Raw genomic sequence first — 225,187 nt, 5'->3', positions numbered from 1 at the left:
CCGACCGGCCGGACGCAAAGCCCCTGCCCCAGGTCATCGGCGGGCCGGTCAAGGGCGAGATCCGGTTCGAGGATGCGCGCTTCGGCTATGGTGCCGACGGGGCGCCGGCGCTCGACGGGCTGGATCTGGTGGTGCCGGCGGGGAAGCGGGTGGCGCTGGTCGGCGCCTCGGGCGCCGGCAAGTCGACCGTGATCAACCTGATCCCGCGCTTTTACGACCTCGACGGCGGCCGGCTGACCATCGACGGGGCCGATGTCCGCGCGGTGACCATGGCGTCGCTGCGCGCCGCGATCGCGCTGGTCTCGCAGGAGGTGACGCTGTTCAACGACAGCGTCGCGGCCAACATCGCCTATGGCCGGCCCGATGCCGCGCGCGAAGACATCGAGGCCGCCGCGCGCGATGCCGCGGCACATGATTTCATCATGGCCCTGCCCAAGGGCTATGACACGCCGGTCGGCGAGCATGGCTCCAGCCTGTCGGGGGGCCAGCGCCAGCGGATCTCCATCGCCCGCGCCATGCTTAAGAACGCGCCGATCCTGCTGCTCGACGAGGCGACATCGGCGCTCGACACGGAAAGCGAGCGGGCGGTGCAGGATGCGCTCACCCGGCTGATGGCCGGGCGCACGGTGGTGGTGGTGGCCCACCGGCTGTCGACCGTGGTCGATGCCGACCTGATCTGCGTGATGGATCGCGGCCGGGTGATCGAACAGGGCAGCCACGGCGAACTGATCGCCCAGGGCGGGGCCTATGCCCGGCTGCATGCGCTGCAGTTCGCCGACCAGTCCGAGACGCCGGTCGGCCATATCGATGTCGAGGATGCCGCCGGGGCAGCCGCGCCGACCGTGCGGAAGGGCTGAGGCCGATGGCGGGGCTGGTCAAGCGCTGGCTGAAGAGCGACCGGGCGCGCCGCCTCGCCTGCCGGATCGCCGCCGCCTATATCCGACTGGTCCATGCCACCGGCCGCTGGCAGGTGACGGGCGATGCCGTCCCGCGCGCCCATTGGGACGAGGGCCGGCCCTTCATCCTGGCCTTCTGGCACGGGCGGCTGCTGATGATGCCCCATGTCTGGCGGGCGGGCGTGCCGATGAACATGCTGATCAGCCAGCATCGCGACGGCCGGCTGATCGCCGATACCATCGCCCATTTCGGCCTGGGCTCGGTCGCCGGCTCGTCGTCGAAAGGCGGGGCGGCGGCGGTGCGGCAGATCGTGAAGGCGATCCGCGCCGGCGAATATGCCGGCGTCACCCCCGACGGGCCCCGCGGGCCGCGTCAGCGGGCAAGCGGCGGCATCGCGGCGATTGCCCGGCTTTCAGGGGTGCCGGTCATCCCGGCCACCTTCGGCATGCGCCGGCGGCGGCTGCTGGGCAGCTGGGACCGGTTCCTGGTGCCGATGCCGTTCAGCCGCGGGGTGTTCATCTGGGGCGAGCCGATCCATGTGCCCCGCGATGCCGATGCCGCGACGCTGGACCGCTACCGGATCCGGATCGAGGACGAGCTGAACCGCATCACCGCCGAGGCGGACCGCGCCACCGGCCATGCGCCGCTGGAGCTGCCGCCGCCGCTGGATACCGAACAGGCGGCGGCGGATCGATGAGCGGGGCGGGATCGATCAGTACGGCAGGTCTGGCTCTCAGTCTCTATCGCGGCCTCGCCCGTCTGGGCACGCCGCTGGTCAAGCGCCATCTGGAGCGCCGCCGGGCGGCGGGGCGCGAGCACGATACCCGCTGGCCGGAACGTCTGGGGCGCCCCGGCCTTGCCCGTCCGGCCGGGCGGCTGGTCTGGCTGCATGGCGCGAGTGTCGGCGAAAGCCTGTCGCTGCTGCCGCTGATCGCGCGGCTGAAGGCGATGGCGCCCGCGACCACGGTGCTGGTCACCACCGGCACCGTCACCTCGGCCCGGTTGATGGAAAGCCGGCTGACGGAAACCGGGGGGGGCGTCGGCGCCCTGCATCAGTTCGCCCCGGTCGACCTGCCCGTGGCGGTCGACGGCTTCCTGGATCACTGGCGGCCGGATGCCGCGGTCTTCGTCGAAAGCGAGATCTGGCCCAATCTGATCGACGGGCTGGACCGGCGGCGCATTCCGCGCGCCCTGGTCAATGCCCGGATGTCGGCGACCTCTGCCCGGCGCTGGGCGAGGCTGCCCGGCCTCGCCGCCCGGCTGATCGGCGGCTTCCGGCCGCTGCTCGCCCAGGATGACGACAGCGCCGCCCGGTTCTCGGCCGTGCTCGGCCGGCCGGTCCCGGCCCCCGGCAACCTCAAGGATGCGGCCGAGCCGCTGCCCGCGGATCCGGCGGCGGTCGCAGCGTTCAAGGCCGCGATCGGCGCGCGGCCGGTCTGGCTCGCCGCCAGCACCCATCCGGGCGAAGAGACGCAGATCCTGGCGGCCGACCGGGCGATGCGCGCGACCCGCCCCGACCTGCTGACCGTGATCGTCCCCCGCCACCCCGAACGCGGCCCGGCCATCGCCGACGAGATCCGTGCGGCGGGGCTTCGGGTGGCGCGGCGAGCCGCAGGCGAGCCGCTGACCAGGCAGACGCAGGTCTACCTTGCCGACACGCTCGGCGAACTGGGTCTTTTTTTTCGCGCAATCCCCCTCACCTTTATCGGAGGCTCGCTTGTCCCGGTCGGCGGGCATAATCTGCTCGAACCCGCGCGCCTCGGCGCCGCCGTGACGACCGGGCCGCATCTCGGCAATTTCGAGAGCCTGGCCGCCCGCTTCCGGGCAGCCGGGGCCGTGGAGATCGTCGAGGATGCCGCCGCGCTCGCCCGGACGGCCGGGCGGCTGCTCGACGATCCGGCGGCGTGCGAGAGACTGGCCCGGGCCGGCGCCCGGGTGGCCGAAGAGGGACGTGCCGCGGTGGAGGCCATCGCGGCCGCGCTGGGACCGCTTCTCGAACCGGCCGAGGCATCGGGAGATCCGTCGTGAAGGCACCGGAATTCTGGGGACGTCAGGCCAAACCGGTGGAGCGCCCGCTGCTCTGGGCGCTGGCGCCGCTGTCGCTCGTCTTCCGGGCGGCGGGCGCGCTGCGCCGGCTGCTGGCCCGGCCGGCCCGTGCCGGCGTGCCGGTGCTCTGTGTCGGCAATCTGACCGCCGGCGGCGCCGGCAAGACCCCGACCGCCCTTGCCATCGCCGCCCGGCTACGCGAACGCGGCCGCAGGCCCCATGTGGTGCTGCGCGGCTATGGCGGCAGTGTGAAGGGCCCCGTGCTGGTCGACCCCATCGCCCATCGCGCCGAGCAGGTGGGCGACGAGGCGCTGCTGATCGCCCGCCGCCTGCCGACCTGGGTTGCCCGCGACCGGGCGGCGGGCGCACGCGCCGCGGCCGCGGCCGGGGCCGATGTCGTGATCCTGGATGACGGCTTCCAGAACCCGTCGATCGAGAAAGACCTGTCGCTGATCGTGGTCGACGGCGGCTATGGTTTCGGCAATGGCCGGGTGATCCCGGCCGGGCCGATGCGCGAACCGCTGGCCCGGGGCCTGGCCCGCGCCGATGGCGTGGTGGTGGTGGGCGAGGACACGATCGATGTCGCCGCGGCCCTGCCCTTCGAACGCCCGGTGCTGCGCGCCGTGACCGTGCCGGGCCCCGAGACCCGGCGGCTGCGCAACCGCAAGGTCGTGGCCTTCGCCGGCATCGGCCGGCCCGAGAAATTCTTCGACACGCTGCGCACCATCGGCTGCCGCATCGCCGGCAGCTGGTCCTTCCCCGACCATCACCCCTATGATCCGGACGAGATCGCCCGGCTGGTGGAGGTGGCCCATCGCATGGATGCGGTGCTGGTGACGACCGAGAAGGATCTGGTCCGCCTGCCGCCCGAGGCGCGCGACCTGGTCGACCACCTGACCATCAGCCTGGAATGGCTGGATGCCGACCCGCTGGACCGGCTGCTGGACCGCATCGACCCGCGCCGGCCGGAACCCGCCACGCCGGCCGGGCTGTCGCGGCTGATCGACGGCCGGGCCGGGCATGAGGACGGCACCGGACACGAGGACGGCACCGGGCGCCGCAGATGACTTCTGACACCCCTTTCGCCCCCGAAACGCCGCCGATGACCTTCCGTCGGCGACTGGAGAGCCTGTCAGGCCGCCTGGCCTTCGGCTTTGCCCGGCTGCTCGGCCTGGAACGCGCCTCGGCCTTCGGCGGCTGGCTGGCGCGCAGCATCGGCCCGCGGATCAAGGTCAGCCGGATCGCCCGCCGCAACCTCGCCCGCGCCTTTCCCGAGCTCGGCCCCGACGAGATCGAGCGCATCCTCCGCGCCATGTGGGACAATCTCGGCCGCACCGCCTTCGAGATCGCCCATCTCGACCGTTTCGACTGCACCGGCCGCGACCCCGCCCGGGTGGAGGTGATCGGCCACGAACACGCGCTGGCCGCCCGCGACGACGGCCGGCCGGGCATCTTCGTCTCGGGCCATTACGGCAATTGGGAACTGGCCTCGCTTGCCGCCACCCAGTCGGGCATCGCCCTCACCCAGGTCTATCGCCAGGCCAACGACACCGAAATCGAAAAGCTGATCCAGCATTCCCGCCGCCGCGCCGGCGGCGCCACCGATTTCCTGCCCAAGGGCGCCAAAGCCGCCCGCGAGATCATGAAACGCCTGAAGGCCGGCGGTCATCTGGCGATGCTGATCGACCAGAAACTCAACACCGGCACGGCCCTGCCCTTCTTCGGCCGCGACGCCATGACCACCACGGCCCATGGCGAATTCGCGGTGCGCTTCAACGCCCCCCTGATCACCGCCCATGTCGAACGCCTGGGCGGCCCCCGCTTCCGCATCACCATCGACCCGCCGATCGACCCGACCCCGGAACCCGGCGAAACCCCGAACCAGGCCGCGGAACGCCTGACAAGGCTGGTCAATGCCCGCCTGGAAGGCTGGATCCGCGAACGGCCGGATCTGTGGTTCTGGGTGCATAAGCGGTGGCCGGATTGAGGGGGGGCAGTCCTCAGATCCGCCGGAACTCAGATCCGCCGGATGCTGACATGCATGACCCCGTCACAGGCGTTGCGTGCCGCACCATGATCGAGCCCCCGATATACTTCAACCCAGGCGCGGTTCGGGCGGCGGCTTCTGCTTGAGCCCACCAGGGAGCCCGCAGATCTGCCTGCCTGGGCCTTCGTCTGACACCGTCGGAACAAAGAGCTTTCGCCGACGCAATCAACCCGCGCGCCAGCGTTGCGTCAGGCATGCGCACCCATCGGCCGAATGATCGGGAACACGTCGCGCATCTCGTCTCCCAACACATTGCGCACCCGCCCGGTCAGGCCGAAGAACCGGCCGGCAAAGTCCCGTGACGTGGTGTCGGGCGACATGACGACACGGATGAACAACACCTCGTCCCCCACTTCATCCTCGGCCGTATCGATCTCGACGGCTTCCACCTTGTCGGCAAATCGCTCATGGATAACGCGATCGATCGCCTGCCGCATTTCGTCCGTAAGCTGCAACATCAAACCAATTCTCTCGAATTACTCTATTTATTTCAGTGACTTGTCATGATCATGCCACGTCTTCCCGCACATGCAACGCATTCGGCGCGGCACCTTCACCCGCCGCGCCTTCCACATGAGGCCTATAGTCCGTGGTTAAACGGGACGGACTGCCCCGGCTCCGGAGGAACCTTCAGACAACGCCGGAGCCACCGATGACCGACCAGCCCCCCACCGCACCCTGCCCCGTTGCCGCCCTCACCACCGATTGGGCAATCCTGGACGACCAGATCGCCGGCGGCTGGGTCGATGTGACCGCGGAGCCGGGGTTGGCACTGGCGCTGGATGCGCTGCGCAATGCCGTGATGGCGCGGGCAGTCGGGGGGGCCGGCGGGGTCGGTGTCAGGGGCCGCGTTTCAGGCCTGGTTGGTGGGGCTGCATGTCTCGATCGCCGATGATCCGGAACTGGATGAAGACGCCCGGACCCGGCATCTGCGCCTCGCGGCCGAGGGCGCGCGGCATCTGCTGCGGTATCTGACCACGCTTCGGCTGGCGGCCGATTGAGGCGGCCACAACGGCGGCTGGGAAACAGGCGACGGTTTCAATCCACGCACCCGCAAGGGTGCGACGGCCGGCCTCGCCGGCGCGACTGCCCGCGCCCGGGTTTCAATCCACGCACCCGCAAGGGTGCGACGAGGCGCAGCCGGCCATCGTTTCCTATGGCCGCATGTTTCAATCCACGCACCCGCAAGGGTGCGACACCACCGCCCACGCTGCTGCGACGGCACGAGCGGTTTCAATCCACGCACCCGCAAGGGTGCGACCACGTCTTACGACGATCTCGCTGTCCGGCTACTGGTTTCAATCCACGCCCCCGCAAGGGTGCGACCCTATCGCGGCCGTGACATGGATCGCGAAATCAAGTTTCAATCCACGCACCCGCAAGGGTGCGACCGCCTCGTCCGACACGGCAGCCTCCAGGACCGCGTTTCAATCCACGCACCCGCAAGGGTGCGACCCGACTAACCCACCTGGGCGGCCAGAGCCTCCAGTTTCAATCCACGCACCCGCAAGGGTGCGACACGTCGATCTCGCCTGGTAGCAGCGGCAATCCGCGAGTTTCAATCCACGCACCCGCAAGGGTGCGACACAATCGGGAGGATGCAAATGACCCCCTCTACCGTTTCAATCCACGCACCCGCAAGGGTGCGACGCGCATGAGCGATCTCGCCGCGGCCGATATCAGCGTTTCAATCCACGCACCCGCAAGGGTGCGACAAGCGGTTCAATTCATCGATTACTTATGCAGGGCGTTTCAATCCACGCACCCGCAAGGGTGCGACGCTTCCTGCATCAGGGTTGTCCGCAAAAATTCCTGTTTCAATCCACGCCCCCGCAAGGGTGCGACTCAGGGGCTGCCGGCGTGGCGGCGGGGGCGGCGGGTTTCAATCCACGCACCCGCAAGGGTGCGACTGCGGCATGCGGTCGTTGCGCCACTCGCCGGGGTTTCAATCCACGCACCCGCAAGGGTGCGACCCACCCCTTCTTAATAGCCTGAATCGGGGACCGGAAAAAGGCGATCCGCGCGAACCTCTGTTGGGGGATATTCTATCGTATGAACTATTCACGCATGTGAAATTTAATGCCCTGAAAAATCGGGGGAATTTTTTCCGCGAACCTCCCGGGGTTTTACGGGAGCTTGGGGTTCGCGGGTGAGGCGGGGTGGATCTGCGGTCGGGCTGGGGGGGCTATCGGGGCTGTGGCAGCCGGAAAGACGGGGCCGGCTTTTATTGTGCAGGGCGTTGTCCGACAGGCCGATGGCCGGGCTCGTGTTTGCGTAAAGGATACAGGACATGCGGGTTTAGGTCATGGCTGACTGGGTGCATGATATGACCGGTGCCCAGGTATTTTTCGTTCATTGGGATGGAGGACTACCTGGATCCCGGCCTTCGCCGGGATGACTGTGGAGAGTTTGTGCGATTATTTTACGGGGTGGAGGCTGACGTTTGCAGGCAAGCGGATGATATTTGCGGGCGGAGCGAAATCCGGAGGTCCGGAGGCCCCGCCTCCGGGCGGGTCCAGGGCGGCAGCCCTGGTTCTGCGGAGCAGGTTCCCGCCCGCCGGGCGTGCCGGCCGTCAGCCGAGCGCCGTCTCTACCAGCCCGGCGATGTCCAGGATGTAGCGGTCGTCGTGCCAGCGGCCGATGATCTGGAGCGCGAGGGGCAGGCCGTCATCGGGGGTGGTGCCGCAGGGCATGGAGAGGGCCGGGTGGCCGGTGAGGTTGAGGGGGAAGGTGTAGGGGTACCAGGCGCCGCGGATGGTGCCGGCGGGTTCGCCGGCGATGGTGACGATGCCGTTGGGGTCCTGGTCGACCGGCAGCGGCGGTGCCGTCAGGGTGGGGGAGATGATGACGTCGGCGCGGGCGAGTTCGGCCTGGAGGCGGCCGAAGAGCGCGGTGCGGGCAGCGGCGGCGGCGGAAAGGTCGACGGCCGAATGGGTGAGGCCCTTCTCGATGGTCATCACCAGCGAGGGGTCGAGCTGGTCGCGGAAGCGGGCGAGCTGGGGGCCGACGCGGGCGGCGAGGCCGGATTGCAGGATGACCAGGAAGTGGCGCTCTTCCGCGGCGAAATCGATCTCGATCTCGTGGACGCGGGCGCCCGCCTCGATCATACGGGCGATGGCGGCGTCGGTGGCGGCGAGCACGCGCGGGTCGACCCGGGTCCCGCAGCTGCGCAGATAGGCGACCCGCAGGCCATCGAGCGTGGTGGCGCGGCGTTCGGGCGGCAGGACGCCCTGGCCCCAGGGATCGCGGGCATCGAAGCCCTGGATGGCGTCGAACAGCAAAGCGGTGTCGGCCACGTCGCGGGCCATGGGGCCGACGAAGGAATTGGCGGCGATCAGGTCGGGCAGTTGCAGATGCGGGATGCGGCCGAGGGTGGCCTTCAGGCCGACGATGCCGCAGCAGGCGGCCGGGATGCGGATCGAGCCGCCGCCATCGGTGCCGAGCGCGATCGGCCCCATGCCGGCCGCGACCGCGACCGCGGCACCCGCGCTGGAGGCGCCGCAGGTGACCTTCGGGTCGATCGGGTTCAGGGTGCGGCCGAAGATCGGCGCGTCGGCGGCCTGTTTGTGGCCGAATTCGGGGGTGGTGGTCTTGCCGACCAGCACGGCGCCGGCGGCGCGGGCGCGGGCGACGGCGACGGCATCTTCGGCGGGCACGAAGTCGCGGAAGATGGCCGAACCCATGGTGGTGCGCACCCCCCGGGTCAGCGTCAGATCCTTGACCGAATAGGGCACGCCCAGCAGCGGCGGCAGGGTGTCGGGATCTTCGGCCGACCGCACGCGATCATCGGCGGCGCGGGCCTCGGCACGGGCCTCGTCGGCACAGACGGTGATGAAGGCGTTGAGGTCCGCACGGTCCTCGATCCGGGCGAGCACCGCCTCGGTCGCCTCCACCGCCGAGACCTCGCGGCGGCGGATCAGGCGGGCAAGATCGCGGGCGGAGAGGCCGGTGATGTCGGTGGTCATGGGGGCGGTCCTCGTGTTCGGCTCATCGAAGAAGAAAGGTGGATCCCCGCCTGCGCGGGGATGACATCATCTTCTTTCAAAACAATATGTTATTGTCATTCCCGCGGAGGCGGGAATCCACCTTCGACCGGAGACGGCGGCGCCGGACGGCATACCTCGCCGGGTCAGATCATCCAGCGGCCGCCGTCGATCAGCAGGGTCTGGCCGGTGACGTAGCGGGCATCGTCGCTGGCGAGGAAGGCGACCACGCCGGCGACGTCTTCGGGCACGCCCACGAAGCCTGCCGGGGTCTGGGCCTTGATCCGGTCCACCACCTCGGGCGTCAGCCGGTCGTGGGCGCGGGTGGCGATGGCGCCGGGGGCAACGGCATTGACGGTGATGCCGAGGCCGGCATTCTCGCGCGCCAGGGCGCGGGTGAAGCCGATCACGCCCATCTTGGCGGCGGCATAGTCGACGATGCCGGCATCGCCGGCGAAGGCACCATCGCTCGACATGTTGATGATCCGGCCGGTGCCGCGACTGCGCATCTCCGGCAGCACCAGCCGGGTCATGCGGAGCGTGGTGATCAGGCTGACCTCCATCACGAAGCGCCAGACGCCCTCTTCCGAGGCATGGAAGGGGCCGGCGCGCTCGCGGGCGCTCTGGCCGACATTGTTGAACAGCACGTCGATCGGGCCGAAGCGGTCGACCGCCTGCATGTAGGCGCGGCCGAGCACGGCGGGGTCGGTGCAGTCACCGGCAACCGCCATCCCGTCAGTGCCGGCGCCATCGAAAACCGCGGCCAGCCCGACATCATCCAGATCGACCCCGACCACGCGCGCGCCCTCACCCAGGAAGCGCCGGACCGTTGCGGCCCCGATGCCGTTCGCGGCACCGGTGACGATCACCACTCTGCCCGAAAACCGTGCCATGGCCGGCCTCTCTCTGATTGCCCGCGGATCTTGTCAGTGGAAACTGCGCCCGCCATCGACGGCGAGCGCCACGCCGGTGACATAGCCGGCCTCGGGGCCGAGCAGCCAGAGCACCGCCGCGGCGATCTCGTCGGGCGTGCCGATCCGTTCCAGCGCATAGCGGCGGCGGATCGCGGCCAGCGTCGCTTCCGGGTCGGGCGTCGGCTCCCACGAGGTGCGGAAGAGCGGCGTGTCGATGGCGCCGGGGCAGATGGCGTTCACCCGCACGCCCTGATCCGCCAGCTCCATGGCCAGCGATTTGGCGAGCATCACGACACCGGCCTTGGCAGCGCAATAGCTGGCCCGACCCTTGAGCGGCACGAGGCCGGCGGCCGAGGAGATGAACACCGCCGAAGCCGCACCCGCCCCCTCCATCGCTCCCGCCCCGGCCAGGTGCGGCAGGGCCGCGCGCATCACCAGCATCGGGGACGTCAGGTTGACGCCGATGCTGCGCGCCCAGGCGGCATCTGTGATCCGCGCCAGCGGTTCCTGATGGTCGATACCGGCGGCACAGACCACGCCGTCGATGCCGCCCATCTCTGCCGCCGCCGCGGCCACGGCCGCCTCGACATCGGGGGTTTCGGCCACATCAGCCAGGTGGCCGGTGACGCCGGTGATATCGAGCCGGTCGAGCGCCGCCCGGTCGCGATCGAGCACGGCGGCCCGGCCGCCGCGATCCGCGATCATCCGGGCGGTGGCGAGGCCGATGCCGCTGGCCCCGCCGGTGATCAGGATCCGGCGCCCCTCGAAATCCCGGTTGCGGTTCATGACGCCGCCGCGTCGAGGCCGGGACGCATGGCATCGACCAGTTCGTCACAGCGGCCGATCACCACGCGCGGATGCTTCAGCGCATGTTCGATGATGCCTTCGAGCAGCTTGAGCCGCGAGGGCTGGCCGATCAGCTGGGGATGCATGCCCAGCATCATCATCCGGTCCTCGGCATAGAGCGTGTCGAATTCGAGCGTCCAGGCTTCGAGCGCCGCCGAGGGCGCCTGGAGGGTGCGGCCGGGCAGGATGATCGAGTACTGGAAAAAGGGTGCATCATCCAGCACCCAGCGGAAGGGCAGCTCGACCAGCTTCGTCTTCTGCCCCTTGTGGCTGTGAATGTAGGGGCTGTCGTCGTCGAAGAAGTTCGAGGAATAGTCGAAGCCGTTCTCGACCAGCAGATCCATGGTGATCGGGCTGAACTCGGCGGCGGGCGAGCGCCAGCCGCGCGGCGCCCTTCCGGTCATCCGCCTGATGATCTCGATGCCCTTCTCCATCTCCTCGCGCTCCTGCTCGGGCGTGAGGTTGACGATCCAGGCATGGCTCCAGCTGTGATGGGCGATCTCGTGGCCACGGGTCAGCAGGGCCTCGACCACCTGGGGGCGCTGCTCCATCACCAGCCCGGGCACGAAGAAGGTCGACTTGATGCCATAGCGGTCGAGCAGGTCGAGAATGCGCCAGATGCCGACCTTCCAGCCATAGGCACCCTGCGACATCAGGATCGGCCGGTTGGCATTGTTCGGATCCCGCGCCGTCCACATGGTCTCGGCATCGAGGTCGAAGGTCAGGAAAAGGGGGAAGCCGTCGGGATGGAAGGACATGGGATGCAGCGTTCCGACTGTAAGGTTTCATCCGTCACCGCGGATGCGCCCGCTTGGGCAGAGGTTGGGCTGAACTCCCAGCCGCCATTGAGGCGGCGGCCAAGGGCGCGGGAGCGCCCGCCCGGCGAGGGACTAAAAGACTCCCGCCATTGAGGCGGCGGCCAAGGGCGCGGGAGCGCCCGCTTGGGCAGAGGGGCTAAAACAGACTCCCTCCCGCTCACACGAATTTGTGGAAACCGGTGCGGCGTTCGGCGACGAACAGGATCAGCCCGGTCAGCACGATCATGAGGGTGGAGACCGCGGCGACGCTGGGGTCGACGCCGTGTTCGACCGAGGAGAAGATCAGTACCGGCAGGGTCTGCTGGCCGGGGCCGGGCAGGAAGATCGTGACCGGCACGTTGTCGAGCGAGGTGACGAGCGCGAAGAGCACGCCGGCGATCAGCCCCGGACGGATCAGCGGCAGGGTGACCAGGCGGAAGGCCTCAAACCCGGTGGCGCCCAGCACCCGCGCCGCCTCGTCGAGCGAGCGGTCGATACCGCCCAGGCTGGAAAGCGCCGCGCGAACGATATAGGGCACGGTGATCACCACATGGGCGGCGATCAGCACGCCGGTGCCGCCATAAAGCCGGAGCAGGCTGACATATTGCAGCAGGGCGACGCCGATCACGACCGAGGGGAAGACCAGCGGCGCCATCAGGAAGGAGGCGATGGCCTCGGACCCCGGCAGGGCCTTCGCGTGCAGCGCCCAGGCGGCGGCGACGCCCAGCACCAGCGAGATGGTGGTCGAGACCACGGCCAGCAGCAGGCTCAGCCAGATCGCGCTCAGATAATCCGGGTCGCTCAACACTTTGGCGAACCAGCCGAGTGTCAGCCCCTGGGGCGGGATGGTGAGATAGGAGGTGCTGCTGAAGGCGGCCAGCACCGTCACCACCACCGGCAATTGCAGGAAGATCACCACCAGCACGGCGGTGACCGCCACGGCGCGTCCGGGTGCGAGCGTCATGCGAGACCTCCCCAGCGCTTCGCGAGCCGGCCCGAGATCCACACCACCACCAGCGCGGTAACGGTGAGCGCGAAGGCGAGTGCCGACCCGCCCGGCCAGTTCAGAAGCTGCATGTATTCGTCGTAGATGACCGTGGCCAGCACCCGGTAGGTGGCACCGCCGAGCATGCGCGGGGTGACCAGGGCGCTGATGGTGAGCACGAAGACCAGGATGGAACCGGCCAGGATGCCCGAGGCGGTCAGCGGCAGGGTGACCATGAAGAAGGTCCGGATCCGCCCGGCGCCCAGGGTCGCGGCCGCCGCCTCGACATCGCGCGGCACCGCCTGAATGGCCGCCACCAGCATCAGCACCATGAAGGGCAGGTAGATATGGACCAGGCCGATGACCACGCCGGTCATGTTGAACATGAGCTTGAACGGCGTGTCGATCAGGCCGAGGTCGATCAGCAGGTTGTTGAGCAGGCCGCGATTGGCGAGCAGCGCGATCCAGCCGAAGGAGCGCACCACCAGGTTCAGCATCATCGGGAAGATCACCGCCAGCGTCAGCGGCACCCGCCAGCGCGCCGGGCCGCGGGCGATCATCAGCGCGAGAGGATAGCCGATGACCAACGCGATGGCGGTGACCAGCAATCCCAGACCGAAGGTCCGCCAGACCACCTCGCGGTAATAGTCGTCGGTGACGATCTGGGCGTAGTTGTCGAGGGTCCAGCTGCCGGGGGTGATGCCCATGCCCGGCAGGTATTCGCGGAAACTGGTCGGCAGCATCAGGATGACCGGTGCCAGGAAGCACGCGATCAGCACCAGCATCAGCGGCGAGACCAGCCCCAGCCCGGTGCGGCGGCGCATGATCATGCGGCACCTCCCGCCGGCATCGCAAACACCTGGCCGGGATCGATGGCCAGCCGGACGGCGGCGCCCGGGGCCAGATCGGCGCCGGGGCCGGCGGAGGATGTCTCGGCGATCATCTCCACGCCGCCCGCCAGCTTCACCACATACTGCACCCGGGCGCCGGTGAAGGAGCGGAAGGCGATTTCGCCCGCCACCGCATGCGGGGCATCTGCCTCGGGCGCCAGAAGCCGGATCGCTTCCTGCCGGATGATGATCTCGGCCGCACCGCCTGCCGCGACCTGCGGATCGGCGGCGGCGAGGGTGAGATCGGGGCCGATCCGCACCCGGCCCGCCGGCCCCGCCGTCTCCACCCGGCCCTGAAGCCGGTTGGGCCGGCCGATGAAGCTGGCGACGAAACCATTGGCCGGCCGGGCATAGATCGCCTCGGGCGCATCGAACTGCTGGATCACGCCATGGGCCAGCACGCAGACCCGGTCCGACAGCGACAGCGCTTCGGCCTGATCATGGGTCACGAACAGGCTGGTGATGCCGAGCCGGCCCTGCAGGCGCTTCAGCTCGATCTGCATCTCGTCGCGCAGCTGGGCATCCAGGTTGGAGAGCGGTTCGTCGAACAGCATCATCCGCGGCCGCGGCGCCACCGCCCGCGCGATCGCCACCCGCTGCTGCTGCCCGCCCGACATCTGGCGGGGGTAGCGGTCGGCCAGATGGTCGAGCCGGACCAGGGCCAGCGCCTCCTTCACCCGCGAGGACAACTCGGCGCCGCGCACGCCCTGTCGCTTCAGGCCGAAGGCGACGTTCTCGGCCACCGTCAGATGCGGGAACAGGGCATAGGACTGAAAGACCAGCCCGATCCGACGCCGGTGCGGCGGCAGGCGGGTGATGTCTTCCTCGCCGGCCAGGATCCGCCCGGCGCTGGGCTCGATCAGCCCGGCGACCATGCGCAGGATCGTGGTCTTGCCGCAGCCCGACGGCCCGAGCAGCGAGACGAATTCCCCGTCGGCGACGGTGATGGAAACGTCGCGCACCACCTCGGTGTCGCCATAGCGCTTGTGCAGTCGGTCGATCGTCAGCTTGGCCATCGGCGGTGGTCCATCCAGGGCAGTCGGGTTGCGCCTCGATGCCAGAGCTTTCCCGTTCCGGCCGGTCGGCGCAGGCGCGCACCGGCCGGCGGGGCAGCCGGCGAAGAGAACGGTCTGAAGCGAAACCTGAAAACAGGGAAGGAACGGCGGCAGGGGGCGCCCGCAAGGGGGGGGAGACAGGCGTCCGGGGGGCCAGGGAGGGGAGAGCCCCCGTCCCTGCCGCCGTTCAGGACCGCCGCGCCGACCCAGGGAGGGGGGAGGTGTCGGCGCAGCGGTGCATGGGGTGGATCAGCGGGTGACTTCGCGCTGCCAGCGCCGGATCCAGTCGGGCATGTTGCTCGCGACCGTCTGCGGATCGGGGAACCAGAGATTGTCGCGGGCCTCGCCCGTCGGCACGATCTTCGCGACCTTGTCGCTGAGGTCGACCTTCGTGTTCACCGGCCCGGCATATTTCCGCTCGGCGAAGCAGGCCTGCCCCTCGGGCGAGAGCACCACGTCGATGAACTTATGCGCAAGATCGGCATGGGGGGCGCCTTCGGGGATGCTGAGCGTCGGGCGGATGCCGACCGCACCTTCCTTCGGATAGGCGACCGCCACCTTCACGCCCTTGTCGGCCGCAGAGCCGACCCGGTCGGGATACCAGGGCGCCATGGCGATCTCGCCGCGCTCGAACAGCGACACGATCTGGTCGGCCTGGGTGTAGAAGGTGACCGCCGAAGGCGCCAGTTCCTTCAGCGCGGCGATGCCCGGATCGATATTGTCGATCGTGCCGCCATGCATCCGGTTCATCGCCAGCAGGAACTGCATGCCAGAGGTGCCGGTCACGTCGCCCAGTGCGATCTTGCCCTTCCACTTCGGATCGGCGAGATCGGTCCACGAGGTCGGCGGCTCGGGCATCATCTCGGGGTTGTAGGCAAGCGCGGTGGCACCCAGCATGAACACCACGAAGCGCTTGTTGTCGGGGATGGCGCCCGGGATCAGATCGGCCGCGTTGCCGAGCTTCGCGGTGTCGATCTCGGAGAGCAGCTTTTCGTTGGCGAGCTGGGTGGCCAGCGAGTCGTCCATATAGGCGACGTCGAACTGGCTGCGCCCGCCCATGGCGCGGATCGCGGCCGCATGCTGCACGGACGAGCCGACCTTCATGGCGACGGTCGCGCCGGTCGCCTTCTCGAAAGCCGCGATGTGGCAGGTTTTGGTGTCCTCGGCGAAGGAGCCGCCGAAGGTCGCGATCACCAGCTCTTCCGCCGATGCCACGGCCGGTGCCGCAACCGCAACCGCTGCCGTGATAACCGCCGCAGCGGTGCCTGCCGTCATCCGCCGCCGCGCGCGGTCGGTGCGTTCGATCGCCATATCCCGTGTTCTCCCAGCCTGTGACCCGGCCATCGGGCCGGTGCCCGCCCATGGGGGCGCTTTTGTTCGTGGTGCCGGTTCGTGGTGCCGGCGGGGCGTCTTCGCAGCCTCTCCCCGCCGCGATGCGTTCCCTGGATTGCAAGCCTAGGTCTCTTCCGATTATCTTTCAAGAAAGAAACTTGTGAGATATCGCCGTCCGGGCCACGATGTGGCGACGCCACTGTCAGGAGCAGCACCCGCCGATGCAGACCGATCCGGCCCCGGCCCCCACCACTGACGAAACCGCCATTGACCAGCCCGCCACCGACACGGCGCCGGGCGATCCGGCCGATTTCGACACCGTCGGCCGCGGCATGGCCCGCTGGCGGCGCGAGCGGCCGGATATCGACAGTTCGGGCAAGGCCGTGGTCGGGCGGATCCTCCGGCTGGAAGGGGTGATCCTGAAGGCGGTGAATGCCACGCTGGCGGCCCATGGGCTGAAATATCCGGCCTATGCCATTCTGGCGACGCTTCGGGTGGAGGGCGCGCCCTACCGGCTGTCGCCGTCACAGCTGCAACAGACCATGCTGTTCTCGTCGGGCGGCATCTCCAACCTGCTGCTGCGGCTGGAAAAGGACGGGCTGATCCGCCGCACTTCAGACCGCAACGACCGGCGCAGCGTGATCGTGGAATTGACGGAGAAGGGCGTGGCACTGGCCGATGCGGCCATGGCGGACCATGCCGCCACCGAACGCCACCTGATCCGCATGTTCACCCAGGACGAACGCGGCCAGCTGGCCAGCATGCTTGCGCGCATGCTGGCGGTGAATGCGGATGCGCCGGGCTATGTCTGAAAGCCCGGTCATCCCTGCGGTCGCCTGCCCTGATCATTTCATTGAATGAAATTCATTTTATAAATTGACATGCCTTCCGTTTAACGGAATCCTGCCGGCAGATGTGAAGCCGGCGGGTACCCCATGCCCGGGTACCGACAGGCCGGCCGACGGGAGGACGACCGAAGATGCGGACATTGTGGAAGCGGGCGGCGCTTGGCGCCGCCGCAACGGCCCTGCTCGCCCTCAGCCTGCCGGCGGGGGGGTCGGCCGAAGAGGCACGCAATGGCGGCGTGCTGCGCATGATCGCGCACCCCGAGCCGCCGACCCTGATGCTGGGCCTGAACCAGCAGGGCCCCACCCAGTTCGTGGCCGGCAAGATCTATGAAGGCCTGCTGACCTATGGCCCCGATCTGCAGCCGCGGCCGCATCTGGCCGAAAGCTGGGAGATTTCCGAAGACGGGCTGGTCTATACCTTCCATCTGCGCAGGAACGTGCGCTGGCATGACGGCCAGCCCTTCACCGCAAAGGATGTCGTGTTCTCGGCGACCGACTTCCTGGCCAAGGTCCACCCGCGGGCCCGCGGCCATTTCGGCCGGGCGGAGAAGATCGAGGCGCTGGACGACCACACCGTGCGCATGACCCTGAAGGCGCCCTTCGCGCCCTTCATCATGGGCTTTGAGACCTCGTCGGCGCCGATGATCCCGGCGCATGTCTACGAGGGCACCGACTATCAGACCAACCCGGCCAACCAGACCCCGATCGGCACCGGCCCGTTCAAGCTGGCCGACTGGAAGCGCGGCGCCTTCATCCGGCTGGAACGCAATGCGGATTACTGGCAGGCCGGCAAGCCCGATCTCGACGGGCTGAACTTCGTGATCGTGCCCGATGCCGCCAGCCGCGCGCTCGCCTTCGAAACCGGCGAGGTCGATGTGCTGCGCGGCGGCGATGTCGAGTATTTCGACGTCCAGCGGCTTGCGGCGTCCGACGGCGTCACCGAGACCCGCGCCGGTTACGAGATGCTGTCGCCCACGATGTGGGTCCAGTTCAACCTGCGCAGCGCGCCGATGGACGATGCCCGCTTCCGCCGCGCGGTGATGCATGCGATCGACCGCCAGTTCATCGTCGACAATCTGTGGTTCGGCTTCGCGAAGCCCTCGGCCGGCCCGATCGCCTCGACCACGCCGTTCTACGACGAGAAGGCGCTGGTCACCTATGATTACGACCTGAAGAAGGCCGAAGCCCTGCTCGACGAAATGGGGCTGAAGAAGGGCCCCGACGGCGTGCGGACCACCGTCCGCTTCCTGCCGCTGCCCTATGGCGAGACCTATATCCGCCTCGGCGAATATATCCGCCAGCAGTTGGAGCAGATCGGCATCAGAACCCAGACGGTCGCGACCGATCATGCCGGCTGGGCCAAGCGGCTCGGCGACTGGGATTACGATCTCAGCCTCAACCTGCTCTACCAGTATGGCGACCCGTCGCTGGGCGTGGAGCGGGCCTATGTCTCGACCAATCTGGTCAAGGGCTCGCCCTCGGCCAATGTGTCGGGCCTGAACGATCCCGAGGTCGACCGGCTGTTCCGCGAGGCGGCGGTCGCGACCGATCGCGAGACCCGCGCGGCGCTCTTCTCGGATCTTCAGCACCGGATCTCGGACCAGGCCTATTTCGGCTATCTGATCGAGGTGCAGTTCCCGACCCTCTACCGTTCGGGCATCGAGAACCTGGTGACCGGGGCCACCGGGCTGAATGGCGAGATGGAAGACGTGCGCCTGCCGAAGCGCTGAGCCCCCGTCCATCTTCCCGCCTTTTCCACCTTCCTCCCCTCCCCCCCTCCATCCCCTCCCCGGCGTCCCCCCGCCGGGCCGGGCGGTGGCGCCCTCCCTCTTCAGGCCGCCATCTGTCTCCCCTTGTGGCGATGACTGCCACCGCCCGGATCTCTGTCTTCGCTCCCCCCCTTCTCTCCGCCCCACCACAGGAAACCTGCCACCGATGGTCAAGCTCGACCGCGCGGCATCGCGCCTCGTGAAGGCGGTCGCCGTCATCCTCGCCATCGCCTGCATGAATTTCGTGCTGATCCGCATGGCCCCGGGCGATCCGGTCGCGGTCATGGCCGGTGAGGCCGCGATGACCGACCAGGCCTATCTCGACGAGCTGCGCGAGCGATTCGGTCTCGACCGGCCGGTGCACGAACAGCTGCTGGTCTATCTGGGCAATGTCGCGACGCTCGATTTCGGCACCTCCTACCGCCAGGGCCGGCCGGTTGCCGACATCATCCTGGAACGGCTGCCGGCGACGCTGGTGCTGACCATCACCGCCTTCGTGATCTCGCTGGCGCTGGGCATCACCGCCGGGGTGATCGCCGCACGCCGCCCCGGCGGCTGGGTCGATACCGTCGTCTCCACCCTGGCGCTCGCCTTTTATGCGACACCGCTGTTCTGGGTGGGGCTGATGGCGATCCTGCTGTTCTCGCTGGAACTGGGCTGGCTGCCGGCCTTCGGCATGCATGGCGCAACCCCGCCCGCGGGCGGCTTCGCCTATCTGGCCGAGGTCGCGAAACATCTGGTGCTGCCGGCCATGACGCTGGGCCTGTTCTACACCGGCGTCTATGCCCGCCTGACCCGGGCCCAGATGCTGGAGGTGCAGTCGCAGGATTTCGTGCGCACCGCCCGCGCCAAGGGGCTGACGGAGCCCCGGGTGGAACGCGCCCATGTGCTGCGCAACGCCCTGCTGCCGGTGGTGACCATGGCCGGCGTCCAGGCCGGCCATCTGGTCGGCGGCACCATCCTGGTCGAGACGGTCTTCGCCTGGCCCGGCATCGGCCGGCTGGCCTTCAACGCCCTGCTCCAGCGCGACTACTCGGTGCTGCTGGGCGTGTTCCTGGTCACCTCCACCATGGTCGTGGTCATCAATCTTCTGACCGATCTGGTCTACGGCCTGATCGATCCCCGCATCCGTTTCGAGCGTTGAGCCGATGATCGCCTTCTGGACCCGTTTCGCCCGCCACAAGGGGGCCGTGATCGGCCTTGTGGCGCTGGTGGCCCTGGTGGCACTGGCCCTGCTGGCGCCGCTGCTCTTCCCCGGCAGCCCCTGGACCATGGCCGGACGCCCCTTCGCCCCGCCGATGACCGGCGGCTTCCTGCTCGGCTCCGACACGCTGGGCCGCGACCTTGCCGCGGGCATCGCCCATGGCGCCCGCGTCTCGATGCTGATCGGCCTGGTCTCCACCCTGGTGACGGTGGGGGTGGGGGTCGTGATCGGCGCCACCGCCGGCTATTTCGGCGGCCGGGTCGACGACGCGCTGATGCGGCTGACCGAGCTGTTCCAGACCGTCCCCAGCCTGATCTTCGCGGTGGTGCTGGTCGCCATCCTCACCCCCTCCATCGCCTCGACCGTGGCGGCGATCGCGGCCGTCAGCTGGCCGCCGGTGGCCCGCCTGGTCCGGGCGGAATTCCTCAGCCTGCGCGGCCGCGAATTCGTCCTCGCCTCACGCATGGGCGGGCAGAGCGATCTGGTGATCATCTGCCGCCAGATCCTGCCCAACGCCATGGCGCCGATCATCGTCTCGGCCTCGCTGATGATCGCGACCGCGATCCTGATGGAAAGCGCGATCAGCTTCCTGGGCCTCGGCGATCCCGACCTCATGAGCTGGGGCTATCAGGTCGGCGCCGCCCGCACCGTGATCCGCCAGGCCTGGTGGATGAGCTTCTTCCCCGGAGTCGCCATCGTGCTGACCGTGCTTGCGCTCAACCTCGTCGGCGAAGGCCTGAACGATGCCCTCAACCCGCGCCTGGCGCGCCGGGGGCGGGCATGAGCGGGGCCCTGCTCTCGATCGAGGGCCTGACCATCCCGCTGCCCCGGGGCGCCGACCGCCCGCATGCGATCGAGGAGGTCTCCTTCACGATCGGCCGCGGCGAGATCGTCTGCATCGTGGGCGAAAGCGGCTCGGGCAAGTCGATGTCGGCCAGCGCCGTGATGGGCCTGCTGCCCGAAGGTCTGACGCCCTCGGCCGGCCGCGTGGTCTTCGGCGGGCGCGATCTGCTGGGCCTTCCCGCCGCCGAACGCCGGCGGCTGCGCGGCGGCAAGGCCGCGATGATCTTTCAGGAGCCGATGACCGCGCTCAACCCGGTGATGACGGTCGGCGACCAGATCGCCGAGGCGCTGGTCGCCCATGGCATGCGCGACCGCACCGCGATCCGCCGCCGGGTGATCGAGCTGCTGACCCGGGTCGATCTGCCGGAGCCTGAGAAGATCGTGAAGAGCCACCCCTTCCGGCTCTCGGGCGGGCAGCGCCAGCGGGTGATGATCGCGATCGCGCTTGCCAACGAACCCGACCTGCTGATCGCCGACGAACCGACCACGGCGCTCGACGTCACCACCCAGGCCCAGATCCTGGAGCTGATCCGCGAGATCCAGGCCCGCACCGGCATGGGGGTCATGTTCATCACCCATGATTTCGGCGTGGTGGCCGAAATCGCCCATCGGGTGGTGGTGATGTGTGCGGGCCGCGTGGTCGAACAGGGCACGGCGGACGAGGTGCTGAACCGGCCGCGCCATCCCTATACCATCAAGCTGATCGGCGCCGTGCCGCGGCTGGAGGCGGCGGCCCCGCCGATCCCCGCCGATGCCCCGGTGGTGCTGGATGTGGCGGGCCTGGAGAAGGTCTATCGGGGCGAGCGCAGCCTGTTCTCGCGCAGATCCGGCCGCGAGGTCCATGCGGCGGATGACGTGACGCTGACCCTCAGGCGCGGCGAGGTGCTGGGCATCGTCGGCGAAAGCGGCTCGGGCAAGTCGACCGTCGGCCGCTGCCTGGTCCGGCTGATCGAGCCGGATGGCGGCCGGGTGATGCTGGACGGCACCGATATGATGGCGCAGGGCGCGCGCGGGCTGAAACAGGCGCGCGGCCGGATGCAGGTGGTCTTCCAGGACCCCTTCGCCTCGCTGAACCCGCGGCGCAAGGTCGGCGACATCATCTGCGAGGCACCGCTTGCCCATGGCCGGCCGGCGGCCGAGGTGCGCCGGCGCATGTTCGAACTGCTGACGCTGGTCGGCCTGCCCGAGGCCGCGGCCGATCGCTGGCCGCATGAATTCTCGGGCGGCCAGCGCCAGCGGATCGGCATCGCCCGGGCCCTGGCGCTGGATCCGAAGGTGCTGATCGCCGACGAGGCGGTCTCGGCGCTGGATGTTTCGGTTCAGGCCCAGGTCCTGGCGCTGCTCGACGATCTGCGCACCCGGCTCGATCTCGCGATCCTGTTCATCACCCATGACCTGCGCGTGGCGGCCCGCATCTGCCACCGGGTGGCGGTGATGCGCCGCGGCCGCATCGTCGAAGAAGGGCCGACCGCCCGGGTCTTCGAGACCCCGTCCCACGACTATACCCGCGCGCTGCTGGCCGCGATCCCCGGACGGCACTGGACGGCACCCGCCGCCCCGGGCCAGGGCGATATCGCCGGCGCCGCGCTCGCGCAAGGAGGCTGACCCCATGGGCTTCACCATGGCAGAGAAGATCCTCGCCCGCGCATCCGGCCGCAAGGCGGTCCGGGCGGGGGAAGAGGTGCAGGCCCGGCCGGATTTCGTCCTCGCCTACGAGTTCCCGGGCTACACCGACCAGTTCTTCAGGATGATGGCCGAGGATTTCGGCCGCGACGCGCTCGATGCGCCCGAACGTTTCGCCATTTTCATCGACCATATGGTCCCCTCCTCGACCCCGGCCGAGGAACAGGTCCATCAGGCGACCCGCGACTGGTGCGCGAAGACGGGTGCCACGCTTTATGAACGCCGCGGCATCGGCCATCAGGTCTGCGTCGAGGAAGGCTATGCCGCCCCGGGCGCCTTCGTGGTGCATTACGACGGCCATGTCTCGCAGATCGGCGCCTATGGCGCGCTGGGCGTCAACCTGCCGCGGCGCACGCTGATCGAGGCGTTCGTGCGCTCGGGCGTCGACATCAAGGTGCCCGAGACGGTGCGGGTCGATCTGACCGGCCATCTGAAGCCGGGCGTGATGGGCCGCGACGTCATCCACCATCTGATCCGCCGCCTGGGGGTGAAGACCTGCCGGTTCGCGGTGCTGGAACTGGGCGGCCCGGCGGTGGCGACGCTCTCCGACGACGCGCTGCAGTCGATCGCCGGCCAGGTGATGTTCCTGGGGGCGCTCTCCTGCCTGGTCGACCTGCCCGACGACCGGCTGGCCGCCTCGGCCGCCCGCGGCCGGATCCGCCTGCCCGATCTGCGCAGCGATGCCGATGCGATCTATCGCGACCGCATCCCGCTCGACCTCTCGACGCTCGGCCCGGTGGTGGTCGCCCCGCCCAGCCCGGCCGATACCCGCGATCTGGCCGAATTCGAGGGCCGGCCGGTGCAGGTGGGCTATCTCGGCTCCTGCGCCTCGGGACGGATCGAGGATCTCAGGGTGGCGGCGAAGCTGCTCGAAGGCCGGCAGATCGCGCCGGGCTTTCAGCTCAACATCGTGCCGACCAGCAATGCAGTGATGGCCCAGGCCGCACGCGAAGGGCTGATCGCCACACTGGTCGAGGCCGGGGCCTTCATCAGCGCCGCCACCTGCGACTTCTGCTATGGCCGCATCGGCACCATGGCGCCGGGGCAGACGGCGGTTTCCACCGGCACGCTGAACGTGCCCGGCCGGATGGGCAGCACCGAGGCCGACATCTTCATCTGCAGCGCCGCCACCGTCGCCGCCTCGGCACTGGAAGGTCGCATCACCGATCCACGCCGCCATCCGGAGTTCGCCGATGCCGTCTGATGCGCAGGACCTGAAGCTGCCGGCCATCCGCGGCCGGGTCGCCTGGGTGTTCGACCAGCCCGATTACGATGTCGACCAGATCGTGGGCGTGAAGAACATCAAGATCCAGGATCTGGATCAGCTGGCGGCGATCGCCATGGCCGATCAGGACCCGGACTTCGCCGCCCGGACCGCGCCGGGCGACGTGCTGGTCGCCGCCGACAATTTCGGCTACGGCCACCCGCATGCGCCGCCGATGCGGGCCATGCGCCATCTGGGCATCGCCGCGGTCATCGCCGAGGGTTTCGCCCCCACCTATTACCGCGGCGAGATGAGCCTGGGCTTCCCGCAGATCGCCTGCCCGGGGGTTCTGGGGCTGGCGCAGCGCGGCGACGAGCTGGAGATCGACTGGGACCGCCACCTGGTCGTCAACCACAGCCGCGGCCGGAGCCTGCCCTTCGAGCCGCCGAGCCCGGCCGAGCGCCGCCTGCTGGCGCTGGGCGGCCATCTGCCCGCCCTCAAGGCCGCCCTTGGCGTCTGATCCCGAACAGGAAGCCCAACGAGGAAATCCGCCCATGTCCGTGCCCACCCGCAAGCGCCTGCGCGAGATGCTCGCCTCCGGCAAGACCGCCTGGTCGGCCGGTGCCTTCGATGCGGTCAGCGCGAAGCTGATCGAGGAAGCCGGTTTCGACGTCATGCTCTCGTCGGGCTTCGCCATTTCGGCGAGCCATCTGGGCGAGCCCGATGTCGAGCTTTACACCATGACCGAGAACCTGGCCGTGGTGCGCAACATGGTCCGCGCGACCTCGATCCCGCTGATCGCCGATGTCGATACCGGCTATGGCAATGCCATCAACGTGATGCGCACCGTCCGCGAGTTCGAGCAGGCGGGTGTCGCCGCCGTGATCATCGAGGATCAGGCCGTGCCCAAGCGCTGCCCGGCGATCGCCGACGTGCTGGAACTGGTGACGGTCGAGGAAGGCGAAGCCAAGATCCGCGCCGCCGTCGCCGCGCGCACCGATCCGGATCTGGTAATCGTGGCCCGCACCGATGCCGGCACCGAAGAGGAGACCATCGCCCGGGCAAAGCGCTATGCCGCCGCCGGCGCCGACATGATCCAGCCGATCAGCCGCGGCTTTACCGATCTCGACAGCCTGAAGCGGCTGAGGGATGCCGCCGGCGTGCCGCTCTCGTTGCAGATCATGCGCTGGCTGGAAACAGACCTCACCCCCGATCAGATCGAAGAAGTGGCCGGCATCGCCCATTATCCGCTGGTGGCGCTGCTGACCGCGACCGATGCGATGCGCCGCAATCTGGCGGCGGTCAGGGCCGCGCGCAGCACCCGCATCAACCTGCCGGTCGGCCAGACGCCGCTCGGCGACTTCAAGACCTTCATCGGCTTCGACCGGGTGATGGACCTGCAGGCGCAGTTCCTGACCGGCACCGAGCCCCGCTGACCGGGACCCCTTGTTCCGCCGATCACCTGAAACGCGCGCCGGCCTTGCGGTCGGCGCGCATCGCGTATAAGCCCAGAGAGGATATCGAGACCACATGCCGAGGGGAAAGCCCGCCATGGTCCAGGCGTCCGGCGCCGAAGCCGGCCTCCACGCCGCGGAACACGAGACCGACGGCCGCGACGAGCCGTCGCGCGGCGGCGTGCGGGCCGTGGAACGGGCGGTGCGCATCCTGCGCGCCTTCACCCCTGAACGCCCCTGGCTGACCCTGGCCGAAATCGCCGAGGCCGCGGTGGTCGACAAGGCCACTGCCCGGCGCATGCTGCTGACCCTGATCGGCATGGATCTGGTGGAGCAGGAACCGATCGGCCAGCGCTATGCGCTGGGGCTGGGCGTCGTGGCACTCGGCGCCTCGGTGCCGGTGACGGTGGATCTGCGCAATGTGGCGGCCCCGCATCTGGCCGGGCTGGCGCGTGAGACCCGCGCCATGGCCTTCCTGTCGATCCTGCGCGAGGACGGCGCGATGTGCATCGAGCGCAGCCACGGCAACCCGCCGGTCGATGTCCGGATCTGGAATGTGGGCGAAAGCCTGCCGGTGAACCGAGGTGCCGCGCCCCGGCTGCTGCTGGCGCATCTTGGCGCCGAAGAACGCGCCCGCCGCCTCGCCCGCCCGCTCGGCGCCGCGACCCCCCATACCCTGACGGCGCCGGCCGCGCTTGAAGCGGACGGCGCCCTGATCCGCGAGCGCGGCTGGGCGGTCGCGGTCGACGACATCGTCGAAGGCGTCTCGGCCCTGGCCGCCCCGGTCCGCGACGCCCGCGGCCGCGTCGCCGCCGCGGTCAGCGTCTCGGGCCTCACCCCCCAGCTGATCGGCCAGGACGGCCAGCCGCTCACCGATGCCCTCACCCGGGTCCGCACGGCAGCGGCCGAGATCAGCCGTCAGTTACAGGACATGCATTGGGCGCGGTGAAGCCACACCGCAGAAATCTCCAGATCTCCATCCCACTGAAGTGCATTACCCCATTCTGCAATGCGCAGCCCACGGAACAGCGCCTCATTGCCCAGCAAAGACGCGTAAATACGGCGGCTTGCCAGGATCGGCGCCAGATCGACGATTGCCGTCTCCCCCGACATCCAGAGCAACCGCACCCTGCGGCCGTCCAACGGCTCCGCCTCGGCAAGGCGCGGGAGTGGCGCGCCCATGACCATCAGATCGTTTTCTTCCGGATTTCGTGTCATGTCGCATCGCCGCAGCCAGTCAAAAGCCCGGCATTCAGTATACCCGAAAACAAGTAACCGCCAAAAACACGATTGAAGTCTCTTCGGAGCAATCGGAAGCAGATATCGACATAAAAAATACAGCTTACGCAATAATACCAGAACTGCGGAATGATCTAGATCCGCACAATCACCTGAGACGTCTCGACGATGCGCTGCAGGGTGTCCTGGTCCAGGCCGCGGAACAGGCGGGCGTAATTGCTCAGGATCGAGGTCACCATGTCGGCGCGCTGGTCGGGGCTGGCTGCGATGCCGCGATTGGCCAGCGTGCGTTCCACCGCCAGGATCACCATCCGCACCTCGGCCGGCGATACCAGGTCTGCGGCCCGTGCGTCGTCGGCCGCTTCCGATCCGGCCAGCAGCTGCCAGGCCTCGCACCCGACCGCGGTCGCGATCCGGCGCAGCGTCGCCTCGGTCAGGCCGGTGCGGCCGGTCTCCAGGCGATGCACGGCCTGCCGCGTCTGACCGATCGCATTGGCCAGGGCCTCTTGCGTCAGTCCGGCGCGGTCTCTCATCTCACGGATGCGGTTCGGCGGAATGCTCGTCATAGCAGGACTATGCGTGTCGTCCGCAACGAGCGCGAGTGGCTGTATAAGGCTAGCGCTCAGAAGAATTCAGGCTTAAAAGATTACATATACGCAGGGGCGAAAGCCCGGACCTGCGGCGGCACCGCCGGTGGCATCATGGCCGGAAATCGAGGATCGGCATGCCGGCCTGTCCAACTTTTCCGCGCGACACAGGGCGCACAGGCGACAGGGAAGGATGACGCGCCATGCCCGCCAGACACCGGAAGACCGACACATTTCCCGCCCATAACGACACCGTTCAGGTGTCCGACGAACAGGCCTGCCCCGTGACAGTGCTCGTGTCGGACTGGGCGCTTCTGTCCGGCCATGCCATGCCCGCGGGAACCGGGACGGCCCCGGAAGGCCCTCTGATCGCGGCCGTCGAGGTGCTGGATGCGGCCGTGCGCCGGCGGGCGCTGCAACTGACGCCGCGCTCGGCGGAGGGGGCCGCCCTGCAGGCGGAGCTGATCGGCCGCTGCATTCGCGCGGCGGCCGATCCGGAAGCGACCGCAGAAGACCGCCGGCGCAGTCTGACGCTGGCGGCGACGGGGCTGCGGCACCTGACGGATTACCTGACCGGCCGCTGAGCCGCCCGGGTCAGGCACGCGTCAGGCCCTGGTCACACCCGGGCCAGATCGACGCGATCCGCGCCCTTGAGGCCGAGCATGGCGCGGACATCCGCCGGCGTCGCCACCTCCAGCGACAGGGCTTCGAGGATGGTGCGGATGCGGCGGACCTGGGCGGCGTTGGACGGGGCCAGCCCCTGGCGGCCGTCGTAGAGATTGTCTTCCAGCCCGACACGGACATGGCCGCCGAGGGCTGCGCCGATGGTGATCAGCGGCATCTGGCGCCGGCCGGCGCCCAGCACCGAGAAGATGTAATCGGTGCCGAACAGGCGGTCGGCGGTCTGCTTCATGTGGAAGAGATGCGAGGCATCCCCGCCGATGCCGCCGAGCACGCCCAGCACGAACTGGATGAAGGGCGGATGCGGGATCAGGCCCCGGTCGCGGAAATGGGCGAGCGTGTAGAGATGGCCGACATCGTAGCACTCGAATTCGAAGCGGGTGCCGCAGCCCTCGCCCAGACGGCGCAGGATGGCCTCGATATCGGCGAAGGTGTTCTGGAAGATCGAACTGCGCGTCGCCTCCAGCAGCTGCGGTTCCCAGGCGAACTGCCAGTCCTGATAGCGGTCTGCCAGCGGGTGCAGCCCGAAATTCATCGAGCCCATGTTGAGCGAGCACATCTCGGGCGCGATCCGGAGCGCCGCTTCCAGGCGCTGCTCCAGCGTCATCAGCGAACTGCCGCCGGTCGAGATGTTGAGCACCGCATCGGTTGCGGCCGCGATCCGGGGCAGGAATTGCAGAAAGACCTCGGGATCGGGGCTGGGCCGGCCGTCCTTCGGGTCGCGGGCGTGGAGATGGAGGATGGCGGCCCCCGCCTCGGCCGCCTCGATCGCCTGGGCGGCGATGTCTTCGGGCCGCCAGGGCAGATGCGGGCTCATCGTCGGCGTGTGGATCGACCCGGTGACCGCGCAGGTGATGACCACCTTGGGCGCGGATCTGGTCCCGGCATCCCTGATCTGGACAGACATTGGGGGCTCCTCGATCGTCGGATAAACGGGATGTCAGGCGGAATGGGGCAGGTTCAGCTCGCGGGCGAGCGCGAGCAGGGGGTCGTCGAGGATCGCCATGATCTCGTCGATCTGGCCGGCCGTGACGATCATCGGCGGGCAGACCAGGAAATGATCGCCGTCGATGCCGCCCCGGGTGCGGCGGGAATAGATGATCAGCCCCCGCTCGAAGGCGAGGTCGACGACGCGGGCATGGGCGTTCAGCTCGCGCGGCAGCGTCGCCATGGTCTCGGGCTCGGAGACGAACTCCACCGCGAGCAGCAGCCCCTTGCCGCGCACATCGCCGATGAAGGGGAAGCGGGGTTTCAGCGCTTCGAGCCGCACCTTGAGCAGGGCGCCCATCCGCGCGGCATTGCCCATCAGGTCATGGGCGTCGATCTCGTCCAGCACCGCAAGGCCGGCGGCCGAGGCGAGCGGGTTGCCGGCATAGGTGAAGCCGTGCTGGAAACCGCCGGCATCGAGCACCGGCCGGACCAGTTTGTCAGAGGCGATCATGGCGCCGAGCGGCACATACCCCGCCCCCAGCCCCTTGGAGAGCGCCACCAGATCAGGTGTGATGCCCCAATGGTCGCCGCCCAGATAGCGGCCGGTGCGGCCGGCACCCGACATCACCTCGTCATGGATCAGCAGCACCCCATAGCGGTCGCAGATCTCGCGGATGCGCGGATAGTAGGTATCGGGCGCGACCAGCGCCCCGGTGGAGGCGCCGCCGATCGGCTCCATGATGAAGGCCAGCACGGTTTCGGGGCCCTGGCGGCGGATCTCGTCTTCCAGCATGTCGGCATAGCGCCGGCCGCGGGCGGCCATGTCGAGCCCGTCGCGGTCGAGATAGGCGGTGGGGGCCGGGATCTTCGGCATCTCGTGCATCATCGGCGCGAAGGGCGCCGAGAAGGCGGCATGTCCCGTCACCGCCAGCGCCCCCAGCGTGCTGCCGTGATAGGAGGGGAAGCGCGAGATGACCTTGAAGCGGCTGCCCTGGCCGGTCGCCACCGCATATTGCCGGGCGAGCTTGAGGCAGGATTCCACCGCTTCCGACCCGCCCGAGACGAAGAACCCCCGGTCGAGCCCGGCCGGGCAGCGATCGGCGAGCGCCGCAGCCAGACGTTCGGCCGGCTCGTTCTCGAAATGCAGGCGATAGATGAAGGTCGCGGCCTCCATCTGCCGCTTCATCGCCTCCAGCACCCGCGGATTGCCATGGCCGATATTGACCACCATGGCGCCGCTGGAACCGTCGATCACCCGGCGACCGGTCTCGTCCCAGATGTAGATGCCCTCGGCACGGCTGGCGAGCGGCCGGCGCAGGCGGGCCTGATAGAACAGATGCGAGGGCGGCCGGTTGTCGCCGGCGGCGGGGGCTGCAGGGGTGGCCATGGGGCGCAGGCTCCGGGAAAGGACGGATTCCGGGGGGTGAAAAACGTCAGCGGGGGGTGAGATAGCGGTCGAGGATGTTGGCGGTGACCCGCTCGACCATCGGATCCCGGCGGAGCAGGCCCGCCACCCATTCGCAGCTGCCGGCATGGAAGACCTCGCCGGCCCCGCGTCGGAAGTTGACGATGGCGCCCGAGCCGCGCTTGACCCGCTCGACCGCCGCCCGGTCGTCGCCGCCGGCCAGGATGCCGGCGACGAACCGGGCATCGGCATCGGACAGGAACTGGTCGTCGGCGGGGATGTCGGCCGATTCCTCGATCAGCGACGACAGGCCCAGCGCCAGGATCTGCAGCCCCTCCGGCACCCGAGCGCCGGGCGCCGGCTCGGGCAGGCCGTTCTGGATGACATAGTCGAGCCCGTCGACCTCGTAGCCGAAGACATGGGAATCGGCCCCCAGCAGGTCGCCGTAATAGAGCCCCGTGCCGGCAAAGGCCCAGTGCTCGGGCCGGTAGACCGGAAAGCCCCGCACGCCGCGGGGCGCGCAGCCGCCCCAGCCGACATAGAGGCCGCGGGTGGCATCCAGGCCGAAGGTCAGGGCACCCGGCCGGCCGATTTCGGGCGCTTCCCACGAGGTGGTGACCCGGGGCGTGCCGGCGAGCGGATCTTCGGCGCGGGCCCGGTATTTGTAGCAGACCTGGGTGCGGCCTTCGTCTTCCAGCCGGGTCTGCCACATAAAATTGCCGGCAAAGCGCGCGACCCGGCCACCGGCTTCGACATAGGCATCGACGGCATCGCGCATCTCTGCCGTCCAGTACTCGTCATGGCCCACGAAGACCACGCAATCATAGCGCGACAGGATTTCCGGCCGATCATGCAGATCGTGCTGGCTGGCGAGGTCGACCGCATAGCCGGCACGCTCCGCCCAGCGGAAGAAATGGCCATCGTAAGAGGCCCAGCCGGCCGAGGCATACTTCTTCGAATGGCCGGTCGCATAGGCCCATTCCATATGCGGGTAGCGCGGCGGCATGGCCGGCGGCACCGGCACTTCCAGCGGCACCCGCGGCGCCTCGGGCGGCAGGACCACGAAGCCGCGGCAGAAGGGCCGTTCCAGGCTGACCCGCGGGGCATATTGATTGCGCTCGGGCCCCGTGATGCCCTGATAGTGGTTGGATCCGCCCCAGGTGTTATAGGCGGTCCAGGTCCCGGTGGCGGCGATCTGAAGCACCCGGCCCGGCAGGCGGTGCTGGCCCGCGGCGGTGACGATGAACAGATGATGGCAGGTGATCGGCGCCCCGTCGGCCCCTTCGCCCGTGGCCGTCACCCGATAGGCGCCGGACCGCCAGCCCGCCGGTATGACCAGCCGGTGGGCGACGGGCCAGCCGCAGCCGGTCACCGAGCACTGATCGGGGGTGTCGTGATGGCCGGCCGTCAGGCCCTCTTCGACATGGACCGGTTCGAGCGCCGCGCCGTCGCGGGCGATCTCAAGCCGCCAGTCGGCCGAGGTCGACGAGACGTGGAAGGCGACGGTATCGCCGGGGGCATAGGAGAGCCGGTCGGTATAGCACCAGATCTCCCCCCGGGCGCCATCCATGCCGGGGTATTCATAGGTATGGCCGAGGACGGCGATGCGCCGCTGGGCGGCGGTCAGGCCGTAATCCGGCCAGCCGGCGACATCGGGGGCGGCGGCGGTACCGAGGGGGGCGTTCATGGCCATGATCCCGTCAGGCGAGGTATTTGCGCAGGAAGGCGCGGGTGCGCTCCTGCCGGGGGTTGCGGAAGATCTCGGCCGGCGGCCCCTGTTCCACCACCACGCCGCCATCCATGAACAGCACCTCGTCGGCGACCTCTTCGGCGAAACGCATTTCGTGGGTGACGATCAGCATGGTCATGTGCTCGGCCGCGAGCTGTTTCATCACCAGATTGACCTCGTCGACCAGTTCGGGATCGAGCGCCGAGGTCGCCTCGTCGAACAGCATCACCTTGGGCCCCATGGCCAGCGCCCGGGCGATCGCGACCCGCTGCTTCTGCCCGCCCGACAGCCGGGCCGGATGGGTGTCCATGCGGTCGGCGAGGCCGACCTTCGCCAGCTGGTCCCGCGCCACCTCGCGCGCCTCGGCCTCGCTCATGCCCTTGAGCAGGGTGAGCGCCAGGGTGACGTTGCGCCCGACCGTCAGATGCGGGAACAGATTGAAGTGCTGGAACACCATGCCCATCTGCTGGCGCACCGCATTGATGTGCCGTTCGAAAGCCGCCCCGGCCAGCGGCGCGTTCACCTGGACGCCGTCGAGGAAGATCTCGCCCTCGTTCAGCGTCTCCAGATGATTGATCGAACGCAGCAGCGTGCTCTTGCCCGAGCCGCTGGGGCCGATGATCGCGATGATCCGGCCGCGGTCGACGGTCAGGTCGATGCCCTTCAGCACCTCGAGCGCGCCATAGCGCTTGTGGGCATTGCGGACCTCGACCATGGGCCGGGGGGCGGAGGAGCTGGTCGTCGTCATCGCGTCGCCTCCACGCGCTTCTCGATCAGGCGCAGGCCCGCTTCGAGCATCAGGTTCAGGACGTAATAGAGCGCGGCCGCGACGATGTAGAACTCGAAGGGCCGGAAGGTCTCGCTGATCGCAAGCTGGGCGGCATGGACCAGTTCGGCGACGCCGATCACCGAGACCAGAGCCGATTCCTTCAGCAGCGCGATCAGGTTGTTGCCGATCGGCGGCACCACCGAGCGCACCGCCTGGGGCACGATCACATGGCGGAAGCTCTGATAGCGGCTGAGCCCCAGGCTGCGCGCGCCCTCGTTCTGGCCGGGATCGACGGCGGTGATGCCGGCGCGGATGACATCGGCGTTGTAGACCGCGAAATGCAGGCCGAGGCCGATGATGCCGGCGACCAGGGCCGGCACGTCGATGCCGATCTGCACCAGGCCGAAATAGATCAGAAACAGCTGCAGCAGCAGCGGCGTGCCCATGAACAGCCAGGCGAAACCGCGCACCGGCAGGCGGATGAACCAGGGCGCGTACATGGTGGCGACGGCGAAGCCGATGCCGCCTGCAAAACTGACCGCTGCCGCCGCAACCGTCAGCACCGCCGTCCAGAGGGCGCCCATCAGGATCAGGTCGGCATAGGGCGGCACGACCGAGAAATCGAGGCCTTCCATCTCAGCGCCCCCCGTCGATGGCGAAGCGCCGATCGAGCCAGCCGATGGCCTGCAGCGCCACCCAGATCACCACCATGTAGAACAGCGCCGCGATCGCGAACATCTCGAACGGCTTGTAGGTGGAGCCGATATAGCGCTGGGCGGTGTAGGTCAGCTCGACCAGAGAGATGGCCGATACCAGCGCCGAGCCCTTGATCAGGGCGATGGTGTTGACGCCGAGCGGCCGGATCATCAGCCGGGCGGCCTGGGGCAGGATCACCCGGGTCATGGTCTGGCCGCGGCCGATGCCCAGGCTGCGCGCGGCCTCGGTCTGGCCGCGATCGACGGCGAGGATCGCGCCCCGGATCGATTCGGTCATATAGGCCCCGATATTGATGCCGAGCCCGATGACGCCGGCCGCGAACGGGTCCAGCTCGATCCCGATCTGCGGCCCGCCGAAATAGAGCACGAACAGCTGAATGAGGCAGGGCGTGCCGCGGAACAGGCTGACATAGGCCCCACCGGCATACCGGATGACGGCGACACGCGACAGCCGCGCCGCAGCACCGCATGCCCCCATGGCGAGGCCCAGGACCAGCGCCAGAACCGAAATCTGCACCGTGGTCCAGGCGGCTTCCGCAAAGAAGGGGAAGACCCGGATCATCAGGTCGACATCCATGGGTTCCGTCTCCCGATGGCATAGGCTCCGCCCCCGGAAGGGGGGCGCAGGATGCGCGGGAGGGGTCGCCTCCCGCGCGACGGATCAGCGGATGTCGGCGCCGACCCACTCCATCGAGATCTTCTCGTAGGTGCCGTCGGCCATCATCCCGTCCAGCGCCGTCTGCATGGCGGCGTGGAGATCGGGGTTGTTCTTGCGGATGGCGATGCCGATCGCGACCGCGCCGCCCTCGATGTCCGGCGTGTCGAGCTGGCGCAGCTTCTCGCCGTTTTCCTTGATCGCGACCCGGACGGGGATGTTGTCGTTCACGATCGCCTGCACCCGGCCGGCCTTCAGCTCCAGCAGCAGTTCGGGCAGGCCCTTATAGGTGCGCACCGACCAGCCGTCCTGGGTGCGGGCCCATTTCTCGTGGGTTTCGCCCAGGGTGACGCCGACGGTCTTGCCCTTGAGATCGGCCAGGGTCTTCACGTCGGAGGCCTCGGTCACAAAGACCGCACGGCCGGCGTGATAATAGGGGCCGACGAAATCCACCACCTTCTCGCGCTCGGGCGTGATGGTCATGCTGCCGACGATGGTGTCGTATTTCTTCGCCAGCAGACCGGCCAGGATGCCGTCCCAGGCGGTGGTGACGATCTGGCCCTCGACGCCGATGCGCTTCGCGATCTCGCGGCCGATCGCGGCATCGAAGCCGACCACCTCGTTGCGGTCGTTGACGAAGTTGAAGGGCGGGTAGGCGCCGCTCATGGCGATCTTCATCACGCCGTCGTCCTTGATCTTCGCCAGATCATCGGCCGCGGCGACACCGGCGCCCATCACCAGCGCGACGCCGGCGGCAAGCACGCCCGTCCAGAAACGCTTCATTGTCGTGGTCTCCCTCGAGATCTGCGGCCGGGTCCCTGTTCCCTCGCGCGGGCCCCGGTTCCGCCCAGGTCCTCGCCGCCGCGTCACCTCATGCTCGCGGATGCCGAGACCATTGATCAAATAGATAATGAAAATGTAAAACATAGTTCTGAAGAATGATCTGCGGGGCCCGATGAAAAAGCACGAAGCCCAGCGCCTGGCCTGGGACCTGGACTGGAACCTGCTGCGCACCTTCATGGTGGTGGTGGAGGAACGCGGCATCACGGCGGCGGCCGAGCGGCTGGGGCTGAAGCAGCCCACGATCAGCAATGCGCTGGCGCGGCTGGAACGGCGGCTCGACCGCCGGCTGATCGAGCGCAAGCCCAATGTCTTCGAGGTCACCCGCGCCGGCCAGCTGCTCTACGCCGATTGCGTGGAGATCTTCGGCACGGTGTCGCGCCTGCCGATCCGGTTGCGCGACGTGAAGGAAGAGGTGACGGGCCATGTGCTGATCGCGGTGGCGAGCCACATCGCCTCGCCGCTCTTCGACGAGGCGCTGTCGGATTTCCATGCCCGTCATCCCAGGGCGACCTTCGGCATCCAGGTGATGACCAGCCTGGACGTGACGACGGCGGTCGCCCAGAAACGCGCCGCCTTCGGCCTGTGCCTGGTGCACACCCAGGACCCCAGGCTGGACTACCGGGTGTTCTATCGGGAATTCTTCGGCTTCTTCTGCGGCCCGACCCACCGGCTCTATGGCCGTACCGGGCTGGCGCTGGAAGATCTGCGCGGCGAGACCTCGGTCTCGTTCCAGACCGATCATACCTCCGACGCGCTGCGCCCGGTGGCGCTGCTGCGCGCCCGGGCCGGCGTCGACGAAGAAGTGGTCGGCGTGTCGTCGAGCCTGGAAGAGGTGCGCCGGATGATCACCGCCGGGCTCGGCATCGGCCCCTTGCCCCTGCATGTGGTCCGCCGCGACGTCCGCGACGGCCTGCTCTGGCGGCTGCCGCCCTATCAGGACCCGCCGGCGATCGACATCCACCTGGTCTTCAACCCGCAGGCCAGCCTGAACCGCGCCGAGGCCGGGCTGCTGGCCCTGCTGTGCGAACGGGTCGAGGCCCTGCCGCTGCCGGCACGGACCTATGGGCCGGAGTGAGGGGGACAACATGGTCGCCGCCATTCTGGCGCAGAACACGTCATATGCCATCCCGCTCGATCCACCATTCGGACGGCGTGCGCCCTGGGCGCGATTTTGTGAAGATACCATCACATGCCGCGGGGGTCGCAGAGGGGAAGGATCACGACGGCAACGACACGGCGTTCAGGGCATGCCGCACCACAGATGTAGGCAAAGCAGGTGGGTTGGCCATAAGGACCGCTTCCGGCTGTTTACCAGCCGCGTAACTCATAGTCCGAGGACTTTGGAAATCCCCTATCGTGAGTCATGATCAGCGCTCAGTGGTATGAGATGGCGGGTCGAAGCCGATGAAACAGACAAATATGCCTACGCTATGACCCTTCAGTATGACACCCGAGAATAACTAAAACGCTGTTGAGGCTCGGCCAGATTTTCATCCGACCGAAGCCCCCGCCCGCAGCTCCGAGGTAGGCAGAAGCAGCGCCATGAAGGATGAAGGATGCAAGAAGCAGATTTCTTCTCTGGTGCGAGCATGTTACAGGATTCCCATTGATAGGGGGACAGCAGCTTGCTGCGCGCCAACATCAACGAGAACCGCACCAGAACTGCACGCATGGCCAAAGTTCGGCTTCACCGACGCCTGCGGGTCATCGCAGCGGCGGAGGATACATCTGCCCGAGGCAGCAGGCCGCGTGAATAATCGAGAAATAATTGGGGGAATCATGGTCGAATATCTCGAACTTAGCATAGATGAATTATTGCTCGATGAAGATAACCCGCGCCTCGGCTCCGTAAACAGCCAGTCGGCCGCGCTGGAAGCTATCGTTCACTTGAACGAAGCGCATTTTCGCAATCTGATGCTCAGCATCAAGAACAACGGTCTTGATCCGGGCGACAACCTCTACGTCATAGAGGCGGAAGGCGGGGAGGACTTCATCGTGCTAGAGGGTAATCGACGCCTTTCGGCTCTCATGGTGCTGAACAACCCAGATGTCTTAGACGGCACAGAGGTACCCGATACTATCAAAAAGTCTCTTGTTCGAACGGCAAAGGGATTTGATCGGAGGAGTATTGAGCCGATTCGTTGCGTGAAATTTGAACATAGGGAAGATGCGAATGAATGGATTTACCGACGGCACACCGGAATGGCCGACGGAGAAGGTAGAATTTCATGGGGCCCGTTGGAAATTCAGCGTTTCTCTGGCGACCGATCCATTCTCGACGTTATCGATTTTGTGGGCCGCAACGCGGACTATACTGACGAAGAGTGGGAATCAACCAAATCAGTAATTGAAAATCGAAAGTCCAGCAATCTTGCGCGCCTGCTCGAATCCGCCGCCGGGCGCAAGCACCTAGGGATCTCGATCTCAACTAGTGGTGACGGCAGAACACCAATGCTCGGATCGGAACCGAGGTGGGCACTTAAAGTTCTGCGTAGGATAATCGAAGATGTACGCGATGGGATAGTAGATTCTCGCGACCTAAACAAAGCTTCTGATATTGAGAGTTATTTTAAGAATCTTCCAAAAGACCTCCAACCCCAGAAAGGAAAATCCGACGCGCCGCGCCCCTTTAAAGACATTGACATCAAAATGCGGCCAGTAGTCGCCACTGCCTCAAAAGCTTCCTCGAAGCAGAAAACCAAGAGCAGCCCAAAGCCTCGGACCACACTAGCCCCAAGGCGGCATCCTTTTATTCCGCCTACTTCAACCAAGGGCGAGACGCTCTTGCGGGAAGCGGGAAGTCTGGATGCAAACAAGTTCACGGTTTCCGCTGCGTTTGTCCTCCGTAGTTTCGTTGAACTCGCGATCAACGACTATATGGAGGTCAAGCGCATTCCTAAGTTTGAAAAGAACGCAAAAGGAGCTACGGTAGAACTAGATTTGACCCAGAAGGCAGAGAAGGTCCTGAGGCATATAGCAGAAGCCGACAGCTCAAAAAACTCCGACCTCCGCGGCTTTCGGAACAATATTCTCACGAAGACGTCCGCGACGTCCATCCAGTCGCTTAACGGGTTCGTTCATAATAAGTTCCAGATGCCGACCGCAGACGCGCTTCGGGCCGGTTGGGATTGCTCTGTCCCGATCTTTATTGCCACGTATGGAAACGCATAAATGCCAGACACTCCTCCAATGCTTACCCAAACTGGCCGCTACTCCCCGCTTCGCTATCCTGGCGGAAAAGGGAAACTAGCGCGGTTCATGAAGGAGATAGTGCGCTCGAATGGCTTGTCAGATGGCCGCTACGTGGAGCCGTATGCAGGCGGCGCGGCCGTTGCATGGGAATTGCTGCTCACAGGTGTCGTGCGTCGAGTTTCCATTAATGACATCAGCTTGCCGGTTTTCTCGTTCTGGCACAGCGTCCTGAATTCAACGGATGAACTATGTGGTTTGATTCGTAATTGCCGGCTGACCGTTGAAGAATGGGACAGGCAGAAGGAGGTATTCCGACGACCAGAAGAAGCCGATTGCCTAAGCCTCGGATTTTCCTTTTTCTTTCTCAATCGAACGAATCGGTCTGGAATTTTGAATGGCGGCGTCATTGGTGGGCGGGCGCAAACGGGAAAATGGAAGATCGACGCTCGATTCAACAAGCCTGATCTCATTTCCAGAATCGAAAAAATTGCCTCGCTCAGATCACGAATCGAAGTGACCAATCTGGATGCCATTGATTTCATCGAAAAAAATTTGCATAAATTTAAGAATAAGACCCTTCTTTATATAGATCCCCCATATTTTGAGAAAGGTCGCTTTCTATACCACGACGCGTATCGTGCGGATGACCATGTCGCCGTTGCGGAATGTGTGAAGGCGATGAAGGGACTATTTTGGGTTGTCTCTTATGATGACGTGCGGCCAATTCACGATCTTTATGCCAGCTCTCCGTGGCTTCAATACACGCTAAACTATAGTGCGCGTAACATCATGAGGGGCCGAGAGGTAATGTTTTTTAGCAAGAATCTCCTTGTTCCAGATGTGCGGACACCCTTGCATGAAATTGATCGAGATCTTCGTAGTCGGCCGCGTCCCGTTTCTAGCCGAGGTTTTTCTGTCGGAACTGCATGAATTCGCTTTATGAAACGGATTCGGCGCCGAAGACCCTTTGGCCAGTCTGGATCATATCCACAGGAGCTGAAGCAGATGGCGTATTCCAGAGGCTGGAAGATGTCGGCGAGTTTTCTGACGCAGCTCCACAGACCGCTGACAGAGTGCTCGCCAGCCTTTCGCAGCATCGCCTTACACTGCGCGAAAAAGCGGTGCCGCTCTGCCACAGAGATCGCCCAGCACATCTGTCTCCCAAAGCACGAGAATGCCCCTGCTCGCCCCTTGGCCCAGCGAGAGCGCGTGGCGCCGCCTTGAGGCATGGCGGCAAGATTGTCACGGGACGACTGTGTCCAACATGAGGATCTGGAAGATGCCTGTTATCAAATCCGATCGTGGCAAGGATGAAATGCCGGATCCGAAGACGCAGGCCTACGCCAACCGACCCCGCAATCTCGGACGGATCGTGCAGTCCTATCGGTCCCTTGACGGCACGACCTGGTCATCGGTGCGCGAAGATGTCTTCAAGCGTGCCCTGCGTGCAGCCGTCGGTGAAAAATGACCTCGTCGCCTCGGTCGCCCTCCGATGCGGAAACAGAAGTTCGTCGCACAGCCGGACGTTCGAGCGGCTTGTTGAGTCAAGCGACGATCTGGTCGGCCTGATCGCCTATGCGATCTACAAACAGGCACTCAGAGAAGCTGCCCAACGAGGCGATTCGGTTCGGCCAAAGATCGATCGCAACCCGACCGACACTGAAAGAACAGCCTATCGGGATGCTGCTCAGAAGATGCTGGAGCGCTTCGGGACATCTGTGATCAACGAAGCTCGCGAGGACTTCATGGCCGACAGCCTGGCGGCCATCGATCAACGCGTCTCCGACATCGCCTCTTACGTCAAAGCCGCCGCTTCAGAGAATGAAGCCAAAGTCGTCGCCACTGTCCGTCATCGCACCTCGTTCGGGATGGCGATCATGGTCAATATCGCCGGCTGGTTTGCCACGCTCGCCATCACCGCGCTGATCGTCTTCGCCGTGGCGGCCCCTGGACTGCGCGAGGCCTTGCGGCACGTCCTTCTGGAGCATTGAGCCGATCTGGCAGCGGATCTCAGACCATCAGGCGAGCCCGGTCAGATGGGCGTCCATCAGCTTCCACAGCGGGTCCGCCGCCTCGATCGGGCCCATATGGCCGCAGGGGTCGAGCAGTTCGAAGCGGGCGCCGGGGATGGCGGCGGCGATGGCGCGGCCGGCTTCGGGTGGCGAGCCGACATCCTGGGCGCCCGAGGCGACCAGCGTCGGCACCTTCACCGCCGGCAGTTTCGCCCCCATCGCCAGCCCCTTGATGGCATGGGCGGCCGCGATGAACCCCTCGGGCGGGGTGGTGCGGATGATGGCGGCCACCTGATCCAGCGCCGAGGGGGCGAGATCGCGGAAGGCCGGGGTGAACCAGCGTTCCAACGTCGCATCGACCTGGCCATCCATGCCCTGGTCGCGCACGGCCGCGATGCGGGCGTCCCACATCGCCTGTGCCTCGCCCGGCACATCGGACACGGTGCAGACCAGGGTCAGGCTGCGCAGCCAGGCCGGGTTGCGCACACCCAGCACCTGCCCGATCATGCCGCCGATCGACACCCCGGCGAAATCGGCCCGGGTGATGCCCAGCGCCGCGACCACCTGCTCGACATCATCGGCCAGCCGGTCGAGGGTCTGGGGGTTTTCGGTGGTGGATACGCGCACGCCGCTCATGCCATGACCGGCGATGTCGATGGCGACGATCCGCCGGCTGGCGCGCATCGGTGCGGCCACCAGATCCCAGACCGTATGGTCGACTGCCAATGCATGGACCAGCACCAGGGCCGGGCCTTCGGGGTTGCCCGACTGCTCGACGGCGATCTCCACGCCATCATCCATGGCGACGTTCTGCATCATGGGGGCCGTTCTCCGACGGTTCAGATCATCTCATGATTGCATGATCCTACGCCGGGCGTCGAGCCTGCCTTGCATCACCGCATGCAGCATGGCGGGACCCGCCGCCTTGACGCCCGTCACCGGCTGCGCCACATAAGCGGAATTGCCGGATCCGGGCCCCTCTGGCGATCGAGGCGTCGGTCGTGATGTCGGATCCCTCACCCATTTCGCGCTAGGACGCAGCGCAACCGCGATCGAGGGGTGATCGCGTGTTCCCCGAAACATCATCAATCCTGCCGGCGGAGATCATCTCCGCGGCAAGCCTCAGCATGGCGGGACATCCGCTGTGGCAGTGGGGCCTGTTCGTCGCCCTGGTCGCAGGCCTGCTCGCCTTCGACCTGGGCGTCCTCAACAAGCGCGACCGAGAGATCGGCGTGCGCCAGAGCCTGGTGCTCTCAACCTTCTACATCGCCGCCGGTCTGGGCTTCGGCGGCTTCGTCTGGTGGTCGTCGGGCGGCACGGCCGCCATGGAATACGCCACGGGCTTCATGCTCGAAAAGACGCTCGCGATGGACAATGTCTTCGTCATCGCGACCATCTTTGCAGCACTCGCCATCCCCCGGCATCTGCAGCACCGGGTGCTGTTCTGGGGCATCCTGGGCGCGATCGTGCTCAGGGCCTTCATGATCGGCATCGGCGCGGCGCTGGTGCATGAATTCCACTGGATCCTGCTCTTCTTCGGCGCCTTCCTGATCTGGGGCGGCATCAAGATGCTCAAGGATGGCGGCGACCCGCCGGACTTCACCCAGGGCATCTTCATGCGGCTGCTGAAAAAGGCGATGCCGGTGACGCCAAAGCTGCACGGCCACGACTTCACCGTGCGGCTGCCCGACGACAAGGGCCGGCTCCGGCGTCATGCGACGCCGCTGCTGGTGGCCCTGCTGCTGATCGAGACGGCCGATGTCGTCTTCGCGGTGGACAGCGTGCCGGCGATCTTCGCCGTCACCACCGATCCGTTCATCGTCTACACCAGCAACATCTTCGCGATCCTGGGCCTGCGCGCGCTCTATTTCGCGCTCGCCGCCATGATCCACCGCTTCCACGACCTCAAATACGCGCTGTCGATCATCCTGGTGTTCATCGGCGCTAAGATCTTCTGGACCCAGTTCATCGGCAAGCCGCCGGCGGAGCTGTCGCTGATCGTCACCTTCGCCCTGATCGTCGGCGGCATCGCGGTCTCGATGGTCCGCAGCCGCGGCGCACGGCGGGCACAGAAGCCCAGCCCGCAACGCTAGCCGTCTTCAACCCTGATCCGTCTGCGGCTTTACCGCCGCAGACGGCTGGGGCTTGGGCTCGGGCCGCGGCTTCATCGGATCGATCCGGCCCTGGAGGGCCGGCACAAGCGGTGCCGGGTCGACCGCGACCTCTTTCCAGAACACGCCCCAGTGCAGATGCGGGCCGGTCGCCCGGCCGGTCATGCCGACCCGGCCGATGGCATCGCCCGCCTTGACCAGCTGGCCGGGCGCGATCAGCATCTCGGACAGATGCGCGAAGATCGAGGTCACGCCCTGGCCGTGATCGATCATGATCGTGCCGCCGGTGTACCAGAGATCCGGCATCACCAGCACCACCCTGCCGCCGGCGGGCGCCAGCACCGGCGTGCCTTCCGGCGCCGCCAGGTCGAGCCCGCGATGGGGGCTGCGCGGCGTGCCGTTCAACACCCTCTGGCTGCCGAACACGCCCGAAATCCGCCCCTCGACCGGCAGGCGGAAGCCCTTGGTCGCGATCTCGAAGCCGATGATGCCGTCATCCGATGCGGCACGGGCATTCAGGATCAGCTCACGCTCGTGACGCAGCCGGTCCTGAAGCTCGGGATCCGGTGTCACCTTGGGCGGCGGCAGGCCGTCGATCCGCTCGATCGCCCAGTCCCGCGCGGCCACCGTCACCCGCCGCTCCAGCGTGGCGCCATGGGGCGCGCGAGCGACCAGATCGGCCGCGGCGGCGTCCCGCCCGATGCCGAAGACAAAGCGGCCGGCATCGTCGACCCGGGCCGGCACGCCGTCGACCGTCACCTGCCAGCCCTTGGGCACCCGCCCGAGATTGAGACTGCCCTGGCTTGCCGGCCCCTCGATCCGGATCGCCGGTGCTTCGGCCGTGGGGGGATCCTGGAGCGGTGCCGGCATTGCGGGCGGCTGGCCAGCATTGGTCTGGCCAGGATCCGAGGCCCGGGTCTGGGCCGGTGCGATGCCCCCCAGCATCAGCAGTACCGGCAGCGCACAGGCCGTGCCACGCAGAAGAAGGCAGTTCAGGGGCATGAGGGAGAACCCTTTCCGTCGACGATCCTGCCCAAAGGCTTGCGGGCTGCGGGTGCGCATTCAGAAGAGATCGGGTTGTACCGCGGGACCGCGGCTGCGTCCGCGCCGACGTGGGGCAGCGGGTGCCGACGGGGGCGGCGGCGTACCACCCTCGCCCGATGCCTGCACATCCACACGCCCGTCGGCAAAGACCAGGGCCAGGGCCTGACCGGGGCTGACCGCCGCCGCCCGGGTGACCGGCTGACCGGGGCCGCCGGTCGTATCCACCGTTTCGACCAGCGCGAAACCGCGGGCGAGCGCCCGGCGGTAGGAATAGCTTTCCAGCAGCGCGCCCTGCGCTTCCAGCCGCTCTCCCAGCCGCTGCAGCTTCAGCCTTGCCCCGGTGTCCAACCGGCCGCTGACGCCGTCCAGCCGCTCGCGCCCCAGCCGGCCGGCCCGGATCGCCGCCTGCGGCGACAGCCCCGCCGCCACCCGGTCGAGCCGGGCCGCGGCGCGATCCTGAACCCGGCCCATCACGGCCTCCAGCCGCTGCCCGGTCAGATCCAGCCGGCCGGCCGCCTCGGCGAAACGCTCACCCGGGCTCTTCAGCCGGGCCGCCAGTTCGCGCACATGGGCCCCACGCCGCTCCAGCACCCGGTCGATGGCGGCATCCAGCCGCTCGGCCCGATCATCCAGGCGCTGGGTGGCGGCATCGATCAGGCTCTGGGGTCGCGGCAGACCACGGGCAAGGCCGGCGGTGCGGTCGCTGCCCCGCTCGATCAGCCGGAAGGCGGCGGCAGGCAGGCGGGCGCCCAGATCGCCCAGTTCCAGCAGCAGTTCGCCCAGCACCGGCACCGCCTTCTCGGCGGCGGCGGTCGGCGTGGGCGCGCGCAGATCGGCCACGAAATCGATCAGCGTGGTGTCGGTCTCGTGCCCCACCGCCGAGATCAGCGGGATCGTACAATCGGCCGCGGCCCGGACCACGCTCTCCTCGTTGAAGGCCATCAGATCCTCGATGCTGCCGCCACCGCGGGCGACGATCAGCAGATCGGGGCGCGGCACCCGGTCGCCCGGGCAGAGGGCATCGAAACCGCGGATGGCCGCGGCCACCTGCTCGGCGGCGCCCGGCCCCTGAACCATCACCGGCCACAGGATCACCCGGCGCGGAAACCGGTCGGCCAGGCGGTGGAGAATGTCGCGGATCACGGCACCGGTCGGCGAGGTGATCACGCCGATCACCTCGGGCAGGAAGGGCAGCGGCTGCTTGCGGCCCGCATCGAACAGGCCTTCGGCGGCAAGCCGGCGGCGGCGCTCTTCGATCAGCGCCATCAGCGCGCCGGCACCAGCGGGCTCCATCTGCTCCACCACCAGCTGGTATTTGGACCGGCCCGGATAAGTGGTCAGCCGGCCGGTCGCCACCACCTCCAGCCCGTCCTCGGGCTTGAAGCCCAGCCGCATGGCGGCCCCCCGCCAGACCACCGCGTCGATCAGCGCGTCCTCGTCCTTCAGGGCCAGATAGCAATGGCCGGACGCAGCCCGCTTGAAACCGCTGATCTCGCCCCTGACCCGGACGGCGGCGAAGCGGCTTTCGACCGTGCGCTTCAGCTCGCCCGAAATCTCGCTCACGGTATAGACCGGCAGGTTGTGGCCGCCCGTGGCCGTCTCTGCGCCCGGATCACGCTGACGGGAGGGGCGGTCGGTATCGAAGGGCAGGCGGCTCAAGGCATCGGCTCCGGATCGGACTGCGGGACGGGGCATGGCAGGCGCGGTCGCGGGTGGGGTTTCTCCCGGACGGGTGCCATGATAGAAGCATGGTGCCCGAAGACGGGCAACCCGGGGCGGTTGCGCACCGCCGGCGGTATGACCGCGCCGGGACAGCGGACTCCACTGAATCAGGCCGACGGGAGCGTGCGATGAAGGTTCTGCTGATCGGATCGGGCGGTCGGGAGCATGCACTGGCGCGTGCGCTCGAAGCCAGTGCCTCCGTGTCTTATCTGTGTGCCGCCCCCGGTAATGCCGGTATTGCCGAGCATGCCGAGCTTCTGGACCTCGACCCCACCGACATGGACGGCATCGCGGCCTTCGCCAAGGCGGAAGGCATCGGCCTCGTGGTGATCGGCCCCGAGGCACCGCTGGTCGCGGGCCTGGCCGATGTGCTGGAAGCGGCCGGCGTGCCGGCCTTCGGCCCCTCGGCGGCCGCCGCGCGTCTGGAAGGCTCCAAGGGCTTCACCAAGGACATTTGCGCCCGCTATGGCATCCCCACCGCCGCCTATGCCCGCTTCACCGATGCCGGGGCGGCCAAGGCCTATATCCGCGCACAGGGCGCGCCGATCGTGGTCAAGGCCGACGGTCTGGCGGCCGGCAAGGGCGTGGTGGTGGCGATGACCGAGGCCGAGGCGCTGGAGGCCGTGGACGAGATGCTGGGCGGCCGTTTCGGCAGCGCCGGCGCCTCGCTGGTGATCGAGGAATTCATGGAGGGCGAGGAGGCGAGCCTGTTCGCGCTCTCGGACGGCACCACCGCCATCCTGCTCGGCACCGCCCAGGACCACAAGCGGGTGGGCGACGGCGATACCGGCCCCAATACCGGCGGCATGGGCGCCTATTCCCCGGCCCCCTGCATGACGTCCGAGATCACCGGTCGCGCGATGACCGAGATCGTTCAGCGCACCGTCGACGCCATGGCGGCCGAGGGCACGCCCTTCGTCGGCGTGCTCTATGCCGGGCTGATGCTGACCAAGGACGGGCCGAAGCTGGTCGAATACAATGTCCGCTTCGGCGACCCCGAGACCCAGGTTCTGCTGCCGCGGCTCTGGGGTGATCTCGCCCAGATCCTGCTCGCCGCCCGCGACGGCCGGCTCGACCCGTCGATGATCGAGCTTGACCCGCGCACCGCCCTGACCGTGGTGCTGGCCGCAAAGGGCTATCCCGGCGACTATGCCAGGGGCGAGGAGATCCGCGGCCTCGACGCTGCCCGTGCGGCTGCCCCGGACGTGATCGTGTTCCACGCCGGCACGAAGACCGACGATGCGGGCCGCCTGCTTTCCAATGGCGGGCGCGTGCTCGCGGTCACGGCCCTGGGCGACGGCCCGTCGGAGGCACAAAGCCGCGCCTATGCCGCGGTCGATGCGATCGACTGGCCGGGCGGGTTCTGCCGCCGCGATATCGGCTGGCGGGCGATCGGCTGAACCGATCCCCGACGCGAGACGATGAAGAAGAACAGGACGACTACGAAGAAACCGGGACGGTCCGCCGCAGCACCACGGTAATCCGGTTGTTGCGCGGGTCTGCCCGCTGATCGGGCACCAGCATGGTCGACTGACCACGTCCCGACACCTCTTCGACGCGCGCCACCGGCACACCGGCATCGGTCAGCACCTTCTGGGCCGCGATCGCCCGCTCGGCGGTCAGGGACCAGGCATCGGGCCGGGTGCCGGGCTCGCCGCCCAGATAGGCGCGCACGGCGATCTGGTTGGGCGAGGCCCGGACCGTGGTCGCCGCCAGCGCCAGCAGGCGCCGCGCCGCCGGATAGGGTTCGGCGCCGTCGGAGGGGAAGACCGGCTCGTCTTCCCGATCCATGATGTTGATCTCCAGCCCGTCATCGGTCACGCGCAGGGTGAGGTTACCCGAGAGTTCGCGGGTGGAGGGGTCGGAGGAAATCGCCTTGAGCAGCCGGTCGGCGGTATCCTCGAACGACCGGCGCTCGGCCGCGCCACGGGCGGCGATGTCCCGCTCCCTGGCCCGGTCACGGGCCTCGACCATGCGCTGGGCGGCATCCTGCACCGCCTGTTCGAAGGTCTGCATGGTCTTGGGCGCCTCGAGCCGCTCGCCCGAGAGCACCCGGCGCATGGCTTCGGCCGGGTCGTTCACCGGCAGTTCTTCGGGTGGCGCCTCGTCGGCCGGATTGGCGGCCGGGCGCTTGGCCATATCGGGCTGCAGATCCATCGGCGAGGGCGGCGGGGTCAGGTCGGACCGTTCGAAGGACGGCATGCTGACGCCGCCCTGGCCGACATTGATGTCGGGCGTGCCCGCCATCATCGGCATGGTATGCGAGGCCCCGGCATCGCGGAACACGGTCCAGGTCGGCGTGAAATAGTCGGCGATGCCCTTGAGCTTCTTTTCGTCCAGCGCGTTCAGCAGCCAGAGCAGCAGGAAGAAGGCCATCATCGCGGTCACGAAGTCGGCATAGGCCACCTTCCAGGCACCGCCGTGATGGCCGCCGCCCTTACCCTTCTTGACCTTCTTGATGATCGTTGCGTGGCCGCCGTCCTCCGCCATCGATCAGCTTCCCTTGGCCTTGTTGATCGCAGCCTCCGCCTCGGCGAAGGTCGGCTGCATGCTGGAGGGAATGTTGGCGCGGCCGACCTCGATCGCCACCTGCAGCGCATTCTTCGACAGCGTCGAAACGAAGACGTCGCGGATCAGCTTGTAGAACCGGGCATCGGCCTCGTTGATCTGCTTGATGCGCCCGGCCAGCGGGCCGACCATGCCATAGCCCAGGAAGATGCCGAGGAAGGTACCGACCAGCGCGCTTGCGATCAGCCCGCCCAGCACCGCCGGCGGCTTGTCGATCGAGGACATGGTCTTCACCACGCCCAGCACCGCCGCCACGATACCGTAGGCAGGCAGACCGTCGGCAACGCCCTGCAGGGCGTGGGACGGCTCCATGTGTTCCTCTTCAACCTTCTCGAGCAGATTTTCCAGATAGGCCTCCACCTGATGCGGATCTTCATGGCGCATGCTCATGTTGCGGAGCGTGTCGCAGATCATGTTGATCGCGAGGTGGTCGTTCAGGATCTTCGGATACTTCTTGAACAGCGCACTGTTCTTCGGATCCTCGAAGTCGTTGAACTTGGTCCCTTCACGCTGCCGCTTGTAGAGAGCCATGTACATCAGACTGATCAGGTCGATGTAGTCCTGCTTCTTCCACTTGGCGCCCTTGAATGCCTTGCCGAGCCCGCCCAGCGTGTGCTTGATCACCTCGCCGCTGTTGCCGGTGACGAAGGCACCGAGCGCGATGCCGCCGATGATCATGCCCTCGATCGGCAGGGCCTCCAGAATCACCTCGATATGGCCGCCGGCGATGATGAACCCGCCGAAAACCAGGACGAGGGTAAGGATGATGCCGATAATCGGACCCATGGGGCGTAGGCTCCTGCTGCAACGCGGTAGGCTCTGGCTGGACAGAGACTATCTCAGGCTTTTGAAGAAAACCTTAAGCAAGTCGGCTGCCGCGGTTTCACCGATGCCGGCGAAGATATCGGGCCGGTGATGGCAGGTCGGATGGGCGAAGACGCGGGCGCCGTGGTCCACGCCGCCGCCCTTGGGATCGGCTGCCCCATAATATAGGCGGCGGATCCTGGCGAAGGAGATCGCCTGGGCGCACATGGCGCACGGCTCCAGCGTCACCCAGAGATCCAGCCCGGTCAGGCGCGGGCTGCCGATCAGGGACGCGGCCTGGCGGATCGCCAGAATTTCGGCATGGGCGGTTGGATCGTGGTCGGCTTCGGTGCGGTTGCCGGCCGCGGCCAGGATGACCCGCCGGACCGGATCGACCACCACCGCGCCCACCGGAACCTCCCCCCGTGCCGCCGCGGCGCGTGCCTGTTCAAGCGCCGCCTCCATGGGACGAAGCGGCTGGGACGGATACGGAACGGGCATCGGGACGTGGTTCGGCATGGCAGCCAAGCGAAGCCTGCATGGGGTTTCACGTCAAGCGGCCCTTGCATCCTGACGCGGGAAGCCCCATCAATTGCGCCCATGGGTACATCCGCTTCCGCATACCGCCCGCTCGTCGGCGTCACCCTCGACGTCGAACAGCCCGGCGGCTATTCGAGGTTCCCGTGGTACGCGCTCCGTGTGAATTACATGGATGCGATCGTCACCGCGGGCGGCCTGCCGGTGGCGTTGCCCCATGAACCGGAGCTGGCGGCCGAACTGGTCGGCCGGCTGGACGCGCTGGTGGTGACCGGCGGTGCGTTCGATGTGGATCCGGCCCTCTTCGGGTCCGGGATGCGACATGCCACGGTCACGACCAAGGACCGGCGCACGGCTTTCGAGCTGGGCGTGGTTCGCGCCGCGCTGGACCGGGATATGCCGGTGCTGGGCATCTGCGGGGGCGAGCAATTGCTCAACGTCGCGCTCGGCGGTACCCTGGTGCAGCACATCCCCGACGCCTTTCCCGAGGCGCTGGCCCACGAGCAGCCGAACCCGCGCAACGAGCCGGGGCACGAGGTCCTGATCGACCCCGATACCCTGCTCCGGCGTCTGGTCGGCACGGCCCGGATGACTGTGAACAGCGCCCATCATCAGGCGGTGGACCGGATTGCGCCCGGCGCGGTGCGCAATGCCGCGGCCCCCGACGGGGTGATCGAGGGGCTGGAACATCCCGGCTTCCGCTTCTGTCTGGGTGTGCAGTGGCACCCCGAATTCCTGATCGATGCCGGCGATCGCCTGATTTTTGACGGCCTTGTCGCCGCCGCCCTGGAGACCAGATGACCCGCAGCCTTCCGACCGAGCCGGACCGCGCGCGTGAGCGCGTCGCCCGGGCCATCGCCCGTGCGGGCCTGTGTTCCCGCCGCGACGCCGAGCGTCTGATCCTCGACGGCCGGGTGGCGGTCAATGGCCGCCGCATCGACAGCCCCGCGCTCGACGTGACGCCCGCCGACCGGGTGACCGTCGACGGCCGGCCCCTGCCGGCGCGCGAGCCGGTGCGGCTGTTCCTCTATCACAAGCCGCGCGGGCTGATCACGACCAACCATGATCCCGAAGGCCGGGAAACCGTCTTCGACCGCCTGCCGGCAGATCTTCCCCGCGTGGTGAGCGTGGGGCGCCTCGACTACAACTCTGAAGGGCTCCTGCTCCTCACCAACGACGGCGAACTCGCCCGTCGTCTCGAGAGCCCCGCAACCGCCTGGCGCCGCCGTTATCGGGTGCGTGTCTACGGCACGCCCGACGCAGATGCGGTCGGACGGCTGGCCCAGGGTATGACCGTCGAAGGTGTCCGTTATGGCCCGATCGAAGTGGAGATCGAGCACGAGGGCACGAATGCGTGGCTTTCGGTGGTACTGACCGAAGGCAAGAATCGCGAAATCAGACGGGTCCTCGAAAGCCTCGGACACCCGGTCAGCCGGCTGATCCGTGTTGCCTATGGACCGTTCCAGATCGGCCGCATGCACCCTGGAGAGGTGCGCGAGGTGACCGCCCGCATGCTGAAAGACCAGCTGGGCTCACTCGCCGAAGGCCTTCATCTGCCCGAGACCGGGCGTGACGCCCCGCTCCGGCGCCAGGCCGCCAAGACCGGCGCGCCTGCACCAGAAATGATCGACAAGATGACCGACGAGACCAAGAAGGTCGAGAAGACCGGGCCTGCCGCGGACGAGACCGCCGCCGCCCCTGCCGCCGCCCAGGCAACGCGCCCCGCGGCCGACGAGATTCCGGACGCCCGCTTCATCGAGGACGAGGACCTTGAGGGCGAGGACGATTTCGACGGTGAGGAAGAGTTCGAGGACGACGCGTTCGAAGAGGAACTCGACGAGATCGAGGTCGAGACGCTTGAGGATCTCGAAGCCCTGATCGCCCGGGCCGAAGAGCTGACCGAAGGCGATGAGGACGCGGAGGATTTCGACGACGAGGACGAGGACGCCCTCGACGGCGATGACGAGGGTGACGATTTCGGCGACGACGAGGATGACGACGAGTTGCTGACACTGGCGACGCCGGTGGATGCGCCCCAGGCTCCGTCGTCGCGCGCCATCCAGGACAAGCGCCGCCAGCGTGAGTTCCACAATGCCGATCGCCCGACCCGCGGCCTGCACGTCGCCGGCGACCGGCGTGACGATCGTCGCGACGACCGCCGTGACGATCGCCGCGAAGGCTGGAGCCCGCTGAACGACGAGCAGGACGAAGAGGTCGACGCCGCCGTCGCCGAGCAGCGCGCCCGCGAGGCCGGCCGTGGCGACCGCCGCGGCTTCGGCGGCGGCCGGCGCGAATTCGGCGACCGCGACGACCGTGGCGGTGATCGTGGCGGCTTCCGTGGCCGTGACGACCGCGGTGGCGATCGCGGCGGCTTCGGTGGCGGCGAGCGGCGCTTCGGCGGCAATCGCGACGATCGCGGCGGCTTCCGTGGCCGTGACGACCGCGGTGGTGATCGCGGCGGCTTCGGCGGCGGCGAGCGGCGCTTCGGCGGCAACCGCGACGACCGCGGCGGTGATCGCGGCGGCTTCGGTGGCGGCGAGCGGCGCTTCGGCGGCAATCGCGACGACCGCGGCGGTGATCGCGGCGGCTTCGGTGGCGGCGAGCGGCGCTTCGGCGGCAATCGCGACGACCGTGGTGGCGATCGCGGCGGCTTCCGTGGCCGTGACGACCGCGGCGGCGATCGTGGTGGCTTCGGCGGCGGCGAGCGGCGTTTCGGCGGCAATCGCGACGACCGTGGCGGTGATCGCGGCGGCTTCGGCGGCGGCGAGCGCCGTTTCGGCGGCAATCGCGACGACCGTGGCGGCGATCGTGGCGGCTTCGGCGGTGGCGAGCGGCGCTTCGGCGGCAATCGCGACGACCGGGGTGGTGATCGCGGCGGTTTCCGCGGCGGTGAAGGTCGCGGCGGCGATCGCGGCGGCTTCGGTGGCGGCGAGCGGCGCTTCGGCGGCAACCGCGACGACCGTGGCGGTGATCGCGGCGGTTTCCGCGGCGGTGAAGGTCGCGGCGGCGATCGCGGCGGCTTCGGTGGCGGTGAAGGTCGCGGTGGCGATCGTGGCGGCTTCGGCGGCGGCGAGCGGCGCTTCGGCGGCAACCGCGACGACCGCGGCGGTGATCGCGGCGGCTTCCGTGGCGGTGAAGGCCGTGGTGGCGATCGTGGTGGCTTCGGTGGCGGCGAGCGCCGTTTCGGCGGCAATCGCGACGACCGGGGCGGTGACCGTGGCGGCTTCCGTGGCGGCGACAACCGCGGTGGCGAGCGCGGCGGCTTCGGTGGTGGCGAGCGCCGTTTCGGCGGCAATCGCGACGACCGCGGCGGTGATCGCGGTGGCTTCCGTGGCGGTGAAGGCCGTGGTGGCGATCGCGGTGGCTTCGGCGGCGGCGAGCGTCGTTTCGGCGGCAATCGCGACGACCGGGGCGGTGATCGCGGCGGCTTCCGTGGCGGCGACAACCGCGGTGGCGAGCGCGGCGGCTTCGGCGGCGGCGAGCGGCGCTTCGGCGGCAATCGTGACGACCGTGGCGGTGATCGCGGCGGCTTCCGCGGCGGTGACAACCGTGGCGGTGATCGCGGCGGCTTCCGTGGCGGCGACAACCGCGGCGGTGATCGTGGCGGCCGCAGCTTCGGCGGCGATCGGCCCTTCGGCGCGCCCCGCGGGCGTCGGCCCGAGGGCGAGAGCGGCGGCGAGGATTGATCGGCCATGCCGCGGATCGTCGGCGGCCGCCATCGCGGCCGCACGCTTCAGGCTCCCGAAGGTCGGGCGGTCATCCGCCCGACCTCCGAGCGTGCCCGTGAAGCCCTGTTCGACATCCTCGGCCATCGCGACCTGAGAGGGGATGGCGAGGCGGCGGTCCGTGACCGCCACGTCGCCGATCTCTGCTGCGGCATCGGCGCGCTGGGGCTGGAAGCCCTGTCGCGCGGTGCCGCCTCGGCCGTGTTCATCGACCGCGACCGCGCCTCCGTCGCCATCGCCCGGGCCAATGCCGCGAAGCTCGGCGAGGAGCGCAACTGCCGCTTCGCCGCAGCCGATCTCGGCCGCCCCGAGACCGTGGCGGCGGCGCTGCGCAGCGACCGGCCCTTCGATCTGGTCCTGCTCGACCCGCCCTACGACGCCCCCGCAGTGGCCGAGGCCATCCTCGCCGGGCTCGTCCGTTCAGGCCGGCTCGCCAGCCCGGCACTCGTCACCGTGGAGCTGGCCCGCGGCACCGATATCGTGCTGCCCGAGGCGCTTCGTGTTCTCGACCGGCGCCGTTACGGCAAGGCCGACCTTCTGATCCTTGGCCACGCGGTCGCGGACGAGGGTGACGATGCCGACGATACCGGCACCGCAGATTGATCGCCCCAGAAAAGCCCCTCGCCTGACGGGACTGCATCATGAAGAGTGGACGGGCCGGCCCTGACCGGTGCCCCGCCCCCTCTCTTCCCGGATGCCGCCGATGATGCTTCGTGCCCTTGCCGTCGCCCTTCTGCTTGCCCTGCCCCTTGCCGCCTGTAACGAAGACGGCAGCAGCACCGGCAGCGATGACAGCGCTCAGACCGGCATGGGCCGCATGGTCGCCACGGCACCGATGTCGACCGAGATCCAGTCGGCAGGCGCCGCGCCGGAGCCGATGGCGGTTGGCCAGATGGCGGGCCCTCCCATGGCGGAGGGCCTTCAGCCGGACGCCGCCGGCTTCCTGGCCTATACCCATGACCGCAACCTGATAACCGAGGCCCCGGACAGCCGCGTCGCCGCGCTGGAAAAGCTCTGCCGCGAGATGGCAGGCTGCAGCGTGCTGACGGTGCGTGTCGACGGCAGCAGATCCGGCTATTTCGAGGCCCGCCTGCCCAAGCCGGGCGTCGCCCGGCTGGACGACTATCTTTCGAGCGTCGCCGAAAACGGCGAGATCGACCGCCAGACCAGCGCCGAAGACCTGTCGGATCAGATGGTCGACGTGAAGCAGCGTATCGCCCTGCTGACCACCCATCGCGACCGGCTGCAGGCGCTCTATCAGCGCAGCGACGCCCGGCTGGAAGACCTGATCACCATCAGCCGCGAACTGGCCGACACCCAGACCAGGCTCGAGCGTGCCCAGGGGGAGTTCGGCCGCCTGGAAAGCCGGATCGACCGCGACATCTATCGCGCCCAGCTGCGGGCGCCGGTGACGGAGCCGGGCCTTCTCGCCCCCTTCGGCAATCTGGGCGAAGAGCTGCTCTTCACGCTGGTCTATACGCTTCGCGATGCGCTGGAGGTGCTGGTCTGGATCATCGGCATGCTGCCTGCCCTGATCCCGCTGGTCCTGCTGCTGACCCTGGCCGTGCGCGCCATCCGCCGCCGCCGGAAGGGTTGATGCCACCGGAAGGGGGGAGGCCGCCGGAAGGAGGGCCGGTCAGGCGCCGGCCCGGCCCGCCCGGCAGATCGCACCGCAGAGATCCTCGACCAGGTCTTCGGCATCCTCCAGCCCCGCATAGAGCCGGAGACCAGCGCCCCGGGCCGGTGGCCGCGATACCGTCCGCCCCTCGCCGGCGGTGAAGGGCGAGACCAGCGAGACCGCGCCACCCCAGCCGTACCCCGGCCGGAACAGGGTCAGCCCTCGGCCGATGGCCGCGGCATCGGCCGGGCCGCCCCCGTCGACCACCAGCGAGAACAGCGTCCCGGCACCGGTGAAGTCGCGGGCCCAGACATCATGGCCGGGATGGTCGGGCATGGCCGGATGCAGCAGGCAGAGACCGGGCACGTTCAGCGCCGCCACCGCCGCCAGCAGGCGGCGGGTGGTGCGGTCCTGGGCGGCCAGGCGCACGGCCAGCGTCTGCATGGCCACCGCCGCCTTCTGGGTGGCATCGGCCGAGACGGCCATGCCCTGCAGGGCTGTCTCTTCCAGTACGTCCTCGTAGAGCGCCCGATCCCCGGTCGAGATCGCGCCGAGCGACACGCCGGCCACCCCGGCATGCAGCTTGGCCAGAGACTGCAGCACCAGATCGGCCCCGTGATCGGCCGGCCGGTAATGCAGCCCGGCGCTCCAGGTGTCGTCGACCAGCAGGCGGGCGCCGGCCGCATGGGTGGCCTCGGCCACAGCCGCCAGATCCTCGACCTCGAAGGTGAAGGCCCCCGGCGTTTCGACGCAGACCAGCCGGGTGTCGGGGCGGAGCACGTCGCGGATACCGGCGCCGATCCCCGGCGGGAAGTAGTCGATGCCGATACCCGCCGCAGCCGCCCGCCGGTCCAGATGCCAGCGCAGCGAATAGGTGACGGCATCCGTGACCGCCACCCGCTCCCCCGGTTTCACCGACGCCCAGAGCGCCGCGATGAAGGCCGAAAGCCCGGCCGGCGCGATCACCGCATGGGCCAGACCATTGGCCGCCGCCACCATCCGCGCCAGCGCCCCTGACGAGGGCGTGCCGACCGCACCGTAATAGAAGCCGGCGAAGGGATCATGCCCCTGGCGCGCCAGGCTCTCGCGGTCCACCGGCGCCATGGCATCCAGGTCGCGGAACAGCACCGTGGTCGCCTCGGTCACCGGCGGCACCGGCGTTTCCACGGGCCCCAGCGGGAAGCGCGCGCCCTGCGCCAGCGTCGTCGCCGGGCGGGTCGGTCGCTGCCCGCTCACGAGGCCAGCCTGCCGCCGAGGGGCCGGCCGCGCACGGCATCGGCGGCGGCGACGACCTCTGCCACCTCTGCCAGACGCGGCGCCCCCACCTGCGGCAGCGGATAGCGCAGCGACGCCTCGCCGAAATTGTGGAACAGGTCCAGATAGGGGCCTTCCGGCGTCCCCCAGTCGACATAGTCGTAGCCGGCCCCGCCATCCTCGCCACACAACGGATGCTGGACCGCCCAGTTCAGGCTGATCGGGTCGGGCGCGCCATGGCTCAGACGGAAACGGTCGAGCGTGTCGAGCAGGGCCAGGCGGCTTTCATGGCGCTCGCCCAGGCCGAACAGCACGGCACAGCCGCAATCGATGCCGGCCTCTCCCAGCACGTCGAAGGCGCGGTGCATGCGATCGGTCCACGAGGCCCGCTTGCGGCCGACATCCTTGCTCATGCCCCCGATCTCCTCTGGCGACAGGGTCTCGACCCCGATGAACACATAGGATAGGCCGGCACGGGCCAGGCGCGCCACCTCGGCGGGCCGGGTCAGGATCTGGTCGATGGTCAGCTGGCCGCCGAAGCGGATGTCGAGCGGCTGGCGGTCCATCAGGTCGCAGAACCGGTCGATCAGCCGGGTGGCACCGCCCAGCAGCACCGAATCCTCGCAGAACGCGCTGGCCCGGCGACCCGGCCAGTCCTCGGCAATCGTCCGGCAGGCGGCGGCGAGCTGGCCGTGCAGCCGGTCGGCGCTGTTAGCAAGGTCGCGCACCCCGCCGGTGGCCGACACCCGCTCCGAGCAGAAATTGCAGTCATAGACGCAGCCGCGGCCGATATCGCTGAAGACATGTGCGGTCATGCGCCCGCCGAACACGCCGAAACTGGCCGAGACGCCAAAGGTCCGGGCCGGGCTGGGCAGGGCCATCTGGTTCATCGCCACCCCCCGCGAGACCAGATAGCCGGGGCGGCCGCGATCATCCAGGCCGAGGATCCAGTCACCCGGGGTGGCCGGATCGATCTCGTGGAACAGCGTCGCCGGATGCAGGCCGCGGCGGACCGCCGCCTCCACCGCCCGCCCGAGAGCCTCGATCAGATATTCGCCATCGCCCATCGCCACGGCATCGAACACCGCCGGCAGCCGGCCGGCATGGATCAGCTCCAGCGGTGCACCGGCATGCCGGCCGAGCGTGGCCGCCCGCCGGTCGCTGCGGTCGGGCAGCCAGACCGTCTCGCTGGCATGGCGCCCGCCGAGGACGATCGCCACCCGATCCCCCAGAATCTCCCGGGCCTCCCGCGCGCAGGCCACGGCGCCCGGCAGACAGAGCGACATGGCGCCGATCAGCAACAGGTTCGGGCGCTGCCGCTCGATCAACGCCCGGAAGGCAGGCATGTCGTCCATGGAATACATCAGCAGGGTCGAAGCCCTGGCGGCGGCACGGGCCGCGCGAGGATCGGTCGCCGCCCAGTTGGAGGCGCCCCAGGCGCCACGGCCAGCCGCGGCTTCGGCCGCGGCGACCCGGCAGGCATTGTAGAGGCTCGCCGCGTCGCGGCTGTTCAGCGCACGATCATCCTTCGCACCCGCCACCCAGTCGGGGGCGGAGACGGCAACGGCCCTGAGTGTCATGGTCCATGTCCCGGTTCGGTGAACGGCGGCGCTGCCCGCACACCGGCACAGGATCGCAGCCGCGGATTTTTCCGCATCCTGCAACCTGCATTCCCCCTCACCCGGCCGGATGGAGCCGGTAGATCATGATGGGTAGAGCCAGCGCGAAGACATGCAACCTATGGACAAAAGATCTAGCAGCGTACGCGCATCGGTCAAGATGTTTGCCATTACAAAACGCCATGGTTGCAATCTAAAACGGCGTTTATTTCATCCAATCTATCAACCACAGGTAAGTGGACGATCTCATTGCGCCGGCCGGCGCGCCCTGACCTCGTCGAAGGACGGCAGGGCGATCCAGGCAATGATGGTCGACTGAAACAGCTGATTGAAATTGTCGTCGGTAACCAGGACCAGGGTCTTCCGGCCATCCGGCAGGTCGGGCCCGAAGGCCATACCCTCCCAGTTGTCGGCCCGCAGGCCGGCCGCCAGGAGGTCGCCAAGCAAGGTCTTCCGGGCAGCCCGGCCATGCCACCCGGCGAGCGACCACTGGTCCCTGACATCATCGGCTTCCGCAGGATCGGCATGATAAAGTCGGATGCGAACACCCGCGTCCCGCCTGAAGGCACGCTCAAGGACGAGATAGCTGCCGTCCTCGAGCCACAGCATCGAAACGGCGCCTGTGGCCCCGGTCCCCCCCCGCAGGTCGCCCCGAGGAGGGTCCGGAAAGAAATCCAGACGGTAGACGTGCTGACCGAGCATGTCGCCGGTCTGGCGGTTCATCACGGTGACCCTGACGGGTGGCCCCTCGCCCGGTGCGCCGGCCGCGCCGTCTTGAGCGAGGCTGTCCTCATTCATGAAAATGATCCGCCGGCCATCAACATCCACGTCCAGGGCCTCAAAACCCCTGTTGGGGCGAACACCCGCACCAGGGGCGCCCGGACGATCGGGCACGAAGACGGCAGGAAGGGGAAATGCACGACGGAGCACGCCATCGGGCGTGCTCTCGAAGATACCCGGCATGGATTTTCGCCAGGTATCGCCTTCCGACGCCCAGATAAACAGGCCGGAACGCCGGTCAACGCGAAGAGCTTCACCATCGATGATGGCAGGCCGTACGACATCGGGGGCCGTGGCGGTCGCCAGAAATCGCCAGCGCCGATCGCCCACAGAAAAGCGATGTCGAGCCAGATCGAAGATCAGTTCAGCTTCCAGCGCTCGCGCTGGCCCATACTTCTCCTCACGATCATCGACGATAAACACGAAACGCTCGCAGCCTTCGGGGGACATCGCATCTACTGCAGCCACCTCGGACAGCCCCCCCGCAGGGATGCGCAGCGGTCCGTCGTCTGCCCGCAAAACCCGATCGTCCAGAAACTGGAGCCCCCCAACTGCACGCGGATCGGCGACCGCGGGGATTGCACATCCCCCCAGGCCCGGAAGCAGGGCGATCAGCATAAGCCAGTTTCGAGCGGGAATACGTCTCTTCTTCATCGGCGCCCGAACAGCCGTTCGATCGCGGCGCGGTCGAGCGATACCCAGGTCGGCCGGCCATGATTGCACTGGCCGGAATGTGGCGTGATCTCCATCTCGCGCAGCAGGGCGTTCATCTCGGGCACGGTCAGCCGGCGGCCGGCACGCACGCTGCCATGGCAGGCCATGGTGGCACAGACCGCTTCCAGCCGGTCCGCCAGCGCCAGGGCCTCGTCATATTCGGCGATCTCGTCACCGAGATCGCGGACCAGCCCCTGCGCATCCACCCGGCCCAGCAGGGCCGGCACGCCACGAACCAGCACCGCCCCGGGCCCGAAGGCCTCGATCTCGAGCCCCAGCCGCCCCAGCTCGGCCGCCCGTCGGAGCAGGCCGTCGGCCACCGCTTCGTCCAGCTCCACCACTTCGGGCAGCAGCAGCCCCTGCGAGGGCACGCCGGCCTCGGCCATATGCCGCTTCATCCGCTCGTAAACCAGGCGTTCATGGGCGGCATGCTGGTCGACCACGACCAGGCCGTCGCGGGTTTCGGCCAGGATATAGGTGTCGTGCAGCTGCGCCAGAGCCGCCCCCAGGGGATGGGCGCGGGTCGCCTCGTCGGCGACGTGATCTGCAGGGGCCGCCCCGCGGGCAGCGGGTGGTGCGGGGGCGGCGACACCCCGATCGGCAAGCTCATGCGGCCGCACTGCCTCGTTGACCGGGGGCACCCAGAATGCCGTCGCCCGCGCGGCGGCCTGGGGGTCGGGACGGTCCGGCAGAACGCCGGCCGCCGCAGCCCGCGCCGCCGACCAGAGCGAATCCTGCCCCGCCCCGACAGCACCCGGCACCGGCCGGGGTGCCGTGGCCGGCAGAACCGCCTGATTGACGGTACCGAGCGGCCCCACCCCACCCAGGGCCCCCACCCCACCCAGAGCCGTCGCCGCACGGTGGCCGGCCTCGGCCAGGGCATGGCGCAGAGCCCCGATGATCAGGCCGCGAACGAGCTGCGGGTCGCGGAACCGCACCTCGGCCTTGGCGGGATGGACATTCACGTCCACCAGCCGGGCCGGCACGGTCAGGAACAGGGCGACCATCGGATGCCGGTCGCGGGCCAGGAAATCCTGATAGGCGGCCCGCACCACCCCCTGCATCAGCCGGTCGCGCACCGGCCGGCCGTTGACGAACAGATACTGGTGCTGCGCCGTGCCGCGGTTCAGCGTCGGCAGGCCGGCATAGCCCTCCAGGCGCAGCAGGTCGCGCTCGGCCTCGATCTCCAGCGCATTGGCGGCGAAATCCCGCCCCATGATCCGGCCGAGCCGGGCGAGGCGCGCCTCGGCACCGCTTCCCGTCTCCGGCCGGAAGGCGAAGATCCGGCGCTCGCCATCGGCCAGCGAAAAGCCGATCTCGGGATAGGCCATGGCCAGGCGGCGAAGCGCATCGGCCACAGCCTGGGTTTCGGTGCGTTCCGCCTTCAGGAATTTGAGCCGGGCCGGCGTGGCGTAGAACAGGTCGCGGACCTCGACCCGGGTGCCTGGGGGGCCTGATGCCGGCTTCACCGGCGCCCTTATGCCGCCCTCGACCGCAATTTCAAGCGCCGTATCCGCCCCGCGCCGGCGGCTGGTGACGCGCAGCCGCGCCACCGCGCCGATCGAGGGAAGGGCCTCGCCCCGGAAACCCAGCGTGTCGATCTCGACCAGATCGTCATCGGCGAGCTTCGAGGTCGCATGGCGCTCGATGGCGAGTTCCAGATCATCGGCATCCATGCCGATGCCGTCATCGGTGACGGCGATCAGGCTGCGCCCGCCCGCCCCCAGCACCACATCGACCTGCCGGGCACCGGCATCGATCGCATTCTCGACCAGTTCCTTCACCGCCGCCGCCGGCCGCTCCACCACCTCGCCGGCGGCGATGCGGTTGACCAGGGTTTCGGGCAGGCGGCGGATCCGGGACATCGGGCGACGATCCCTCAGCCGGCGGCGGCCAGGTATTCGCGGGTCAGGATCTTGCCCTTCTCAACCGCAGGCTGATCGAAGGGATCCACCGCCAGCAGATCGGCCAGAAGGATGGTTTCGATCATCGCCGTCATCATCAGCGCGCCGATCGTCCGTCCGTCGACCGCATCCAGCTTCATCCGGATGGTCGGGCGGCCCTCGGCGATCAGGCTCTCGGCCGTGGCCCGGGCCTCGGCTGCGATCAGATCGCCCAGGCTGCGGCCGGCGAGATAGGGAACGCCATAGCGCGTCGCCGCCTCGGGCGTGATCCGCCAGGCCGGCTGCTGCTCCGCCGGCGGCTCGATCACCGTCACCAGCTTGTCGCGCGGACCATCGAGATAGAGCTGCAGCTGGCTGTGCTGGTCGGTCGCCCCGCGGGCAAAGACCGGCGCCAGACCGATGCCCTGCTTGCCGAGGCTTTCCCCGACCAGCTGCCGCCACCACTCGCCGAAACGGGCCAGCCGGTCGACATAGCCGAACTGCACCGCCTGCGAGATGCCCTTGTGCTGCATCAGCGCCGCCGTCGCCGCAGCCCCCATCGCCGCCGGGATCCCGGCCGGGTCACCCCCGGCAAAGGCCTGGTCGAGAACCGCCGCGGCGCCCTCGCGGATCGCCACCGCATCCACGCCACCCAGCATGGCCGGCAGCAGGCCGACCAGGGACAGCACCGAGAACCGGCCGCCGACATTCGGGTCGTGATCGAAGGTCTCGACGCCGTAGTCGTCGGCGATCCGGCGCAGCGGCGAGTTGCCGGGCTCCGCCACCACGACCAGCCGTGCCGCGGTCGCATCACGGCCGAGGGATGCCTCCATGCGGTCCAGGACCAGAAGCAGCTGCGCCACCGTCTCGACCGTCCCGCCGGATTTCGACACGGCCAGCACCCGCGTCCCGGCCCAGTCCAGGCCATCCACCAGCCGGCGGAAGCTCACCGGATCGACATTGTCGGGGGTGTGAATGCGCGGGCCGCGATCATCGGGATCGCGCAGCTCCAGCAGCGCCTGCGCGCCCAGGCTGGAGCCGCCGATGCCCAGCACCAGAACATCCGACGCCTGGTCGCGCCAGCGCAGCACCAGCGGCTCCAGCGCCGCCAGATCGTCGCGGGCGGCCGGCAGGCGCAGCAGGGGCAGGGTTCCGTCGGCCTGCCAGCCTTGCAGACGTGCCAGCGCCGACCGGGTCTGGTCGAGCAGCGCCCCGCATTCCGCCCCGGTATCGGCGAGGCATCCGGTGAAATCGATCGAGAACGGCAGAGTCTTGGCCATGATGCTGATGCTTTGTCCTTGTTGGGACGTCACTGGATGCTGTTGGGCGCGGTGCTTCGGGCACCGTTTTCCGAAATCCGGGCGGCGGCGGGGGCAGCGGATCCGGCCCCGTCTGCCGGCTGCCCGACCATCACCACCGACAGCTTGTCGATATCGAGCAGCCGCTTCGCGACCCGTTTGACGTCGTCGGCCGTCACCGCCTCGATCAGGCTGCTCCGGTCGTCGAGATAGCCGGGCGGCAGGTGGTGGATCTGCATCGTGACCAGCAGCCCGGCCACGGCACCGCTGCCGTCGAGCGACAGCGGGAAGGATCCGGTGAGGTACTTCTTGGCGCCGGCGAGTTCGGCCTCGGTCGGCCCCTCTTCAGCGAAGCGGGCGATCTGCTCGCGGATGACCTGAACCGTCTCCCGCGCCCGGTCGTTGCGGGTGGCGGCATAGCCATAGAGCAGGCCGGCCCGGTCGAGCGGGTAGAGCGTGGTGCCGACACTATAGGCAAGTCCGCGCGTCTCGCGGACTTCCCGGAACAGCCGCGCCGTGAAGGTACCGCCGCCCAGAATGTGGTTCATCACGAAGGCCGGGAACCAGTCGGGATCGCTGCGCAGAATGCCCGGCAGGGCGAAGGTGATGATGGTCTGCGGGATCGGCCGGTCGACCACCGTCTCGCCGAAGAAGCTGGGCGAAACCGGATCGGTCTTCGGCCGGCCGTCGCCGGCGGGCAGGCCGGCGAAGGCCAGATCCACCACCCGCCCGGCGGCCTCGGGCGTGATGTCGCCCACCACCCCCAGGGTCAGCCGGTTGCGGGTGAACTGGCGCGAGACATAGGCCGCCAGATCCTCGCGGGTCAGCGCGGCCACGGTCTCGGGCGTGCCGTCGGTGTCACGGCCGTAGGCATCGTTCGGAAACAGCCCGGCGAGCAGGCTGCGCGAGGCGATCGCCTGCGGGTTTTCGGCCGAGCGTGCCAGCGAGACCAGCAGCTGCCTGCGGTCGCGCTCGATATCGTCTGCATCGAACCGCGGCGCGCTGAGGGCCAGCCCGACCAGCTTCGCGGCCTCCTCCGCTTCGGTCGCAAGGCTGCGGAAACTGCCCGAAAAGGCATCGCGATCGACACCGGTCGAGAATTCCACCGCACGTGCGGCCAGCGCATCCTGGAAGGCCGGACCATCCATGTCGCCCGCCCCTTCGACCAGAAGGCCCGAGGCGAGCGTCGCGGCGCCGGCCTTGGCTGCCGGTTCAATCCGGGTGCCACCCGCAAAGGCGAAATCGACGGTGACCACCGGAAGCTCCGACACCTGTACCAGCCAGAAGGGGATACCCTGCGGGCTGGTGAGCGTACGGATGTCGAGCGCGCGTGCCGCCGGCACCGGCCCGATCACCACCAGCAGCACCAGCGCGGTCAGGACGGTGCCGATCATACGCAGGCCGAGGCGACGCACCTCGTGACCAATCGGCGACATGTGACGACGGAAAGACGACAGGGCGGTGATCAATGGACGGTCCCCTCGCTGGAGGGCGGGGTCACGGCCGTGGCCGCAACGGCGGGTGCGGGATCGTCGACACCCAGCCCTTCGGGCAGCAGCACGCCGGTCGCCGTGCCCTGATCGGGCCCCATCACCGCCCGCAGGGCTTCCATGCCCTGATCGCCGGTGATCGCCGCCACACGCTGCGGCCAGGTCTCGATCCGCTCCAGCGCCTCTCCGGTGGCAAGGGCCGCCCCCACCATATTGGCGGTGGACGACACGCTGTCGCGGGCATAGACGGCATCGGCCAGCATCCGGGTGCGGGCACGTTCCAGCACGTCGGGGGCGACGCCCTGTTTCAGGATGTCGGCCAGCGCGCGGCCGACCGCCGCTTCAAGTCTGGTGATCGAGACACCCGGCGCCGGGGCTGCATAGACCATCAGCTGGCCTTCGTCGCGCGCGCCGGCGTAATAGGCGCCGGCCTGGACGGCGACGCCTTCATCCACCACCAGCCGGCGGTAGAGCGGCGAGGTCGAGCTGCCGCCCATGGCGAAGGTCATCAGATCCAGCGCCTCTTCGCGGTCGCGGCCGAACCCCTCTGCCCGCGGCACCAGCCACGAGCGGCGCCACGAGGGCGAGGCCACGCCGGCGGCGTCCTGCACCAGGCGGCGGTCGCCCACCAGCGGCGCCGGCGCCGGACGCACGCGCTTCGCCTCGTCGAAGCCGGCGGTATCCGGGATCCGGCCATAGGTCTCGGCGGCCAGGCGGAACACGTCTGCGGCCCGAACGTCGCCTGCGACCACGACGATGGCGGCGGAGGGGGGGTAGTGCGCCTTGTAGAAGGCCACCGCATCCTCGCGGTCGAGCGTCTTCAGCTCGTCCGGCCAGCCGATCACCGGTCGGCCATAGGGATGACCGGCATAGACCATGGCCCGATAGGCCTCGCCGAACCGGGTCTGGGGATCGTTGTCGGTGCGGCTGCGACGCTCCTCGATCACCACCTGCAGTTCGGTTTTGGTGTCTTCGGGCCGAAGCCTCAGCCCGGTCATCCGGTCGGCTTCAAGCCGCATGACCAGATCGAGCCGGTCGGCCGCGATGTTCTGGTAATAGGCGGTGTAGTCGTATGAGGTGAAGGCGTTGTCGCGGCCGCCATTCTCGGCGATCAGGCGCGAGAATTCATCGCCCGAAGTCTGCTCGGTGCCCTTGAACATCAGATGTTCCAGGAAATGGGCGATGCCCGAGCGGCGGGCCGGCTCGTCCGCCGCACCCACCCGGTACCAGACCATATGCGAGACCACCGGCATCCGATGGTCTTCGACCACCACGACGGTGAGCCCGTTCTCCAGCACCCGGCTCTTCGCGCCGAGCAGGGGCGTGGCCGCCTCGGCGGCGGCGGTGGCGGTCGCCGCGGCGATGGAGGGCGGCGTTGCCGCAGTGGGTGGCGTTGCGGCCGGGGCCGACGTGACGGGCAGCAGCACCGGGACGGCCAGCAGGGCCGACGTCACCAGCAGCGAGGCGACCAGCCGCCCGGGGCGCGATCGGCGCCGGACGGGTGATGGGGACGCAGACAAGCGTCGTCTCCTCTTAGGTTGACCGGCCGCGCGGGGCGCATGCGGCCGCATCACAGGATGGGCCTCGACGGCGGCCGGTGCAACCCCGCCCGGATGACGACAGCGGCTCGTGTCGCTCAGAAGATGCCTTCAAGCAGGCCGCGGCGCTTGCGCTCGATGATCGGCGTCTCGCCGGTGTCGATCGGCCGGCCGACCGCCTGATTGGTCTGCAGGCGGCGCTGCTCGGCACCGGCATCGATCACGGTGCCCGGCTGCTCGCGCTCCTGCCAGAACAGCAGATCGTCGACGAAGCTCTCGCTCGCCTCGGCCAGCTGGGTGTTCTCCTGCGCGATGGTCGCGCGGATCGACGGATCCGCCCGGTCACCACCGGTGCGGGCCAGCACCGCCTGGTCGAGCGGATCGATGCCGTTGGCCACCGGTGCCGCAGCCGGCGCCGTGCCGGTCAGCGCCTGGCGCGCCGCCTGTGCGGGCGTCGCTTCCTGCGGGCGCGGCGCACCGGGCTCCGGCGGGCGCAGATCGTAATTCGGCGGCAGAACGAGCGGTGCGCGTGGCACGACGGCAAATTCGTCGGGCGCCCGCTTGTTGAGGCCCAGGGTCTCGCGCGCCGAATCACAGGCGGCCAGGCCGACGCTCAGAATGGCGATCACCGACAACGCGGTCAGGCGGCTCATGCGGTCTGCTCCCTCATCCCGTCCAAGGGCCCGAGGCCCGGGGACAGCGTCCATGATAGGCGACAGGAGGCGGATCTTCGCCCCCCTGGTCAGGTCTTTTCCGGGCCGGCCGGATCGCGGCCGAACAGGCCGTCCACCAGCAGCAGGATCACGCCCAGCGTGATGCCGGCATCGGCGATGTTGAAGGCGGGCCAGTGCCAGCCGGCATAGTGGACATCCAGGAAGTCCACCACCGCACCGATCCGGACCCGGTCGAGCGCATTGCCGATGGCGCCGCCGGCCACGAAACCCAGCCCCAGCGCCGTCAGCGGCCGCTCGCCCTTCCAGGCCCAGCGGCCCAGCAGCACGGCCACCACCGTCGCCATCACCGCCAGCCCCCAGCGGGCAAGCTCGCCATGCTGGGCCAACATACCGAAACTGACCCCGCGATTGAACACGAGTGTCAGGTTGAAGAAGAAGGTGACGACGACGCCGTCACCCGGCATGTCGAAGGCGGCGAGCGCCAGCTGCTTGGTGATCTGGTCGGCCAGGAACACCAGCAGGAAGCCCACGACCAGCATGCGCCGGCTGCGGGCCCTCGCCGCCTGGTGCCAGGCCGCCTCGGCCACCGATCCCCGTTCAGCCATGGGCGACGGCATCCGCACAGCGGTCGCACAGCTCCGGATGATCGGCATGGGTGCCGACCTCGGGCAGGACCTTCCAGCACCGGGCGCATTTCTCGCCATCCGCCCGGCCGACCACCACGGCCACGCCCGGCACGTCGTCCAGCCGGAAGGCATCGGCCGGGGCATCGCCGCCGGTGAGTGTGGCGTCAGAGGTGATCGACAGCTCGGCCGGATCCAGCCCGTCGAAGACATGGGCATGTTCCGGCGCCAGCCAGACCGTCGGATGCGCCTCAAGGCTCGCCCGGATGCGCTTCTCGCGGCGCTCCACCTCGATCGCGCCGGTGATCACCCGGCGGATCTGACGGACCCGGCGCCAGCGATCGGCCAGCGTGTCGTTGCGCCAGGCGTCGTCGGTGTCGGGGAAGACCCGGCGATGCACGCTCTCGCCCTCGGGCACCTGGCCCTCGGGGAAGCGGGCGAGCCAGGCTTCCTCGGCCGTGAACACCAGGATCGGCGCCGACCAGACGGTCAGACGGTCGAACAGCAGGTCCATCACGGTGCGGGTCGCCCGGCGGCGGATGCTGTCGGGCGCGTCGCAATAGAGCACGTCCTTGCGGACGTCGAAATAGAAGGCCGACAGGTCCACGGCGCAGAAATTGTGCAGCAGCGTCGACATGGTGTGGAAGTCATAGGCCGCGATCGCCTTGCGGATCTGGCCGTCCAGCTCCCACAGCCGGTGCAGGATGAAGCGCTCCAGCTCGGGCATCTCTGCCAGGGGCAGGCGCTCGGCCTCGGTGAAGCCGTCGAGCGCGCCCAGCAGATAGCGGAAGGTGTTGCGCAGCTGGCGATAGGCATCGGCCTGCGAGGACAGGATCTCCTTGGAGATGCGCACATCCTGCGAATAGTCGGCCGACACCACCCAGAGCCTGAGGATGTCGGCGCCGTACTGCTCGATCACCTGCTGGGGGGCGATGACGTTGCCGACCGATTTCGACATCTTGCGGCCTTCGCCGTCGAGCACGAAACCATGGGTCAGCACCGCCTCGTAGGGCGCCGTGCCGCGGGTACCGCAGGATTCGAGCAGAGACGACTGGAACCAGCCGCGATGCTGGTCCGAACCTTCGAGATAGAGCGAGGCCGGCCACTTCAGATCGTTGCGGCCTTCCAGCGTGAAGGAATGGGTCGATCCGCTGTCGAACCAGACGTCCAGGATGTCGGTGACCTGCTCGTAATCCTCGGGATTGCGGCCCTTGCCGAGGAACTCGGCCGGATCGCGGGTGTACCAGGCCTCGGCGCCCTCTTCGGCCACGGCCACCGCCACCCGGTCGATGACCTCGGGGTCGCGCAGCGGTTCACCGGTCTTCCGGTCCACGAACACGGTGATCGGCACGCCCCAGGCGCGCTGACGCGAGACCAGCCAGTCGGGGCGGGTTTCCACCATCGAGCGGATGCGGTTGCGCCCGGTCTCGGGCACCCAGCGCACCTGATCGATCGCGGCCAGCGCCTTCTCGCGCAGCCGGGCATGCTCCATCGAGATGAACCACTGGCGGGTGGCGCGGAAGATGACCGGCGCCTTGGACCGCCAGGAATGCGGATAGCTGTGACGCAGCCTGCCGCGGGCAAGCAGCGCACCCGCCCCGGTCAGCTCGTCGCACATCCGGTCGTCGACCTTGAAGACATGGTCGCCGGCAAAGATCGGCACCTGATCGGTATAGGTGCCGTCCTCGGCCACCGTATCCGGCACCTCCAGCCCGAAGGCGCGGCCCAGAAGGAAGTCTTCCTCGCCATGGCCGGGGGCGGTGTGGACAAGGCCGGTGCCCTGCTCGGTGGTGACATGGTCGCCCGGCAGCAGCGGCACCTCGAAATCGTAGCCGCGGCCATGGAAAGGATGGGCGCAGACGGCGCCTTCGAAGGCGCTGCCCTTGAAGGTGGCGACCACCTCGTGGCCGGTGATGCCGGCCTCGGCCAGCACCTGGGCGGCCAGCGCCTCGGCCAGCACCAGCACCTCGCCCATGCGGGCGAGCGAGCCGTCGGCCGTGCCGGTCACGCGGATCGCGACATAGTCGAGATCCGGGCCATAGGCGACCGCGCGGTTGCCCGGGATGGTCCAGGGGGTGGTGGTCCAGATCAGGACCGCGGCCCCGTCCAGCGCCGGATGGGTGGCCTTCACCACCGGGAAGCGCACGGTGATCGTGGTCGAGGTCTTGTCGTGATATTCGATCTCGGCCTCGGCCAGCGCGGTCTTTTCGACCGGCGACCACATCACGGCCTGGGGGCCGCGATAGAGCTGACCGGAGGTGAGGAACTTGCCCAGCTCCCGCACGATCTGCGCCTCGGCGCTGTAGGTCATCGTGAGATAGGGCCGTTCCCAGTCGCCGAGGACGCCCAGGCGCTTGAACTCTTCACGCTGCACGTCGATCCAGTGGCTCGCGAATTCACGGCATTCGCGGCGGAACTCGACCAGCGGCACCTCGTCCTTGTTCCGACCCTTCTCGCGATAGCGCTTCTCGATCTCCCACTCGATCGGCAGACCGTGGCAATCCCAGCCGGGGACGTAGGGCGCATCGCGGCCCTGCATCTGCTGGCAGCGGCTGATCACGTCCTTCAGGATCTTGTTCAGCGCATGGCCGATATGGAGATGGCCGTTCGCATAGGGCGGCCCGTCATGGAGCACGAAGCGCTCGCGGTCCCGGCCGTCTTCGCGCAGGCGTGCATAAAGGTCCTGGCCGGACCAGCGGTCGAGCAGACCGGGTTCGTTGGCCGGCAGGTTGCCGCGCATGGGGAAACGGGTCTGGGGCAGGAAAACCGAGGCTTTGTAGTCCACGCTCATCGAGGTCCGGCCCTTCCGGGCTTCAGGTTGGTGACGGGGAGACACCGGCCGGCGGAATGCACGGCCGATGGCATAAGGGCAGGCACGCCCGAACCCGGGCGGGCCGCATCATGCCATGGGGCGAGGCTTATGGATAGCGCCGGTCGGCTGCCCTGGCGAGAAGCGATCGCGCCTGTTCGGCATCGGCGGCGATCTGGGCCTTCAGGGCCTCGATCCCGTCGAAGCGGCGCTCGGGGCGAATGCGCTCGATGAAGGCGATCTCCACCCGCCGGCCGTAAAGATCGCCGGCGAAGTCGAAGAGATGCGCCTCGAGCAGCAGGTCGCGCTTGTCGAAGGTGGGGCGGCGGCCGAAATTGGCAACACCGCCGAAATGGCCGCCGGGCAGCGGCTCGCCCCCGGGGCCGCGGCCGGGTGCGACGTTCACCCGGATGGCATAGACACCGGTCGCCGGCTCGACATAGCGGCCGATCGCGACATTGGCGGTGGGAAAACCGATGGTCCGGCCGCGCCGGTCGCCGCCACGCACCCGGCCCGACACCGACCAGGGCCGGCCGAGCAGGCGGGCGGCCCGCACCATGTCGCCCCCGGTGATCGCGGCGCGGATGGCGGTGGACGAAAAGATCGTGTCGCCATCGGCGCGCGGCTCCACCACCGACAGGCTGAAGCCATGGGCCTGGGCGGCGGCTTCCAGCATCTTGGCATTGCCGCCCCGGCCCTTGCCGAAGACGAAATCATGGCCGATGGAGAGATGGGCGACGCGCAGCCCGCGCCACAACACCCGCTCCACGAAGTCTTCGGCCGGCATGGCGGCGAGCAGGCGGTCGAAGCGCAGCATGAACACCGCGGCGATGCCGGCATCGTCCAGCACACGCAGCTTGTCGGCCGGGGTCTGCAGCCGGCCGGGGGCCCGATCGGGCTGCAGCACGCTGCGGGGGTGGGGCTCGAAGGTGAGCACCGCCGGCCGGGTGTTGAGGCGGCGTGCGGCCGATTCCGCGGCGCCGATCACCGCCTGATGGCCGCGATGCACACCGTCGAAATTCCCGAGCGCCACGGCAAGACCGCGTGCCTCGGGACCCAAGCCTTCGAAACGTCTGTAGAGCCGCATTCCCCGTCCATGTGTCCGGCCCCGGGCAGGCGGGGCGATGGGTCGCGCGGACCGCCGCCGCCCCGCCCGGGCCGGCGGATCAGCCGGCGGCAGCGAGTGCGGCCGCGCGGGCCGGCACCATGACCTTGGTGATGCCGTCGACGACGACCGTGCCGCCCACCAGGCATTCGGTGGCGAGCGTCACGCGCCGGCGCGCCGGATCGATCTCGTTCACCCGGACCAGCGCCGTCACCGTGTCGCCGATGCGCACGGGCGCGCGGTACCGGAAGCTCTGGTCGACCAGGATGGCGCCGGGCCCGGGCAGTCTGGTTCCGAGAACCGCGGAAATCAAGCTCGTGGTGAAGGCGCCATGGGCGATACGGCCCTTGAACGGCGTCGTCTGTGCGAAGTCCTCGTCCAGATGGACCGGGTTGTGATCGCCCGAAATGTCGGCAAAGGCCCGCACATCGGCGTCGGTCACGGTATGGGAGATCGTCGACTCCATGCCGACGGTCATGTCTTCGAGGCTCAGGCCGCTGATCGCGGTCATGGGAACCAGACCTTTCGATACTGCGCCCGGTCGCGCGCGGCCGGACCCGTCATGCTCTCCACGAGCCCGCGGGCGGGCCGCGGGCGACTGCATTCTCGTCCGGTGGCAGGGCGATGCCGGCCCCGGTCCCTTGTTTTATGTGCGGTGCACTATAAACCGGGCCGGCAGGTGGAGCAAGTGGCACATGGCGGGCAGAAATGGGCACTCGATACGGATACAACCGCCGAATGCCCATTCAGAGTATTATGATGTCCGTAAATCGTACCTGACGGCAATATCCGTACAAACCTATCCGCGCTTGCTGAGGAAATCGCGGATATGGGCCTCCACCTCGTCCGGCGCCTCATGGGCGATCCAGTGGGTGGCATGCTGCACACGCTCAATTCTGAGATCCGGCACCCAGGCCTCCAGCCCCTCGATCAGCCCGGGCACGAGCGCCGTATCGCCCAGCCCCCAGATCACCAGGGTCGGCACCCTGACCGAATAGACCGCGGGATCGAGCAGCGGCTGCTCGGGCGGGGTCGTGCCCGCCGGCACCACGTCGATGGGCGAGGCCCGGTACCAGTTCAGCCCGCCGGTCAGCCGGCCGGGCCGGCCCCAGGCCTCCAGATAGGCGGCACGGTCCTCGTCGGTCATCAGCCCCTTGTCGTAGACCGGGCGCATCGAGAACCGCCACAGCCAGTCGAAATCATTGGCCGACAGCTTCTCTTCGGCTTCGGGCGTGCGGAACAGGCGGAAATACTGGCTGGCCCGGATCTGCTCGGGATTGCGCATCAACTCGCGCTGGAAGGTCGCGGGATGGGGCGAGTTCAGGATGATCAGCCGGTGGATGCGGCCCGGATGGGCCATGGCGAAGGACCAGGCCGCCGCCCCACCCCAGTCATGGGCGACCAGGATCACCTTTTCCCCCCCCAGCGCATCGATCAGCCCCAGGATGTCGCCCACCACCCGCTTCGTCCGGTAGGCATCCACCTCGGCCGGGGCGTCGCTCTCGCCGAAGCCGCGCAGATCGGGGGCCACGCAGCGATACTCGCCTGCGAAGCGGGACATCATGCCCTTCCAGGCGTACCAGAATTCCGGAAAGCCGTGCAGGAACAGCATGACCGGGGCGTCGGGCCGGCCGGCTTCGGCGACATGCAGCGTGACCTCGCCGACCGGAACGCGGCGATGGGTGATTTCGACCATGCGGGTCATCCTCCCTGGCGCGGCCGGGCCTTGCCGGTCCGCATTCATACGTTTGTTTTTATGCATGCTAGCGACATCCGCCCGGCACCGCCACCACTCAGGCGGTGGACATGGGATGGACAGCCGCCACCGGTCGCCGTAAAGCTCTGGCTGATCGCCGTTCCACCCCTGCGCACAAGGCCCCCGCCCCATGCTCGCCCTTGCCCTCGCCTTTCTGGCCGGCCTCGTGCTCGGCCGCCTGCTCCGCGGCCATCGGACACGCATCGCCCGGCCGGTGGACCGGCTGACGACCGTGTCGATCGTCGTGCTGCTGGTGCTGATGGGCATCGGCACCGGCGCCATGCCCGATCTTGCCGCCACCCTCGCCGCCTCGGGGCTGAAGGCGGTCACGATTTCGGTCGCCGCGGTGGCGGGGTCGATCCTGGTGACGCTGCTGCTGCTGGGGCTGATCGGCCGCACCCGGCGGAGACCGCTGCCGTGATCATGACCCTGATCATCCTTGGCGCCTATGTCGCCGGCATCGCCCTCGGCGCCCTGGCCCCCGGCCTTGCGACGCAGACAGCCGATGCAACCGAGCCCGCGCTGATGCTGCTGGTCTTCCTGGTCGGGATCGGCACGGCGCTGGATCCGTCGGCCTGGGCGCGGCTGCGCAGCGCCGGCCCGCGCGCGATCGCCCTGCCGGTGGCGGTGATCCTGGGCACGCTCGGCGGTGCGGCGCTGGTGGCGCCGCTGCTGCCGGGGATGAGCCTGCCGGACGTGCTGGCCGTCGCCTCGGGCTTCGGCTGGTACAGCCTGTCGGCGGTGATGATCGCCGAGGCGCGCGGCGAGGTGATGGGCGCGCTGGCGCTGATGGCCAACATCTCGCGCGAGGTCATCACCCTGGTCTTCGCCGGGCTGATGGTGCGCGCCTTCGGGCCCCTGGCGCCCGTCGCCTCGGCCGGTGCTACCGCCATGGATGTCTCGCTCGGCATCATCACCATCCATGGCGGACGGGAGGCCGGGCTGGTGGCCCTGGCCAGCGGTTTCGCCGTCAGCCTGGCCACGCCGGTTTTCGTGGGCTTCTTCCTCTCGCTCTGACGCTTCAGCCCGGCACCACCACAATTTTGCCGCCCTTGCTCCGCGACAGGGTCGCCGCCAGGGCCTCGCGGGCCCGGTCGAGCGGCATCTCGACCACCTTCGGCGGCAGCAGCTCCCCCGCCGCCACCCGCGCCATCAGCGCCAGCCGCACCGCGCGCGCCTCGTCGGCATGGGCCGTCAGATAGTGGCGGATTTCCACCCCGATCAGGGCCGCGCTCTTGAGCAGGGGCAGATTGACCGGCAGGGCCGGGATCGCGCCGCCGACGAAGCCCAGGATCAGATGCCGCCCTTCCTTGTCGAGCGAGCGGAACAGGGGCTCGAAGCCGGGGCCGGCGACAGGGTCGAACACGATATCGATCGCGCCGCCCGGCAGGGTCTCGCGGATCCGGGCCCGGATGTCTGGGTCGAGCGACGATATGGCCGCAGCCGCGCCCAGCGCGATCGCCCGCGCCCGTCCCTCTTCGGTGCTGGCGAGCGCCACGACATGGGCGCCGGCCCGCGCCGCCAGTTGCACCGCCGCAGACCCGCCCCCGCCCGACGCCCCGGTCACCAGCACCCGCTCCCCCGGCATCAGGCCTCCGCGCGGGAACAGGCCGTAGGCCGCCGTCTGATAGTCGACCAGCATGGCCGCCGCATGGAGGCCCGACAGCCCGTCGGGCACCGGATCGGCCTCGTCCTCCGCCACCACGACATGGGTGGCGAGGCCGCCGCCCATCTGCCAGGTCACCACCCGGTCGCCCGGCACATACCGGGTGACGCCGGGGCCCGTCGCATCGACGATGCCGGCGATTTCGCCGCCCGGCACATAGGGCAGGTCGGGGCGGATCTGATAGCGGCCATGGACGATCAGCCCGTCGACATAGCCGAGGGCGGCGGCCTCTATCCGCAGCCGCATCTGCCCCGGCCCGGGCTCGGGCGTCGGTCGCTCGACCAGGGCGAAATCCTCGACGCGGCCCAGGGCCGTGCCTTCCCAGCGCAGCATGCGTGTTCCTTCCCGGCTTCCGGTTTTCCGGGCGTCCCGGGGCACGGGCCCGCCGGTTCAGTCGGGGGCATAGGCCTTCAGGAAGCGCCTGACCGCAGCCTCCACCCGCCGTTCGGCCTCGGCGTCGTCGGGCGGCGGCGCGGCGTGGAACAGCTGGCGGAGCTGCAATTTGCCGTTCAGCATACCGAAGAAGTGTTCCGACGCGAGATCGGGATCATCGACCGACAGCCGGCCGGCACGATCCTGTGCCGCCAGCCAGTCGGCCAGCCTGCGGCCGTTGCGGGCCGGGCCGATCTCGTAGAAGGCGGCGGCGAGATCCGGTGCCATGCCGCCCGGCCCCGAGCCGGTCAGCATGCGCATGACCGAGACCATCTTGCCCGAGATGACCACATCCATGAAATGCCAGGCGATGCGGGTCAGGATCTCGTGGGGCGAGGCCTCGGGGTCCGGGGTTTCCAGATGGGCGGTGATCTGGTCGGCGACCTCGGCGATCGCCGCCAGGAACAGCTCGTCCTTGTTGCGGAAGGCGTTGTAGATCGTCTGCTTCGAGACCCCGGCCTCGGCCGCGATCTCGCCCATGCCGGCCACGAAGCCGTCGCGGGTGAACAGCCGGCGGGCTGCCTCCAGGATCGCGCGGCGCTTTTCCGTGTCGGGCGGCCGGCCGGGCCCCTGCCGGGCCGGCGGGCAGCCGGTGCCGCAGGCTTCGGCCGCAGCTTCCCGGGCGGCGGCGACAGCGGCACGCACCCGGCGGATGTCGGTCCGGCTCGCCTCGGTCAATGCCCGCCTCCCCCGCCGGCTCCGGCCATCTGCGGCCGGCGCACGGTGGTGGTGATCACCGCCGCGGCGACGAAGATCCCCGCCAGCACCAGAAAGACGTCGCCGAAGGTCATCACCTGCGCCTGGGCCTGGATCATGTTCATCAGCGTCTTAAGCGCCGCGAGCGAGCTGTCGCCGGCAATCGCTCCGTCGAAGCGCTGCCCCAGGGCGTCGAGTGCCGCCTGGACCTCGGGCCGGTTCGGGTTGGCGGCATCGGCGATGCGTTCCAGATGCAGGGCGTTGCGGTCGATCATCAGGGTGTTGATGCCGGCAAGGCCGACCGCACCCCCCAGATTGCGCATCAGATTATAAAGCCCGCTCGCATTCTTCAGCATCTCCATCGGCAGCGTGCCGAGCGCGATCTGGTTGACCGGCAGCATGCACAGCATCAGCGACATGCCGCGCATGATCTGCGGCCACAGCAGCTGGTCGAACTGCCAGTCGGCGGTGATGTGCGACATCCACCAGGTGGACCCGGCAAGCATGATGAAGCCGATCGCCAGCATCACCCGCACATCCATCTTGCGCGACAGCATGCCGGCGATGGGGGCCGAACAGAACTGGGCAAGGCCGGTGACGAACAGCACCTCGCCGATCTGCATGGCGTTCAGATCACGGATCCGCGCCAGATAGAGCGGCAGCACATAGACCAGGCCGTAGAGGCCGACGCCGATCACGAAGCTGAACACGCAGCCGGTGGCGAAATTGCGGTCGCGGAAGGCCTTGAGATCGACGATCGGGTTGTGGTGGCTCAGCACCCGCCAGAAGAAGCCGATGCCGGCTGCGACCATCAGCACGAACAGGAAGGTGATGGTGCGGTCGTCGAACCAGTCGTCGCGCGGCCCCTCTTCGACCACATATTCCATCGAGCCCAGGAACAGCGCCATCAGCACCAGCCCGAGCAGATCCAGCCGGCGCAGCAGGCTGCGATCGCCGGTATCGAAAGAAGGCGCGCGCCAGACCACCAGCGTCACCAGAATGCCGGGCACGACGTTGACCAGGAACAGCCAGTGCCACGAGAAGATCTCGGTCAGCCAGCCACCGAGGGTCGGGCCGATGGTGGGGGCGAGCGTCGCGACCAGACCGATCACCACCGACACGCCGGCCCGCCGGTTGCCGGGGAAGAGCTGGAAGGCCGCCGCGAACACGGTCGGGATCATCGCCCCGCCGACGAAGCCCTGCAGCGCCCGCCAGAGGATCATCTCGTCGAGGGTGGTGGCGGTGGCGCAAAGCGCGCTCATCACCGTGAAGCCCGCCGCCGAGATCAGGAACAGGCCACGGGTCGACAGCGCCCGGGAGAGATAGCCCGAGAGCGGGATCATCACCACTTCGGCGATCAGATAGCTGGTCTGGATCCACGAGACCTCGTCGGGGCTGGCGGCGAGGCCCGCCTGGAGTTCCGACAGCGAGGACGACACGATCTGGATGTCCAGGATCGCCATGAACATGCCGAAGACCATGGCGATGAAGCCGGCGATCTGCCCCACCGAGGGCCCCTTGGGCGCCGCGGCGGCAGGTGCCGGCGCTGCACCGCCGGCTGTGGACGTGGCCTCGGTCATCGGACCCGCCTCCGCTCAGCGCTGCGCCAGGCGCGGGGCCGTGGGCTCGGCACCCAGGCCGTACTGGGGCTGAACCGCTTCGGCCGCGGGCTCGGCCGCGGTATCCACCGCCACCACCACCGACAGGCCCGGCACCAGCAGCTTCGCCGCGGGATCGGCCTCGTCGACCGCGATGCGGACCGGCACGCGCTGGACGATCTTGGTGAAGTTGCCGGTGGCGTTCTCGGGCGGCAGCAGGCTGAAACGCGCACCGCTGGCCGGCGACAGGCTTTCGACCCGGCCATGGAGTTCCCGCCCGCCGAGGGCGTCGACCGCGATGGTCACCGGCTGGCCGGGGCGCATCGCCGCAAGCTGGGTCTCCTTGAAATTCGCGACCACATAGGTCTCGGGCAGCGGCACGATCGCAAGCGCGGTCTGGCCGGCCTTGACGTATTCGCCGGGCTCGACCGAGCGATTGGCCACGATCCCCGACTGGGGTGCCCGGACCACGGTATGGGCAAGATCGAGCCGCGCTGCCTGCAGCGTCGCCTCGGCAGAGGCGATCTGGGCCTCGGCCTCGACGCGGTTCGCCTCCAGCACCGGCACCTGGCCCCTGGCGGCCGCCACGGCGGCCCTGGCCTCGGCCAGCGACGCCTCGGCCTTGCGGGCATCGGCGCGGGCGGTGTCGTAGCGCTGGGCACTGGCGGCGGCGGTACGGTTCAGCTCGGCATAGCGCTTGAGGTCACCGGCCGCGCGGGCGCGTTCCGCCTCGGCCGAGGCGACGCCGGCCTCGGCGCGCGCGATCTCGGTCTTCTGCAGCTCCAGCTGGCGGTCGATCACGTCAACCGACGCCCGGGCGCGGGCCAGCGCCGCCTCGGCTTCGGCGACCTTGGCCTTGTAATCGGCATCGTCGATCCGGAACAGCAGGGCGCCCGCATCGATCGCGGTGTTGTCCTTCACCGCCACCTCGGTGACCTGGCCGGCCACACGCGGCGCGATGTTGGCGATATCGCCATGGACATAGGCGTCGTCGGTGCTTTCGACGAAGCGGCCATGGCGCCACCATTCCGCACCGTACCAGCCACCGCCGACCAGTGCCGCAACGACCACCGCGCCAAGGATGATCTTCTTCATACCGCCTCCGCCGAATGACCGGACCGCCCGAATTACTGGACCAGGGCGACCACGAATTGGTTTCCGCACAAGATGGCCGATCCGGCGGGGGCTTCAAGACATTTCTGGATGATCGGGTCCAGAAATTCCGGAGGGGTCACCTTCGGGCAACGCATGGCGGTGACGGGGGTCACAAAACGGCGCAAGCCCGCCAGACGGCGGGCTTGCGGACAGTGTGAGAGGGTACCCGAAAGGGAACGGGTCGGATGCGCCTTGCGGCACACCCGACCCGTCCTGTCGGTCCTTGAGGGGAACCCGGCCGTCGGCGCACCCTTCCGACGGCCTGCTTCACGGTCGGACCGATCAGGTGGCGCCGCCGGCGGGGTTGCCCGAAGGCGTCCCGCTCTGCGGCTCAAGATTGCTGCCGCCAGATCCGGAGCTGCCGGCCGGACCGGTATCGCCCGCGCCGGGGCTGGTGGCGCCGCTGCTGGCGTCACCCGGCGCATCGGGGGCGGGCTGTGCCGGCGTGGTCGGGCTGGGAGAAACCGGCGCGGGCGTGTTCGGAGCGGTCGGGGCACCGCTCTGATCAGTCGGCGCCGAAGGGCTGGCAGGCGCGGATGGGGCGGGGGCAGGTGCAGGCGCCGACGGCGCGGGGGCCGGGGCCGACTGTTCGGCCGGCGGCGTGCTCGGGGCGTCGGCGTCGTCGCAGGCCGCGACCGCCAGAACCGCAGCTGCGGCGAAGGCGAGACGGGTTGCGACGCGGGGGAAGGCGATGCCCATCTGAGGTGGTTGCTCCTGATGATGTCTCGGCTGTCCCCGGGGAGAGGGGCAGGTGGGCCGCGGCGGGCGCCGCACGGCCGGTCCGATGCCTCCTACGGGAAAGGAGGTGCCCCTCGGGAGAGGGAGGGGCTCCCATGAGCGGCGGGACGGGGCCGGGACATGGGCGACGGGATCAGTGGACCGGCGCGGTCGGGACGGGCGGGAGGTGTGCTGGTGCCCGTCGCGGCCACATCCCGACTGTCGCCCGGATCGCCCCGCCATGCACGTGAGCGATACCGGGCATCCGAGAGCCAGAGTTGTGACCGGAAAAGGGCCGGCCTGCAGGCCTGCGGCTTTTTTCGGCAGGCCGCTGCATCCGTTTCGCCGGGGCGCCCCGTAAGGCTTGCATGGAGCAGGGCCCAAGCCGCATCGCCCGAGCCGTATCGGCCCGCCCTGCCCGCAGCGAACCAGGGAGACATCGGATGACCAGTGTCACGACCTCCGGCCGGGCCAGCGCCCGCGCCGCAACCCTTGCCCTCGCTCTGATGCTGGGGGCCGGTCTGGCCGGCTGTGCCGGCGGCGGCATGCAGGACGGCCGGCATATGGCGTCGGCCGCGCCCATGGATCCGGTCGAGGTGGGCGGAGCGCCCATGTATGCCGGCAAGACCATCGTCGAGAACGCGGTCAATTCGGCCGATCACACCACCCTGGTGGCGGCCGTGAAACAGGCAGGGCTGGTGGATGCCCTGTCGGGCCCCGGCCCGTTCACCGTCTTCGCCCCGACCAATGCGGCTTTCGACGCCCTGCCCGCGGGCACGGTCGACGGGCTGATGGCACCATCGGCCCGCGACCGGCTGACCGGGGTGCTGACCTATCATGTCGTGCCCGGCCGGCTGACCCGCGCCGATCTGATGACCCGCATCCGGGCCGGCGGCGGCAAGGCCGTGCTGACGACGCTGTCGGGCGGCATGCTGACCGCCATGATGAACGGCCCCGACAATATCGTCATCGCCGATGCCGGCGGCCACACCGCCGACATCTCGACCTATGACGTGCTGCAGTCGAACGGCGTCATCCAGGTGATCGACCGGGTGCTGATCCCGAAGGGCTGCCCCCGCCTGCCCGCCCCGCCCCGGATGCACATGCACGATCCAGAGCGACGTGATAGGGTTGCCCGTCATTCATTGCGAGGGGGCGGGGCGGGTCCATGGACCACGGGCCGGAAACCGACGGTCTGCACGACCTGCTGACAGCCGTGGGCACCGGCGACCGGCGCGCCTTCGACGCGCTGTATCTCAGGCTGTCGGGCCGGCTGCACGCGGTCGCCCTGCGCATGCTGAGGGATGCCGATCTGGCCGAGGACGCCGTCCACGACGCCTTCGTGCAGATCTGGCGCAATGCCGGGCGCTACGACCGCGCCCGGGGCGAGGTCACGGCCTGGGCGATCGGGATTCTGCGCTACCGGGCGCTCGATCTGCTGCGCCGGCGCGGCCGCGAAACCGCCGCCGACCCGGTCATCGTCGCCGATCTGGCCGATCAGGCTGCCGCCGCGGATCCCGACAATCCCCCCGCCTTCACCACACCGGAACTGCCCGGCCGGATCAACCGGCTGGAAACCTGTCTGGCCGAGCTGTCCGAGGGCGCGCGCGGCAGCATCCGCCTTGCCTATGTCGACGGGTTGAGCCATGGCGAAATCGCCGGCCGCACCGGCCAGCCGCTCGGCACCGTCAAGAGCTGGATCCGTCGCGGCCTGGCCGCGCTGAAGGAGTGCCTGGAGCGATGACCGCCGGCCCGACCGATCCGCGGGAGGTTCCCGATCCGCGCGACGTCGACATTGCCGAATACGTGCTGGGCACGCTGGACGAGCCGGCGCGGACGGCGCTGCGCGCCGAGATCGCCCGGGATCCGGCACTGCGCGCGGCGGTCGCCGACTGGGAACGCCGGCTGGCCCCGATGGCGCTGGCGCTGGATCCGGTCGCGCCGCCCGCCCGCCTGAAGGCGCGCATCGATGCCAGCCTTGCGGGCGACACCAGCCGGAGCGAGGCGGCGCAGGTGATCGACCTCCGCCGCGGTCTGACCCTCTGGCGCTGGACCGCCGGGGCGGCCGGGCTTGCCGCGGTGGCGGCTGCGGCCATGGCCGCCTTCCTGCTGATCCGCCAGCCTCTGCCCGATCCCGACGCCACCCGGCTGGTGGCGGTGCTGCGCCCGCTGGAGGCCGCCGAAGCCCCGACCTGGGTGGTATCGGCCGAGCCGGGCGAAGGCTTCGGCCGGAAGCGGCTGCTGGTCCGCACGCTGGGCGTGCCGGCGGCCGGAACCGCGGCAGAGGCCGCGCCCGGGCCCCGGGATTTCGAACTCTGGGCCCTGCCGGGCGAGGGCGCGGCACCGGTTTCGCTGGGCCTGATCGATCCGGCGCACGAGACCCGGGTCGACCTGCCCGCGACGCTCGGCCCCCGCCTGGGTGACGGGCTGGGCCTGGCGGTTTCGATCGAACCCGCCGGCGGCTCGCCATCCGGCGCCCCCACCGGCCCGGTGGTGCTGATCGGCGCGCTGACCCGCACCGGCGGCTGAGCACCGACGCCCCGATCCCGCGAGGGCCAGGTCCCGCGATGGCCGACATCTGCCTGCAACACGGGCGTGGTATGCGGGCAGATCGGTTCGCCCGTGGAGATCACGCCCCATGAAGACGCCCACCCTGCTGCTGGCCGCGGCCCTTGCCGCAGCCACCCTGATGCCCGCCGCCGCCGATGCCGCCCAGGGCCGTCTGGTCGTCTACACCTCGACCCCCAACAAGGCGATGGCCGATCTGATCGCCGCCTTCAACAAGGCGGAGCCCGAGGTCACGGTCGAGTTCTTCCGGTCGGGCACCACCGAGGTGATGGCCAAGCTGGATGCCGAATTCGCCGCAGGCAGCCCCGAACCCGACCTGCTGCTGATCGCCGACAGCGTGGCGATGGCCGGGCTGAAGGCACGCGATCGCCTGGCGGCCTGGCCAGACGCGCCGGTCGAGGGGCTGCCCGCCACGTCTTATGATCAGGATCGCACCTGGTTCGGCACCAAGATCATCGCCACCGGCATCGCCTGGAACACCGCCGCCGGCCTGCCTGCACCGACCGGCTGGGCCGATCTCGCCGCCCCCGCCGCAAAGGACCGGGTGGTGATGCCAAGCCCGCTCTATTCCGGTGCGGCTACCATCCATGTCGGCACCGTCACCGCCACCCAAGGCCTCGGCTGGTCTTACATGGAGGCGCTGAAGGCCAATGGCGCAACCGCCCTGCAGGGCAATGGCGCGGTGCTGGATGCGGTCGCGACCGGCCGCGCCGCCTATGGCGTGCTGGTCGATTTCATGGCCTTCAATGCCGCCGCCAAGGGCTCGCCGGTCGGTTTCGTCTACCCCGCGGAAGGGGCGACCGCCGTTACCGAGCCGGTCGCGATCCTGAAGACCGCCCGCAATGTCGACGCCGCCCGCGCCTTCGTGGCCTGGCTGCTGTCCGAAGACGGTCAGCGCTTCACGGTCGCCCAGGGCTATATGCCGCTGCGGCCCGAGGCCGGCGCGCCGCCGGGGCGTCCGGCCAGCGTCAAGCTGCTGGAGGTCGCACCCGACACCCTCGCCGCCACCGGCGAGGAGACCCGACGGCGTTTCGCGGAACTGTTCGGCGGGTGATCCCGGCCTTTCGCCTCCGGTTTCCGGCGCGTCCCCGCCTGCCACTGACGGAGGCCGGCGGCCCGCCGGGCGATCCCCGTGCCGGCCGCGCGGGCCTGCCGGCGGTGGCGGCCGCACTGCTGCTGGCCGGCCTGCCGCTCGGCTTCATTGCGGTCGAGGCGGTGGCGGGCAGGCTCGGGCTCGGCCTGCTCGGCGACGGGCGGGTGCTGCAGGCCGGGCTCAATACGCTGGTGACGGCCCTGGCCTCCACGGTCGCGGCCCTGGTGCTGGGCGGTGGTGCCGCCCTGCTGGCCGGGCTGACCGACCTGCCGGGCCGGCGCGGTTTCGCGGCCCTCGCCCTGCTGCCGATGCTGATCCCCAGCCAGATTGCGGCACTCGCCTGGGGGCGGGCCTTCGATCCCGCAGGCCCGCTGGCCCGGGTGCTGGGGCTGGGCGGGTTCGGCCCCAACCCGCTGGAAAGCGCCTGGGGCGTGTGGCTGGTGATGGGGGTGGAGCATATGCCGATCGCCTTTCTGGCAGTGATCGGCGCCGTCACCCGCATTCCGGCCGAACCCGCCGAGGCGGCACGGGTTGCAGGTGCCGGCCCCGCCGCAGCCCTCGCCGTCGCGGCCCGCCCGCTGGTGGCCCCGGCGCTTGCCGCGGCCGCGGCCTTGTCGCTGGTATCCGCCGCGGGCAATTTCGGCGTGCCCGCCCTGCTGGGCATTCCCGGCGACTATCCGGTGCTGTCGACGCTGATCTATCAGTGCCTGTCGGGCTTCGGGCCGGCGGCGCTGAGCGAAGCGGCGGCCCTGGCCGGCCTGCTCGGCCTGGGCACGCTGGGCCTGCTGCGCCTGCAATCCCTGATGGCCGGGCGCGCCGCGCGCGTCGCCGATGGCAGCCGGCTGGTGCCCCGCCTGGCGCTGGGCAGGCGCCGCCGTCAGATCGCGGGGGCCGCCTGGATGCTGATGATCGCCCTGTCGCTGCTGCCGCTGGCGGCCCTGGTCGCGGCCTCGCTGGTGCCGGCGCCCGGCGTGCCCCTGACAGCGGCCACCGCCAGTCTCGACGGCTATCGCGCGGCACTGGACCTCCGCCACGGGGCGGGCGGCGCCGTGATCACCTCGGCCTGGCTCGCCCTGGTCACCGCGCTCGTGTCGGTTGCGGTGGCGCTGCCGCTGGGCCTCTTGGCCGCGCGCGGCGCACCCGCCGCCCGGCTGGCCGCCGGCGGCTTCGATCTGGCCCTCGCCCTGCCGGGCACGGTGTTCGCGATCGGGGTGATCCTGGCCTTTCTGCCGCCGCTGCCGGGCATCGGGCTCACCCTCTACGGCACGCCCGCCATCCTGCTCGCCGCCTATCTCGGCCGGTTTCCGGGGCTGGTGCTGGCGCCGGTGCGGGCCGCCGCGGAACGGCTGGACCCGGCACCCGAACAGGCCGCGCGTCTGGCCGGGGCCGGCTTCCCGGCCCGGATCCGCGTCGGCGCCTGGCCGGCGCTCGCCGGCCCTGCGGCCGGCGGCGCGCTGCTGGTGCTGCTCACCGCCTTCAACGAACTCACCCTCTCGGCCCTGCTCTGGTCGCGGGGGGCCGAGACCGTGGGGGTTGCGATCTATGCCCGCCAGGCCGAAGGCGACAGTGCCGGCGCCGCCGCGCTCTCGGTGGTCGCCCTGGCCGCAGCACTTGGGCTTGCAGGCCTCGCCTTCCGGATGATCGCCCGCCTGCCCGGGCTTGAAAGCGCTTTCGGAGACCGCCCATGACCCCGCCCGCCCCTGCAGCATCGCCCCTGCCGGACGCCATCCGGCTGGATGCGGTGACCCGCCGCCATGGCCGCAAGGCGGCCCTCGACCGGGTCGATCTTCAGGTCATGCCGGGGGAATTCGTGGCACTGCTCGGCCCGTCCGGCTGCGGCAAGACCACGCTGCTGCGCCTGGTCGCCGGGCTCGACGGCGCCGATGAGGGACGGATCAGCCTGGCCGGCCGGCCGGTGGATCGCGACGGCCGGGTCCTGGTGCCGGCCGAGGCGCGCGGCGTGGGCATGGTGTTCCAGAGCTATGCCCTGTGGCCGCAGATGACGGTCGCGCGCAATGTCGCCTATGCGTTGGAACGCGCCCGCCGGGCACCGGCCGAAACCGCCGCCCTGGTGGCAGAGGCGCTTGCGGCGGTGGGGCTGCAGGACCGCGCCGGGGCCATGCCCGATGCGCTGTCGGGCGGCCAGCGCCAGCGCGTCGCCCTGGCCCGGGTTCTGGCGGCGCGCCCCCCGGTCGTGCTGATGGACGAGCCGCTGGCCAATCTGGACCCGCATCTGCGCCGCGGCATCGGCGAAGAGATCCGGCGTCTGCACGACGCCACGGGCGCCGCCACGCTCTACGTCACCCATGACCAGGCCGAAGCGATGGCCCTGGCCGACCGGATCGCCGTGCTGAAAGCCGGCCGCATCACCCAGATCGATACGCCGGAAGCCGTCTATGACCGGCCGGCCGATGCCTGGACGGCCGGTTTCATCGGCCAGGGCGCCGTGCTGCCGGTCACGATCCTGCGGGCCGAAGCCGAAGGTCGCGCCCGCGCCCGCATCGGGACGGGGTCCGATCTGGTCGAGGCGGTGCTTCACGTGCCGCCGGGCACCGCCGCCGGCCCGGCGCTCGCCGTTTTCCGGCCGGAACAGCTGGTGCCGGTGCCGCGCGGCACCACCGGCAGCCTGCCCGCCATTGTCGACCGGCGGGTGTTCGAAGGGGCAGGACGCCTGCTCTGGCTGTCGGCCCCCTGGTCGCCCGAGCCGGTGCCGATGCGCACCGGCCGCGAGGCCCCGCGCCCGGGCGACGTGCTTGGGGTGGTGGTGCGCGACGGCTGGGTCCTGCCGACCCCGGGCTAGATCACCGCCAGTTCCACCAGCGGCCGCCCCTCGGCAACCCGGGCCGGGCTGAACTGGCCGAGGTCGAGGGTCACGAAGCGGCCATGGACGATCAGCTCGGCCAGCCCCCGGCCGGCGGCGGCGGCCTGCTGCAGGCCATGACCGCTGAACCCGGCGATGACCTGGAAATTGGCGAGGTCCGGCATCGGGCCGATCAGGGCGTTGGCATCGAAGACGTTCATCTCGTAATGCCCCGCCCAGGACGCCCCCGGCCGCAGCCTTTCGAAGGCCGGCACGCGCGCCGCCAGCACCGGCCAGATCCGCTCTTCGAACAGGGCATGATCGACGATCAGTTCGGGCTGATCGGGGTCCGCATCCCCCTCTCCCGGCGACCAGCCGCAGATGAAGCGGTTGCCTTCCGGCCGGAAATAGACGCCGGCCGGGTCGACGGTCAGCGGGGCGTCGTGGGGGCCGTGCTCGCAATCGAACACGAAGACCGAGCGGCAGCGCGGCCGCACCGGCAGATCGAGCCCGGCCATCGCCGCCACGGTCGCGGCCAGGGGGCCTGCGGCATCGACAACCTGGCCTGCGCCCAGCCTGCGGCCCGAGGCGAGGCGGACCGAGGCGATCCGGTCCCCGTCCCTGTCCAGTCCCACCACCTCGTCGTCGAGATAGACCGCCCCGAGCGCCCGGGCCTTGCGCTTGAAGGCCTGAAGCAGCGCCCAGCCGTCGAACCAGCCCTCGCCTTCCAGCCCGAGCGTGCCGCCCGACAGCCCGTCTGTCGCAAGCCAGGGGAAACGGGCGGCGAGGTCGGCCGGATCGAGCAGCGCCGATCGGGCACCCGCCTCTGCCTGGGCGGCATGGACCGCCGGCAGATGGGCGCCACCCGCCGGGCCCGCCAGCAGCAGATAGGCCCTGGGCACCAGCCCCAGATCAGGTGTGGCACCGTCGACCGCCAGCAGGGACGGATCGCGCAACAGCGCATAGCCGAAGCGCGACATGTGGATATTGGCCGGGGTGGAGAATTGCTGGCGGATCGATCCGGCGGACAGCGCCGAGGACGCCCGGGCATAGCCGGGGTCGCGCTCGACCACCGCCACCCGGCCGTCGAAGGCCGGGTCGAGCCCCAGGAAACAGGCGACCGCCGAGCCCATGGCTCCGCCGCCGATGATCACGACGTCGAACGTCTCTGCGGACGACATCCCGGCCTCCTCCTCCCTCGCAATCCGCAACCGGCCCGGCCGGTTGCGCGCGCCCACGTTAAACCGGCGCCACGGGCCGCGCCAGCGATGGCGCTTGACGCCGACCGCCAGCCCAATTAGAACCCATCAATTAGAATAGATGATTTAATTAGGGAGACCCGGATGGTCCGCACCCCACGCTTCGCCGCCGAAGACTTTGTGGAAGCCGCGATCGGGCTGGTGGCCGAGGGCGGCCCTTCGGCTGCGACCATGGCCTCGATCGCCCGGGCCGTGGGGGCGCCGACCGGATCGCTTTATCATCGCTTCGACAGCCGTGCTGCGGTGATGGGGGCGATGTGGGCGGCCCTGCTGGATGAACTCGCCGGCATCCTCGCCCCGCCGCTTGCCGCAGGACAACCGGCCCGGGCGGCCCTTGCCCTTGCCGACTGGGCGGCGGCACGACCGCGCCCGGCGCGCGCCCTGCTGCTGGCCGATCTCGACACCGTGCTCGACGCCCCGCCCGAAGGCGATACGGCCGCGGCGATCGATGCCGCCGAGGCACGGATCGAGGCAGCCTTCGATGCCTGTGCCGCCCGGCTCAGGATCGCAGCCGAGGATGCGGCAGCGCGCAATCGGCTGCGCTTTCTGGTCATCGACGCGCCGGTTGCGGCACTGCGCCCGGCGCTGAAGGCCGGACGGATGCCCGGCCCGGGCGAACGGCGCCTGATCGAGGAGCTGGTCACCCTGCTGCCCACCTCACCCGGCATTGAGGAGGACGCCGCATGACCCGCCTGTCGATCGAGGCCGACGATACCGGCCGCCACACCCCGATCCACGGGCCCGAGGCGATCGCCGCCCTCCGCGAGGCCGGACGGATCGCGGCGCTCACCCTGGACCATATCGCCCCGCTGATCCGCCCGGGCATCTCCACCGCCGAGATCGATCACGAGGCCGATGCCTTCATGCGGGCCGCCGGTGCCGTGGCCGCCACCATCGGCTACAAGGGCTATGCCCATGCCAGCTGCATTTCGATCAACCATGTCGCGGCCCATGGCATCCCGTCCGACACGAAGCGGCTGAAGGCGGGCGACATCGTCAATGTCGACGTGACCCCGCTGGTCGACGGCTGGCACGGCGATCCCAGCCGCACCTTCGGCGTGGGCAAGCTGCCGCTGAAGCTGAAGCGCCTGGTCCTGGCCACCTTCGAGGCGATGTGGGCGGGGATCGACGCGGTCCGGCCGGGCGCGCGCCTGGGCGATGTCGGCGCCGCCATCCAGGCCCGGGCCGCCGCCGACCGGCTGACGGTGCTGACCAGTTTCTGCGGCCACGGCACCGGCCGCATCTTCCACGACGCGCCCCAGGTGCTGCATGTCGGCTGTGCGGGCGACGGGATGCTGCTGGAGCCGGGCATGGTCTTCACCATCGAACCGATGCTGACCACCGGTCGCGACCGCACCACCATTCTGCCCGACGGCTGGACGGCCGTGACCGCCGACCGGGCCCCCACGGCACAGTTCGAACACACCGTCGCCGTGACCGAAACAGGGGTGGAGGTGCTGACACTCTCTCCCGATGATCCATCCCCCAGATCGTGGAATTTTGACTGACGGCAGGGAACCGGACGCTTTTCATCCCATTCTTGTCGCTGGACGGGCGTGTCACCTGCGGGGAACACTGCCGTTAACGTAAACTCCATCGGGGCGACAAGAATGAAGATGATCAAACGGGCCGGCCTCACTCGGACCGGTTCCGCATTCGGTGGTACGCTGATCGCCGGGCTTGGGCTTGCCTTTTTTCCCGATCCCGCAGCCGCACAGGCCGCCAATGGCAGTGCCGTCACGGACTCGGTGACCAAAGTGGTCGGCACGGCAGAGGGCACGCCGGACCAGCCGGTGGCGGTGGAGCACGACGCAGAGAACGGCACCTTCGCACTGGTGTTCGAAAACGACTATTTCGCCGATACCGACCGCCACTACACCAACGGCTTCCGCTTTTCATACATGACCCCGCCGGGCAACGACCCGCAATGGCTGCGCGATGCGGTGGGCGTGATCCCCTTCACCGGCTTTGGCGGCGACATCCGCGTTGTCTGGTCGCTGGGCCAGAACATGTACACGCCGCGCGACACCTCGCTCCGCAATCCCGACCCCGACGACCGCCCCTATGCCGGCTGGCTGTACGGCTCGGTCGGCGTGATCGCCGAAACCGGCGGCGTGCTCGACCAGATCGAATTGTCGCTGGGCATCGTCGGCCCCTCCTCGCTTGCCGAGCAGACCCAGAAGGGCGTTCACGAGTTGATTTCGAGCGACGACCCCCAGGGCTGGGACACCCAGCTCAAGGACGAGCCGATCGTCCAGCTGACCTATCAGAAGAGCTGGCGCGCCCTTGCGGCCGGCTCCGCCTGGGGATTTGCCGCCGATGTCACGCCGCATGCCGGCTTTGCCCTCGGCAATGCCTTCACCTATGCGAATACCGGCGTCACCTTCCGTCTGGGCCAGGATCTGCCGCGCGATTACGGCCCGCCGCGGATCAGCCCCAGCCTGCCCGGCTCAACCTATTTCCGCCCGACCGACAGCTGGGGCTGGTATCTGTTCGCCGGCGTCGACGGGCGTGCGGTCGCCCGCAACATCTTCCTGGACGGCAACACCTGGAAGGACAGCCGCAGCGTCGACAAGAAGCCGCTGGTCGGCGACCTGCAGGCCGGTCTCGCCATCACCATCAATGGCACCCGTATCGCCTACACGCATGTGATCCGGTCGAAGGAGTTCGACGGCCAGGATCAGCATGATGAATTCGGCGCCTTGTCTGTGTCGTTTAATTTTTAACGAAGTGTAAACAGACATCTCAATTCAATTGAAGCACCGATTATTTCTTGGAATCACCAGATTCAATAAGTACTTTCTTAAACACCCCGGCGTAGGCTCCGAGTGCGGCAGGCCCTGTCACGGCCCCGCCTCAGAGCCACGTCGGAGCACCCGTCATCATGTCGTCCGTCCGTTCCCTCAAAATCGGCGGCAAGCTCGTTCTAGCGTTTGCCGCCCTCATCCTCATCATTCTGGCCATTGCGCTTTTTGCGATCGACCGGCTGGCCCTGGTGGAGAGCACCGCCGCCGAGATGCGGAACAATCGCGTTCCCAGCCTCACGGCACTTGCGAATCTCGATTCGACCGCACTGGAGCATCGCGTGGCGGTTGCGCGCCATGTCATCTCGCAGGATGCGAAGACCATGGCGGAGGTCGAAGCGACCATTGGCTCGTTGACCGATCAGATGCAGAAACAGCTGGACGCCTATCGCCCGCTGATCTCCGACGAGGCTGAACGGCAGGCTTTCGACAAGCTGACCAGCGCCTGGAGCGACTATACCCGCGGCACTGCCGCTCTTCTGACCGTGTCGCGTGAGAACCGCACCGCCGAGGCCATGGCCAATTACGAGGGCGAGAGCCGCGTCGCACGCGAGGCGGTGGCGAGCATGCTCGACCAGATCACCGACATGAACGTCGCCGCGGTCAAAACCTCGGGCGAACATGCGCTCGGCGTTTATCAGGGGGCCCGTTTCGCCCTTCTGACAGCGCTTGTCATCGGCCTGGTCATCGCGGTTGCCGCCGTCCTGCTGCTGGTCCGCTCCGTCGCCCGTCCGATCGGCGCCATGACTGCCACCATGCGGCGCCTGGCCGACAAGGACACCTCGGTCGAGATCCCGGGCGCCGGCCGCGGCGACGAGATCGGCGACATGGCCAAGGCGGTCGCGCATTTCCGCGACAACATGATCCGCGCCGACCAGCTTGCCGCCGAGCAGGAAGCCGGCCGCGCCGCCCGCGAGGCGGAGCGCACCCGCCGGGATGCGGCCACCAGCCGCTTCCTGGACCAGATCGGCCGCGTGGTCAGCAATCTGGGCTCGGCCGCGACCCAGATGAACGGCAATGCCGAAACGCTGAGCCATGCGGCGGATGAAAGCCAGAGCCGCACCCCCACCGTCGCCGCCGCCGCCGAACAGGCCACCGTCAACGTCCAGACGGTCGCGACGGCCGCCGAAGAACTCGCCGCTTCGATCCGCGAGGTCGGCAGCCGCATCACCACCACCGCCGACGTCACCCGCCGGGCCGTCGATCAGGCCGAGACCACCAATGCCGTGGTTCAGGACCTGACCCGCACCGCCCAGAAGATCGGCGACGTGGTGCTGCTGATCCAGCAGATCGCCGCACAGACCAACCTGCTGGCGCTGAATGCCACCATCGAGGCGGCACGGGCCGGCGAGGCCGGCAAGGGCTTTGCGGTCGTCGCGTCCGAGGTGAAGAGCCTGGCCAGCCAGACCGGTAAGGCCACCGAAGAGATCCAGAGCCAGATCGACGCCATCGTCGGCGCCACCGACCGCACCGCCGGTGCCATCCGGTCGATCTCCACCACCATCGGCGAAGTGGGCGAGCTGACCTCGGCCGTTGCCGCGGCCGTCGAGGAACAGGTCGCCGCCACCGCCGAGATCGCCCGCAACACCCAGCAGGCCTCCAGCGGGACCGACGAGGTCATGCGCACCATCCACGGCGTCGCCGAACGCGCCATCGAGACCGGCCGGGCCGCCGGCGATGTCCGCAGCGCCGCCGGATCGCTCACCGGCGAAGCCGCGCGCCTGCGCGACCTGGTCGAAGGCTACGTCGCCGAGATCAAGGCCGCCTGACGCCCCGACTTCTTTCTCTCCGACCGGCTCTCTGAACTCCCGCCCTCTCCGGGCGGGAGTTTTTCGTATCGGCCGGTGGGATCGTACAATCAGCTCCCGGAATTCCGTCGCGGATTGCGCCAGATCAATTCGCCATTGAGCCGCATGATGTAATCATTCCAGGATAAGACAACTCCAGCACACCGTCCCCGGACGCCGGCCACGAACGCCCAACGGAGAAGCTGCATGCGGTCACTCAACTCTCTCAGGATCGGCACCAAGCTGATCCTCGCCTTCGTCCTGCTGATCGGATCGAGCGTGGTGGTCGCGGTCTTCACGATCGACCGGCTGGACCAGCTCGAGGCCGCATCGGCGGACATGCGCGACAACCGGACGCCGAGCATGGTGACGATCGCAGAACTCGACGTGGCCGCCCTGGAACACCGGGTTTCGGTGGCGGGCCACCTGCTTGCCGACACCGCCCCGGCCAAGGCGAAGCTGGAAGCTGCCGCCGCGGAAGATGCCGCGCGCGTGGAGCGGGCGCTCGCAGCCTTCCGGCCGCTGGTCTCGGATGCGGATGAACGGGCACAGCTGGAGCGGCTGGCCAAAGGCTGGGCGGATTATCGCCGGGTCAGCGACCGGCTGCTCGCCCTGTCGCGCGACGGCAAGACGGCCGAGGCCCGGGCGATCTACGAGGGCGACGCCCGCCGGCTGCGACAGGAGGTTGCGACCACGCTGGCCGCGATGACCAATGCCACCGTCGAGGGGATCGGTCGCGAAGGCGAGGCGGCCCGCGCCGACTATCAGCTGACGCGGACCCTGCTGGTGATCGTGACCGCCATCGGCCCGCTGATCTCGGCCGGCATCGTCTATCTTCTGATCCTGTCGGTGTCGCGCCCGGTGTCGTCGATGACGGCAGCCATGCGGCGGCTGGCCGACAAGGACACCTCGGTTCAGATCCCCGGCGCCGGCCGCGGCGATGAGATCGGCGAGATGGCCGGCGCCGTCGCCTACTTCCGGGACAACATGATCCGTGCCGATCGCCTGACCGCCGAGCAGGAACAGGCCAGTGCCGCGCGGGAGGCGGAACGTGCGAAGCGTGATGCCTCGACCTCCCGCTTCCTGGAGGAAATCGCCAGCATCGTCACCCATCTGGGCTCGGCCGCCAGCCAGATGCACGGCAATGCCGAAAAGCTGAGCCGCACCGCCGACGACAGCCAGAGCCGCACCACCACGGTCGCAGCCGCGGCCGAACAGGCGACCGTCAACGTCCAGACGGTCGCCACCGCGGCGGAAGAACTCGCCGCCTCGATCCGCGAGGTGGGCAGCCGCATCGCCGCCACGGCCGACGTCACCCGCCGGGCGGTCGATCAGGCTGAGACTACCAATGCCGTGGTCCAGGATCTGGCAAGCTCGGCCCAGAAGATCGGCGATGTCGTGCTGTTGATCCAGCAGGTCGCCGAACAGACCAACCTGCTGGCGCTGAACGCCACGATCGAAGCGGCACGGGCGGGCGAGGCCGGCAAGGGCTTCGCGGTGGTCGCGGCGGAAGTGAAGAACCTCGCCGGCCAGACCGGCAATGCGACCCAGGAGATCCAGACCCAGATCGACGCCATCGTCAAGGCGACCGACCGGGCGGTGGACGCGATCCGCTCCATCTCCACCACCATCGGCGATGTGGGGGAGCAGACCTCGGCCGTGGCCGCCGCGGTGGAACAGCAGGTCGCCGCCACCTCTGAAATCGCCCGCAACACCCAGCAGGCCTCGTCGGGGACGGGGGAGGTACTGCGCACGATCCACGGTGTCGCCGAACGCGCGGTCGAAACCGGCCATGCCGCCAGCGATGTCCGCAATGCCGCCGGATCGCTGTCTGACCAGGCCCAGCGGCTGCGCAACCTGGTCGAGGGCTATGTCGCCGAGATCAAGGCGGCCTGACCCCCGCACCCGACATCTTCGGAGGACACCTACCATGGCGGGTTCCGCATCGGTCATCCGTCTGCCAGCCGTTGCAGCGCTGCTGCTGCTGACGGCCGCCTGCGCCGGCCATCCGCAGGGGCCCGCACCCGCCGCCGCCTGCCCGGCCGGCGATACGGCGATGGTCCAGGCCACGCTGTTCTTCGGCCTGGACCGGCCCGGCGGCGCGCCGCAGATCACCCCCCGCGAGTTCGACCGTTTCGTGGACGAGGTGGTAAGCCCGACCTTCCCCGACGGCTTCACCATTCAGCAGGCCGAAGGCGGCTGGCGGGACACCGAAACCGGCGCCACGATCCGTGAACCCTCGCGGACCATCCTGATCCTGGCGCCGGCCGCCGATGCCGCGGCGCGGGCCGCCCTGCGCACGCGGCTCGACCGGGTCCGCTCGGCCTATATCCGGGCCTTCGACCAGCAGGCCGTGGGCCTTGCAACCGGTCCGGCCTGCGTCGACTTCTGAGCGGCCCGTTTTCTGACCGCTCAGCCGGGACAGGGATCCCGGTGCAGCCAGCCGGCAAGCGCCCCGCCGCTCGCCAGAACCTCTTCGATCCGGCCGCAGGCGACGTTCGGCGGGCCGGCGACCTCGGGGTCTGCCGGCAGGAAGACGGGGTTTCCTTCCGCGGGCGCATCGGCCGGGCTTTCCCGCACCGGCACCAGGGTTTCCACCCGTGATCCGGTCGCATCCGCGATGCAGTCGTGGCGCGAGCCGTCGGGCGCACGCAGCCGGATGCCGGCCATGCCCCGGTTCATCGGCCAGGCCGAGACCACCGCCTCGACCGGTACCCGGCCGTCGGCGATACAGGCCCGGATGGCGGGCAGCAGATCGGCCAGATGGCGGGTCCAGTCGTCGGGCTCGACCTGGGGCGCCACCCGGGCGGCATCGGCGCCGGCAAGGCTGCAGCATCCGGCGGCGACACTGCCATCGGGGAAGGAGACCACGGCCCGCCAGGGCCTGTCGGGGGTCTGGTCCGACATGGTCGAGGCGCAGCTTTCCCGGCGCATGGTCGCGACCAGCAGCCCTTCCCGCCCGTCACCGCGGAAGACCGCGGCCGGCGGCTCCAGAAAATCCAGCGTGTCCAGCCGGCCGGTCAGGATGATCTCGTCGATGCCGGCCGCCCCCGGACGCGACAGCCGCGCCTCGGTACGGCCGATTTCCAGCCCCCAGAACGGCTCCTCGCCCACGCAGCTCATGCCGCGGATGCTGGCCGCCTGCGGTCCCGGATCCGGCCGCGTCGGATCCGACGCCAGGGTCGGCACGGATGCCGACAGCACGACCGCCATGGGGGCCAGCAAAGCCAGATGGTGCAGACCGGCGCGGGATGGGAACATGATCGTCTCCTCGTCGGATATCGCAAGCCGCCCCGTCTCCCGCAGACGAGCATATCACGTCGGCGGGCCTATCACGTCGGCGGACCGCTGGCGCCGGGAACGGGTTTGTCGCAGACTGGGTTACCCCCGCGCCCGCTCAGGAGGGATGCCGAACCCCCATGTCCGCCACCTCATCGCGCGCACGCCATACGATCGATCTCGGCGGAACCCGCTGGGCCTTCGACGATCTGAAAACCCTGCTCGCCCGAGCAACGCCCCTGCGTTCCGGCGACCAGCTGGCGGGCCTTGCCGCCGACACGGCCGTCGAGCGCATGGCCGCACAGATGCTGCTGGCCGACCTGCCGCTCTCCGCCTTCCTCGACGAAGCGGTCGTGCCCTACGAGGACTGCGAGGTCACGCGGGCGATCATCGACGATCACGACCCGGCCGCCTTCGCGCCCATCCGCTCCCTGACGGTCGGCGCCTTCCGCGAATGGCTGCTGGGGCCCGAGGCGACGCCCGAGGCGCTGGCGGCGCTCCGCCCCGGGCTTACCCCGGAAATGGTCGCGGCCGTTTCCAAGATCATGCGGCTGCAGGATCTGATCGCGGTGGCCGCCAAGGCGCGCGTCACCACCGCCTTCCGCACCACCCTCGGCCTGCCGGGCCGGCTGGCGACCCGCCTGCAGCCGAATCATCCCACCGACGACGACCGCGGCATCGCCGCGGCGCTGTTCGACGGGCTGATCACCGGTGCCGGGGATGCCGTGGTCGGCGTCAATCCCGCGACCGACGGCGTGGACGACTACATCCGGATCTGCAGCCTGATGGAGGAGGTTCGCCTGAAGCTCGAGGTGCCGATGCAGCATTGCTGCCTGGGCCATGTCACCACCGCGATCGAGGCGATCGGCCGCGGTGCGCCGGTCGATCTGGTCTTTCAGTCGATCGCCGGGTCCGAAGCCGCCAATCGCGGCTTCGGCGTCGATCTCGCCCTTCTGGCCGAAGCGCACGAGGCGGCGCTTGCTCTGGGACGCGGCACCGCCGGCACCGATGTGATGTATTTCGAAACCGGCCAGGGCTCGGCGCTGTCGGCCGACGCCCATCACGGGGTCGATCAACAGACCATGGAGGCGCGCGCCTATGCGGTCGCCCGCCGGTTCAGGCCGCTGCTGGTCAACACGGTCGTGGGCTTCATCGGCCCCGAATACCTCTATGACGGCAAGCAGATCACCCGGGCCGGGCTGGAAGATCATTTCTGCGGCAAGCTGCTCGGCCTGCCGATGGGGGTGGATGTCTGCTACACCAACCATGCCGATGCGGATCAGGACGATATGGATGCCCTGCTCACCCTGCTGGTGCAGGCGGGCGTCACCTTCGTGATCACGGTGCCGGGGGCCGACGACGTGATGCTGAATTATCAGAGCCTGTCCTATCACGACGCGCTCTATATCCGGGAATTGACCGGCCGGCGCCATGCGCCGGAATTCGAGGCCTGGCTTGTGAAAGTCGGGCTGATCGACCGGGCCGGCCGGCTGGCCGACGCCAATGCCGCCGCAGCCCTGCGCCCGGCCCTGGGCCTGATCCGGGGGGGCGCATGACCCGAGACACCAAACTGCCCGCCACGATCCGTGCGGATCAGGTGGTCCTGCCGGCGCCGGACGAGATCACGCGCCTGCGCCGCTTCACCGAGGCACGCATCGGCCTTGGCCGCGCCGGATCGGGCCTGCCCACCGCCGCCCATCTGCGCTTCGGCCTGGACCATGCCCGCGCCCGGGATGCCGTCTGGTCGGGCATCGATGCCGGAGCGCTGGTCGATGCGCTTCACGGGCGAGGCCTGAATTCTTGTCACGTTTCCAGTATGGCACGTGACCGTGCAGAATATCTGCGTCGCCCGGATCTGGGCCGGCGGCTGTCGGCCGAGGGGGCGGCCGCCCTGGGCGCCCTGCCGCCGCCGGCACCGGGGGCGGAGGTGGTGCTGATGCTGGGGGACGGGCTGTCGGCCGCCGCGGTGATGCTGAACGGCCTGGCGCTGATCGACGCGCTTTTGCCGAGGCTGGCCGCCGCCCGCATCGGGGTGATGGCCGGTGTGGTGGCGACCCAGGCGCGGGTCGCCCTGGGCGATCCGGTCGGCGCAATCCTGGGCGCCCGGCTCGCGATCGTGCTGATCGGCGAGCGGCCGGGCCTCAGCGCCGCGGACGGCCTGGGCTGCTATCTCACCTTCGATCCCCGGCCGGGCACGCTCGACAGTGCCCGCAACTGCATCTCCAACATCCGTCCGGGCGGGCTCGATCCGGCGACCGCCGCCGCCAAGATCGCCTGGCTGGCGGCGGAAGCCCTTCGCCGCCAGTTGACCGGCGTCGGGCTGAAGGAGGCATCGGGCGTCGCGGTGCCGGCCGCCGGTCAGCCGCGCGTGCTGACGGCGGAATAAGCCTGATCACCAGCCGTGGCCAAGAGCGCCCCGGAAAGCGCCGGGGCCAGATCGCCGCGGGGCTCGACCTCGACCCGGTCGAGCCCCAGCCACCCGGCCATCACCTGAAGCCGGGGCGCCAGCCGGGCCGCGACCTTGCCCCGCGGGTGCCCCGGTTCCACATGCGCGCCCCTGACCAGCAGGGCCCCCGCCTTGCGATCCGCCTTGAGGTCGACACGGGCGGCCAGATGCTCGCCCATCAGGAAAGGTAGCACGTAATAGCCATGGACCCGCTTTTCGGCGGGGACATAGATCTCGATCCGGTAGCGGAAGCCGAACAGCCGTTCCGCGCGGTCGCGTTCCCAGACCAGCGGGTCGAAGGGGGCGAGCAGCGCATCGCTGCGGCAGCCTTTGGGCGCCGGCGCCTCGACATGCAGGAAGGCGGGCTGGCGCCAGCCTTCCACCTCGACCGGCAGCAGCCGGCCGGCCTCGACCAGATCGGCGATGGCGGGCCGGGTTTCGGCGGTCGCGAGGCGGAAATAGTCGGCGATGTCCGAGACGGTCGCGATACCCAGCGCCCTGGCGGCGATGTCGGCGAGCGCGCGATGGGCATCGGCGACATCCGGCGTTGCGACCTCCATCACCTCGGCCGGCAGCACCCGTTCCGTCAGGTCATAGAGCCGTTCGAAGCCCCCTTGACGGCGACGGGTGGTGATTTCCCCCGCCCAGAACAGCCATTCCAGCGCCTGCTTCGCCTCCCCCCATCCCCACCAGCCGCCGGCGCCACGGCGGCCCTGGTCGAAAGCGCCGGCCGTCATCGGCCCTTCGGCGGCGATGCGGTCGCGCACCGCGCGGATGAAATCCTGCCGCTCGCGGCCGAATGTCGCGACGCCGCGCCAGATGCCGATGCCCTGGGCGGCCCGGGCCATGCGCCAGCGGAACAGCGGCTGCATCGCCACGGGGATGAGCGAGGCCTCGTGTCCCCAATACTCGAACAGATGGCGGGCATCGGTCGCCGCCGCATCCAGCAGCCCCGGATCATAGGCGCCGAGCCGGGCATGGAGCGGCAGGTAATGCGCGCGGGCCAGCACGTTCACGCTGTCGATCTGCACCAGCCCCAGCCGTTCGACCTGCCCTGCCAGCCGACGGATGCCGATACCGCCCGACGGCCGGCCGCCGCCCAGCCCCTGGGCTGCGATCGCGATCCGCCGGGCGTCTGCAAGGCTGAGGCTCGCCTGCACCGTCACGCTGCCGTCGCGCAAAATCTCTCTCCCGAGAATCTCAATATGGTTGCCGCCGATCATAGCGCCGGACGAATCGGGAAGGCGAGCCCCCCGGCCCGGCCGGCGGGTGCCGTCCTGCCACCCCCCTGACGCGTCCGGATGATTGTCCCATTGCGCAAGCTGGTACAGTCATCGTGAGATTCCCACAGATCGTCCCTTCATCAATCCGCCAGTCGGTGGACAATTCATGAAAGACCGGTGCCTCCCCATCCAGGTCATGAACCGCCGGCACCGCACGATCAAGAAACGCTACGGAGGAAACCATGCAGAGACGATTGATCGCGCTGGCGCTGGCCGGCTGCGCCTGGGTCGCCATGCCCGCGGCACTTCACGCAGCCGGGGCACCTGCCCTTGAATACACGGCGGAGATGCGCGGCCCCGCCCCGATCCCGCCGGCGGAGCAGGGATTGCAGACCATCACCGCCACGCCCTGGTTCAAGGTATCCGACGATGGGCTGCAGCTGGAGGGACCGGTCTTCGACCGGGCCGGCAACCTGATCTTCACCGAGGTCTTCGGCGGCAAGGTCTTCCGCCTGACCCCCGACAAGAGGCTCGAGACGATCCTGGGCGAGAATGCGCTGGCACCGGCGGGACTGGCCATCCACAGGGACGGGCGGATCTTCATCGCCGGGCTCGGTGACTTCAAGGACGCGGGCTCGGTGGTGGCCATGGCCCCCGACGGCACCGGGCTGACCGCCATCGTCCCCGACACGGCGGGTTTCCTGCCCGACGATCTGGTCTTCGACGACAGGGGCGGCTTCTATTTCACCGACTTCAAGGGCACCTCCACCGATCCCACCGGCGGGGTCTATTATGTGGGACCCGAGGGCGGCGAGCCGGTGGCCGTGCTGCCCGATCTCTCGGTCGCCAATGGCGTCGGCCTGTCGCCCGACGGCAAGACGCTGTGGGTGACGGAGTTCAGCAAGGGGCTGCTGCATCGGGTGTCGCTCAGCGATGCCACCACCATCGCGCCCTTCGGGACCACGGTGCCCTATCATTTCACCGGGCCGGCCCCGGATTCGCTGCGCACCGATGCCGACGGCAATGTCTATGTCGCCATGTATGGCCAGGGGCGGGTGCTGGTGTTCAATCCGAACGGTATGCCGATCGCCCAGATCCTTCTGCCCGGCCGCGAGGCCGGCCATAATCTCCGCTCGACCAGCATGGTGATCCGGCCCGGCACCAACGACATGTACATCCTGACCAATGACTGGAAGGCGGGCGAGGGATCGACGATCTTCCACTGCAAGGCCCTGGCCGCCGCACCGGTGGATTTCTCCCACCGCTGACGCGAGATCAGGTCGGGGTGGCGGGTGAGCATTGCTCGTTTCACGCCGCGGCCGGGCGGCGCCATGATCGTGGAAAATGGATGGAAGCCCTGATCATGACACCGCCCCCTCTCTCCCTCCGCCAACCACGGCCGAGCGATGCCGCAGCGCTCGAAGCCGTGGTCTCGGATCCGGAAGTGGCCCTGCCCACCGCCGCCATCCCGCATCCCTATCCGCCGGGCGGTGCGGCGGCGCATCTGGCAGATCTCGCCCGTGAGAGCGCGGCCGGCCGGGAGATCGCCGTCGCCGTCATCGATGGCCCCGATCCCGAGACGGGCAGCCTTATCGGCATGGTCACGCTGCGCCTCGATGGCAAGGGCGGCGCCGCCCTCGGCTATGTACTGGGGCGGGCCTGGTGGGGGCGCGGCCTGATGACCGAAGCCGTCCGCCGGGTTCTGCTCCTCGCCCGCGACCACCCGGAGATCGCCCGGATCGAGGCCGATGTGATGGTGTCCAACACCCGCTCCGCCGCCGTCCTCACCCGCCTCGGCTTCACCGAAACCGGCCGGGCCCGGGCAGCGTTTCCGGCACGGGGGCGGGAGGTGGAGGTCAGGCAGTTCCTGCTGAACCTCGGCAATCCTGTCTGATACCCCCGTCTGCTCGGCCCCCGCCGCTCAACGCTTTTCACCCGGCAGGATGTCCGCTTTTCTGGCCGCAAGCCGGGGAGTCGGGCAGCGTCCTCAGGCCAATCCCTCCACCTCCACCCTCACCCGGCCGTCATCCCGGGCGTCCACCCTGGCGGCGACGCCCCAGACGTCGTGCAGGATCCGGGGGGTGACGGCCTCGGCAGGGGTGCCGAAGGCATGAAGGCGGCCCTGGCCGAGCACGGCGATGCGATGGGCCCAGCGGCAGGCGAGGTCCAGGTCGTGCAGGACCACGATCACCTGCAAGGCCCGCTCGCGTGCCAGATCTCTGACGGTGGCCATCACCCGGTACTGGTGGCGCAGGTCGAGCGCGCTGGTCGGCTCGTCCAGCAGCAGCACCCGCGGATCGCGGACCAGCGCCTGGGCAAGCGCCGCCATCTGCCGCTGCCCACCGGAAAGCGTGTCGAGCGGCTGCAGCGCCAGCGCGGTGATGCCCAACCGGTCCAGAACCGCCACGGCGCGTTCGGCATCACCCTTGGGCGTGCCCGGCGGCGGATCGCCGGCAGGGCCGGCGCGCAGGGCGCCGATCACCGCATCCAGCACCGTCAGCGCCACCCGGTCGGGCAGGGCCTGGGGCATGTGGGCGACCAGCCGCGCGCGGTCTCTCGGCGTCATCGCGATCAGGTCGCGGCTGCCCAACATCGCCCGGCCGCGAACCGGCATGGCGCCCGCCAGCCCTTTGAGCAGGGTGGACTTGCCGGCCCCGTTAGGCCCGACCAGCGCCGTGATGCTGGCGGGCGGCAGGGGGCCGAGGCGGACATCATGCACCACGGGCCTGCGGCGATAGCCGGCGGATATGCCGTCGAGCGCCAGGATGTCGTCCGCACCGTCGAAGACGCCGGTATCCTGCATCAGCTCCGCTCCTTGCGTCCGATGATCAGCGCCAGGAAGGCGGGCACTCCGATCAGCGCGGTCACGATGCCGACCGGGATCGTCACCCCCGGCATCAGCAGCTTGCCGGCCAGGCTCGCCAGCGACATCACCAGCGCGCCGGCGAAGGCGCTGGCCGGCAGCAGGAAACGGTGATCCTCTCCCAGCAGCAGCCGCGCGAGATGGGGGCCGACCAGCCCCACGAAGCCGATCGTGCCGACGAAGGCGACGGCCGTGGCGGCCAGCAGGCTGACCCGAAGCAGCGCCACGAACCGCAGCCGCGCCACGTTGAGCCCGAAACTGAGCGCCCGTTCCTCCCCCAGGCGCAGCGCCGTCAGGGCGGGCGCCTGCGCCAGTGCCCAGGGCAGGACCACCGCCACCACCAGGGCCAGGATGCCGACCTTGTTCCAGTCGGTGCGCGACAATGAGCCCATGCTCCAGAACACCAGCTGCTGCAGGGCTTCCTGGGAGGCCACGAACTGGATCATCGCGGTCAACGCATTGAAGGCAAAGACCAGGGCGATGCCGAACAGCACCAGGGTCTCGATCCCCGCGCCCCGCAGCCGGGCCAGCGCCTGAAGCGTCAGCACCGACAGGAAGGCGAAGATGAAGGCGTTGGCGGAAATGATCCAGTTGGCGGGGATGCCCGGCAGGCTGATGCCGAGCACGATGGCGATCGAGGCGCCGAAGGCCGCCGCCGACGACACCCCAAGCGTGAAGGGGCTGGCCAGCGGATTGGAGAGGATGGTCTGCATCTCGGCCCCGGCCAGCGCGAGTGCCGCCCCGACCAGCACCGCCATCAGCGCCTGGGGCAGACGAACCTGGAACAGGATCACCGACTGGACGCGGCTCAGCGTTTCCGGGTCGATCAGCCCGCGGATCACGGTGCCCGGCCCCATACCCGAGGCGCCGGTCGCGATATCGGCGATCACGGCCAGACACAGCAGAAAGCCGAGTGCCGACACGGTCGACACCCGGCGCGCCATCTGCCGGCGATGGCCGGCGAGAGCTTCAAGAGGCGTTGTGGTCATTCGGGCTTCAGGGCCACCGCATAGGAACCGTCGAGGGAAACCGGCAGGAAGCCGGTGTTGATATCCGCCAGCACGGCATCCGGGTCGAGATCGGCGAAGAGATCCGGCCGGACCCATTTCGCGATCGCCTCTACCGCCACGATGTTGAGCGGGGAATTGTAGAAGCTGTGCCAGAGCGCATAGACCCGGCCATCGCGGACGGCCGACAGATCGCCGACCACCGGACGGTGCGCCAGACGGTCGAGGCTTTCGCGGGTAACGGCCGGGTCGATCCCCGCCCCCATCTGGATACCGCCGGTCTCGGCACCACCGGCCGTGCCGGTCGCGATGTAGACCGCCGGATCCTGCGTCAGGACATATTCGGCATCGAGGGGCCCGAGCGGCCCGGGCAACACGTCGGCACCGATATTGTGGCCACCGGCAAGATCGACGAACTCCCCCAGATTGCCCTTGCCCGGCGAACCGCAGCAGCCGCCATCCATGGTCGGGCGCATGTCCACCAGCACCTTCGGCCGGGGAGCGGTCGAGGCGGCGACCCGGCTCTTCACCAGCTCCAGCCGCGCGCGATAGAAGCTGACATAACGCGCGACCCGCTCTTCCTGGCCCAGAACCTTGCCCAGGATTTCCAGGCTCGGGATGGTGTTCTCCAGCGGCTTGCCGCGGAAGTCGATGAACACGATCGGGATGCCCGCCTCGGTCAGCCGGTCGATGACCTCCTTCGACCGCGGCGAGGGTCCGTGGCCGCCAAAGCCCAGCACCGCCAGATCGGGGGCCACCGACAGCGCCTTCTCGATCGAGAAGCTCTCCTCATTGGTGCTGCCGACCAGCGGCACCCGTTCGATGGCCGGATAGGCGGCCTTGAACCTGTCATAGATGTCGGTGTCGAGCAGGCGCAGATCCCCCAGCCAGCCGGCCAGCACCGACACCGGATCGGGATGCACCACCGACAGGGTCACCAGATCACGCCCCTCGCCCAGCAGCAGCCGCTTTGCGGGCGCCGGAATGGTCACCTCGCGGCCGGCGACGTCGGTGACGGTGATCGGATCGGCGACCGCCATCCCGGCGGTCGCCACGACAAGGGCGACCGCGGCGGCCGCGGCCTTGAGCTTGCGCAGAATGATCATGGCCGGCGGCTCCAGGTGATGGTGAGCGGGTCCTTGAAGGCGAAGCGGTTCAGATGATCGGCCACCACCCCGGTCAGCTGCCCGGCCGTCTCGGCATCCTCCGCCTCGACCACGATCCCGAGCCGGTCTTCCGACGCCTGCATGATGCAGCAGCTGGTCCCCGAGAACGGGATCCGGGCCGACACGGCATCAGATTCGACGGCGAAGCGGTGGCTCCAGTGTCTGGCGAGCTGGGTCATGTAACGCCGCGCCAGCGGCGTCGTGACCGAGGCCTCGAAGATCGTGGTCATGGGCTTTGCTCCTTGCCGCGGCGCCTGCCCCCGCGTCCGGGGGCCGGCGCCGTGGATGAGGGGTGATCAGAAGCGCGCCGAGGCGCCGACGAACACGGTCCGGCCGCGTTCGACGAAGGCATAGGCATCGTCCGGGTCGTCGGTGCGGCTGTCGGCCACGTTCAGCACGCCGCCGCGCACCGAGAAGGTCTCGTTGATCATCCAGTCGGCGCCGAGGTCGACGACGGTATAGGGGTCGAGGGTCAGGGTTCCCGACCGCTGGCGGCCGGTATAGGTGGCACGGGTATAGGCGGTCACCTCGTCCGACACGAACCAGTCGAGCTTGCCGTTGATCGTGTGCTTGGGCCGGTTGTCGAGCACGGCACCGGTCACTTCGTTGCGCGGATCGAGCCAGGTCCAGTTCGCCGACAGCCGGCCGAAATCCCGGAGCATGGTGTAGGCATTGGCTTCGACGCCGCGGATGCGTGCCTCGTTGATGTTCACGGGCACGAAGACATTGCGGCCGTTCTCCTGACCGACCGGGGTCACGCCATTGCCGCGCGGCGTCTCGATCAGGTTCTCGATATCGTTCTGAAACAGGGTGACGGTCGCCCCCCAGGAACCGGTGTCATAGCCGGCGGAGAGTTCGTAGTTCACGCTCTCCTCGGGCTTCAGATCCGGATTGCCCTTGATGTAGCAGCTGCCGCGGCAGGACGAGGTGCGCGAATCCTCGGTCAGCTGGCGCAGGGTCGGCGCCTTGAAACCGGTGGAGACGCCGCCCTTGATCGTGATCTCGGGCGTGGGCGTCCAGACGGCATAGCCACGGGGCGTGAAATGGGTGCCGAAATACTTATCCTCGTCCAGACGGCCGCCGGCGAGCAGCTTGATCTCGTCGGTCAGACGAACCTCGTCCTGAAGATAGAGCGCCTGGGCATCGGTTTCGGCGCGGCCGCTGTCGAACTCGTCCGGCGATTTGAGCTCGATCCACCGCGCCTCGGCCCCCATCACCAGGGTGTGGCGGTCGAAGGGCAGCGAGACATTGCCCTCGACGACCCGGTTCTCCTGGCGGATGCTGTCTTCCGCGGTCTCGGAGGTTTCGGCATAGGCGCGGATGAAGGTGGTGCCCCAATCCCAGTCGCCTTCGTGCGACAGCCCCATGTCGCGGCGCGTCACCACCGCATCGGCATCGCCCCAGCCGCTGATATAGTACTCGCCGAAGCGGGTCTGGCGCGACTGGCCGTATTCGGCCTCGATCGTCTGGTCGTCGTCGGGGGTCAGGGTGAACTTGACCCGGCCCTGATAATCCTCGCGACCTTCGAGCGTGGCGAGATCGGGCCGGTTCACGACCGTGCCGTTCGGACGGGTGACCGGGTTGCCGCTGCCGTCGGTCACGGCACCACCATCCAGCCCGTTCCAGACCTCGCGGCGATCGAAGGTGCCGGTGACGGTGACGGCGAGCTTCTCTTCGACCAGCGGCCCCGACAGGAAGAAGCTGGTCCGGGCCTCGGTGCCGCGATCGCCCTCGGTCGGCATGTCGAAGCCCAGATCGACGCTGCCGGTCCAGTGCCGCGCGGCCGGCTTCGTGATGATGTTCACCACGCCGCCCATGGCTTCGGAGCCGTAGAGGGCCGACATGCCGCCCCGGACCACCTCGATCCGGTCGATGGCGGCGACCGGGATGGCGCCGATGTCGAAATCATTGTGGCGGAAAACGGATTCGGTCGAATTGACCCGCTTACCGTCGACCAGGATCAGGGTGAAGGACGGGTCCATACCGCGAATACTGATCTGCCGGCGGCCCTGGCTGCCGGCGGTCAGGCTGATACCGGGAATGTCGCGGATCGCCTCGGTCAGGTCCGAGACCGGATAGGCCTTCAGATCCTCGCCGTCGACCACGGTCACAGAGGCCGGCGCGGTGCGCGCCTCTTCTTCGGTGCGGGTGGCGGAGACCACCATCTGGTCCAGCTCCACCGCCCTCCGCTCCTGCGCTTCGGCCGCCATCGACATCATCATGCCCGCCATGGCCGCCCCGGCCGTCGTGGTGGTGGCGCGCCAGCGCGCGCGCCGTCCGCGGCGATCCGTCATCATCCCGCTCCCGTGCAAGGGTTTACTCAAACTTTGCGAGTAATTCGCACTTGCATAACGGAAAGGGAAATACGCGGTTCGGATATCGGTTATGCGCATGCCGGATCACCGACGGTCGCCGTTATGCGCTCAATGAGCCAATGGAGCGCCGGATCCCTGCGGGCGCGTTCATGCCAGACCAGCCAGTAGTCGAAGGTGCCGAACACGTCGGGCGCCTCGAACATCACCAGCCCGCGGGCTTCGGCGAAGCGCTTCGCGGCGCGCTCCGGCAGGATCAGCAGCGCATCCGACTGTTCGATCAGAAGCGGCGCCACCGAGAAATACGGCATCTGCACCGCCACCTGGCGCCGCTTGTCCAGGCGGCGCAGCTGGCGGGCGACATGGCTGCCGGTCAGATCGCCCAGCACCGTGATTACCACATGCGGCCAGGCAAGGCAGGCATCGATGGTGGGCGGCCGGCCGGCCATGACATCGGGGTCGCGGGTGATCGGGTGATGCTCGCGCACCAGACAGGCGCGGCGTTCGGTGAACAGCCGGCGCCGATACAGCTCGGGCCGCTCGGGCGTGCGGCCGATGATCACCATGTCGAGCGCGCCCGAAGCCAGCTTCTGATGATCGTCGTCGCTCAACGGATCGACGGCGATCTCGATATTGGAGGTGGTGGCAAGCTCGCCCATCACGGGTGCCAGCACCGACAGCACGCCGTAATCGGTCGACGACACCCGGAAGCGTCGCCGATCGATGGCGGGGTCGAAGCCGGCCGGCTTGAACAGCCGCCGGATGTCGCCCAGCGCCGCCGCGACCGGCCCCTTCAGCGCCAGTGCCCGGGGCGTGGGCACCATCTCCTTGCCGGATTTGATCAGCAGCGGATCGTCGAACAGCTCGCGCAGCCGCGCGAGCGAGCGGCTGACCGCCGGCTGGCTGGATCGCAGCCGTTCGGCGGCACGGGTCACGCTGCCAGTCTCGATCAGCGCCGAGAACACGACCAGAAGGTTGAGATCGATCCGGGTGAGGTCGTCGTCGGACATGGGTCTCGCGGCGAAGGCAGGTGCCGGCAGGAGGGCCGGCATCTCGAACCGCAAATAAGTCGCAAGTGCACCTCAAGCGCAAGCCTGCAACCATGCCCCGCGACGCTTTCGCGCGGACCCGGGTGCGGAAGGCCACAATCGTGACGGTCCGGCGGTGACGGGTCTGCCTGCCGGTTCGGGCCCCGCCCCGGCGTTTACCATGTTTCAGGTAGAGCCAGCGCCGCCCCACCGGCATAGACTGGTCGTACCATTTGATCGGCGCATCGCTGTGATCGGGAAGTGAATGACGGAAGAACGCGAGACGCGCCGCATACGCATCGTGCTGACCGAAGACGATGCCCCGGTTCGCGAACGGCTGGCCCAGATCATCCGGGGCTGGCCGATGGCGGAGCTGGTCCGGGCCTGCGCCACGCTAGCCGAGACCTGCGCCGTGATCGAGGCCGAGGCGATCAACCTGCTGATCACCGACCTCAAGCTGCCCGACGGCAACGGCATCGAGGCGATCCGCCTGCTGTCCCGCCAGCAGCGCGACGCCCAGGCGATGGTCATCTCGGCACTGGCCGACGAGACCACCGTGCTGGCGGCGATCGAGGCCGGGGCGACCGGCTATCTGCTCAAGGACATGGAGTCGCACGATCTCTGCGAGGCCGTGCTGGATGTGATGCTCGGCAGATCCCCCATCTCGTCCAGCATCGCCCGGGTTCTGGTGCGCCGCCTGTCGGATACTGCGCGCCCCGGCGCGCAGGAGGCGGCGACCGTCCCGGCCCCGACCCTGACGCCGCGGGAGATGGACATCCTCTGGGGGATCGCCAAGGGCTTCACCTATGCCGAACTGGCCGAGCGGCTGGGCATCTCGCACCAGACCGTGCCGGTGCATGTCCGGAACATCTATCGCAAGCTTCAGGCGTCCAACCGCTCGGAGGCCGTCTACGAGGCGACCCGCCTTGGGCTGATCCGCCTGTGACCGCGGCAGGCCCGGCAGATCGCCGGCATGGCGTCGCGGTCGCCGTGCTGCTGGCGGCCATGATCGCTCTTGCCGGGCTTCCCTTTCTGGTCGGCCTGCCTTCCCCCAAGACCGCGCTGGTGCTGGATCGGGCACAGCTGTCGTTGAACGGCGGCCCGGCTCATCCGGTCAGGCTGCCGCACAGCTGGCAACGCAACCTGCCCGAGCGGACGCAAGCGGTCTATCTGATCGATGTCGTCATCGATGCGATTCCCGGCCGGCAACAGAGCCTGTTCATCCCGTCGATCCGGCAGAAGCTGGCGGTGCAGTTGAACGGTCGGGTTCTGTATCGCCAGCGGGCGGCATCATGGGCCGATCTGTCGCGCGGCTATTTCGAGCTGCGGCAGATCCCGCCCGATCTTCTGGTCACCGGCACCAACCATCTGGTGCTGACGCTGACCCGTACCGACGGGCTGATCCCGGCCCATCTTTCCCGGATCTATATCGGCGATGCCGAGGGGATGATCGATCCTCCGTGGCTCAGGCCGCTCATCAATACCGAGCTGCGCAGCATTTCGCTGGCGCTGCATCTGTTCATCGCGGCAGGGCTGTTCGCGATCTGGGCCGGGCGGCCCTCCGATCCGGTCTTCCGTTGGCTGATGGCGCTCAGCGTCAGCAGCCTGACGATGGCCGGGATCGAGCTCTGGCCCTTCCCGCGTCTCATCCCGTTCGCGACGTCTCATATCGTGCTGATGCTGCCGGCTTTCGGGCTGATGATGATCGGCCTTGCCCTGGCGATCACCGGACGCCCCAGACCGCGCTGGCTGGTGCCGGCCATCATCATCGTCCCCGCCCTGCTGCTGACGGTCCGGATCCTCGCCGATGCGCCGATCGCTCCCACGCAGCTTCTGGGGGCGGGCATCGGCATTGCCGGCCATGCCGTGGCCGGCCTGGTGCTTCTGCATGCCTTCATCACACGGCGGTTGTGGACAGGGGGGCTGCTCGGCGTATCCGCGCTGTTGACCGCCTGGTTCGGCCTTCACGACGTCGCCGTGGCCTTCGGCCTGATCCCGGGCGCGTTCCTGCTGTCGACCTTCGTGCGGCTGCTGACATATCTCGCCTTCCTCATCCTGCTGATGTCGCGGCTCGCCACCAGTCTCAACCGGCTCGACCGGGCCAATGACGATCTGCGCGCCCGCCTGGCGGAGCGCGAAGCCGAGCTGTCGATCCTGCACGAGACGGAAAAACATCTGGTCGGCCAGGCGGTCCGCGAACAGGAACGCCGCCGGCTGATGCAGGATCTGCATGACGGGCTGAGCGGCCATCTGGTGTCGATCATCGCCCTCTCCGAGACCGGACAGCGGCGCGACGACATCGAGCGGACCGCGCGCGAGGCGCTCGACGATCTCAGGCTGGTCATCCATTCGCTCGACCTCGGCGATACCGATCTGCCGCTGGCGCTGGCGGGATTTCGCGAACGCCTGACCCCGCGATTGCGGCGGCTGGGCGTGCGCCTGGTCTGGTCGATGGAGGCGCTGCCCGACATCCGCGGCGTGACACCCGGCAATGCGCTCTCGATCCTGCGCATCCTTCAGGAAGCCGTCACCAATGCGCTGAAACACGGCCCGGCCAGGCAGATCGAGATCAGGGGCGGCCCGGACCCCACCGGCACAGCGGGCGGGATCGTCATCGTCGCCAATGACGGCCGCGCCGGAGACACCCCCGGGCAGGGTTTCGGCCTTCACAACATGCAAAGACGCGCGCAACAGTTGGGAGGCAGAACCGTCCTGAACACGCGACAGAACCACACGGAACTGTCTCTGTATTTACCATGCTGCCTTAACGACTGTTGATATTCCCCCTGACTGCTCTGATTTTCGCCGGGAAACCGTGCCGGATACCATGTTGATGGTATATCGCCACAGGCCGCCGCGTGTCTCTCTAGACGGGTGATGATCGCCCTCTGGTGAGGCAGGAGATGATGGAAAAGCAGATGCGGAACCTGGCCTGCGGCGTCGCGGCCATGGCCCTGATCTTCAACGTGTCGGCCGCGGCCGCGCAGGATTGCGTCAGCCTGTCGGGCGATGTGGCCGACCGGATCGCCGAAATGCGCCAGATCGCACAGAGCGTCCCGCCGGGCACCCAGAGCGATTATGCCGCGGCGACGTCGAAGGATTACGCCGAGGGTGTCTTCTCGGCCTTCGATGCCCTGAACAAGAAGGTCACCGAGACGTCGAAACTGGTCGGCCAGGGCTACAATCTCGCCGGCTATACCGCAGTCTTCAAGGAAGGCCAGATCCAGACGAAGATGCCGCCGGTCGTGACCAACACGATGAGCAATGCCGAAGCGCTCGCCCAGGCGGCGGCGGATGACGACAAGACGAAACTCGACATTCTGAGCCTGCGCTGCAGCCAGTCCACCGAACAGACCGCCCTCGCCGCCTATCTGGCCCAGGCGGATTCCGGCACCGCATCCGCCTACAAGACCGCCAAGTTCGATGCCTGCAAGGCCATCCACATCCTGGCCGATCTTCAGGACAAGCGGCAGAAGCTGAACGACATCCGTGAGAACGGGTATCCGCTGTTCTATCTGCACGCCAAGGAGAAGAAGAAGTTTGCGGGCTACAGCCGGACCTTCCAGCTGAAGGTCGATCTGCGGATGTTCCCGGTCTACCCCGACAAGGCAATGAAGGTGGACGGCAAGGACCAGCCCGTCCTCCTCGGCCAGATCCAGGGTATCGATCTGTCGTATAACAGCTATTTCAAATGGAGCGATGACAACTGGAGCCCGCTCAACCTTTACCAGTACGTCATCTCGGACACGCGCAAGGACGATTACACCTGCGCGCCCTATTTTCACCTGAGCGGCCATGTGGAGACCACGCTCTGCGTCAAGGTCGAATCGGCCAGTGCCGACAAGCTCAAGGTCGGTGCCAAGGCGAAGTTCAAATACAAGGGTGACACCAAGGAGGTCAGCCTTGGCACGCAGACCGTCCCGGCGCCTTTCGGCTATCTGGCCGACCTCTCGGACATGAAAGAGAAGAAGATGCAGGACCTTCAGTCGAAGGTCGTGGATCGGATCGCCTCCGTCTTCAACGTCTATGATGCGCTGTCGGACAAGGCCACGTCCTGGCAGAAGGCCTGCAAATGAGCCTGATGCCGTCGCCCCGGCCGGGCCCGGCCCGGATGCCCCGTCCCGGCCGGGCGATCCGGGCGACGGCATCGCTTTGCCTTTGTGGCCTGCTGTCGGCCTGTTTCGGCGGCCCGCCGCGCATCGCCGAGCCCATGACGCCGATCCACGAACTGGGACATGACTGGCGGAAGCATTTCCGCTACGGGCTGGACCTGCTCGACCAGAATGCTCCCCTCAACAACCGTATGGTCTTCGCCCGCGCCGCCTTCGCGGCGGCTGCACGTTTCGCGCGCGATCATGCGCCCTCCTATGCCGGGCTCGGGCTTGCGGAAAGTGTGCTCGGCAATCCGGGCGAGGCGCAGGTCGCCTTCCTGAACGCGGCCCTGATCGAGGATCGCAGCCTCTATTGGGCCCTGGCCGCCATCGCAGCACTCCGCGGCGGTAACGAGGCCGTGGCCCTCGCCATGTTCGACGCCATGCAGGCGGCAAAACGCCAGGACGACGATCCGGCCAGCCGCTTCGTGCGCGCGGTCTATATGACCGAAGATGCGACGGAGACCACCCCGGTCACCGCCCTGCCCTACCCGACCGGCAGCACGGGAGTGGACGAAGATCTGGTCTGCGAAGGCGGCTCCGACGAAGCGGCATGCCGCGACCTCAACATCGTCGCCAATCTCTATTTCGTGCGCCGCCAGTCCTCGGAATCGACGGTACGCGGCACGGACTTCTTCAACGATCTGACCGTCCAGCTGGGCGCGGAGCGCAACCAGAGCTGGGAGAAGAGCCCCGGCCAGGACTGGCAGATGAGCATCCTGAACGAGGTCACGATCTCGATCCCCGAGATCCAGTATGCGGTGCGCGTGACCCCGCAGGCGAGCAACAGCCGGGTCTATGTCGACGCAGCGCCCTCGGTGGTGACCTCGATCGGCAACACCTCCGAGATACACGAGGGCGGCAATCTGACCATCCTCTTCAATGCCACCGGCGATGCCGAACAATACACCGCCGAGACCGGTATCACCCTTCATATCGAGCCGGACCGGGCCACGCCCGATTATGCAAGCCTGCAGCTGCAGTTCGAATTCAGCTCGATCGCCCGTTTCGAGCCGTCGGTGCTGGCCCAGGTGGTCAACGTGTCGAAGAACACCTATCAGATCGCCGGCTATTTCCCCTATGGCCGGCCGGTGGTGCTGGGGACCATCGCCAACACCACGCAGCAGCACACCGGCAGCGGCCAGAGCGGGCTGGACCGCATTCCGCTGCTGGGGGGCGCCTTCGGCCAGTCCGACGATCAGACGGTCACCTCGGATACGCTGATCCTTGCCCGGCTCTCGGTCCCGGCGGCGTTCCATGGGTCCCACGAACAGCGGGTGCTGGAGGCGATGCGGGGCATGGGGGTCGAGGTGGCGGCACATGACACGATCCTGCGCCGCCGGATCGTCCATCTGGCCCCGGACCCGATGGATGTCCTGCCGGCCTTCCTCAAGACCGGCACCCTTGCGGGCACCGGTCCGGAAGGGTGAGCAGGTCTCAGATCTTAAGCACGACCCGGCCTTCGATTTTGCCGGCCCGCATGCGATCGAAGACGTCGTTGACGTCTTCCAGCCGCGCGGTCGAATAGGTCGCCGCCACCTTGCCCTCGCCGGCGAAGGTGAGGCATTCGGCCAGATCGGCACGGGTGCCGACGATCGAGCCGCGGATGGTGCGACGGTTGAGCACCATGTTGAAGATCGAGATCGGGAAGGTGCCGGGCGGCAGGCCGCAAAGCGCCATGATGCCGCGGCGGCGGAGCATGTCGGCGGCCTGGGCGAAGGCCTTCTCGGAAACCGCGGTGACCAGCACGCCATGGGCGCCGCCCTCGGTCTCGGTGATCATCTTCTGCACGACCTCGGGGTCGCGGGCATCCAGCGCCACATCGGCGCCCAGCCGGCGGGCGAGTGCCAGCTTTTCATCCCCGATATCGACCGCCGCCACATGCAGCCCCATCGCCTTGCCGTATTGCACGGCCAGGTGACCGAGGCCGCCGACGCCCGAGACCACCAGCCACTGGCCGGGCCGGGCCTCGGTCTCCTTGATGCCCTTGTAGACGGTGACGCCGGCACACAGGATCGGGGCCGCCGCCTCGAAGCCCAGCGCCTGGGGCAGGTGGCCGACATAGGCCGGGTCGGCAAGCACATAGTCGGCAAAGCCGCCGTCGACGGAATAGCCGGTGTTCTGCTGATCGCCGCAGAGGGTTTCCCAGCCGGTGATGCAGTGCTCGCAATGGCCGCAGGCGGTGTGCAGCCAGGGCACGCCCACCCGGTCACCCTCTTTCACCGACCGCACCCCGGCGCCCACGGCGGCGACATAGCCCACGCCTTCATGGCCGGGGATGAAGGGCGGTTCCGGCTTCACCGGCCAGTCGCCCTCGGCCGCATGAAGATCGGTATGGCAGACACCCGAGGCCACGACCTTGATCAGGACCTGCCCGGGATCCGGGCGCGGCACGGGAACCTCGTCTATGACCAGCGGCTGGCCGAAAGCGCGCACCACGGCCGCCTTCATCGTGTTCGGCAGAGACATCTTCGCGTTTCCTCCATCGGTGAGACGTCCGGACGGTTTGTCCGCCCCCCTTCACGCGGACGCAGCCGGCGGGGGGTCTCGTTGTGGATGGTCTGGAAAGAGAGATGATCGCGCAGGTGGCGCAACACGATCAGCATAGCGCGTTCCGGGCGGAACCGCACGCCCGCTGCCCCGGGGCGTATCAGGATCCGGCAGTCCGGAGACGATGACGGGGGCGGCGCACGGGAACACCGCCCCCGCAAGTTAAGCACCGCATCCGCGAGGGATATGCTGACGCGGTGGGGGAAATGGCGGGTAGGGACGCCCGACACCATTCCGACGGATCTATTGGCAAAGGCCGTGCCAGTTGATGTTTCCCCCCGGAAACCGCGGCACAGCGCCGGGTGGACGGCCCCTTCGACAGCGGGCGCCGTCGCCCGCCTGTCGCAAGACGCGACAGTTGTGCGACAGCTGTCGCAAAAGGCCGCAATGCCGCTGCGTCCCCGGGCCGCCATCCTGATGCGCAAACCCTTGCATCCCTTGCACAACTGCCGCCGCCGGGGCATTCTGGAAGGATAGTGTTGCGGCAAGGCAGGCGCCCGCCGCCGCAACCGGGACCGGGGTGACGGCGGCCACAGCCATAACCGACGGTCGATGAACATCAAGGGGCGCCGCGGGGAGAACGACCGGATGTCCCAGCAGTCCGGGCTGCAGATGCAGACGCTCACCGGCGTCCGCGGCCAGTTCCGCGATGCCGGCCACCTGCCTGACGGATCCGTGCCCGAGGTGATCGGCCGGTCCTGGCAACGCTGCGCCTCTCGCGGGCTGGCGATGAACCGGCCGGCGCGACAGGATCCGCTCGGCCTGGCGGCGTTGCGCCGCCAGCGGGAGCGCAATCACGACCTGCTGCGCCTTGCCACCCCCGAACTCGACCTGCTCGCCCATGCCATGGCGGATGCGCGCGGCGTGGCGATCCTGACCGATTCCCGCGGCCTGATCCTGGATGCCCGCGGCGATGACGGCTTCGCCGGCCGGGCCCGCCGGGTGTTCCTGCAGCCGGGCGCCTGCTGGTCGGAAGAACATGAAGGCACCAATGCGGTCGGCACGGCGCTGGCCGAAGGCGGCCTGGTGGAGGTCGACGGGGCGGAGCATTATCTGGACGAGAACCGCTTCCTGGTCTGCACCGCCATGCCGGTCTTCGATCCGTCCGGGCGGATCGCCGGGCTGTTCGACCTGTCGGCCGATGCCCGCCGCCCGCAGACCCATGCCCGGACCCTGATCCGCCTGGCGGTCGCCAATCTGGAGCATCGCTGGGCGATGCAGGCCGCCGAGGCCGACGGCGCCGATCTGCTGGTGCGGCTGCATTCCCACCCCTCCTGGCTCGGCACGCCGCATGAGGGGCTGCTGGCCTTCCGCGACGGGCGGCTGACCGCGGCCAACCGCATCGCCCTCGGCCTGCTCGGCGTCGATGCCTCGACGATCGGCGAGACCGACTGGGAAGCCCTGTTCGACGGGGCGATGACCGGCGAGGCCCGGCTTCTGCACACCCGTGCCGGCGGCGTGCCGATGCATCTGCGCGTCTCGCGCCCCGCCCCCGCGGCACCGCGCCGCCGCCCGACGCCTGGCCCCGTCGCCGAGGCCCAGGCCGTGACCGTTCGCGGCGGCATGGTGTGGGACAGCGGCACCGATGCCCTGCTCGCCCGCGCCGTGCGGGCCGCAGATGCCGATATCCCGGTGCTGCTGCAGGGGGAAACCGGTACCGGCAAAGAGGTCTTCGTGCGCGCGCTGCACCGCCGGTCCAGCCTGGCCGACCGACCCCTGGTCGCCGTGAACTGCGCCGCCATTCCGGAAGGTCTGCTGGAAAGCGAGCTGTTCGGCTACGAGGACGGCGCCTTCACCGGCGCCCGGCGGCGCGGCTCCACCGGCCGCATCCGCCAGGCCGAGGGCGGCATCCTGTTTCTGGACGAAATCGGCGACATGCCGCTTGGCCTGCAGGCGCGGCTGCTGAGGGTGCTTCAGGATGGCGAGGTCCTGCCGCTGGGTGCCGGCAAGCCGGTCAAGGTCGATTTCCGGCTGGTCGCCGCCACCCATCAGGACCTGAAGACGGCCGTGGCCGAAGGGCGCTTCCGCAGCGACCTCTATTACCGCCTGAACCATCTGTCGGTGACCCTGACGCCGCTGCGCGACCGCCGGCCGCTGGACGGCATCGTCGACGCCGTCTTCGCCGCCACCGGGGCCGCCACACGCGCCGTTCGCCTGTCGGACGAGACCCGCCGCCGGCTGATCGGCCACGGCTGGCCCGGCAATCTGCGCGAGCTCGCCAACCTCCTGCGCACCCTGGTCGCGCTGGCGGATGACGGAGCGGTGATCGAGGCGGAAGACCTGCCGGAAGACATCCGGGCAGAGGCAAAACCCAACCCCACCAACCTCACCGCCCCCATGGCCGGGGCCGGGGCCCCGGCACAGCCGTCTCAGGCCTCTTTGGTCACGCCGGCGGTTTCGGCGTCGCCGGCCCCCGCCTCCCTCCGCGCCCTGACCGATGAGGCGGTCTTCCGCGCCCTGGCGGGGACCGGGGGCAATATCAGCGCAGCCGCCCGTGTGCTGGGCATTCACCGCGCCACGCTTCACCGCCGGCTGAAGGCTTCGGGCTGACGAAGGCCGGGTGGGCACCCGGCCCCGGTTATCGCAATGGCGCCCCGGTTATCGCAATGGCGGTAGTGCCGCCACCAGATCCTCCAGCCGCCGCGGCAGGGGCCCGGCCGGCAAGAGTCCGCGGGATGCCAGGGCAGAGGCCAGACGGCGCAGCATCGGCAGGCGCAGCCCCAGCCCCGACAGCAGCACCTCGTCTTCGAAAACCGTGTCGGGCGCCCCGTCCAGGACGATCCGGCCACGGCCGAAAACGGCGACACGGTCGGCCCAGCCATTGGCCAGATCCATGTCATGGGTGGCGATGACCACGGCGGTCCCAGTGCCCGCCACCGCATCCAGGCGCTGCATCAGCTCGTCCACCCCCGCCGGATCCAGCCCTGCCGTCGGCTCGTCGAGCAGCAGAATGCCGGGACGCATGGCGAGCAGCCCCGCGATCGCGACCCGCTTGCGCTGGCCGAAGCTGAGCATATGGGTGGCCCGGTCGGCGAGGTGGGCGACGCCCATCATCGCCAGCGCCTCGGCCGTGCGCTCCCCGGCCTCGGCTGCCGTCAGCCCCAGATTGAGCGGCCCGAAGCTCACATCCTCGGCGACGGTCGCCGCAAAGAGCTGATCATCCGGGTCCTGAAACACCAGACCGACACGGTGCCGCAGCCGGGTCAGGCCCTTGCGGTCGTGGGTGACCGGGGTGCCGTCCAGCACGACCTGCCCCTGATCGGTGCGGATCGCCCCGGCCAGCGCCAGCAGCAGGGTGGATTTGCCGGCGCCATTGGCGCCCAGAATGGCCAGCCGGCCGCCGGCCGGGATCGCCAGATCGACATGGTCGAGCGCCGTGACGCCGCCCGGATAATGATGGACCAGACCGCGGGCTTCGAGCATCAGCCGATCCAGACCGCCCCGGCCGCAGCAAGCACCAGACCACAGGCAAGCACGGCAAGCCGCGCCGGGGCCGCAACCGCCTCGGTGCCGGCAAAGCGCAGGCGGCCGTCATAGCCGCGCACCGCCAGCCCGGCATTCATCCGCTGCGCCCGATCCAGCACCCGGGGCAGAAGCCCCGCAAGCAGCCGCCCGCCCGAGCGGATCTGCCGGCCCCAGCCGGCATGTCCCAGCCGGGCCGCCTGGGCACGCTGCCCCGTCTCAAGACAGTCCAGCACCAGCCAGACGATGCGGAACATCATCATCGCCAGATCCGAGATGTCGGGGGCGAGCCCGCGACGCTGAACCATCTGCAGCAGCGAGGTGAGCGGCGTGGTCAACGCAAGCCCGATCAGACAGGCGACGCAGGTGATGCTTCTGAGGCCGGTGAAGGCGGCAGCAGACAGCACCTCGGGCCCGGCGATTCCAACCACCGGCCCCTGCGCCCAATGCAGCGTGATCATCTGCACCGCAGTACCGGCCAGGATGAAACCGGCCGGCACCACGGCCGCGGCGCGCAGATCCCGCGGCGCCACCTGTGCCGCCCCCAGCACCAGGCAGAGGACCAGCATCAGGATCACGATCTGGCCGATCCAGCCGGCCGCGATGAGCGAGACCAGCATCAGCCCGATGAAGATCAGGGCCTTTTCGGCAGCCGGTCGTCTGCGCCAGCGGTTGGTCTGCGCGGCACGATCGATGGCCCGCATCAGGCGCGGGGTCCGTCGGCACGTGCCGGCGCCGCCTCGTCCGCGGCCGGATCCGCCTCGCGGCGGCCACGGCGCAGGCCGAAATAATAGCCGAGCAGACCGGCGCCGATCGCCGCCTGAAGGGCGAAGAGCAGGCTTTCGATCTCGCCGCTCGGCGGCTCCCACAGCGGTTGGAACCAGGGCACATAGTCCGGCGCGATCTCGCCGATCACCAGTTCCGCCTGACCGTCGGCCCCGGCGAATTCCGCCGTGCCGGGCGGATGGATCAGCAGCGGCGCGATCGCCAGCATCACGACCAGGGCGAGCAGAACCAGATTGCGCTTCATCATGACGCCACCCGCCCGCGGAACAGATCCAGCGCCTTCAGTTCCGAGCGGCTGTAGCGGCCGAGCATGTTGAACACCACCACGGTCAGCAGCCCCTCGCTGATCGCCAGCGGCACCTGGGTGAGGGCGAAAATGCCCAGGAACTTCGATGCCGCCCCGGCGATGCCACCGGTCGGATCGGGGAAGGCGAGCGCCAGTTGCAGCGAGGTCACCACATAGGTGGCAAGATCGCCGAGCGTCGCCGCAAAGAAGATCGCGAGTGCGGCCCCGGCCCCCATGCGGGTGAGGCCGTGGAACAGCCCCCAGGCCACGAAGGGCCCGGCGATCGCCATGGAGAATACGTTGGCGCCAAGGGTGGTGAGCCCGCCATGGGCGAGCAGCAGGGCCTGAAACAGCAGCACGATGGTGCCGAGCACGGTGGTGACCGTGGGCCCGAACAGGGTGGCGGCCAGCCCCGTTCCGGTCGGATGGGAACAGCTGCCGGTCACCGAGGGCAGTTTCAGCGCCGAGAGCACGAAGACATAGGCGCCGGATGCCGCCAGCAGCAGCTTCACTTCCGGCGTTTCGCGGACCAGCCGGGTGATGCGGCGGGCACCGTGAATGACGAAGGGGGCCGAGACCGCCGCCCAGAGGGCGGCATGGGTCGCCGGCAGATAACCTTCCATAATATGCAAGGGCCGATCCTCCGAAGGCGTTGGCCACGTGCGGCAAGGCCTTCGGAGAAATCCCGGCAGGTTCCGGGGACCCCGCCCCCGTCCGAACACCCCGTTCGGAGAGTGGCCCTGTCAGATGCGAAGGCAGGTTTCCTGGCTTGCGGGTCACCATCCGTCGCCGGCCTTCCCGGTTGCCCAGTGGCCTGACAGCCCGGAACCTCAGGTCCCGGGCGGGCGACGAACTCTCCGCCTACAGTTGCGGGGGCAGCCATGGCTCCCGGGCGCACAGCGCCCGTGCCCATGTTCCCTTTTACACCGCCCTCCCCCGTCAGGAGCGAGAGGCGGACCTTCATGGGAGGTGATTCTGATCTGTGGTTGTATCGGGTGTCAAGTCGTCGGCCCGCGGGTGGGGTCGGCACCGGACATCCCCGCCTCAAAAAAATGTCGGGCCGCACGGCATCGCTGTCGAAATCGCCATGGCCCGGGGCTCATCATTCCGGACGGGGAAGAGCGGCCCGCGGGGTGCGGGCACGGCGTGCCGTCCGCAGATGAGGGATGCGAACGATGCAGTACATGATGGTGATCTACGAAACCGCCGAAGCCCATGCGAAGCAGAAGGATCCGGCCCGGGCCGGGGACTATTGGGGCGGCTGGGGTGCCTATGTCGAGGCGATCCGCGCCTCGGGCATCATGCTGGAAGGCCACGGGCTGCTGCCGCCCGAGACGGCGACGACGCTGCGGATCACGGACGGGCGCCGCGAGGTGCAGGACGGCCCGTTTGCCGACACCAAGGAGCGGCTCGCCGGCTATTTCGTGATCGAGGTGCCGGATCTGGACACGGCCCTCGACTGGGCCGCCCGCTGCCCCGCGGCGGCCGAGGGTGCCATTGAGCTGAGGCCGGTGATGCCCTCGGCGCAGGAACCCGGGGGCGCGGCGTGACCGGCCCCGACGCGGCACACAGGGCGGTCGAGGCGGCGGCACGGCAGTCCCGTGCCCGCCTCGTCGCCTTCCTGGCCGCACGGTTCCGCGACCTGGCCGCGGCAGAGGATGCCGTGGCCGATGCCTTCCGGATCGCGCTCGACCTCTGGCCCCGGCAGGGTGTGCCGCACGCGCCGGAGGCCTGGCTCGCCACGGTCGCCCGCCGCCGGATCACCCATGCCCTGCGCCATGGGGCCGTGCGCCGGGCGGCCGAACCGGCCCTGACCCTGCTGGCGGGGGAGGCGGAGGATGCGGCGATGGCGGCGCGGCCCCTGCCCGACGACCGCCTGGCCCTGCTGTTCGTCTGCGCCCATCCCGCGATCGCCCCCGAGATGCGCGCGCCGTTGATGCTGCAGGCGGTGCTGGGGCTGGATGCCGCCCGGATCGGATCGGCCTTTCTGGTGGCACCCGCCACCATGGGGCAGCGGCTGGTCAGGGCCAAGGCGCGGATCCGGAGCGCCGGCATCGGCTTTCAGCTGCCCGAGCCGCAGGATCTGCCGGAACGGCTGAGCCATGTGCTGGATGCCGTCTACGCCGCCTTCGGCACCGGCTGGGAGATGGTGGCCGGCGGCGATACCCGCGGCGCCGACCTGACCGGCGAGGCCCTGTGGCTGGGCCGGCTGCTGGTGGAGCTGATGCCGTCCGCGGCCGAGGCGCGCGGTCTTCTGGCCCTGATGGCCCATTGCGAGGCACGCCGCCCGGCAAGGCGCGACGCCGCCGGCCGCTATGTCCCGATCGATCTTCAGGACACCACGCTCTGGCGGGCCGATCTGATCGCCGAGGCCGAAGCCCAGCTGGCCGCGGCCGCAGCCCTGGGGCGCCCCGGCCGCTATCAGCTGGAGGCGGCGATCCAATCCGCCCATAACGCACGCGCCGACCCCGCCGGGCGGCCGCAACCCGGCCCCGACATCCGACTGGCCCTCTATAGTGCCCTGATGGCGATCGCCCCATCCGCAGGGGCCGCCGTCGGCCATGCCGCCGCCCTGGCCGGAACGGCGGGCCCGATGCACGGCCTTCATGCCCTCGACGCCGTCGCCGGGCTTGAGACCTATCAGCCCGCCTGGGCGCTTCGGGCCCATCTGCTGGCGGCGTCGGGCGATGCCGCATCGGCGCGCGCCGCCTATGCCCGGGCAATCGGCCTTGCCGAGGATCCGGCCGTGCGCAGCTGGCTTGCGGCCGCAGCCGCCGGCCTCAATGACGGGGCGTGACCGACGGATCGTCGGCATCAATGACGGGGCGTGACCGACGGATCATCGGTCCAGGCACTGCTGCCGTCGCGGGGGGTGAAGAACAGGATGTCGAGGGCGGGCGTGTGCAGGACCGCGCCGTGGGTCATGGCCCTGGGCACACAGAGGACATCGCCGGGCCCGACCTCCAGCTGCATGTCTTCCACGCCCGTACTGATGGTAAAAGTGGCGCGGCCGGCCAGGATCACCAGGATTTCGTCGCCGCCGTCATGGCGTTCCCAGAAGCCCTTCACGCTGCCTGCATCGATCCGGATCACCCCGGCCATCACCGGCCCGTCGGCCAGATGATGATCGAGCAGGCGAAAGTCGCCGCCCGGCACCAGTGTCGCGAGTTCCTGGGCAATCGAGAACACGGCCGGCTTCATCGGAACACCTCGTTCATCGGGGGGCTTGATCGGTCGCCTTCAGAATACGAAGATTCCTTCGGTTTCTGAATTCGCATCCGGAGCCCCGCCGATGCCGCCTGTCCCCCCCGCCACAAGCCCGCGGAAACGGCCGGTTCAGGCCCGATCGCGCGCCACCGTCGAGACGATCCTGGACGGCGCCGCTCACATTCTGATCCGCGACGGCTTCGACCGTGCCACCACCACCCGCATCGCCGAGGCGGCAGGCGTGGGCATCGGCTCGCTCTATCAGTATTTCCCGTCCAAGGAAGCGGTGGTCGCCGCGCTGATCGACCGCCACGCCGCGGCCCTGATCCGGGTGTTCGACGATCTGGCACCGCGGCTTGCCGGCAGGCCGCCGGCCGAGGCGGTGGCGATGATCGTCGCGGCCGCGACCGATGCCCACCGGCTGCACCCGGCCCTGCACCGGGTGCTGAACGAACAGGTGCCGCGGATCGGCGACATGGCCCGGATCAGGGACGTCTCGGCCACGATCACCGGCCATGTCGCCCGCTGGATCGCCACCCTGCCCCTGGCCCCCGGCCGGGATCCCGTCATTCTCGCCGTGCTGGTGGAGCGGAGCATCGAGGCCGTCGTCCACGGTGCCCTCGCCGACGGACATGACCGCCTGCCCCGGGCGCTGCATGACGAACTGGTCACCATGCTCGCCCGGCATCTGGCGCCAGACACACCCCGACAGGATCAGCGCATCTCGAAGGCTTCCTGATGGAAGCGGCCGCGGGCAAGACCGAGACGGGCGAGCCCGCGACGGAGGCTGCGGCCGAACCCGGCCGGGCCGCAGAACCAGATCGAGGCCTCGCGCCAGCCCGGCACCAGTCCCGCCAGACGGCCGGCATCGAGCCGGCCGTCGCGACCGCTCGCCAGGACATGCAGCCGCACCCCGGCCGCCGTCGCCAGCGCCTGAAGCCGGGCGACGACATCCGGCGCCGGCGCCGCCGCGCAATAGACCAGATCGACCGGCCGCCGCTCGGGTGCTGCCGCCAGCGCCTCCAGCCGTGCAAGGAACGGCGTGATGCCGATGCCGCCGGCCACCCAGAGTTGGGCCGGCTGTTGATCGATGAAGTCGAAGCGGCCATAGGGCCCTTCGACGGTCACCGGATCGCCCTGCGTCAGCCGGGCCGGCAGGGCCCGGGTATGATCCCCCAGCGCCTTGACATGGAAGCGCAGCCGTCCGTCGCCCTGCCAGGCGGAGGAAATGGTGAAGGGATGCGGGCCTTCGGCGGCATCGAAGGTGACGAAGGCGAACTGCCCCGCCCGATGCCCAGGCCAGCTGCCCGAGAGGGCCAGATCGACCTCCAGCACATGGGTGGCCGGATCATGGGCCAGGCGGGAGACCCGGCCGGCCACGCGCCGGCGGATCCCGATTCGGCCGAACAGGGCCAGAAGGGCCGAGACGGTGCCGGCCGCCAGCAGCAGGGCCACCACGATGCCGACCGGCTGGACCCACTGATCGAAGGTGAACAGCACCGCGGCATGGAAGACCAGCACCAGATAGGCCAGGGCCAGCAGCCGGTGGACCTGAAAGACCCGGCGATAGGGGAAGCGCCGGATCAGCGCCAGCAGGATAAGTGCCGCCGCCGCATAGAAGGCCCATTCGCCGACGCTTTCCGCAAAGCCGCGCCAGCTGCGCAGGGTGGCTTCCAGGGTGCCCGGCTCGACCGGCACCCGGTTGCGCGCCGGCCGGTCGAGCAGCCCCCAGCCCACCGCCCATTTCGGCGCCTGGGCCCACAGCCAATGGATGACGGCCGCGACCAGCGCCGTGATGCCCAGCCATTTGTGCAGCCGATAGCCCTTGTCGAGCCCGCCGAGCAGGCCTTCAAGGCGCACCGGCCGCATCGCCAGCACCAGGGCCAGGCTCATCGCACCGATCGCGAGAATGCCGGTGCCCTGCATCATCGCCGGGCGGATGGCGAAAATCTCTGCAGGCGCCTGGAAGATCTGCCCGGTGGCGAGCCAGAGGCCGGGCAGGACGACAAGGAAGGCAATCAGCAACCGCTTGGGCGCGGACATGGGACGGGTACTCCATCAGGCGACGTCATCACCCCTTTTTACGCCGCCTGACTGGGAAACCTACGGGGCACGCATGCGACCCGGTGCCGCATCGCGGAGATTGGCCTCCACCTGCGCCATGACCTTGAGCGTGACCGCGAGATCGGCATCGGCAACGCCCCGGAAGATGCTTTCGCGCAGCGTGGTGAGGTCGCCGCCGAGCCGTTCCGCCAGTTCCCGCCCGGCCGGCGTCAGGCGGACGAGCCGGGCCCGGCGGTCGTCGCTGTCCTCCACCCGCTCGACATGGCCGTCGGCGACCAGCTGGTCGATCACCCGAACCAGGGTCGGGCCCTCCAGGTTCATCACCTCGGCCAGCCGGCCCTGACGGGTGCCGTCGCCCAGCCGCGCCAGATAGCGAAGCGGCAAGGCCCTGGCCTCGGACAGGCCGTGACCGTGCAGCGCCTGATCCAGCAGCCGGCGATAGAGCCGGGCAATCAGCACCAGATGCATGCCGAAGCGCTCCATCCGGCCCGGCCGGCCGATGGTGGCGTCGTCGGTGGCGGTGCCGTCGTCAGTGGTTCGGGCCTCGTCCGTCATGCCACTCCCTTCCCGACCGGCCCCAGGATCCTGCCGCCCGCCTTCAGCGCCGCGGCCGCAAGCAGAAGCGACCGCCCGAGATCGGGATCCGCAGCCGCTGCGGACAGGGCCTCCAACTCACGCGCGGTGCCTGCGGGATCCTGGGCGAAGCCCGCCAGCGCCGCAAGCCCCGGCCGGCCTTCGGGGTGGGCGGCCAGCATCGCCACCGCACGGGCCAGCACCAGGACGGCGAGCGGCCGCCCGGGCAAGGCGGCCGTGCCGCCGGCCCGGCCCAGATGCAGCATCAGCCGCAGAATGCCGCGGGTGCTCCGCGCCGCATGGCGGGCAGCCGCCGCTTCGGTCGCAGGGCCGGTGATCAGCCGGCGCAGATCGTCGCGCAGCAGGGCCGCAACCCGCGCCGCCTGACCCTCGGGCCGGCGCGGCAGGGCGATGCAGGTCCCCGCCACCAGCGCCGCCCCGAGGATCAGGGCGGCGGAGCCCGCCAGGATCTCGGGCGCCCCGGCCGCCGGCATGCCGGCCTGAGAGGCGAGCAGGAAGCACATATTGGCATCCAGCGCCGGCAGGGCGGTGCGGGTCGAGGCGCGCCCAAGCCCGCTGATCAAGAAGATCGGCGCCATGGTCAGGATCAGCATGGCCGTGCCGTCCAGATATGGCTGAACCAGCAAGCGATAGCCGGTCGCGAGCGCGACGCCGCTGACCACCCCCAGGAACATCAGCGGCGCCACCTTCTGCGGCAGCGGCATCGATCCCAGCACCATCGAAAAGATGCAGACCCCAAGCGCCGCAAGCTCTGCCGCCGGCCAGCCGGTGGCAAGACCTGCGGCACCGGCAAGAAAACTGGCGCCGCCCGCGACCGCCCCCATGCGCCAGGCGCCCCGCCAGTCGCGATCGGCGCCGAGCATCGGCAGGTCGGATGTCCGCAGGGCCGTGTCGGGCAGCGCCCCCGCCAGCCGCCGGCGGGCCACCTCGAGCCGGATCTCGGCCGCATCGGGATGCCTGCCGCCATCCCCGCCAAGGCGCCGGCTTTCGGCCGCCGCCATCACGTCGAGACAGGCGAAGATCAGCGCATCGACATGGCGGCGCCGGCGATAGCCCTCTGCCGAGCCCGCCGTCACCGGCGCCGTCAGGGCATCGAGCCGGGCCATGCGTGCGAGCAGACGATGTTCCGCCGCAGCCAGCTCGGTCTCGGCCACATCCTTACGGCAGAGACCGGAGAAATCCCGCACGGCCCCGACCAGACGGTCGAGCCCGTCGAGGAAATCCGCACGCCGCGCGGGCGGCGTGAAGAGGCCGGTCACCAGGGTCACCACCACCACGCCGATCAGCGTGCATTCCACCCGCGCCATGGCGAGCGCGATCGACTGATCCGGCGCAAAGAGCGAGGGCAGCACCACCACGGCCGCGGTCATGCCGGCCATCAGCGGCGCATAGGACGCCGTGCCGCGGATCAGCCGCGTGGCACCGGCGCCGGCGGCCATCCAGAGCCCGAGAGCGACCAGCGTCGGCAGGGGATCCCCCGCAAACGTGACCGCTGCCAGCCCGAAGCCCGCCCCCATCAGGGTGCCGAGGATGCGAAAGATGCCGCGCTCGATCAGCAGGCCGCGCGCGGACTGGGCGACCACCCAGACCGGCATTGCCGCCCAATAGGCGTTCTGAACATGCAGCAGGGCCGCGATGGAGAAGGCGATCAGGGCGGCGGCGGCAAGGCGCACCGCCTGGAAGAGCCCGGCCCGGTCGAGCCCGAGCCGCGCCGGCCAGCCTTCAACGGCGAGAGACATCATACCGACCCCCGATGATGAGCATGGGAGTCAGATTATCATTAGGTAGGTGAGCTATCTTTATGCACTTTGCGCAAAGGACACATGCGGGCGATGATGGACGCCGCACCCGGGCCTTCCCCCCCTCAACCTGGTGGATCTTATGACCGGCACCATCCGTATCGGCATCGGCGGCTGGACCTTCGAGCCCTGGCGCGGCCGCTTCTATCCCGACGGGCTGCCCCATAAGCGCGAGCTGGAATATGCCGCCGGCCGGCTCAGTTCGATCGAGGTCAACGGCACCTATTACCGCACGCAAAAGCCCGAGATCTTCGCCCGCTGGCGTGAGGAGACGCCCGAGGATTTCGTCTTCGCCCTCAAGGGGCCGCGTTTCACCACCAATCGCCGGGTGCTGGCGGAGGCCGGGGCGTCCGTGGAACGTTTTCTTGAAGGTGCGGTGGCGCTCGGCCCCAAACTGGGGCCGATCAACTGGCAGTTCATGCCCACCAAGGCCTTCCTGCCCGAGGATTTCGAAGCCTTCCTCGACCTGCTGCCGCCGGAGCGCAACGGCCTGCGCCTCCGCCATGCGGTGGAGCTTCGCCATCAGAGCTTCGCGGTTCCGAAGCTGATCACCCTGGCCCGGACCCGCGGTGTGGCGATCGTGATCGCAGGCGATTCGGAGCATCCGCAGATCGCCGACCCCACCGCCGACTTCGCCTGTCTTCGGATCATGGGCACGCATGAGGACGCGGAGACCGGCTATACGCCGGAGGAGCTTGACCTCTGGGCCACCCGCGCCCGTGCCATCGCCGCCGGGACCACGCCCGAGGGCCTGACGATGGTGGAACAGCCGCCTGCGACGCCCACGCCACGCGACGTCTTCCTCTATGTCATTTCGGGCTTCAAACCCGCCAATCCGGCAGCCGCCATGGCATTGATCGAGCGGCTGAGCCGCTAGCTTCCAAGGTCGAAGCCGGTCACCGCCAGCACCGCGCCATTGACCAGCAGCTCCACCGCATGATGGCCCGGATGATGGCGGCGGGTGGAAAAGTCGCGGATCACCTGGGAGCGGGAGAGTTGCAGCCGCTCGCCCGGGCCGAGATCGACGGTGCGAAGCTTGAAGACCTTCCGGGAAATGCCGGTCGGGCGGACATAGCCGATGGCATAGTCGATCACCAGCCGTTGCGGCACCGCCGCGGTGGAGACCAGATCGACGGCAAGGGTGATGCGATCGCCCGGGCGGATCCTGGCCGGGGTGATCGCCGCCGCCTCTACCCGCAGCTCTGCGGGCCGGTCGGCACCGACCAGCGCCAGCGCCCGCGCATCGCCGGCCTTGATCCGGCTGCGCAGGCCGTGGCGGATGATCCAGGCGATATGCGGACGATCCCGGTCCCAGCCGGCAAGCCGATCCAGCAGCCAGTCGGGATGGTCCTTCGAGACGTCGTTCAGGTGGTTGGCGACCGAGCGGCGGACATAGATCGCGGGATCGGTCTTCAGCCGGTCGAGGATCGGCCAGGTCAGCGCCGGATCGGCGACCACCGCCTCCAGCCGGAAGGACCAGGGCAGGCGCGGCCTGGCCCCCTCGCTCGCCAGGCGGCGGACATGTTCGGATGCGTCGGCGGTCCAGCCGGTCATCACCCCCAGCACATGGGCCGGGTCGCGGCGGATGAAGGGGCGGATGCCGAATTCCGACGAGCCGAACCGGGTGAAGAAGGCGAGTGCATCCAGCGCCCGATCCGTGTCGTCGGAGGCAAACCGCGCCACCCAGTCGGGCAGGATCAGGGTCGCGAAGCCCGATCCCATGCGCGGCGCCAGGTCGCGCAGCACATCGAGCGCCCGCTCAACCGGCAGGTCGAGTGCCGCATGGATCGCCCCGCTGACCTGACCGAGCCGGGCCATCAGGGCCAGATCGTCGAGGTCACGCAGCGCCGCCTCAAGAAAGCGCGCACGATCGAAGGCGGGCGAGAGATCGGCGAGATGACCGGCGATCGCCTCGATCCGGGCACGGTCGAAGATTTCTTTGAGGGCCGGCTCTTTGAGATCAGGTCGGGCGGCGGTGTCGGTCATGGCATCCGGGCGCGGTTCGGTGGTACTGGAACCGGCATCCTGCCATGGGAGGTGACAGAAACCTGTCAGGAGGTTTCACCTGCGCCGGGCAACCCCCGCACCTCAGGCCGGCATGCGCTCGCGGATCCGACAGACCATCAGCAGACCCTCGCCATCGACCCCGCCGGCCTCGGCCAGGCCGCGGCGGTCGATCAGCAGGGCGTCGAGCGGTGCAAGATCGACCGTTTCACCCCGGATCTGCACGCCGACCTGGCCGCTGACGCACAGCAGCAGCACGACCTCGGACACCACGGCCAGATCGACGGGGCCGGCGACCCGCATCCGCTCCATTTCGTGGACGAACCCCGCCCGCCGGGTCATCAGGTTGAGATCGGTGATCGGTCCGTCGATCAGCCGGGCGGTGGTGGGCTGATCGGCGGGGAAGGCGAAGGGCTCGGCGGCGGGGTCCAGGCTGCAGCTGCCCACCCCTGCCACCGACAACTCCATCCCCGCGCCCCGGATCACCGCAAGCGACCGGTCGATGCCGGGGAAGACCGAGAACGGGCCGTCGATGGCGACGGTCGCCATGCTCAACCGCCAATCGAAGCCGTCGAGCCCGGCATCGGCGGGCGAGATCGCGATTTCCACGGTCTCGCCGCCGCCGTTCTTCCAGGGCATGCGCCGATGTCCGACCGCAGGCAGCAGACGCATCGGGGCCATGACCGTTCCTCCGTCTTGCCCGGCCGCCGGCGGCCGGTCTCAGTTCCCCAGGATCGCGGGCAGACGCAGCCCCTGTTCGCGGGCGCAGTCGAGCGCGATGTCATAGCCGGCATCGGCATGGCGCATCACGCCGGTCGCAGGGTCGTTCCACAGAACCCGCTCCACCCGGCGCGCAGCATCCTCGGTGCCGTCACAGACGACGACCATACCCGAATGCTGCGAAAAGCCCATACCCACGCCGCCACCATGATGGAGGCTGACCCAGGTGGCGCCGCTCGCGCAGTTGAGCAGGGCGTTCAGCAGCGGCCAGTCCGACACCGCATCCGAGCCGTCCTTCATCGCCTCGGTCTCGCGGTTGGGGCTGGCGACCGACCCCGAATCCAGATGGTCGCGGCCGATCACCACCGGTGCCTTCAGCTCGCCCTTCGCGACCATCTCGTTGAAGGCGAGACCAAGGCGGTGACGATCGCCCAGGCCGACCCAGCAGATCCGCGCCGGCAGGCCCTGGAAGGAGATCCGTTCCCGCGCCATGTCCAGCCAGCGGTGGAGATGCGCGTTGTCGGGCAGCAGTTCCTTCACCTTGGCATCGGTCTTGTAGATGTCTTCCGGATCCCCGGAGAGCGCTGCCCAGCGGAACGGGCCGACGCCGCGGCAGAAGAGCGGGCGGATATAGGCCGGCACGAAGCCCGGGAAGGCGAAGGCGTTTTCCAGCCCCTCATCCTTCGCGACCTGGCGGATGTTGTTGCCATAGTCGAGGGTCGGCACGCCCTGGTTCCAGAAGTCGAGCATCGCCTGGACATGGACCTTCATCGAGGCCCGTGCCGCCGCTTCCACCGCCTTGGGATCGCTTTCTCGCTTCGCCCGCCATTCGGCGATGTTCCAGCCGATCGGCAGATAGCCGTTGATCGGATCATGGGCCGAGGTCTGGTCGGTGACGATATCGGGGCGGACGCCGCGGCGGACCAGTTCGGGCAGAATCTCGGCGGCATTGCCGAGCAGACCGACCGATTTCGCCTCGCCGGCCTCGGTCCAGACCCGGATCATCTCCAGCGCTTCGTCGAGCGATTCCGTCTTCGCATCCAGATAGCGGGTGCGGAGGCGGAAATCGATCGAGTCGGGGTTGCACTCCACCGCCAGGCAACAGGCGCCGGCCATCACCGCCGCCAGCGGCTGGGCGCCGCCCATGCCGCCGAGCCCGCCGGTCAGGATCCAGCGGCCCTTCAGATTGCCGTCATAATGCTGGCGGCCGGCCTCGACGAAGGTCTCGTAGGTGCCCTGAACTATGCCCTGGGTGCCGATATAGATCCAGGATCCGGCGGTCATCTGGCCGTACATGGCCAGGCCCTTGCGGTCCAGCTCGTTGAAATGGTCCCAGGTCGCCCAATGCGGCACCAGGTTGGAATTGGCGATCAGCACCCGGGGCGCGTCCTTGTGGGTGCGGAACACGCCCACCGGCTTGCCTGACTGAACCAGCAGGGTTTCGTCATCCGAAAGCGTGCGCAGCGTGGTCGCGATCCGGTCGAAATCTTCCCAGGTGCGGGCGGCGCGGCCGATGCCGCCATAGACCACCAGCTCGTTGGGGTTCTCGGCGACGTCCGGATCGAGGTTGTTCATCAGCATGCGGAGCGGGGCCTCGGTCAGCCAGCTCCGGGCGCTGATCTCAGGTCCGCGCGGCGCCCTGATCTCGCGGATGTTGTGGCGCGGATTGCTCATCGGATGTGCTCCTCGGGCGAAGTGTAGGCCGGGTCGGTCTGGGGGCGGCAGGGGCTGAAAGGCGGACATCGCCGTCAGGGACGGGTGGTCCTGAGGATGGTATGCAGGGCGGCGAAATCGCCGTTGAGCGGCCGGTCGTCGGCATAGGGGGCCACGCGCGCCCGGATGCGGCGATAGAGCGCGTCGGTGCGCGGCGCCCGGGCGAGGGCCGGGGGTTGCAGATCATAGGCCTGGGCTGCGGCCAGCAGCTCGATCGCCAGGATGCGCTCAAGATTGTCGAGCACCGCCAGCGCCTTGCCCGCGGCCGGGGTGGCATGGGTCAGGATGTCTTCCTGAAGCGCCGAGGTGATGCCACCATCCAGGCTGGCCGGGGCGGCGAGCCGCCGGCATTCGGCAGCCAGCGCCGCGGCGGTGTACTGGGCGATCATGAAGCCCGAACATACCCCGCTGTCGCCGGCCAGAAAGGCCGGCAGCCGGCTGACCAGCGGGTTGACCAGCCGGTCGACCCGGCGTTCCGAAATCGCGGCAAGCTCTGCCGCCGCCACCGCCAGCCCGTCCATGGCAAGACCCAGCGCCGCACCCACGGCATGCGCCTGGGAATGCACCTCGGGTGCCTCGGGTGTGCCCGACACCGCCGGGTTGTCGGTGACGCTGGCAAGCTCCCGATCGACCACCACCGCCAGCTGCTCCACCTGGTCGCGCACCGCACCATGGATCTGGGGGACGGCGCGCAGGCTGAGCGGATCCTGGGTGCGGCTGCCGGCGGCGGCGGCCAGCAGCTCGCTGCCGGCAAGCCAGGCATCGAGCCTGGCGCCGACGGTCTGCAGGCCCGGGGAGGTGCGCAGCGCCAGCGGTGCCGGCGCGAAGGCCCCCGCCTGGGCGCCCAGATTCTCGTAAGCCAGCGTCGCCGCGGCATCCGCCCAGTCCATCGCCCGGTCCATGCGGGAGAGCGCCAGACAGGCGAGGCCGGTGGCACAGGGTGTGCCGTTGACCAGGCTGAGACCTTCCTTGGCCTCCAGCACCAGCGGCTCCAGCCCGATCCTGGCCAGCGCCTCGCGGCCGGTCAGCAGCTCGGCCCCCTGGCGGGCCGTGCCATGGCCGATCAGCACCAGCCCGATCTGGGCCGCATGGGTCAGATAGCCGACCGAGCCGCGCGACGGGATCACCGGCAGGATGTTGGCATTGAGCAGCGCCAGCAGTGCCGCGACCGTCTGCGGCCGCACGCCCGAGTAACCATGGGCGAAATTGGCGATCTGGGCCGCCATGATCGCCCGGGTCTCGGCCTCACCCAAAGGTTCGCCCACGCCGCAGGCATGGCTGAACAGGATGTTGCGCGACAGGCTCTGCTGGCCGGAGCGGTCGATGATCACGTCGCAGAGCGCGCCGACACCGGTGTTGATGCCATAGCCGCGGATGCCGCGGTCGACAAGGGCGTCGACCACCCGGCGCGCCGCCTCGATCCGCGCCCAGGCGGCAGGCGACAGCTCCAGCCCGGCCCCTTCGGCAATGGAGGCGAGATCGCGCCAGCCGAGGACGCGGTCGAGGATGATGCGGTTCGCCTGCACGAGCGCCTCCGCGGTCACGTCCCCCGAAAGAAAGCCGTCCGGCGCGGCCGGATCCTGCATGGGATCAGTCATGTCCACCTCCGGTCCGGCGCTGGACGAAACGGGCGACATAGTCGTTGGCGGGATTAGACAGGATCTCGTCGGGGCTGCCGACCTGGACCAGGCGGCCATCCTTCAGAATCGCGATCTCAGAACCGATGCGCAGCGCCTCGTCCAGATCATGGGTGATGAAGACGATGGTCTTGGCGAGATTCTGCTGCAGCTGAAGCAGCTGGTCCTGCATGTCGGTGCGGATCAGCGGATCCAGCGCCGAGAAGGCCTCGTCCATCAGGATCACGTCGGTATCGGCGGCCAGCGCCCGGGCAAGGCCGACGCGCTGCTTCATGCCGCCCGACAGCTGGTGCGGATATTTGTCTTCATAGCCCGAGAGACCGACCGCCTCGATCCACTGCATGCCGATCGGCCGGGCCTCGGCGCGCGACAAGCCGCGCACCCGCTGGCCATAGACGACGTTCTGCAGCACGGTGCGATGCGGCATCAGCCCGAAGCTCTGGAACACCATGCTGACCCGGTGGGTGCGGAAATCCCTGAGCGCCTTCGCCCCCAGATCCAGGATGTTGCGGCCGTCGAAGCGGACCTCGCCGGCGGTGGGCTCGATCAGCCGGTTGATGTGGCGGACCAGCGTCGACTTGCCCGAGCCCGACAGCCCCATGATCACGAAGATCCGGCCGGCACCGATCGTCAGGCTGACATCGTCGAGGCCGACGCTGCAGCCGGTGCGGGCCAGCACCTCGGCCTTGTCGAGCCCGTCCTTCGCAAGCCGGAGCGCGGTGCCGGTATCGCGGCCGAAGATCTTGTAGACATTGCGGATCTCGATCTCAGCCATGACGGGCGTCCTCGTTGCGCGGCCGGCCGAAGCCCTGGGTGATGCGGTCGAGCACGATGGCCAGGATCACGATGCCGAGCCCGGCTTCCAGCCCCTTGCCGACATCGAGCGTCTGGATGCCGTTCAGCACCTGCTCGCCCAGGCCGCGGGCACCGATCATCGAGGCGACCACCACCATCGACAGGGCCATCATGATCGTCTGGTTGAGGCCGGCCATGATGGTCGGCGTGGCCAGCGGCAGTTCCACCCCGAACAGGATCTGGCGCGGGCTGCCGCCGAAGGCCTGCGCCGCTTCGATCACCTCGCGGTCGACCTGACGGATGCCCAGATCGGTGAGGCGGATCAGCGGCGGCACGGCATAGATGATCGTGGCCAACACGGCCGGTACCTTGCCCAGGCCGAAAAGCATGATCGCCGGGATCAGATAGACGAAGCTCGGCATGGTCTGCATCACGTCGAGCACCGGCAGGGTGATGCCGCGCATGATCCGGCTTTTGGCGACCCAGATGCCGACGGGGATGCCGATGACCACCGAGACCAGGGTCGCCATCAGCATCAGGGCGAGCGTCTGCATGGTCAGGTCCCAGAGCCCGAGCACGCCCACGACCAGCAGCATCGCGGCGATCATCACCGTCGGTGCGATCCGGCGGGTCGCCTGCCAGGCGAGCCCCGTGAACACCAGGAACACCACCCACCAGGGCAGGCCGCGCAGGATCTGCTCGATGACCAGGATGCCCTGGAGGATGACGTTCGACACGGCCTTGAACACGAAGCCGTAATCGACCACCAGCATCCGGACGAAGTCGTTGATCGGCCCGCGAATGGAGATGTGCAGGGACTCAGGGAACATGGGCTGGCTTCCTTGCCGCGGGTGAAGCGGAGGATGGCGCGGCCCCGCCGCCGGGCGGGGGCCGGCGGCGGACCGTGCGAGAGGCAGGGATGGAGGCTGCGGGCGAGGCGCGGCCCCTTACTTCACCGCCGCCTCCTTCACCGCCGCCTCGATCTTCGCCCGGGCCTCGGCCGGAACCCAGCCGCCCCAGACATCGCCCTTGGTCGCCAGGAAGCGCTTCGCGGCAGCCTCGGCATCGGCCTTTTCGTCGACCATGTAGGCGAGGCTGGCATTCACCTCGGCCAGGGGGAAGGTCGCCTTCTCCAGCATCTCGACGATCTCGGGCGCCGCCTTGGCGAAATCGGCGTTCAGGCCATAGGCGACCTCGACCGCCGGGAAGGCGCAGCCGCGGTCGCGCTTGCCGGTGGCGCTGGTCAGCTCGGTCCAGCAGGCCTCGTCATAGGCCGGTTCCTTCAGCTGGACCAGATCGTACTTGCCCATGATCGCGGTCGGCGTCCAGTAGTAGAACAGGATCGGCTCGCCGCGCAGATAGGCGGCCGAGATCGCCGCATCCAGCGCGGTGCCGGTGCCGGGGCGGAAATTCACATAGTCGTCGGTGAGCTTGTAGGCCTGGAGCTTGGCGGTGTTGACGCCCTCGCAGGTCCAGCCCGAGGGGCAGTTCAGGAAGCGGCCCTTGGACGGCTCCTCCGGGTCGGTGAACAGCTTCACGATCGCCGGATCCTTGAGCTGCTCCACCGTCTCCAGCTTGGGCGCGGTGGGGGCGATGCCGCGGGTGGTGTCGCCCTTGACCATATAGGCCGGGACATACCAGCCCTCGCTGGCGCCGACGAAGGTCTTGCCGACCGAGACCACCTGGCCGGCGGCGGCGGCGTTGTTCCAGACGTCGCTGCGGCCGATCCATTCCTCGGCGAAGATCTGGACGTCGTTATTGGCGGTCGCCTGTTCCAGCGTCACCGAATTGCCGGGGATCGCATCCACGGCGCAGCCATAGCCTTCGGACAGGATGGTCTTCATCACCTCGGTGATGAAGGCACCGCTTTCCCAGTCGATGCCGGCAAAGGTGACGGTCTTGCCGTCCCCGCAATACGAGGCCTGGGCGCTGCCGGTGGAGACCGCGAACACGGCGGCCGTGGTGGCGAGCGCGAGCTTGAGCGTGGTGAAGGTGAAATTCGACACCGTGCGTTCCCTTTATTGCTTGGCGTACCCGGTCAGGATCTTCGGTCGTCGCCTCCTCGCCGGGCCGCACGGACAGGGACCGCCGGGCCGGGGGGGCGCTTTGGCCTGCGCGCCCCCCGTCGTTCCCCGGGGCGCCACAGGCAAGTTGTATATGCAAGATGGCCCATTTCCCGAAGGGACGCAATCCTGTATGGTCGAAAAACATGCAACTTCCCGCATGCACACCATACAGGCAGCCCCCATGACCCAGATCGGCGTCCAGATCGAGGCGACGCGGCCGCCCCCGGCCGGCGAAGACGGGCTGCGCGAGCTGCCGCTTTACGAGCAGCTGAAGGCGCGGATCAAATCGCGCATCGCCAGCGGCGACTGGCCGCCCAATCACCGGGTGCCGTCGGAGAACGAGCTGGTCGAGGAGATGGGGGTGAGCCGGATGACCGCGCATCGCGCCCTCCGCGAGCTGGCGGCGGAAGGCGTGATCCTGCGCATTCAGGGCAAGGGATCCTTCGTGGCGCCCGCCAAGCGCAGCGCACCTTTTCTGGGCGTGCGCAACATCGCCGATGAAATCGCCGAGCGCGGCGCGGCCCACACGGTCGCCATCACCTTGAGCCAGGCGGAAAATTGCGGCCCGGACCTTGCCGACGCGCTGGAGGTGGCGATGGGGGCCGAGGTCTTCCACACCGTGATCGTCCATCGCGAGGACGATGTGCCGATCCAGATCGAGGACCGCTTCGTCAACCCGGCGGTGGCGCCCGACTATCTGGCCCAGAACTTCCGGGGCACCACGCCCAACGCCTATCTGACGGCACTTGCGCCCATCACCCGCACCGAGCAGTCGGTCGAGGCGATCCTGCCCAAGGCCTGGGAATGCCGCCTGCTCGCCATCGCCCGTACCGAGCCCTGTCTGATGGTCCGCCGACGGACCTGGTCGGGCCCCCTTGTGGTGACGGCGGTGCGCCTGCTCTACCCCGGCACCCGCTACCGGCTGGAGAGCAGCTACTGACAAAACAGCTGGCGGCCCCCGGAGGAGCCGCCAGCTTGCCTATACAACCTGAGTGATCCGCAGCCTCAGGCGCTCTGCTGCCGCAGCGCCGGCCGTGGCAGGGCCTGCTCCAGATCCTCCAGCAGGTCCTCAGGATCCTCCAGGCCCACCGAAAGCCGGATCAGCCCGTCGGAAATGCCATAGGCGGCCCGTTCCTCGGGCGTGTAGGTCGAATGGGTCATCGAGGCCGGGTGCTGGATCAGGCTTTCGGCATCGCCCAGCGACACCGCCCGGCCGATCAGCCCCAGCCGGTTCATGGTCTCGCGCCCGGCCGCAAGCCCGCCGGTCAGTTCGAAGGCGATCATCCCGCCCGGCAGCGCCATCTGGCGCCGGGCCAGATCGTGCTGCGGGAAATCCGCCAGTCCCGGATACCAGACCGACGCCACGGCCGGATGGGCATTCAGCATCTGCGCCACCGCAAGCGCGCTCGCCGAATGGCGCTCCATACGCAGCGACAGGGTCTTGAGCCCGCGCAGGATCAGCATGGCGTTGAACGGCGCCATCACCGCGCCGGTCATGTCCTTCAGCCCCTCCAGCCGGATCCGGCCGATGGTTTCGGCATCGCCGACCACCAGCCCCGCCACCAGATCGCCATGGCCGCCCAGATATTTGGTCGCCGAATGCACCACCAGATCGGCGCCAAGCTCGATCGGCCGGGTGAGACGGGGCGTGGCATAGGTGTTGTCGACCACGGTCACGGCGCCGGCGGCACGAGCGATTTCCGACACGCGGCGGATGTCGACCAGCCGCATGTTGGGATTGGCCGGGGTTTCGAAATACCCCACCCGGGTGCGCGGGCCGACGGCCGCGGCAAGGTTTTCGGGGTCGGTCAGGTCGACATGGGTGATGGTGACGCCGAAACGCGCCAACCCGTGGCGCATGAAGGCGAAGGTACAGCCATAGAGCGTGCGGTCGACGATCACCTCGTCGCCCGGCGAAACCAGGGTCCAGAGCGTGGCGGTGATCGCCCCCATGCCCGAAGCCAGCGCCAACCCCGCCTCCGCCCCTTCCAGATCGGCCATCCGGCGCTCCAGCAGGTCGAGGGTGGGGTTGGAGATGCGGGAATAGACATGGCCGGGGCGGGTGCCGGCAAACATCTCGCCACCCGCCTCGGCGGTCTCGAACACGAAGGTGGAGGTGAGATGAAGCGGCGGGGTCAACGCCCCGTCATTGGCGGCCGGATCATAGCCCGAATGGATGGCACGGGTCGAAAAGCTGCGCGAGGTGGTCATGGGGCGTCTCCCTCTGTCTCTTGAGGCATGATGCACCTTCGCTAAAGGCATTTGATTGCCATCTTCGCCCCTGATTGGCAGGATTCGGGTCATATATGCCAGGAAAGAGGCAGCGCCATGGACGACAAGGACCGGCAGATCGTCCGCATCCTCCAGACCGAGGGGCGGATCACCAATCTGGAGCTGGCCGACCGGGTGGCATTGTCGCCCTCTCCCTGTCTGCGCCGGGTGCGCGCGCTGGAAGAGACCGGCGTCATCCGCGGCTATGGCGCCCGGGTCGATGCCAAGGCCTTCGGGCTCGGCCTCACCGCCTTCGTCCATATCCGCCTGGACCGGCACAACCGGGCGGTGGTGGACGGCTTCGAACGCCGGATCGGCGTGATCGACGAGGTGGTGGAATGCCATCTGGTCACCGGCAAATCCGACTATCTGCTGCGGGCGATGGTGGCCGACCTTGCGGCGTATGAGGATTTCGTCCGCAACCGCCTGCACGATATCGAGGGGATCACCTCGATCGAATCGATCTTCGTCTACAGCTCGGTCAAGGATGCCGGGGCCTGGCCTGATCCCGGTTCATGAAACGATCTTTCAGGGAGATGCCCGCTCATGGCATGGTCGCCATAAACCGAATCGCAGGCAGAAAAACCACACCGCCCCTCCCGATCAGCGGGATAGTTTCAATACTGGAAATCAATCTGTACAATAATCTGGCGTCCTGGATCTGCTTTCGCCTCGGGGGGTCATGATGCATTCAGCCGAAATTACTCCTCTGGCCCGAAAATTGTCCGCCTTCGCCGTGCTGTCGGACCGCGAGCAGGCCGCCCTGAAACACCTCCACAGGCACCAAAGATCCTTTGCGGCCGGTCGTGATCTGGTGCATCAGGGGCAATCCAGGCGGACAGCCTATATCCTTTCAGCCGGCTGGGTGAGTTCATACAAGATTCAACCAGATGGAACCCGTCAGATCGTTGATGTCCAGATACCCGGAGACTTCCTGGGATTACGCAGTGTCCTGCTTCGTACATCGGATCATGCCTTCGAGCCCATCGTGGACATTCGCGCTGCTGAAATTTTGATCGATGACCTGATTGAAATATTTACAAAAAATCCTAGATTAGCAACCGCAATTCTCTGGACCGCTTCACGAGATGAAGCGATGGTTGTCGAACATCTTGTAGGTATTGGAAGGCGAGACGCAGATTCTCGTATGGCACATTTCCTTCTTGAGCTTGGCATGAGACTGGCTCTGGTCCAAATGGGAGATACGTCAGGCTATGACTGCCCGCTGGCTCAGCATCATCTGGCTGACGCACTTGGGCTTAGCACCGTTCATGTAAACCGGACACTGCGGCGCCTCAGAGAAGATGGCCTGGTGACCTTCCGGGATGGGCACGTGACATTCGACAATCGCGAACGGCTTGCAGAGGTGGCGGGCTTCGACCCGGCATATCTTGATCAATCCGGCCCTCTTCTGAAGTAAGAATTATGCAGAATTACGATCTATCGATCTTGATCATAATTCAGAAATAGGGCTCCGCCACAGAAATTCAACATGCGTTAACATAGATCAATACACGAATTTCTATACCCGGCTAAAGATGGTTGGCAGCTTGGGCAGCCCATCTCCTTCCGACGGATGGAGATGGCATCCGACAATGAAAGGCTAGCCCCTCAACATCCGGAGCCAGGACATGAACATACGTTCGTCCAGATCCATAGTCACATATCCATCTCCGTTCACTTTGTCCGGTTACCCGGATGAACTTCCCGCCGGTGCGTATGAGATTCTGGTGGAGGAAGAGCTTCTCCAGGGACTCAGCTTTTCAGCCTATCGAAGGACCGGAGCCTACCTGACAGTCCCCGGCCTGGACGGCCACGGTGGACATTCCGAAATACGCCGCATCAGTGACGCCGACCTGGAACTGGCCCTCACCCTGGATCGGAGGCACAAGGTTGCAGAAAATGACAACGAGGCGGTGCTATTTCCGCCGGAGGATTTGACATGAAAATTCCCGTATGGCTCAAGCCCGGCATCTATGGTGCCATCACGGGCGCAGTCCTCACCGCAGTGGTCGGATTCACCTGGGGAGGCTGGGTCACAGGCAACAACGCCGACAAAATGGCCATGACAATGGCGCATGACGATGTCATCGCAGCCCTGGTCCCGGTTTGTGTCGATATGGCCCGCACCGACCCGAGCCGTGCCGAAAAGCTGGCCACCATCCGGGCTGCTTCGACCTATCAGCGCCGGGACGCCGTGATGGCCGCCGGTTGGGCGACGATGCCCGGAGCGGAAACGCCAGATCGGGACCTTGCCCAAGCCTGCCTGACCGCTCTCGAACTCTAGAGATTTCGCAAAGCCGCATCATCCATCAGGAAAGTGCGCCCCACGCACACCACCCTTCATGAAGGGACTCTAAAGCGTGGGTTCGCAAGCATCTTTCCCCGATCAGGTTGCTTCACCTGATCGGGGTAGGCCTGGATGACGAAATATCTGGCCAGGGTCTTTTAATACCTCCGAGGCTCTGCACCGGTGGTGCATATTTTTAACCGGCGGCATCTGACAGGAGATGGATATGCGCGTAAGTATCGGATGTCGTTTCGTGTACAATTTTCCCCAGCCGACACCCCTGATCGCAATGCTCAATGTCCACTATTCGCGCTTCGGGGATCTGGAGCGCGCGGACTATCTCGCAACATCACCAAGCCTGCTTCTTGAAAGTTACCGGGATATTTTCGGCAACTGGTGCACACGAATGGTGGCACCGGCTGGTGACTTCACCCTGTCGACCGACGGTGTGTTTCGCGACACCGGCCAAACTGATCCGGCATCACCCGATGCAGGTCAGCATGACGTCCAGCATCTTCCAGTGGAAACGCTCGTCTATTTGCGGGGGAGCCGTTATTGCGACACGGATATTCTCTCGAAAGACGCCTGGGGCCTGTTCGGCCACACCAAACCAGGATGGGCTCGGGTTCAGGCCATTTGTGATTTTGTTCACGAGCATATTTCTTTTGACTACATGAAAGCAGATGCAAGTCGCACCGCCTCCAGGACAATGACAGAAGCACATGGCGTTTGCCGTGATTTTGCACACCTCTCCATTTCGTTCGCCCGCTGCCTGAACATCCCCGCTCGTTATTGTACGGGATATCTCAGTCATATCAGTACGCCAGAGCCCGACGCCCCCGGAGACTTCTCGGCATGGATGGAAGTATTTCTGGACGGGCGCTGGTGGGTTTTCGACCCCCGCCATAACGCTCCGCGGAAGGCCAGGATCCTTGTGGCAAGGGGCCGCGACGCAGCGGATGTTCCGTTGGTTCAGACTTTTGGCCCCGCGACATTGACGGATTTTCAGGTCTGGACCCGGGAAGCAGGAAGTAGTCCGGCAGACGCGTCTTCTCATACTCTCCGCTGAAGCAGAGGATTATCAAATGACATTCCTGATCAGGACTACTGTCGTTTTCCTTCGACAGTTTGAACTGCCGCACTTCGCAGAAACCCTGCCGGCTGGCGAATACGATATCGAAGTCCAGCACTCAGAACCTTCCACCATCGAAGCATTCGGACCAGGGCCATCCGTGCTTATCCGCCTTCCTCCAAGACCCTCACATCCCGGCCTCGTGCGCACTCTCACCGTTCCTTTCGCTGCGCTGGAGCGCGCCACGGCAAAAGACAAACTGACTGGCAAGGCTCTCTTGGACTTCGTCCTTGAAGAAATGCTGAACGATCCGATGGTTCGACTGATCATGCACGCTGATGGCGTAGGAGAAGCCGACATCCGAAAGCTATACTCTATCCAGATCAAAAACAAATTTATCGAAAATAAATCAATTAAAATAATCGAAGAGGCAGCTCTTAAATGAAAGGTGATGAAAAATGAAAAGAGATAGCATCAATAAAAAAACTTCCATTATAAATATAATGCACTCTACATCTTACAAATACAATAAAGATGTTACACTTGGCCAGCATCGATTCATGCTACGGCCGCGCGAAACTCGAGAACTCAGGCTGATATCATTTGATCTCAATATTTCACCTGCGGCCCGGATTGACTGGTCGCATGATGTCGCCGGGAACGCCGTCGCCTCCGCGCTCTTCGAAACGCCATCAAAGACACTCACCATCCTGGCCCGAACAACCGTTGAACTCAGTGCACCGGCATGGCCGGTTTTTCCGATCGCCGCCTCTGCCATTCGCTATCCGTTTTTCTATTCCGCAGACGACTGGGAGGATCTAGGCGCCCTGGCCAGACCTCAATATGCCGACACAGCTCAAAGACTCTTGAATTGGGCTGGACGCTTCGTCATGGCGCGGCCGACGGATACGCTGTCCCTGCTCAAAGATCTCAGCAATGGTGTCGCCGCCAACATCGCCTATCAACCACGCGAAACGGAAGGCACTCAGGGGCCGCTCGAAACGCTGGACAGGGGATGGGGGTCATGTCGCGACTTTGCCGTTCTCTTCGCAGAAGCGGCGAGAACACTAGGTTTCGGAGCACGCCTGGTATCCGGATACCTTTATGACCCGACAGGAGATCAGTTGGGATCAACAGCTGCCGGATCCACGCACGCATGGGTAGAAGTCTTTGTCCCCGGGGCCGGCTGGATCTCTTTCGACCCGACCAACAGAGCTGTAGGTTCAGCGAACCTGATCCCGGTTGCAGTGGCGCGTAACATCTGGCAGATCCTACCGGTAACCGGCAGTTTTCACGGCCCGGATGTCGACCGGCCGACCATGGACGTCACCATAGAAGTCGGCGCTCCGTAGCAGGGACAGCCAGCCGTCATAGCATCAATGCCAGGCAACCCCACGCCTCTTCCGGCGCCGCGCTTTTCACAACCCTTCAAGACATCCACCGGGCCCTCCTCCAACTTCTCCCGGGTGACGGCCCCGCAGCGAAGGCCGCTACGGATCGGGAGGACGAGATGACCGAAAACGTCGGATTCATCGGGCTCGGCGTGATGGGCCAGCCGATGGCGCTCAACCTGGCGCGCGCCGGCACGCCGCTGGTGGTGTGGAACCGCACACGAGAGAAATGCGACGCCCTGGCCGCGGCCGGCGCCGAGGTGGCGGCAAGCCCGGACGAGGTCTTTCGCCGCGCCGATGTCGTCATCCTGATGATGATCGACGAGGCCTCGACCGATCTGGTTCTGGGCCGCAGCGTCGCGCGCTTCCGGACCAATGTCGCGGGCCATGTGATCGTCAACATGGGCACGCTGCCCGCCGATTATTCCAGTGCCCTTGCCGCCGAGATCCGCACCGCCGGCGGGCGTTATGTCGAGGCGCCGGTCTCCGGCTCCCGTGCGCCGGCCGAGGCCGGGCAGCTGGTCGCCATGCTGGCCGGCGCGCCCGAAGACGTGGCGCGGGTCGAGCCGCTGCTGGCGCCGATGTGCCGCCAGACCGTCGCCTGCGGCGCCGTGCCCCGGGCGCTGCAGATGAAGCTGGCGGTCAACCTGTTCCTGATCACCATGGTCACCGGGCTGACCGAAGCCTTCCATTTCGCCGAAGGCCATGGGCTCGATCTCGACCGCTTCGTCGAGGTGCTGGATGCCGGCCCGATGGCAAGTGCGGTGTCGCGGATGAAGCTCGCCAAGCTGCGGGCCGGCGATTACGGCGTTCAGGCCTCGATTCCGGATGTGTTCAAGAATGCGCGGCTGGTGGCGGAAGCGGCGCGGGCGGCCGAGATCGCCTCGCCGGTTCTCGACATCTGCCACAGCCTGTTCGGCGAAACGCTCGCCGCCGGCCATGACGGCCTCGACATGGCGGCGGTGGTGAAGGCGATCCAGGCCCGGACGGCGGCTCAGCGCGCCGCGACCGCCCCGGCCCAGCGGGCAGGGGTCAGGCCATAGCCGCGCTTGAAGGCGCGGCTCATATGGCTCTGATCCGCGAAACCCGCGTCCAGTGCCGCTTCCGACAGCGCCATGCCCCGCCGCATCGCCGCCCGGGCGAGGTCCAGCTGCCGCATGGTGCGATAGCGGCTGGGGCTGGTGCCGAAGGCGCGCCGGAACTGGCGGGCCAGCGTCCAGCGATCCAGGCCCGAAACGGCTTCCAGGGCGGCGGCGGTATGGCGGGTGGCGGGATCGTCGGCGATCAGCCGGCGCACCCGCTCCAGCGCCGCGACCGGCAGCCGGCCGCCCGGGGCCGATTGCGGGATCGACCGATCCAGCCGGCCCAGCATATCCGCCAGCCCGCCGACCAGTTCGGCGCTCTCGATGTCTCCGAGCGGCGTATCCAGATCGGCAAGCCCATGCAACAGCACCGGATCGATCGCCGTCGCGCCCACCACCGGATCGGCGACGAAAGGCAGCGGCCGACCGTCCAGCGCCGCCAGGATCAGCGCCGGGTCGACATAGAGGATGCGATAGCCGAAGCCGCCGGGCGTACCGGCGGCACCGTCATGAAGCTCGTCCGGGTGAAGCACATGCATCTGCCCGGCAAGGCAGGCCCGGCGGGCACCGCGATAGCGGAAGCTCTGCACGCCATGGGTGGTGATGCCGATCGCGTAAGTATCGTGGCGATGGGGGGCGAAGGCCCGGCCGTCGAAGGCCGCGGCCAGCCGCTCGACGCCCGGCGCGCCTGCGCCCATGCGCAGCCGGACCCCCGCCTCGGCGGCGGGGGCCGTCTCCAGCCCCGGCAGCGGGGCCTCTGGTCCAGGGTTGGCAGATAGGTCAGTCATACTGCCACACTACCCCCGTCTTCGTTCAGCGTACAGGAGCCGGATCGATGGCCGCTCTCTCCAGCCTCGCCCTGCCCGGGCCTGCCGCCCTGCCCGAGCTTGCCGCCCTGCCCGAGCTTGCAGGTTTTGCCGCCGCAAGCCTCGCGATCACCTTCAGCCCGGGCCCCAGCACCATCGCCATGACGGCAACCGGCAGCGCCTTCGGCCTGGCCCGGGCCCTGCCCTATGCCCTGGGCAGCGCGCTCGGGACGATCTCGGTCATGGCGGCGGTCGCCGCCGGCCTCGCCTCGCTGCTGCTGGCGGAGCCGGCGGTGGCGACCGTCCTGCTGATCATATCGGCCGGCTATATCCTGTACCTGGCCCTGCGCATCGCCACCGCCCCGCCCCCCGGCGTACCCCAGGCCGGCAGCCGCCCGCCGGGGCCGGCCGGCGGGGTGGTGCTGGCGGTCACCAACCCCAAGGCCTGGCTGGCCTTCGCCGCCCTCTTCGCCGGCACCGGCACCACGCCGGGTGAGATCGGGCCGCGGATCCTGATCCTGGCGGCCTCGATCGCCGCCAGCCATGTCGTCTGGCTGCTGCTCGGCGCCGGCTTCGCCCGCCTGCTCCGCCGGCCGCGGGTGTCGCGGGCGGTCAATCTGGTGCTGGCGGTTCTGCTGGTGGGATCGATGGTGGTGGCGGTCAGGGGGTGAGGGTGGGGACTCAGAGGTCTGCGAGAAGACGCTCGATATCCTGCCGCCCGTGGAGGAGGCGCAGAACGAACACGTTCCCGTCCGGCCGTCGCGTATAGACGATCACATGACGGCGATAGCCCAGCATACGGACCAGCGGCCTGAATTCGGGGCGGACCCGCCCCATTTCCGGATGCTCCCCGATCAAGAGCAGCAGGCGCGAAAGGCCCGCCTGATAGTCTTCAGCCTGACGGACGCCGAATTGAGCCATTCCGTAGGCGTAAGCAGCGAGGATATCTTCTACCGCAGCACGCGAAAGCTCATAGCCCATTGTCTGCCGACAAAGCAGCCCGCCGCCGAGCTTCCGTCAGCACGTCCTGCATGGACAGGCCGCTGCTGCCGCTCGCCAAGCCCTCGTCTATCAGGCGCTGGATGTCGGCAAGTGCGGCCCTCCGGTCCTGATCCCGCCGGATGAGGTCTCTTATATAGTCGCTGGCGTTTCCATAACGCCCGCTCTCGACCTGTCCTTCCACCCAGATCTTCATCTGGTCGGTGACCGACACATTCATAGTCGCCATGGTCATCCCCCTCAGTCCAGAAAGATTTTGGCATAGATTGCCAAAAGCTGCCACTGACTAAGGGGGACAGACCGGTTTCGGTCAGCCTGCCAGCTCGCCGGTCGCCACGACATTGGCATAGGCAAAGCCCAACGCCGCCATGAAGGCCGCATGGACCTGGGCGGCCGGGACCGTCACGCCGCCGAATTCCTGGTCGCGGGTGGCGCAGGCATCGTGGGCGACCGTGACCTCGAAGCCCAGATCGCGGGCGGCGCGGGCGCCGGCATCGATGCACATATGGCTCATGGCGCCGGCGATCACGACCTGGTCCACGCCCATCTCGCGCAGCAGCACATCGAGTCTGGTCTCGCGGAAGGCGTTGGGGAAGTGCTTCAGCACCACCGGCTCGCCCTCTGCCGGGCTGACGCTGTCATGGATGCGCGCACCGTCGGAGCCTGCCGCGAAAAAGGGGGCGCCCTCACCGGCAAATTCGTGGCGGACATGGACCACCGGTTCCCCCGCCGCGCGGAAGGTGGCGATCAGCCGGGCGACATTGGCCGCCGCGGCCTCGATGCCGACCAGCGGCCAGCGGCCGCCCGGGAAATAATCGTTCTGGACGTCGATCACGACGAGGGCGCGCTTGGCCATGATGGCTGCCTCCTGACAGGGGGTTCCGCCCGGGTGCGCCCGGGCAGTGATGGACAGGCTAGCCGGACCCGGGCAGGCTGTGGATTGGCGGAACCGACATTCAGAGAGGCGAATCCGACAAATGGCCGAGACCCCGCCGGGGCTGATCGAAATCGGCCTGCTGCTCTATCCCGAGGTCCAGCAGGCGGCGATTCACGGGCTCGGCGATCTGATCCTGATCGCCGACCGGCTGCGCGCAGAAGACCAGACCGCGGGGCCGGCGCTCCGCCTCAGCCATTGGCAGGCCGATGCGGCAGGCGCGGTGCAGCGGGTCTTCGACAGCCATCCCGGCCACCCCGGCCGGCCAGCGGCCCTGATCCTGCCCCCCAGCCTGGCGGCGCCAATCACGCCCGAGGCCGCAGCGCCGATCGCCCGCTGGTTGAGGGCGCGCCATGGCGAGGGTGCCGTGCTGTGCTCGGTCTGCGCCGGCGCCTTCGTGCTGGCCGAAACCGGACTGCTCGACGGCCGCCCGGCCACCACCCACTGGAATTATCACGACCGCTTCGCCAGCCGCTTCCCGGCCATCCGGGTCGATACCGCCCGGCTGCTGATCGACGACGGCGATCTGATGACCGCGGGCGGGGTGATGTCGTGGACCGATCTGGGTCTGGCGCTGATCGCCCGCCTGCTGGGGCCGGCCCTGATGGTGCGCACCGCCCGCTTCCTGCTGATCGACCCGCCCGGCCGCGAACAGCGCGCCTACAGCCTGTTCGTGCCGCGGCTGGACCATGGCGATGCGGCGATCCTGAAGGTCCAGCACTGGCTGCAGGCAACGGGCGCGCGCGAGGTGCGGCTGCCCGATCTGGCGGCACGGGCAGGGCTGGAGGAACGCACCTTCCTGCGCCGCTTCCGCAAGGCGACGGGCCTGCGGCCGGTGGAATACTGCCAGCATCTGCGCATCACCCGCGCCCGCGAACGGCTGGAACGAAGCGCCGACACCGTCGACCGCATCGCCTGGGAGGCCGGTTACGAAGACCCGGCATCCTTCCGCAAACTGTTCCAGCGGATCACCGGGCTGACGCCGGCGGCGTATCGGGAGAGGTTCGGGGTGGGCGCCGGGGCCGCCTGACCGGGGCCGCCCGACCCGCGGGCGGCGGCAATTCATGGTGCGAGAGGGGGGACTCGAACCCCCATACCTTTCGGTGGTCGATTTTGAGTCGACTGCGTCTACCGATTCCGCCACTCTCGCGCGCCGGTGCAGCTCGTGCCGCATGAGCATAGCCAAGTGCTGCGGCAATGCAACAGATCCCGAGGATCCGTCACCCCGACGTGCCAACGGAGGTTGCAGGGCGGTTCCGGCGGGTCGGTTATCTGCCCGTCGCTGTTGACAAAGGACGCGCGACACATATAGTCGCGGGGTCCCGGGCAGCGGCGGCGATCTCACAGTCGGCGCCGACCCGGTCGCTTTCGTCCGCAACCCGAGGCGGGACACCCGATGATCGCAGACGGCAGGTCACTGCCCGAGCGGTGCCGGGGAAACCGATCGGCGGGTGACCCGCGGGTGTAACCACTCCAACTGTTCCGCGCCGCGAGCCGGCCGGGCGGACCGCCTGACGGCGGACCACCGGATGGGCGGCGTGATGACGACTATCGGGAAGATCGATCATGTTCGCGGTCATCAAGACGGGCGGCAAGCAGTACAAGGTCGCGGAGAACGACGTCATCGCCGTGGAGACGCTGGGCGTCGAGCCGGGCGCGACGGTCGAGTTCGAGCCGCTGATGGTCGGCACCGCCGATGGCGTGAAGATCGGCGCCCCGGTCGTTGCCGGCGCGAAGGTCACGGCCGAGGTCGTCGACCTGGTCCGCACCCGTCGGGTGCTGATCTTCAAGAAGACCCGGCGCAAGGGCTATCGTCGCCTGAACGGTCATCGTCAGAGCCTGGCGAAGATCCGCGTCACCTCGATTTCGGCCTGATCCCGTCACCGCGGCACTGCGTCCGCGACGGGTTCCAGACCTGACAGCTCTCCCAGCAACTTTCCCCGTTCGCGGCAATCCGGCCCCGGACGGGCATCACGGAGGTCTCCGAGATGGCTCATAAAAAGGCAGGCGGCAGCTCCCGCAACGGTCGCGACAGTGCCGGCCGGCGCCTCGGCGTCAAGAAGTTCGGCGGCGAAGCCGTGATCGCCGGCAACATCCTCATCCGTCAGCGCGGCACCAAGTGGTACCCCGGCCGGAATGTCGGCATGGGCCGCGACCATACCCTGTTCGCCCTGACCGACGGCACCGTGACCTTCAGCCGCGGCCGCGACGACCGGACCATCATTCACGTCGAGCCGGCGCAGGCCTGATCCAGGCCGGCCGCCCGACGCGAGACATGCCGGAACCGACGCGCGCCCGGGCCTTGAGGTCACGGCTGGTCGTCGGTTCCGGAAATGCGACACGAGGGGGATGGCTCGGCCATCCCCCTTGTTTGCGTTCCCGCCCATCCTCATCTTGCAGGCGAACGGCGCTCCCGCCCACCATCGGGACCGTCCGCCCTTCGAAAGTCGCCCCCGGTGAAGTTCCTCGACCAGGCCAAGATCTACGTGCGCGGCGGCGACGGCGGCAATGGCTGCGTCAGTTTCCGGCGAGAGAAGTACATCGAGTTCGGCGGCCCGGACGGGGGCGACGGCGGTGATGGCGGCCGCGTGATCGCGGTTGCGGTCGAGAACCTGAACACATTGATCGACTTCCGCTATCAGCAGCATTTCAAGGCCGGTCGCGGCGTCCACGGCATGGGCCGCAACCGCCACGGCGCCCGCGGTACCGATGTCGAGATCCACCTGCCGGTCGGCACCCAGATCTGGGACGAGCATGGCGAGCGGATGCTGATCGACCTGACCGAGCCGGGCATGCGGGTGCTGATCTGCGACGGCGGCAGCGGCGGCTTCGGCAATGCCCGGTTCAAATCCTCGATCACCCAGGCGCCCCGCCGGGCCAATCCCGGTACCGAGGGCACCGAGCGCTGGCTGTGGCTGCGGCTGAAGGTCATCGCCGATGCCGGGCTGGTCGGCCTGCCCAATGCCGGCAAGTCGACCTTTCTGGCTGGCGTCACCGCCGCACGCCCCAAGATCGCCGACTATCCCTTCACCACGCTGCACCCCAATCTGGGCGTGGTCAGGACCGGCGACGAGGAATTCGTGCTGGCCGACATCCCCGGGCTGATCGAAGGCGCCCATGAAGGCCATGGGCTCGGCGACCGCTTCCTGCGCCATGTCGAGCGCTGCGGCGCGCTGCTCCACCTGCTCGACGTTACCGCCGAGGATCCGGTGAAGGATTACCGGATCGTGCGCGGCGAGCTGGAAGCCTTCGGCCACGGCATCATCGACAAGCCCGAAATCGTGGCGCTGAGCAAGATCGACGCGGTCGACGACGATACCCTGGCGCTGGTGAAGGACTATGTCGAGGAAGAGCTCGGCCGGCCGGTGCTGGCGCTCTCCGGCGTGTCGCGCCGGGGCGTGACCGAGGCGCTGCACGCCCTTCTCCCCCATGTCCATGCGGTGCGCGAGGCCGAACGCGAGGCGCGGGAACGCCAGCGCCGCGAGTTCGGCGTGGCCGAGGATCCCGTCGACGCCTCGGCCCAGAAGCGCGCGCCCCTGCTGCGCCTGCCGCCGCCGGAAGACGCCCCGGCCGAAGGCCGCGCCCGTGCCGGCAGTTCGGATCTCTTCGACGAATACGAAGACCTGGTCGACGGCCTGGAAGCCGATCGCCTGGTCGTCACCGCCTCGGACGACGAGGACTGGGACGATTGGGATGACGAGGACGAGAGCGACGGGGACGAGAGCGACGGGGACGAAGACGAGATCGACACCGACGAGGATGACGACCTCGATGACGAGGACCTCGACGAAGACGATCTCGACGAGGACGCCCTCGATGACGAGGACCTCGACGACGACGACATCGATGACGATGACGACGATTTCGACGACGAAGATTTCGAAGACGACGGCGAAGACGAAGACGAGAACGAAGACGGGCCGGCGGATGACGGCGAGGATGGGGACGCCCCCGCCCGCGGGAGGAAACGGTGACGATCGCCGGAACCGACCTGGCAGACACACCCGCCGCGGCGGGCCTGCGTGCCGCGAAGCGCGTGGTGATCAAGGTCGGATCCGCCCTTCTGGTCGACGAAACCACCGGCCGGCTGCGTGACGCCTGGCTGCGCAGCCTGGCCGACGACATCGCGCGGATGCGCGCCCGCGGCCAGGAGGTGATCGTGGTCTCCTCGGGCGCGATCGCGCTCGGCCGCCGGCTGCTGGGGCTCGGCCAGGGCGTGCTGCGGCTGGAAGAGAAGCAGGCCGCCGCCGCCACCGGCCAGATCCGTCTGGCCCATGCCTATGAAACCGTCCTCGGCCCCCACGGCATACAGGTCGCCCAGGTGCTGCTGACGCTGGAAGACAGCGAAGCCCGCCGGCGCTATCTGAATGCGCGCGCCACCCTCGGCACCCTGCTCAAGCTGGGGGCCGTGCCGGTGATCAACGAGAACGACACCGTCGCCACCGCCGAGATCCGCTTCGGCGACAACGACCGGCTGTCGGCCCGGGTGGCCGAAATGGCATCGGCCGATCTGCTGCTGCTGCTGTCGGATATCGACGGGCTTTATACCGCCGATCCCGGAATCGACCCCACCGCGCGCCACATCCCGCGCGTGCCGCGGCTGACGCCGCGGATCCTGGCCATGGGCGGCGGCTCGCGTTCGGCCGTCGGCACCGGCGGCATGGCGACAAAGCTCGCCGCTGCCCGGGTCGCCGGTGCGGCGGGCTGCGCCATGGTCATCGCGCTCGGCCGCCATGTCGGGCCGGTCAGCGCGGTGGAAGCAGGCGGCCGCGCCACCTGGTTCGACCCTGAGACCACCCCCCATACCGCCCGCAAGCGCTGGATCGGCGGCAGGCTGAGCCCCCGCGGCACGCTGACCGTCGACGAGGGGGCGGTGAAGGCGCTCGCCCGCGGCGGCAGTCTGCTGCCCGCCGGCATCCGGCTGGTGACCGGCCGCTTTCAGCGCGGCGACGCCGTGGCCGTGGTCGACCCCGCCGGTCGCGAGATCGCCCGCGGCCTGGCGGCCTATGGCGATGCCGATGCCCGCGCCATCGCCGGCCACCGCTCGGCGGAGATCGAGCAGATCCTCGGCTTCCGCGGCCGGGACGAAATGATCCATCGCGACGACCTCGTCTTCCATGGCGGCGACATGCCCGCCACGACCGGAGACGACACGGAGGAGGCCCAAGCGTCATGACCGACACCCTGAGCACCGCCCCCCGGACCGTTTCGGCCGCTCCGGTCGCCACCCCGGCCGAACCGGCAGACAGTCATGCTCCGGTGGACACCGCCGCCCTGATCGCCGATATGGGCCGCCGCGCCCGCACGGCGCAGCGCGCGCTCGCCCAGGCGACGCCCGAGGCCAAGACCGCCGGGCTGATGGCTGCGGCCGCGGCGATCCGCAACGCCGTGCCCGCAATCCTGGCCGCCAATGCCGAAGACATGGCCGCCGGCCGTGCCCGTGGGCTGACCGGCGCCCTGCTCGATCGCCTGGCGCTCGACGACGGCCGCATCGCCGGCATCGCCAAGGGCGTGGAAGACGTTGCCCGCCTGGCCGATCCGGTCGGCCACGTCATCGAGGAATGGGACCGGCCGACGGGGCTGCATATCGCCCGTGTCCGGGTGCCGCTGGGCGTGGTCGGCGTGATCTACGAAAGCCGCCCCAATGTCACGGCCGATGCCGGCGCGCTCTGCCTGAAGGCCGGCAACGCCGTGATCCTGCGCGGCGGCTCTGAGAGCTTCCGCTCGTCCCGCGCCATCCATGCCGCCATGGTCGAGGGCCTGACGTCGGCCGGCCTGCCCGCCGATGCGGTGCAGCTGGTGCCGGTTACCGACCGGGCGGCGGTGGGTGCCATGCTCGCCGCCTCGGGGCTGATCGACGTCATCGTGCCCCGCGGCGGCCGGTCGCTGATCGAGCGGGTCCAGACCGAGGCCCGGATGCCGGTCTTCGCCCATCTCGAAGGTCTCTGCCACGTCTATGTGGACGGGGCCGCCGATCCCGAAATGGCCAGGGCGATCGTGATGAACGCCAAGCTGCGCCGGACCGGCATCTGCGGCTCGGCCGAGACGCTGCTGATCGATCGGGACGCCGCCCCCCGGATGCTGGCGCCGATCGTGACGGCGCTGCTCGACGCCGGCTGCGAGGTCCGCGGTGACGAGGCAGTCCAGGCGGTCGACCCCCGTGTGGTGCCGGCCACCGACGAGGACTGGCGGACGGAGTATCTGGACGCCATCATCTCGGCCCGGGTCGTCGACGGGGTCAGCGGGGCGATCGATCATATCGAGGCCTATGGCTCTCACCACACCGACAGCATCGTGACCGACGACCAGGCGACTGCCGACCGGTTCCTGGCCGAGGTCGACAGCGCCATCGTGATGCACAACGCCTCCACTCAGTTCGCCGATGGCGGCGAATTCGGCATGGGGGCCGAAATCGGCATCTCCACCGGCCGCATGCATGCCCGCGGCCCGGTGGGCGTCGAACAGCTGACCACGTTCAAATATGTCGTTCGCGGCCAGGGCACGCTTCGCGCCTGAGCGGGCGGTCCCCGATGCGGCCCTGGGCGACCCGCTGTGGCGGGCCGCGGGCCGCCGCCGGGGCATGACGGTGGGCCTCTATGGCGGATCCTTCGATCCGGCGCATGAGGGCCATGTCCATGTCGCGCTGCGAGCCTTAAGGCGGCTGAGCCTCGACGAGGTCTGGTGGCTGGTGAGCCCGGGCAACCCGCTGAAGCTGAAGGCGGGGCGGGTGAGCGCGCCGCTCGCCGACCGGGTTGCCGGTGCCCGGTCCCTCGCCCGGCATCCGCGGCTCAGGGTCACCACGATCGAAAGCCGGTTCGGCACCCGTTTCACCCTCGACACGGTGCGTGCCCTCAAGGCCCGCCGCCCCCATATCAGATTCGTCTGGATCATGGGGGCCGACGGCCTGGCGGAGCTGCACCGCTGGCGCGGCTGGCGGGAGCTGATGGCAGAGCTGCCGCTGCTGGTGATCGATCGTCCCGGCTATGGCGCCCGGGCAGCGGCCGCCCCCGCCGCCCGGCGCTTCGCCCGCCACCGCCTGCCCGAGGCCAGGGCCCGCGCCCTGCCCCGGACGGCACCGCCGGCCTGGGTTCTGCTGCATGGCAGGCTGGACCCGCGTTCGGCCACCGAAATCCGCGAGGGCAGGCGGCCGCGGCCAGCGGCTGCCCCACCTCGCCGGCCCCCACCTCGCTAGACCATCGCGAAAAGCCGCGATGCCTGTTATGGTTACACCATGGCGCCTGCGGGGTTCGCGGTCGGCCGCTCCGGCGACCCGCCGCTCCTGACCCCGCCCCCGCCAACGCTTGATGAGGTTCGCTCTGTTGCAGACCGACAGTCCCATCACGGTGCCCGCGACGCCGCCGGCACCGCTCAGCGCAGACCAGGTGCTCGATCTGGTCCGCGCGTCGCTCGACGACGACAAGGCCGAGGACGTCGTGATCATCGACCTGGCCGGCAAGACCGATTTCGCCGACTACATGGTGGTCGCGAGCGGCCGGTCGAGCCGTCACGTCGCCTCGATCGCCGAAAAGCTCGAGATGCGCATCAAGGCCTCCGGCGATCAGCTGCCGGTGACCGAGGGCCTGCCCCTGGCCGACTGGGTTCTGGTCGATGCCGGCCCGGTGGTGGTGCACCTTTTCCGGCCGGAAGTGCGCGCCTTCTACAATCTGGAGAAGATGTGGGGCGCCAACCTGCCGGGCGACGGCGCCCAGCGCGTCGCCGAGTGACGGGCGCCATCCGGCGCGGTGTCACCGCGCGGTCCGGGCCGGGCCGCGCGGGGCTGCACCTTGCGCCCCTTGACCTTCTCCCCCGCAGGCCGGAACAGAACCCGGCACGCACGGCCAGGCCTGCGCCATGAGCCTGATGCTGAAGGTGACGCTGGTCGCGGTCGGCCGCGCCCGCGGCGGCCCGGAAGCGGCCCTGGTCGAGGATTACGTCCGGCGCCTGCGCTGGCCCTTCACCCTGGTGGAGGTCCAGGCCCGCAAGGCCACCCTGCAGGGTGAGGCGCTGAAGGCCGAAGAGGCGGCGGCGATCCGCGCAAAACTGCCCCAGGGTGCCACCCTGGTGGCGCTGGATGAACGCGGCCGCCTGCTCGACAGCCGGGGCTTCGCGTCAGCGCTCGGCGGTTTTGCCGAAAGCGGCCGGCGCGAGGTCGCCCTGGTCATCGGCGGTGCCGACGGGCTGGAGCCCTCGCTCCGCGATCAGGCGGATCTGGTTCTGGCACTCGGCCGCCTCACCTTCCCCCACATGCTGGTACGTGCACTGATCGCCGAACAGATCTATCGTGCGCAGACCATCCTCGACGGCCATCCCTACCACCGGGACTAGGCCGTCGGGCAGATCCAGTGCCAGTTGTCCGGGGGACCCATGGAATTCGACATGCGCCGCATGGCGGCATCCGACCGCTACAAGATCCTGGGATCGACCATCACCCCCCGCCCGATCGCCTGGATCACCTCGCTGTCGACCGAAGGCCGGGTGAACGCCGCTCCCTACAGCTTCTTCAACTGCATGGGCCACGAGCCGCCGATCCTGGCGATCGGCATGCTCCGCCACCCCGAAGACCGGTTCAAGGATACGCCCGCCAACATTCTGGCGACGGACGAGTTCGTTGTGCATCTGGTCTCGGAAGCGGTGGCGCCGCAGATGAACATCACCTGCATCGATGCCCCGCCCGGCGTGGACGAGCTGGCGCTGGCCGGGCTCGACACCCTGCCCTCCACCGCCGTGCGCCCGCCGCGGATCGCGACCGCCCCGGTCGCCTTCGAGTGCCGCCTGCACACCGCCGTCACCACCGGCCCCCGCCAGGCCATCATCCTGGGCGAGGTGCTGGTCGCCCATGTTCGCGACGACGCCATCCTGGATGTAGACCGCCACCATGTCGACACCCCCGCCCTTGGCCTGATCGGCCGCATGCACGGCGGCGGCTGGTATGCCCGCACCACCGACCTCTTCTCGATCGACCGGCCGCAATGGTCGAGCTGGGCGCCGGAGCATCCCGAGTCGGTTGCCCGGGCCACGTCCGGGGACGCAGCTGTGCGGGACGATTGAGAGGGCACATTCCCGGATCGGCCCATCGTGACAAGCCGGGGGCATGTGCCGCCAGCCTGTGATCCACGGCCCCAAGCCCCTATATGTAGAGCGGAAAACCTGATAGAAGCAGGACCGTTCACGACCGCCTGCGCCGATGTTGCCCGAGGATCCGAGCCCCATGACCACCGCCCATACGCAGCCGCCGCGCCCCGTCGTTCTGTGCATTCTGGATGGTTGGGGTTATCGCGCGCCCGCCGACGACAACGCCATCGCGCTCGCCAACACCCCCAATTGGGACCGGCTGACCTCGGAACAGCCGATGGCTTTCCTGAACACCTCGGCCGAAGAGGTCGGGCTGCCCGCCGGCCAGATGGGCAATTCCGAAGTCGGTCACCTGAATATCGGTGCCGGCCGGGTGGTGATGCAGGAACTGCCCAAGATCGATACCGCGCTTGCCGACGGCAGCCTGGCGACCAACCCACGGATGACCGATTTCATCGCGGCGCTCAAGGCATCGGGCGGCACCGCCCATATTCTGGGGCTGGTGTCGGATGGCGGCGTGCACAGCCATCAGGATCATATCGCCGGCATGGCGAAGATCATCGCCGGTCAGGGTGTTCCGGTCCGCATCCACGCCCTGCTCGACGGCCGCGACACCCCGCCGAAGAGCGCGCCCGAGTTCATCCGCCGGCTGGAAGCCGCGGTTGCAGGCGCCGGCGACATCGCCATCGCCACCGTCGGCGGCCGCTATTGGGGCATGGATCGCGACAAGCGCTGGGAACGGGTGGTCCGTGCCTATGACGTGATCGTGAAGGCCGGGGGCGGCCGTTTCGCCACGGCGGAGGAAGCGGTCACTGCGGCCCATGCCGCCGGCACCACCGACGAATTCGTCGATCCGGCGGCGATCGGCGACTATGCCGGCGTAAAGCCCGGCGACGGGCTGCTGATGGCGAATTTCCGCGCCGACCGTGCCCGCGAGATCCTGCATGCCCTGATCGACCCCGCTTTCGACGGCTTCGAACGGGCGATCCGCCCCGATTTCGCCGCCGTGCTGGGCATGGTGGAGTATTCCTCGGCGCTGGCGAAGATGATCCCGGCCCTGTTTCCGCCCACCCAGCTGAAGAACATTCTGGGCGAGGTGGTGGCCAAGGCCGGACGCAAGCAGCTGCGCATCGCCGAGACCGAGAAATACGCCCATGTCACCTTCTTCCTGAACGGCGGCGAAGAGCAGCTCTACGAGGGCGAGGAGCGCATCCTGGTCCCGAGCCCGAAGGTTGCGACCTATGATCTGCAACCTGAGATGTCGGCGCCGGAAGTGACCGCGAAGCTGGCCGAGGCGATCCGCTCTAAGCGTTTCGACCTGATCGTGGTCAACTTCGCCAATGGCGACATGGTGGGCCATAGCGGCGTTCTGGCCGCGGCGATCAAGGCCGCCGAGGCGGTCGATGCCGCCCTGGGCGAGGTGGTGGCGGCCCTGGACGAGGTCGGCGGCTGCATCCTGATCACCGCCGATCACGGCAATGCCGAGCAGATGTTCGACCCCGAGACCAACGGCCCCCACACCGCCCATACCACCAATGTGGTGCCGCTGGTGCTGGCCGGGGCCGGTGCGCCCAAGGGGGTGAGCCTGGATGACGGCCGGCTGGCCGATCTTGCCCCCACCGTGCTGAAGCTGATGGGGCTGGCCCAGCCCGCGGAGATGACCGGGCGGGTGCTGATTCACGACGCCGCCCCGGCCCGCCGCGCGGCCGGCGCCTGATCCCATGTCCCGACGCGACCGTCGCCGCCGCGCGGCCGCGGTCGCGCTTTCCCTGTCCCTGATGCTGCCCGGCCCGGTCTGGCCGGGCTGGGTACGGGTGGCGCGTGCCGAGGATCCGCCGAGCGGTCGCGACCTTCAGGCCACCGAGCGTGCCCGCGACGAAGCCCGCGCCCGGCGGGCCGAGCTGGAACGCCGCGCCGCGGATGCCCGCGCCGAAGCCGAAGCCCTGGGGCTGCAGGCACGGGAAGCGGCGGCCGCCGTTCAGCGCCAGGAAGCCGCCCTTGCCGAACAGCGCGACGCCCTTGCCCGGCTGGAAGCCGAAATCTCGGCGCGCGAGACCGAGCTGCAGGTGGAACGCGCCCATCTTGGCCGGCTGACCGAGGCCCTGATCCGGCTGCGCCGCCAGCCGCCCGAAGCGATGATCGCCCGCGACGGCCCGGCGACCGCCCCCATCCATGCCGGCATCCTGATGGGTGCCACCCTGCCCGAGATCGAGGCGGAGGCACAGGCGCTGCGGAGCAAGCTTGCCGACCTCGCCAGTGCCAAGGCCGAGGCCGAGCGCCAGCGCGAGCGCATCGCCGCCACCCGCACCATGCTGGAGGGGGAACGGGTCCGGCTTGCAAAACTGATCGAAGACCGCCAGGGCCGCGCCAGCGCGCTGGACAGCGAGGCGACCCAGGAGGCGAGCCGCGCCCGCCAGCTGGCCGAACGGGCCGACGGCATCCGCGACCTGCTGGTCGCCCTGGAAGCCGAGCGCATGCAGAACGGCCCGGTGGTCAAGCCGGCAAGCCCCGAGGCCCGGGCCGGGGTGATCCCGCGGGCGAAGCCGAAACCGCCCCCACCGCCGCCGCCTCCCCCACCGCCTCCTCCCCCGCGGCAGGTTGCGGTCGCCACGCCCCCGCCACCGCCTCCCCCACCGACAGCGGCCCCGGCCACCAACCCTGGGGCACCGCCGCGCGATCCGGTGATGCCGCGCGTCGCCGGCACCCCGCCCGAACGCCAGGTGGCCGCCATCCCCGCCCCCGGTGCCGGCATCGCCAGGCGACTGCCGGTGTCGGGGCGGATCGTCTCGCGCTTCGGCGATGTGCATGAAGGCCAGGAGCGGCCGGGCATCACCTATGCAACACCCCCCGGTGCCACCGTCCTCACGCCCTTTGCCGGGCGGGTGGCCTTCGCCGGGCCGTTCCGCCATTATGGGCTGCTCTTGATCGTGGAACACGGCGACGGATATCATACCCTTCTCGCCGGCCTCGGCCGGCTCGACGCCCGTGTCGGCGATCGCGTCACCGCCGGCGATCCGATCGGCGCCATGGCCGACGGGGGCGGAACCGCCTATCTTTATCTCGAGGTTCGCCGTGGCGGCGATCCGGTCGATCCGGCGCCGCTTCTCGCCCGCGCCAACGGAGGCTGAAGCCGCATGACGGCAGGGACGACAGGTCGAACCAGGAATGAGGCCGGAGCACCGGCAGGCGGCAGACGGTCGACAGGAAAGGTCGGGACGACGATGCGACGCGGATTCGTCACGGGGCTGGTGAGCCTCGTGGTCCTCTCCCTGCCCCTGGTGGGCAGCGCCGCCAACCGGGACAGCTACAACCAGCTCAATCTGTTCGGTGAGGTGTTCGAGCGCATCCGCCGCGACTATGTCGAGCCGGTGGACGACGAGAAGCTGATCGAGGCGGCCATCAACGGCATGCTGCAGTCTCTGGACCCGCATTCCAGCTATCTGGATGCCAAGGGTTATCGGGACATGCAGGTCCAGACCCGCGGCGAGTTCGGGGGCCTCGGCATCGAGGTCACCATGGATACCCAGCTGGGCCTGGTGCGCGTGATCTCGCCGATCGACGGCAGCCCCGCCGACAAGGCCGGCGTGAAGCCGAACGACCTGATCGTGGCGATCGACGGCGAGCAGGTGCAGGGCCTGACCCTGGCCGATGCGGTGGAGCGCATGCGCGGGCCCGCCGGCAGCAATATCGTGGTCACGCTGCGCCGCGAGGGCCTCGCCCAGGATTTCGACGTGAACATCACCCGCGCGGTGATCCCCGTCGATGCGGTGCGGGTCGAAGCCAAGGGCTCGATCGGCTATATGCGGGTGCGCAGCTTCAACGAGCGGACCGACGAGCAGCTGGAAGACGGCATCGCGAAGCTCGAGCGCGAGACCGGTCATATGACCGGGCTGATCCTCGATCTGCGCAACAACCCGGGCGGCCTGCTCGACCAGGCGGTGGCGGTGTCCGACGCCTTCCTGGAACAGGGCGAGATCGTCTCCACCCGCGGCCGCGATCCGCAGGCGGTGCAGCGCTTCAATGCGCGCGCCGGCGACGTGATCCACGGCCTGCCGATGGTGGTGCTGATCAATGGCGGCTCGGCCTCGGCCTCCGAGATCGTGGCCGGCGCGCTGCAGGATCATGGCCGTGCCGTGGTGCTCGGCACCAAATCCTTCGGCAAGGGCTCGGTCCAGACGCTGATCCCGCTGCCGGGTCACGGCGCCATGCGGCTGACCACCTCGCGCTACTACCCCCCCTCGGGCCGGTCGATCCAGGCCAAGGGGATCGGGCCGGATGTGGTGGTCGATCAGCCGATCGTTTCGCCGCTGGGCGTGGTGATCCATCCGCGCAGCGAGGCCGATCTGCGCGGTCATCTGGAAAACGACCAGGAGCCGACGACCCCGGCCACGGCGCTGCCCGACGATGCGAAGCCGGAACAGGTGCAGCCGGGCGCTGCAAAGCCGGGGGATGCAAAGCCGGGCGCCACGGCCCCCGGCGCCCAGCCGGCGGCGCCGGTCGGCAACCCGCCGGTGCCGGGCAGTGACGAGGATTATCAGCTGCAGCGGGCGCTGGAACTGCTGAGGGGCGTTGCCCTGTTCAACCGCCAGCGGGACAACGCGCTCGCCCTGAACGGCTGATCATCGGACGGCCGGGCGCGACGGACGGGGACGGATCATGGCCGCAGGATCCAAACGCAGGCGCGACCAGCCGACCGCCGCAAGCGGCCGGGGCGATGGTGCGCGCACGATCTGGACCATCACCGGCCTGCTTGCGCTTGCCGGTGTTGCAGCAGCCGGGCTGATCGCGCTTGCCGCCGCCCGGCCCGATCCGGAGACCGAGGCGCAGAAGCAGGCGGAGCGGGATCTGCCGCTGATCGTGCTGCCGATGCCGGCCTTCACCGACCCGGCCCCGCCCGGCAATCCGATCCAGGCCAGCCGTGAGGAACCGCTGGCCCGCGACACGCTGGCGACGGTACGCGAGGCGGCAAACCAGCCGCCCGCAACCCCGCCGCCACCGCCGCCGCCCACCGCACCGGATGCGGCGGTAACCATGACACCGGCCCCCGCCCCCGGGTTGACCCAGGAAAGCACCCAGGGCCCGCTGCCGGTGCGCGGCACCGACGGAGAGGCGCCCTGGCAGGTTTATGCCCGCCCCTTCGATCGCAGCGATGCCCGCCCCCGGGTCGGGCTGGTGATCGGCGGGCTGGGCTTTTCCGAGACGGCGACCAAGGCGGCCATCGATCTGCCGGGCGCCGTGACGCTGGCCTTCTCCCCCTATGCGCCGGAACTCGGCCGCTGGATCGGCCTTGCCCGTCAGGCCGGCCACGAGGTGATGATCGAACTGCCGATGGAGCCCGACGGCTATCCGCGCAACGACGCCGGCCCCGCCGCCCTGCTGACGACGCTGGAGCCCGCCCGCAACCGCGAGCGACTGCAATGGACGCTGAGCCGGGTGACCGGCTATGTCGGGGTGAAGCCGCTGATGGGCGACCGGTTCATGCGCTCCCCCCAGCATCTCCGGCCCGTGCTCGACGAGCTGCAGGAGCGGGGCGTGATGATGGTGGTGCAGGAAGAAAGCGATACCGATGTCGGTGCGGCACTCGCCCGCGAGATCGGCGTGCCGCGGGCGACCGCGCGGCTGACGGTCGACGCCGTGGCGACGCCTCAGGCGATCGATCAGCGGCTGAACGCGCTGGAAAGCCTGGCCCGGCGCGAAGGCAAGGCGCTGGCCGTGGCCGATGCCTGGCCGGTCACCCTGGAACGGGTGGCCAACTGGATCCGCACCATCGAAAGCCGCGGCGTCGCCTTCGCGCCGGCAACGGCCCTTGCCGAGGCGCCGGGCCTTGCCCCCGATGGCGGTGCGGCCCCGCCGGCCGTGTCGGGCCCTGCCTCGACACCGGCCACCACGGCGCCGGCCGAAAGCACCCCGGCCCCGGCCAGCGACGCCCATGCCCCTGGCGGCGCGGCCCATGGTGGCGGGCATTGAGCGCGTGACTTGCGCCGCGAACAGGCGTGCGGCGCGCCCCCCAAGATACAATTGCCCCGGAGAACATCATGGCCGCGGATCCTGCCGATCTTCCCTATCGTCCCTGCGTCGGCATCATGCTGCTCAACCCCGCCCGCGAGGTTTTCGTGGGCCAGCGCATCGACACCACGGCCGAGGCCTGGCAGATGCCCCAGGGCGGCATCGATCCCGGGGAAAGCCCCGAGGTCACCGCTCTGCGGGAGCTGAAGGAAGAGATCGGCACCGACAAGGCCCGGATCCTCGCCGAAACTGCCGACTGGCTGACCTATGACCTGCCGGCGGAGCTGATCGGCAAGGTCTGGGGCGGCAGGTATCGTGGCCAGCGCCAGAAATGGTTCGCCATGGACTTCCTCGGCACCGATGCCGATATCGATCTTGCCACCGAACATCCCGAATTCGACCGCTGGCGCTGGCTGCCGGCGCAGGACCTGCCGCGGATGATCGTGCCGTTCAAGCGCGCCCTTTATGAACAGGTGCTGGCCGAATTCGACCATCTGCTGCGCTGAGCGGCTACAGGCGGCGGGCATGTTCACCACCTTCAGGTGACGTGCCCATTGACGCGGGGGATTGGCTCGTTCACCGTTATATCCATCCAGATATAGCGGAGCCCCCCATGAAAGCCTTTCTGACCGGCCTGCTGCTTGCCGCCCTTGCCGTCACCACCAGCCAGAGCCGGGCAGAGGCCGCGGACCGGCCATTGCTGGTCTTTGCCGCCGCCAGCCTTGCCGAGGTGATGGATGAAGCCGGCAAGGGTTTTGTGGCCAAGGGCGGAGAGGCGCCTCAGGTCTCCCTTGCCGGATCGGGCACACTGGCCCGGCAGATCATCGCCGGGGCGCCGGCGACGCTGTTCATCTCGGCCCATCCCAAATGGGTCGACGAGGTCGAAAAGGCCGGGCTGACCCGCGAGATCCGCCCCTATGCCGCCAACCGGGTCGTGCTGGTGGTGGCGAAGGACAGTGGGGCCACCCCGCCCGCCGATGATGGCGATGCCGCCTTGTCCGCCACCATCGATGCTGTGATCGGCGCCGACGGCCGGCTGGCGATCGGCGATCCGGCAAGTGTGCCGGCCGGGCAATATGCCCGCGACGCCCTCACCTCGCTCGGCATCTGGTCGAAGATCGAGCCGCGCACCGCGCCGGTGGAGAATGTCCGGGTCGCGCTGTCGCTGGTGGCCCGTGGCGAGGCGCCGGCCGGGATCGTCTATGCCTCGGATGCCGCAGCCGAACCCGATGTGAAGGTTCTGGCGGTGCTGCCCGAACGGCTGCACCAGCCGGTGCGCTATCCGGCGGCCCTGCTGGGCGGCGCCGATGAAGAGGCCGCACCGTCTGCGGTCGCCTTCCTTGACTACCTGACAGGTCCCGAAGGGGCGGATATCCTGCGCAGGCACGGATTGGAGCCGATCGCGAAGTGACCTGCACGCCCCGAAACATCGGCAGGACGACGGCATGACCGGCTGGCCCGGCCTGGACTGGATGGGTATGGACTGGATGGGCCTTGACTGGCTGGGCGCCGCCGAACGCGACGCCATCCTGCTCAGCCTGCAGGTGGCCTCGGTGGCGCTCGCCTGTCTGCTGCCCGTGGCGGTGATGCTGGGCTGGATCCTGGCCCGCTGGAAATCCGAGGCACGGGTGGTGCTGGACGTCATCGTCCACCTGCCGCTGGTCATGCCGCCGGTGGTGACCGGCTTCCTGCTGCTGCTGGCCTTCGGGCGCAAGGGGCCGATCGGCGCCGTACTGGACCAGGTCTTCGGTCTGGTCTTCGCCTTTCGCTGGACCGGCGCCGCCCTTGCCGCGGCGGTGATGGCCCTGCCCCTGGTGGTCCGCCCGATCCGGCTGGCTTTCGAGGCGGCGGATCCGCGGCTGACCGAGGCGGCCTCCAGCCTGGGTGTCCCGCCCTGGCGGTCGTTTCTGACCATCACCCTGCCTCTCGCCCTGCCGGGGATTCTGGCCGGCATGATCCTGGGCTTCGCAAAATGCCTCGGCGAATTCGGGGCGACAGTCACTTTCGTGTCGAACATTCCCGGCGAGACCCGCACATTGTCGCTGGCGATCCAGACCCTGCTGTCCGCCCCCGGCGGCGACGGGCCGGCGCTGCGCCTGGCGCTGGTCGGGATCGTAATCGCCGTCGCCGCCCTGATCCTGGCCGAGATCGTGACGCGGATCATGCGCCGCCGGCTCGGCCTCGACCTGCCGCGGTCGCGACGGTCGCGAGGCCCGGCATGACGATCGCCATCCGCATCGTCCATCGGCTGACCGCCGGCTTCGCGCTCGACATCGACCTCGATCTGCCGGCACATGGCGTCACCGCGATCTTCGGCCGCTCCGGTGCCGGCAAATCGACGCTGCTTTCAGCCGTGGCCGGTTTCCTGTCTCCCGAAGACGGCCGGATCAGCATCGACGGCACCACCCTGTTCGATCGGGCCAGCGGTACCAGCCTTGCCCCGCACAGGCGGCGGGTGGCGGTGGTGTTTCAGGATGCCCGCCTGTTCCCGCATCTCTCCGTCCGGCGCAATCTGGACTATGCCCGCCGCCATGGCCCGGCGCAGCCGGCCATCGGGCGGTTCGATGCGGTGGTCGATCTTCTGGGACTGGAGGCGCTGCTGGAACGCAAGCCGCGCACGCTCTCGGGCGGGGAGGCGCAGCGTGTGGCGCTGGGCCGGGCGCTGCTGGCGGAGCCCCGGCTTCTGCTGCTCGACGAGCCGCTTGCGGCGCTGGACGGCGCCCGCAAGGACGAGATCCTGCCCTTCCTCGACCGTCTGGCGCGCGAGGGGGAGGTTCCCATGCTCTATGTCAGCCACGCCCTCGACGAGGTCATGCGGCTGGCCGACCATCTGGTGCTGATGGAAGACGGGCGCGCAATCGCGAGCGGCAGCACCACCCGGGTGACCGCCGATCCGGCCCTGGCGCGAATCGCGGGCGAGGCTGCGCGGGGCGGCGTGCTCGATCTGCTGGTCACCGGCAGGCCGGATGGCGACGGCCTGCTGGAACTGGCCGCAGGTTGGGGCCGGTTGCGGCTCGCCGCCGGTCAGACGCCCCCGCCGCCAGGCAGCATGATGCGCCTCAGGGTGGCGGCGCGCGACGTCGCCCTGGCATTGAATGGTGCGGCACTCGATGCCGCCGGCCTCAGCATCCGCAACCGCCTGCCCTGCCGGGTGACCGCGGTGACGCAGGAAGCGGACGGGCTGGTGGCGGTGGCCCTGGAGATCGAGGGCACAGACACTGATGGAGGGGAGAGCGGCCGTCTGCTCGCGCGGATCACGCCTGCCGCGGCGCGGGATCTGGGGCTGGCGCCGGGGCGACCAGTGCTGGCCCTGATCAAGACCCTGGCTCTGGGGACATAGGACCTGGGGAGGCAGGATCTGAGGATACCGAGTCTGGGGATGCCGGGCTGACCGGCCCCGCCAGATCGGCGAAGCGGGCGAGAGGCGCCGCCGCGGCGGCCGTGGCTGCCTCCAGCGCGGCCCGATAGGCCGCCAGTACGGCATGGCCGGTCTCCGTCAGCAGGGCACCGCCGCCGCCGGCGCCGCCGGCCTGACGCTGGACCAGCGGCGCAGCGAACTCGGCATTCATGGCCTCGATCAGCCGCCAGGCGCGCGCATAGGACATGCCCATCTCGCGGCCGGCCGCCGCGATCGATCCCAACGCCTCGACATGGGCAAGCAGGGCGGCCTTGCCCGGACCGAACCGGCGGCCGCCCGGCAGATCGATGCGCAGGGACAGGGTGCCCGGGGGCAGGTTGGCAGGCGCCGCCTCGGCCATCAGGCGGCGCGCCGCTCCAGCCAGCCGACCTTCTTGCGCATCAGCCACCAGGACGCATCGCCCAGCAGCCGGGCCACCCGGCTCTGCGGATCCAGCCCGGCCGCCTTGCAGGTCATCATGACCGCGCGCTCGACATGCGGGCGCTTGTACATGCCATAGGCACGCCGGCTGTAGGCCGCGATGCAGGCGGAGCGGTCATAGGGTCCGGCAAGCCCGTTGGCGCAGTGATAGGCATAGGCCAGCTCGTCATCCTCGGTCTCGCGAATGCGGCTGAGCGCGATCATCAGCCGGCGGGTCGGGCCCAGCTGCTCCCGCTCCAGATAGCGGTTCAGGTGGTTGTAGAACAGCTTGTAATGGCGCAGCTCGTCCGCCCGGATGCGCATGGCGATGGATTTCAGGACCGGTTCTTCGGTCGCGGCCGCCATGGCGCCATAGAAGGACGAGGTGCCGACCTCGACGATGCAGCGGGCGACCAGCTCCCCCGAACGTGACCCGCGAATCGACTGCTTGGCGTCGAGCGGCAGGGTGATGTCACGCGTGAAGCGGGCGAAGGCGTCATCGAAGTCGAAGGTCGGATCGGCGTATTCGGCCCAGCGGCGGAGGGCGCGGCCGTGCTGCACCTCCTCTTCCGCCCAGTCCTTCGCGGCCTGGCAGAAGGCGGGATCATCGGCGAACACGCTGCACAGATAGGCCGCGTAGTCGTAGCCGTTATGCTCAACCAGCGCGGCCGCCTTCACGGCCTTCAGGATCTCGGGGTCGACCTTCGAGGGGTCGAAGTGCTCCCAGGCGATGTCGTCGATCGTCCAATGTTTCATAGGGCTTACCCGCGTCAATCCGGTTCACGCAAGGCAGGGACAGGGGGCCATATTTCCCTCCCCACCGCTCGTATGCGGAGCGTTGGCGGCGCATCTCTTAACAAGTGGTGAACGCTTCACCAAGGTCAAGGCCACATCATCTATTGCCATCCTGACCGAAAAGGCACCGGTTGCGGGTGACAAAAAAAGAGCGACCGCCCCCACGGGACGGTCGCTCTTTTTTCACGGAACCCGCACGGCATCGCGTGATGCCGGCAGCCCCTATGTCGTCATGCGCCGGACGGTCAGGCGACCGCCTGGAGCAGGGCCTCGGCCTCGGCGATCTTCCGCTCGGCGGAGAGGCGCTCGGCCTCGTCGCGCGCCAGCGAGAGATCCTCACGAGCCGCCTTGGCACGGGCCTCGGCGTCGCCGCGGTTGACGTCCTTGAGGTTGAGGGCGTCCTCGGCGAGCACGATGCAGCTCGCTTCGGTGACCTCGACCATGCCGCCGGCGACGAACAGACGATCGACGACCGTCTGGCCCTCATAGACCTCGATCACCCCCGGACGCATGGTCGCGATCAGGGGTGCGTGGCCGGGCAGGACACCGAAATGTCCCTCCGACCCGGGGACGACGATCATGTCGACATCCCGGGCCAGGAGCAGACGCTCCGGCGACACCAGCTCGAACCTGACCTTGTCCGACATCGGTCAGCGCCTTTCTCGTAGGTGGGCGGGCCGTTAAGCGTGACGAAAGGCTGCGGCTCAGGCCGCGGCCTTCGCCATCTCGCGGGCCTTCTCGATCGCTTCTTCGATCGAACCCACCATGTAGAACGCCGCCTCGGGCAGGTCGTCGTGCTTGCCGTCCACGATCTCCTTGAAGCCCCGGATGGTGTCCTCGAGCGAGACGAGCTTGCCCGGGAAGCCGGTGAAGACTTCGGCGACGTGGAAGGGCTGCGAGAGGAAGCGCTGGATCTTACGCGCACGCGCGACGACCAGCTTGTCCTCTTCCGACAGTTCGTCCATGCCCAGAATGGCGATGATGTCCTGCAGCGACTTGTAGCTCTGCAGCACGCGCTGCACTTCGCGGGCCGTGCGGTAGTGCTCGTCGCCGACGATGCGCGGATCGAGCATGCGCGAGGTCGAGTCGAGCGGGTCCACCGCCGGGTAGATGCCGAGCTCGGCGATCTGACGCGACAGCACGGTGGTGGCATCCAGATGGGCAAACGAGGTGGCCGGCGCGGGGTCGGTCAGGTCGTCGGCCGGCACGTAAATCGCCTGCACCGAGGTGATAGAGCCCTTGCGGGTCGAGGTGATCCGCTCCTGCAGACGACCCATTTCGGTCGCCAGCGTCGGCTGATAACCCACCGCCGAAGGAATACGGCCGAGCAGCGCCGACACTTCCGAACCCGCCTGGGTGAAACGGAAGATGTTGTCGACGAAGAACAGCACGTCCTGGCCTTCCTCGTCACGGAAGTACTCGGCCAGCGTCAGGCCGGTCAGCGCGACGCGGGCACGGGCTCCCGGGGGCTCGTTCATCTGACCGTAGACCAGGGCCACCTTCGAGGCGCCCAGATCGTCCGGCTTGATAACGCCCGAGTCGATCATCTCGTGATAGAGGTCGTTACCCTCGCGGGTACGCTCGCCGACACCGGCGAACACCGACACGCCACCATGGGCCTTCGCGACGTTGTTGATCAGCTCCATGATCAGCACCGTCTTGCCCACGCCCGCACCACCGAACAGGCCGATCTTGCCGCCCTTGGCATAGGGCGCCAGCAGATCGATGACCTTGATGCCGGTGACGAGGATCTCGGCCTCGGTCGACTGCTCCGCAAAGGCGGGCGCCTCGGCGTGGATGGGGGCAACGCGGCTGTTGTCCACCGGGCCCTTCTCGTCGATCGGCTCGCCGACGACGTTCAGGATGCGGCCCAGCGTGGCGGGACCGACCGGCACGCTGATCGGTGCGCCGGAGTCGACCACGTCCTGGCCACGGATCAGGCCTTCGGTGCCGTCCATGGCGATGGTGCGGACCTGGTTTTCACCCAGGTGCTGCGCCACTTCCAGGACCAGCTTGTTGCCGTTGTTGTCGGTGGTAAGCGCGTTCTGGATCGCCGGCAGGTCGCCGTCGAACTGCACGTCGACAACGGCGCCGATGACCTGCGTAATCTTGCCGACCTTGTTCTTCATGCTGTCGCTCCCGTCGGAACTCTCTAAAACCTGCGGGCGGAGGCCGGTACCGGCCGCCGCTCCCGGGACCGTTCTTTACAGCGCCTCGGCGCCGGAAATGATTTCGATCAGCTCGCGCGTGATGACCGCCTGACGCGTGCGGTTGTATTCCAGCGTCAGCTTGCCGATCATCTCGCCGGCATTGCGGGTGGCGTTGTCCATCGCCGTCATCCGCGCGCCCTGCTCGCTGGCCGCATTCTCGAGCAGACCCTTGAAGATCTGGACCGAGATGTTGCGCGGCAGAAGGTCGGCGAGGATCGCCTCCTCCTCGGGCTCGTACTCGTAGACAGCGCCGCTGCCCGCTGCAGTCGCCTGCGTATCGTTCGCGGCCTCGGGGGTTGCGAACGGCACCAGCTGCTGCAGGGTCACCACCTGATTGATCGCCGACTTGAAGTGGCTGAAAATCAGGGTGGCGACGTCGAACTCACCGGCTTCGTAGAGCGCGATCACCTTGTCGCCGATGGCCTGAGCCTCGGAGAAGGCCAGACGCTTGCGGCCGATGCCCTCGACGGTATCGATGATCAGGCTGCCGTATTCGCGGCGCAGCTGGTCACGGCCCTTGCGGCCCACGCACAGCACCTTCACCGTCTTGCCCTGGGCGGTCAGGATCTGGATCTGACGCTTCGCGGCACGCACGAGGCTGGTGTTGAAGCCGCCGCACAGGCCGCGATCCGCCGTCGCCAGGATCAGCAGATGCACCTGATCGCTGCCCGAACCGGCGAGCAGCTTCGGCGTGGTGTCGGTCACGATCACACGCGAAGCGAGCGAGCGGAGCACACGCTCCATGCGCTCGGCATAGGGACGCGAAGCCTCGACCTGCTCGGTGGCACGGCGCAGCTTCGACGCCGCGACCATCTGCATGGCCTTGGTGATCTTCTGCGTCGCCTTGACGCTGTTGATGCGGACTTTGAGGTTCTTCAGGTTAGGCATTCGGCTGACCCTTGATCGACCCCGGAGGTGGATCCTGTCCGTCGCGGCCCGGAACCCCGGACCTGATGTGCCCGGCCGCGGCCGGTCCGCCCGGACCGGGTCCGGACGACGCCGCCCGCATCAGCCGGGATGCCCCGGCGATACGGGCGGCGCCCTTCAGGCATCCGCCGGATCAGGCGGCGAAGGTCTTGGCGGTGCGGTCGACGACCGCCACCAGCTTCGCTTCCACCTCGTCCGAGAGCTTGCCCTCGGTCGCGATGGCGTCGAGGATTGCCTTGTTCTCGCCGCGCAGGTCGGCGAGCAGCGCCTGCTCGAACTTGCCGATCGAATTGACCGGGATCGCGTCGAGATAGCCGCGCACGCCTGCGAAGATCACGCAGACCTGCTCTTCCATCTTGAGCGGCGAGAACTGGGGCTGCTTCAGCAGCTCGGTCAGGCGCGCACCACGGGCCAGAAGCTTCTGGGTCGCGGCGTCGAGGTCCGAACCGAACTGGGCGAAGGCCTCCATCTCGCGGAACTGCGCGAGGTCGAGCTTGATGCGGCCCGCAACCTGCTTCATCGCCTTGGTCTGCGCGGCCGAACCCACGCGGGACACCGACAGACCGACGTTAATGGCCGGGCGGATACCGCGATAGAACAGCTCGGTCTCGAGGAAGATCTGGCCGTCGGTGATCGAGATCACGTTGGTCGGAATGTAGGCCGACACGTCACCGGCCTGGGTCTCGATGACCGGCAGCGCGGTGAGCGAGCCCGAGCCCCGCTCCTTGCTCATCTTCGCAGCGCGCTCCAGCAGGCGGCTGTGGAGATAGAACACGTCGCCGGGATAGGCCTCGCGTCCCGGAGGACGACGGAGCAGCAGCGACATCTGGCGGTAGGCGACGGCCTGCTTTGACAGATCATCATAGATGATCAGGGCGTGCATGCCGTTGTCACGGAAGAACTCGCCGATCGCGCAGCCCGAATAGGGGGCCAGGAACTGCAGCGGCGCCGGCTCCGAGGCGGTGGCGGCCACCACGACGGTGTATTCCAGCGCGCCGTTGTCTTCCAGCGTCTTCACGATCTGGGCGACCGTCGAACGCTTCTGGCCGACCGCGACGTAGATGCAATACAGCTTCTTCGTCTCGTCCGAACCGGCGTGGGCGGCCTTCTGGTTCAGGATCGCGTCGATCGCCACGGCGGTCTTGCCGGTCTGGCGGTCGCCGATGATCAGCTCGCGCTGGCCACGTCCGATCGGCACCAGGGCGTCGATCGCCTTGAGACCGGTCTGCATCGGCTCGTGCACCGACTGGCGCGGGATGATGCCCGGGGCCTTGCTTTCGACCAGCGAGCGCTCGGTCGCCTGGATCGGACCCTTGCCGTCGAGCGGGTTGCCCAGCGGGTCGATGACGCGGCCGAGCAGGCCACGGCCGACGGGCACATCCACGATCGCCTTGGTCCGCTTGACCAGCGAGCCCTCGGTGATGTTGCGGTCTTCGCCGAAGATCACGATACCGACATTGTCGGCCTCGAGGTTCAGCGCCATGCCCTTGGTACCGTCGGCGAACTCGACCATCTCGCCCGCCTGGACCTGGTCGAGGCCGTAGACGCGGGCAATGCCGTCACCGACAGACAGCACCCGCCCGACCTCGGCAACCTCGGCCTCGGTGCCGAAGCTGGCGATCTGCTCCTTGATGATCGCCGATATCTCAGCGGCGCGGATGTCCATCATCCAACCCCTTTCATGGCGAGTTTCAGACTGTGCAGCTTGGTGCGGATCGAGCCGTCGATCATGCGCGAACCGACACGCACGACGAGACCTCCGATGAGGGAGGGATCGACGTCGGTCCGGATCGCGACCGCACCGCCGACCGCCTGCTTGAGCGCGGCTTCGAGCGCGCTCTTCTGCTCATCGGTGAGGGCATGGGCGGAGGTCACCTCCGCGATCACTTCACCGCGCGCCCGGGCGACGAGCGCCTCGAAGGAGCGGATCATGGCCGCGAGAGAGAAGAGCCGCCGCTGGCTCGCCACATAGCCGACGAAGTTCCGGGTGAGCTCGTTCATGCCGAGCTTGTCGGCGATCGCCGTCACCGCCTTGACCTGGTCGTCTCGCGACACGATCGGGCTGCGCACCAGCCGAGCGAACTCTGCGCTCTCGTCCAGCAGCTGCCTGAATCGGGCGAGATCGCCGGTCACCGCATCGAGCGCTTCACGCTCCTGCGCCAAATCGAACAAGGCGGTCGCATAACGCCCCGCCAGTCCGGTCGCATCCGCTTGCGCACCTGCCACTGGGACCGTCCCTGAAGCCTGTCGTGAAAAGAAAAGCGACGAGGCCCTGCGGTCACGTAATGGAACGCGCGAGCAGGACCAAGGCCACGACACACGCCGTCCGTGGACGCCGTCATGCCGAGGGCAGGCGATACCTAACACAAGGACCCGGGAGGTGCAACCCGCGTTGCGACAGCGAAAATCGCCGTTGTGCCTGTGACGCGCATCCGGGGCTCGCGGCCGCCCGATACCGGTTACCACCCCGGAGGATCAACCGGCGGATCAACTGCCCGCGCGGCAATAGGTCGCAACCGGATCCTTGGAGAGCGTCAGAGAAAACTCTGCGGATCGACGTCGATCTGCACACGCACCGCACCGCGCACCGGTACGAGATCGCGGGCGCGGGCCATGGCGGCGGGCAGGTCCGCGGCACGATCGGCCATCACCAGCAGCCGCACCCGATGGCGGCCCCGCAACAGGCTGATCGGCGCCGGTGCCGGCCCCAGCAGCCGGGCACCGGGCGGCAGCGTCCGGCGGAGCGCGCGTGCGAAGACATCGGCCGTGGAGCGGGCATCGCCCGGATCGGGTGCCGAGACCACCACCGCCGCCCATCGGCCGTAAGGGGGCGCGCCCGCGGCCCGCCGCTCCGAGGCTTCCGCGTCGAGGAAACCGTCGCGATCACCGGCGATGAGCGCGCGGATCACCGGATGGCCGGGATCATAAGTCTGCAGCAGCACCCGCCCCGGATGTTCGGCCCGCCCCGCCCGGCCGGCGACCTGGGCGAGCAGCTGATAGGTTCGCTCCGCCGCCCGCAGATCGCCGCCGGCAAGCCCCAGATCGGCATCCACCACCCCCACCACCGTCAACCGGGGAAAGTGATAGCCCTTGGCCATCATCTGGGTGCCGATCAGCACGTCGATCTCGCCCGCCTCCATACGCGCGATCAGATCGGCGGCCTCGACCGGGCTGGCGATCGTGTCGCTGGTCATCACCGCCACCCGCAATTCGGGCATCAGGCTGCCGACCTCTTCGGCCAGACGTTCCACGCCCGGCCCGCAGGGGGCGAATTTATGTTCGGCCCCGCAGGCGGGGCAGGGGTCGGGTTCGGGCTCCTCGTGGCCGCAATGATGGCAGACCAGGCGCGGGCCGCCGGCACGGAAACGATGCTCGACCAGCCAGGCCTCGCAGGACGGGCAGCGCATACGGTGCCCGCAGGCCCGGCACAAAGTGAGCGGCGCATAGCCCCGACGATTGATGAACAGCATCGACTGCTCGCCGCGTTCCTTCGCGGCAAGCATGGCGTCTTTCAGCGGGTCCGAAACGAAGCGGGTGGCGGGCAGGCGCTCGGCACGCATATCGATCGCCTCCACCGCCGGCAGCACGGCAGCGCCGTGGCGGGCCGCCAGGCGACGGCGGCGATAGCGGCCGCGCTCGACATTGGCGAGCGTTTCCAGGGCCGGCGTCGCCGAGGCGAGAACCACCGGCACGCCTTCCAGCGCGCCGCGCATCACCGCCATGTCGCGGGCGTGATAGACGACACCGTCCTCCTGCTTGAAAGCGGCATCGTGTTCCTCGTCGACCACGATCACGCCCAGCGCCGGAAACGGCAGGAACAGCGCCGAACGCGCCCCCACCACCACCGGAGCGGTCCCCTCCGCCACCGCCCGCCAGGCGCGGCGGCGATGGGCCTGCCCCAGATTGGAATGCCACACCACCGGCGGCGCACCGAAGCGGCCGCGAAAGCGTTCCAGCCACTGGCTTGTCAGCGCGATTTCAGGCACCAGAACCAGGGCCTGGCGCCCCTGACGGAGGGCGGCGGCGATCGCCTCGAAATAGACCTCGGTCTTGCCGGAGCCGGTGACCCCGTCCAGCACTTCGACCGCGAACCCCGCCCCCACCGCCGCAACCAGGGCCGCGGCGGCCGCGGCCTGGTCGGGGCCGAATGCGGGGCCCGGCAGGTCGGGGGCCGGCAGATCGAAGGCCGGTGGCACCGGCCGGTCGACCGGCACCAGCGCCCCGCCATCGATCAGCCCACGGACCACGCCGTCGGACACGCCTGCCGCAGCGGCGAGCGCCGCCACCGTCGGCGGGCTGCCACCCTCTTCCGCCGTCACGCGCTCCAGCGTCTCCAGCACCGCCCGCCGCTGGGGCGTCAGCCGGCCCACGGGCGCGGCACCGGTCGCCACCAGCCCGGTCTCGGGCCGCGGCGGATCCAGCGCATCGTCGACCGGCAGCACCATGCGCAGCACGGCCGCGGGCGGCGAGACGGTATAGGCCGCAACCGCATCCACCAGCCGGCGCAGCGCCTCGGGCACCGGCGGGCAGTCGCGCCGCGCAGTCACCGGCTTCAGCCGCCCGGCCGCAAGGTCGCCTTCGCCGGGCCCCCAGACCACACCGGTGATCGTGCGCGGCCCCAACGGCACCTGCACCACGTCGCCGGGGGCGAGCCTCATGCCGGGCGGGACAAGATAGTCCAGCCGATCCAGCCGGCGCCCCGCCGGGCCGCCCATCGTCTGCAGCGGCAGAACGGCCACGCGAGACGTATCGGCAGGGGCATGGTCGGGAAACAACCCGGCGGACGGGTTCGGACTTGTATCCGGGGCGGTCATCGCATAAGCAGCAGTCGGGTGCGGACGGGTCGGGCGGATGGCATCATGCAACTGGCGGCGGCGCAAGGCTTTCGTTAAACTCCGCGCCAAACCGGCGGACCCACCACCCTTTGCCGGAAGGCCCGGACCGGGTTTTCAGGCATCCCCGACCGCCACGGAAGTGTCCGCCCGAACGCCGGCTTCCCCTGTCTTCGCCCGGTCAGGGCGGTCCGTCACTTCCATCGGCCCGTCACCCGACCGCCGATACCCTGGTTTCCAGAGGCCCGCATCATGAAGTTCTTCGTCGATACCGCCGACGTTGCCGAAATCCGCGATCTCGCCGCCACCGGCCTGGTCGACGGCGTCACCACCAATCCGACGCTGATCGCCAAGAGCGGCCGCAAGTTCGTCGAAGTGATCGAAGAGATCTGCGCCGTGGTCGCCGGCCCCGTCTCGGCCGAAGTCACCGCCCTCGATCACGAGAAGATGCTGGCCGAGGGCCGGTATCTGGCCCGCATCGCCCCCAACGTCACCATCAAGGTGCCGCTGACCATCGACGGGCTGAAGACCTGCAAGGCGCTCTCGGACGAGGGCACCCCGGTCAACGTCACGCTGTGCTTCTCGCCCGCCCAGGCGATCCTGGCCGCCAAGGCCGGGGCCCGCTTCATCTCCCCCTTCGTCGGCCGCTATGACGACATCGGCGCGCGCGGCATGGAGCTGATCGAGCAGATCGTCGAGATCTACGCCAACTATCCGACCTTCCAGACCGAGGTGCTGGTCGCCTCGGTGCGCAATCCGCTGCATGTGGTCGAAGCCGGCCGCATCGGGGCGGATGTCGTGACCGTGCCGCCCTCGGTCCTGCGCCAGATGTACCAGCATCCGCTGACCGACAAGGGCCTGGCCGCGTTCATGGCCGACTGGGAGAAGACCGGCCAGACGGTTCTTTGAACCACGGCCATCTGAACCCGGCGCATCATCCGATGCCGAGCGGCGCGGCCTGCGGCGATGACCCTGAGGGTCGACCCCGCAGCCGCGCCGTTCCATATTGAAGGGCAGACCCCTTCCCGCCACCCCGAGGCAGACCGACCCGCCAAGATGACCAGCAGCTCCGACACCGCCGCCCCCGCCGCCGGCCGCCCGATCCAGGACGCCGACGTGCTGGCGCATCTCGCCCGCCACCCGGATTTCTTCCAGCGCCACCCCGAAGCCCTGGAAGCCCTGGTTCTGCCGGGCCGTCGCCACGGCGACGGCGTCGTCGACATGCAGCGCTTCCAGATCGACCGGCTGGCACGGACGGTGGACGACATGCGCAGCAACCAGAAGCGCCTGATCGGCACGGTTCAGGCCAATGCCGAGATCGACCAGCGGGTCCGCCAGTCGGTCCTGGCCCTGGTCGAGGCACAGACCGTCGATGGCGTTGTCGACCGGCTGGTCCAGGCCGTCCCCCAGGCGCTGGGCATCGAATGCGCGCTGGTTGCGGCCGAAGGCGATGCCGGCCGGATGCCGGCGGGTGTCACCGCCCTTCCCCCCGGCACGATCGATCGCCTGCTGGGCGCCGGCCGGCCGCTTCGGCTGCGCGGCCGGATCGAGGCCGATGCCCGGGCACCGCTCTGGACCGAGAACGATACCGTCCGGTCCGACGCCGTCGTCCGCCTGGAGACCCGCGCCGACATGCCGCCGATGGTGATGGTGCTGGGCAATGGCCGTGAAGCCACCTGGCATGACGGTCAGGCGAGCGATCTGCTCGATTTCCTGGCGGCCGTGGCCGCCCGCTGCCTGGCCCGGTCGTGGCCCGGCGCCTGACGCAGGATCCGGCCGCGCCCCTGCCGGCGGATATCGCGGCGGCGGTCGAAGACTGGCGGCGCTGGCTGGTGGCCGAACGGCGCGCCTCGGCCAATACGGTCGCCGCCTATGACCGCGATCTGACGCAGTTCCTGCGCTTCATCACCGACTGGGCCGGTGGGATCGGTGATCTTTCCGCACTGGCCGCCATCGACATCCAGGGGTTTCGCGCCTGGAGGGCCCGGCGGCGTGCCGACGGCCTGAAACCCGCCTCCACCGCCCGGGCGCTGGCAGTGGTGCGCGGGTTCTATCGACGGCTCGATCGGGTACACGGCCTGCCGGCGCCGGGGCTCGCCGGTCTTTCGGCACCGAAACACGTCCGCCCCGCACCTCGCCCCGTGGCGGCGGCAGATGCCCGCCGGCTGATCGCCGCAGCCGCAGATATCGGCGCCGAAACCGGGCGCGACTGGGTGGCGCTGCGCGAACGCGCCCTCTTCGCCCTGCTCTGGGGGGCGGGGCTGCGCATCGGCGAGGCGCTGTCGCTGGACGGGCGCGACTGGCCGGCGCCGGGCAGCAGCCAGCCGGCCCTGGTGGTGCGCGGCAAGGGCGGCAAGCAGCGCCGGGTGCCGCTGATCCCGGCGGTGGTCGGCGCGGTCGAGGCCTATCGTGCCGCCTGCCCGCATCCGCAGACCCCCGACCGGCCGGTCTTCACCGGCGTGCGCGGCGGCCGGCTGGACCGGGCGGTGGCGGAACGGCACATGGCGGCGGCGCGGCGCGCGCTGGGGCTGGATGCGACCGCCACCCCCCATGCGCTGCGCCACGCCTTCGCCACCCATCTTCTGGATGGCGGCGCCGATCTCCGGATCATCCAGGATCTGCTGGGCCATGAGAGCTTGGCGACCACCCAGCGCTACACGGCGGTTGCGACCGAACGGATGATCGCCGCCTATGCCGCCGCGCACCCCCGGGCACGGCTGCGCAGCGGCGAGGACGAGACGGACGGCACGGACCGCCCCCCTCAGACATAGACCAGTTCGGTCATCATGCCGGTGGCCATGTGGTAGAGGCTGTGACAGTGGAACAGCCAGCGGCCGGGATTGTCGGCGGTGACCGCAATGGTGACCGCACTGCCCGGCACCACCTGCACCGTGTCGCGCAGGATACCGCCCACCGGCCGGCCATCGATCGCCGTCACCCGGAAATGATGGCCGTGAAGGTGCATGGGATGCGCCATGGCGGAGCGGTTGACCATGGTCACCGCCAGCACCTCGCCGGCCCGGACCTGCACCGGGCGGCGATCGGCCCAGCTCCGGCCGTCGATGGTCCAGCGATAGGGCATCATTCCACCATCCAGCACCATCTCCACCTGCCGTGCAGGCCGGACCACCGCGGCATCGGCGGGCATCAGGATCCGGTCCAGCGTCGCATCGACCGGTGCGGCCGGTCGTGCCGCCCGGTCGGATATTCTGGCGACCGCCGCCCCCGGCGTGGCGAGCAGAATGCCGGTGCGGATGGTATCGCCCTCACGCGTCGCCAGCAGCGGCACCACCCCGCCTTCGGCCGGCATGTCGACCAGCAGATCGACCCGCTGCCCCTGGGCAAGCGGAACGTCCGCGACCTCCTGCGCCGGCACCTCGTTGCCGTCCACCGCCGCCACGCGGACGGGATGGCCCCCCAGATCGAGCCGGAAGGCGGTGGCCGTCGCCGCATTGATCACCCTGAGCCGAACCCGCCCGCGCCGCTCGGTCCGCACCACCAGCGGATCGTCGAGCGTGCGGTCCTCGGCCAGGAAGGCATCGTAGTCGACATCGTTGAGATCGGCGCCCGCCGCAGCCTGGCCCATAGTCCCGTGGTTCATGGCACCGTGGGTCATCGTGCCGTGGTTCATGCCTCCATGCCCCGCCGCCGCCATGCCGGTCAGGCCGGCCAGGATCTCGTCCGGCGTCCGGAAGCTGAAGTCATGGAGCATGACCACCACCTCCTGCCGGTCGGCGGCGAGGTCGGCGGCACTGCGCACGATCAGGGGCGCCGCCAGCAGAAGCTGTTCCTGAAGGCCGGCATGGGAATGCATCCAATGGGTTCCGGGCCGGGCCGCGAAATCATAGGCGCCTGCCCGTCGGGCGGAATCAGCCCGGCATAGCCGGTATCGGTCACGCCATCCTGATCCGGCGGCGGGGTCAGGCCGTGCCAGTGGATGATGGTCGGCTCGTCCATCCGGTTGTGGAGGGCCAGGTGGAACCGCTCGCCGGGCATCAGTTCCAGCCCGTTGCCGCCGTCGGGACGGCGGAGCCCCCAGACCGTGGCGGCGCGGCCGCGGATGTCGATGACCCGGCTTGTGGCCGAAAGCCGGTGACGCGGCGCATCGGCATAGGCCGACGGCAGCAGGCCGCGCCCGGCCGCGGCCAGGGCCGCAGCGGCGCCCGCCGCACCGAGCAGGCGGCGGCGGGTGATGTTCATGGGCATGGAAAATCCCTTTCCGTCCGGAGATCCGATATCTGAAGAGAGGCCCCGGGGCGGGGCGCCTTCAGACGATCGGCGGACGGAACGGACCGGCCGGGTTGCGGCCGTCGGGCAGGAAGGTGGCCGGAAGCGATGGCCGGCCCGCATGGCCGAAGCCGACCGGGATCTGCAGGGCCGGCAGGGCTGCCGGCGCACACAGCATCGCGCAGGCGGCCATGCAGGCGCGATGCTGGCGATCGGGCGCCCCGCCATGATGGTCGGGGCAGGGGCCGGCGGCCACGACCACCATCGCCGGCATCGCCTCTGCCGCAGGCGATGCCGCCATGCCCCCACCCGACCAGGCGGTCAGGACCAGGGCAAAAACGGCGAGGGCTGCGAGGGCGAAGCGGCGCATGGGCGTGTGTCTGCGGGGGGTATCAGCGGGCGAGCAGCGCTTCGGGGCGGTCGCCGGCCGCCACCCGCAGCAGGCGCATGCGATCCGGCACCACCAGCATGCGGCCCCGGCGTTCCACCACCCCATCCTCCTGAAGCTGAGAAAGCACGCGGGCCACCGTCTCGCGCGCCGTGCCGACCCGCGCCGCAATGTCGCGCTGGGCCGGAAGACGGTCCACCACCCAGCGGCCCGGGGCCCCGGCATTGCCGTCCGAAGGCCTGGCCAGACGCAGGATCTCCACCGCCACCCGCTCGACCGCACGCAGCGTGCTCAAATCCATGATCCGTTCGTCGCAGGCGCGGATGATCCGGGCCAGACGCAACATCACCTTGCGCGCGACCGTCGGCTCTTCGGTCACCAGCCGGTCGAAGAGCTGGGGAGAGAGTGCGGCAAGCCGGCAATCGGTGGCCGCGACCACCCGCGCCGAGCGCGGCAGGCCGTCGATCGCCGACAGCTCGCCGAAATAGCCGCCGGCCTCGATGCGGGCAAACGAGACCTCACGGCCGGTCAGGGCGTAGTTGATGACGTCCACCACGCCTTCCAGCACCAGAAAGACGTCGCGATTGCTGCTGCCGTCATCGGCATCCAGCACCACCGCACCGGCCCCGTGACGCATGGTGCGCACCTGCGCCGCCACGGCGGCCAGGCTGTTGCGCGGCAGATCGGCGAGCAGATCGACGCGGGCCAGCTCTATGGCGAGAGTCGTCATCGGCAACAGGGCTCCTGGCGGTATGCGATGCGGCGGCGAACGGACCCCGGAGCCGGCGTGGAAATGCCCCGGGCGACGCCTCGGGGACAGCCGTGCGGGGGCGGACGGCGGTCTGCACCGCCCGGCCACTCTGCCGTTACTCCGAGACGTTAACCGTGGCCGGAAGGCCTGTCCACCTCGTCTCTGCGGCGATGCGAAAGTAATCGTCGCGTCGCGGCAAGTTATTGAGACATCCGTCACATCGCGTCTCGCGATACCTGGGACCTCAGGGTCCGGGCGCGAATTCCGGCAGCATCAGCTCCACCGCCCGGCGCCCCTCCGGAGCCGTGCCCTCGACCAGGAGCTTCTCGGGGATGCGCCCCTGCAGCCGCCCCTCGACCGGGCCGAGCAGATCGCCGAACAGCCCGTCGCAGAGCATCGACCAGTAGCCGGAGAGGGGGATCGGGTCCACCGGATCGTCGATCCATTCCGACCCGATATTCGGCGGCTCATAGGCGATCGAGTCCAGCTCCCACTGCCCGCGGCAGATGGTGGGGCGCGCGCCATCCCGCTCGGCGTCAGGGCCGGCGAACAGCATCAGCATCTGCCCCTTCGCCCCGGCGCGCATGCCGAGGCCGATGCCGTCGACATAAGCCACCCCGCGCCAGAGACCGAGCGGCGGGCCGTCATCCGCCGCCGGATCCCCATCCCCGTCGCCATCCGGCACCGCCGCATCGGCCGGCCCGGCATCCGGCAGGGCCCTGACGGCCAGATCGACCACCACCGGGCGGCCGAGCGGGGTGCGCGGCGGCACCGCCTCGCCCACGACGCCGATCGACCCCACGGCCAGGGCGGCGAGATCGGCATCATAGCGCCGGCCCGGTTCCAGGCAGTGGAAACCCGCGACCACCGCCGTGGGCGGCATCGGCACCGGGGCGGCTTCGGCGGTCGGCACCGGTGGCAGGGCGGGTTCAGGGGCCGGGGGTGGGGCCAGGGGTGGGGGTGGGGGCGCGGCCGGGTCGTCCGCGATGGCGGGCGGGGCTGCGTAGCCATAGGTGCCCGGCGCCATCGGCGCCAGAAAGCCTATACAGTCCCGCTCCGTCACCCGGAAGCGCTCCACCGGCAGCGGCCCGAACCGGCTCGGGATCACGGCCAGAGGCTCGACCGCCAGGCGGATCGGTCCCTCATCGTCCTTGAAGGCGAAGAGATCGTCGAAGCGGGGAGAGCGGGTCTGCGCGCCCGAGGCCGCAAGCGCCCCGACGTAAAGCCCGGCCATGGGTTCTGCCTCGTCGGCCGGTGCCCAGAAGGCGCCTTCGGCATCGACCTCGCCATCCGCGCGCTGATGATGACGCGCGATGTCCGGCGCATTGTTCACGCCATAGCGCGCCGCCCGGAAGATCAGGCGGCCATCGGCCACGGGAATCCGCATCCACCGCCCGGACGGAGCCGGTGGATCGGCCTGATCATCGGTGCCGGCATCCGGGACGGCCTGCATCTCTTCCGCCGGGTGAGCCGGGGCCTGGGGCGCTTCAGCCTGGGGGGCCGACGCCTCGTCCGCAAGGGCGGCAGGCGCCAGCATCAGGGCAAGCAGCAGCAGAGAGGCGCCCCGCAGCCGGCGGCCATCGATTGTCTGGTCCCGGGAGGCGGTTCTCATGCCGTCGATCCCATGTCTCCACACGCGCGGCTGTGCCGCAAGGGCAGGACAGCCGCGAAGGACGATACCCGGCTTCTTCCGAAATCAGAAGACCCCGCGACGGAAACGCCGGCACCCGGGCGTAGAGGGGGTGAGCCTGTCCATCAGAGCGGAGACATCCGATGACCAGCCACCACCGCCGCCTTCTCCTGACCGCCTGCCTTGCCCTTGCCGCCGGCCTGCCCGGCCATGGCGGCGCAGCCGAACCGCCGACCTTCACCTCGATCGATACCGACGGGAATGCACAGCTCAGCCGCGAGGAATGGGGCAGGATGGTGTCGGCCCAGATCGCGGCCGGCGAAAGCCGGGCGGCGAAGCGCCTTGCCGAACTGCCGGAAGGGCGACGCACCGACATGCTCGACCGCCGCTTCCGGTCGCTGGATGCCGATGGCGACGGCAGCCTGTCCCAGGCGGAATGGGACGCCCGCAAACCCGAGTGAGGCATGGAGGATCCCGAAGACGATGTCCTGATCGGCCGCGTGGCAGCGGGGGATCATACCGCTTTCGCCCTGCTGATGGCGCGCCATATGCGGCGTGCCATCGGCATCGCGCGGGGCGTCGGCCGCAATCCCGCCGATGCCGACGAAATCGCGCAGGATGCCTTTCTGCGGCTCTGGACCCATGCCGGCCGCTTCGATCCGGCACGCGGCAGCTTCACGGCCTGGTTCGCCCGGATCGTGCTGAACCTCACCCTCGACCGGCGACGGCGACCGGCTGCGCTGGCGCTGGAGACCGCCGATGCCGTCGTCGATACCGCACCCGACGCCCTTACCCGCCTGATCGGGGCGGAACGCGAGGCCCGGCTTCAGGCGGGGATAGACCGGCTGGACCCGCGTCAGCGCGCGGCGATCGTGCTGTTCCATTACGAAGGCATTGCCGGCCGCGACTGCGCCCGGATCCTGGAGATCAGCGAAGATGCCTTCGAGAGCCTGCTTGCACGGGCGCGCCGCAAGTTGCGACACGCCCTCACCCCCATCGACCCGGACGCCCGGGCCAGCCGGAAGGAGATCGGATCATGACCCCAGACAGCTTCTGCCGGCTGCTCGATGCCTGGGGTGCCGATATCTCCCGCTGGCCCGAAGACCGGCAGGCGGCGGCACGCGCCTGCCTGGAGGCGCATCCCGATCTGCTGGTTCCGCTCGCCAGGGCAGCCGCACTGGATGCCGCCCTCCTGAACACGGCCCCGCAGATCCCCGACCGGGAGGTCGCCGCGGCGATCGCGGCCGTGGGGCATCGGCTTAAGACATCCCGCCAGGGGGCCGGGCGGGCGGGCCGTATCGGCTGGCCACTGGCCGCCCTGGCCGGCGCCGCGGCCATCCTGCTCGCCATCGGCCTGCACGGCCTGCCCGGCACGGCGGATGGTGCGGCCATGATGACCCTGCTGTTCGACAGCGATCTTATTCTGCTTGATGGAGCCGTCCGGTGATCCGTCCGCTCATCCACCGCCTGCGACGCCCGCGTGCAGAGCGGCTGGCCCTTGTCCTGTCGGTCGCGGCCAACCTCGCGGTCGCGGCATATCTGCTCGTCGCCGAACCTGCCCGCCCCTTCGGCCGGGATATGGCGCCGCGCGCCGCACGCCTGGTGGAGATGATCTCAAACCGCCTGCCGCCGGCAGAGGGCGCCAGATTGACGGCTCTTTATGCGGCGCGGCAGCCGGCGATGGCGGCGGAGGACATGGCCTTCCGCCAGGCGATGATTGCCGTCATGACCGAGATCGAAAAGCCCGAGGTGGACCGCGCCGCCCTGCATGCGGCTTTCAACGAGGCCCGATCCATCCGCAGCCGCTCCGCCGATCTGGTGATCGACATCTTCGTCGAGACGCTGGCCGATGCCTCCCTCGAGGCCAGGCAGCAGATCGTGGCAGAGATCCGCGGAGCACGCTGACGCCGCGCCGAAGCCGGCCCCCCACGCAAAACGCCCGACAGCGCAGACCGCTGCCGGGCGTTTGTGCGAAAACCTTCCCGCGACCATATGGTCACGGGATATTTTCATTACATATTGAGCGTGCGGCCGTCGACCGCCAGCGCCGCTTCCTTCACCGCCTCTTCGAGGGTCGGATGGGCATGGCTGGTGCGGGCGATGTCCTCGGCGCTGGCCTTGAACTCCATGGCGAGCACCAGCTCGGAGATCAGGGTGCCGGCATCGGGGCCGATGATGTGGGCGCCCAGAATCCGGTCGGTCTCGGCATCGGCCAGGATCTTCACGAAGCCGTCGGTCTCGCCCACCGCGCGGGCGCGGCTGTTGGCCGAGAAGGGGAACTTGCCGGGCTTGTAGGCGATGCCGTCGGCCTTGAGCTGTTCCTCGGTCCGGCCGACGCTGGCGACTTCCGGCCAGGTGTAGATCACACCCGGGATCAGGTTGTAGTCGATATGCCCCGACTGGCCGGCGATCATCTCGGCCACGATCACGCCCTCTTCCTCGGCCTTGTGGGCGAGCATGGGGCCCTTGATCACGTCGCCGATGGCGCGGATGTTCGGCACATTGGTGCGGAAATGATCGTCGACCTCGATCCGGCCGCGCGGGCCGGTCTCGATGCCCACGGCCTCAAGGCCGAGGCCCTCGGTATAGGGCTTGCGGCCGATGGCGACCAGCACGGCATCCGCCTCGATGGTCTCGGTATCGCCGCCCTTGGCCGGCTCGACCGTCAGCCTGATCGCGTCACCCGAGGTATCGGCGCCGGTGACCTTGGTCGACAGGCGGAACTTCAGGCCCTGGCGGCCCAGGATGCGCTGGAACTGCTTGGAGACCTCGCCATCCATCTCGGGCGTGATCCGGTCCATGAACTCGACGACGGTCACGACCGAGCCGAGGCGGCTCCAGACCGAGCCGAGTTCCAGGCCGATGACGCCGCCGCCGATCACGACCAGACGGCCCGGCACTTTCTCGAACTCGAGCGCGCCGGTCGAGCTGACGATCCGCTTCTCGTCGATCTCGACGCCCGGCAGGTCGACATGGGTCGACCCGGTGGCGATGATCGTCTCGCAGGCCTTGATCGTCTCTGTGCCGCCGTCGTTCAGCGCCACCTCGATGGTGGTCGCATCGACGAAACGGCCGGCGCCCTTGAAATAGGTGACCTTGTTCTTCTTGAACAGGCCTTCGATACCGCCGGTCAGCTGGGAGACGACCTTGCCCTTGCGGGTCATCATCGCGGCGAGGTCGAGTTCGACACCCGACAGCTTCACGCCATGCTCTTCCAGCCCATGCTTCGTCTCGGCATAAAGCTCCGACGACTGCAGCAGCGCCTTCGACGGAATGCAGCCGACATTCAGGCAGGTGCCGCCCAGCGCGCCGCGCTTCTCGACGCAGGCGGTCTTGAGCCCCAGCTGGGCCGCGCGGATCGCCGCAATGTAACCGCCGGGGCCGCCGCCGATGATGACGACGTCGAAGGATTGGGTATCGCTCATCTCATGCATCCTCAAGAAGTCGGAACGCCCGCCGCCGGATGAAGGCGGCGGGCGCGGGAGGGATCTGCGCGTCGATCAGAGATCGAACAGCAGCCGCTCCGGGTTCTCGATGCATTCCTTGACGCGCACCAGGAAGCTCACCGCTTCCTTGCCGTCGATGATGCGGTGGTCGTAGGACAGCGCCAGATACATCATCGGACGGATCACGACCTGGCCCTTCTCGGCCATCGGACGCTCCTGGATCTTGTGCATGCCCAGGATGCCCGACTGCGGCGGGTTCAGGATCGGCGACGACATCAGCGAGCCGTACACGCCACCGTTCGAGATGGTGAAGGTGCCGCCGGTCAGCTCTTCCATGGTGAGCTTGCCGTCGCGGGCCTTCACGCCGAGCGCATTGATGGTCGCCTCGACGCCGGCGAAGGACAGCTGGTCGGCATCGCGCACCACCGGAACCACCAGGCCCTGCTCGGTGCCGACGGCAACGCCGATGTCGTAGTGGTTCTTGTAGATCAGCTCGTCGCCGTCGATCTGGGCGTTGACCGCCGGATACTCCTTCAGGCCCGCGATCGCGGCCTTCACGAAGAACGACATGAAGCCCAGCTTCACGCCGTGCTTCTTCTCGAAGCCGTCCTTATAGCGGTTGCGCAGCGCCATCACCTGCGACATGTCCACCTCGTTATAGGTGGTCAGGATCGCGGCGGTGTTCTGGGCATCCTTCAGGCGCTCGGCGATGCGGCGCCGCAGCTTGGTCATGCGCACGCGGGTTTCGCGCTCGCCGGCCGGCTGGGCAGCCTTCGGTGCCGGGGCAGCCGCGGGCTGGGCCGGGGCAGCAGGCTTCGCCGCAGCGGCACGCTGCACATCGTCCTTCATGACCCGGCCGTCACGGCCGGTGCCCTCGACCGAACCGGCATCGATACCGGCATCGCCGGCCGCCTTGCGGGCCGCGGGCGACAGGATCTTTTCGGCGGCGGGGGCGGCAGCCGGTGCGGGCTCGGCCTTCGGCGCCGCCTTGGGAGCCTCGGCCTTCTTCGGCGCCTCGGCGGGCTTCGCGGCAGCGGCACCCTGGCCCTCGCCGATCACACCCAGCAGCGCACCGACTTCGACGTCGGCACCTTCCTCGGCCAGGATATCGGTCAGCACGCCCGATGCGGGGGCATTGACTTCGAGGGTGACCTTGTCGGTCTCCAGCTCCACCAGCGGCTCATCGGCCTCGACACGGTCACCGACCTTCTTGAACCACTGGCCGATGGTGGCCTCGGTAACCGATTCGCCCAGGCTCGGAACTTTGATCTCGACGCTCATCACGATCCCGATTTCGTTCATGTCCCGGCATCGACGGCCGGGAAGCTACAACACGTGGCTTAGGTGGCGTATCCACGCACGGATGACAAGGCATTAACGCACGAGAAGGGCCGCATGCGACGCATGCGGCCCATGTTCCCGGCGATCAGCCCGCCAGTGCGTCGTCGATCAGCGCCTTTTGTTCTGCGACATGCTTATGGTGCGAGCCGGTGGCAGGTGCCGCCGCCTCGGGCCGGCCGGCATAGCGCACGCGCTTGCCGGAAGCCCCCATGCTGTCGATCAGGTCGTCCAGGCGCGGGCTCATGAAGAACCAGTAGCCCTGGTTCTTCGGCTCTTCCTGCACCCAGAGCACCTCGGCATTCGGATAGCGCCGCAGCTCTTCCGCGATCGAGGTCGCCGGGAACGGCGCCAGCTGCTCGACGCGGATGATGGCGACATCCTCGATGCCGCGGGCACGGCGCTCTTCCAGCAGGTCGTAATAGACCTTGCCGGTGCAGAGCAGCACCCGACGGATCTTGTCGGCATGGCGCAGCTGATCCACTTCGCCCAGCACCCGATGGAAGCTGGAGCCCGGGCCCATATCCGACAGTTTCGACACCGCCAGCTTGTGACGCAGAAGCGACTTCGGCGTCATCATGATCAGCGGCTTGCGGAACTTGCGGTGGATCTGCCGGCGCAGGATGTGGAAGTAGTTCGACGGCGTCGTGCAGTTGGCGACCTGGATGTTGTCCTCGCCATAGAGCTGCAGGAACCGCTCGGGCCGCGCCGAGGAATGCTCAGGACCCTGGCCTTCATAGCCATGGGGCAGCAGCATCACCAGGCCCGACATGCGCAGCCACTTCGATTCGGCCGAGCTGATGAACTGGTCGATCATCACCTGCGCGCCGTTGACGAAGTCGCCGAACTGGGCCTCCCAGACCACCAGCGCATTGGGCTCGGCCAGCGAATAGCCGTATTCGAAGCCCAGCACCGCATATTCCGACAGCAGGCTGTCCACCACCTCGTAGCCCACCGAGGCACCGAGGTTGTTCAGCGGCACATAGCGCTCTTCGGTCTTCTGGTCGACCAGGACCGAATGGCGGTGCGAGAAGGTGCCGCGGCCGACATCCTGGCCCGACAGGCGGACAGGGTAGCCCTCGGTCAGCAGGGTGCCGAAGGCCAGCGCCTCGCCGAGCGCCCAGTCCAGCCCCTCGCCGTTCGCGATCGCTTCGCGCTTCTGGCCCAGCTGACGCTGGATCTTGCGGTGGACGTTCACGCCCTCGGGCACGTCGGTCAGCTTGAAGCCGATCTCGCGCAGACGCTCCAGCGACACGGCGGTAGAACCGCGGCGGTCGTCATTCGGCGCTCGCTCATAGCCCTTCCACACGCCCTCGAACCAGTCGGCCTTGTTCGGCTTGTAGGTCTTGGACTGCTCCAGATCCTGCTCGAGGCGCTGATGGAAGCTCTTGAGCGCGCCATCGACCTCGTCGCGGGTCATGACGCCGTCATTCACCATCCGGTCGCCATAGATCTGCAGCAGGGTGGGGTGCTGCGCGATCTTGCGGTACATCAGCGGCTGGGTGAACGAGGGCTCGTCGGCCTCGTTATGGCCGTGGCGGCGATAGCAGAAGATGTCGAGAACGACGTCCTTGTGGAAGATCTGACGGAACTCGGCCGCCAGACGCGCCACCCAGACCACCGCCTCCGGATCGTCGCCATTCACATGGAAGACCGGCGCATCGACCATCTTCGCCACATCCGACGGATAGGGCGAGGAGCGCGAGTATTTCGGGCTGGTGGTGAAACCGATCTGGTTGTTCACGATCACGTGGACCGTGCCGCCGGTGCGGTAGCCCTTCAGCTCCGACAGCGCGAAGCATTCGGCCACGACGCCCTGGCCGGCAAAGGCCGCGTCGCCATGCAGCAGGATGCTCAGCACCTTCACCCGGTCGGTGTCGCCACGCTGGCCCTGCTTCGCCCGGGTCTTGCCGACGACCACCGGGTTCACCGCCTCGAGATGCGAGGGGTTGGCGGTCAGCGACAGATGCACCGTCTTGCCGTTGGCGAGCGTGCGGTCGGTCGACGTCCCCAGATGGTACTTCACGTCGCCCGAGCCCTGGACGTCCTCAGGGGTCGCCGAGCCACCGTTGAACTCGTTGAACACCGCCGTGAAGGACTTGCCCATCACCGCGGTCAGCACGTTCAGGCGGCCGCGATGCGGCATGCCCAGCACGACTTCTTCGCAGCCCAGATCCGACGAACTCTCGAGGATCGCCTCGAGCGCCGGAACCAGGGCCTCGCCGCCTTCCAGCGAGAAACGCTTGGTGCCGGTGTACTTGATGTTCAGGAAGCGCTCGAAGCCTTCCGCAATCACCACCTGGCCGAAGATCCGCTTGCGGGTCTCGGCATCGAAGGCCTGCTCGGGGCGGTCGGCTTCGATGCGCGACTGCAGCCAGGCCTTCTGCTCGGGCGACTGGATGTGCATGAATTCGACGCCGACCTTGCCGCAATAGGTCGACTGCAGCTTGTGCAGGATCTCGCGGAGGGTCGCGTTCTCAAGGCCGAGCACGCCGTCGACATAGAAAGTGCGGTCGAGGTCGTCCTCGGTGAAACCGTAGGAAGCCGGATCCAGCTCGGGATGGCCCGACGGGGTTTCAAGCCCGAGCGGATCCAGATTGGCCACCAGATGGCCGCGCACGCGATAGGCGCGGATCAGCATCAGCAGGCGAATGCTGTCCACCGTTGCGGAACGTTCCGTCGGAAGCTCGCCGGTCTTGCCGTTGACCGGGCCGACCCGCAGCCCGGTCGCGCCGTCGGCCTTGAAGGCCAGGGTGTCGGCATGACCGTTGGTCGCAGTGCCGGGCACGATGCCGGGCGCCCAGGGGGCACCGCGGACTTCGGCCAGCACCGACGCGGCTTCGTCGCCCAGATCGGCGAAGAACCCCTGCCAGCTCTCATCGACCGACATGGGGTTCTGGACGAAACGCGCGTAGAGATCGGCGATAAAGGCGCCGTTGCTCCCGAACAGGAACGAAAGTTGCTCGCTTTGCGCAGCCATCTTGAGCAATGGGAGCGCCGCTTACGCGGCGCCCTCTCCAGGTTTGGGTCTGGTTCGTGGATCCGTCAGCCTCGGAGCACCTGGACCATGGTGCTACCGAGAGCCGCGGGCGATTCGGCGATGACGATACCGGCGGACCGCATCGCCTCGAGCTTGTCGTCGGCGCCGCCCTTGCCACCACTGATGATGGCGCCGGCATGGCCCATGCGACGGCCCGGAGGCGCGGTACGCCCGGCGATGAAGCCGACGGTCGGCTTCTTCACCTTGGACTGCTTCAGGAACTCGGCGGCGTCCTCTTCCGCCGAACCGCCGATCTCGCCGATCATGATGATCGCCTCGGTCTCGGGGTCCTTCAGGAACAGGTCCAGCGCGTCGATGAAGTTGGTGCCGTTGATCGGATCGCCGCCGATGCCGATGCAGGTCGACTGGCCGAGGCCGGCGGCAGTGGTCTGCGCGACGGCTTCATAGGTCAGCGTGCCCGAACGGGAGACGATGCCGATCTTGCCCCGCTGGTGGATGTGACCGGGCATGATGCCGATCTTGCACTCACCGGGGGTGATGACGCCGGGGCAGTTGGGGCCGATCAGGCGGGTCTTGGAGCGCTCCAGCGCCCGCTTGACACGCACCATGTCCAGCACCGGGATGCCCTCGGTGATGCAGACCACCAGCTGCACTTCGGCATCGACGGCTTCCAGGATCGCGTCGGCCGCATACGGCGGCGGAACGTAGATCACGGAGGCATCGGCGCCGGTCTTCTCCACCGCGTCGGCCACGGTGTCGAACACGGGCAGGTCGAGATGGGTGGTGCCGCCCTTACCGGGCGTCACGCCACCGACCATGCGGGTGCCGTAGGCGATGGCCTGCTCGGAATGGAAGGTGCCCTGCTGGCCGGTGAAGCCCTGGCAGATCACCTTGGTCTGGGCGTTGACGAGCACGGCCATGGTCAGGCGGCCTCCTTCACGGCTTTCACGATCTTCTCGGCAGCGTCGGCCAGATCGTCGGCGGACATGATCGGCAGGCCGGAATTGGCCAGGATCGCCTTGCCCTTCTCGACGTTCGTGCCCTCGAGACGCACCACCAGCGGAACCTGGAGGCTGATCTCGCGGGCCGCAGCCACGACACCCTCGGCGATCACGTCGCAACGCATGATACCGCCAAAGATGTTAACGAGAATCCCCTCGACATTGGGGTCCGAGAGAATCAGCTTGAAGGCCGTGGTCACGCGCTCGCGGGTCGCACCGCCACCGACGTCCAGGAAGTTCGCCGGCTCGCCGCCATACAGCTTGATGATGTCCATGGTCGCCATCGCGAGACCCGCGCCGTTGACCATGCAGCCGATGTTGCCGTCGAGCTTGATGTAGTTGAGGGCGTGGCGCGAAGCTTCCAGCTCGGAGGGATCCTCCTCGCTCTCGTCGCGCAGGTCCTCGATGTCCTTGTGACGGAACAGGGCGTTGTCGTCGAAATTCATCTTCGCGTCGAGCGCGATGACGTCGCCCGCGCCGGTCACGACCAGCGGGTTGATTTCGACGATGCTCGCATCGGTCCCGATCACGGCCTGGTACATGGCGAGCATGAACTTGGTCGCAACCGACACCTGCTTGCCTTCGAGGCCGAGGCCGTAGGCGATCTTGCGGGCGTGGAAGGGCTGCATGCCGGTGATGACGTCGACCGGCACCTTGATGATCTTCTCAGGGGTCTCTTTCGCGACCTCTTCGATCTCCATGCCGCCTTCGGTCGAGGCCATGAAGGTCACCGACGAGGTCTCGCGGTCGATGACGACGCCGAGATACAGCTCACGACGGATGTCGCAGCCTTCCTCGATGTAGACCCGCTTGACTTCCTTGCCCTCGGGACCGGTCTGGTGCGTGACCAGGGTCATGCCGAGCATGTTCTTCGCGGTCGCAGCGACGTCGTCGAGCGACTTCACGACCTTGACGCCGCCGGCCTTGCCGCGGCCGCCGGCATGGATCTGGGCCTTCACGACCCAGACCGGGCCACCCAGGCTCTTGGCGACCTCGACCGCCTCTTCCGGCGTGTAGGCGACGCCGCCGCGGGGCACCGCGACGCCGTACTTCGCGAGGAGCGCCTTCGCTTGGTATTCGTGGATGTTCATTGAGCCTCTTCCCTAGACCGCTCGATCAGCCGCGGAGGTGCCGGCGCCTGCAGTTATAGCACCCGTCTCCCGGTGCGCAACCGCCGTCCCCCGCGAAATCAAGCGCTTGAAGCCCGCTTGCGGACCTTTTCCGAGACCGTCTCGGCAAGGCTGCAACAGGGCTTCGCGCGCGGTGCCGATCAGACCGACAGCGCCTCGTTCAGCTTCTTCACCGCATCGACCGAGTGCAGGAAGGCAGCCTTCTCTTCCTCGTTCAGCTCGATCTCGACGATCCGCTCGACACCGCCCTCGCCGATCACGACCGGCACGCCGACATAGAGGCCGTCCACGCCATACTGGCCCGACAGCTTCGCGGCGCAGGGCAGAACCCGCTTCTTGTCCTTGAGATAGGCTTCGGCCATCTGGATGGCCGAGGCGGCCGGCGCATAGAAGGCCGAGCCGGTCTTGAGCAGCGAGACGATCTCGGCGCCGCCGTCACGGGTGCGCTGGATGATCTGGTCGAGCTTCTCCTGGGTCAGCCAGCCCATCTTGACCAGGTCGGTCAGCGGGATGCCGGCAACGGTGGAGTAGCGGGCCAGCGGCACCATGGTGTCGCCATGGCCGCCCAGCACGAAGGCGGTCACATCCTCGACCGACACGTTCAGCGCCTCGGCGATGAAGTAGCGGAAGCGGGCGCTGTCGAGCACGCCGGCCATGCCGACGACCTTCTCGGGCTTCAGGCCGGAGAACTTCTGCATCAGGCCGACCATCACGTCGAGCGGGTTCGTGATCACGATCACGAAGGCATCGGGGCAATGGGTCTTGATGCCGTCGGCCACCTGGCCGACGATCTTGGCGTTGATCGCCAGCAGGTCGTCGCGGCTCATGCCCGGCTTGCGGGCGATGCCGGCGGTGACGATGACGACGTCGGCACCGGCCAGGGCCGAATAGTCGTTCGCACCGGTCAGACGGCTGTCGAAGCTGTCGACGGGGGACGACTCGGCGATGTCCAGCGCCTTGCCCTGCGGCATGCCCTCGACGACGTCGAAGAGAACGACGTCGCCGAGCTCCTTGAGCCCGGCCAGATGGGCCAGGGTGCCGCCGATATTGCCGGCGCCCACCAGTGCGATCTTGTTGCGTGCCATCGGGTTTCCTCGCGACTTTCCAGCGTCTGGCGTCGGCCGGGAGCGGGCCGGGCCGCCCGTCCGCGAGGAGCGGGGGGTACGGTCACGCGCGCCGGTCGCGCCGCCGACGCACAGAAGGGCATTCATGCGCCCGTCTGTGCGGATGTGAAATCCGTCCCTCCGTGTACCGCCCGCCAGGGCCACGGATCCCGTGTGTCCGGGATCGACGCAGCCATCCGCCGGCCGGCACTCACGCCGCAGATCCACCGGCATTGAAACGCCGGCACCCCTGCGGCACGAAGCTGTAATCTTACCGAAGCAGAAGCCGGTGAACCCGGCGTTTCCGTTCGGAAAATCTCGCGCCGTAACTACTCTCTTTCGCGCGCCGAAGCAAGGGGGCGCACCCCGCTTCGGCCGCCGCATCAGACCAGATGCGGCAGGGCCAGATACTCTTTGCTCTGCATCTCGGCGAGCCGCGATGCGGTCCGGGCGAATTCGAAGGATCCGTCACCGGCCGGGTACAGATCATCGGGCAGGGCCGCCGCCGAACAGACCAGCTTCACCCGGTGTTCGTACAGCTCGTCGATCAGGGTCACGAACCGCGCGGCACGATCCCGGCTGTCCGGCCCCATCGCCGGAATGCCGTCGATGATGACCGTGTGATGGTGACGGGCGATCTCGATATAGTCCGCGGCCCCGAGCGGCCGGCTGCACAGGTCGTCGAAGCCGAAACGCGCAACGCCCCCGGCCGCCTTCGGCACCTCGATCCGCCGCCCGGACACGTCCAGCACCTCGGCCGAGGCCGGCGCGCCGCCCGACAGATCCCGGAAGGCTGCATCGAGCGCCGCGCGCGCCGCGGCATCGGCCGGCACATGATAGACCGGCATCAGCGTCAGTCGATCCAGACGATAGTCGCGGGCGGAGTCGAGCTCCATCACCTCGAGCGTGTCGCGGACCAGACGGATGAAGGGGATGAAGCGGTCGCGCTGCAGCCCGTCGAGGTAGAGATCCTCGGGCGGGCGGTTGGAGGTCGCGATCACATAGACACCGCGGGCCAGCACATGGGTGAACAGCCGACCCAGGATCATCGCATCGGCGACGTCGCGGACCTGGAACTCGTCGAAACAGAGCAGCTTCGCCTCGGCGGCGACGGCATCTGCGATGCGCGGCAGCGGGTCGGGCTCGCGGTTCTGGTCGCCCGTGGTCCGCCAGGCATGCAGACGGGCATGGATATCGAGCATGAAGGCATGGAAATGGACCCGGCGCTTCGGTGCCACCGGGGCCGCCCTGAAGGCCATGTCCATCAGCATCGACTTGCCGCGACCGCCCCCGCCCCAGAGATAGAGCCCGCGTGGCCCGGGCGGCATCGGCGGCGGGCCCTCTTCGGGCGCGCCGCCACCGAACAGCCGGCCAAGCAGGCCGCGTTTCGGGGCCGGTGCCGGGGGTGGCGTTCCCCTGTCCTCGCGCATGCGCCGGATCAATGCGCTCAACCGGTCGGCCGCCGCGGCCTGGGCGGGATCGGCGGCAATGCGCCCCGCAGCCACCAGGGCGGCATAGGCGCGTGCAGGATCTTGGGCGGCGTCGGGCACGGGTGCGGACATTCGTCGACAGTTGGAGGGCGGCCGGCCAGAGGACGGCCGGCGAAGGGCGAGCGGGCGGTGTCGGCCCTGAAGATGGGGCATTCTGCCGCATTGCACAACCCGCAGAGGACGGTTGGCGGCCATGCACCCGGTGCCGGTCGGCGGCATGCCTCGCGCATTGCGCACATTCATGCCACAATGCACCCCGCATCACGATCTTTCCGGAAAGGGCCACGCCCGATGCGTGACTTCCAGCGCCCCGGCCGCTCCGCCGTCTATGCCAACGAGGCGATGGCCGCGACCTCGCACCCGCTCGCGACCCTGACCGCGATCGAGACGCTGCGCGCGGGCGGCAATGCCGTCGATGCCGCGATCGCCGCCGTGGCGGTGCTGGGGCTTCTGGAGCCGCATATGACCGGCATCGGCGGGGATTGCTGGATGCTGATCCAGCGCGCCGGCGATGCGGCCCCGCTCTGCTATAACGGTACCGGGCGTGCCGCCCGCGGCGCAGAGCCTGCGGTCCTGCGGCTGCTGGACGAGGGCGCCGTCGCCGTGCCGCAATCCCATCCGCTGGCCGTCACCATCCCGGGCGCGGTGGAGGCCTGGGACCGGCTGTCCACCGATCATGGCCGACTGGGCCTGGACCGGATCCTGGCGCCGGCAATCGATCTGGCGCGCGCCGGCGCCCCGGTCGCCCCCCGGGTCGCCGCCGACTGGACCCGCCATCTGCCGCTGCTGCAGTCCAACGAGATCACCGCCCAGAGTTTCCTGGCCGGAACCCGTGCCCCGGCGGCCGGCACCCGCATGCCGCAGACCCAGATGTGCCGCACGCTGTCGGCGATTGCGAAGGACGGCGCCCGGGGCTTCTATGACGGCTGGGTGGCGGACGACATGCTCGCCACCCTGAAGGCGCTGGGCGGCCCGCACGAGGCGGAGGATTTCACCGGCCATACCGGCAACTATGTCGCCCCGGCGGCGGGCAGCTATCGCGGCACCCGGGTGTTCGAAACCCCGCCCAACAGCCAGGGGGCCATCGTGCTTGCCCTGCTGGCGATGATGGAACCGGCCGACATCGCCGCCCTCGACCCCGACGGCGCCGCCTTCCACGACCTTGTCGCCCGGGCCTCCGAGGCCGGTATCGCCCTGCGCGACCGGTTCCTGGCCGATCCCGCAGACGACCATGGCGCCGATGATGGCGGGCTGGCGCAGATCATGGAGGGGGCCCGTGCCGCAGCTGCCCGCATTGCGGCAGGCGGTCGGGCAGACCCCGCCCCGGAGCGCCCCGGCGGCAGCGGCGATACGGTGTATGTCAGCGTCGTCGATCGCGACCAGACGGCGGTGTCGATGGTCAACTCGATCTTCCATGCCTTCGGCAGCGGCATCACCTGCCCCCGATCGGGCGTGCTGTTCAACAGCCGCGGCACCGGCTTCCGCCTGGCACCGGGGATGGCCGGGCACTACCGGCCCGGTCTGCGGCCGCCCCACCCCCTGGTCGCCGGCATGACCGGCGATGGCCGCCGGCCGGTGATGAGTTTCGGGGTGATGGGCGGGCACTACCAGGCCATCGGCCATGCGGCACTGCTGTCGCGGATCCTCGATCACGGACTTGACCCGCAGGCCGCCATCGATCTGCCGCGCTCCATGGCGATGGGCGGGGTGCTGGAGGTGGAGACCGGGGCCGACCCCGCCCTCATGCCCCGGCTGATCGGCCTCGGCCACCGCGTGCGGGCCGCCGCCCAGCCCCTGGGCGGGGCCCAGGCCATCCTGATCGACTGGGACCGCGGCGTACTGATCGGCGGGTCCGATCCGCGCAAGGACGGTTGCGCGCTGGGCTACTGAACCGGCGATACGAGGGGGGGGGCGCCCGAGAAGTTTTCAACCGAGCCCGCCGGTATACCGGCGGCCGTTGCGTGTGGCCGTCCAAGCTGTTAGCGTGCGGCGCGCTTGCAGGCGGGGGATCTGTGCCATATCTCCGTGCCTGCGCTCATCAACCTCTCTGCCTCCAAGGAACAGACCCATGCGGATCGGTATCGTCGGCGCCACCGGCGCGGTCGGTCAGGAGACGATCCAGGTCCTGAAGGACCGTGGTTTCCCCGTGACCGAGCTTCATCTCTTCGCCTCCGAGCGGAGCGCCGGCAAAACCACCGAAACCGCGTTCGGCACCATCACCATCGAGCCGTTCTCGGTGGAGGCGGCGCGCGGCATGGACATCGTGTTCCTGGCGGTTTCGGGTGATTTCGCCAAGGAATATGCGCCGCAGATCGCCGCCGAAGGCGGTGCGGTGGTGATCGACAACTCCTCGGCCTTCCGCTACGACGATGCGGTGCCGCTGGTGGTGCCCGAGATCAACGGCCGCCGCGCGCTGGGGCAGAAGCTGATCGCCAATCCGAACTGCACCACGGCGATCCTGCTGATGGCGCTCGCCCCCCTGCACGAGGCGTTCGGCGTGAAGCGCGCCATCGTCTCGACCTATCAGGCGGCGAGCGGCGCGGGCGCCGAGGGCATGACCGAGCTGGAACAGGGCGCGCGCCAGTATCTGGCGGGTGAGCCGGTGACGGCGTCGAAGTTCGCCCATCCGCTGGCCTTCAACCTGATCCCGCATATCGACAGCTTCCAGGACAATGGCTACACCCGCGAGGAGATGAAGGTCCTCTGGGAGACGCGGAAGATCATGGAAGCGCCCGAGGTGCTGCTGAGCTGCACGGCCGTGCGCGTGCCGACCATGCGCGCCCATGCCGAAGCGGTGACCATCGAGACGCGGCACCCGGTCACCCCGGCGGCCGCGCGCGAGGTTCTGGCCAAGGCCCAGGGCGTCACGCTGGCCGATGATCCGGCAAACAAGCTCTACCCGATGCCGCTGACCGCCTCGTCGAAGTATGACGTGGAAGTCGGCCGGATCCGCGAGAGCCTGGTCTTCGGCGACACCGGTCTCGACTTCTTCGTCTGCGGCGACCAGCTGCTGAAGGGTGCAGCCCTCAACACGGTGCAGATCGCCGAACTGCTGGTCTGACCGGCTGCTGGTCTGACCGGCCGCACCGGACACCCTGCCAGAAGGCCGGCCTCCCATTGGTGAGGCCGGCCTTTTTCGTGCGGATCGCCCGGGCTCGTGCTACCCAGGAAGAACAGCCCCCGCCCGGCCCGAAACCGGCCGCAGAAGCAGACGGGGCACGAGGGAGTGGAGATCATGCACATCCTGCGTCCGCCCTTCCGCATGGAGGATGATGCCGCCCTGGACTTCGCCGCCAGGCGCGGCTTCGGTCTGGCGGTCGCGGCCGATGGTGGCGATCCGCTGGGGTCGCACATCCCCTTCATCATCCGGCGCGCCCCCGGTCAGACCGTGGTGCAGTTCCACCTGACCGCCGGCAATCCACTGGTGGCGCAGGCGGCGGCCGGCGCCCGTTTCCTGATCGCGGTTGCCGGGCCGGACGCCTATGTCTCCAACGACTGGTATGTCTCGGAAGACCAGGTCTCGACCTGGCTTTACGAAGCGGTGCATCTGTCGGGCCGGGCACGGCTGCAGCCGGTGGACGGCAATCGCGGCCATGGCGATGCCCTCCTCGCCACGGCCGAGGCCCGGCTGCCCAAGCCCGCCTGGCGCCTGGAGACGATGGAGCCGCAGAAGCGCCAGGCCATGCTCGACGGCATCCGGGTCATCGAAGTGCTCGTCGACCGGATCGAGGGCCAGTCCAAGCTCAACCAGCACAAGACGGATGCCGACCATGTCGCCGTCGCCAACCGGCTGGCCCAGGCCGGAACGACCGCGGCAGAGGATCTGGCCCGCCGCATGCGGGCACTCCGCCCGGATCTCGTCTATGATTTTCCAGACGACAGCGACATGCCCTGATCAGCCGAAGCGGGTGACCGCCAGCTGCCGGCCCAGATCGTCGGCGCGCACCGACTGAACCGCGCGATAGGCGGCAATCACCGAAGACGCCTCGGGGCGATTCGCGACGAAATTCTGGAACAGCCCGAACAGGCTTGCGCTTCCCCGCGCCGCGGTCGTAGCACCATCACCGGCCCCGGCCGTGTCGTCGAGGACGGTCGAATTGGCCGTGGCCTCGTAGCGCGCGGCTGCGCGGGACGGGCTGGTGACGTCGGCGGAGCCGTAGCTCCGGGCTGCAAATCCCGGATCCGCCTGCAGTGCAATCAGGGTCGACAGCGTTCCGGACGAAAACCGTTGCCCGAAACCGGATCCCCGCTGCTGTTCCTGGTTCTGCTGATCGCGCGCCAGCGCCTGTTCAAAGGCACTGCCGCCATCCTCGCCGCCGGTGCCTGAGGGATCGACGCGGCGGATTTCATCCTGCCAGCTTTCGCCCAGGGGCGCGCTGCGCGTGGTCGCCCCACCCCAGCCCGGAACCGGGCGGGCCGTCTCGATACGGCGGATGGCGTCGAGCGCAGACATGGGCGGCCAGAGGCTCCCGAGGGTGGATCAGCGGATGAGGGACGGTCCAGGCATCGGCGGAACAGGCTGTGCGGGACGGAAACGCCTGGAATGATCGGAGTTTAGACAATTCCCGACGGTCCCGCCAGTGGCCGTGAGATGTCCTGTCAATGGCGGTCGATGGGCAGGCTGCGGCAAAGGACGGGCCGGCCGTGACAGGACGATGTCACGACCGGCCCGGGGCATGCGCCATCGGGTGAGGGTCAGGGCTCGGGTGAGGGTCAGGGCTGAGCCAGCACCTCCTCGGCACGATGGCAGGCGACCCGTCGCGGCCCCACAGGCCGAAGCTCCGGCCGCTCGGTCTTGCAGCGGTCGATGGCGAACGGACAGCGGCGATGGAAGGTGCAGCCCGGCGGCGGCGCCAGGGGCGACGGCAGTTCGCCACCGATCGGCTGGCGCACCGCCCGCTCATCCGGGTCGATCCGCGGCGTGGCGGCAAGCAGGGCGCGGGTATAGGGGTGCGCCGGCGCGTCGAACAGCACCGCCTTGTCGGCCTGCTCCACGGCGCGGCCCAGATACATCACCATCACCTCGTCGGCGATGTGGCGCACCACCGACAGATCATGGCTGATGAAGACATAGGCGACGCCGAATTCCTGCTGCAGATCGATCAGCAGGTTCAGCACCTGGGCCTGGATCGACACGTCGAGCGCCGAGACCGGCTCGTCCGCCACCACCACCGCCGGGTCGAGCATCAGCGCCCGGGCGATGGCGACGCGCTGACGCTGGCCGCCCGAGAACATGTGCGGGTAGCGCCCCGCCTGTTCCGGCCGAAGCCCCACCCTGGCCATCATCGCCGCCACCCTCTCCCGCCGCGCCGCGCGGTCGAGATCGGTGTTGATGGCGAGCGGTTCCTCCAGCGTCTGGGCCACGGTCTTGCGCGGGTTGAGCGAGGCATAGGGGTTCTGGAACACCATCTGCACCCGCCGGCGCAGCCGGCGCAGGGTGGCGGCATCCGCACCCGCCACATCGGCACCGTCGATGACCAGCCGGCCCGCCGTCGGCTTTTCGATCATCACCAGCTGACGGGCAAGGGTCGACTTGCCGCAGCCGCTTTCGCCGACCACCGCCAGCGTCCGGCCGGGCGCCACCTCGAAGCTGACCCCGTCCAGCGCCCTGAGTACGGCCGCCCCCTTCAGGAAGCCCCGCGGCACCTCGTAATGGCGGGTCAGATCCTCCGACACCAGGATCGGTGCGATCGGCTCAGCCATGGGCCATCTCCTCCGCCGGACCTGGCCGGCCGGCATCGTCGAGCGGGGTGTGGCAGCGCACCGCCGCATCCGGCCCCCAGGGCCTGAGCGATGGCTGCACCGCCCGGCAATGCGGCACGGCATGGGGACAGCGCGGCTCCAGCAGGCAGCCCGGCGGGCGGTCATACTGGCCGGGCACGACGCCCGGGATCGCATTCAGCCGACGCTTGCCCGCCGCCCGTTCCGGCAGGGCCTCCAGCAGGGCGGCGGTATAGGGATGGCGGGGGTGGCGGAAGATCCCGGGCACCTGCCCGGTTTCCACCACCTGGCCCGCATACATCACCGCCACCCGCCTTGCGGTTTCCGCAACCACGGCCAGGTCGTGGGTGATCAGGATCAGGGCCATGCCCCGGTCGCGCTGCAGCCCCAGCAGCAGATCCAGGATCTGCGCCTGAATGGTGACGTCGAGTGCCGTGGTCGGCTCGTCGGCGATCAGCAGCTTTGGGTTGCAGGCGATCGCCATGGCGATCACCACCCGCTGATTCATCCCGCCCGAAAGCTGGTGGGGGTAGGAATCGATCCGCGCCCTGGGGTCGGGAATGCCCACCTGGTCCAGCAGGTCGACGGCGCGTTCGCGCAGCTGCCGGCGGCTGCCGCCTTCGTGCACTTTCAGCGCCTCGATGATCTGGAAGCCGATCGTGTAGCAGGGGTTGAGGCTGGTCAGCGGATCCTGGAAGACCATCGCCACATCCTTGCCGGTGAGCCGGCGGCGAGCGCGGCCCGACAGCGACAGGAGGTCGGTTCCGGCAAAGGTCAGGCGCTGCGCCTCCACCCGGGCGGTCGGCGGCAGCAGCCCCATGACGGCGAGCGAGCTGACGCTCTTGCCCGACCCGCTTTCGCCGACGATGCCCAGCACCTCGCCCGCATCCACCGAGAGCGAGACGCCGTCCACCGCCCGGAAGGCACGGTCGCCCGTGCCGAAGGTAACGGTCAGGCCGTCGATATCGAGCAGGGCCATCAGCGTTTCATCCTGGGATCGAGGGCGTCGCGCAGACCATCGCCCAGCAGATTGAAGGCGAGCACGGTGACGAGGATCGCAAGGCCCGGCAGGGTGACCACCCACCAGGCGCGCTGGATGTATTGCAGCACGCCGGCCAGCATGGTGCCCCATTCCGGGGTCGGCGGCTGGGCGCCGAGACCCAGGAAGCCGAGCGCCGCCGCATCCAGGATCGCTGTCGAGAAGCCGAGCGTCGCCTGCACGATCAACGGTGCCATGCAATTGGGCAGGATGGCGCTGAACATCAGCCGCAGCGGCCCCGCCCCCGCCAGGCGCGAGGCGGTGACATATTCCTTGTTCACCTCGCCCATCGCCGCCGCACGGGTGAGGCGGACGTAATGGGGCAGCACCACGATCGCGATCGCGAACATGGCATTGGCGAGGCCGGGGCCCAGAATGGCGACGATCGCGATCGCGAGCAGCAGGCTGGGCAGGGCCAGCATGATGTCCATCAGCCGCATGATCACCGTGTCGACCACCCCGCCGAAATAGCCGGCGAGCAGGCCGAGCAGGATGCCCGCCGCCAGCGACAGGGTGACGACGATGACGCCGATCAGCAGGCTGAGCCGGGCGCCGTGGATCAGCCGCGAGAGCATGTCACGGCCGACATCGTCGGTGCCGAGCGGGAAGCTCCAGCTGCCGCCATCGGCGAAGGCCGGCGGCACCAGCAGGGCATCACGGAACTGCGCCGACGGATCATGGGGCGCCACGACATCGGCGAAGACCGCGAGCAGGGTGATGATCACGATCACCACCAGCCCGGCGACGGCACCGGGGTTGCGCCTGAAATCGGACCAGAAGGCGGCGAGCGCGCCAGGGGGCGCGGGCGCCGTGGTCGGCGGGGCGGCGGTGCTCATCGGCACCCGCGGTCCCCGGCCGCATCGGAAGAGATTATGCCCGGAGGAGGCAAAGCCACCGCGGGCATGCGGCAGCAGAGATCAGCGTGCATGTCGGATCCGCGGATTGATGATGCCGTAAAGCAGGTCGACGATCAGGTTGACGGCGATGACCACGCAGGAGACCAGCAGGATGCCGCCCTGAACCGACGGGTAGTCGCGCCGGCCGATCGATTCGATCAGCCATTTGCCGATGCCCGGCCAGGCGAAGATGGTCTCGGTCAGGATCGCGCCGGCAAGCAGCAGACCGACCTGCAGGCCGATCACCGTGATCACCGGAATGAGCGCGTTTCTGAGCGCATGGATCAGCACCACCCGGGTCGGGTTCAGCCCCTTGGCACGGGCGGTGCGGACGTAATCCTCGCCCAGCACCTCGAGCATCGACGAGCGGGTCATGCGCGCGATGACGGCGAGCGGAATGGTGCCGAGCACGATGGCCGGCAGCACCAGATGATGCAGCGCCGACCAGAAGGCCTCCGGCTCGTCCGAGAGCAGGGTGTCGATCAGCATGAAGCCGGTCACCGGCTCCACGTAGTACATCACGCTGATCCGGCCCGACACCGGCGTGCAGCCGAGCGTCACCGAGAACAGCATGATCAGCAGCAGCCCCCACCAGAAGATCGGCATCGAATAGCCGGTGAGCGCCCCGGCCATGACCGTATGGTCGAGCGCCGAACCGCGCCGCACCGCGGCCAGAATGCCGGCGGGCAGGCCGATCGCGACCGCGAAGATCATCGCGGCGAAACTGAGTTCCAGCGTGGCCGGAAAGAGGGTGAGGAAGTCGTTCAGCACCGGCGAGCGGGTGACGAGGGAGCGGCCGAAATCACCCTGGGCGAGCGACCACAGATAGCTGAAATACTGCTCCACCATCGGCCGGTCGAGGCCGAGCTGGGCCAGCATCTGGGCATGGCGTTCGGGGGTGAGGCCGCGTTCGCCCGCCAGCAGGGCGACCGGATCGCCCGGGATCAGCCGGATGAGGACGAAGGCGAAGAGGGTGACGCCGAGGAAGGTCGGCACGACCAGCCCCAGACGTCGGAACACGAAAGCGAACATCTGACGGCGACCGCAGCTGCGGCGCGGCCGGCATCATCCGCGGACACGGGATGGCACATGGACGGGGGAGTGGGGATGCACCGAGGCCGGTCGGCGGTGTGGGAAGCCCCCGCACCTCCGGCCGGCCGCCGCAGATGGCGCCAGCGCGCGCCTCAGTCCTTGAGGCCCGGGCCGTAGAAGTAGTGACCGCCGAGCGGGTCGATCTTCCAGTCGGTGACCTCGGGACGGATCGGCTGATAGACCACCGAATGGGCGATGGTCACCCAGGGGGCCTGCTCCTTGAAGATCACCTGGGCCTCTTCATAGAGCTTCGTGCGCTCCGCCTGGCCCGAGACCGTCTTGGCCTTCATGATCAGGTCGTCGAAGGGCTTGTAGCACCAGCCGGCATAGTTGGAGCCGCCATTGGCCGCATCGCAGCCCAGCAGCACCGCCAGGAAGTTGTCGGGGTCGCCATTGTCGCCCGTCCAGCCCAGCAGCAGGGTCTGATGCTCCCCGGCCTGGGCGCGCTTCAGATACTCGCCCCATTCATAGGACACGATCTGAGCCTTCACCCCCACGGCCGCCCAGTCGGCCTGGATCATCTCGGCCATGCGGCGGGCATTGGGGTTGTAGGGCCGCTGCACGGGCATCGCCCAGATGTCGGTCTCGAAACCGTTCTCGAAACCGGCCTCCTTCAGCAGGGCCTTGGCCTTCTCGGGGTCGTAGGCGTAATCCTCGACCTTGTCGTTATACGACCAGATGGTCGGCGGGATCGGGTTCTTGGCGGCCTTGCCGGCGCCCTGATAGATCGCGTCGATGATCGCGGCCTTGTTGACCGCCATATTCAGCGCCTGGCGCACCTTCACGTCGTCGAAGGGCTTCTTGCGGACGTTGAAGGCCAGATAGCCGATGTTCAGGCCTTCCTGAGACATCAGGTTGACCTTCGGATCTTCCTTCATCTTCGCAAGATCGGCCGGGTTCGGATAGGGCATCACATGGCACTCGCCCGCCTGGATCTTGGCGTAGCGGACCGAGGCATCGGGCGTGATCGAGAAGACCAGGGTGTCGAGGCTGCTCTTGCCACGCCAGTAGTCGGGATGCGCCTTGTAGCGGATCACCGCATCCTTCTGGTAGTTCACCAGCTGATACGGGCCGGTGCCGACCGGCTCCAGATCGACCTTCTCGGGCGTGCCGGCCTTCATCATCTGATCGGCATATTCGGCCGACAGGATCGAGGCGAAATCCATCGCGATATTGGCGATGAACGGCGCTTCCGGACGGTTGAGCACGAAGCGGACCGTATGGTCGTCCACCTTCTCCACCGCCTTCAGCAGCGAGGGCATGCTCATGCCCTGGAAGTATTCATAGGTGCCGCCCGACACCTTGTTGTACGGATGGTTCGGGTCCAGCTGGCGCATGAAGCTGAACACGACGTCGTCGGCGTTGAAGTCGCGGCTGGGTGTGAAGCTCTTGGTGGTCTGGAACTTCACGCCCTTGCGCAGATGGAAGGTGTAGGTCAGACCGTCATCCGACACCTCGTAGCGCTCGGCCAGTCCGGGCTGCACGGTCGTGGTGCCGCGCTCGAACTCGACCAGCCGGTTGTAGACATTGCGCGAGCTGGCATCGAAGGTCGTGCCGGTCGTGAACAGCTGCGGGTTGAAGCCCTCGGGGCTGCCCTCCGAGCAGTAAACCATCGTCTTGGCTTCGGCAGCGCCGACCGCACCGAGCAGGGCCGCGGCGGCAACCGCGCCCATCAGAGCCTTATTCATGAAGTCTCCCTCCGGAAATCGTCCCGCGGGACCAGGGCGTCGGCGGCATCTCCCCCAAGATGCCGGGCTCCTCGGCCCTCCTCCTGCCCGCGGATTTCCGAAAGCCTATGCCAGCTTTCCGGGGAGCGTCAACGCCGCTGCAACACACGCCGGCGCTTCATGTTGGTATACCGGATGGGCGCACCGGTTGTGCGATGCAACGGAAGCGGGATGCCGGGGGATGGCGTTCAGTCGAGCGCAGGCGCGGGCCATGACGGATCGAGGCGCGGCGGCTCCGCCGGGCCGAGCGGCACCACCCGGGTCGGGTTGATGGTCGTATGGCTCCAGTAATAGTGCCAGCGGATATGGGCATCGTCGACCGTCTCGCGGATCGCCGGCACCGCCAGCAGCCGGGCGGTGAGCGCGGTCAGCATCGGATAATCGGCGATGCGGCGCAGGTTGCACTTGAAATGCCCGTGATAGACCGGGTCGAAACGCACCAGCGTGGTGAACAGGCGCAGATCCGCCTCGGTCATCCGGCCGCCGACCAGCCAGCCCTGCCCGTCGGCCAGCCGGGCTTCCATGCGATCCAGCGCTTCGAACAGCGGCACCACCGCCGCCTCATAGGCGTCCTGGGTGGTGGCGAAACCCGCCTTGTAGACGCCGTTGTTGATCCGGTCATAGACATCGGCATTGACCGCGTCGATCTCGTCGCGCAACGTATCCGGGCACAGGATCAGGCCGGGATTGCCGTGCTCGGGCGCCAGATGGTCGAAGGCGCGGTCGAACATGCGCACGATCTCGGCGCTTTCATTGTTGACGATGGTCCCGCGCAGCTTGTCCCAGAGCACCGGCACGGTCACCCGGCCGCTGTATGACGGGTTGGCACGGGCATAGACCTCGTGCAGGGCCCGGTTGCCGAACAGGGCGTCGCCGGTTGCACCGGCAAAGGGGGCGGCCTCGTCGCCCGCTTCGGCGGGCGCGCCGAACGTCCAGCCGGCACTGCCCATGCGCGGGTCGACCACGCTCACCGAAATCGCCCCCTCAAGCCGCTTCAGCCGCCGCCAGATCAGCGTGCGATGCGCCCAGGGACAGGCGAGCGAGACATAGAGATGGTAGCGCCCGGGCTCGGCCGGCAGGCCCTCGCCGCCGGGTTCGGTCGCAAGCCGGTCGCGGAAACGGCTGGCTTCGCGTTCGAAGCGGCCGCCGGTCTTTGCGGTGTCGTACCAGCGGTCGTGCCAGACGCCGTCGATCATCACGCCCATGAGCGGTCTCCCCGGGGATGGCTGAAGGTTGAAGGAACCGCCGCCTGCGGAACGGCACAGGCGGCGGCATATGGGTCAGGCGGGCATCAGCCGGCGGCCAGCTTCTTCGCGATGCCGGCGACGTGGCGGCCCTGGGCGCGGGCGGTGGAGAGTTCCTTTTCGCTCGGCGTCCGGCTGCCGTCGGGGCCGGCGATGGTGCCGGCGCCATAGGGGCTGCCACCCCTCACTTCCGAGATATCGGCCAGCTCGGGCGCCACCGCATAGGGCAGACCGACGATGACCATGCCGTGATGGGCGAGCGTCGGCCACAGCGTCAGCGCGGTCGATTCGTTGCCGCCGCCGGTGCCGGTCGACACGAACACGCTGCCGACCTTGCCGAGCAGCTTGCCCTGGGCCCAGAGGCCGCCGGTCTGATCGAGGAAGTTGCGCATCTGCGAGGCGACATTGCCGAAACGGGTCGGCGCGCCGAAGATGATCGCATCGTAATCCGCAAGCTCGGCGGGGGAGGCCACCTCGGCCGCCTGATCGAGCTTGGCGCCGGCCTTTTCGGCCACGTCGCGCGGCATCAGCTCGGGCACCCGCTTCACGGTCACCTCGACGCCGTCCACCTCGGCGGCGCCGGCGGCCACGGCGCCGGCCATGGTCTCGATATGGCCATACGTGCTGTAGTAGAGAACCAGAACCTTGGTCATCGCCGTCATTCCCGGTTGATGAGGATGTCGGGGGTGGCCTGCAGGAGGCCCCGCCCCCGTCGTCCCCTCAAATGTAGCACTGGCGGTTTTGCGCACCACCGGCAACAATGGAAATGAATTGTCAGCCTGAGGGAAACGGTGCGCGATGAGGGCGGCATGGACCATCTGACCAGCATGGCGGTCTTTGCGCGGGTGGTGGAGGCGCAGAGCTTCTCATCCGCCGCCCGGGCGCTGGGCCTGTCGAAATCCGCCGTCTCCAAGCATATCGGCCGGCTGGAGGACAGGCTGGGTGCGCGGCTGCTGAACCGCACCACCCGCCGGCTCAGCCTCACCGAAATGGGCGAGGTCTATTACCGCCATTGCGCCCGCATCCTGCGCGAGGCGGAAGAGGCCGATCTGGAGGTCGGCCGCCTGCAGGACGAACCGCGCGGCACGCTGCGCATCAATGCACCGATGTCGTTCGGTGTGCTGCATCTGGCCCCCTGCCTGCCCGGCTTCATGGAGGCCCACCCCCATGTCCGGGTCGAGGTCTCGCTCGACGACCGGTTCGTCGATGTGGTCGAGGAAGGCTATGACCTGGTGGTGCGCATCGGCAATCTGGCCGACAGCAGCCTGATTGCCCGCAAGCTGGCGGAAAGCCGGACGATGATCGTCGCCACCCCGGCCTACTGGCAGGCCAATGGCCGGCCCCGCCATCCGCGCGACCTCTCGCGGCATAATTGTCTGGAATATGCCTATCTCTCCACCCGCAACGAGTGGCGCTTCCGGTCCGCCGATGGCGGCGAAACCCTTGCCGTCCGGATCTCCGGCACCCTCAACGCCAATAACGGCCAGATCCTGTGCGACGCCGCCCTTGCCGGCGCCGGCGTCGCCCGTCTGCCCGCCTTCATCATCGGCTCGGACGTCGCAGCCGGGCGCCTTGAAGCAGTGCTCACGGAATTCGCACCGCCCCCCGTCGATATCTACGCGGTATATCCACATAACCGGCATCTGTCGGCAAAGGTCCGTGCCTTCATCGATCATTACGTCGACTGGCTGCGCCAGCGGCGCCAGGAGATGCCCTTCTCCTGAAGCCGCGGGCCCCGCCGCCCGAGGAGCCTACCTCCGATGCCTCTGGACGATAGTTCGCTCGCGCCCGAGCTTTTCGACCTTCCGGCCTTCAGCGGCGACCGCAAGCCCGGCTGGTGCCTGGCCGCCCCTGAAGGCGCGCTCCGCGTGCGACCGCATATCCCGACCGGGCCGCTTCAGGCGGGACCCGACCGTCTGCTCGCCGCCATGGCACGCTGCGTGCGGGCGCAGCCGCGCAGCCGGATCCTGGCCGCCGATACCACGCTCTACCGGATCGACGCCATCCAGCGCACCCGGATCTGCCGCTTCACCGACGACATCTCGCTCTGGGCCATGCCGGTGCCGATGCCGGACGGTCGCATCGCAGCAGCACCGGTGATCCTGTCGCGATCCCGCATCGGCCGCTGGGATATGGGCACCAACCGCCGCCGGGTGGAATGCTGGCTGGCCGCGATGCTCGGCTTCTGCGGCGGCTGAAGATCAGCATCGGTCATCATCGGATCAGGCCATTGAATTGGCCGCACCGGCAGGCATCGTGGTTGGCTGGGGCATCCCCATCTTCGACCGGAGGCCGATCATGCGTCACAACCTGCCGCTCTGCCGTCGCTTCGACCATCCCGCCGGCACCATCGCCTGGGACCGTTTCGGAGAGAGCGGGCCGGATCTCGTGCTGATCCACGGCACCCCGTTCAACGCAGCGGTCTGGGCACCGGTCGCCGCAGCGCTCGCACTGCGGGCCCGGGTGCATCTGCTCGATCTGGCCGGCTATGGCCAGTCGCGGGTGCCCGCCGGATCGGATGTCTCGCTCCATGTTCAGGACCGGATCCTGGCCGACTGGGTGGCGCATCTCACCCTCGACGGGCCGCCGCTGGTCGTCGCCCACGACTTCGGCGGTGCGACCGCGCTCCGCGCCCATCTGCTCCGCGGGCTGGAGATGGCGGGGCTGATCCTGGCGGATGCGGTGATGCTCCGGCCCTGGGGCTCCCCCTTCGTCACCCATGTCCGCGACCACGAGGCGGCTTTCGCCGGCCTGCCCGACCATCTGCACCGGGCGCTGGTGGCGGCCTATGTGGCCGAGGCCGCTCACCGGCCGATCCCGGACGACATCCTGGCCGACATTCTGGATGCCTGGGGAGATGCCCATGGCCGCCGGGCCTTCTATGCCCAGATCGCGCAGATGGACCCGGCCGCAACCGACGAGGCCGTGCCGCATCTGGGCCGTCTGCGCTGCCCGGCCCAAGTGCTGTGGGGGCTGGAGGACCGCTGGCTGCCGGCCGCGCAGGGGCGCGATCTGGCCCGGGCCATCGGCTGCGGCTTCACCGGCATCGCCGGCGCCGGCCATCTGGTGCAGACCGACGCCCCGGCGGTGCTGGTGGCGGCGATCCTGGACAGGCTTGCCGCCGGCTGATGCCGTCTCGCTTCAGGCGGCGCGGCGTGGCGCGAAACTCGCAGGATCCGCTGCCGCCCAGTCCGAGGCATAGGGTGTGGCATCCGGCGCATCGATCAGCGCACCGGGGGTCAGGAAGGGATAAAGCCGGTCCATCGGCACGATCTCGTTGGGGGACCGCCGGTGCAGCAGATGGCGCGGTTCCAGATCGGAAGGATGGTCCAGCCCGGCCGCGGCGACCAGTTCCGCCAGGGCATGCACCGTGCGCGACTGGAAGCGGCGCACCCGCTCGGCCTTGTCCTCGACCACCAGCCCCTTCTGACGATCCGGATCCTGGGTCGCAACGCCGGTCGGGCAGCGTCCGGTATGGCACTTCACCGACTGCACGCAGCCGATCGAGAACATGAAGGCCCGGGCGGCATTGCACCAGTCGGCGCCGGTCGCAAGCGCCGCGGCGATGTCGAAGGCGCTGACCATCTTGCCGGCGGCACCGATGCGCACATGCGGATGCAGGGCCGCACCGACCAGGGCATTGCGCACCAGCACCAGCCCTTCGCGCAGCGGCAGACCCAGATGGTCCGAGAATTCCCGCGGCGCCGCACCGGTCCCGCCTTCGGCACCGTCGACCACGATGAAATCGAGCAGAATGCCGGTGCTGCGCATCGCCTTGACGATGGCGAAGACCTCGTGCGGCTGGCCGACACAAAGCTTGATCCCCACCGGCTTGCCGCCCGACAGCTCCCGCAGCCGGGCCACGAAATGCATCATGCCTTCGGGGTCGTCGAAGGCGGAATGCCGCGCCGGCGAGATGCAGTCGACACCTTCCGGCACCTTGCGGGTGGCGGCGATTTCGGCCGTCACCTTCGGCCCGGGCAGCATGCCGCCATGGCCGGGCTTGGCGCCCTGGCTCAGCTTGATTTCGATCATCTTCACCTGGTCGAGCCGGGCGGTCTCGGCAAAGAGGTCGGGATCGAAGCGGCCATGTTCGTCACGGCAGCCGAAATAACCCGACCCCAGCTCCCAGACCAGATCGCCGCCATGCATGCGGTGATAGGGGCTGAGCCCGCCTTCGCCGGTGTCGTGATAGAAGCCGCCGCGGGCGGCGCCCAGGTTCAGGGCCTCGATCGCACGCGCGCTGAGCGAGCCGAAGCTCATGGCCGAAATATTGAGCACCTGGGCGTGGTAGGGCTTCGTGCATTGCGGCCCGCCCACCTTCACGCGGAAGGGTTCCGTCGCCACCGGGTGGGGGGCGATGGAGTGCACGATCGCCTCGTAGCGGGGGGCGTAGACGTCAAGCTGGGTGCCGAGCGGCTGGGCGTCCTCGTCGCCCTTGGCGCGCTCGTAGACCAGGCTGCGGGCCAGCCGGTCATAGGGACGGCCTTCCAGATCGTCTTCCACGATGTACTGGCGCAGATAGGGCCGGAGCGCCTCGAACGCCCAGCGCAGATGGCCGACCACCGGATAATTGCGGCGGATCGCATGGCGTTCCTGGCCGAGATCGGCGATGCCGAGCACCACCAGCGGCACCAGCACCACCAAGGCCCACAGGATCTCCGCCTCGACCGTAACCCCCAGGATCAGACACAGCAGGGTGGCGAGGGTGATCAGGATGAAGGTGCCGTGCCGGATCGCCCGGTCGAGGGTGATGCTGCGCTCGGCCCCGCCGATTTCGGTCTTCGCGGTCATGCCGGCGCCCCCGCCGCCGCGTCATCGGGACCGAAGAGCAGCACGTCGAGGCCACGCACCAGCCCGGTCACCTCGGGCACCTTGCGGATCGCGAGCAGGGTGCCGTCGACATAGGCCTTGGCATCCTTGCCGGCATCGTGAGAGATCACCAGCCGCGCGCCGGCGACGGCGAAATGGGCATCGATCGACGCGGCATAGCTGGGCAGGCGCAGCGAATGCACCTGGACCCCGCCGATCGTGCCGCCGCGCAGCGCCGGATCCCCCAGCACCTTGTCGGGGGCCACGGGCACGGTGCCCTGGGGCATCTCGGGCCGCGCGACCCGCCCCAGCCGCTCGGCCAGTTCCCGCGCGGTGCCCGACGGCGCATCCGGCTTGGCGGGACCTGCGATCTCCACCACCTCCACATGCGGGATATAGCGGGCGGCGATCAACGAGAAGCGGGTGGCGAGCGCCGCGGTGATGGCGAAATTGCCGCTGGCGACCACGCCGCGGCCGGCGGCCTGCGCCGCGGCGGCGATCCGCTCATAGGCCGCCGCATCCAGGCCAGAGGTGCCGATCACCACATGGACACCGCGTGCCAGCGCCGCCTCGGCATGGCCGGCGACGGCCGATGGATGGGTGTAGTCGACCAGGACGTCGATCCCGCCTGCGGCAAGGGCCGTTTCGACATCCGCCGCAACCTCCACCCCGGGCAGGGCCCCCGGCACCAGTTCGTCCAGCCTGCGGCCGGCGGCGGAGCGGGCGATGCCGCCGGCGAGGTCGAGATCGGCGGCAGCGGCGACCGCGCGGGCGATCTCGCCGCCGGTCCAGCCGGTGACACCGGCGACACAGACACGGAGCGGGGTGGTGACGGTCATGCAGGCCTCTCCATCGGCGGCTGGCGGAAACTCGGGTCCGAGCCTGACCCGTCCGGGCTATGGATGCAAGCCGGTCTCCGGTTTCGCCGCATCCGACGGGTGGGGGCCAGGATCGACCGCAAGCGCACCGTTGATGCGCACCACCTGCCCGTCATCGTCGAAACCGGGGGCTGCGGCACCATGCATCCGCACGATCCGGCCATCGATGCGCAGCAGGCGGAAATCGAGCGCCGACACCGTGCCGCGCCGGGCCCGGCGCAATGCCTCCCGCACCCGCGGACGGTCTTCCGCCAGCACCATGGCCTGGAATTGCGGCGCATCGATCACCCCGTCGGGCGGGCTGTCCAGCCCGAAGGCAGAGAACAGCTCGTTTGCGCACCAGACCCGGGGCGCGCCGATCGGCCAGCTCCAGGACGCGATGCCCGCCAGCGACTGGATCTCGGTCAGGGATCGCAGCCGGTCATCGGCCCGACGCAGCGCCACCTCGGTTTCGGTGATGTCGTGGATCAGGCCGGTCGAGCGGCCCCCCTCGGGCAGGCCCCCGCCCACCACCCGCAGATAGCGCGGCGCGCCACCGCTCTGCGACGGCACCGTCAGCACCATGTCGAGCGCGCCGCGGCGCCCCGCCCCCAGATCCGCCAGCGCCGCGAGCAGCGCCTGGCGTTCCGGGGCGGCGATCCGTTCGAACAGATCCGCCGTGCCGATCACGCCGATACCGAGTGCCGGCAGCCCGGGCAGAACGCTGACATGGCGCGTGCGCGCGTCATGCTGCCAGACGGCCGCCCGCGCAAGTTCCAGCCCGCGCATCACTGTCGCATCGCCCTCTCGGGGGCGCGCACCGGCCGCGTCCTGCCGGCGGGCAGGCGCGAGCAGCAGAGCCGCGGCCGCACCGGCCAGCAGGCCGATCAGCAAACCGGAGCCCAGATTGCCCGCCAGCCATCCCCAGCCGGCCTCGGCCGGGGCGATGGTGCGGGCCGCGATCAGCCGCAGGGGGAAGGCATCGACCTGCCGTTCCACCAGATCCGCATCGGCCGTGGCCGGGCGCCCGCCGGTCACCACGATCCAGCCGCCCGCCGCATCGGCAAGGGTGACCGCGGTATCGCGGTCGGGGATCAGCTGGTCGGCGATCTGCCGGAACACGGATCGGCCGAGCAGCATGACCACCACACCCTCGGGCCGTCCGCTGCGGCCGGCCTCCGACGGGTCGCCGATCGGACGACTGAGCACCACCCGGTCCCGGTCGGCTGCGATGAACAACCCGCTTGCCATCAGCCTTGGAACGGCGTCGGGCGGGGGTGGGGTGGTGCGGTCGTGAACGGTGACCGCCAGCAGGCCCGAGGGAGCCAGGGGCAGAACCTCCCCCAGCTGTACCAGAATCCGGCCGGCGCCATCGGTCACACGCAGGGTGCAGCCCTGAAGGTCCGGCGCAAGCTGCGCGTGAAGCCGGGTGGCGAGGTCGGTCTCTTTGCCCCCGCGAAGCAGGGGTTCAAGCTCCAGCGCCAGGCGATCGAGCCTTGCCGAGGCGCCACGCAGCAGTCCGGTGATCGCAATCTCTGCCGATGCGGCATCGCGGCCCAGCTGTCGCGTGGCCTCCGTCACTGCATCCCGCCGCTCATCCTCGACCCGTACGAGCTGGATCAGCGCCAGGCCGATTGCGGCCATCGCGAATGTCAGCCCCCAGATCCGTCGATCCATCCGCCGGACGACCTCCTGCCTCGTGGAGGCGCCTTGAACGGCCCTCCCCGATCACAGATTAACATCGCAGGCGCCGGCGCGCGACGGTCGCATTCACTGCCATCACACACGCGCAGAGCGCGATTCGCATAACTGCAGGATGCAGAATCACCCCCGAAACGACACCACCCCCGGAGCATTGCTCCGGGGGTGGTGCAGGCCGGGGTGGCGCAGACGCGGGATGGGGCGGGCCGGATCAGCGCGCGTTCATCGCCACATAGTCGCGGGCGGCAGCGCCGGTATAGAGCTGACGGGGACGACCGATCTTCTGGGTGGGATCCTCGATCATCTCCTTCCACTGGGCGACCCAGCCGACGGTGCGGGCCACCGCGAACAGCACGGTGAACAGGCTGGTCGGGATGCCCATGGCACGCAGGATGATGCCCGAATAGAAGTCGACGTTCGGGTAGAGCTTGCGCTCCACGAAGTACTCGTCCTCCAGCGCGATCTTCTCGAGCTTCATGGCGATGTCGAGCAGCGGCTCGTCCTTGATGCCCAGCTCGCCCAGAACCTCGTGGCAGGTCTGGCGCATGATGGTCGCACGCGGATCGAAGTTCTTGTAGACGCGGTGACCGAAGCCCATCAGGCGGAACGGATCGTCCTTGTCCTTGGCGCGCTTCACGAACTCGCCGATCCGGTCGGCCGAGCCGATCTCTTCCAGCATCTTGATCACCGCCTCGTTGGCGCCGCCATGAGCGGGGCCCCAGAGGCAGGCGATGCCGGCCGCGATGCAGGCGAAGGGATTGGCACCCGACGAGCCGGCGAGGCGGACGGTCGAGGTCGAGGCGTTCTGCTCGTGATCGGCGTGCAGGATCAGGATGCGATCCATGGCCTTGGCCAGAACCGGGTTCACCTCATAAGTCTCGCACGGCACCGAGAACATCATGTGCAGGAAGTTCTCGGCATAGCCCAGGTCGTTGCGCGGATACACGAAGGGCTGACCGACGGAGTACTTGTAGGCCATCGCCGCGATGGTCGGGACCTTGGCGATCAGACGATGCGAGGCGATCATACGATGCGCCGGATCGTTGATGTCGGTGCTGTCGTGATAGAAGGCCGACATCGCGCCGACCACGCCCACCATCACCGCCATCGGATGCGCGTCGCGACGGAAGCCCGTGAAGAACTTCGTCAGCTGCTCGTGCAGCATGGTGTGACGGGTGATGTTGCGCTCGAAGGTCGCGTATTCGTCCTTGTTCGGCAGCTCACCGTTCAGCAGCAGATAGGCGACTTCCAGAAAGTTGCTCTGGGTGGCGAGCTGGTCGATCGGATAGCCCCGATGGAGCAGCTCGCCCTTGTCGCCGTCGATGAAGGTGATCTTGCTCTCGCAGGACGCCGTGGCCATGAAGCCGGGGTCGAAGGTGAAATAGCCGGTCTTGCCGCCGAGGGTGCGGATATCGATCACCTTGTTGCCCGCGGTGCCGCCGAAGATCGGCAGCTCGTGGCTCTGTCCGCTGATATCGTCGGTGATGGTGACGGTACCAGCACGGACGGCGGTGTTCTCGGTCATGCGGTAAGACTCCTTGAGCCGCTCCGCGCGACACCGCGCGGAGGCGTCGACTGGGTATAATGTCGGCCTGAATATAGCCCTCGGCACCAAAAGCACAATGGCAAGGGTGCCGGCGCAACGGGGTTGCGCGGAATTTCATAGATTTGTTCACACGATTTGAACGCAATCAATCCACGTTCAAATTAACTCTCGCGTTTAATTCGCCACACATGCCTCGGGCGATTTTTTATTGAAATTCTTGCGCGAGAGTTTCAATCGGCAGACGATCGGGGATGCGCTCCATGCGTGCATAGGTTCCGAGTGCGCGGAGGATCAGATCCACACGCGTCTGCATGTCCGGCGGCGTGTCCGGCCGGATCAGCGGTTCAGCCACCGGGTCGAAGGCCGTGTTCTGCATCTCGATCGCAATGCTGATCCGCGGTCCGGCAGCGTCCGCCCGGGCACGCCCCGACCAGTGATAGAGGTCCTGCCGCCAGCCCAGGACCGATCCGGCAGCGGCGGGTAGTGCCAGGCCGATCTCTTCGGGCTCCTGCGGCAGCCGCCCCTCGGCGATCAGGGTCTCCAGCGGCGCCGGCAGGCCGCGTTCCACCTCGCGCGGCACCACCCGCATGCAGCCATTGTCGAGCCCGGCATCGGCCAGCGGTATCCAGAAGCTCAGGGTCATGTGGATGCCGCCCGGAAACACGCTTCGTCCGATCAGATCCCGATGCCCCGGCCAGCCGCGGGCCCCATCGACCGGCGGCACGACCCAGGCCCAGAGATGCGGCAGCACCGCGAACCGCTCCCCCAGCAGATGCGCGGCAAGCGGCGCCAGGGCGGCCTGCAGGGCCCAGGCCTGATCGAACACATGAATGAAGACCGGCGGCCATCCGGCCGTCTTCAACCGCAGCAGGCCACGGCGCAGATCGTCGATAAGCCCGGCCGGCAGCACCGGCGGCAGCGCAAACCAGCCATGGTCGTGCAGCCCGTCGGCGGCCCGGGCCAGATCTTCCTCACCCAGCCGCGCGGGAGAGACAGCAGCCTGCCCCCCGATATCGAGCCAGGGCACCAGCCGCCGCCAGCCCGCCGGATCGGCGAGGCGGGGGTCGGCAAAGGACGGTGACGTCATGCGGGGCGCGGTCATCGGGCCATGCCTGCCGAAATGCGGTCATGGGCGGCGCGAATATCGGCCGGCCAGCGGCTCTTGATGAAAGACAGCACGGCCCAGATCTGGTCGTCGCTCAACCGGTCGCGGAAGGCCGGCATGTCGCTTTCATAGCCCGGTGGTGCAAACGGCCCGGGGCCGAGCGCCGTCAGGGCAAAGAGGTGCTGGTCCGGGTGATGCCAGCTATGGCCTGTGGCGTCGTGCGGCGGGGCGGGCAGGCGCCCCGAGGGCAGGCGGGTTCGCCAGTCCTCTGCCCCTGAGAGGTCTGCGCCATGGCAGGCGGCACAGGCATCGGCATAGATCGCCGCCCCCTCGCGCACTTTGCGGGGGTCGTCGGGATCGAGCTCCGACGGCATTTCGGCAAGGGCCGCATAAAGTGCCGCCCGTGCCTCCGCATCGGAGCCTGAGGCATCGGGGAAGCTGCGGACCACATGGCCGGCGGCGCGATATTCAAGGCCGAGCAGCCGCCGCAGCGGCCTATCGACTTCCAGCGCCACGACAGCCGCAGCACCCAGCCCTGCCGCCAGGGCCAGGCCCAGGGCAAGCGACCGCCGCCGCCGCGCATGAAGGCCGGGGCGGGCGGGAACGGACGGCGCGGATCTGTGCTCGTGACGGGCCATGCCTGCAGCATCGCCGACCCGTGCGCCGACGGCAAGGCCACCGCAGACGTGGCGTCGATCAGTCGCGCCGGCTCCAGATCAGGCGATGGACGCCATCCGGTGCCTCGGCCGCCACCGGCGGCGTGAAGCACAGCTCGGCCAGCCGCAAGCCCAGGAAGTTCAGGGTCAGCGGCGGCGCCTCTCCGCCCAGATCGGCCTGGGCAAAAGCCCAGAGCCCCGCATGGCGGGGGCCGGCGTAATCGTCGTCGAGCACCAGATCGAGGCAGGCGAAACAGCCGCCGGGATGCAGCGCCTCTTCGGCCGCCTCGATGACCGCCGAAATCGCCGTCTTGGCGCTGCGGCCCAGGCCGCGCAGGATCAGCACTCCGTCGAGCCCCACCGGCCAGTCCTCGCCGGCCAGGGCGGCACCGAACTCCGGCGCGCCTTCGGCCAGATGGCTGAGATCCAGCCCCTCGCCGAAGCTTCGGACGAAGCCGGCATCGCCGCCCAGCACCAGCCAGCGCCCCGCCGGAGCCAGGGCCGCGGCCGCCCAGGCGCCGAGGGTCGGATCCAGGATCGGCCAGTCGAGCCGCGGCGGCGCTGCGGGCACACCGCCGCCCAGCACCACGGCGGCAGCCCGGGCCACCTCGCCGGCATGGTCCGCCAGTTGAACGCGGCCATCTTCTTCAAGCTGCACCAGGCCCTGGGCGCCAAGCGCCGCAAGCTGGGCCAGCAGGCGATCGACCGGCAACCCGACCGCGGCGGCCAGTTCGGTCGGATCCGCCCGACCGGCGGCCAGCCGCTCGAACGTCCCGCCCCGGATCGCTTCGGCCAGGGCACGGGTCGCGGCCCAGCCCAGTGCCGCATCCAGTCCGGCGGCCGCACCGCTCATCGGTCGTGTGGGCGCAGCCGTCCCTGCTGCGGCCGTCATCTCGATCGCCGTCATCCGTCCCCCGTCGCGGCAAGTGATCCCGATCCCGAGAGTAGACACCACCCCTTTGAAAAACAACCTGTGATCTATTTTCCAGCAGGCGAATCGCGCCGCATTACCTGCGGGGTCATGGAGTCCGGCATGGCAGGGGTGGCGAGATGGAAAACCACACCCCATCCGAAAGGCCGCGCCATGACCCCGACCGCCGCGATCGACCCGCACATCGAAACCCTGGTCCGCAAACTGCTGATCGCCTCGCCCATCGCCCGCCATCTGGGGATCACGGTCACCCGTCTGGCACCCGGCGACGTGCGGTTGCGCCTGCCCTTCGCCATGGAGAACGTCACCGTCGACAGGATCGTCCATGGCGGGGTCATCGCCACCCTGGCCGATATCGCCGGGGCCGCCGCCTCTTTCTCAGGGGTGGACCCGACCACGGCCCGCGGAGGTGCCACACAGACCCTGGTCGTCAACTATCTGCGCCCGGCCGATGGCTGCGATCTGGAAACCAGCACCCGGGTGCTGTCGCGCAGCCGCAGCGGCACGGTGACCTCGGTCGAGATCCACGACCCCGACGGGCAGCTCATCGCGCAGGCGACCGTGACCAGCCGGATCTGGTGACACGCACGGGCTTCGGTCCGGCGGGCGCGTCGGACTATACTCTCGGGCGCGTATCAATGCGGGCCGCGGCGCATCCCCTGCGCCGCTCCCCTCCGCCGCGAACGGACGCCCCGATGACCGATACCCCGACCACCTGCCTGTTCTGCGCCATCGCCGATGGCCGCCTGCCCACCCATCTCGTCCATCAGGACGAGGAGATCATGGCCTTCATGGACATCCAGCCCATCCGGCCCGGCCATACCCTGATCATCCCGCGGGCGCATCATGCCTATTTCGAGGATCTGCCGCCCGCCACCGCGGCGCGCATCGTCGATCTCGGCCAGCGTCTCGCCCGCGAAATGAAGCGGATCTGGCAGGTGCCGCGGGTGGCCTTCGCCTTCACCGGCATCGATGTCGCGCACACCCATGCCCATGTCTTCCCCATGGTCGAGGTGACCGACGTACTCTCAAAGCGTCAGATCGCCGAGCCCGACATCACCGTCCGGCCCATGCCGCGGGCGGAACCCGCCGAGCTTGCCGGCATCGCCGCACGCCTCGCCGATGCCGTCCGGCAGGGGTAGGCCTTTGGCGCCGCCGCCCTCGGACGGGATCGATGCCGCGGAACGCGCGGCCGAGCGGCTGGGCGGCTGGCTGCGCATCGCCATTTCGGCCGTGCTGCTCTGTTCCCTGGTCGGGCCGCTGCTGATCCTGCAACCGGCGATGATCTTTTCGGGGGCGGTCAGCACCCGGCTGGTCATCGCCCTTACAACCCTGATCGCTTTCGGCCTGGCCGGCGGGGCCGGTGTGCTGCTGGCGCGGCGGGGCCGCTACCGGCGCTGGATGGCCTGGGTCTTCCCCGCCGTCGATGCCGGCCTGCTCTGCGCCTCGGTCCTGGCCGGGCTGGTGCTGACCGCCCTGCCCGGGGACTACGCCCTGATGCTGACCGCCGTCTGGCTGGCGCCGGTCATCCTGGCGATCGCGGCACTCCGCCTCAGGGCCGGCGCGATCCTGATCGCCACCGCCATGACCGTGGCGGCGCTGGGCCTGCCGATGCTGGCCGACGGCACGGTCGCCCCCGATCCCGCAGCACTCGCCGACGAGATCAACGGCATGCATGCCATGCCCCCAAACCTCGCACGGCTGGTCATGCTGGCACTGGCCGGCGGCGTGCTCGCCTTCGCCGCCCGGCGCAACCGTCGGATCGTCGCCCGGGCAGTGGACGAGGCGGCGCGCGCCGGTCGGCTCGGCCGTTTCCTGCCGGCCCAGATCGCCGCCGATGTCGGACAGAGCGGCGGCGACCCGACGGAGCTGGGCGGACGGCGCCGGCTCGCGATGATCTTCGTCGATCTGCGCGGTTCCACCACGCTCGCCGAAAGACTGGACCCACAGACCGTGGGCCGGTGGATCGGCGACTATCGCGCCCGGGTCCGCCGCGTGGTCACCGCCCATGGCGGGCTGGTCGCGGGCTTCGTGGGCGACGGCATCCTGGTCCTGTTCGGCGCGACCGGGCCCGAGGCCCCCGATGCCGGCGCGGCCGCGGCCCTCACCGCCGCCGGAGAGGTGGCATCAGACGTCAGTGCCTGGGCGCGCGAGGCCCTGGCCGCCGACGGGATCGGCACCGCCCTGCCCGACCCGGCCGTGGCGGTCGCCGTGCATGCCGGCACGGTCTATTGCGGCCCGGTCGGCGACGACGAGCGGCTGGATTACACCGTGCTGGGCGACCCCGTGAACGTCGCCGCGCGGATCGAAAGCATTGCGAAGGAACGGGGACTTGCGGTGGTGGCGAGCGACACCGTCATCGACCTTGCCGGCCGCCCCGCCGGGTGGCGATCGATCGGGCTGTGCCCCCTGCGCGGCCGCAGCACCGGCATGACCTGCCACACCCCCGGCTAGAAAACGAGGCCGGAATACGAGACGGGGCCGTTCAGCGGCCGCCGAAACCGCCGCGGCCGGAACCGGGGCCGCGCGGCGCCTCGAAGCCGCGACCACGGCGGCTCTTCAGCTTCTCCACCGGCTCTTCATCGGCAGGCGCCGTCTCGGCAGCCGCCAGTGCCTCGGCGCGCTGACGGCGGGCGAAGGCATCCTCGGCGGCCCCGTCCATGCCGACCTCTTCCAGCGCCCGGCGCATATGGCCCGGCACCGGCGCCACCGCCTCGACCGGCGGCTGATCGGGGTAGAGCGGCAGGGTGATCGCCCGGGCATGGAGCAGCATCGGCCCCAGCTTCGTGCGCATCTCGTCGGCGAAGGCCTCGCCCACGCCCTCGGCATAGACCGGGTCGCCGACCAGCGGGCAGCCCAGATGGGCCATGTGCACGCGGATCTGATGGGTGCGGCCGGTGCGCGGGCGGCATTCGATCCAGGCCCGGCCGCCGGCTTGGCCCAGCACCCGCCAGTCGGTCACCGCCGCCTGCCCGGTGGGATCGACCACCATTTTCCATCCCCGGCCGGGGGTACGCTTGGCCAGCGGCGCATCGACCCGCCCCTCCGGCGCCTTCGGCACGCCGTCGGTTACGGCCCAATAGACCTTTTCGACCCGCCCGCCCTGAAACATCCGGCCAAGCCTGGCCAGCGCCCGGCGATTGCGCCCCAGAACCAGGCAGCCGCTGGTGTCGCGATCCAGCCGGTGGGCCAGCGACGGCTGCTCCTTATAGCCGAAGCGCAGCGCGTCGAGATAAAGCTCCAGATTGGGCCCGCCGCGCGGGCCGGCATGGACCGGCAGCCCGGCGGGTTTGTCGATGATCACCACCAGACGATCGCGGTGGAGCACGCGGGCGCGGATTTCCGTGGGAGTCATGGGCGGCGCGGGCTCCGGAAGCTTGGCGGCGGGACGGCCCCACTGGTACACCTATCCCGGGCCGGGCGGAACCCCCATCCGGCCCCCGTCATTCCACTGCCTCTCCCCGCAGGCGGGAGACTTCCAGGAGCCGATCCCATGACCGACGCCACCAACCCCGATATCCGCCGCATCGACACCGGTCCGCGGATGAGCGACGCGGTCGTCTACAACGGCATGGTCTGGCTGGCCGGCCAGGTCGGCACGCCCGGCAAGAGCGTCGCCGAGCAGACCGCCGACGCGCTGGCCGAGGTCGACGCCCTGCTGGAGAAGGCCGGCAGCGACCGCAGCCGCATCCTTCAGGCGATCATCTGGCTGGCCGACATGGCCGATTTCGCCGAGATGAACGCGGTCTGGGACAAGTGGGTCGTGCCCGGCCATACCCCCGCCCGCGCCACCGGCGAGGCGAAGCTGGCCGCGCCGGAATACCGGGTCGAGGTGATCGTCACCGCGGCCGTGAAGCCCTGAAGCCGTGAATCCCCGAACAGGCCGATGACCGCACACCGCCGCCGCCCGGTCGCCCGGCTCTTCGTCGTCGACGGGGACGGGCGGATCCTGCTCTTCCGCTTCACCTTCCTGTCGGGCCCCACGGCCGGCCAGGGCTGCTGGGCCACGCCCGGCGGCGGGGTGGAGCCGGGCGAGAGCTTCGAGCAGGCGGCCGTGCGCGAGCTGTACGAAGAGGTGGGGCTGGTGGTCGACCACCCCGGCCCTGCCGTCTTCGAACACGAGGTCGAGCTGCGGATGAGCGATGGCGAGATCGTGCTCGCAGAAGAGCGCTTCTTCCTGATCCGCCTGTCGGGCCGCCATACCCTGGTCCGGGACAACTGGACCGAGCTGGAACGCCGGGTGCTGGCGGACCACCGCTGGTGGCACCCGGCCGAGCTGATCCATGCCGACGCGCCGGTCTATCCGGCCGACATCCCCGGGCTTCTCAGGGCGGCCGGCCTCACCCTCTGAGTCTGGCCAGTTCCGCCTCCAGCTGATCGTGGAAACGGGCGGCGGCGAATTCATAGCCGCCGAAAAGCAGGGTGTCGTTGGCGCCGGAGGCGAGCGTCGACCAGGTCGATTCCGCCAGCGCGTAATCCTCGCCCAGCGCCGCGCGATAGATCTCGACATTGCGCGCCCAATGCCGGGCGGCCTTTTCAGTGTCCGGGGCCGCCGGAATCAGCGCCACCTCGCGCAGCACGCATTGCCCCGGCCCCGCCGGCTCCACCCGGGTCACCTGGGCGTGATCGGGCTGGACCAGGATCAGGGTGTTGGGGAAGACGAAATAGAAGATGTTGCCCCAGTCACGGGTGACGAAGCTTTCGGCCGCCGGCGGCTCTGCCGGATCCAGCCCCGCCTTGACCAGATAGAGCCGCCGGTTCAGGCCGAACTCGTCGATGACCTGAAGATTGTCGGCGAACATGGGCGCGATCGTGTCCCGGTGGGCGATCTTGAAGTGATAGGCCTCGAACGAGCCATCGAGCACCAGCTTCCAGTCGCAGGCGAGCGGCAGATCGCGCGGGGCATGGGGAACATGGCTTGCAAAGCCCAGCGCCTCCAGATCGTCGGCGACCCCGGAGAGCAGCGGATCGACCGGCCGATCGGCGAGGCCCGGATCGGTCACCACCCAGATCAACCCGGCCCGCTCGGCCACCGCAAGCCGGACCAGCCCGCGGCCGGCACGGTCCAGATCCGGAAAGCCATAGGCCTTGGGCAGCGCCTTGAGCGCGCCGTCGGTGCCGTAGGTCCAGGCGTGATAGGGGCAGGTGAAACTGCGCCGGCCGGCACCGCAGCCGTCGGCCGCCGGGCGCACGCCCCGATGGCGGCAGGCATTGATGAAGGCATTCACCCGGCCCGTCTCGTCGCGCACCAGCAGCACCGGCACGCCCGAGATGTCGCGGGCGATCCAGTCGCCGGGCTTCGTCATCTCACCGGCCGCGGCGGCCACCTGCGGGAAGCGCCGGATCAGCCGCTGCTCCTGCGCCAGCCGTGCCGGATCGGCATAGCGTGCAACCGGGTTTGCGAACTGCGCCGCCGGCATCTCGGGCCGGCCGGCCGCAAGGCCGGCACAGGCGCGGCGCAGCAGCTCCAGCCGGTCGGCAATGTCGTGGCCGGGCGACGGATCAGCCGGCAGGCTGCCGGCGGGGGTCAGGCTCATGGGCGCGTCCTCCGGAAAACAATGCCGTCCGGGCCGCGGCGGCGATCGCCGCAACGAAGCCGGCATCCTCGGCCAGTACGGCATCTTCCGGCCGCATCTGGGCAAAAGTGGGCCTGACCGCCAGGCCATAGGCGAAGGCACCGAGCAGCAGGGTCAGCGGCACCACCGCCGGCCCGGGCGCCACCAGCCCCGCCGCCTGCCCCGCCGAGATCTCGTCGCACATCCGCGTGACATAGGGCTTGAGCGGCAGATGGCGGGCGCGGCCGACCCGGTCGACATTGTCCAGCAGCTCGCGCAGCACCAGCCGCGCCGCCGCCGGCCGGTCGGCCGTCCACCGGGCCTGAACTTCGATCATCGCCGTCAGACGATCGCGAGGGTCGGCGCCGGCGACATCGAGCGCCGCCACCAGCAGCCCGTCCGCCTCTGCCGCCACCCGCTCCAGCACCGCCGCGTACAGCCGCGCCTTGCTGGGGAAATGATGCAGCAACCCGGCATTACCCAGGCCGCAGGCACGGGCAAGGGCCGCCACGCCGATGCCGTGAAAGCCATGCTCGGCGAAGGCCGCCTCTGCGGCCTCGATCAGGCGGATGCGGGTTTCCTCCCCACGCTCTCGACGTGTGGGGGCGGAGGGCTCGGCCGTGTGGGTAAGGGCAGGGCTGTGTGTCATGGCCTCATTTAACCAACCGATCGGTCGGTCTGTAAAGACCCTGATTGCAGAGCGCTGGCCTGCAGCTCGCCGACGCGGCAGGATCCCGGGCACAACAGGACCAGGAGACGCAGCCATGCCCGTCGCACCCCCCGCCTATGCCTCCGCAACCGGCGCCGTCACCATCACCACCGCGGGCGTGATCGCCACGGTGCGCTTTGCGCGGCCGGACCGGCGGGTGAACCCGCTGTCGCCTGCCCTGCTCCACGATCTGGCGGATGCCGCCCGCCATCTGGCCCGGCGACCGGATATCTCCGTCGCCATCCTGACCGGATCCGATACCGCTTTCTGCGGCGGCTTCGACCTCAAGGATGATGGTGTCGCAGCCCTGGCCGAGGCTTCGGACGAAGCCCTGGCCGAACTCGTCGCCCGGGCCGGTGGCGAGGCGGTCGAGGCCTGGACATCGACCCCGCCGGTCACGATCGCGGCGGTCGAAGGCTATGCCCTGGGCGGCGGGCTGGTGATGGCGCTGTCCTGCGATTTCCGGGTGGCGCGCAGCGGTGCCCTCTTCGGCCTGCCCGAAATCGACCGCGGCATCACGCCCGGCTGGGGCTGCCTGCCGCGGCTTGTGGCGGCCATCGGCCTGCAGCCGGCCCGCCGGATGGCGATCCTGGGCGAACGGCTGACGGCGGAGCAGGCGGCACCGCTCGGCCTGGTCGACCGCATCGCCGACGGCGCGACCCCGGCCCTGGATCTCGCCCGGGCCATGGCGGCGGAGCTTGCCGTCAAGCCGGCGACACCGCTCAGGATGAACAAGCGCATGCTGAATGCCAGCGCCATCGCCCCTCTGACCCCGGCCTCGCTGGTCGATGTCGACCAGTTCACCGGATCGGCACGGGGGGCGGCCTTCCGCACCGAGCGCGCCCGCTTCGCCGGCGGCTGAGGGGCCTGGTCGAACCGCCACCTGCTGCTGTATCCTTGCCGCATTCACAACTTCCAATGGTTGATGCGGCAGGGAGAACCCGGCGGGTCATGGTCAAGGCGGTGTTCACGACCAGAGTGTCGCCGAGCTATGACGACCTGCCTGAGCGCTATTACCATTTCCCGCGCAGCTATCTGCGCCAGGTCGAGGCGGCGCTCGGCGACTGGATCGTCTATTACGAACCTCGCCGACGTTCGGCCGATCCCGGCAGCCGCGGCGGCCGGCAGGCCTATTTCGCCATCGCCCGGGTGGCCGGGATCGAACCCGACCCGGTCCGGCCCGATCACTTCTATGCCCGGATCGACGGCTATCTCGATCTCGAACACCCCGTTCCCTTTCGGGCGGGCCCGGGCGACACCTATGAACGCAGCCTGACGCGACAGGATGGCGGCACCAGCAAGGGCGCTTTCGGCCGTGCGGTGCGCAATCTGTCGGATGCGGAATTCGATCGCATCGTTACCGCCGGCTTCGGTCGGCTGATCGCCCCACCGGTGACCGTCTCGCAAACGGCGACACCCTTCGACGGCTTCGGCGAGGCGCCGGCCATTTTCGAGGATGCCCCGCCCCGCCCGATGATCGAGCGCCTGGTCACCCGCCCCTTCCGCGACCGCGCCTTCGCGGATGTCGTGCGCCGCGCCTATGGCCGGCGCTGCGCAATGACCGGCCTTGCCCTTGTCGATGCCGACGGTTTGGGCGAAGCCGAAGCCGCCCATATCCGGCCGGTCGCCGATGACGGGCCGGATTCGGTACGCAACGGCCTGGCCCTGACCGGCACGCTGCACTGGATGTTCGATCACGGTCTGGTCTCGGTGGACGAGGATCACAGCCTGCTGCTCGATCAGGGCCGGGTGCCGGACACGATCCTGCGGATCATCCATCCCGACCGGCGTCTGGTGGTGCCGGATATCCCGGATCTCCGGCCGCATCCGGAATTTCTGCGCTACCACCGCAGGACGATCTTTCGCGGCTGAACGCCCCGGTTCGGCAGACCAGATCGATCCGATAGCCGGCACCGCCCCCGGTCGCGTAGTCGAGGGGGCCGGCATGGGCCGCCAGCCGGGCCAGAAACAGCCGGGCCGCTTCCTCCCCCTGCAAGGCCTCTTCCGTTGGCCCCAGCCAGTTCACCAGCAGACAATATCCATCCGCCGGCCAGAGCCCGGCGATCCGGGCCGCAAGCCGGTCGATTTCGGCCGCGGTCAGGAAATAGAGCACCTCGGACAGAATGATCAGATCGGCGGCAAGCGCCGGCCAGCCTTCCGGCAGCTCCGCCCGCAGGAAGGCCACATTCGGCCGGTCGGCACAGCGGCGGGCGGCGATCTCCAGCGCCACACCGGACACATCGATCCCGATCACCCGATCAGCGGTTACCGCCAGCAGCCGCGTCAATTCGCCGATCGAACAGCCCGCCTCGATCGCAACCCGCCAGCGACGCGCCGGCAGCGCGGCCAGGCGGGCATCGGGGGCCGCCTGACGGATGAACAGCGACAGGTCGCGACGCAGGCGTTCCACCGGCTGGTCGGTCATATGGGCATCGGTACCGAGGGCCGCCTCGGACAGCCGCAGCACCTCGACGCAGACCTCTTCGACCAGTTGGCGAGCCAATAGCGCATCGGTGACCGCAGCGTCGATGCAGGCGGCGGATACGGATATGTCTGCACCAGCCGCTTCAATCGCCAGCGCCACCACCTCCAGCCGCGAGACCGCGGCCTGAACCAGCCCCACCGCCCGCGCAAGGCGGGCAAGCTGAAACGGGTCGTCAAGTCGCCGTCGGGCCTCCAGCCTGCGACGCCAGGCCTCGGTCAGCGCCTGGGCGCCGCCCAGATGGGCCACGCAATAGCGCCAGATCCCACCGTCGAAATGGGGCGGGCGCTGATAGTCGCCGGGCCCACCGAGCAGCGCCCCTGGCCCGACCTCAAGGCCGGTGAAATCGTGCCGGCCCGATGCCGTCGCCCGCATGCCGGCCGCCCGCCAGTCCTGGCGCCGATGCCGGCGACGGTCCGCGACCGGCAGCAGCGCCAGACGCGTGGCCGTCTCCTGCCCCAAGCGGAAGGTCACCACTGCCTGCGTGACCAGGCCCAGCCCGGACGCGAAGCGTTTGGCCCCGGTGAAGCTCAGCCGGTGTGGGGCATCCGCGGCGGTGGACGGCGCGGCCGTCAGCGGCGGCTGATCATCGGCCCCCCCAGACGCCGAGCAGGCCGCCGGCCCGCACCCCGGCCGCCATCTCCACGATCTGCGCCGGACCGCCATGCAGCGTCACCAGCTTCACCGCATCGATATGCCCCTCGACCAGCCGTGCGACCGGCAGGCTGGCGCGCCCCAGGCGAAGCAGCAGGTCGAACGCCATCCGCGTGGCCTGCGGATCGCGGCCGAGCCCCAGGCCGGAACCACCCTCCGCAGGCGGCAGGCAGGCGGTCAAGACCCCCACCTCCCGCAGCCGGCCGATCTCGAGGCCCAGATCCCAGCCTTCACGATCCGCTGTCGCCGCCCCCCTCGATAGCGGCCAGGGTGCGGGAAAGCAGGGTGCGGGAGAGCGCATCCATTGCCACGTCTGCCGTCATGGCATCTCCTGAAGCGGGCGATCGGCCCATCCTGCTACGTCCCGTCCTGCTGCGTCCCGTCCTGCGGCGCCACCCTCCGGCTGCGCGATCCGGCAAAATGTCCTTCGAAGCCGCTCCATCGGAGCAGCGGCGCCGGATCGGCACCGGCGGCGAGAAGCCGGCGCCCCCTGCCCGCAAGGCGGCCCGCAACCACAGCATACCCAGAGGCTCAAAATCCTCGTCGGCCGGATGATCCCCCGCCACCAGACCAGCGGCCAGGGTATCGGGCAGCCCACCGGCCGCCCGGCCGGTCAGCCGGCACGAGGTCACCACCCGCACGGCAGGATCGTGACGCACCGGCAGACCATGGGCGCGGATCCGGCGAGCCCATATGGGTGCCCGTGCACCGCAGACTGAAAGAGATCCTGGACGCAACGCCCCGGACATCGGAGACGATCGTCACCGGGGCGCGGGGCAGGCCCTTGACGGTCGAGGGTTTCAAGACCGTCTTCTTTCGCCTGCGCGACAGGCTGCAGGCAGAGGGCCGGATCCGGCCGGGCCTGACCTTTCACGGCGTCCGCCACACCGCCGCCACCATACTTGCAGACGTGGGGTGCGATGAACCGGACATCATGGCCATCACCGGGCACAAGTCCACGGCGGCCCTGCGAAAGTATATCGAGCAGGCGGATCGGAAGGCCCGGGCGGAGAAGGCAATCAGGCGACTGGAGGGGGCGCCGGCCGGCATGGAATAAGCCCCACGCCGTGCAAATTTGCATCGGATCCGCAGCACGGTGGCCGAACAAGGTCAGAGCACAACAGGCCCCCGAGAGGCTCCGGCTGTAAAACGCCTCCGGGCAAAACTGTAAAGCCCGTGACATGCAACAAACTAAGCTCTTGGAAATATGGCGTCCCCGGCAGGATTCGAACCTGCGACCCCAGGATTAGGAATCCTGTGCTCTATCCTGCTGAGCTACGGGGACACCGGGCGCCTCCGGGCGGGCGGGAGCGAGGCTCCGGCAGGCCGGGACGGGCGGCTGCTCTTAGGTAGCACGAAATCCCGGTGGCACGAAAGCCCCGTCGGGCCAGGCGGCAGGGCAATCGGGTGAAACTGTGCGTGACAGGACGGAAAAAGTCTGAATCTCTCGTTGTCGACGTTGCTGGCTTGGGAGGGATGAATGGAACCGTG

General features: G+C 68.8%; 213 protein-coding genes, 2 tRNA genes, 3 pseudogenes, 1 CRISPR repeat array and 1 riboswitch (1 of these 220 cut by a window edge). Of the genes and pseudogenes, 103 read left to right on the top strand and 115 right to left on the bottom strand.

Features of this window, described 5'->3' with window-relative positions; all coding sequences use genetic code 11:
* The 5 genes in view from msbA to CMO28_RS15110 are tightly spaced (at most 5 nt apart) and all read left to right on the top strand, a layout consistent with a single transcriptional unit that may run on beyond the window.
* Positions 1-857 carry the 3' end of a lipid A export permease/ATP-binding protein MsbA gene (gene msbA, locus CMO28_RS15130; RefSeq protein WP_296714918.1) on the top strand. It extends 1,012 nt beyond the left edge of the window, so 857 of the gene's 1,869 nt are visible here — the last part of the coding sequence; its start codon lies beyond the left edge, outside the window; its stop codon occupies positions 855-857.
* A gap of 5 nt (positions 858-862) precedes the next feature.
* Positions 863-1,594, top strand: a complete 732-nt coding sequence (locus tag CMO28_RS15125) for a lysophospholipid acyltransferase family protein (RefSeq protein ID WP_296714916.1) — start codon at positions 863-865, stop codon at positions 1,592-1,594.
* A complete protein-coding gene (locus CMO28_RS15120) occupies positions 1,591-2,925 on the top strand; it encodes a 3-deoxy-D-manno-octulosonic acid transferase (RefSeq protein WP_296714913.1) in 1,335 nt (444 codons plus the stop codon). Before CMO28_RS15125 ends, CMO28_RS15120 begins: the two co-directional genes overlap by 4 nt.
* On the top strand, positions 2,922-4,010 hold the full coding sequence (gene lpxK / locus CMO28_RS15115) for a tetraacyldisaccharide 4'-kinase (RefSeq protein WP_062761560.1): 1,089 nt from the start codon (positions 2,922-2,924) through the stop codon (positions 4,008-4,010). The genes CMO28_RS15120 and lpxK overlap by 4 nt, the downstream gene beginning before the upstream one ends.
* Positions 4,007-4,930: a lysophospholipid acyltransferase family protein gene (locus tag CMO28_RS15110; RefSeq protein ID WP_296714906.1), complete on the top strand. Its 924-nt coding sequence runs from the start codon at positions 4,007-4,009 to the stop codon at positions 4,928-4,930. Before lpxK ends, CMO28_RS15110 begins: the two co-directional genes overlap by 4 nt.
* Positions 4,931-5,178: 248 nt before the next feature.
* Here the strand turns inward: CMO28_RS15110 and CMO28_RS15105 are convergent, their stop codons facing one another.
* A complete protein-coding gene (locus CMO28_RS15105) occupies positions 5,179-5,448 on the bottom strand; it encodes a hypothetical protein (RefSeq protein WP_296714905.1) in 270 nt (89 codons plus the stop codon).
* Positions 5,449-5,642: 194 nt separating this feature from the next.
* Here CMO28_RS15105 and CMO28_RS15100 point away from each other — a divergent pair, with 194 nt between their 5' ends.
* Positions 5,643-5,885 carry a hypothetical protein gene (locus CMO28_RS15100; protein WP_296714902.1) on the top strand — a complete coding sequence of 81 codons (243 nt, stop codon included), beginning with the start codon at positions 5,643-5,645 and terminating at the stop codon, positions 5,883-5,885.
* 140 nt (positions 5,886-6,025) lie between these two features.
* Positions 6,026-6,963: direct repeats of the CRISPR family, unit length 31 nt; unit sequence GTTTCAATCCACGCACCCGCAAGGGTGCGAC.
* 600 nt (positions 6,964-7,563) lie between these two features.
* Here the strand turns inward: CMO28_RS15100 and CMO28_RS15095 are convergent.
* From CMO28_RS15095 to CMO28_RS15060, 8 genes are all read right to left on the bottom strand, one after another.
* Entirely contained in the window at positions 7,564-8,955 is a 1,392-nt protein-coding gene (locus tag CMO28_RS15095) for an amidase (RefSeq protein ID WP_296714901.1), read from the bottom strand.
* Positions 8,956-9,119: 164 nt separating this feature from the next.
* Complete coding sequence (locus tag CMO28_RS15090; protein ID WP_296714899.1) at positions 9,120-9,866, bottom strand: SDR family NAD(P)-dependent oxidoreductase; 747 nt, start codon at positions 9,864-9,866, stop codon at positions 9,120-9,122.
* A 33-nt stretch (positions 9,867-9,899) separates the two neighbouring features.
* Positions 9,900-10,673 carry an SDR family NAD(P)-dependent oxidoreductase gene (locus CMO28_RS15085; protein ID WP_014746355.1) on the bottom strand — a complete coding sequence of 258 codons (774 nt, stop codon included), beginning with the start codon at positions 10,671-10,673 and terminating at the stop codon, positions 9,900-9,902.
* Positions 10,670-11,491, bottom strand: coding sequence for a polysaccharide deacetylase family protein (locus CMO28_RS15080; RefSeq protein ID WP_296714894.1), 822 nt, complete (start codon positions 11,489-11,491; stop codon positions 10,670-10,672). The genes CMO28_RS15085 and CMO28_RS15080 overlap by 4 nt, the downstream gene beginning before the upstream one ends.
* A 217-nt stretch (positions 11,492-11,708) precedes the next feature.
* Positions 11,709-12,494 (bottom strand): ABC transporter permease, encoded by a 786-nt coding sequence (locus tag CMO28_RS15075; protein WP_296714891.1) that lies wholly within the window; start codon positions 12,492-12,494, stop codon positions 11,709-11,711.
* Positions 12,491-13,345 (bottom strand): ABC transporter permease, encoded by an 855-nt coding sequence (locus tag CMO28_RS15070; protein ID WP_014746358.1) that lies wholly within the window; start codon positions 13,343-13,345, stop codon positions 12,491-12,493. Before CMO28_RS15070 ends, CMO28_RS15075 begins: the two co-directional genes overlap by 4 nt.
* Complete coding sequence (locus CMO28_RS15065) at positions 13,342-14,421, bottom strand: ABC transporter ATP-binding protein (RefSeq protein WP_296714889.1); 1,080 nt, start codon at positions 14,419-14,421, stop codon at positions 13,342-13,344. The genes CMO28_RS15070 and CMO28_RS15065 overlap by 4 nt, the downstream gene beginning before the upstream one ends.
* A gap of 288 nt (positions 14,422-14,709) precedes the next feature.
* The gene (locus CMO28_RS15060) at positions 14,710-15,771 is read right to left on the bottom strand and encodes an ABC transporter substrate-binding protein (RefSeq protein ID WP_062768710.1); all 1,062 of its coding nucleotides are present in this window, start codon (positions 15,769-15,771) and stop codon (positions 14,710-14,712) included.
* A 242-nt stretch (positions 15,772-16,013) separates the two neighbouring features.
* Between CMO28_RS15060 and CMO28_RS15055 the strand changes: the two genes are divergently transcribed.
* From CMO28_RS15055 to CMO28_RS15015, 9 genes are all read left to right on the top strand, one after another.
* A complete protein-coding gene (locus tag CMO28_RS15055; RefSeq protein WP_062768707.1) occupies positions 16,014-16,604 on the top strand; it encodes a MarR family winged helix-turn-helix transcriptional regulator in 591 nt (196 codons plus the stop codon).
* A gap of 167 nt (positions 16,605-16,771) precedes the next feature.
* A complete protein-coding gene (locus CMO28_RS15050; RefSeq protein WP_296714886.1) occupies positions 16,772-18,370 on the top strand; it encodes an ABC transporter substrate-binding protein in 1,599 nt (532 codons plus the stop codon).
* Between the two features lie 205 nt (positions 18,371-18,575).
* The gene (locus CMO28_RS15045; RefSeq protein WP_062768701.1) at positions 18,576-19,553 is read left to right on the top strand and encodes an ABC transporter permease; all 978 of its coding nucleotides are present in this window, start codon (positions 18,576-18,578) and stop codon (positions 19,551-19,553) included.
* A gap of 4 nt (positions 19,554-19,557) precedes the next feature.
* A complete protein-coding gene (locus CMO28_RS15040) occupies positions 19,558-20,397 on the top strand; it encodes an ABC transporter permease (protein WP_296714878.1) in 840 nt (279 codons plus the stop codon).
* Complete coding sequence (locus CMO28_RS15035) at positions 20,394-22,061, top strand: ABC transporter ATP-binding protein (RefSeq protein WP_296714876.1); 1,668 nt, start codon at positions 20,394-20,396, stop codon at positions 22,059-22,061. The genes CMO28_RS15040 and CMO28_RS15035 overlap by 4 nt, the downstream gene beginning before the upstream one ends.
* Before the next feature lie 4 nt (positions 22,062-22,065).
* Positions 22,066-23,343, top strand: coding sequence for a 3-isopropylmalate dehydratase large subunit (locus CMO28_RS15030; protein ID WP_296714872.1), 1,278 nt, complete (start codon positions 22,066-22,068; stop codon positions 23,341-23,343).
* Positions 23,333-23,863: a hypothetical protein gene (locus CMO28_RS15025; RefSeq protein WP_062769067.1), complete on the top strand. Its 531-nt coding sequence runs from the start codon at positions 23,333-23,335 to the stop codon at positions 23,861-23,863. The genes CMO28_RS15030 and CMO28_RS15025 overlap by 11 nt, the downstream gene beginning before the upstream one ends.
* A 34-nt stretch (positions 23,864-23,897) precedes the next feature.
* The gene (locus CMO28_RS15020) at positions 23,898-24,779 is read left to right on the top strand and encodes an isocitrate lyase/PEP mutase family protein (protein ID WP_296714869.1); all 882 of its coding nucleotides are present in this window, start codon (positions 23,898-23,900) and stop codon (positions 24,777-24,779) included.
* A gap of 115 nt (positions 24,780-24,894) precedes the next feature.
* Positions 24,895-25,746, top strand: coding sequence for an IclR family transcriptional regulator (locus tag CMO28_RS15015; RefSeq protein ID WP_296714867.1), 852 nt, complete (start codon positions 24,895-24,897; stop codon positions 25,744-25,746).
* Here the strand turns inward: CMO28_RS15015 and CMO28_RS15010 are convergent.
* Complete coding sequence (locus CMO28_RS15010) at positions 25,716-26,015, bottom strand: DUF2442 domain-containing protein (RefSeq protein ID WP_296714864.1); 300 nt, start codon at positions 26,013-26,015, stop codon at positions 25,716-25,718. The two genes, CMO28_RS15015 and CMO28_RS15010, sit on opposite strands and share 31 nt — an antisense overlap.
* Before the next feature lie 155 nt (positions 26,016-26,170).
* Positions 26,171-26,569 (bottom strand): helix-turn-helix domain-containing protein, encoded by a 399-nt coding sequence (locus tag CMO28_RS15005; protein WP_197465092.1) that lies wholly within the window; start codon positions 26,567-26,569, stop codon positions 26,171-26,173.
* Positions 26,570-26,826: 257 nt separating this feature from the next.
* Between CMO28_RS15005 and CMO28_RS15000 the strand changes: the two genes are divergently transcribed.
* Positions 26,827-27,207, top strand: coding sequence for a hypothetical protein (locus CMO28_RS15000; RefSeq protein ID WP_296714858.1), 381 nt, complete (start codon positions 26,827-26,829; stop codon positions 27,205-27,207).
* Between the two features lie 32 nt (positions 27,208-27,239).
* Here CMO28_RS15000 and CMO28_RS14995 read toward each other — a convergent pair whose 3' ends face one another.
* From CMO28_RS14995 to CMO28_RS14965, 7 genes are all read right to left on the bottom strand, one after another.
* A complete protein-coding gene (locus CMO28_RS14995) occupies positions 27,240-28,211 on the bottom strand; it encodes a 3-keto-5-aminohexanoate cleavage protein (protein WP_062762874.1) in 972 nt (323 codons plus the stop codon).
* Between the two features lie 33 nt (positions 28,212-28,244).
* Positions 28,245-29,621 (bottom strand): aspartate aminotransferase family protein, encoded by a 1,377-nt coding sequence (locus CMO28_RS14990; protein WP_296714854.1) that lies wholly within the window; start codon positions 29,619-29,621, stop codon positions 28,245-28,247.
* A gap of 46 nt (positions 29,622-29,667) precedes the next feature.
* A complete protein-coding gene (locus CMO28_RS14985) occupies positions 29,668-31,326 on the bottom strand; it encodes a N,N-dimethylformamidase beta subunit family domain-containing protein (protein ID WP_296714851.1) in 1,659 nt (552 codons plus the stop codon).
* Positions 31,327-31,339: 13 nt separating this feature from the next.
* Complete coding sequence (locus CMO28_RS14980) at positions 31,340-32,116, bottom strand: amino acid ABC transporter ATP-binding protein (protein WP_296714848.1); 777 nt, start codon at positions 32,114-32,116, stop codon at positions 31,340-31,342.
* On the bottom strand, positions 32,113-32,772 hold the full coding sequence (locus CMO28_RS14975) for an amino acid ABC transporter permease (protein WP_296714846.1): 660 nt from the start codon (positions 32,770-32,772) through the stop codon (positions 32,113-32,115). Before CMO28_RS14975 ends, CMO28_RS14980 begins: the two co-directional genes overlap by 4 nt.
* Position 32,773: 1 nt before the next feature.
* Positions 32,774-33,430 carry an amino acid ABC transporter permease gene (locus CMO28_RS14970; RefSeq protein ID WP_062762883.1) on the bottom strand — a complete coding sequence of 219 codons (657 nt, stop codon included), beginning with the start codon at positions 33,428-33,430 and terminating at the stop codon, positions 32,774-32,776.
* Between the two features lie 84 nt (positions 33,431-33,514).
* On the bottom strand, positions 33,515-34,291 hold the full coding sequence (locus tag CMO28_RS14965) for an ABC transporter substrate-binding protein (protein WP_296714842.1): 777 nt from the start codon (positions 34,289-34,291) through the stop codon (positions 33,515-33,517).
* Between the two features lie 172 nt (positions 34,292-34,463).
* Here CMO28_RS14965 and CMO28_RS14960 point away from each other — a divergent pair, with 172 nt between their 5' ends.
* From CMO28_RS14960 to CMO28_RS14950, 3 genes are all read left to right on the top strand, one after another.
* A complete protein-coding gene (locus CMO28_RS14960; protein ID WP_296714841.1) occupies positions 34,464-35,426 on the top strand; it encodes a LysR family transcriptional regulator in 963 nt (320 codons plus the stop codon).
* Between the two features lie 467 nt (positions 35,427-35,893).
* Positions 35,894-37,522, top strand: a complete 1,629-nt coding sequence (locus tag CMO28_RS14955; protein WP_296714839.1) for a hypothetical protein — start codon at positions 35,894-35,896, stop codon at positions 37,520-37,522.
* Entirely contained in the window at positions 37,523-38,473 is a 951-nt protein-coding gene (locus CMO28_RS14950) for a DNA adenine methylase (protein ID WP_322111359.1), read from the top strand. It begins immediately after the preceding gene.
* 44 nt (positions 38,474-38,517) lie between these two features.
* Here the strand turns inward: CMO28_RS14950 and CMO28_RS29935 are convergent.
* Positions 38,518-38,658: pseudogene (locus CMO28_RS29935) on the bottom strand (IS630 family transposase); the annotation flags it as partial.
* Positions 38,659-38,822: 164 nt separating this feature from the next.
* On the opposite strand from CMO28_RS29935, the gene CMO28_RS14945 reads away from it, so the two are divergent.
* Positions 38,823-39,011 (top strand): hypothetical protein, encoded by a 189-nt coding sequence (locus CMO28_RS14945; protein ID WP_296714837.1) that lies wholly within the window; start codon positions 38,823-38,825, stop codon positions 39,009-39,011.
* Positions 38,968-39,534 carry a hypothetical protein gene (locus tag CMO28_RS14940; RefSeq protein WP_296714833.1) on the top strand — a complete coding sequence of 189 codons (567 nt, stop codon included), beginning with the start codon at positions 38,968-38,970 and terminating at the stop codon, positions 39,532-39,534. The genes CMO28_RS14945 and CMO28_RS14940 overlap by 44 nt, the downstream gene beginning before the upstream one ends.
* A 27-nt stretch (positions 39,535-39,561) precedes the next feature.
* Here the strand turns inward: CMO28_RS14940 and CMO28_RS14935 are convergent, their stop codons facing one another.
* Positions 39,562-40,374: an alpha/beta fold hydrolase gene (locus CMO28_RS14935; protein ID WP_296714832.1), complete on the bottom strand. Its 813-nt coding sequence runs from the start codon at positions 40,372-40,374 to the stop codon at positions 39,562-39,564.
* 308 nt (positions 40,375-40,682) lie between these two features.
* On the opposite strand from CMO28_RS14935, the gene CMO28_RS14930 reads away from it, so the two are divergent.
* The gene (locus tag CMO28_RS14930; protein WP_296714829.1) at positions 40,683-41,648 is read left to right on the top strand and encodes a TerC family protein; all 966 of its coding nucleotides are present in this window, start codon (positions 40,683-40,685) and stop codon (positions 41,646-41,648) included.
* Between the two features lie 6 nt (positions 41,649-41,654).
* On the opposite strand, the gene CMO28_RS14925 is transcribed toward CMO28_RS14930, so the two are convergent.
* Both CMO28_RS14925 and xseA read right to left on the bottom strand, forming a co-directional pair.
* A complete protein-coding gene (locus CMO28_RS14925) occupies positions 41,655-42,668 on the bottom strand; it encodes a M23 family metallopeptidase (protein WP_296714827.1) in 1,014 nt (337 codons plus the stop codon).
* Positions 42,669-42,728: 60 nt separating this feature from the next.
* Complete coding sequence (gene xseA / locus CMO28_RS14920) at positions 42,729-44,369, bottom strand: exodeoxyribonuclease VII large subunit (RefSeq protein WP_296714823.1); 1,641 nt, start codon at positions 44,367-44,369, stop codon at positions 42,729-42,731.
* A gap of 191 nt (positions 44,370-44,560) precedes the next feature.
* Here xseA and purD point away from each other — a divergent pair, with 191 nt between their 5' ends.
* Positions 44,561-45,832: a phosphoribosylamine--glycine ligase gene (gene purD, locus CMO28_RS14915; RefSeq protein WP_296714821.1), complete on the top strand. Its 1,272-nt coding sequence runs from the start codon at positions 44,561-44,563 to the stop codon at positions 45,830-45,832.
* A 40-nt stretch (positions 45,833-45,872) separates the two neighbouring features.
* Here the strand turns inward: purD and CMO28_RS14910 are convergent, their stop codons facing one another.
* From CMO28_RS14910 to CMO28_RS14900, 3 genes are read right to left on the bottom strand one after another with little or no spacing between them, the layout of a single operon-like run.
* The gene (locus tag CMO28_RS14910) at positions 45,873-46,922 is read right to left on the bottom strand and encodes a flagellar motor protein MotB (RefSeq protein WP_296714817.1); all 1,050 of its coding nucleotides are present in this window, start codon (positions 46,920-46,922) and stop codon (positions 45,873-45,875) included.
* Positions 46,923-46,925: 3 nt separating this feature from the next.
* Positions 46,926-47,786 (bottom strand): flagellar motor stator protein MotA, encoded by an 861-nt coding sequence (gene motA / locus CMO28_RS14905; protein ID WP_296714814.1) that lies wholly within the window; start codon positions 47,784-47,786, stop codon positions 46,926-46,928.
* Between the two features lie 48 nt (positions 47,787-47,834).
* Positions 47,835-48,305, bottom strand: coding sequence for a nucleoside deaminase (locus tag CMO28_RS14900; RefSeq protein ID WP_296714812.1), 471 nt, complete (start codon positions 48,303-48,305; stop codon positions 47,835-47,837).
* A gap of 99 nt (positions 48,306-48,404) precedes the next feature.
* Here CMO28_RS14900 and CMO28_RS14895 point away from each other — a divergent pair, with 99 nt between their 5' ends.
* From CMO28_RS14895 to CMO28_RS14880, 4 genes are all read left to right on the top strand, one after another.
* On the top strand, positions 48,405-49,142 hold the full coding sequence (locus CMO28_RS14895) for a gamma-glutamyl-gamma-aminobutyrate hydrolase family protein (RefSeq protein WP_296714808.1): 738 nt from the start codon (positions 48,405-48,407) through the stop codon (positions 49,140-49,142).
* Positions 49,139-52,027: a pseudouridine synthase gene (locus tag CMO28_RS29635; protein WP_322111358.1), complete on the top strand. Its 2,889-nt coding sequence runs from the start codon at positions 49,139-49,141 to the stop codon at positions 52,025-52,027. Before CMO28_RS14895 ends, CMO28_RS29635 begins: the two co-directional genes overlap by 4 nt.
* A gap of 6 nt (positions 52,028-52,033) precedes the next feature.
* Positions 52,034-52,669, top strand: coding sequence for an RsmD family RNA methyltransferase (locus CMO28_RS14885; protein WP_296714806.1), 636 nt, complete (start codon positions 52,034-52,036; stop codon positions 52,667-52,669).
* Positions 52,670-52,769: 100 nt separating this feature from the next.
* On the top strand, positions 52,770-53,663 hold the full coding sequence (locus CMO28_RS14880) for a DUF4349 domain-containing protein (RefSeq protein ID WP_296714803.1): 894 nt from the start codon (positions 52,770-52,772) through the stop codon (positions 53,661-53,663).
* Between the two features lie 39 nt (positions 53,664-53,702).
* Here the strand turns inward: CMO28_RS14880 and CMO28_RS14875 are convergent, their stop codons facing one another.
* The 13 genes from CMO28_RS14875 to CMO28_RS14815 form a co-directional block, all read right to left on the bottom strand.
* A complete protein-coding gene (locus CMO28_RS14875) occupies positions 53,703-54,920 on the bottom strand; it encodes a PLP-dependent transferase (protein WP_296714801.1) in 1,218 nt (405 codons plus the stop codon).
* Positions 54,917-56,518, bottom strand: coding sequence for a B12-binding domain/radical SAM domain-containing protein (locus CMO28_RS14870; protein ID WP_296714796.1), 1,602 nt, complete (start codon positions 56,516-56,518; stop codon positions 54,917-54,919). The genes CMO28_RS14875 and CMO28_RS14870 overlap by 4 nt, the downstream gene beginning before the upstream one ends.
* A gap of 285 nt (positions 56,519-56,803) precedes the next feature.
* On the bottom strand, positions 56,804-57,955 hold the full coding sequence (locus tag CMO28_RS14865) for an esterase-like activity of phytase family protein (protein WP_296714794.1): 1,152 nt from the start codon (positions 57,953-57,955) through the stop codon (positions 56,804-56,806).
* Positions 57,956-57,987: 32 nt separating this feature from the next.
* Positions 57,988-59,916: a DNA mismatch repair endonuclease MutL gene (mutL, locus tag CMO28_RS14860; RefSeq protein WP_296714792.1), complete on the bottom strand. Its 1,929-nt coding sequence runs from the start codon at positions 59,914-59,916 to the stop codon at positions 57,988-57,990.
* A gap of 14 nt (positions 59,917-59,930) precedes the next feature.
* On the bottom strand, positions 59,931-61,214 hold the full coding sequence (locus tag CMO28_RS14855) for a glucose-6-phosphate isomerase (RefSeq protein ID WP_296714787.1): 1,284 nt from the start codon (positions 61,212-61,214) through the stop codon (positions 59,931-59,933).
* 29 nt (positions 61,215-61,243) lie between these two features.
* Entirely contained in the window at positions 61,244-62,668 is a 1,425-nt protein-coding gene (locus tag CMO28_RS14850) for a M16 family metallopeptidase (RefSeq protein WP_296714784.1), read from the bottom strand.
* A 29-nt stretch (positions 62,669-62,697) separates the two neighbouring features.
* The gene (locus CMO28_RS14845; RefSeq protein ID WP_296714780.1) at positions 62,698-64,242 is read right to left on the bottom strand and encodes a M16 family metallopeptidase; all 1,545 of its coding nucleotides are present in this window, start codon (positions 64,240-64,242) and stop codon (positions 62,698-62,700) included.
* A gap of 116 nt (positions 64,243-64,358) precedes the next feature.
* Positions 64,359-64,913, bottom strand: coding sequence for a DUF3035 domain-containing protein (locus CMO28_RS14840; protein ID WP_062762985.1), 555 nt, complete (start codon positions 64,911-64,913; stop codon positions 64,359-64,361).
* Between the two features lie 89 nt (positions 64,914-65,002).
* On the bottom strand, positions 65,003-65,539 hold the full coding sequence (gene lspA, locus CMO28_RS14835; RefSeq protein WP_014746405.1) for a signal peptidase II: 537 nt from the start codon (positions 65,537-65,539) through the stop codon (positions 65,003-65,005).
* The gene (gene ileS, locus CMO28_RS14830; protein WP_296714774.1) at positions 65,532-68,348 is read right to left on the bottom strand and encodes an isoleucine--tRNA ligase; all 2,817 of its coding nucleotides are present in this window, start codon (positions 68,346-68,348) and stop codon (positions 65,532-65,534) included. Before ileS ends, lspA begins: the two co-directional genes overlap by 8 nt.
* Positions 68,349-68,475: 127 nt before the next feature.
* On the bottom strand, positions 68,476-69,453 hold the full coding sequence (locus CMO28_RS14825; protein WP_296714772.1) for a bifunctional riboflavin kinase/FAD synthetase: 978 nt from the start codon (positions 69,451-69,453) through the stop codon (positions 68,476-68,478).
* Positions 69,454-69,532: 79 nt separating this feature from the next.
* On the bottom strand, positions 69,533-69,982 hold the full coding sequence (locus tag CMO28_RS14820) for a MaoC family dehydratase (protein WP_014746408.1): 450 nt from the start codon (positions 69,980-69,982) through the stop codon (positions 69,533-69,535).
* 288 nt (positions 69,983-70,270) lie between these two features.
* Positions 70,271-71,167: an alpha/beta fold hydrolase gene (locus CMO28_RS14815; RefSeq protein ID WP_296714766.1), complete on the bottom strand. Its 897-nt coding sequence runs from the start codon at positions 71,165-71,167 to the stop codon at positions 70,271-70,273.
* 190 nt (positions 71,168-71,357) lie between these two features.
* On the opposite strand from CMO28_RS14815, the gene CMO28_RS14810 reads away from it, so the two are divergent.
* Complete coding sequence (locus CMO28_RS14810) at positions 71,358-71,648, top strand: LysO family transporter (protein ID WP_296714764.1); 291 nt, start codon at positions 71,358-71,360, stop codon at positions 71,646-71,648.
* A 2-nt stretch (positions 71,649-71,650) separates the two neighbouring features.
* A complete protein-coding gene (locus CMO28_RS14805; protein WP_296714760.1) occupies positions 71,651-72,244 on the top strand; it encodes a lysine exporter LysO family protein in 594 nt (197 codons plus the stop codon).
* 4 nt (positions 72,245-72,248) lie between these two features.
* On the opposite strand, the gene CMO28_RS14800 is transcribed toward CMO28_RS14805, so the two are convergent.
* From CMO28_RS14800 to CMO28_RS14780, 5 genes are all read right to left on the bottom strand, one after another.
* On the bottom strand, positions 72,249-73,226 hold the full coding sequence (locus CMO28_RS14800; protein WP_296714757.1) for an NADPH:quinone oxidoreductase family protein: 978 nt from the start codon (positions 73,224-73,226) through the stop codon (positions 72,249-72,251).
* 57 nt (positions 73,227-73,283) lie between these two features.
* On the bottom strand, positions 73,284-74,003 hold the full coding sequence (locus CMO28_RS14795) for a TetR/AcrR family transcriptional regulator (protein WP_296714753.1): 720 nt from the start codon (positions 74,001-74,003) through the stop codon (positions 73,284-73,286).
* Positions 74,000-75,601 carry a DHA2 family efflux MFS transporter permease subunit gene (locus tag CMO28_RS14790; protein WP_296714751.1) on the bottom strand — a complete coding sequence of 534 codons (1,602 nt, stop codon included), beginning with the start codon at positions 75,599-75,601 and terminating at the stop codon, positions 74,000-74,002. Before CMO28_RS14790 ends, CMO28_RS14795 begins: the two co-directional genes overlap by 4 nt.
* A gap of 15 nt (positions 75,602-75,616) precedes the next feature.
* Positions 75,617-76,714: an HlyD family secretion protein gene (locus tag CMO28_RS14785; protein ID WP_296714748.1), complete on the bottom strand. Its 1,098-nt coding sequence runs from the start codon at positions 76,712-76,714 to the stop codon at positions 75,617-75,619.
* A 342-nt stretch (positions 76,715-77,056) separates the two neighbouring features.
* On the bottom strand, positions 77,057-77,473 hold the full coding sequence (locus CMO28_RS14780) for a hypothetical protein (protein WP_296714747.1): 417 nt from the start codon (positions 77,471-77,473) through the stop codon (positions 77,057-77,059).
* 524 nt (positions 77,474-77,997) lie between these two features.
* Here CMO28_RS14780 and CMO28_RS14775 point away from each other — a divergent pair.
* From CMO28_RS14775 to CMO28_RS14750, 6 genes and pseudogenes are all read left to right on the top strand, one after another.
* Positions 77,998-78,558, top strand: a pseudogene (locus tag CMO28_RS14775) (fasciclin domain-containing protein); the annotation flags it as partial.
* 101 nt (positions 78,559-78,659) lie between these two features.
* Positions 78,660-79,235: a sigma-70 family RNA polymerase sigma factor gene (locus tag CMO28_RS14770; protein WP_082828441.1), complete on the top strand. Its 576-nt coding sequence runs from the start codon at positions 78,660-78,662 to the stop codon at positions 79,233-79,235.
* Complete coding sequence (locus CMO28_RS14765) at positions 79,232-80,020, top strand: anti-sigma factor domain-containing protein (RefSeq protein WP_296714740.1); 789 nt, start codon at positions 79,232-79,234, stop codon at positions 80,018-80,020. The genes CMO28_RS14770 and CMO28_RS14765 overlap by 4 nt, the downstream gene beginning before the upstream one ends.
* 109 nt (positions 80,021-80,129) lie before the next feature.
* Positions 80,130-81,113, top strand: a complete 984-nt coding sequence (locus CMO28_RS14760) for an ABC transporter substrate-binding protein (RefSeq protein WP_296714738.1) — start codon at positions 80,130-80,132, stop codon at positions 81,111-81,113.
* Positions 81,110-82,840: an ABC transporter permease gene (locus tag CMO28_RS14755; protein ID WP_296714736.1), complete on the top strand. Its 1,731-nt coding sequence runs from the start codon at positions 81,110-81,112 to the stop codon at positions 82,838-82,840. Before CMO28_RS14760 ends, CMO28_RS14755 begins: the two co-directional genes overlap by 4 nt.
* The gene (locus CMO28_RS14750; protein ID WP_296714733.1) at positions 82,837-83,952 is read left to right on the top strand and encodes an ABC transporter ATP-binding protein; all 1,116 of its coding nucleotides are present in this window, start codon (positions 82,837-82,839) and stop codon (positions 83,950-83,952) included. The genes CMO28_RS14755 and CMO28_RS14750 overlap by 4 nt, the downstream gene beginning before the upstream one ends.
* On the opposite strand, the gene CMO28_RS14745 is transcribed toward CMO28_RS14750, so the two are convergent.
* Positions 83,949-85,133: an NAD(P)/FAD-dependent oxidoreductase gene (locus tag CMO28_RS14745; RefSeq protein WP_296714731.1), complete on the bottom strand. Its 1,185-nt coding sequence runs from the start codon at positions 85,131-85,133 to the stop codon at positions 83,949-83,951. The two genes, CMO28_RS14750 and CMO28_RS14745, sit on opposite strands and share 4 nt — an antisense overlap.
* A 162-nt stretch (positions 85,134-85,295) precedes the next feature.
* Between CMO28_RS14745 and CMO28_RS14740 the strand changes: the two genes are divergently transcribed.
* The 6 genes from CMO28_RS14740 to CMO28_RS14715 all read left to right on the top strand — a co-directional run bounded on the left by CMO28_RS14740 (position 85,296) and on the right by CMO28_RS14715 (position 92,194).
* A complete protein-coding gene (locus CMO28_RS14740; protein WP_296714729.1) occupies positions 85,296-85,898 on the top strand; it encodes a TetR/AcrR family transcriptional regulator in 603 nt (200 codons plus the stop codon).
* Positions 85,895-86,719, top strand: a complete 825-nt coding sequence (gene map / locus CMO28_RS14735; RefSeq protein WP_296714727.1) for a type I methionyl aminopeptidase — start codon at positions 85,895-85,897, stop codon at positions 86,717-86,719. Before CMO28_RS14740 ends, map begins: the two co-directional genes overlap by 4 nt.
* Before the next feature lie 102 nt (positions 86,720-86,821).
* A complete protein-coding gene (locus CMO28_RS14730) occupies positions 86,822-87,937 on the top strand; it encodes a lipid A deacylase LpxR family protein (RefSeq protein WP_296714725.1) in 1,116 nt (371 codons plus the stop codon).
* 158 nt (positions 87,938-88,095) lie between these two features.
* A complete protein-coding gene (locus tag CMO28_RS14725) occupies positions 88,096-89,784 on the top strand; it encodes a methyl-accepting chemotaxis protein (RefSeq protein WP_296714722.1) in 1,689 nt (562 codons plus the stop codon).
* A 225-nt stretch (positions 89,785-90,009) separates the two neighbouring features.
* Positions 90,010-91,698, top strand: coding sequence for a methyl-accepting chemotaxis protein (locus tag CMO28_RS14720; RefSeq protein WP_296714721.1), 1,689 nt, complete (start codon positions 90,010-90,012; stop codon positions 91,696-91,698).
* A 34-nt stretch (positions 91,699-91,732) separates the two neighbouring features.
* Entirely contained in the window at positions 91,733-92,194 is a 462-nt protein-coding gene (locus CMO28_RS14715) for a DUF3574 domain-containing protein (protein ID WP_296714719.1), read from the top strand.
* A gap of 20 nt (positions 92,195-92,214) precedes the next feature.
* Here the strand turns inward: CMO28_RS14715 and CMO28_RS14710 are convergent, their stop codons facing one another.
* Positions 92,215-93,063, bottom strand: coding sequence for a hypothetical protein (locus tag CMO28_RS14710; RefSeq protein WP_296714717.1), 849 nt, complete (start codon positions 93,061-93,063; stop codon positions 92,215-92,217).
* A gap of 158 nt (positions 93,064-93,221) precedes the next feature.
* Between CMO28_RS14710 and CMO28_RS14705 the strand changes: the two genes are divergently transcribed.
* On the top strand, positions 93,222-94,637 hold the full coding sequence (locus CMO28_RS14705; protein ID WP_296714716.1) for an ethanolamine ammonia-lyase subunit EutB: 1,416 nt from the start codon (positions 93,222-93,224) through the stop codon (positions 94,635-94,637).
* A complete protein-coding gene (eutC, locus tag CMO28_RS14700) occupies positions 94,634-95,467 on the top strand; it encodes an ethanolamine ammonia-lyase subunit EutC (protein ID WP_296714713.1) in 834 nt (277 codons plus the stop codon). Before CMO28_RS14705 ends, eutC begins: the two co-directional genes overlap by 4 nt.
* Here the strand turns inward: eutC and CMO28_RS14695 are convergent.
* Entirely contained in the window at positions 95,440-96,708 is a 1,269-nt protein-coding gene (locus CMO28_RS14695) for a winged helix-turn-helix domain-containing protein (protein WP_296714712.1), read from the bottom strand. The two genes, eutC and CMO28_RS14695, sit on opposite strands and share 28 nt — an antisense overlap.
* A 284-nt stretch (positions 96,709-96,992) precedes the next feature.
* On the opposite strand from CMO28_RS14695, the gene CMO28_RS14690 reads away from it, so the two are divergent.
* Together CMO28_RS14690 and CMO28_RS14685 are read left to right on the top strand one after the other, a co-directional pair.
* The gene (locus tag CMO28_RS14690) at positions 96,993-98,018 is read left to right on the top strand and encodes an SMP-30/gluconolactonase/LRE family protein (RefSeq protein ID WP_296714711.1); all 1,026 of its coding nucleotides are present in this window, start codon (positions 96,993-96,995) and stop codon (positions 98,016-98,018) included.
* A 95-nt stretch (positions 98,019-98,113) separates the two neighbouring features.
* On the top strand, positions 98,114-98,644 hold the full coding sequence (locus CMO28_RS14685; RefSeq protein ID WP_296714709.1) for a GNAT family N-acetyltransferase: 531 nt from the start codon (positions 98,114-98,116) through the stop codon (positions 98,642-98,644).
* 93 nt (positions 98,645-98,737) lie between these two features.
* Here the strand turns inward: CMO28_RS14685 and CMO28_RS14680 are convergent, their stop codons facing one another.
* The 6 genes from CMO28_RS14680 to CMO28_RS14655 form a co-directional block, all read right to left on the bottom strand.
* Positions 98,738-99,553 carry an ABC transporter ATP-binding protein gene (locus CMO28_RS14680; protein WP_296714706.1) on the bottom strand — a complete coding sequence of 272 codons (816 nt, stop codon included), beginning with the start codon at positions 99,551-99,553 and terminating at the stop codon, positions 98,738-98,740.
* A complete protein-coding gene (locus CMO28_RS14675) occupies positions 99,553-100,602 on the bottom strand; it encodes a FecCD family ABC transporter permease (RefSeq protein ID WP_296714703.1) in 1,050 nt (349 codons plus the stop codon). Before CMO28_RS14675 ends, CMO28_RS14680 begins: the two co-directional genes overlap by 1 nt.
* On the bottom strand, positions 100,599-101,726 hold the full coding sequence (locus CMO28_RS14670; RefSeq protein WP_296714701.1) for an ABC transporter substrate-binding protein: 1,128 nt from the start codon (positions 101,724-101,726) through the stop codon (positions 100,599-100,601). The genes CMO28_RS14675 and CMO28_RS14670 overlap by 4 nt, the downstream gene beginning before the upstream one ends.
* Complete coding sequence (locus CMO28_RS14665; protein ID WP_296714700.1) at positions 101,723-102,016, bottom strand: DUF2218 domain-containing protein; 294 nt, start codon at positions 102,014-102,016, stop codon at positions 101,723-101,725. The genes CMO28_RS14670 and CMO28_RS14665 overlap by 4 nt, the downstream gene beginning before the upstream one ends.
* Before the next feature lie 66 nt (positions 102,017-102,082).
* On the bottom strand, positions 102,083-104,083 hold the full coding sequence (locus CMO28_RS14660; protein ID WP_296714698.1) for a TonB-dependent receptor domain-containing protein: 2,001 nt from the start codon (positions 104,081-104,083) through the stop codon (positions 102,083-102,085).
* Positions 104,084-104,169: 86 nt separating this feature from the next.
* Positions 104,170-105,108: a LysR family transcriptional regulator gene (locus CMO28_RS14655; RefSeq protein ID WP_296714697.1), complete on the bottom strand. Its 939-nt coding sequence runs from the start codon at positions 105,106-105,108 to the stop codon at positions 104,170-104,172.
* A 283-nt stretch (positions 105,109-105,391) separates the two neighbouring features.
* Here CMO28_RS14655 and CMO28_RS14650 point away from each other — a divergent pair, with 283 nt between their 5' ends.
* The 4 genes from CMO28_RS14650 to CMO28_RS14635 all read left to right on the top strand — a co-directional run bounded on the left by CMO28_RS14650 (position 105,392) and on the right by CMO28_RS14635 (position 110,707).
* On the top strand, positions 105,392-106,072 hold the full coding sequence (locus tag CMO28_RS14650; protein ID WP_296714695.1) for a response regulator: 681 nt from the start codon (positions 105,392-105,394) through the stop codon (positions 106,070-106,072).
* Positions 106,069-107,904: a histidine kinase gene (locus tag CMO28_RS14645; RefSeq protein WP_296714693.1), complete on the top strand. Its 1,836-nt coding sequence runs from the start codon at positions 106,069-106,071 to the stop codon at positions 107,902-107,904. Before CMO28_RS14650 ends, CMO28_RS14645 begins: the two co-directional genes overlap by 4 nt.
* Before the next feature lie 125 nt (positions 107,905-108,029).
* Positions 108,030-109,202: a hypothetical protein gene (locus tag CMO28_RS14640; RefSeq protein ID WP_296714691.1), complete on the top strand. Its 1,173-nt coding sequence runs from the start codon at positions 108,030-108,032 to the stop codon at positions 109,200-109,202.
* On the top strand, positions 109,199-110,707 hold the full coding sequence (locus CMO28_RS14635; RefSeq protein WP_296714690.1) for a hypothetical protein: 1,509 nt from the start codon (positions 109,199-109,201) through the stop codon (positions 110,705-110,707). The genes CMO28_RS14640 and CMO28_RS14635 overlap by 4 nt, the downstream gene beginning before the upstream one ends.
* A gap of 7 nt (positions 110,708-110,714) precedes the next feature.
* On the opposite strand, the gene adhP is transcribed toward CMO28_RS14635, so the two are convergent.
* Entirely contained in the window at positions 110,715-111,746 is a 1,032-nt protein-coding gene (adhP, locus tag CMO28_RS14630; RefSeq protein WP_014746446.1) for an alcohol dehydrogenase AdhP, read from the bottom strand.
* Between the two features lie 669 nt (positions 111,747-112,415).
* Here adhP and CMO28_RS14625 point away from each other — a divergent pair.
* Positions 112,416-114,377: a sigma-54-dependent Fis family transcriptional regulator gene (locus tag CMO28_RS14625; protein WP_296714687.1), complete on the top strand. Its 1,962-nt coding sequence runs from the start codon at positions 112,416-112,418 to the stop codon at positions 114,375-114,377.
* 48 nt (positions 114,378-114,425) lie between these two features.
* Here CMO28_RS14625 and CMO28_RS14620 read toward each other — a convergent pair whose 3' ends face one another.
* From CMO28_RS14620 to CMO28_RS14605, 4 genes are read right to left on the bottom strand one after another with little or no spacing between them, the layout of a single operon-like run.
* Entirely contained in the window at positions 114,426-115,250 is an 825-nt protein-coding gene (locus tag CMO28_RS14620) for an energy-coupling factor ABC transporter ATP-binding protein (RefSeq protein WP_296714685.1), read from the bottom strand.
* A complete protein-coding gene (cbiQ, locus tag CMO28_RS14615; RefSeq protein WP_296714681.1) occupies positions 115,250-115,993 on the bottom strand; it encodes a cobalt ECF transporter T component CbiQ in 744 nt (247 codons plus the stop codon). The genes CMO28_RS14620 and cbiQ overlap by 1 nt, the downstream gene beginning before the upstream one ends.
* Positions 115,993-116,322, bottom strand: coding sequence for an energy-coupling factor ABC transporter substrate-binding protein (locus tag CMO28_RS14610; protein ID WP_322111357.1), 330 nt, complete (start codon positions 116,320-116,322; stop codon positions 115,993-115,995). The genes cbiQ and CMO28_RS14610 overlap by 1 nt, the downstream gene beginning before the upstream one ends.
* Entirely contained in the window at positions 116,319-116,993 is a 675-nt protein-coding gene (locus CMO28_RS14605) for an energy-coupling factor ABC transporter permease (protein ID WP_322111356.1), read from the bottom strand. The genes CMO28_RS14610 and CMO28_RS14605 overlap by 4 nt, the downstream gene beginning before the upstream one ends.
* Before the next feature lie 104 nt (positions 116,994-117,097).
* Positions 117,098-117,338: riboswitch (cobalamin riboswitch) on the bottom strand.
* A 198-nt stretch (positions 117,339-117,536) separates the two neighbouring features.
* On the opposite strand from CMO28_RS14605, the gene CMO28_RS14600 reads away from it, so the two are divergent.
* On the top strand, positions 117,537-117,911 hold the full coding sequence (locus tag CMO28_RS14600; protein ID WP_296714679.1) for a YciI family protein: 375 nt from the start codon (positions 117,537-117,539) through the stop codon (positions 117,909-117,911).
* The gene (locus CMO28_RS14595) at positions 117,908-119,158 is read left to right on the top strand and encodes an RNA polymerase sigma factor (protein WP_296714675.1); all 1,251 of its coding nucleotides are present in this window, start codon (positions 117,908-117,910) and stop codon (positions 119,156-119,158) included. Before CMO28_RS14600 ends, CMO28_RS14595 begins: the two co-directional genes overlap by 4 nt.
* Positions 119,159-119,175: 17 nt before the next feature.
* Here the strand turns inward: CMO28_RS14595 and CMO28_RS14590 are convergent, their stop codons facing one another.
* Positions 119,176-119,562, bottom strand: coding sequence for a cupin domain-containing protein (locus tag CMO28_RS14590; protein ID WP_296714673.1), 387 nt, complete (start codon positions 119,560-119,562; stop codon positions 119,176-119,178).
* Positions 119,563-119,653: 91 nt separating this feature from the next.
* Between CMO28_RS14590 and CMO28_RS14585 the strand changes: the two genes are divergently transcribed.
* Positions 119,654-120,307: a TetR/AcrR family transcriptional regulator gene (locus CMO28_RS14585; RefSeq protein WP_296714671.1), complete on the top strand. Its 654-nt coding sequence runs from the start codon at positions 119,654-119,656 to the stop codon at positions 120,305-120,307.
* Here CMO28_RS14585 and CMO28_RS14580 read toward each other — a convergent pair.
* The 3 genes from CMO28_RS14580 to CMO28_RS14570 are packed head-to-tail and all read right to left on the bottom strand — an operon-like array spanning position 120,283 to position 123,968.
* On the bottom strand, positions 120,283-121,611 hold the full coding sequence (locus CMO28_RS14580; protein ID WP_296714667.1) for a ferric reductase-like transmembrane domain-containing protein: 1,329 nt from the start codon (positions 121,609-121,611) through the stop codon (positions 120,283-120,285). The two genes, CMO28_RS14585 and CMO28_RS14580, sit on opposite strands and share 25 nt — an antisense overlap.
* A gap of 60 nt (positions 121,612-121,671) precedes the next feature.
* Positions 121,672-122,187 carry a MarR family winged helix-turn-helix transcriptional regulator gene (locus CMO28_RS14575; RefSeq protein WP_296714662.1) on the bottom strand — a complete coding sequence of 172 codons (516 nt, stop codon included), beginning with the start codon at positions 122,185-122,187 and terminating at the stop codon, positions 121,672-121,674.
* Positions 122,184-123,968 carry an FUSC family protein gene (locus CMO28_RS14570; protein ID WP_296714661.1) on the bottom strand — a complete coding sequence of 595 codons (1,785 nt, stop codon included), beginning with the start codon at positions 123,966-123,968 and terminating at the stop codon, positions 122,184-122,186. Before CMO28_RS14570 ends, CMO28_RS14575 begins: the two co-directional genes overlap by 4 nt.
* 139 nt (positions 123,969-124,107) lie before the next feature.
* On the opposite strand from CMO28_RS14570, the gene CMO28_RS14565 reads away from it, so the two are divergent.
* Positions 124,108-124,902, top strand: a complete 795-nt coding sequence (locus CMO28_RS14565) for a DUF72 domain-containing protein (RefSeq protein ID WP_296714659.1) — start codon at positions 124,108-124,110, stop codon at positions 124,900-124,902.
* On the opposite strand, the gene CMO28_RS14560 is transcribed toward CMO28_RS14565, so the two are convergent.
* The 7 genes from CMO28_RS14560 to CMO28_RS14530 all read right to left on the bottom strand — a co-directional run bounded on the left by CMO28_RS14560 (position 124,899) and on the right by CMO28_RS14530 (position 132,846).
* Entirely contained in the window at positions 124,899-126,011 is a 1,113-nt protein-coding gene (locus CMO28_RS14560) for a DNA alkylation repair protein (RefSeq protein ID WP_296714657.1), read from the bottom strand. The genes CMO28_RS14565 and CMO28_RS14560 overlap by 4 nt on opposite strands.
* Positions 126,012-126,113: 102 nt before the next feature.
* Entirely contained in the window at positions 126,114-126,701 is a 588-nt protein-coding gene (locus CMO28_RS14555) for a HutD family protein (RefSeq protein ID WP_416370973.1), read from the bottom strand.
* Between the two features lie 48 nt (positions 126,702-126,749).
* Positions 126,750-128,423, bottom strand: coding sequence for a urocanate hydratase (gene hutU, locus CMO28_RS14550; protein ID WP_296714653.1), 1,674 nt, complete (start codon positions 128,421-128,423; stop codon positions 126,750-126,752).
* A 74-nt stretch (positions 128,424-128,497) separates the two neighbouring features.
* Positions 128,498-130,060 carry an HAL/PAL/TAL family ammonia-lyase gene (locus tag CMO28_RS14545; RefSeq protein ID WP_296714649.1) on the bottom strand — a complete coding sequence of 521 codons (1,563 nt, stop codon included), beginning with the start codon at positions 130,058-130,060 and terminating at the stop codon, positions 128,498-128,500.
* On the bottom strand, positions 130,053-130,874 hold the full coding sequence (locus CMO28_RS14540) for a quaternary amine ABC transporter ATP-binding protein (RefSeq protein WP_296714647.1): 822 nt from the start codon (positions 130,872-130,874) through the stop codon (positions 130,053-130,055). Before CMO28_RS14540 ends, CMO28_RS14545 begins: the two co-directional genes overlap by 8 nt.
* Positions 130,867-131,724: an ABC transporter permease gene (locus CMO28_RS14535; protein ID WP_014746467.1), complete on the bottom strand. Its 858-nt coding sequence runs from the start codon at positions 131,722-131,724 to the stop codon at positions 130,867-130,869. Before CMO28_RS14535 ends, CMO28_RS14540 begins: the two co-directional genes overlap by 8 nt.
* A gap of 117 nt (positions 131,725-131,841) precedes the next feature.
* Positions 131,842-132,846: an ABC transporter substrate-binding protein gene (locus CMO28_RS14530; RefSeq protein ID WP_322111363.1), complete on the bottom strand. Its 1,005-nt coding sequence runs from the start codon at positions 132,844-132,846 to the stop codon at positions 131,842-131,844.
* Positions 132,847-133,141: 295 nt separating this feature from the next.
* Between CMO28_RS14530 and hutC the strand changes: the two genes are divergently transcribed.
* On the top strand, positions 133,142-133,900 hold the full coding sequence (gene hutC, locus CMO28_RS14525; RefSeq protein WP_296714643.1) for a histidine utilization repressor: 759 nt from the start codon (positions 133,142-133,144) through the stop codon (positions 133,898-133,900).
* Between the two features lie 65 nt (positions 133,901-133,965).
* Here hutC and CMO28_RS14520 read toward each other — a convergent pair whose 3' ends face one another.
* Positions 133,966-135,171 (bottom strand): methionine gamma-lyase, encoded by a 1,206-nt coding sequence (locus tag CMO28_RS14520; protein WP_296714640.1) that lies wholly within the window; start codon positions 135,169-135,171, stop codon positions 133,966-133,968.
* 117 nt (positions 135,172-135,288) lie between these two features.
* On the opposite strand from CMO28_RS14520, the gene CMO28_RS14515 reads away from it, so the two are divergent.
* The 8 genes from CMO28_RS14515 to CMO28_RS14480 all read left to right on the top strand — a co-directional run bounded on the left by CMO28_RS14515 (position 135,289) and on the right by CMO28_RS14480 (position 141,027).
* The gene (locus CMO28_RS14515) at positions 135,289-135,750 is read left to right on the top strand and encodes an Lrp/AsnC family transcriptional regulator (RefSeq protein ID WP_296714638.1); all 462 of its coding nucleotides are present in this window, start codon (positions 135,289-135,291) and stop codon (positions 135,748-135,750) included.
* Positions 135,751-135,916: 166 nt separating this feature from the next.
* Complete coding sequence (locus CMO28_RS14510; protein ID WP_322111362.1) at positions 135,917-136,651, top strand: Crp/Fnr family transcriptional regulator; 735 nt, start codon at positions 135,917-135,919, stop codon at positions 136,649-136,651.
* Between the two features lie 211 nt (positions 136,652-136,862).
* Entirely contained in the window at positions 136,863-137,177 is a 315-nt protein-coding gene (locus CMO28_RS14505; protein ID WP_296714632.1) for a hypothetical protein, read from the top strand.
* Entirely contained in the window at positions 137,174-137,518 is a 345-nt protein-coding gene (locus CMO28_RS14500; RefSeq protein WP_296714630.1) for a hypothetical protein, read from the top strand. The genes CMO28_RS14505 and CMO28_RS14500 overlap by 4 nt, the downstream gene beginning before the upstream one ends.
* Positions 137,519-137,747: 229 nt before the next feature.
* Positions 137,748-138,590 (top strand): transglutaminase-like domain-containing protein, encoded by an 843-nt coding sequence (locus CMO28_RS14495; RefSeq protein ID WP_296714627.1) that lies wholly within the window; start codon positions 137,748-137,750, stop codon positions 138,588-138,590.
* A 16-nt stretch (positions 138,591-138,606) separates the two neighbouring features.
* On the top strand, positions 138,607-139,038 hold the full coding sequence (locus CMO28_RS14490; protein ID WP_296714625.1) for a hypothetical protein: 432 nt from the start codon (positions 138,607-138,609) through the stop codon (positions 139,036-139,038).
* A gap of 13 nt (positions 139,039-139,051) precedes the next feature.
* Positions 139,052-139,945 (top strand): transglutaminase family protein, encoded by an 894-nt coding sequence (locus tag CMO28_RS14485; RefSeq protein ID WP_296714623.1) that lies wholly within the window; start codon positions 139,052-139,054, stop codon positions 139,943-139,945.
* Positions 139,855-141,027 carry an NAD(P)-dependent oxidoreductase gene (locus CMO28_RS14480; protein ID WP_323755097.1) on the top strand — a complete coding sequence of 391 codons (1,173 nt, stop codon included), beginning with the start codon at positions 139,855-139,857 and terminating at the stop codon, positions 141,025-141,027. The genes CMO28_RS14485 and CMO28_RS14480 overlap by 91 nt, the downstream gene beginning before the upstream one ends.
* Here the strand turns inward: CMO28_RS14480 and CMO28_RS14475 are convergent.
* Positions 140,979-141,764: an AraC family transcriptional regulator gene (locus tag CMO28_RS14475; RefSeq protein WP_322111361.1), complete on the bottom strand. Its 786-nt coding sequence runs from the start codon at positions 141,762-141,764 to the stop codon at positions 140,979-140,981. The two genes, CMO28_RS14480 and CMO28_RS14475, sit on opposite strands and share 49 nt — an antisense overlap.
* A gap of 137 nt (positions 141,765-141,901) precedes the next feature.
* Here CMO28_RS14475 and CMO28_RS14470 point away from each other — a divergent pair, with 137 nt between their 5' ends.
* The gene (locus CMO28_RS14470; RefSeq protein WP_296714618.1) at positions 141,902-142,543 is read left to right on the top strand and encodes a LysE family translocator; all 642 of its coding nucleotides are present in this window, start codon (positions 141,902-141,904) and stop codon (positions 142,541-142,543) included.
* A 10-nt stretch (positions 142,544-142,553) separates the two neighbouring features.
* Here CMO28_RS14470 and CMO28_RS14465 read toward each other — a convergent pair whose 3' ends face one another.
* From CMO28_RS14465 to CMO28_RS14455, 3 genes are all read right to left on the bottom strand, one after another.
* A complete protein-coding gene (locus CMO28_RS14465; protein WP_296714616.1) occupies positions 142,554-142,853 on the bottom strand; it encodes a type II toxin-antitoxin system RelE/ParE family toxin in 300 nt (99 codons plus the stop codon).
* Positions 142,843-143,106, bottom strand: a complete 264-nt coding sequence (locus CMO28_RS14460) for a type II toxin-antitoxin system ParD family antitoxin (protein ID WP_296714614.1) — start codon at positions 143,104-143,106, stop codon at positions 142,843-142,845. Before CMO28_RS14460 ends, CMO28_RS14465 begins: the two co-directional genes overlap by 11 nt.
* Positions 143,107-143,181: 75 nt before the next feature.
* The gene (locus CMO28_RS14455; RefSeq protein ID WP_296714613.1) at positions 143,182-143,727 is read right to left on the bottom strand and encodes a cysteine hydrolase family protein; all 546 of its coding nucleotides are present in this window, start codon (positions 143,725-143,727) and stop codon (positions 143,182-143,184) included.
* A 121-nt stretch (positions 143,728-143,848) separates the two neighbouring features.
* Between CMO28_RS14455 and CMO28_RS14450 the strand changes: the two genes are divergently transcribed.
* Positions 143,849-144,835: a GlxA family transcriptional regulator gene (locus CMO28_RS14450; protein ID WP_296714611.1), complete on the top strand. Its 987-nt coding sequence runs from the start codon at positions 143,849-143,851 to the stop codon at positions 144,833-144,835.
* 35 nt (positions 144,836-144,870) lie between these two features.
* On the opposite strand, the gene CMO28_RS14445 is transcribed toward CMO28_RS14450, so the two are convergent.
* A tRNA-Leu gene (locus CMO28_RS14445) sits at positions 144,871-144,955 on the bottom strand.
* Between the two features lie 416 nt (positions 144,956-145,371).
* Between CMO28_RS14445 and rplU the strand changes: the two genes are divergently transcribed.
* From rplU to modC, 17 genes and pseudogenes are all read left to right on the top strand, one after another.
* Entirely contained in the window at positions 145,372-145,680 is a 309-nt protein-coding gene (gene rplU / locus CMO28_RS14440; protein ID WP_014746480.1) for a 50S ribosomal protein L21, read from the top strand.
* 113 nt (positions 145,681-145,793) lie between these two features.
* Complete coding sequence (gene rpmA, locus CMO28_RS14435) at positions 145,794-146,054, top strand: 50S ribosomal protein L27 (protein WP_014746481.1); 261 nt, start codon at positions 145,794-145,796, stop codon at positions 146,052-146,054.
* Positions 146,055-146,261: 207 nt separating this feature from the next.
* A pseudogene (obgE, locus tag CMO28_RS14430) lies at positions 146,262-147,275 on the top strand (GTPase ObgE); the annotation flags it as partial.
* 500 nt (positions 147,276-147,775) lie between these two features.
* Positions 147,776-148,981 carry a glutamate 5-kinase gene (gene proB / locus CMO28_RS14425; protein ID WP_296714607.1) on the top strand — a complete coding sequence of 402 codons (1,206 nt, stop codon included), beginning with the start codon at positions 147,776-147,778 and terminating at the stop codon, positions 148,979-148,981.
* Positions 148,978-150,321 (top strand): glutamate-5-semialdehyde dehydrogenase, encoded by a 1,344-nt coding sequence (locus CMO28_RS14420; RefSeq protein ID WP_296714606.1) that lies wholly within the window; start codon positions 148,978-148,980, stop codon positions 150,319-150,321. Before proB ends, CMO28_RS14420 begins: the two co-directional genes overlap by 4 nt.
* Positions 150,287-150,997, top strand: coding sequence for a nicotinate-nucleotide adenylyltransferase (locus tag CMO28_RS14415; RefSeq protein WP_296714603.1), 711 nt, complete (start codon positions 150,287-150,289; stop codon positions 150,995-150,997). The genes CMO28_RS14420 and CMO28_RS14415 overlap by 35 nt, the downstream gene beginning before the upstream one ends.
* 127 nt (positions 150,998-151,124) lie before the next feature.
* Positions 151,125-151,529, top strand: coding sequence for a ribosome silencing factor (rsfS, locus tag CMO28_RS14410; protein ID WP_296714601.1), 405 nt, complete (start codon positions 151,125-151,127; stop codon positions 151,527-151,529).
* A gap of 127 nt (positions 151,530-151,656) precedes the next feature.
* Positions 151,657-152,130, top strand: coding sequence for a 23S rRNA (pseudouridine(1915)-N(3))-methyltransferase RlmH (gene rlmH / locus CMO28_RS14405; protein WP_296714600.1), 474 nt, complete (start codon positions 151,657-151,659; stop codon positions 152,128-152,130).
* Positions 152,131-152,169: 39 nt separating this feature from the next.
* The gene (locus CMO28_RS14400; protein ID WP_296714597.1) at positions 152,170-152,853 is read left to right on the top strand and encodes a flavin reductase family protein; all 684 of its coding nucleotides are present in this window, start codon (positions 152,170-152,172) and stop codon (positions 152,851-152,853) included.
* Positions 152,854-153,013: 160 nt separating this feature from the next.
* Positions 153,014-154,594 carry a 2,3-bisphosphoglycerate-independent phosphoglycerate mutase gene (gene gpmI, locus CMO28_RS14395; RefSeq protein WP_296714595.1) on the top strand — a complete coding sequence of 527 codons (1,581 nt, stop codon included), beginning with the start codon at positions 153,014-153,016 and terminating at the stop codon, positions 154,592-154,594.
* A 4-nt stretch (positions 154,595-154,598) separates the two neighbouring features.
* Complete coding sequence (locus CMO28_RS14390) at positions 154,599-156,005, top strand: murein hydrolase activator EnvC family protein (RefSeq protein WP_296714593.1); 1,407 nt, start codon at positions 154,599-154,601, stop codon at positions 156,003-156,005.
* 93 nt (positions 156,006-156,098) lie between these two features.
* Complete coding sequence (locus CMO28_RS14385; protein ID WP_296714592.1) at positions 156,099-157,496, top strand: S41 family peptidase; 1,398 nt, start codon at positions 156,099-156,101, stop codon at positions 157,494-157,496.
* A gap of 37 nt (positions 157,497-157,533) precedes the next feature.
* Positions 157,534-158,844, top strand: a complete 1,311-nt coding sequence (locus tag CMO28_RS14380; RefSeq protein WP_296714588.1) for a divergent polysaccharide deacetylase family protein — start codon at positions 157,534-157,536, stop codon at positions 158,842-158,844.
* 68 nt (positions 158,845-158,912) lie between these two features.
* Positions 158,913-159,389: an RNA pyrophosphohydrolase gene (locus CMO28_RS14375; protein WP_296714587.1), complete on the top strand. Its 477-nt coding sequence runs from the start codon at positions 158,913-158,915 to the stop codon at positions 159,387-159,389.
* A gap of 107 nt (positions 159,390-159,496) precedes the next feature.
* A complete protein-coding gene (modA, locus tag CMO28_RS14370; RefSeq protein ID WP_296714584.1) occupies positions 159,497-160,294 on the top strand; it encodes a molybdate ABC transporter substrate-binding protein in 798 nt (265 codons plus the stop codon).
* Between the two features lie 34 nt (positions 160,295-160,328).
* Positions 160,329-161,105 carry a molybdate ABC transporter permease subunit gene (gene modB, locus CMO28_RS14365; RefSeq protein ID WP_296714580.1) on the top strand — a complete coding sequence of 259 codons (777 nt, stop codon included), beginning with the start codon at positions 160,329-160,331 and terminating at the stop codon, positions 161,103-161,105.
* Positions 161,102-162,223 (top strand): molybdenum ABC transporter ATP-binding protein, encoded by a 1,122-nt coding sequence (gene modC / locus CMO28_RS14360; RefSeq protein ID WP_296714578.1) that lies wholly within the window; start codon positions 161,102-161,104, stop codon positions 162,221-162,223. Before modB ends, modC begins: the two co-directional genes overlap by 4 nt.
* On the opposite strand, the gene CMO28_RS14355 is transcribed toward modC, so the two are convergent.
* From CMO28_RS14355 to CMO28_RS14320, 8 genes are all read right to left on the bottom strand, one after another.
* Positions 162,198-162,641: a winged helix-turn-helix domain-containing protein gene (locus CMO28_RS14355; protein ID WP_296714575.1), complete on the bottom strand. Its 444-nt coding sequence runs from the start codon at positions 162,639-162,641 to the stop codon at positions 162,198-162,200. The genes modC and CMO28_RS14355 overlap by 26 nt on opposite strands.
* Complete coding sequence (locus CMO28_RS14350) at positions 162,641-163,456, bottom strand: ferritin-like domain-containing protein (protein ID WP_296714573.1); 816 nt, start codon at positions 163,454-163,456, stop codon at positions 162,641-162,643. Before CMO28_RS14350 ends, CMO28_RS14355 begins: the two co-directional genes overlap by 1 nt.
* 284 nt (positions 163,457-163,740) lie before the next feature.
* On the bottom strand, positions 163,741-164,142 hold the full coding sequence (gene atpC / locus CMO28_RS14345; RefSeq protein WP_296714571.1) for an ATP synthase F1 subunit epsilon: 402 nt from the start codon (positions 164,140-164,142) through the stop codon (positions 163,741-163,743).
* 57 nt (positions 164,143-164,199) lie between these two features.
* Complete coding sequence (gene atpD, locus CMO28_RS14340) at positions 164,200-165,624, bottom strand: F0F1 ATP synthase subunit beta (RefSeq protein WP_014746500.1); 1,425 nt, start codon at positions 165,622-165,624, stop codon at positions 164,200-164,202.
* Between the two features lie 75 nt (positions 165,625-165,699).
* The gene (locus CMO28_RS14335; protein WP_014746501.1) at positions 165,700-166,593 is read right to left on the bottom strand and encodes a F0F1 ATP synthase subunit gamma; all 894 of its coding nucleotides are present in this window, start codon (positions 166,591-166,593) and stop codon (positions 165,700-165,702) included.
* A gap of 172 nt (positions 166,594-166,765) precedes the next feature.
* On the bottom strand, positions 166,766-168,298 hold the full coding sequence (gene atpA, locus CMO28_RS14330; RefSeq protein WP_296714925.1) for a F0F1 ATP synthase subunit alpha: 1,533 nt from the start codon (positions 168,296-168,298) through the stop codon (positions 166,766-166,768).
* Positions 168,298-168,858: a F0F1 ATP synthase subunit delta gene (locus tag CMO28_RS14325; RefSeq protein ID WP_062761967.1), complete on the bottom strand. Its 561-nt coding sequence runs from the start codon at positions 168,856-168,858 to the stop codon at positions 168,298-168,300. Before CMO28_RS14325 ends, atpA begins: the two co-directional genes overlap by 1 nt.
* 308 nt (positions 168,859-169,166) lie before the next feature.
* Positions 169,167-171,371, bottom strand: a complete 2,205-nt coding sequence (locus CMO28_RS14320; RefSeq protein ID WP_296714566.1) for a primosomal protein N' — start codon at positions 171,369-171,371, stop codon at positions 169,167-169,169.
* Positions 171,372-171,716: 345 nt separating this feature from the next.
* On the opposite strand from CMO28_RS14320, the gene fsa reads away from it, so the two are divergent.
* The 3 genes from fsa (at position 171,717) to CMO28_RS14305 (ending at position 174,235) form a co-directional block, all read left to right on the top strand.
* Positions 171,717-172,373, top strand: a complete 657-nt coding sequence (gene fsa, locus CMO28_RS14315) for a fructose-6-phosphate aldolase (protein ID WP_014746505.1) — start codon at positions 171,717-171,719, stop codon at positions 172,371-172,373.
* Positions 172,374-172,520: 147 nt separating this feature from the next.
* Positions 172,521-173,228, top strand: coding sequence for a DUF484 family protein (locus tag CMO28_RS14310; RefSeq protein ID WP_296714563.1), 708 nt, complete (start codon positions 172,521-172,523; stop codon positions 173,226-173,228).
* Positions 173,213-174,235 (top strand): tyrosine recombinase XerC, encoded by a 1,023-nt coding sequence (locus tag CMO28_RS14305; RefSeq protein WP_296714560.1) that lies wholly within the window; start codon positions 173,213-173,215, stop codon positions 174,233-174,235. The genes CMO28_RS14310 and CMO28_RS14305 overlap by 16 nt, the downstream gene beginning before the upstream one ends.
* On the opposite strand, the gene CMO28_RS14300 is transcribed toward CMO28_RS14305, so the two are convergent.
* The 5 genes from CMO28_RS14300 to CMO28_RS14280 form a co-directional block, all read right to left on the bottom strand.
* On the bottom strand, positions 174,226-175,278 hold the full coding sequence (locus tag CMO28_RS14300) for a multicopper oxidase family protein (protein WP_296714559.1): 1,053 nt from the start codon (positions 175,276-175,278) through the stop codon (positions 174,226-174,228). The two genes, CMO28_RS14305 and CMO28_RS14300, sit on opposite strands and share 10 nt — an antisense overlap.
* Positions 175,227-175,670, bottom strand: coding sequence for a multicopper oxidase domain-containing protein (locus CMO28_RS14295; RefSeq protein ID WP_296714557.1), 444 nt, complete (start codon positions 175,668-175,670; stop codon positions 175,227-175,229). The genes CMO28_RS14300 and CMO28_RS14295 overlap by 52 nt, the downstream gene beginning before the upstream one ends.
* Before the next feature lie 61 nt (positions 175,671-175,731).
* The gene (locus tag CMO28_RS14290) at positions 175,732-176,061 is read right to left on the bottom strand and encodes a hypothetical protein (protein ID WP_296714556.1); all 330 of its coding nucleotides are present in this window, start codon (positions 176,059-176,061) and stop codon (positions 175,732-175,734) included.
* Positions 176,062-176,083: 22 nt separating this feature from the next.
* On the bottom strand, positions 176,084-176,809 hold the full coding sequence (locus CMO28_RS14285; protein WP_062761963.1) for a Crp/Fnr family transcriptional regulator: 726 nt from the start codon (positions 176,807-176,809) through the stop codon (positions 176,084-176,086).
* Positions 176,810-177,074: 265 nt separating this feature from the next.
* Positions 177,075-178,442: a hypothetical protein gene (locus CMO28_RS14280; protein ID WP_296714553.1), complete on the bottom strand. Its 1,368-nt coding sequence runs from the start codon at positions 178,440-178,442 to the stop codon at positions 177,075-177,077.
* Between the two features lie 161 nt (positions 178,443-178,603).
* Here CMO28_RS14280 and CMO28_RS14275 point away from each other — a divergent pair, with 161 nt between their 5' ends.
* The 4 genes from CMO28_RS14275 to CMO28_RS14260 are packed head-to-tail and all read left to right on the top strand — an operon-like array spanning position 178,604 to position 180,365.
* Positions 178,604-178,921 carry an EF-hand domain-containing protein gene (locus CMO28_RS14275; protein ID WP_062761961.1) on the top strand — a complete coding sequence of 106 codons (318 nt, stop codon included), beginning with the start codon at positions 178,604-178,606 and terminating at the stop codon, positions 178,919-178,921.
* A gap of 3 nt (positions 178,922-178,924) precedes the next feature.
* Positions 178,925-179,500 (top strand): sigma-70 family RNA polymerase sigma factor, encoded by a 576-nt coding sequence (locus CMO28_RS14270; protein ID WP_062761960.1) that lies wholly within the window; start codon positions 178,925-178,927, stop codon positions 179,498-179,500.
* Positions 179,497-179,907 carry a hypothetical protein gene (locus tag CMO28_RS14265; RefSeq protein WP_296714550.1) on the top strand — a complete coding sequence of 137 codons (411 nt, stop codon included), beginning with the start codon at positions 179,497-179,499 and terminating at the stop codon, positions 179,905-179,907. Before CMO28_RS14270 ends, CMO28_RS14265 begins: the two co-directional genes overlap by 4 nt.
* Positions 179,904-180,365, top strand: a complete 462-nt coding sequence (locus tag CMO28_RS14260) for a periplasmic heavy metal sensor (protein ID WP_296714548.1) — start codon at positions 179,904-179,906, stop codon at positions 180,363-180,365. The genes CMO28_RS14265 and CMO28_RS14260 overlap by 4 nt, the downstream gene beginning before the upstream one ends.
* Before the next feature lie 107 nt (positions 180,366-180,472).
* Here CMO28_RS14260 and lpdA read toward each other — a convergent pair whose 3' ends face one another.
* The 7 genes from lpdA to zapE all read right to left on the bottom strand — a co-directional run bounded on the left by lpdA (position 180,473) and on the right by zapE (position 191,041).
* Positions 180,473-181,885: a dihydrolipoyl dehydrogenase gene (gene lpdA, locus CMO28_RS14255; protein WP_296714545.1), complete on the bottom strand. Its 1,413-nt coding sequence runs from the start codon at positions 181,883-181,885 to the stop codon at positions 180,473-180,475.
* A gap of 75 nt (positions 181,886-181,960) precedes the next feature.
* Positions 181,961-183,187, bottom strand: a complete 1,227-nt coding sequence (odhB, locus tag CMO28_RS14250; RefSeq protein ID WP_296714924.1) for a 2-oxoglutarate dehydrogenase complex dihydrolipoyllysine-residue succinyltransferase — start codon at positions 183,185-183,187, stop codon at positions 181,961-181,963.
* 145 nt (positions 183,188-183,332) lie between these two features.
* Positions 183,333-186,224: a 2-oxoglutarate dehydrogenase E1 component gene (locus tag CMO28_RS14245; RefSeq protein ID WP_014746521.1), complete on the bottom strand. Its 2,892-nt coding sequence runs from the start codon at positions 186,222-186,224 to the stop codon at positions 183,333-183,335.
* A gap of 65 nt (positions 186,225-186,289) precedes the next feature.
* Positions 186,290-187,165: a succinate--CoA ligase subunit alpha gene (sucD, locus tag CMO28_RS14240; protein ID WP_014746522.1), complete on the bottom strand. Its 876-nt coding sequence runs from the start codon at positions 187,163-187,165 to the stop codon at positions 186,290-186,292.
* A gap of 2 nt (positions 187,166-187,167) precedes the next feature.
* On the bottom strand, positions 187,168-188,337 hold the full coding sequence (sucC, locus tag CMO28_RS14235; protein WP_014746523.1) for an ADP-forming succinate--CoA ligase subunit beta: 1,170 nt from the start codon (positions 188,335-188,337) through the stop codon (positions 187,168-187,170).
* A gap of 179 nt (positions 188,338-188,516) precedes the next feature.
* Positions 188,517-189,461 (bottom strand): malate dehydrogenase, encoded by a 945-nt coding sequence (mdh, locus tag CMO28_RS14230; protein WP_062761956.1) that lies wholly within the window; start codon positions 189,459-189,461, stop codon positions 188,517-188,519.
* Between the two features lie 401 nt (positions 189,462-189,862).
* Positions 189,863-191,041 (bottom strand): cell division protein ZapE, encoded by a 1,179-nt coding sequence (gene zapE / locus CMO28_RS14225; RefSeq protein ID WP_296714537.1) that lies wholly within the window; start codon positions 191,039-191,041, stop codon positions 189,863-189,865.
* 219 nt (positions 191,042-191,260) lie between these two features.
* On the opposite strand from zapE, the gene CMO28_RS14220 reads away from it, so the two are divergent.
* The 3 genes from CMO28_RS14220 to CMO28_RS14210 all read left to right on the top strand — a co-directional run bounded on the left by CMO28_RS14220 (position 191,261) and on the right by CMO28_RS14210 (position 194,864).
* On the top strand, positions 191,261-192,859 hold the full coding sequence (locus CMO28_RS14220; protein ID WP_296714535.1) for a gamma-glutamyltransferase family protein: 1,599 nt from the start codon (positions 191,261-191,263) through the stop codon (positions 192,857-192,859).
* Positions 192,860-193,037: 178 nt separating this feature from the next.
* Positions 193,038-194,030: an aspartate-semialdehyde dehydrogenase gene (locus CMO28_RS14215; RefSeq protein WP_296714532.1), complete on the top strand. Its 993-nt coding sequence runs from the start codon at positions 193,038-193,040 to the stop codon at positions 194,028-194,030.
* Positions 194,031-194,204: 174 nt separating this feature from the next.
* Positions 194,205-194,864 carry an FMN-binding negative transcriptional regulator gene (locus tag CMO28_RS14210; protein WP_296714530.1) on the top strand — a complete coding sequence of 220 codons (660 nt, stop codon included), beginning with the start codon at positions 194,205-194,207 and terminating at the stop codon, positions 194,862-194,864.
* On the opposite strand, the gene CMO28_RS14205 is transcribed toward CMO28_RS14210, so the two are convergent.
* From CMO28_RS14205 to wrbA, 8 genes are all read right to left on the bottom strand, one after another.
* A complete protein-coding gene (locus CMO28_RS14205; RefSeq protein ID WP_296714529.1) occupies positions 194,865-195,422 on the bottom strand; it encodes a hypothetical protein in 558 nt (185 codons plus the stop codon).
* A gap of 260 nt (positions 195,423-195,682) precedes the next feature.
* A complete protein-coding gene (locus CMO28_RS14200; RefSeq protein ID WP_082828282.1) occupies positions 195,683-196,672 on the bottom strand; it encodes a dipeptide ABC transporter ATP-binding protein in 990 nt (329 codons plus the stop codon).
* Complete coding sequence (locus CMO28_RS14195; protein WP_296714526.1) at positions 196,665-197,669, bottom strand: oligopeptide/dipeptide ABC transporter ATP-binding protein; 1,005 nt, start codon at positions 197,667-197,669, stop codon at positions 196,665-196,667. The genes CMO28_RS14200 and CMO28_RS14195 overlap by 8 nt, the downstream gene beginning before the upstream one ends.
* A complete protein-coding gene (locus tag CMO28_RS14190) occupies positions 197,669-198,565 on the bottom strand; it encodes an ABC transporter permease subunit (RefSeq protein ID WP_062761948.1) in 897 nt (298 codons plus the stop codon). The genes CMO28_RS14195 and CMO28_RS14190 overlap by 1 nt, the downstream gene beginning before the upstream one ends.
* A gap of 81 nt (positions 198,566-198,646) precedes the next feature.
* Positions 198,647-199,657, bottom strand: coding sequence for an ABC transporter permease subunit (locus tag CMO28_RS14185; RefSeq protein ID WP_296714522.1), 1,011 nt, complete (start codon positions 199,655-199,657; stop codon positions 198,647-198,649).
* 152 nt (positions 199,658-199,809) lie between these two features.
* Positions 199,810-201,405 (bottom strand): ABC transporter substrate-binding protein, encoded by a 1,596-nt coding sequence (locus tag CMO28_RS14180; RefSeq protein WP_014746534.1) that lies wholly within the window; start codon positions 201,403-201,405, stop codon positions 199,810-199,812.
* A gap of 227 nt (positions 201,406-201,632) precedes the next feature.
* Positions 201,633-202,649, bottom strand: coding sequence for a glutathione S-transferase family protein (locus CMO28_RS14175; RefSeq protein WP_296714519.1), 1,017 nt, complete (start codon positions 202,647-202,649; stop codon positions 201,633-201,635).
* Positions 202,650-202,735: 86 nt separating this feature from the next.
* Entirely contained in the window at positions 202,736-203,341 is a 606-nt protein-coding gene (gene wrbA, locus CMO28_RS14170; protein WP_041606591.1) for an NAD(P)H:quinone oxidoreductase, read from the bottom strand.
* Between the two features lie 156 nt (positions 203,342-203,497).
* On the opposite strand from wrbA, the gene CMO28_RS14165 reads away from it, so the two are divergent.
* The 3 genes from CMO28_RS14165 to CMO28_RS14155 all read left to right on the top strand — a co-directional run bounded on the left by CMO28_RS14165 (position 203,498) and on the right by CMO28_RS14155 (position 205,817).
* Complete coding sequence (locus CMO28_RS14165; RefSeq protein WP_062761945.1) at positions 203,498-204,412, top strand: LysR family transcriptional regulator; 915 nt, start codon at positions 203,498-203,500, stop codon at positions 204,410-204,412.
* A 36-nt stretch (positions 204,413-204,448) separates the two neighbouring features.
* Complete coding sequence (locus CMO28_RS14160) at positions 204,449-204,886, top strand: DUF1499 domain-containing protein (protein WP_062761944.1); 438 nt, start codon at positions 204,449-204,451, stop codon at positions 204,884-204,886.
* A gap of 100 nt (positions 204,887-204,986) precedes the next feature.
* A complete protein-coding gene (locus tag CMO28_RS14155) occupies positions 204,987-205,817 on the top strand; it encodes an alpha/beta fold hydrolase (RefSeq protein ID WP_296714515.1) in 831 nt (276 codons plus the stop codon).
* A 12-nt stretch (positions 205,818-205,829) separates the two neighbouring features.
* On the opposite strand, the gene CMO28_RS14150 is transcribed toward CMO28_RS14155, so the two are convergent.
* The 7 genes from CMO28_RS14150 to CMO28_RS14120 all read right to left on the bottom strand — a co-directional run bounded on the left by CMO28_RS14150 (position 205,830) and on the right by CMO28_RS14120 (position 214,272).
* Positions 205,830-207,482 (bottom strand): FMN-binding glutamate synthase family protein, encoded by a 1,653-nt coding sequence (locus tag CMO28_RS14150; RefSeq protein WP_296714512.1) that lies wholly within the window; start codon positions 207,480-207,482, stop codon positions 205,830-205,832.
* Positions 207,479-208,339 carry a 4-hydroxy-tetrahydrodipicolinate reductase gene (gene dapB, locus CMO28_RS14145; RefSeq protein ID WP_296714511.1) on the bottom strand — a complete coding sequence of 287 codons (861 nt, stop codon included), beginning with the start codon at positions 208,337-208,339 and terminating at the stop codon, positions 207,479-207,481. Before dapB ends, CMO28_RS14150 begins: the two co-directional genes overlap by 4 nt.
* Before the next feature lie 57 nt (positions 208,340-208,396).
* Positions 208,397-210,034, bottom strand: coding sequence for a PAS domain-containing protein (locus CMO28_RS14140; RefSeq protein WP_296714508.1), 1,638 nt, complete (start codon positions 210,032-210,034; stop codon positions 208,397-208,399).
* A 235-nt stretch (positions 210,035-210,269) separates the two neighbouring features.
* Positions 210,270-211,583, bottom strand: coding sequence for a citrate synthase (gene gltA / locus CMO28_RS14135; RefSeq protein ID WP_062761940.1), 1,314 nt, complete (start codon positions 211,581-211,583; stop codon positions 210,270-210,272).
* 226 nt (positions 211,584-211,809) lie between these two features.
* Positions 211,810-212,706, bottom strand: a complete 897-nt coding sequence (locus CMO28_RS14130) for a phytanoyl-CoA dioxygenase family protein (protein WP_296714506.1) — start codon at positions 212,704-212,706, stop codon at positions 211,810-211,812.
* Positions 212,703-213,347, bottom strand: coding sequence for a c-type cytochrome (locus tag CMO28_RS14125; protein ID WP_296714505.1), 645 nt, complete (start codon positions 213,345-213,347; stop codon positions 212,703-212,705). The genes CMO28_RS14130 and CMO28_RS14125 overlap by 4 nt, the downstream gene beginning before the upstream one ends.
* Positions 213,348-213,405: 58 nt before the next feature.
* Positions 213,406-214,272: a hypothetical protein gene (locus tag CMO28_RS14120; RefSeq protein WP_296714503.1), complete on the bottom strand. Its 867-nt coding sequence runs from the start codon at positions 214,270-214,272 to the stop codon at positions 213,406-213,408.
* 177 nt (positions 214,273-214,449) lie between these two features.
* Here CMO28_RS14120 and CMO28_RS14115 point away from each other — a divergent pair, with 177 nt between their 5' ends.
* From CMO28_RS14115 to CMO28_RS14105, 3 genes are all read left to right on the top strand, one after another.
* Positions 214,450-214,878 (top strand): PaaI family thioesterase, encoded by a 429-nt coding sequence (locus CMO28_RS14115; protein WP_296714501.1) that lies wholly within the window; start codon positions 214,450-214,452, stop codon positions 214,876-214,878.
* Positions 214,879-214,991: 113 nt separating this feature from the next.
* The gene (locus CMO28_RS14110; protein WP_062761936.1) at positions 214,992-215,438 is read left to right on the top strand and encodes an HIT family protein; all 447 of its coding nucleotides are present in this window, start codon (positions 214,992-214,994) and stop codon (positions 215,436-215,438) included.
* A gap of 4 nt (positions 215,439-215,442) precedes the next feature.
* Positions 215,443-216,750, top strand: coding sequence for an adenylate/guanylate cyclase domain-containing protein (locus tag CMO28_RS14105; RefSeq protein ID WP_296714496.1), 1,308 nt, complete (start codon positions 215,443-215,445; stop codon positions 216,748-216,750).
* Positions 216,751-216,781: 31 nt separating this feature from the next.
* Here the strand turns inward: CMO28_RS14105 and CMO28_RS14100 are convergent, their stop codons facing one another.
* Positions 216,782-217,651 carry an RNA pseudouridine synthase gene (locus CMO28_RS14100; protein WP_322111355.1) on the bottom strand — a complete coding sequence of 290 codons (870 nt, stop codon included), beginning with the start codon at positions 217,649-217,651 and terminating at the stop codon, positions 216,782-216,784.
* Positions 217,652-217,789: 138 nt separating this feature from the next.
* Here CMO28_RS14100 and CMO28_RS14095 point away from each other — a divergent pair, with 138 nt between their 5' ends.
* Together CMO28_RS14095 and CMO28_RS14090 are read left to right on the top strand one after the other, a co-directional pair.
* Entirely contained in the window at positions 217,790-218,158 is a 369-nt protein-coding gene (locus CMO28_RS14095; protein ID WP_014746551.1) for a RidA family protein, read from the top strand.
* 24 nt (positions 218,159-218,182) lie between these two features.
* A complete protein-coding gene (locus tag CMO28_RS14090; RefSeq protein WP_296714491.1) occupies positions 218,183-218,647 on the top strand; it encodes an NUDIX hydrolase in 465 nt (154 codons plus the stop codon).
* Here the strand turns inward: CMO28_RS14090 and CMO28_RS14085 are convergent.
* Positions 218,637-219,833 carry an aromatic ring-hydroxylating oxygenase subunit alpha gene (locus CMO28_RS14085; RefSeq protein WP_296714489.1) on the bottom strand — a complete coding sequence of 399 codons (1,197 nt, stop codon included), beginning with the start codon at positions 219,831-219,833 and terminating at the stop codon, positions 218,637-218,639. The two genes, CMO28_RS14090 and CMO28_RS14085, sit on opposite strands and share 11 nt — an antisense overlap.
* Positions 219,799-220,500 carry a TetR/AcrR family transcriptional regulator gene (locus tag CMO28_RS14080; protein ID WP_296714487.1) on the bottom strand — a complete coding sequence of 234 codons (702 nt, stop codon included), beginning with the start codon at positions 220,498-220,500 and terminating at the stop codon, positions 219,799-219,801. The genes CMO28_RS14085 and CMO28_RS14080 overlap by 35 nt, the downstream gene beginning before the upstream one ends.
* A 115-nt stretch (positions 220,501-220,615) precedes the next feature.
* On the opposite strand from CMO28_RS14080, the gene CMO28_RS14075 reads away from it, so the two are divergent.
* Positions 220,616-221,422, top strand: coding sequence for an enoyl-CoA hydratase/isomerase family protein (locus tag CMO28_RS14075; protein ID WP_296714484.1), 807 nt, complete (start codon positions 220,616-220,618; stop codon positions 221,420-221,422).
* Between the two features lie 89 nt (positions 221,423-221,511).
* Complete coding sequence (locus CMO28_RS14070) at positions 221,512-222,432, top strand: HNH endonuclease (protein ID WP_296714483.1); 921 nt, start codon at positions 221,512-221,514, stop codon at positions 222,430-222,432.
* Here the strand turns inward: CMO28_RS14070 and CMO28_RS14065 are convergent.
* Both CMO28_RS14065 and CMO28_RS14060 read right to left on the bottom strand, forming a co-directional pair.
* Positions 222,332-223,516 carry a class I SAM-dependent methyltransferase gene (locus tag CMO28_RS14065; protein ID WP_296714481.1) on the bottom strand — a complete coding sequence of 395 codons (1,185 nt, stop codon included), beginning with the start codon at positions 223,514-223,516 and terminating at the stop codon, positions 222,332-222,334. The genes CMO28_RS14070 and CMO28_RS14065 overlap by 101 nt on opposite strands.
* Before the next feature lie 112 nt (positions 223,517-223,628).
* Positions 223,629-223,877, bottom strand: coding sequence for a hypothetical protein (locus tag CMO28_RS14060; RefSeq protein WP_296714479.1), 249 nt, complete (start codon positions 223,875-223,877; stop codon positions 223,629-223,631).
* Between the two features lie 516 nt (positions 223,878-224,393).
* Here CMO28_RS14060 and CMO28_RS29930 point away from each other — a divergent pair.
* The gene (locus CMO28_RS29930; RefSeq protein ID WP_416370972.1) at positions 224,394-224,753 is read left to right on the top strand and encodes a tyrosine-type recombinase/integrase; all 360 of its coding nucleotides are present in this window, start codon (positions 224,394-224,396) and stop codon (positions 224,751-224,753) included.
* Positions 224,754-224,904: 151 nt separating this feature from the next.
* Here CMO28_RS29930 and CMO28_RS14055 read toward each other — a convergent pair.
* Positions 224,905-224,981, bottom strand: a tRNA-Arg gene (locus CMO28_RS14055).
* Between the last annotated feature and the right edge of the window lie 206 nt (positions 224,982-225,187).

Origin of the sequence: Tistrella sp., from assembly GCF_002684955.1 — a bacterium.
GTDB classification, from domain to species: domain Bacteria; phylum Pseudomonadota; class Alphaproteobacteria; order Tistrellales; family Tistrellaceae; genus Tistrella; species Tistrella mobilis.
Note: the sequence above shows the minus strand (reverse complement) of the source record. Positions and strands in the feature narration are given on the sequence as shown.

Excerpts from the sequence above, each read along its gene's own strand:
- CMO28_RS15125 (WP_296714916.1), top strand. The coding sequence starts at position 863 with ATGGCGGGGCTGGTCAAGCGCTGGCTGAAGAGCGACCGGGCGCGCCGC.
- CMO28_RS15120 (WP_296714913.1), top strand. The coding sequence starts at position 1,591 with ATGAGCGGGGCGGGATCGATCAGTACGGCAGGTCTGGCTCTCAGTCTC.
- CMO28_RS15110 (WP_296714906.1), top strand. The coding sequence starts at position 4,007 with ATGACTTCTGACACCCCTTTCGCCCCCGAAACGCCGCCGATGACCTTC.
- CMO28_RS15105 (WP_296714905.1), bottom strand. The coding sequence starts at position 5,448 with ATGTTGCAGCTTACGGACGAAATGCGGCAGGCGATCGATCGCGTTATC.
- CMO28_RS15100 (WP_296714902.1), top strand. The coding sequence starts at position 5,643 with ATGACCGACCAGCCCCCCACCGCACCCTGCCCCGTTGCCGCCCTCACC.
- CMO28_RS15095 (WP_296714901.1), bottom strand. The coding sequence starts at position 8,955 with ATGACCACCGACATCACCGGCCTCTCCGCCCGCGATCTTGCCCGCCTG.
- CMO28_RS15090 (WP_296714899.1), bottom strand. The coding sequence starts at position 9,866 with ATGGCACGGTTTTCGGGCAGAGTGGTGATCGTCACCGGTGCCGCGAAC.
- CMO28_RS15085 (WP_014746355.1), bottom strand. The coding sequence starts at position 10,673 with ATGAACCGCAACCGGGATTTCGAGGGGCGCCGGATCCTGATCACCGGC.
- CMO28_RS15080 (WP_296714894.1), bottom strand. The coding sequence starts at position 11,491 with ATGTCCTTCCATCCCGACGGCTTCCCCCTTTTCCTGACCTTCGACCTC.
- CMO28_RS15075 (WP_296714891.1), bottom strand. The coding sequence starts at position 12,494 with ATGACGCTCGCACCCGGACGCGCCGTGGCGGTCACCGCCGTGCTGGTG.
- CMO28_RS15070 (WP_014746358.1), bottom strand. The coding sequence starts at position 13,345 with ATGATCATGCGCCGCCGCACCGGGCTGGGGCTGGTCTCGCCGCTGATG.
- CMO28_RS15065 (WP_296714889.1), bottom strand. The coding sequence starts at position 14,421 with ATGGCCAAGCTGACGATCGACCGACTGCACAAGCGCTATGGCGACACC.
- CMO28_RS15060 (WP_062768710.1), bottom strand. The coding sequence starts at position 15,771 with ATGGCGATCGAACGCACCGACCGCGCGCGGCGGCGGATGACGGCAGGC.
- CMO28_RS15055 (WP_062768707.1), top strand. The coding sequence starts at position 16,014 with ATGCAGACCGATCCGGCCCCGGCCCCCACCACTGACGAAACCGCCATT.
- CMO28_RS15050 (WP_296714886.1), top strand. The coding sequence starts at position 16,772 with ATGCGGACATTGTGGAAGCGGGCGGCGCTTGGCGCCGCCGCAACGGCC.
- CMO28_RS15045 (WP_062768701.1), top strand. The coding sequence starts at position 18,576 with ATGGTCAAGCTCGACCGCGCGGCATCGCGCCTCGTGAAGGCGGTCGCC.
- CMO28_RS15040 (WP_296714878.1), top strand. The coding sequence starts at position 19,558 with ATGATCGCCTTCTGGACCCGTTTCGCCCGCCACAAGGGGGCCGTGATC.
- CMO28_RS15035 (WP_296714876.1), top strand. The coding sequence starts at position 20,394 with ATGAGCGGGGCCCTGCTCTCGATCGAGGGCCTGACCATCCCGCTGCCC.
- CMO28_RS15030 (WP_296714872.1), top strand. The coding sequence starts at position 22,066 with ATGGGCTTCACCATGGCAGAGAAGATCCTCGCCCGCGCATCCGGCCGC.
- CMO28_RS15025 (WP_062769067.1), top strand. The coding sequence starts at position 23,333 with ATGCCGTCTGATGCGCAGGACCTGAAGCTGCCGGCCATCCGCGGCCGG.
- CMO28_RS15020 (WP_296714869.1), top strand. The coding sequence starts at position 23,898 with ATGTCCGTGCCCACCCGCAAGCGCCTGCGCGAGATGCTCGCCTCCGGC.
- CMO28_RS15015 (WP_296714867.1), top strand. The coding sequence starts at position 24,895 with ATGGTCCAGGCGTCCGGCGCCGAAGCCGGCCTCCACGCCGCGGAACAC.
- CMO28_RS15010 (WP_296714864.1), bottom strand. The coding sequence starts at position 26,015 with ATGACACGAAATCCGGAAGAAAACGATCTGATGGTCATGGGCGCGCCA.
- CMO28_RS15005 (WP_197465092.1), bottom strand. The coding sequence starts at position 26,569 with ATGAGAGACCGCGCCGGACTGACGCAAGAGGCCCTGGCCAATGCGATC.
- CMO28_RS15000 (WP_296714858.1), top strand. The coding sequence starts at position 26,827 with ATGCCCGCCAGACACCGGAAGACCGACACATTTCCCGCCCATAACGAC.
- CMO28_RS14995 (WP_062762874.1), bottom strand. The coding sequence starts at position 28,211 with ATGTCTGTCCAGATCAGGGATGCCGGGACCAGATCCGCGCCCAAGGTG.
- CMO28_RS14990 (WP_296714854.1), bottom strand. The coding sequence starts at position 29,621 with ATGGCCACCCCTGCAGCCCCCGCCGCCGGCGACAACCGGCCGCCCTCG.
- CMO28_RS14985 (WP_296714851.1), bottom strand. The coding sequence starts at position 31,326 with ATGAACGCCCCCCTCGGTACCGCCGCCGCCCCCGATGTCGCCGGCTGG.
- CMO28_RS14980 (WP_296714848.1), bottom strand. The coding sequence starts at position 32,116 with ATGACGACGACCAGCTCCTCCGCCCCCCGGCCCATGGTCGAGGTCCGC.
- CMO28_RS14975 (WP_296714846.1), bottom strand. The coding sequence starts at position 32,772 with ATGGAAGGCCTCGATTTCTCGGTCGTGCCGCCCTATGCCGACCTGATC.
- CMO28_RS14970 (WP_062762883.1), bottom strand. The coding sequence starts at position 33,430 with ATGGATGTCGACCTGATGATCCGGGTCTTCCCCTTCTTTGCGGAAGCC.
- CMO28_RS14965 (WP_296714842.1), bottom strand. The coding sequence starts at position 34,291 with ATGAAGCGTTTCTGGACGGGCGTGCTTGCCGCCGGCGTCGCGCTGGTG.
- CMO28_RS14960 (WP_296714841.1), top strand. The coding sequence starts at position 34,464 with ATGAAAAAGCACGAAGCCCAGCGCCTGGCCTGGGACCTGGACTGGAAC.
- CMO28_RS14955 (WP_296714839.1), top strand. The coding sequence starts at position 35,894 with ATGAAGGATGAAGGATGCAAGAAGCAGATTTCTTCTCTGGTGCGAGCA.
- CMO28_RS14950 (WP_322111359.1), top strand. The coding sequence starts at position 37,523 with ATGCCAGACACTCCTCCAATGCTTACCCAAACTGGCCGCTACTCCCCG.
- CMO28_RS14945 (WP_296714837.1), top strand. The coding sequence starts at position 38,823 with ATGCCTGTTATCAAATCCGATCGTGGCAAGGATGAAATGCCGGATCCG.
- CMO28_RS14940 (WP_296714833.1), top strand. The coding sequence starts at position 38,968 with ATGTCTTCAAGCGTGCCCTGCGTGCAGCCGTCGGTGAAAAATGACCTC.
- CMO28_RS14935 (WP_296714832.1), bottom strand. The coding sequence starts at position 40,374 with ATGATGCAGAACGTCGCCATGGATGATGGCGTGGAGATCGCCGTCGAG.
- CMO28_RS14930 (WP_296714829.1), top strand. The coding sequence starts at position 40,683 with ATGGCGGGACATCCGCTGTGGCAGTGGGGCCTGTTCGTCGCCCTGGTC.
- CMO28_RS14925 (WP_296714827.1), bottom strand. The coding sequence starts at position 42,668 with ATGCCCCTGAACTGCCTTCTTCTGCGTGGCACGGCCTGTGCGCTGCCG.
- purD (WP_296714821.1), top strand. The coding sequence starts at position 44,561 with ATGAAGGTTCTGCTGATCGGATCGGGCGGTCGGGAGCATGCACTGGCG.
- CMO28_RS14910 (WP_296714817.1), bottom strand. The coding sequence starts at position 46,922 with ATGGCGGAGGACGGCGGCCACGCAACGATCATCAAGAAGGTCAAGAAG.
- motA (WP_296714814.1), bottom strand. The coding sequence starts at position 47,786 with ATGGGTCCGATTATCGGCATCATCCTTACCCTCGTCCTGGTTTTCGGC.
- CMO28_RS14900 (WP_296714812.1), bottom strand. The coding sequence starts at position 48,305 with ATGCCCGTTCCGTATCCGTCCCAGCCGCTTCGTCCCATGGAGGCGGCG.
- CMO28_RS14895 (WP_296714808.1), top strand. The coding sequence starts at position 48,405 with ATGGGTACATCCGCTTCCGCATACCGCCCGCTCGTCGGCGTCACCCTC.
- CMO28_RS29635 (WP_322111358.1), top strand. The coding sequence starts at position 49,139 with ATGACCCGCAGCCTTCCGACCGAGCCGGACCGCGCGCGTGAGCGCGTC.
- CMO28_RS14885 (WP_296714806.1), top strand. The coding sequence starts at position 52,034 with ATGCCGCGGATCGTCGGCGGCCGCCATCGCGGCCGCACGCTTCAGGCT.
- CMO28_RS14880 (WP_296714803.1), top strand. The coding sequence starts at position 52,770 with ATGATGCTTCGTGCCCTTGCCGTCGCCCTTCTGCTTGCCCTGCCCCTT.
- CMO28_RS14870 (WP_296714796.1), bottom strand. The coding sequence starts at position 56,518 with ATGACACTCAGGGCCGTTGCCGTCTCCGCCCCCGACTGGGTGGCGGGT.
- CMO28_RS14865 (WP_296714794.1), bottom strand. The coding sequence starts at position 57,955 with ATGCTGATCGCCCTGCTTCCGGGCCTGGGGGGATGTGCAATCCCCGCG.
- mutL (WP_296714792.1), bottom strand. The coding sequence starts at position 59,916 with ATGTCCCGGATCCGCCGCCTGCCCGAAACCCTGGTCAACCGCATCGCC.
- CMO28_RS14855 (WP_296714787.1), bottom strand. The coding sequence starts at position 61,214 with ATGGCCAAGACTCTGCCGTTCTCGATCGATTTCACCGGATGCCTCGCC.
- CMO28_RS14850 (WP_296714784.1), bottom strand. The coding sequence starts at position 62,668 with ATGTCGCCGATTGGTCACGAGGTGCGTCGCCTCGGCCTGCGTATGATC.
- CMO28_RS14840 (WP_062762985.1), bottom strand. The coding sequence starts at position 64,913 with ATGAGCCGCCTGACCGCGTTGTCGGTGATCGCCATTCTGAGCGTCGGC.
- lspA (WP_014746405.1), bottom strand. The coding sequence starts at position 65,539 with ATGGCTGAACGGGGATCGGTGGCCGAGGCGGCCTGGCACCAGGCGGCG.
- ileS (WP_296714774.1), bottom strand. The coding sequence starts at position 68,348 with ATGAGCGTGGACTACAAAGCCTCGGTTTTCCTGCCCCAGACCCGTTTC.
- CMO28_RS14825 (WP_296714772.1), bottom strand. The coding sequence starts at position 69,453 with ATGCGGCTCTACAGACGTTTCGAAGGCTTGGGTCCCGAGGCACGCGGT.
- CMO28_RS14820 (WP_014746408.1), bottom strand. The coding sequence starts at position 69,982 with ATGACCGCGATCAGCGGCCTGAGCCTCGAAGACATGACCGTCGGCATG.
- CMO28_RS14815 (WP_296714766.1), bottom strand. The coding sequence starts at position 71,167 with ATGGTCGAAATCACCCATCGCCGCGTTCCGGTCGGCGAGGTCACGCTG.
- CMO28_RS14810 (WP_296714764.1), top strand. The coding sequence starts at position 71,358 with ATGCTCGCCCTTGCCCTCGCCTTTCTGGCCGGCCTCGTGCTCGGCCGC.
- CMO28_RS14805 (WP_296714760.1), top strand. The coding sequence starts at position 71,651 with ATGACCCTGATCATCCTTGGCGCCTATGTCGCCGGCATCGCCCTCGGC.
- CMO28_RS14800 (WP_296714757.1), bottom strand. The coding sequence starts at position 73,226 with ATGCTGCGCTGGGAAGGCACGGCCCTGGGCCGCGTCGAGGATTTCGCC.
- CMO28_RS14790 (WP_296714751.1), bottom strand. The coding sequence starts at position 75,601 with ATGACCGAGGCCACGTCCACAGCCGGCGGTGCAGCGCCGGCACCTGCC.
- CMO28_RS14785 (WP_296714748.1), bottom strand. The coding sequence starts at position 76,714 with ATGAAGAAGATCATCCTTGGCGCGGTGGTCGTTGCGGCACTGGTCGGC.
- CMO28_RS14780 (WP_296714747.1), bottom strand. The coding sequence starts at position 77,473 with ATGGGCATCGCCTTCCCCCGCGTCGCAACCCGTCTCGCCTTCGCCGCA.
- CMO28_RS14770 (WP_082828441.1), top strand. The coding sequence starts at position 78,660 with ATGGACCACGGGCCGGAAACCGACGGTCTGCACGACCTGCTGACAGCC.
- CMO28_RS14765 (WP_296714740.1), top strand. The coding sequence starts at position 79,232 with ATGACCGCCGGCCCGACCGATCCGCGGGAGGTTCCCGATCCGCGCGAC.
- CMO28_RS14760 (WP_296714738.1), top strand. The coding sequence starts at position 80,130 with ATGAAGACGCCCACCCTGCTGCTGGCCGCGGCCCTTGCCGCAGCCACC.
- CMO28_RS14750 (WP_296714733.1), top strand. The coding sequence starts at position 82,837 with ATGACCCCGCCCGCCCCTGCAGCATCGCCCCTGCCGGACGCCATCCGG.
- CMO28_RS14745 (WP_296714731.1), bottom strand. The coding sequence starts at position 85,133 with ATGTCGTCCGCAGAGACGTTCGACGTCGTGATCATCGGCGGCGGAGCC.
- CMO28_RS14740 (WP_296714729.1), top strand. The coding sequence starts at position 85,296 with ATGGTCCGCACCCCACGCTTCGCCGCCGAAGACTTTGTGGAAGCCGCG.
- map (WP_296714727.1), top strand. The coding sequence starts at position 85,895 with ATGACCCGCCTGTCGATCGAGGCCGACGATACCGGCCGCCACACCCCG.
- CMO28_RS14730 (WP_296714725.1), top strand. The coding sequence starts at position 86,822 with ATGAAGATGATCAAACGGGCCGGCCTCACTCGGACCGGTTCCGCATTC.
- CMO28_RS14725 (WP_296714722.1), top strand. The coding sequence starts at position 88,096 with ATGTCGTCCGTCCGTTCCCTCAAAATCGGCGGCAAGCTCGTTCTAGCG.
- CMO28_RS14720 (WP_296714721.1), top strand. The coding sequence starts at position 90,010 with ATGCGGTCACTCAACTCTCTCAGGATCGGCACCAAGCTGATCCTCGCC.
- CMO28_RS14715 (WP_296714719.1), top strand. The coding sequence starts at position 91,733 with ATGGCGGGTTCCGCATCGGTCATCCGTCTGCCAGCCGTTGCAGCGCTG.
- CMO28_RS14710 (WP_296714717.1), bottom strand. The coding sequence starts at position 93,063 with ATGTTCCCATCCCGCGCCGGTCTGCACCATCTGGCTTTGCTGGCCCCC.
- CMO28_RS14705 (WP_296714716.1), top strand. The coding sequence starts at position 93,222 with ATGTCCGCCACCTCATCGCGCGCACGCCATACGATCGATCTCGGCGGA.
- eutC (WP_296714713.1), top strand. The coding sequence starts at position 94,634 with ATGACCCGAGACACCAAACTGCCCGCCACGATCCGTGCGGATCAGGTG.
- CMO28_RS14690 (WP_296714711.1), top strand. The coding sequence starts at position 96,993 with ATGCAGAGACGATTGATCGCGCTGGCGCTGGCCGGCTGCGCCTGGGTC.
- CMO28_RS14685 (WP_296714709.1), top strand. The coding sequence starts at position 98,114 with ATGACACCGCCCCCTCTCTCCCTCCGCCAACCACGGCCGAGCGATGCC.
- CMO28_RS14680 (WP_296714706.1), bottom strand. The coding sequence starts at position 99,553 with ATGCAGGATACCGGCGTCTTCGACGGTGCGGACGACATCCTGGCGCTC.
- CMO28_RS14675 (WP_296714703.1), bottom strand. The coding sequence starts at position 100,602 with ATGACCACAACGCCTCTTGAAGCTCTCGCCGGCCATCGCCGGCAGATG.
- CMO28_RS14670 (WP_296714701.1), bottom strand. The coding sequence starts at position 101,726 with ATGATCATTCTGCGCAAGCTCAAGGCCGCGGCCGCCGCGGTCGCCCTT.
- CMO28_RS14665 (WP_296714700.1), bottom strand. The coding sequence starts at position 102,016 with ATGACCACGATCTTCGAGGCCTCGGTCACGACGCCGCTGGCGCGGCGT.
- CMO28_RS14660 (WP_296714698.1), bottom strand. The coding sequence starts at position 104,083 with ATGATGACGGATCGCCGCGGACGGCGCGCGCGCTGGCGCGCCACCACC.
- CMO28_RS14655 (WP_296714697.1), bottom strand. The coding sequence starts at position 105,108 with ATGTCCGACGACGACCTCACCCGGATCGATCTCAACCTTCTGGTCGTG.
- CMO28_RS14650 (WP_296714695.1), top strand. The coding sequence starts at position 105,392 with ATGACGGAAGAACGCGAGACGCGCCGCATACGCATCGTGCTGACCGAA.
- CMO28_RS14640 (WP_296714691.1), top strand. The coding sequence starts at position 108,030 with ATGATGGAAAAGCAGATGCGGAACCTGGCCTGCGGCGTCGCGGCCATG.
- CMO28_RS14635 (WP_296714690.1), top strand. The coding sequence starts at position 109,199 with ATGAGCCTGATGCCGTCGCCCCGGCCGGGCCCGGCCCGGATGCCCCGT.
- adhP (WP_014746446.1), bottom strand. The coding sequence starts at position 111,746 with ATGTCTCTGCCGAACACGATGAAGGCGGCCGTGGTGCGCGCTTTCGGC.
- CMO28_RS14625 (WP_296714687.1), top strand. The coding sequence starts at position 112,416 with ATGTCCCAGCAGTCCGGGCTGCAGATGCAGACGCTCACCGGCGTCCGC.
- CMO28_RS14620 (WP_296714685.1), bottom strand. The coding sequence starts at position 115,250 with ATGCTCGAAGCCCGCGGTCTGGTCCATCATTATCCGGGCGGCGTCACG.
- cbiQ (WP_296714681.1), bottom strand. The coding sequence starts at position 115,993 with ATGCGGGCCATCGATCGTGCCGCGCAGACCAACCGCTGGCGCAGACGA.
- CMO28_RS14610 (WP_322111357.1), bottom strand. The coding sequence starts at position 116,322 with ATGATGAAGCGCAATCTGGTTCTGCTCGCCCTGGTCGTGATGCTGGCG.
- CMO28_RS14600 (WP_296714679.1), top strand. The coding sequence starts at position 117,537 with ATGCAGTACATGATGGTGATCTACGAAACCGCCGAAGCCCATGCGAAG.
- CMO28_RS14590 (WP_296714673.1), bottom strand. The coding sequence starts at position 119,562 with ATGAAGCCGGCCGTGTTCTCGATTGCCCAGGAACTCGCGACACTGGTG.
- CMO28_RS14585 (WP_296714671.1), top strand. The coding sequence starts at position 119,654 with ATGCCGCCTGTCCCCCCCGCCACAAGCCCGCGGAAACGGCCGGTTCAG.
- CMO28_RS14580 (WP_296714667.1), bottom strand. The coding sequence starts at position 121,611 with ATGTCCGCGCCCAAGCGGTTGCTGATTGCCTTCCTTGTCGTCCTGCCC.
- CMO28_RS14575 (WP_296714662.1), bottom strand. The coding sequence starts at position 122,187 with ATGACGGACGAGGCCCGAACCACTGACGACGGCACCGCCACCGACGAC.
- CMO28_RS14570 (WP_296714661.1), bottom strand. The coding sequence starts at position 123,968 with ATGATGTCTCTCGCCGTTGAAGGCTGGCCGGCGCGGCTCGGGCTCGAC.
- CMO28_RS14565 (WP_296714659.1), top strand. The coding sequence starts at position 124,108 with ATGACCGGCACCATCCGTATCGGCATCGGCGGCTGGACCTTCGAGCCC.
- CMO28_RS14560 (WP_296714657.1), bottom strand. The coding sequence starts at position 126,011 with ATGACCGACACCGCCGCCCGACCTGATCTCAAAGAGCCGGCCCTCAAA.
- CMO28_RS14555 (WP_416370973.1), bottom strand. The coding sequence starts at position 126,701 with ATGCGTCTGCTGCCTGCGGTCGGACATCGGCGCATGCCCTGGAAGAAC.
- hutU (WP_296714653.1), bottom strand. The coding sequence starts at position 128,423 with ATGAGCAATCCGCGCCACAACATCCGCGAGATCAGGGCGCCGCGCGGA.
- CMO28_RS14545 (WP_296714649.1), bottom strand. The coding sequence starts at position 130,060 with ATGACTGATCCCATGCAGGATCCGGCCGCGCCGGACGGCTTTCTTTCG.
- CMO28_RS14540 (WP_296714647.1), bottom strand. The coding sequence starts at position 130,874 with ATGGCTGAGATCGAGATCCGCAATGTCTACAAGATCTTCGGCCGCGAT.
- CMO28_RS14535 (WP_014746467.1), bottom strand. The coding sequence starts at position 131,724 with ATGTTCCCTGAGTCCCTGCACATCTCCATTCGCGGGCCGATCAACGAC.
- hutC (WP_296714643.1), top strand. The coding sequence starts at position 133,142 with ATGACCCAGATCGGCGTCCAGATCGAGGCGACGCGGCCGCCCCCGGCC.
- CMO28_RS14520 (WP_296714640.1), bottom strand. The coding sequence starts at position 135,171 with ATGACCACCTCGCGCAGCTTTTCGACCCGTGCCATCCATTCGGGCTAT.
- CMO28_RS14515 (WP_296714638.1), top strand. The coding sequence starts at position 135,289 with ATGGACGACAAGGACCGGCAGATCGTCCGCATCCTCCAGACCGAGGGG.
- CMO28_RS14510 (WP_322111362.1), top strand. The coding sequence starts at position 135,917 with ATGCATTCAGCCGAAATTACTCCTCTGGCCCGAAAATTGTCCGCCTTC.
- CMO28_RS14505 (WP_296714632.1), top strand. The coding sequence starts at position 136,863 with ATGAACATACGTTCGTCCAGATCCATAGTCACATATCCATCTCCGTTC.
- CMO28_RS14500 (WP_296714630.1), top strand. The coding sequence starts at position 137,174 with ATGAAAATTCCCGTATGGCTCAAGCCCGGCATCTATGGTGCCATCACG.
- CMO28_RS14495 (WP_296714627.1), top strand. The coding sequence starts at position 137,748 with ATGCGCGTAAGTATCGGATGTCGTTTCGTGTACAATTTTCCCCAGCCG.
- CMO28_RS14490 (WP_296714625.1), top strand. The coding sequence starts at position 138,607 with ATGACATTCCTGATCAGGACTACTGTCGTTTTCCTTCGACAGTTTGAA.
- CMO28_RS14485 (WP_296714623.1), top strand. The coding sequence starts at position 139,052 with ATGAAAAGAGATAGCATCAATAAAAAAACTTCCATTATAAATATAATG.
- CMO28_RS14475 (WP_322111361.1), bottom strand. The coding sequence starts at position 141,764 with ATGGGCGCAGGCGCGCCGGGCGTCGAGCGGCTGGCCGCGGCCTTCGAC.
- CMO28_RS14470 (WP_296714618.1), top strand. The coding sequence starts at position 141,902 with ATGGCCGCTCTCTCCAGCCTCGCCCTGCCCGGGCCTGCCGCCCTGCCC.
- CMO28_RS14465 (WP_296714616.1), bottom strand. The coding sequence starts at position 142,853 with ATGGGCTATGAGCTTTCGCGTGCTGCGGTAGAAGATATCCTCGCTGCT.
- CMO28_RS14460 (WP_296714614.1), bottom strand. The coding sequence starts at position 143,106 with ATGACCATGGCGACTATGAATGTGTCGGTCACCGACCAGATGAAGATC.
- CMO28_RS14455 (WP_296714613.1), bottom strand. The coding sequence starts at position 143,727 with ATGGCCAAGCGCGCCCTCGTCGTGATCGACGTCCAGAACGATTATTTC.
- CMO28_RS14450 (WP_296714611.1), top strand. The coding sequence starts at position 143,849 with ATGGCCGAGACCCCGCCGGGGCTGATCGAAATCGGCCTGCTGCTCTAT.
- rplU (WP_014746480.1), top strand. The coding sequence starts at position 145,372 with ATGTTCGCGGTCATCAAGACGGGCGGCAAGCAGTACAAGGTCGCGGAG.
- rpmA (WP_014746481.1), top strand. The coding sequence starts at position 145,794 with ATGGCTCATAAAAAGGCAGGCGGCAGCTCCCGCAACGGTCGCGACAGT.
- CMO28_RS14420 (WP_296714606.1), top strand. The coding sequence starts at position 148,978 with ATGACCGACACCCTGAGCACCGCCCCCCGGACCGTTTCGGCCGCTCCG.
- CMO28_RS14415 (WP_296714603.1), top strand. The coding sequence starts at position 150,287 with ATGTCGTTCGCGGCCAGGGCACGCTTCGCGCCTGAGCGGGCGGTCCCC.
- rlmH (WP_296714600.1), top strand. The coding sequence starts at position 151,657 with ATGAGCCTGATGCTGAAGGTGACGCTGGTCGCGGTCGGCCGCGCCCGC.
- CMO28_RS14400 (WP_296714597.1), top strand. The coding sequence starts at position 152,170 with ATGGAATTCGACATGCGCCGCATGGCGGCATCCGACCGCTACAAGATC.
- gpmI (WP_296714595.1), top strand. The coding sequence starts at position 153,014 with ATGACCACCGCCCATACGCAGCCGCCGCGCCCCGTCGTTCTGTGCATT.
- CMO28_RS14390 (WP_296714593.1), top strand. The coding sequence starts at position 154,599 with ATGTCCCGACGCGACCGTCGCCGCCGCGCGGCCGCGGTCGCGCTTTCC.
- CMO28_RS14385 (WP_296714592.1), top strand. The coding sequence starts at position 156,099 with ATGCGACGCGGATTCGTCACGGGGCTGGTGAGCCTCGTGGTCCTCTCC.
- CMO28_RS14380 (WP_296714588.1), top strand. The coding sequence starts at position 157,534 with ATGGCCGCAGGATCCAAACGCAGGCGCGACCAGCCGACCGCCGCAAGC.
- CMO28_RS14375 (WP_296714587.1), top strand. The coding sequence starts at position 158,913 with ATGGCCGCGGATCCTGCCGATCTTCCCTATCGTCCCTGCGTCGGCATC.
- modA (WP_296714584.1), top strand. The coding sequence starts at position 159,497 with ATGAAAGCCTTTCTGACCGGCCTGCTGCTTGCCGCCCTTGCCGTCACC.
- modB (WP_296714580.1), top strand. The coding sequence starts at position 160,329 with ATGACCGGCTGGCCCGGCCTGGACTGGATGGGTATGGACTGGATGGGC.
- modC (WP_296714578.1), top strand. The coding sequence starts at position 161,102 with ATGACGATCGCCATCCGCATCGTCCATCGGCTGACCGCCGGCTTCGCG.
- CMO28_RS14355 (WP_296714575.1), bottom strand. The coding sequence starts at position 162,641 with ATGGCCGAGGCGGCGCCTGCCAACCTGCCCCCGGGCACCCTGTCCCTG.
- CMO28_RS14350 (WP_296714573.1), bottom strand. The coding sequence starts at position 163,456 with ATGAAACATTGGACGATCGACGACATCGCCTGGGAGCACTTCGACCCC.
- atpC (WP_296714571.1), bottom strand. The coding sequence starts at position 164,142 with ATGTCGGACAAGGTCAGGTTCGAGCTGGTGTCGCCGGAGCGTCTGCTC.
- atpD (WP_014746500.1), bottom strand. The coding sequence starts at position 165,624 with ATGAAGAACAAGGTCGGCAAGATTACGCAGGTCATCGGCGCCGTTGTC.
- CMO28_RS14335 (WP_014746501.1), bottom strand. The coding sequence starts at position 166,593 with ATGCCTAACCTGAAGAACCTCAAAGTCCGCATCAACAGCGTCAAGGCG.
- atpA (WP_296714925.1), bottom strand. The coding sequence starts at position 168,298 with ATGGACATCCGCGCCGCTGAGATATCGGCGATCATCAAGGAGCAGATC.
- fsa (WP_014746505.1), top strand. The coding sequence starts at position 171,717 with ATGAAGTTCTTCGTCGATACCGCCGACGTTGCCGAAATCCGCGATCTC.
- CMO28_RS14310 (WP_296714563.1), top strand. The coding sequence starts at position 172,521 with ATGACCAGCAGCTCCGACACCGCCGCCCCCGCCGCCGGCCGCCCGATC.
- CMO28_RS14300 (WP_296714559.1), bottom strand. The coding sequence starts at position 175,278 with ATGCATTCCCATGCCGGCCTTCAGGAACAGCTTCTGCTGGCGGCGCCC.
- CMO28_RS14295 (WP_296714557.1), bottom strand. The coding sequence starts at position 175,670 with ATGCCCATGAACATCACCCGCCGCCGCCTGCTCGGTGCGGCGGGCGCC.
- CMO28_RS14290 (WP_296714556.1), bottom strand. The coding sequence starts at position 176,061 with ATGCGCCGCTTCGCCCTCGCAGCCCTCGCCGTTTTTGCCCTGGTCCTG.
- CMO28_RS14285 (WP_062761963.1), bottom strand. The coding sequence starts at position 176,809 with ATGACGACTCTCGCCATAGAGCTGGCCCGCGTCGATCTGCTCGCCGAT.
- CMO28_RS14280 (WP_296714553.1), bottom strand. The coding sequence starts at position 178,442 with ATGAGAACCGCCTCCCGGGACCAGACAATCGATGGCCGCCGGCTGCGG.
- CMO28_RS14275 (WP_062761961.1), top strand. The coding sequence starts at position 178,604 with ATGACCAGCCACCACCGCCGCCTTCTCCTGACCGCCTGCCTTGCCCTT.
- CMO28_RS14270 (WP_062761960.1), top strand. The coding sequence starts at position 178,925 with ATGGAGGATCCCGAAGACGATGTCCTGATCGGCCGCGTGGCAGCGGGG.
- CMO28_RS14265 (WP_296714550.1), top strand. The coding sequence starts at position 179,497 with ATGACCCCAGACAGCTTCTGCCGGCTGCTCGATGCCTGGGGTGCCGAT.
- lpdA (WP_296714545.1), bottom strand. The coding sequence starts at position 181,885 with ATGAGCGATACCCAATCCTTCGACGTCGTCATCATCGGCGGCGGCCCC.
- odhB (WP_296714924.1), bottom strand. The coding sequence starts at position 183,187 with ATGAGCGTCGAGATCAAAGTTCCGAGCCTGGGCGAATCGGTTACCGAG.
- CMO28_RS14245 (WP_014746521.1), bottom strand. The coding sequence starts at position 186,224 with ATGGCTGCGCAAAGCGAGCAACTTTCGTTCCTGTTCGGGAGCAACGGC.
- sucD (WP_014746522.1), bottom strand. The coding sequence starts at position 187,165 with ATGGCCGTGCTCGTCAACGCCCAGACCAAGGTGATCTGCCAGGGCTTC.
- sucC (WP_014746523.1), bottom strand. The coding sequence starts at position 188,337 with ATGAACATCCACGAATACCAAGCGAAGGCGCTCCTCGCGAAGTACGGC.
- mdh (WP_062761956.1), bottom strand. The coding sequence starts at position 189,461 with ATGGCACGCAACAAGATCGCACTGGTGGGCGCCGGCAATATCGGCGGC.
- zapE (WP_296714537.1), bottom strand. The coding sequence starts at position 191,041 with ATGTCCGCACCCGTGCCCGACGCCGCCCAAGATCCTGCACGCGCCTAT.
- CMO28_RS14220 (WP_296714535.1), top strand. The coding sequence starts at position 191,261 with ATGCGTGACTTCCAGCGCCCCGGCCGCTCCGCCGTCTATGCCAACGAG.
- CMO28_RS14215 (WP_296714532.1), top strand. The coding sequence starts at position 193,038 with ATGCGGATCGGTATCGTCGGCGCCACCGGCGCGGTCGGTCAGGAGACG.
- CMO28_RS14210 (WP_296714530.1), top strand. The coding sequence starts at position 194,205 with ATGCACATCCTGCGTCCGCCCTTCCGCATGGAGGATGATGCCGCCCTG.
- CMO28_RS14205 (WP_296714529.1), bottom strand. The coding sequence starts at position 195,422 with ATGTCTGCGCTCGACGCCATCCGCCGTATCGAGACGGCCCGCCCGGTT.
- CMO28_RS14200 (WP_082828282.1), bottom strand. The coding sequence starts at position 196,672 with ATGGCTGAGCCGATCGCACCGATCCTGGTGTCGGAGGATCTGACCCGC.
- CMO28_RS14195 (WP_296714526.1), bottom strand. The coding sequence starts at position 197,669 with ATGGCCCTGCTCGATATCGACGGCCTGACCGTTACCTTCGGCACGGGC.
- CMO28_RS14190 (WP_062761948.1), bottom strand. The coding sequence starts at position 198,565 with ATGAGCACCGCCGCCCCGCCGACCACGGCGCCCGCGCCCCCTGGCGCG.
- CMO28_RS14185 (WP_296714522.1), bottom strand. The coding sequence starts at position 199,657 with ATGTTCGCTTTCGTGTTCCGACGTCTGGGGCTGGTCGTGCCGACCTTC.
- CMO28_RS14180 (WP_014746534.1), bottom strand. The coding sequence starts at position 201,405 with ATGAATAAGGCTCTGATGGGCGCGGTTGCCGCCGCGGCCCTGCTCGGT.
- CMO28_RS14175 (WP_296714519.1), bottom strand. The coding sequence starts at position 202,649 with ATGGGCGTGATGATCGACGGCGTCTGGCACGACCGCTGGTACGACACC.
- wrbA (WP_041606591.1), bottom strand. The coding sequence starts at position 203,341 with ATGACCAAGGTTCTGGTTCTCTACTACAGCACGTATGGCCATATCGAG.
- CMO28_RS14165 (WP_062761945.1), top strand. The coding sequence starts at position 203,498 with ATGGACCATCTGACCAGCATGGCGGTCTTTGCGCGGGTGGTGGAGGCG.
- CMO28_RS14160 (WP_062761944.1), top strand. The coding sequence starts at position 204,449 with ATGCCTCTGGACGATAGTTCGCTCGCGCCCGAGCTTTTCGACCTTCCG.
- CMO28_RS14155 (WP_296714515.1), top strand. The coding sequence starts at position 204,987 with ATGCGTCACAACCTGCCGCTCTGCCGTCGCTTCGACCATCCCGCCGGC.
- CMO28_RS14150 (WP_296714512.1), bottom strand. The coding sequence starts at position 207,482 with ATGACCGCGAAGACCGAAATCGGCGGGGCCGAGCGCAGCATCACCCTC.
- dapB (WP_296714511.1), bottom strand. The coding sequence starts at position 208,339 with ATGACCGTCACCACCCCGCTCCGTGTCTGTGTCGCCGGTGTCACCGGC.
- CMO28_RS14140 (WP_296714508.1), bottom strand. The coding sequence starts at position 210,034 with ATGGATCGACGGATCTGGGGGCTGACATTCGCGATGGCCGCAATCGGC.
- gltA (WP_062761940.1), bottom strand. The coding sequence starts at position 211,583 with ATGACCGAGAACACCGCCGTCCGTGCTGGTACCGTCACCATCACCGAC.
- CMO28_RS14130 (WP_296714506.1), bottom strand. The coding sequence starts at position 212,706 with ATGACCGCGCCCCGCATGACGTCACCGTCCTTTGCCGACCCCCGCCTC.
- CMO28_RS14125 (WP_296714505.1), bottom strand. The coding sequence starts at position 213,347 with ATGGCCCGTCACGAGCACAGATCCGCGCCGTCCGTTCCCGCCCGCCCC.
- CMO28_RS14120 (WP_296714503.1), bottom strand. The coding sequence starts at position 214,272 with ATGACGGCGATCGAGATGACGGCCGCAGCAGGGACGGCTGCGCCCACA.
- CMO28_RS14115 (WP_296714501.1), top strand. The coding sequence starts at position 214,450 with ATGACCCCGACCGCCGCGATCGACCCGCACATCGAAACCCTGGTCCGC.
- CMO28_RS14110 (WP_062761936.1), top strand. The coding sequence starts at position 214,992 with ATGACCGATACCCCGACCACCTGCCTGTTCTGCGCCATCGCCGATGGC.
- CMO28_RS14100 (WP_322111355.1), bottom strand. The coding sequence starts at position 217,651 with ATGACTCCCACGGAAATCCGCGCCCGCGTGCTCCACCGCGATCGTCTG.
- CMO28_RS14095 (WP_014746551.1), top strand. The coding sequence starts at position 217,790 with ATGACCGACGCCACCAACCCCGATATCCGCCGCATCGACACCGGTCCG.
- CMO28_RS14090 (WP_296714491.1), top strand. The coding sequence starts at position 218,183 with ATGACCGCACACCGCCGCCGCCCGGTCGCCCGGCTCTTCGTCGTCGAC.
- CMO28_RS14085 (WP_296714489.1), bottom strand. The coding sequence starts at position 219,833 with ATGAGCCTGACCCCCGCCGGCAGCCTGCCGGCTGATCCGTCGCCCGGC.
- CMO28_RS14080 (WP_296714487.1), bottom strand. The coding sequence starts at position 220,500 with ATGACACACAGCCCTGCCCTTACCCACACGGCCGAGCCCTCCGCCCCC.
- CMO28_RS14075 (WP_296714484.1), top strand. The coding sequence starts at position 220,616 with ATGCCCGTCGCACCCCCCGCCTATGCCTCCGCAACCGGCGCCGTCACC.
- CMO28_RS14070 (WP_296714483.1), top strand. The coding sequence starts at position 221,512 with ATGGTCAAGGCGGTGTTCACGACCAGAGTGTCGCCGAGCTATGACGAC.